The sequence below is a fragment of the Proteus sp. CD3 genome, from assembly GCF_008808075.1.
Lineage (GTDB): Bacteria > Pseudomonadota > Gammaproteobacteria > Enterobacterales > Enterobacteriaceae > Proteus > Proteus appendicitidis.
Genome location: NZ_CP019686.1, coordinates 3,114,261 through 3,344,946 on the forward strand (window position 1 = coordinate 3,114,261; position 230,686 = coordinate 3,344,946).

Annotated in this window: 192 protein-coding genes, 3 tRNA genes and 1 pseudogene (2 of these 196 only partly in view); 66 read left to right on the forward strand and 130 right to left on the reverse strand. The window is 38.0% G+C overall.

The annotated features are described in order from the left end of the window. From BTA34_RS13950 to BTA34_RS13970, 5 genes are all read right to left on the reverse strand, one after another. Positions 1 to 2,250 carry the 5' portion of a fimbria/pilus outer membrane usher protein gene (locus BTA34_RS13950; RefSeq protein WP_151436083.1) on the reverse strand. The gene continues 246 nt to the left of window position 1, outside the view, so 2,250 of the gene's 2,496 nt are visible here — the first part of the coding sequence; it begins with the start codon at positions 2,248 to 2,250; its stop codon lies beyond the left edge, outside the window. A 97-nt stretch (positions 2,251 to 2,347) separates the two neighbouring features. Then, entirely contained in the window at positions 2,348 to 2,914 is a 567-nt protein-coding gene (locus BTA34_RS13955) for a fimbrial protein (protein WP_036913900.1), read from the reverse strand. A gap of 1,145 nt (positions 2,915 to 4,059) precedes the next feature. Continuing rightward, a complete protein-coding gene (locus BTA34_RS13960) occupies positions 4,060 to 5,337 on the reverse strand; it encodes a sigma-54-dependent transcriptional regulator (protein WP_151436084.1) in 1,278 nt (425 codons plus the stop codon). Continuing rightward, positions 5,315 to 7,690 carry an ATP-binding protein gene (locus BTA34_RS13965; RefSeq protein WP_151436085.1) on the reverse strand — a complete coding sequence of 792 codons (2,376 nt, stop codon included), beginning with the start codon at positions 7,688 to 7,690 and terminating at the stop codon, positions 5,315 to 5,317. Before BTA34_RS13965 ends, BTA34_RS13960 begins: the two co-directional genes overlap by 23 nt. A 57-nt stretch (positions 7,691 to 7,747) precedes the next feature. Further along, positions 7,748 to 9,037, reverse strand: coding sequence for an ABC transporter substrate-binding protein (locus BTA34_RS13970; protein WP_151436086.1), 1,290 nt, complete (start codon positions 9,035 to 9,037; stop codon positions 7,748 to 7,750). Between the two features lie 312 nt (positions 9,038 to 9,349). Between BTA34_RS13970 and BTA34_RS13975 the strand changes: the two genes are divergently transcribed. Together BTA34_RS13975 and pyk are read left to right on the forward strand one after the other, a co-directional pair. Further along, positions 9,350 to 10,687, forward strand: a complete 1,338-nt coding sequence (locus BTA34_RS13975) for an MFS transporter (RefSeq protein ID WP_151436087.1) — start codon at positions 9,350 to 9,352, stop codon at positions 10,685 to 10,687. A 65-nt stretch (positions 10,688 to 10,752) separates the two neighbouring features. Beyond that, positions 10,753 to 12,204: a pyruvate kinase gene (gene pyk, locus BTA34_RS13980; RefSeq protein ID WP_151436088.1), complete on the forward strand. Its 1,452-nt coding sequence runs from the start codon at positions 10,753 to 10,755 to the stop codon at positions 12,202 to 12,204. A 105-nt stretch (positions 12,205 to 12,309) separates the two neighbouring features. Here the strand turns inward: pyk and BTA34_RS13985 are convergent, their stop codons facing one another. Both BTA34_RS13985 and BTA34_RS13990 read right to left on the reverse strand, forming a co-directional pair. Further along, on the reverse strand, positions 12,310 to 12,714 hold the full coding sequence (locus tag BTA34_RS13985; RefSeq protein WP_151436089.1) for a hypothetical protein: 405 nt from the start codon (positions 12,712 to 12,714) through the stop codon (positions 12,310 to 12,312). Positions 12,715 to 12,825: 111 nt separating this feature from the next. After that, positions 12,826 to 14,223: a hypothetical protein gene (locus tag BTA34_RS13990; RefSeq protein ID WP_151436090.1), complete on the reverse strand. Its 1,398-nt coding sequence runs from the start codon at positions 14,221 to 14,223 to the stop codon at positions 12,826 to 12,828. A 420-nt stretch (positions 14,224 to 14,643) separates the two neighbouring features. Between BTA34_RS13990 and BTA34_RS13995 the strand changes: the two genes are divergently transcribed. From BTA34_RS13995 to BTA34_RS14010, 4 genes are all read left to right on the forward strand, one after another. Continuing rightward, positions 14,644 to 15,831: an ROK family transcriptional regulator gene (locus tag BTA34_RS13995; protein ID WP_265576096.1), complete on the forward strand. Its 1,188-nt coding sequence runs from the start codon at positions 14,644 to 14,646 to the stop codon at positions 15,829 to 15,831. A 39-nt stretch (positions 15,832 to 15,870) separates the two neighbouring features. Further along, the gene (locus tag BTA34_RS14000; protein ID WP_151436091.1) at positions 15,871 to 17,172 is read left to right on the forward strand and encodes a hypothetical protein; all 1,302 of its coding nucleotides are present in this window, start codon (positions 15,871 to 15,873) and stop codon (positions 17,170 to 17,172) included. Between the two features lie 27 nt (positions 17,173 to 17,199). Further along, a complete protein-coding gene (locus BTA34_RS14005) occupies positions 17,200 to 18,360 on the forward strand; it encodes an MFS transporter (RefSeq protein ID WP_151436092.1) in 1,161 nt (386 codons plus the stop codon). 160 nt (positions 18,361 to 18,520) lie between these two features. Further along, positions 18,521 to 18,787, forward strand: a complete 267-nt coding sequence (locus BTA34_RS14010; protein WP_151436093.1) for a DksA/TraR family C4-type zinc finger protein — start codon at positions 18,521 to 18,523, stop codon at positions 18,785 to 18,787. Between the two features lie 96 nt (positions 18,788 to 18,883). Here the strand turns inward: BTA34_RS14010 and BTA34_RS14015 are convergent, their stop codons facing one another. Continuing rightward, positions 18,884 to 20,620 carry a pyridoxal phosphate-dependent decarboxylase family protein gene (locus BTA34_RS14015; RefSeq protein ID WP_151436094.1) on the reverse strand — a complete coding sequence of 579 codons (1,737 nt, stop codon included), beginning with the start codon at positions 20,618 to 20,620 and terminating at the stop codon, positions 18,884 to 18,886. A 693-nt stretch (positions 20,621 to 21,313) separates the two neighbouring features. Here BTA34_RS14015 and BTA34_RS14020 point away from each other — a divergent pair. Continuing rightward, positions 21,314 to 21,763, forward strand: a complete 450-nt coding sequence (locus BTA34_RS14020; protein WP_151436095.1) for a hypothetical protein — start codon at positions 21,314 to 21,316, stop codon at positions 21,761 to 21,763. Between the two features lie 83 nt (positions 21,764 to 21,846). Here the strand turns inward: BTA34_RS14020 and deoD are convergent, their stop codons facing one another. From deoD to BTA34_RS14085, 13 genes are all read right to left on the reverse strand, one after another. Further along, a complete protein-coding gene (deoD, locus tag BTA34_RS14025; protein ID WP_100158856.1) occupies positions 21,847 to 22,563 on the reverse strand; it encodes a purine-nucleoside phosphorylase in 717 nt (238 codons plus the stop codon). 77 nt (positions 22,564 to 22,640) lie between these two features. Then, positions 22,641 to 23,867: a phosphopentomutase gene (gene deoB / locus BTA34_RS14030; protein WP_151436096.1), complete on the reverse strand. Its 1,227-nt coding sequence runs from the start codon at positions 23,865 to 23,867 to the stop codon at positions 22,641 to 22,643. Between the two features lie 66 nt (positions 23,868 to 23,933). Then, a complete protein-coding gene (gene deoA / locus BTA34_RS14035) occupies positions 23,934 to 25,256 on the reverse strand; it encodes a thymidine phosphorylase (protein WP_151436097.1) in 1,323 nt (440 codons plus the stop codon). 70 nt (positions 25,257 to 25,326) lie between these two features. Then, positions 25,327 to 26,106, reverse strand: coding sequence for a deoxyribose-phosphate aldolase (gene deoC, locus BTA34_RS14040; RefSeq protein WP_151436098.1), 780 nt, complete (start codon positions 26,104 to 26,106; stop codon positions 25,327 to 25,329). A 521-nt stretch (positions 26,107 to 26,627) separates the two neighbouring features. After that, positions 26,628 to 27,929, reverse strand: a complete 1,302-nt coding sequence (locus tag BTA34_RS14045; RefSeq protein WP_151436099.1) for a NupC/NupG family nucleoside CNT transporter — start codon at positions 27,927 to 27,929, stop codon at positions 26,628 to 26,630. 288 nt (positions 27,930 to 28,217) lie between these two features. Further along, positions 28,218 to 29,000: a TatD family hydrolase gene (locus BTA34_RS14050; RefSeq protein WP_151436100.1), complete on the reverse strand. Its 783-nt coding sequence runs from the start codon at positions 28,998 to 29,000 to the stop codon at positions 28,218 to 28,220. Continuing rightward, entirely contained in the window at positions 28,993 to 30,057 is a 1,065-nt protein-coding gene (locus tag BTA34_RS14055) for a patatin-like phospholipase family protein (protein ID WP_151436101.1), read from the reverse strand. The genes BTA34_RS14050 and BTA34_RS14055 overlap by 8 nt, the downstream gene beginning before the upstream one ends. A gap of 128 nt (positions 30,058 to 30,185) precedes the next feature. Beyond that, the gene (locus BTA34_RS14060) at positions 30,186 to 30,530 is read right to left on the reverse strand and encodes a BON domain-containing protein (RefSeq protein ID WP_151436102.1); all 345 of its coding nucleotides are present in this window, start codon (positions 30,528 to 30,530) and stop codon (positions 30,186 to 30,188) included. Between the two features lie 732 nt (positions 30,531 to 31,262). Then, positions 31,263 to 32,852: a peptide chain release factor 3 gene (prfC, locus tag BTA34_RS14065; protein WP_151436103.1), complete on the reverse strand. Its 1,590-nt coding sequence runs from the start codon at positions 32,850 to 32,852 to the stop codon at positions 31,263 to 31,265. Between the two features lie 277 nt (positions 32,853 to 33,129). Beyond that, positions 33,130 to 34,044 carry a nucleotidyl transferase AbiEii/AbiGii toxin family protein gene (locus BTA34_RS14070; RefSeq protein WP_151436104.1) on the reverse strand — a complete coding sequence of 305 codons (915 nt, stop codon included), beginning with the start codon at positions 34,042 to 34,044 and terminating at the stop codon, positions 33,130 to 33,132. Between the two features lies 1 nt (position 34,045). Continuing rightward, the gene (locus BTA34_RS14075; protein WP_151436105.1) at positions 34,046 to 34,888 is read right to left on the reverse strand and encodes a type IV toxin-antitoxin system AbiEi family antitoxin; all 843 of its coding nucleotides are present in this window, start codon (positions 34,886 to 34,888) and stop codon (positions 34,046 to 34,048) included. Positions 34,889 to 35,611: 723 nt separating this feature from the next. After that, positions 35,612 to 36,058, reverse strand: coding sequence for a ribosomal protein S18-alanine N-acetyltransferase (gene rimI, locus BTA34_RS14080; RefSeq protein ID WP_151436106.1), 447 nt, complete (start codon positions 36,056 to 36,058; stop codon positions 35,612 to 35,614). Next, complete coding sequence (locus BTA34_RS14085; protein ID WP_023582915.1) at positions 36,027 to 36,437, reverse strand: DNA polymerase III subunit psi; 411 nt, start codon at positions 36,435 to 36,437, stop codon at positions 36,027 to 36,029. Before BTA34_RS14085 ends, rimI begins: the two co-directional genes overlap by 32 nt. A gap of 129 nt (positions 36,438 to 36,566) precedes the next feature. Here BTA34_RS14085 and rsmC point away from each other — a divergent pair, with 129 nt between their 5' ends. The 3 genes from rsmC (at position 36,567) to BTA34_RS14100 (ending at position 37,947) form a co-directional block, all read left to right on the forward strand. Further along, a complete protein-coding gene (gene rsmC, locus BTA34_RS14090) occupies positions 36,567 to 37,583 on the forward strand; it encodes a 16S rRNA (guanine(1207)-N(2))-methyltransferase RsmC (protein WP_151436107.1) in 1,017 nt (338 codons plus the stop codon). Positions 37,584 to 37,737: 154 nt separating this feature from the next. Beyond that, positions 37,738 to 37,824, forward strand: a tRNA-Leu gene (locus BTA34_RS14095). A gap of 36 nt (positions 37,825 to 37,860) precedes the next feature. Next, positions 37,861 to 37,947 (forward strand) — tRNA-Leu (locus BTA34_RS14100). A 64-nt stretch (positions 37,948 to 38,011) separates the two neighbouring features. On the opposite strand, the gene BTA34_RS14105 is transcribed toward BTA34_RS14100, so the two are convergent. The 5 genes from BTA34_RS14105 to BTA34_RS14125 form a co-directional block, all read right to left on the reverse strand. Then, positions 38,012 to 38,275, reverse strand: a complete 264-nt coding sequence (locus BTA34_RS14105; protein WP_151436108.1) for a DUF1435 family protein — start codon at positions 38,273 to 38,275, stop codon at positions 38,012 to 38,014. A 205-nt stretch (positions 38,276 to 38,480) separates the two neighbouring features. Next, the gene (locus tag BTA34_RS14110; RefSeq protein WP_151436109.1) at positions 38,481 to 39,029 is read right to left on the reverse strand and encodes a GNAT family N-acetyltransferase; all 549 of its coding nucleotides are present in this window, start codon (positions 39,027 to 39,029) and stop codon (positions 38,481 to 38,483) included. Positions 39,030 to 39,031: 2 nt separating this feature from the next. Further along, entirely contained in the window at positions 39,032 to 40,663 is a 1,632-nt protein-coding gene (locus tag BTA34_RS14115; protein ID WP_151436110.1) for a Na/Pi cotransporter family protein, read from the reverse strand. Positions 40,664 to 41,083: 420 nt separating this feature from the next. Next, the gene (phoA, locus tag BTA34_RS14120; protein WP_151436111.1) at positions 41,084 to 42,523 is read right to left on the reverse strand and encodes an alkaline phosphatase; all 1,440 of its coding nucleotides are present in this window, start codon (positions 42,521 to 42,523) and stop codon (positions 41,084 to 41,086) included. Between the two features lie 243 nt (positions 42,524 to 42,766). Continuing rightward, complete coding sequence (locus BTA34_RS14125; RefSeq protein ID WP_265576097.1) at positions 42,767 to 44,323, reverse strand: alpha/beta hydrolase-fold protein; 1,557 nt, start codon at positions 44,321 to 44,323, stop codon at positions 42,767 to 42,769. 257 nt (positions 44,324 to 44,580) lie between these two features. Between BTA34_RS14125 and BTA34_RS14130 the strand changes: the two genes are divergently transcribed. Next, positions 44,581 to 44,913, forward strand: coding sequence for a type II toxin-antitoxin system PrlF family antitoxin (locus BTA34_RS14130; RefSeq protein ID WP_151436112.1), 333 nt, complete (start codon positions 44,581 to 44,583; stop codon positions 44,911 to 44,913). Positions 44,914 to 44,923: 10 nt separating this feature from the next. After that, a complete protein-coding gene (locus tag BTA34_RS14135; protein WP_151436113.1) occupies positions 44,924 to 45,418 on the forward strand; it encodes a type II toxin-antitoxin system YhaV family toxin in 495 nt (164 codons plus the stop codon). A 98-nt stretch (positions 45,419 to 45,516) separates the two neighbouring features. On the opposite strand, the gene BTA34_RS14140 is transcribed toward BTA34_RS14135, so the two are convergent. From BTA34_RS14140 to serB, 4 genes are all read right to left on the reverse strand, one after another. Continuing rightward, a complete protein-coding gene (locus tag BTA34_RS14140) occupies positions 45,517 to 46,656 on the reverse strand; it encodes an ElyC/SanA/YdcF family protein (RefSeq protein ID WP_151436114.1) in 1,140 nt (379 codons plus the stop codon). Positions 46,657 to 47,038: 382 nt separating this feature from the next. Next, positions 47,039 to 48,283: a multifunctional transcriptional regulator/nicotinamide-nucleotide adenylyltransferase/ribosylnicotinamide kinase NadR gene (gene nadR, locus BTA34_RS14145; RefSeq protein ID WP_151436115.1), complete on the reverse strand. Its 1,245-nt coding sequence runs from the start codon at positions 48,281 to 48,283 to the stop codon at positions 47,039 to 47,041. A gap of 11 nt (positions 48,284 to 48,294) precedes the next feature. After that, positions 48,295 to 49,686: a DNA repair protein RadA gene (gene radA / locus BTA34_RS14150; RefSeq protein ID WP_151436116.1), complete on the reverse strand. Its 1,392-nt coding sequence runs from the start codon at positions 49,684 to 49,686 to the stop codon at positions 48,295 to 48,297. A 38-nt stretch (positions 49,687 to 49,724) separates the two neighbouring features. Beyond that, positions 49,725 to 50,702 (reverse strand): phosphoserine phosphatase, encoded by a 978-nt coding sequence (serB, locus tag BTA34_RS14155; protein WP_151436117.1) that lies wholly within the window; start codon positions 50,700 to 50,702, stop codon positions 49,725 to 49,727. Between the two features lie 109 nt (positions 50,703 to 50,811). On the opposite strand from serB, the gene BTA34_RS14160 reads away from it, so the two are divergent. The 4 genes from BTA34_RS14160 to BTA34_RS18450 all read left to right on the forward strand — a co-directional run bounded on the left by BTA34_RS14160 (position 50,812) and on the right by BTA34_RS18450 (position 57,762). Then, positions 50,812 to 51,540 (forward strand): YtjB family periplasmic protein, encoded by a 729-nt coding sequence (locus tag BTA34_RS14160; RefSeq protein ID WP_151436118.1) that lies wholly within the window; start codon positions 50,812 to 50,814, stop codon positions 51,538 to 51,540. Positions 51,541 to 51,765: 225 nt separating this feature from the next. After that, positions 51,766 to 53,307: a YjjI family glycine radical enzyme gene (locus BTA34_RS14165; RefSeq protein ID WP_151436119.1), complete on the forward strand. Its 1,542-nt coding sequence runs from the start codon at positions 51,766 to 51,768 to the stop codon at positions 53,305 to 53,307. Continuing rightward, the gene (locus BTA34_RS14170; RefSeq protein ID WP_151436120.1) at positions 53,279 to 54,145 is read left to right on the forward strand and encodes a YjjW family glycine radical enzyme activase; all 867 of its coding nucleotides are present in this window, start codon (positions 53,279 to 53,281) and stop codon (positions 54,143 to 54,145) included. The genes BTA34_RS14165 and BTA34_RS14170 overlap by 29 nt, the downstream gene beginning before the upstream one ends. Positions 54,146 to 54,297: 152 nt before the next feature. Beyond that, the gene (locus tag BTA34_RS18450) at positions 54,298 to 57,762 is read left to right on the forward strand and encodes an autotransporter domain-containing protein (RefSeq protein WP_265576098.1); all 3,465 of its coding nucleotides are present in this window, start codon (positions 54,298 to 54,300) and stop codon (positions 57,760 to 57,762) included. A 77-nt stretch (positions 57,763 to 57,839) separates the two neighbouring features. Here BTA34_RS18450 and BTA34_RS14180 read toward each other — a convergent pair whose 3' ends face one another. From BTA34_RS14180 to BTA34_RS14205, 6 genes are all read right to left on the reverse strand, one after another. Beyond that, entirely contained in the window at positions 57,840 to 58,478 is a 639-nt protein-coding gene (locus tag BTA34_RS14180; RefSeq protein ID WP_151436121.1) for an ATP-binding cassette domain-containing protein, read from the reverse strand. 59 nt (positions 58,479 to 58,537) lie between these two features. Beyond that, the gene (locus BTA34_RS14185; RefSeq protein ID WP_151436122.1) at positions 58,538 to 59,335 is read right to left on the reverse strand and encodes an ATP-binding cassette domain-containing protein; all 798 of its coding nucleotides are present in this window, start codon (positions 59,333 to 59,335) and stop codon (positions 58,538 to 58,540) included. Continuing rightward, positions 59,329 to 60,141: an ABC transporter permease gene (locus BTA34_RS14190; RefSeq protein WP_151436123.1), complete on the reverse strand. Its 813-nt coding sequence runs from the start codon at positions 60,139 to 60,141 to the stop codon at positions 59,329 to 59,331. Before BTA34_RS14190 ends, BTA34_RS14185 begins: the two co-directional genes overlap by 7 nt. Continuing rightward, entirely contained in the window at positions 60,138 to 61,121 is a 984-nt protein-coding gene (locus BTA34_RS14195; protein WP_162558391.1) for an ABC transporter permease, read from the reverse strand. Before BTA34_RS14195 ends, BTA34_RS14190 begins: the two co-directional genes overlap by 4 nt. Further along, entirely contained in the window at positions 61,106 to 62,689 is a 1,584-nt protein-coding gene (locus tag BTA34_RS14200; protein WP_151436124.1) for an ABC transporter substrate-binding protein, read from the reverse strand. Before BTA34_RS14200 ends, BTA34_RS14195 begins: the two co-directional genes overlap by 16 nt. Positions 62,690 to 63,093: 404 nt before the next feature. Next, on the reverse strand, positions 63,094 to 64,083 hold the full coding sequence (locus BTA34_RS14205) for a glycosyltransferase (RefSeq protein WP_151436125.1): 990 nt from the start codon (positions 64,081 to 64,083) through the stop codon (positions 63,094 to 63,096). A gap of 378 nt (positions 64,084 to 64,461) precedes the next feature. On the opposite strand from BTA34_RS14205, the gene BTA34_RS14210 reads away from it, so the two are divergent. After that, positions 64,462 to 65,835: a type II toxin-antitoxin system HipA family toxin gene (locus BTA34_RS14210; RefSeq protein ID WP_151436126.1), complete on the forward strand. Its 1,374-nt coding sequence runs from the start codon at positions 64,462 to 64,464 to the stop codon at positions 65,833 to 65,835. After that, positions 65,832 to 66,209, forward strand: coding sequence for a helix-turn-helix transcriptional regulator (locus tag BTA34_RS14215; protein WP_151436127.1), 378 nt, complete (start codon positions 65,832 to 65,834; stop codon positions 66,207 to 66,209). The genes BTA34_RS14210 and BTA34_RS14215 overlap by 4 nt, the downstream gene beginning before the upstream one ends. Before the next feature lie 128 nt (positions 66,210 to 66,337). Here the strand turns inward: BTA34_RS14215 and hycI are convergent, their stop codons facing one another. From hycI to efp, 13 genes are all read right to left on the reverse strand, one after another. Further along, a complete protein-coding gene (gene hycI / locus BTA34_RS14220; RefSeq protein WP_151436128.1) occupies positions 66,338 to 66,841 on the reverse strand; it encodes a hydrogenase maturation peptidase HycI in 504 nt (167 codons plus the stop codon). Further along, a complete protein-coding gene (locus BTA34_RS14225; protein ID WP_151436129.1) occupies positions 66,838 to 67,248 on the reverse strand; it encodes a formate hydrogenlyase maturation HycH family protein in 411 nt (136 codons plus the stop codon). The genes hycI and BTA34_RS14225 overlap by 4 nt, the downstream gene beginning before the upstream one ends. Next, positions 67,241 to 68,023, reverse strand: a complete 783-nt coding sequence (locus tag BTA34_RS14230; protein WP_151436130.1) for an NADH-quinone oxidoreductase subunit B family protein — start codon at positions 68,021 to 68,023, stop codon at positions 67,241 to 67,243. Before BTA34_RS14230 ends, BTA34_RS14225 begins: the two co-directional genes overlap by 8 nt. Next, positions 68,020 to 68,574, reverse strand: a complete 555-nt coding sequence (gene hyfH / locus BTA34_RS14235; RefSeq protein ID WP_151436131.1) for a hydrogenase 4 subunit H — start codon at positions 68,572 to 68,574, stop codon at positions 68,020 to 68,022. The genes BTA34_RS14230 and hyfH overlap by 4 nt, the downstream gene beginning before the upstream one ends. Before the next feature lie 11 nt (positions 68,575 to 68,585). Then, the gene (locus BTA34_RS14240; protein WP_151436132.1) at positions 68,586 to 70,319 is read right to left on the reverse strand and encodes an NADH-quinone oxidoreductase subunit C; all 1,734 of its coding nucleotides are present in this window, start codon (positions 70,317 to 70,319) and stop codon (positions 68,586 to 68,588) included. A 1-nt stretch (position 70,320) separates the two neighbouring features. Next, a complete protein-coding gene (locus BTA34_RS14245; RefSeq protein ID WP_151436133.1) occupies positions 70,321 to 71,889 on the reverse strand; it encodes a hydrogenase 4 subunit F in 1,569 nt (522 codons plus the stop codon). A 4-nt stretch (positions 71,890 to 71,893) separates the two neighbouring features. Then, complete coding sequence (hyfE, locus tag BTA34_RS14250; RefSeq protein ID WP_151436134.1) at positions 71,894 to 72,544, reverse strand: hydrogenase 4 membrane subunit; 651 nt, start codon at positions 72,542 to 72,544, stop codon at positions 71,894 to 71,896. A gap of 12 nt (positions 72,545 to 72,556) precedes the next feature. Then, the gene (locus BTA34_RS14255) at positions 72,557 to 74,008 is read right to left on the reverse strand and encodes a hydrogenase 4 subunit D (protein WP_151436135.1); all 1,452 of its coding nucleotides are present in this window, start codon (positions 74,006 to 74,008) and stop codon (positions 72,557 to 72,559) included. Between the two features lie 6 nt (positions 74,009 to 74,014). Beyond that, on the reverse strand, positions 74,015 to 74,965 hold the full coding sequence (locus tag BTA34_RS14260; protein ID WP_151436136.1) for a respiratory chain complex I subunit 1 family protein: 951 nt from the start codon (positions 74,963 to 74,965) through the stop codon (positions 74,015 to 74,017). Between the two features lie 12 nt (positions 74,966 to 74,977). Continuing rightward, positions 74,978 to 76,993 (reverse strand): hydrogenase 4 subunit B, encoded by a 2,016-nt coding sequence (gene hyfB, locus BTA34_RS14265; protein ID WP_151436137.1) that lies wholly within the window; start codon positions 76,991 to 76,993, stop codon positions 74,978 to 74,980. 1 nt (position 76,994) lies between these two features. After that, positions 76,995 to 77,615 carry a 4Fe-4S dicluster domain-containing protein gene (locus BTA34_RS14270; protein WP_151436138.1) on the reverse strand — a complete coding sequence of 207 codons (621 nt, stop codon included), beginning with the start codon at positions 77,613 to 77,615 and terminating at the stop codon, positions 76,995 to 76,997. Between the two features lie 269 nt (positions 77,616 to 77,884). Then, positions 77,885 to 78,361 (reverse strand): RpiB/LacA/LacB family sugar-phosphate isomerase, encoded by a 477-nt coding sequence (locus BTA34_RS14275; protein WP_151436139.1) that lies wholly within the window; start codon positions 78,359 to 78,361, stop codon positions 77,885 to 77,887. A gap of 742 nt (positions 78,362 to 79,103) precedes the next feature. After that, on the reverse strand, positions 79,104 to 79,670 hold the full coding sequence (gene efp, locus BTA34_RS14280; RefSeq protein WP_088494539.1) for an elongation factor P: 567 nt from the start codon (positions 79,668 to 79,670) through the stop codon (positions 79,104 to 79,106). Between the two features lie 44 nt (positions 79,671 to 79,714). Between efp and epmB the strand changes: the two genes are divergently transcribed. Both epmB and BTA34_RS14290 read left to right on the forward strand, forming a co-directional pair. Further along, positions 79,715 to 80,743, forward strand: a complete 1,029-nt coding sequence (gene epmB, locus BTA34_RS14285; protein WP_151436140.1) for an EF-P beta-lysylation protein EpmB — start codon at positions 79,715 to 79,717, stop codon at positions 80,741 to 80,743. A 224-nt stretch (positions 80,744 to 80,967) separates the two neighbouring features. Further along, positions 80,968 to 81,606 (forward strand): NAD(P)H-binding protein, encoded by a 639-nt coding sequence (locus tag BTA34_RS14290; protein ID WP_151436141.1) that lies wholly within the window; start codon positions 80,968 to 80,970, stop codon positions 81,604 to 81,606. A gap of 103 nt (positions 81,607 to 81,709) precedes the next feature. Here BTA34_RS14290 and BTA34_RS14295 read toward each other — a convergent pair whose 3' ends face one another. From BTA34_RS14295 to BTA34_RS14325, 7 genes are all read right to left on the reverse strand, one after another. Beyond that, positions 81,710 to 82,054 carry a DUF4156 domain-containing protein gene (locus BTA34_RS14295; RefSeq protein ID WP_151436142.1) on the reverse strand — a complete coding sequence of 115 codons (345 nt, stop codon included), beginning with the start codon at positions 82,052 to 82,054 and terminating at the stop codon, positions 81,710 to 81,712. Between the two features lie 325 nt (positions 82,055 to 82,379). Further along, positions 82,380 to 84,011, reverse strand: a complete 1,632-nt coding sequence (locus BTA34_RS14300) for a Na+/H+ antiporter (protein ID WP_151436143.1) — start codon at positions 84,009 to 84,011, stop codon at positions 82,380 to 82,382. Between the two features lie 210 nt (positions 84,012 to 84,221). Then, entirely contained in the window at positions 84,222 to 85,151 is a 930-nt protein-coding gene (locus BTA34_RS14305) for a nucleotidyl transferase AbiEii/AbiGii toxin family protein (RefSeq protein WP_151436144.1), read from the reverse strand. Beyond that, a complete protein-coding gene (abiEi, locus tag BTA34_RS14310) occupies positions 85,144 to 85,677 on the reverse strand; it encodes a type IV toxin-antitoxin system AbiEi family antitoxin (protein ID WP_151436145.1) in 534 nt (177 codons plus the stop codon). Before abiEi ends, BTA34_RS14305 begins: the two co-directional genes overlap by 8 nt. A gap of 335 nt (positions 85,678 to 86,012) precedes the next feature. Continuing rightward, complete coding sequence (groL, locus tag BTA34_RS14315) at positions 86,013 to 87,659, reverse strand: chaperonin GroEL (protein WP_151436146.1); 1,647 nt, start codon at positions 87,657 to 87,659, stop codon at positions 86,013 to 86,015. 52 nt (positions 87,660 to 87,711) lie between these two features. Next, entirely contained in the window at positions 87,712 to 88,005 is a 294-nt protein-coding gene (locus BTA34_RS14320; protein WP_036914050.1) for a co-chaperone GroES, read from the reverse strand. 170 nt (positions 88,006 to 88,175) lie between these two features. Next, entirely contained in the window at positions 88,176 to 88,682 is a 507-nt protein-coding gene (locus BTA34_RS14325) for an FxsA family protein (RefSeq protein WP_151436147.1), read from the reverse strand. A 374-nt stretch (positions 88,683 to 89,056) separates the two neighbouring features. Between BTA34_RS14325 and aspA the strand changes: the two genes are divergently transcribed. From aspA to BTA34_RS14345, 4 genes are all read left to right on the forward strand, one after another. Next, a complete protein-coding gene (aspA, locus tag BTA34_RS14330) occupies positions 89,057 to 90,481 on the forward strand; it encodes an aspartate ammonia-lyase (protein WP_109374261.1) in 1,425 nt (474 codons plus the stop codon). Between the two features lie 158 nt (positions 90,482 to 90,639). After that, the gene (locus BTA34_RS14335; RefSeq protein WP_151436148.1) at positions 90,640 to 91,965 is read left to right on the forward strand and encodes an anaerobic C4-dicarboxylate transporter; all 1,326 of its coding nucleotides are present in this window, start codon (positions 90,640 to 90,642) and stop codon (positions 91,963 to 91,965) included. A gap of 183 nt (positions 91,966 to 92,148) precedes the next feature. Then, positions 92,149 to 92,721 (forward strand): division control transcriptional repressor DicD, encoded by a 573-nt coding sequence (dicD, locus tag BTA34_RS14340; protein WP_151436149.1) that lies wholly within the window; start codon positions 92,149 to 92,151, stop codon positions 92,719 to 92,721. A gap of 296 nt (positions 92,722 to 93,017) precedes the next feature. Further along, positions 93,018 to 93,093, forward strand: a tRNA-Phe gene (locus BTA34_RS14345). Positions 93,094 to 93,210: 117 nt separating this feature from the next. Here the strand turns inward: BTA34_RS14345 and BTA34_RS14350 are convergent. After that, positions 93,211 to 93,423: pseudogene (locus BTA34_RS14350) on the reverse strand (Fic family protein); the annotation flags it as partial. A gap of 584 nt (positions 93,424 to 94,007) precedes the next feature. Here BTA34_RS14350 and BTA34_RS14355 point away from each other — a divergent pair. The 5 genes from BTA34_RS14355 (at position 94,008) to BTA34_RS14375 (ending at position 104,428) form a co-directional block, all read left to right on the forward strand. Further along, positions 94,008 to 94,655: a CPBP family intramembrane glutamic endopeptidase gene (locus BTA34_RS14355; RefSeq protein ID WP_151436150.1), complete on the forward strand. Its 648-nt coding sequence runs from the start codon at positions 94,008 to 94,010 to the stop codon at positions 94,653 to 94,655. A gap of 303 nt (positions 94,656 to 94,958) precedes the next feature. Beyond that, on the forward strand, positions 94,959 to 95,588 hold the full coding sequence (locus BTA34_RS14360) for an OB-fold-containig protein (protein ID WP_151436151.1): 630 nt from the start codon (positions 94,959 to 94,961) through the stop codon (positions 95,586 to 95,588). Between the two features lie 84 nt (positions 95,589 to 95,672). After that, positions 95,673 to 97,868, forward strand: a complete 2,196-nt coding sequence (locus BTA34_RS14365) for a hypothetical protein (RefSeq protein WP_151436152.1) — start codon at positions 95,673 to 95,675, stop codon at positions 97,866 to 97,868. Positions 97,869 to 97,957: 89 nt separating this feature from the next. Further along, entirely contained in the window at positions 97,958 to 102,892 is a 4,935-nt protein-coding gene (locus BTA34_RS14370) for a DNA repair ATPase (RefSeq protein ID WP_151436153.1), read from the forward strand. Between the two features lie 570 nt (positions 102,893 to 103,462). Continuing rightward, positions 103,463 to 104,428, forward strand: a complete 966-nt coding sequence (locus BTA34_RS14375) for a helix-turn-helix domain-containing protein (protein WP_151436154.1) — start codon at positions 103,463 to 103,465, stop codon at positions 104,426 to 104,428. Between the two features lie 142 nt (positions 104,429 to 104,570). Here the strand turns inward: BTA34_RS14375 and BTA34_RS14380 are convergent, their stop codons facing one another. The 17 genes from BTA34_RS14380 to BTA34_RS14455 form a co-directional block, all read right to left on the reverse strand. After that, positions 104,571 to 104,855: a ferredoxin family protein gene (locus BTA34_RS14380; protein ID WP_151436155.1), complete on the reverse strand. Its 285-nt coding sequence runs from the start codon at positions 104,853 to 104,855 to the stop codon at positions 104,571 to 104,573. Then, positions 104,852 to 106,138 carry an FAD-dependent oxidoreductase gene (locus tag BTA34_RS14385; protein WP_151436156.1) on the reverse strand — a complete coding sequence of 429 codons (1,287 nt, stop codon included), beginning with the start codon at positions 106,136 to 106,138 and terminating at the stop codon, positions 104,852 to 104,854. The genes BTA34_RS14380 and BTA34_RS14385 overlap by 4 nt, the downstream gene beginning before the upstream one ends. Before the next feature lie 62 nt (positions 106,139 to 106,200). Continuing rightward, positions 106,201 to 107,142, reverse strand: coding sequence for an FAD-binding protein (locus BTA34_RS14390; RefSeq protein WP_151436157.1), 942 nt, complete (start codon positions 107,140 to 107,142; stop codon positions 106,201 to 106,203). 11 nt (positions 107,143 to 107,153) lie between these two features. Next, positions 107,154 to 107,930, reverse strand: coding sequence for a putative electron transfer flavoprotein FixA (gene fixA, locus BTA34_RS14395; RefSeq protein ID WP_151436158.1), 777 nt, complete (start codon positions 107,928 to 107,930; stop codon positions 107,154 to 107,156). Positions 107,931 to 107,983: 53 nt separating this feature from the next. Continuing rightward, positions 107,984 to 109,123 carry an acyl-CoA dehydrogenase family protein gene (locus tag BTA34_RS14400; RefSeq protein ID WP_151436159.1) on the reverse strand — a complete coding sequence of 380 codons (1,140 nt, stop codon included), beginning with the start codon at positions 109,121 to 109,123 and terminating at the stop codon, positions 107,984 to 107,986. A 95-nt stretch (positions 109,124 to 109,218) separates the two neighbouring features. Beyond that, positions 109,219 to 110,538, reverse strand: coding sequence for a GntP family permease (locus BTA34_RS14405; RefSeq protein ID WP_072069069.1), 1,320 nt, complete (start codon positions 110,536 to 110,538; stop codon positions 109,219 to 109,221). A gap of 80 nt (positions 110,539 to 110,618) precedes the next feature. After that, a complete protein-coding gene (locus BTA34_RS14410; protein ID WP_151436160.1) occupies positions 110,619 to 111,752 on the reverse strand; it encodes a 2-hydroxyacyl-CoA dehydratase subunit D in 1,134 nt (377 codons plus the stop codon). After that, a complete protein-coding gene (locus BTA34_RS14415; RefSeq protein ID WP_069369783.1) occupies positions 111,752 to 112,993 on the reverse strand; it encodes a 2-hydroxyacyl-CoA dehydratase subunit D in 1,242 nt (413 codons plus the stop codon). Before BTA34_RS14415 ends, BTA34_RS14410 begins: the two co-directional genes overlap by 1 nt. Further along, a complete protein-coding gene (locus BTA34_RS14420) occupies positions 112,990 to 113,817 on the reverse strand; it encodes an acyl-CoA dehydratase activase (RefSeq protein ID WP_151436161.1) in 828 nt (275 codons plus the stop codon). Before BTA34_RS14420 ends, BTA34_RS14415 begins: the two co-directional genes overlap by 4 nt. 35 nt (positions 113,818 to 113,852) lie before the next feature. Continuing rightward, positions 113,853 to 115,088: a CaiB/BaiF CoA transferase family protein gene (locus tag BTA34_RS14425; protein ID WP_151436162.1), complete on the reverse strand. Its 1,236-nt coding sequence runs from the start codon at positions 115,086 to 115,088 to the stop codon at positions 113,853 to 113,855. Between the two features lie 66 nt (positions 115,089 to 115,154). After that, positions 115,155 to 116,426, reverse strand: coding sequence for an AMP-binding protein (locus BTA34_RS14430; protein ID WP_265576100.1), 1,272 nt, complete (start codon positions 116,424 to 116,426; stop codon positions 115,155 to 115,157). 71 nt (positions 116,427 to 116,497) lie between these two features. After that, positions 116,498 to 116,791: an AMP-binding protein gene (locus BTA34_RS18455; protein ID WP_265576101.1), complete on the reverse strand. Its 294-nt coding sequence runs from the start codon at positions 116,789 to 116,791 to the stop codon at positions 116,498 to 116,500. Positions 116,792 to 117,251: 460 nt separating this feature from the next. Beyond that, on the reverse strand, positions 117,252 to 118,574 hold the full coding sequence (locus BTA34_RS14435; RefSeq protein ID WP_151436163.1) for an MFS transporter: 1,323 nt from the start codon (positions 118,572 to 118,574) through the stop codon (positions 117,252 to 117,254). 86 nt (positions 118,575 to 118,660) lie between these two features. Further along, positions 118,661 to 118,948 carry a ferredoxin-like protein FixX gene (gene fixX, locus BTA34_RS14440; protein ID WP_023582978.1) on the reverse strand — a complete coding sequence of 96 codons (288 nt, stop codon included), beginning with the start codon at positions 118,946 to 118,948 and terminating at the stop codon, positions 118,661 to 118,663. Beyond that, positions 118,945 to 120,237, reverse strand: a complete 1,293-nt coding sequence (gene fixC / locus BTA34_RS14445; RefSeq protein ID WP_151436164.1) for an FAD-dependent oxidoreductase FixC — start codon at positions 120,235 to 120,237, stop codon at positions 118,945 to 118,947. Before fixC ends, fixX begins: the two co-directional genes overlap by 4 nt. A gap of 57 nt (positions 120,238 to 120,294) precedes the next feature. Beyond that, the gene (locus tag BTA34_RS14450; protein WP_151436165.1) at positions 120,295 to 121,233 is read right to left on the reverse strand and encodes an FAD-binding protein; all 939 of its coding nucleotides are present in this window, start codon (positions 121,231 to 121,233) and stop codon (positions 120,295 to 120,297) included. A gap of 11 nt (positions 121,234 to 121,244) precedes the next feature. Beyond that, positions 121,245 to 122,018 carry an electron transfer flavoprotein FixA gene (locus BTA34_RS14455; protein WP_151436166.1) on the reverse strand — a complete coding sequence of 258 codons (774 nt, stop codon included), beginning with the start codon at positions 122,016 to 122,018 and terminating at the stop codon, positions 121,245 to 121,247. Positions 122,019 to 122,618: 600 nt separating this feature from the next. Here BTA34_RS14455 and caiT point away from each other — a divergent pair. From caiT to caiE, 6 genes are all read left to right on the forward strand, one after another. Further along, positions 122,619 to 124,133, forward strand: coding sequence for an L-carnitine/gamma-butyrobetaine antiporter (gene caiT / locus BTA34_RS14460; protein ID WP_151436167.1), 1,515 nt, complete (start codon positions 122,619 to 122,621; stop codon positions 124,131 to 124,133). 41 nt (positions 124,134 to 124,174) lie between these two features. After that, positions 124,175 to 125,317, forward strand: a complete 1,143-nt coding sequence (caiA, locus tag BTA34_RS14465; protein WP_151436168.1) for a crotonobetainyl-CoA dehydrogenase — start codon at positions 124,175 to 124,177, stop codon at positions 125,315 to 125,317. Positions 125,318 to 125,386: 69 nt separating this feature from the next. Next, positions 125,387 to 126,607: an L-carnitine CoA-transferase gene (gene caiB, locus BTA34_RS14470; protein ID WP_151436169.1), complete on the forward strand. Its 1,221-nt coding sequence runs from the start codon at positions 125,387 to 125,389 to the stop codon at positions 126,605 to 126,607. A gap of 75 nt (positions 126,608 to 126,682) precedes the next feature. Then, entirely contained in the window at positions 126,683 to 128,239 is a 1,557-nt protein-coding gene (gene caiC, locus BTA34_RS14475; RefSeq protein WP_151436783.1) for a crotonobetaine/carnitine-CoA ligase, read from the forward strand. 76 nt (positions 128,240 to 128,315) lie between these two features. Next, complete coding sequence (gene caiD / locus BTA34_RS14480; RefSeq protein WP_151436170.1) at positions 128,316 to 129,101, forward strand: crotonobetainyl-CoA hydratase; 786 nt, start codon at positions 128,316 to 128,318, stop codon at positions 129,099 to 129,101. Positions 129,102 to 129,153: 52 nt separating this feature from the next. Continuing rightward, positions 129,154 to 129,744, forward strand: a complete 591-nt coding sequence (caiE, locus tag BTA34_RS14485) for a carnitine operon protein CaiE (protein ID WP_151436171.1) — start codon at positions 129,154 to 129,156, stop codon at positions 129,742 to 129,744. Positions 129,745 to 129,815: 71 nt separating this feature from the next. On the opposite strand, the gene caiF is transcribed toward caiE, so the two are convergent. From caiF to BTA34_RS14545, 11 genes are all read right to left on the reverse strand, one after another. Then, on the reverse strand, positions 129,816 to 130,208 hold the full coding sequence (gene caiF, locus BTA34_RS14490) for a carnitine metabolism transcriptional regulator CaiF (protein ID WP_023582988.1): 393 nt from the start codon (positions 130,206 to 130,208) through the stop codon (positions 129,816 to 129,818). A gap of 583 nt (positions 130,209 to 130,791) precedes the next feature. Next, a complete protein-coding gene (fsa, locus tag BTA34_RS14495; RefSeq protein ID WP_151436172.1) occupies positions 130,792 to 131,454 on the reverse strand; it encodes a fructose-6-phosphate aldolase in 663 nt (220 codons plus the stop codon). Between the two features lie 289 nt (positions 131,455 to 131,743). Continuing rightward, positions 131,744 to 132,370, reverse strand: coding sequence for a lytic polysaccharide monooxygenase (locus BTA34_RS14500; protein WP_151436173.1), 627 nt, complete (start codon positions 132,368 to 132,370; stop codon positions 131,744 to 131,746). 387 nt (positions 132,371 to 132,757) lie between these two features. Beyond that, positions 132,758 to 135,613: a cytotoxic necrotizing factor Rho-activating domain-containing protein gene (locus tag BTA34_RS14505; protein ID WP_265576102.1), complete on the reverse strand. Its 2,856-nt coding sequence runs from the start codon at positions 135,611 to 135,613 to the stop codon at positions 132,758 to 132,760. A 394-nt stretch (positions 135,614 to 136,007) separates the two neighbouring features. Next, the gene (locus BTA34_RS14510) at positions 136,008 to 138,740 is read right to left on the reverse strand and encodes an RHS repeat-associated core domain-containing protein (protein WP_265576103.1); all 2,733 of its coding nucleotides are present in this window, start codon (positions 138,738 to 138,740) and stop codon (positions 136,008 to 136,010) included. Positions 138,741 to 138,924: 184 nt separating this feature from the next. Next, entirely contained in the window at positions 138,925 to 141,750 is a 2,826-nt protein-coding gene (locus BTA34_RS14515) for an RHS repeat-associated core domain-containing protein (RefSeq protein ID WP_151436176.1), read from the reverse strand. A 213-nt stretch (positions 141,751 to 141,963) separates the two neighbouring features. Continuing rightward, complete coding sequence (locus BTA34_RS14525) at positions 141,964 to 142,332, reverse strand: hypothetical protein (RefSeq protein WP_265576104.1); 369 nt, start codon at positions 142,330 to 142,332, stop codon at positions 141,964 to 141,966. Then, entirely contained in the window at positions 142,329 to 142,718 is a 390-nt protein-coding gene (locus tag BTA34_RS14530) for a M15 family metallopeptidase (RefSeq protein ID WP_109373280.1), read from the reverse strand. Before BTA34_RS14530 ends, BTA34_RS14525 begins: the two co-directional genes overlap by 4 nt. After that, positions 142,715 to 143,032 carry a phage holin family protein gene (locus BTA34_RS14535; protein ID WP_109373279.1) on the reverse strand — a complete coding sequence of 106 codons (318 nt, stop codon included), beginning with the start codon at positions 143,030 to 143,032 and terminating at the stop codon, positions 142,715 to 142,717. The genes BTA34_RS14530 and BTA34_RS14535 overlap by 4 nt, the downstream gene beginning before the upstream one ends. A gap of 62 nt (positions 143,033 to 143,094) precedes the next feature. Further along, positions 143,095 to 147,426, reverse strand: a complete 4,332-nt coding sequence (locus BTA34_RS14540) for a SpvB/TcaC N-terminal domain-containing protein (RefSeq protein WP_151436179.1) — start codon at positions 147,424 to 147,426, stop codon at positions 143,095 to 143,097. A gap of 55 nt (positions 147,427 to 147,481) precedes the next feature. Continuing rightward, a complete protein-coding gene (locus BTA34_RS14545; RefSeq protein ID WP_151436180.1) occupies positions 147,482 to 154,348 on the reverse strand; it encodes a neuraminidase-like domain-containing protein in 6,867 nt (2,288 codons plus the stop codon). A gap of 334 nt (positions 154,349 to 154,682) precedes the next feature. Here BTA34_RS14545 and BTA34_RS14550 point away from each other — a divergent pair, with 334 nt between their 5' ends. Then, positions 154,683 to 155,645: a LysR family transcriptional regulator gene (locus BTA34_RS14550; RefSeq protein WP_265576105.1), complete on the forward strand. Its 963-nt coding sequence runs from the start codon at positions 154,683 to 154,685 to the stop codon at positions 155,643 to 155,645. 4 nt (positions 155,646 to 155,649) lie between these two features. Here BTA34_RS14550 and BTA34_RS14555 read toward each other — a convergent pair whose 3' ends face one another. After that, the gene (locus tag BTA34_RS14555; RefSeq protein ID WP_151436182.1) at positions 155,650 to 156,111 is read right to left on the reverse strand and encodes a regulatory protein RecX; all 462 of its coding nucleotides are present in this window, start codon (positions 156,109 to 156,111) and stop codon (positions 155,650 to 155,652) included. Between the two features lie 362 nt (positions 156,112 to 156,473). Here BTA34_RS14555 and BTA34_RS14560 point away from each other — a divergent pair, with 362 nt between their 5' ends. The 7 genes from BTA34_RS14560 to BTA34_RS14590 all read left to right on the forward strand — a co-directional run bounded on the left by BTA34_RS14560 (position 156,474) and on the right by BTA34_RS14590 (position 164,804). Beyond that, on the forward strand, positions 156,474 to 157,460 hold the full coding sequence (locus BTA34_RS14560; protein ID WP_151436183.1) for a hypothetical protein: 987 nt from the start codon (positions 156,474 to 156,476) through the stop codon (positions 157,458 to 157,460). After that, complete coding sequence (locus tag BTA34_RS14565) at positions 157,460 to 158,602, forward strand: BamA/TamA family outer membrane protein (RefSeq protein WP_151436184.1); 1,143 nt, start codon at positions 157,460 to 157,462, stop codon at positions 158,600 to 158,602. Before BTA34_RS14560 ends, BTA34_RS14565 begins: the two co-directional genes overlap by 1 nt. Continuing rightward, positions 158,602 to 159,756, forward strand: coding sequence for a DUF4056 domain-containing protein (locus BTA34_RS14570; RefSeq protein WP_151436185.1), 1,155 nt, complete (start codon positions 158,602 to 158,604; stop codon positions 159,754 to 159,756). Before BTA34_RS14565 ends, BTA34_RS14570 begins: the two co-directional genes overlap by 1 nt. A 275-nt stretch (positions 159,757 to 160,031) precedes the next feature. Next, a complete protein-coding gene (locus tag BTA34_RS14575) occupies positions 160,032 to 160,826 on the forward strand; it encodes a protein bax (protein WP_151436186.1) in 795 nt (264 codons plus the stop codon). Between the two features lie 163 nt (positions 160,827 to 160,989). Beyond that, a complete protein-coding gene (locus BTA34_RS14580) occupies positions 160,990 to 162,408 on the forward strand; it encodes an MBOAT family O-acyltransferase (RefSeq protein WP_151436187.1) in 1,419 nt (472 codons plus the stop codon). Further along, complete coding sequence (locus BTA34_RS14585) at positions 162,395 to 163,597, forward strand: DUF459 domain-containing protein (protein ID WP_151436188.1); 1,203 nt, start codon at positions 162,395 to 162,397, stop codon at positions 163,595 to 163,597. Before BTA34_RS14580 ends, BTA34_RS14585 begins: the two co-directional genes overlap by 14 nt. Continuing rightward, the gene (locus tag BTA34_RS14590) at positions 163,572 to 164,804 is read left to right on the forward strand and encodes an SGNH/GDSL hydrolase family protein (protein WP_151436189.1); all 1,233 of its coding nucleotides are present in this window, start codon (positions 163,572 to 163,574) and stop codon (positions 164,802 to 164,804) included. Before BTA34_RS14585 ends, BTA34_RS14590 begins: the two co-directional genes overlap by 26 nt. A gap of 68 nt (positions 164,805 to 164,872) precedes the next feature. On the opposite strand, the gene BTA34_RS14595 is transcribed toward BTA34_RS14590, so the two are convergent. The 4 genes from BTA34_RS14595 to gntR all read right to left on the reverse strand — a co-directional run bounded on the left by BTA34_RS14595 (position 164,873) and on the right by gntR (position 169,135). Beyond that, on the reverse strand, positions 164,873 to 165,811 hold the full coding sequence (locus BTA34_RS14595) for a methyl-accepting chemotaxis protein (protein ID WP_151436190.1): 939 nt from the start codon (positions 165,809 to 165,811) through the stop codon (positions 164,873 to 164,875). Between the two features lie 150 nt (positions 165,812 to 165,961). Then, entirely contained in the window at positions 165,962 to 167,299 is a 1,338-nt protein-coding gene (gntU, locus tag BTA34_RS14600; protein ID WP_151436191.1) for a gluconate transporter, read from the reverse strand. Then, entirely contained in the window at positions 167,296 to 167,850 is a 555-nt protein-coding gene (gene gntK, locus BTA34_RS14605; protein ID WP_151436192.1) for a gluconokinase, read from the reverse strand. Before gntK ends, gntU begins: the two co-directional genes overlap by 4 nt. A gap of 289 nt (positions 167,851 to 168,139) precedes the next feature. Then, on the reverse strand, positions 168,140 to 169,135 hold the full coding sequence (gntR, locus tag BTA34_RS14610) for a gluconate operon transcriptional repressor GntR (RefSeq protein ID WP_151436193.1): 996 nt from the start codon (positions 169,133 to 169,135) through the stop codon (positions 168,140 to 168,142). Positions 169,136 to 169,366: 231 nt separating this feature from the next. On the opposite strand from gntR, the gene BTA34_RS14615 reads away from it, so the two are divergent. The 6 genes from BTA34_RS14615 (at position 169,367) to BTA34_RS14640 (ending at position 175,946) form a co-directional block, all read left to right on the forward strand. Next, entirely contained in the window at positions 169,367 to 170,398 is a 1,032-nt protein-coding gene (locus BTA34_RS14615) for an iron ABC transporter substrate-binding protein (protein ID WP_151436194.1), read from the forward strand. Next, entirely contained in the window at positions 170,395 to 171,393 is a 999-nt protein-coding gene (locus BTA34_RS14620) for a FecCD family ABC transporter permease (RefSeq protein ID WP_151436195.1), read from the forward strand. Before BTA34_RS14615 ends, BTA34_RS14620 begins: the two co-directional genes overlap by 4 nt. Beyond that, a complete protein-coding gene (locus BTA34_RS14625) occupies positions 171,390 to 172,184 on the forward strand; it encodes an ABC transporter ATP-binding protein (protein WP_151436196.1) in 795 nt (264 codons plus the stop codon). Before BTA34_RS14620 ends, BTA34_RS14625 begins: the two co-directional genes overlap by 4 nt. Further along, positions 172,171 to 172,995: a class I SAM-dependent methyltransferase gene (locus BTA34_RS14630; protein ID WP_151436197.1), complete on the forward strand. Its 825-nt coding sequence runs from the start codon at positions 172,171 to 172,173 to the stop codon at positions 172,993 to 172,995. The genes BTA34_RS14625 and BTA34_RS14630 overlap by 14 nt, the downstream gene beginning before the upstream one ends. Next, positions 172,992 to 173,840 (forward strand): ModD protein, encoded by an 849-nt coding sequence (modD, locus tag BTA34_RS14635; protein ID WP_151436198.1) that lies wholly within the window; start codon positions 172,992 to 172,994, stop codon positions 173,838 to 173,840. The genes BTA34_RS14630 and modD overlap by 4 nt, the downstream gene beginning before the upstream one ends. Before the next feature lie 159 nt (positions 173,841 to 173,999). Then, positions 174,000 to 175,946 (forward strand): TonB-dependent receptor plug domain-containing protein, encoded by a 1,947-nt coding sequence (locus tag BTA34_RS14640; RefSeq protein WP_151436784.1) that lies wholly within the window; start codon positions 174,000 to 174,002, stop codon positions 175,944 to 175,946. A gap of 104 nt (positions 175,947 to 176,050) precedes the next feature. On the opposite strand, the gene BTA34_RS14645 is transcribed toward BTA34_RS14640, so the two are convergent. The 19 genes from BTA34_RS14645 to BTA34_RS14735 all read right to left on the reverse strand — a co-directional run bounded on the left by BTA34_RS14645 (position 176,051) and on the right by BTA34_RS14735 (position 194,869). Continuing rightward, positions 176,051 to 176,299: an IpaD/SipD/SspD family type III secretion system needle tip protein gene (locus tag BTA34_RS14645; protein ID WP_265576106.1), complete on the reverse strand. Its 249-nt coding sequence runs from the start codon at positions 176,297 to 176,299 to the stop codon at positions 176,051 to 176,053. Beyond that, positions 176,287 to 177,093, reverse strand: coding sequence for an IpaD/SipD/SspD family type III secretion system needle tip protein (locus BTA34_RS14650; RefSeq protein WP_151436200.1), 807 nt, complete (start codon positions 177,091 to 177,093; stop codon positions 176,287 to 176,289). Before BTA34_RS14650 ends, BTA34_RS14645 begins: the two co-directional genes overlap by 13 nt. A gap of 145 nt (positions 177,094 to 177,238) precedes the next feature. Further along, positions 177,239 to 178,456, reverse strand: coding sequence for an IpaD/SipD/SspD family type III secretion system needle tip protein (locus tag BTA34_RS14655; RefSeq protein WP_151436201.1), 1,218 nt, complete (start codon positions 178,454 to 178,456; stop codon positions 177,239 to 177,241). A gap of 3 nt (positions 178,457 to 178,459) precedes the next feature. Next, positions 178,460 to 179,305 (reverse strand): type III secretion protein, encoded by an 846-nt coding sequence (locus tag BTA34_RS14660; RefSeq protein WP_265576107.1) that lies wholly within the window; start codon positions 179,303 to 179,305, stop codon positions 178,460 to 178,462. A 28-nt stretch (positions 179,306 to 179,333) separates the two neighbouring features. Then, on the reverse strand, positions 179,334 to 181,439 hold the full coding sequence (gene sctE, locus BTA34_RS14665) for a type III secretion system translocon subunit SctE (RefSeq protein WP_151436203.1): 2,106 nt from the start codon (positions 181,437 to 181,439) through the stop codon (positions 179,334 to 179,336). Then, entirely contained in the window at positions 181,432 to 181,956 is a 525-nt protein-coding gene (gene sicA, locus BTA34_RS14670) for a type III secretion system translocator chaperone SicA (protein WP_151436204.1), read from the reverse strand. Before sicA ends, sctE begins: the two co-directional genes overlap by 8 nt. A gap of 149 nt (positions 181,957 to 182,105) precedes the next feature. Beyond that, positions 182,106 to 183,167 (reverse strand): EscU/YscU/HrcU family type III secretion system export apparatus switch protein, encoded by a 1,062-nt coding sequence (locus BTA34_RS14675; RefSeq protein ID WP_151436205.1) that lies wholly within the window; start codon positions 183,165 to 183,167, stop codon positions 182,106 to 182,108. Beyond that, a complete protein-coding gene (sctT, locus tag BTA34_RS14680; protein WP_151436206.1) occupies positions 183,160 to 183,933 on the reverse strand; it encodes a type III secretion system export apparatus subunit SctT in 774 nt (257 codons plus the stop codon). Before sctT ends, BTA34_RS14675 begins: the two co-directional genes overlap by 8 nt. 5 nt (positions 183,934 to 183,938) lie before the next feature. Continuing rightward, entirely contained in the window at positions 183,939 to 184,193 is a 255-nt protein-coding gene (sctS, locus tag BTA34_RS14685) for a type III secretion system export apparatus subunit SctS (protein WP_072069116.1), read from the reverse strand. Then, positions 184,193 to 184,852: an EscR/YscR/HrcR family type III secretion system export apparatus protein gene (locus BTA34_RS14690; RefSeq protein ID WP_109373252.1), complete on the reverse strand. Its 660-nt coding sequence runs from the start codon at positions 184,850 to 184,852 to the stop codon at positions 184,193 to 184,195. Before BTA34_RS14690 ends, sctS begins: the two co-directional genes overlap by 1 nt. A gap of 4 nt (positions 184,853 to 184,856) precedes the next feature. Then, on the reverse strand, positions 184,857 to 185,795 hold the full coding sequence (locus BTA34_RS14695; RefSeq protein WP_151436207.1) for a FliM/FliN family flagellar motor switch protein: 939 nt from the start codon (positions 185,793 to 185,795) through the stop codon (positions 184,857 to 184,859). Next, positions 185,792 to 187,051: a hypothetical protein gene (locus BTA34_RS14700; RefSeq protein ID WP_151436208.1), complete on the reverse strand. Its 1,260-nt coding sequence runs from the start codon at positions 187,049 to 187,051 to the stop codon at positions 185,792 to 185,794. The genes BTA34_RS14695 and BTA34_RS14700 overlap by 4 nt, the downstream gene beginning before the upstream one ends. Further along, a complete protein-coding gene (locus tag BTA34_RS14705) occupies positions 187,029 to 187,463 on the reverse strand; it encodes a type III secretion protein (protein ID WP_265576108.1) in 435 nt (144 codons plus the stop codon). The genes BTA34_RS14700 and BTA34_RS14705 overlap by 23 nt, the downstream gene beginning before the upstream one ends. A gap of 13 nt (positions 187,464 to 187,476) precedes the next feature. Next, positions 187,477 to 188,778, reverse strand: a complete 1,302-nt coding sequence (sctN, locus tag BTA34_RS14710) for a type III secretion system ATPase SctN (protein ID WP_109373248.1) — start codon at positions 188,776 to 188,778, stop codon at positions 187,477 to 187,479. Positions 188,779 to 188,781: 3 nt separating this feature from the next. Beyond that, a complete protein-coding gene (locus BTA34_RS14715; protein ID WP_151436210.1) occupies positions 188,782 to 189,195 on the reverse strand; it encodes a type III secretion protein in 414 nt (137 codons plus the stop codon). 8 nt (positions 189,196 to 189,203) lie between these two features. Next, on the reverse strand, positions 189,204 to 191,309 hold the full coding sequence (locus BTA34_RS14720) for an EscV/YscV/HrcV family type III secretion system export apparatus protein (protein WP_151436211.1): 2,106 nt from the start codon (positions 191,307 to 191,309) through the stop codon (positions 189,204 to 189,206). 27 nt (positions 191,310 to 191,336) lie between these two features. Further along, positions 191,337 to 192,413 (reverse strand): type III secretion system gatekeeper subunit SctW, encoded by a 1,077-nt coding sequence (gene sctW / locus BTA34_RS14725; protein WP_151436212.1) that lies wholly within the window; start codon positions 192,411 to 192,413, stop codon positions 191,337 to 191,339. A 4-nt stretch (positions 192,414 to 192,417) separates the two neighbouring features. Further along, the gene (sctC, locus tag BTA34_RS14730) at positions 192,418 to 194,130 is read right to left on the reverse strand and encodes a type III secretion system outer membrane ring subunit SctC (RefSeq protein ID WP_151436213.1); all 1,713 of its coding nucleotides are present in this window, start codon (positions 194,128 to 194,130) and stop codon (positions 192,418 to 192,420) included. Next, the gene (locus BTA34_RS14735; protein ID WP_151436214.1) at positions 194,114 to 194,869 is read right to left on the reverse strand and encodes a helix-turn-helix domain-containing protein; all 756 of its coding nucleotides are present in this window, start codon (positions 194,867 to 194,869) and stop codon (positions 194,114 to 194,116) included. Before BTA34_RS14735 ends, sctC begins: the two co-directional genes overlap by 17 nt. Before the next feature lie 296 nt (positions 194,870 to 195,165). On the opposite strand from BTA34_RS14735, the gene BTA34_RS14740 reads away from it, so the two are divergent. The 7 genes from BTA34_RS14740 to BTA34_RS14770 are packed head-to-tail and all read left to right on the forward strand — an operon-like array spanning position 195,166 to position 199,264. Next, positions 195,166 to 196,236: a hypothetical protein gene (locus BTA34_RS14740; RefSeq protein WP_151436215.1), complete on the forward strand. Its 1,071-nt coding sequence runs from the start codon at positions 195,166 to 195,168 to the stop codon at positions 196,234 to 196,236. A gap of 51 nt (positions 196,237 to 196,287) precedes the next feature. Further along, complete coding sequence (locus tag BTA34_RS14745) at positions 196,288 to 196,542, forward strand: EscF/YscF/HrpA family type III secretion system needle major subunit (RefSeq protein WP_151436216.1); 255 nt, start codon at positions 196,288 to 196,290, stop codon at positions 196,540 to 196,542. Between the two features lie 23 nt (positions 196,543 to 196,565). After that, positions 196,566 to 196,850, forward strand: a complete 285-nt coding sequence (gene sctI, locus BTA34_RS14750) for a type III secretion system inner rod subunit SctI (protein WP_151436217.1) — start codon at positions 196,566 to 196,568, stop codon at positions 196,848 to 196,850. 2 nt (positions 196,851 to 196,852) lie between these two features. Then, complete coding sequence (sctJ, locus tag BTA34_RS14755; RefSeq protein ID WP_151436218.1) at positions 196,853 to 197,614, forward strand: type III secretion system inner membrane ring lipoprotein SctJ; 762 nt, start codon at positions 196,853 to 196,855, stop codon at positions 197,612 to 197,614. Next, entirely contained in the window at positions 197,595 to 198,158 is a 564-nt protein-coding gene (locus BTA34_RS14760) for a type III secretion protein (protein WP_151436219.1), read from the forward strand. The genes sctJ and BTA34_RS14760 overlap by 20 nt, the downstream gene beginning before the upstream one ends. After that, positions 198,139 to 198,843 (forward strand): MoaD/ThiS family protein, encoded by a 705-nt coding sequence (locus BTA34_RS14765; protein WP_151436220.1) that lies wholly within the window; start codon positions 198,139 to 198,141, stop codon positions 198,841 to 198,843. The genes BTA34_RS14760 and BTA34_RS14765 overlap by 20 nt, the downstream gene beginning before the upstream one ends. Then, positions 198,833 to 199,264: a hypothetical protein gene (locus BTA34_RS14770; RefSeq protein ID WP_151436221.1), complete on the forward strand. Its 432-nt coding sequence runs from the start codon at positions 198,833 to 198,835 to the stop codon at positions 199,262 to 199,264. Before BTA34_RS14765 ends, BTA34_RS14770 begins: the two co-directional genes overlap by 11 nt. A gap of 6 nt (positions 199,265 to 199,270) precedes the next feature. Here BTA34_RS14770 and soxR read toward each other — a convergent pair whose 3' ends face one another. Beyond that, positions 199,271 to 199,720 carry a redox-sensitive transcriptional activator SoxR gene (gene soxR, locus BTA34_RS14775; RefSeq protein ID WP_075673527.1) on the reverse strand — a complete coding sequence of 150 codons (450 nt, stop codon included), beginning with the start codon at positions 199,718 to 199,720 and terminating at the stop codon, positions 199,271 to 199,273. 209 nt (positions 199,721 to 199,929) lie between these two features. Here soxR and BTA34_RS14780 point away from each other — a divergent pair, with 209 nt between their 5' ends. The 4 genes from BTA34_RS14780 to BTA34_RS14790 all read left to right on the forward strand — a co-directional run bounded on the left by BTA34_RS14780 (position 199,930) and on the right by BTA34_RS14790 (position 204,736). After that, positions 199,930 to 201,030, forward strand: coding sequence for an efflux RND transporter periplasmic adaptor subunit (locus BTA34_RS14780; RefSeq protein WP_151436222.1), 1,101 nt, complete (start codon positions 199,930 to 199,932; stop codon positions 201,028 to 201,030). Positions 201,031 to 201,042: 12 nt separating this feature from the next. After that, the gene (locus BTA34_RS14785; protein ID WP_151436223.1) at positions 201,043 to 204,120 is read left to right on the forward strand and encodes a MexW/MexI family multidrug efflux RND transporter permease subunit; all 3,078 of its coding nucleotides are present in this window, start codon (positions 201,043 to 201,045) and stop codon (positions 204,118 to 204,120) included. Between the two features lie 180 nt (positions 204,121 to 204,300). Beyond that, positions 204,301 to 204,465, forward strand: coding sequence for a hypothetical protein (locus BTA34_RS18460; protein ID WP_265576109.1), 165 nt, complete (start codon positions 204,301 to 204,303; stop codon positions 204,463 to 204,465). Continuing rightward, complete coding sequence (locus BTA34_RS14790) at positions 204,437 to 204,736, forward strand: helix-turn-helix domain-containing protein (protein WP_115350301.1); 300 nt, start codon at positions 204,437 to 204,439, stop codon at positions 204,734 to 204,736. The genes BTA34_RS18460 and BTA34_RS14790 overlap by 29 nt, the downstream gene beginning before the upstream one ends. Before the next feature lie 89 nt (positions 204,737 to 204,825). On the opposite strand, the gene BTA34_RS14795 is transcribed toward BTA34_RS14790, so the two are convergent. The 19 genes from BTA34_RS14795 to yddG all read right to left on the reverse strand — a co-directional run bounded on the left by BTA34_RS14795 (position 204,826) and on the right by yddG (position 223,281). Then, positions 204,826 to 206,184 carry a protein-tyrosine phosphatase family protein gene (locus tag BTA34_RS14795; protein ID WP_265576110.1) on the reverse strand — a complete coding sequence of 453 codons (1,359 nt, stop codon included), beginning with the start codon at positions 206,182 to 206,184 and terminating at the stop codon, positions 204,826 to 204,828. 164 nt (positions 206,185 to 206,348) lie between these two features. Next, complete coding sequence (locus BTA34_RS14800; RefSeq protein ID WP_004245856.1) at positions 206,349 to 206,675, reverse strand: DMT family transporter; 327 nt, start codon at positions 206,673 to 206,675, stop codon at positions 206,349 to 206,351. A gap of 84 nt (positions 206,676 to 206,759) precedes the next feature. Beyond that, positions 206,760 to 207,176: a DMT family transporter gene (locus BTA34_RS14805; protein WP_151436224.1), complete on the reverse strand. Its 417-nt coding sequence runs from the start codon at positions 207,174 to 207,176 to the stop codon at positions 206,760 to 206,762. 35 nt (positions 207,177 to 207,211) lie between these two features. Then, on the reverse strand, positions 207,212 to 207,916 hold the full coding sequence (locus tag BTA34_RS14810; RefSeq protein WP_151436225.1) for a hypothetical protein: 705 nt from the start codon (positions 207,914 to 207,916) through the stop codon (positions 207,212 to 207,214). A 17-nt stretch (positions 207,917 to 207,933) separates the two neighbouring features. After that, the gene (locus BTA34_RS14815; protein WP_151436226.1) at positions 207,934 to 208,578 is read right to left on the reverse strand and encodes a phosphate propanoyltransferase; all 645 of its coding nucleotides are present in this window, start codon (positions 208,576 to 208,578) and stop codon (positions 207,934 to 207,936) included. Then, positions 208,578 to 209,081, reverse strand: a complete 504-nt coding sequence (locus BTA34_RS14820) for a BMC domain-containing protein (protein WP_151436227.1) — start codon at positions 209,079 to 209,081, stop codon at positions 208,578 to 208,580. The genes BTA34_RS14815 and BTA34_RS14820 overlap by 1 nt, the downstream gene beginning before the upstream one ends. Before the next feature lie 13 nt (positions 209,082 to 209,094). Next, positions 209,095 to 210,045 carry a choline TMA-lyase-activating enzyme gene (cutD, locus tag BTA34_RS14825; RefSeq protein WP_151436228.1) on the reverse strand — a complete coding sequence of 317 codons (951 nt, stop codon included), beginning with the start codon at positions 210,043 to 210,045 and terminating at the stop codon, positions 209,095 to 209,097. Positions 210,046 to 210,145: 100 nt separating this feature from the next. Next, on the reverse strand, positions 210,146 to 213,574 hold the full coding sequence (gene cutC / locus BTA34_RS14830; protein WP_151436229.1) for a choline trimethylamine-lyase: 3,429 nt from the start codon (positions 213,572 to 213,574) through the stop codon (positions 210,146 to 210,148). Positions 213,575 to 213,630: 56 nt separating this feature from the next. Continuing rightward, positions 213,631 to 214,779: a 1-propanol dehydrogenase PduQ gene (locus BTA34_RS14835; protein WP_151436230.1), complete on the reverse strand. Its 1,149-nt coding sequence runs from the start codon at positions 214,777 to 214,779 to the stop codon at positions 213,631 to 213,633. 7 nt (positions 214,780 to 214,786) lie between these two features. Continuing rightward, on the reverse strand, positions 214,787 to 215,050 hold the full coding sequence (locus BTA34_RS14840; RefSeq protein ID WP_064721253.1) for a EutN/CcmL family microcompartment protein: 264 nt from the start codon (positions 215,048 to 215,050) through the stop codon (positions 214,787 to 214,789). 26 nt (positions 215,051 to 215,076) lie between these two features. Continuing rightward, complete coding sequence (locus BTA34_RS14845; protein ID WP_088494443.1) at positions 215,077 to 216,744, reverse strand: acetaldehyde dehydrogenase (acetylating); 1,668 nt, start codon at positions 216,742 to 216,744, stop codon at positions 215,077 to 215,079. 73 nt (positions 216,745 to 216,817) lie between these two features. Continuing rightward, positions 216,818 to 217,096: a BMC domain-containing protein gene (locus BTA34_RS14850; protein WP_006536328.1), complete on the reverse strand. Its 279-nt coding sequence runs from the start codon at positions 217,094 to 217,096 to the stop codon at positions 216,818 to 216,820. Positions 217,097 to 217,110: 14 nt separating this feature from the next. Continuing rightward, on the reverse strand, positions 217,111 to 217,395 hold the full coding sequence (locus tag BTA34_RS14855) for a BMC domain-containing protein (RefSeq protein WP_006536329.1): 285 nt from the start codon (positions 217,393 to 217,395) through the stop codon (positions 217,111 to 217,113). Between the two features lie 20 nt (positions 217,396 to 217,415). Next, positions 217,416 to 217,694: a BMC domain-containing protein gene (locus BTA34_RS14860; protein WP_004249182.1), complete on the reverse strand. Its 279-nt coding sequence runs from the start codon at positions 217,692 to 217,694 to the stop codon at positions 217,416 to 217,418. A gap of 707 nt (positions 217,695 to 218,401) precedes the next feature. Further along, positions 218,402 to 218,920, reverse strand: coding sequence for a FidL-like protein (locus BTA34_RS14865; protein ID WP_006536331.1), 519 nt, complete (start codon positions 218,918 to 218,920; stop codon positions 218,402 to 218,404). Further along, positions 218,920 to 219,780 carry a transcriptional regulator gene (locus tag BTA34_RS14870; protein ID WP_151436231.1) on the reverse strand — a complete coding sequence of 287 codons (861 nt, stop codon included), beginning with the start codon at positions 219,778 to 219,780 and terminating at the stop codon, positions 218,920 to 218,922. The genes BTA34_RS14865 and BTA34_RS14870 overlap by 1 nt, the downstream gene beginning before the upstream one ends. A gap of 26 nt (positions 219,781 to 219,806) precedes the next feature. After that, entirely contained in the window at positions 219,807 to 220,394 is a 588-nt protein-coding gene (locus BTA34_RS14875) for a TetR/AcrR family transcriptional regulator (protein WP_151436232.1), read from the reverse strand. A 468-nt stretch (positions 220,395 to 220,862) separates the two neighbouring features. Then, positions 220,863 to 222,137, reverse strand: a complete 1,275-nt coding sequence (locus tag BTA34_RS14880) for a bifunctional O-acetylhomoserine aminocarboxypropyltransferase/cysteine synthase (protein ID WP_151436233.1) — start codon at positions 222,135 to 222,137, stop codon at positions 220,863 to 220,865. 229 nt (positions 222,138 to 222,366) lie between these two features. Beyond that, on the reverse strand, positions 222,367 to 223,281 hold the full coding sequence (gene yddG / locus BTA34_RS14885; protein WP_151436234.1) for an aromatic amino acid DMT transporter YddG: 915 nt from the start codon (positions 223,279 to 223,281) through the stop codon (positions 222,367 to 222,369). Between the two features lie 853 nt (positions 223,282 to 224,134). Between yddG and BTA34_RS14890 the strand changes: the two genes are divergently transcribed. The 6 genes from BTA34_RS14890 (at position 224,135) to BTA34_RS14915 (ending at position 229,929) form a co-directional block, all read left to right on the forward strand. Then, positions 224,135 to 224,674: a fimbrial protein gene (locus BTA34_RS14890; RefSeq protein ID WP_151436235.1), complete on the forward strand. Its 540-nt coding sequence runs from the start codon at positions 224,135 to 224,137 to the stop codon at positions 224,672 to 224,674. Between the two features lie 98 nt (positions 224,675 to 224,772). After that, complete coding sequence (locus tag BTA34_RS14895) at positions 224,773 to 225,453, forward strand: molecular chaperone (protein WP_151436236.1); 681 nt, start codon at positions 224,773 to 224,775, stop codon at positions 225,451 to 225,453. Between the two features lie 36 nt (positions 225,454 to 225,489). After that, on the forward strand, positions 225,490 to 228,009 hold the full coding sequence (locus BTA34_RS14900) for a fimbria/pilus outer membrane usher protein (protein ID WP_151436237.1): 2,520 nt from the start codon (positions 225,490 to 225,492) through the stop codon (positions 228,007 to 228,009). Further along, positions 228,009 to 228,527 carry a fimbrial protein gene (locus tag BTA34_RS14905; protein ID WP_151436238.1) on the forward strand — a complete coding sequence of 173 codons (519 nt, stop codon included), beginning with the start codon at positions 228,009 to 228,011 and terminating at the stop codon, positions 228,525 to 228,527. The genes BTA34_RS14900 and BTA34_RS14905 overlap by 1 nt, the downstream gene beginning before the upstream one ends. Further along, positions 228,527 to 229,600, forward strand: a complete 1,074-nt coding sequence (locus BTA34_RS14910) for a fimbrial protein (RefSeq protein ID WP_151436239.1) — start codon at positions 228,527 to 228,529, stop codon at positions 229,598 to 229,600. Before BTA34_RS14905 ends, BTA34_RS14910 begins: the two co-directional genes overlap by 1 nt. Before the next feature lie 26 nt (positions 229,601 to 229,626). Further along, positions 229,627 to 229,929: a helix-turn-helix domain-containing protein gene (locus BTA34_RS14915; protein WP_151436240.1), complete on the forward strand. Its 303-nt coding sequence runs from the start codon at positions 229,627 to 229,629 to the stop codon at positions 229,927 to 229,929. 152 nt (positions 229,930 to 230,081) lie between these two features. Here BTA34_RS14915 and potD read toward each other — a convergent pair whose 3' ends face one another. Then, positions 230,082 to 230,686, reverse strand: the 3' portion of a protein-coding gene (gene potD / locus BTA34_RS14920; protein WP_151436241.1) for a spermidine/putrescine ABC transporter substrate-binding protein PotD. 439 nt of this gene lie beyond the right edge of the window; 605 of the gene's 1,044 nt are visible here — the last part of the coding sequence; the start codon falls outside the window, past its right edge; it ends in the stop codon at positions 230,082 to 230,084.

Below are 230,686 nucleotides of genomic sequence, written 5' to 3' on the forward strand. Positions count from 1 at the left end.
AATCACATGGAATTTACGATAACCAATCGCCCCTTCGGTTAAGGTGGCATATTGTGACGATTGAACGGCATCCGCTTTTTCCGGAAGATTATTAATATCGATGGTGATATTGCTACGAGAGTAGTTTTGCACCCCCATTAAAACCGCTTTGCCATGTCGGTTGGTTTCAATTGGTGTTAAACCTGTTTTAATCGGAATATCTTGAACATTATTGGTATCAACCAATATGCGTGAATTTCCCATTGAAGTGACTCGGTGGAATGCGCCACCTTCTGGAGTAAGTGTTATTCCCCCCATTAATTGCATCGATAATGCACTTTGGTTATTTTGGGTATAAGTTCCACTTGTCGTCAGTTTTGTTAAATTACCGTCATAATTATAGAAACCTGAAAGATTAACTTTATCGCTATCCCAAGTACCCGCAGATAAGTTATAGGTACTTCTTTCATTCAGCCGCTCATAATAGTTAACGGTATTGCTAGTATTATGACGATTAAACGATCCCGAATAACTAATATTGGCGTCATTACGCTCTAGCGGTACACCCAATGACACATAAACACCTTCATCATTGTTATGGCTTGATTCCACTTTATAAGCAGATAAGTTAATAGATAGATTTTTAAAACTAGCCCAATCAAAATAGCTGGAAACCGTAAAACTGTAGTTATCAGTTGAAGGTCGATTCCAATAGGTTTGGCGAGAATAGTTTAAATACGTATTGATATTGTAATCAGGGAAAGCCGTACCAAAGATGGCTGTATAAAGCTCTTTACCACTGTCGATATGAAGCCCACGATAACGACCATCTAAAAACTGAGTCATACTTAAATAGTCACGTTGAGAGAAGCGATATCCCGCAAAGGTAATCTGACTATTTATTTCATCGAATTGCTTTGAATAAGTAACGTTATAAGACGTTCCTGATAGCGTTTTATCATCAAAGTTACTGCCCATCTCAGCGCGTGAAGCAGAAATATTAAAGGAAAGCACTCCAAATGGAGCTAAGTCTTGCCCTAAACCTAACGCAATATTTTGATATTCTGTTGAGGCTAATAACCCGCCATAAATTGTGGTGTTATTCGCAGCCCCCCATGAGAAAGAGCCTAATGAAAATGCAGGGCCTTCAGTGTCATGTTCATTTTTAGTTGGCTTACCCATGACCAACTTATATAAAAACTGCCCCGGTCTTGTTAGTGTTCCTAAACGTGACGTTTCTACTTTAAATGTTTGAACAGAACCATCTTGCTCTTCAATAGCAACATCTAAAGTACCGCCCCCAAATGTATTGACGTCTTGAATTCGAAATGGTCCAGGGCTGACTTCATTTTGATAAACAATACGGCCATCTTGACGCACAATAACCGTGGCATTAGTTCTTGCAACCCCTGCGATTTCAGGCGCATAACCCTGTAAACGCGGTGGGATCATTGCGTTATCACTCTCTAATGAAGCACCAAGATAACGGAAGCTATCAAAAAGCTCTGATGAGAGATATTGTTCACCTAACGTTAATTTTGCACCTAAAGAGCGAATGGCACGAAAAAGATAAAGCTGGTTCCAACGCCATGATTTATCGCTGCTATTTAAATTACCGCCTGAGGCTTGCCAATCTGAACGAAAACGCCAAGCCCCCATATTAATGCCCATTACACCATTAATATTGGTTCCGGTTTCAGTTCCTTTGCCGTTGTTTTCATATCGAATAAGGCGATTACTCATATTGTAATCAAGAAAGAACCCTGCAATACCATCATCCCAACGTGACGGGGGGTCCCAACTAGGATCTTGATATTCCATAAAGGCCTGAGGAATACTAACATTTAAAATACCGGTGTAGAGATCACCCACAGCATTCATATTTGGCACTGAACGAAAATCAAGGCACTGGGTATTATTTGTTGTTAACCAGGTGACTTTTTTTTCCCATTCAGATTTTAAGCCTAAAAGGGGATAAACCTCTGGGGTGATACAAGGAATAGATAATTCTGCGTTGTAATCTGGGGCAAAAAATAAAGTAGGTTCTTCATTTCTTACTCTTTGTTTATTAACGTCGGTCGCCAGTAAATGAGTGCCCGGCTGAATATAGTTTGCGTAAGAGAATTTAGTAAAATCGGTATTTTCAATACCCTTATCTGTTAAGAAATCGGTATTAAAATCGACGGCTTCTTCTGCAAAAACAGGCAACGAAAAAGGAACAAAGAATAAAAGCATTACTTTTGTGATCGTATTTATTTTCATGCTTTTCATTTTGCTATGCCATCCTCAGCATTATTAACAGAAGATAATCTTAATGAGATGCATGGCGTCTAGACGCCACACATCTTATTAAATAAAAAAACAACAATTATTCGTAAATAACTTTGAAGTTAGCTACTGTGTCGAAAGAACCTGTTGTTGCTTTCTTATCATCTGCTTCATTACCTTTCACATAAGCTGAGAATTGCAGAGTAGTGACAGAGCCATCGCCATTATTTAAAGCGTGACCTGCTACTGGGAAGCCTTGGCCAAAAGTAATTGGATTATTACCACGGTCAGTGATAACGATACCTGCGTTTTGTACTTTGCCACCTAAGCCCAGTAATTCGCCGGTATAACCGTCAAAACCACTTACCGTTGCACCAGTGAATGATACTTTTGCAGTTTTGTAAGTTTCAGTTGAGCAGTTTTTCAGGATAATATCGAAGTTTTCGCTATCTGAACGGAATTTATTGCTGGTCAGTTCATGTAATGCGATTTCACCAAACTTAACAGTTTGATCTAAACTTTTATCATCGATTGAACATGGAACATCATTGATAAAGCCCGTAAAACGTACTTTACCTTCACGGCTTTCCGCTGGATCTGCTGCAAAGCTTGGAGCAGCAACAACTAAAGATAACGCAACACCTAAAGCTAATTTAGTAAATTTCATAACATTTCCTTTATACACATAAAGATATTGATATTTCTTGGTTTCTGACTAAATAAGCGATAGGTAATAAAACCTCACCGCCTTTCTACAATTTAAAATTCACAGATCCATTGATATTGATTTATAAAACCAAGATAGGGGATATCCTACGAATGCGTCCTTTGTGCATTCATATTAAAATTAATTTATGGAATAAATTAATCGCATTAACTTTTTTAAACGTCACTTTTAAATATTTTAGAAATTAAGTTCCTTAATTAATAAAAACATCTTAATTAGACATATAAATAAGTAATAAACTTTGATCAGAAAGTAAGAGTCAAAATTTAAAGCAAAAAAACAGATTTAAATTATGTTTCTTTACTTATTTTGCAATGAAATACTCGCAAAAGGTGTAAATTAAGTCAAAAGTCAGAAAAGGATATTATTAGTAAAACTGTAGGATAGTTATCAATTGAAACAATTCTTTAAATGAGCAGTTAAAGTATTTTAAACTAAAATGATACGTGGACTAGATATTATTACTTAGTAAAGAAGAAATGAACCACCATTAACACTTATATTAAGTAAATTAAATAAAAAAACCAAATAAACGGATTATATTGGATTTTTATAACGCGAAGTGATAGTTATTTAGTGTATTGATTTTTGCTGAAACGATAAACCCAATATATATACAATAACACTTAGGATTCATCTTAATTGAGGAATTAAATTATATTCTCTTATTTAATTAAAAATTAGACAATCTAATTATGACGATATATTTCAATATCATTAATTAATTATTAATAATGAATAAAAAATAAATTATAGAGACAAAATAAATATGAGACTCTTTTAATGAGCACTCGTTTTAATATAGTCAATTATAGAATAAAATCTCTTTTAACATAAATAAAAAATAATATTCACAATAAGAGAGATAATAATATTTAGTAACTATTTTTTTACTTTGTTATTTTATCTATTTTATAAAAAATAAAAAATCAACCGCTATATCAAAAATACTATTATGACAGTCAAATAAAGACACTTTATTTTTTATATTTAACTCTTAATATAATTTTAAGAATAATAGCAACAAAAGAAAACGCTGAAAGAGCGCCTGTATGGCGCTTCTTTGTTATTACATAGCGGATAAATCACACTTTTGGTTTATAGCTATCTTTATCGAGATCATGTTTTTTCATTCGTAAATACAGCTTTTTACGTGGAATACCCAAATAATCCGCCACATCACTCACACGTCCCGCAAATAAATATAACGCATCTTCAATTAATCGACGTTCATACTCATCCACAAGATTATCCAAAGGACCTTCAGGTGGAATAATGGCTCGATGTTGTTCACTATCAACCATTTTCACAATGCCTACCGCATATAATTCAGCAACATTTCGTAACTCACGAATATTACCCGGCCAATCGTAACGTTTTAAAATATCGAGGTAATTACGATCAATCTTGGGTACTGCAATACCGAGTCGCTGTGCGCTTTGTCGTAAGAAAGCTCTAAATAACGGAATAATATCTGGGCGTCTGGCACTTAACGGAGGCAGTGAAAAAGTGATTTGTGAAAAATAGTAATAGAATTCAGGGATCAATCGTCCTTCTGTTACCAGTTGCTGAGTATTATTTTCTAAAATCGCGATCGTTCTAAAATGGCGCTTTCCTTGACGTTCCATATCTAACAAATAAGAACTTAACCAGCGTTGTGCTTCTGATGACAAATCATAAGGAGAACGTAAAATCAGTGTTCCGACTTCATCTGCTTCAATTTGGGCAATAACTTGCTTGATATCCGCTAAATTTTGGCAATCGACGGTTTGAATAGCTTTATCACTATGCGGGCTTAATTCATGCAATAGTTGCGCAAGAAGATGTCGCCCTGTTCCCATCTCACCTTCTATCATTAAATCTTTATCTATATCAGCGATTTGTTGTACTTGTTCTCTAATTGCAGTGATTTGCGCACTGTCTCCTACTAATCGCTCTTGTGTGGTACTTATTACCGCATTTCTAAGAGAAAGAATAGATTGACGCTCTTTGTGTGCCTTTGCCACTAACTCTAGAAAAACAGGTGGATTAATCGGTTTTTCAATAAAATCATAAGCTCCTTTTTTTACCGCTTCTACGGCTAACGGTATATCGCCATGCCCTGTGATCATGATAACCGGAATACGAGAGTCAATGTGTTTAATCCGCTCTAATACTTCCATGCCATTCATTGCTGGCATATAAATATCAAGTACAACAGCCCCCTGCCATTCTGGAGTTAACAGGCTTAGTGCTTTTTCTGGTGAGTCGGTTACTCTAGCAACCATTCCCGCAAGATTGAGTAAATGACGATAAGATTCAAGAATATCTTCATCGTCATCAATTAATAAAACATCGATATCAGGCATGTGTGATTGTGTCATCTGTAAACTCCAAAACAACCATGGCGCCACCGTTTAATGTAGAGGCCAAGTAAATTTCATAACCAAACCGTTGCATAATTGAACGGCAAATGGATAACCCTAACCCAAGCCCCACATCTTTTGTGGTTGTAAATGGGGTAAATAGTTTTGGTAAAACGTCTGAATTGAATCCTTTTCCACTGTCGGCGATCGCCACTAATTTTCGTTTAGGATCAACAGATAAAAGATCAATTGTGATTTGGCTTTCACCAACACCCGCAATGGCATCCATTGCATTAACAAACAAGTTAACCAAGACTTGTTCAATTTGTGTCGGGTCTGCACAAATGGTTAATTCATCAGGAATATTATTGGTAATAATGCACTGCTCTCGTTTAGAGCGGGACTCCACCAGCACCATCGCGCTATCTACTAGCTCCTTTAACGGCGCTGAAACAAAGCTAATTTCAGACGAAGATTTACGTGAGAAATTACGTAATGCAGTGATTATTCGATTCATTCGCGCGCACAGCTTTTCAATACGTTCGATAGAATCAGGTAATTGATCATATTTGCCCATCTGCATAGTCAGTTTTGCACTGTATAGATAGGTATTGATTGCAGAGAGTGGCTGATTAAGCTCATGTGCAAGACTTGTCATCGCCTGCCCCACAACGGCCATTTTAGCAGCTTGTACTAACTCTTCTTGTGTCTGAATTAAATGTTTCTGTGCCTGTTCGCGGCGCAATATCTCTTCATTTAATTGCTGGTTTTTATCCTGTAAATCTTGTGTTTTTAATGCCACCAGCCGTTGAAGCTCTAATCGGCTTAGCTCTTGGCGCGTAATATCCGTGATAGTCACAATATATTTGTGTTCGTCTTTATGCGGATATTCTCGAATATTAAATTGTAAAAAATGCGGCTCGCCTTCTTTTACCATTCGAATGGTACATTCACTTTGCCCGAAGCGATAAAGCTGACTGGTTGAGCTAAATTGAGCTTTCAGCATGGTGCTCGCCTCACCACTAAACAGTAACCAAAGTGGCTTATTACTCTGCTCTTTTCCTGTTCCTAATAACATTGCCGCACTTGGATTAACGGTTTCCATTCTGCCATCGTGGTGACAAGTAATTAAGCTTGCATCGGTGTTATTAATAAGATTTAACGCATTGCTGGTTTCAACTTCTTTCATTTGACGCCAAAATCGGCGAAGTCGCCGACTTAACAGACCAATCTCATCTTGCCCTTCGATCAGTACAGGCTCGGTTAAATGACCTTTGGCAACATGCGCTAAGTCATCACTGAGTTTATTCAATCTTGCAATAAGTCTTCTATCAATCAAGATTTTCATCACAATAATACTCAGCAATAGTGATGCAATAATGATGACAACAATAACAATTTTCCCCGTTGCCATTAGCTTACGGGTATTATCATTAAGCTTATTTAGTGCTTCACTGGTAGCAAAAACATTGCCTCTTACGGCATTATCAAATTGTGATAATTTTTCATTGAGTTCAGGGGTTAATGCTTTGAGCTTTTTCTCGTTATCTACATCATCAATCAGTGTTTGATAAATATCACCGTCATAACGGGTGATCGCAATAATCTCTTGTAATACTTGGCGATGAGCAATTGTCGATGGATAGCTTTTTAGTTTCTGATTTAAAGCAATTATTTCATCGATTTTGACGCTGATATAATGGAAAGCGACATCAATATCACGGCTATAACGTTGGTGAGCAATCTCTTCAACTAAGCTGATTAACTCATTTTCTGTCGTAAACAACTCTTGTAACAGCGTTGATTCCAATAGGAGTTGTAGGCTGTTTTCCTGTACATTTTTTTCATTGAGCATTTGGCTGACATGCCACTCAATTTCATTCAGTAGCGGTTTAATATCTTCACCAACAGCGTCATGCATCCACGCCAATTGCCCTAATAATTGGGCAAGGCGATTCTCTAATTCACGTCGTTTATCCAATAACACATCTTGTTGATTAATAAGCGCCGATAGCTCATCAACAAGTTGAGTATAAAAATCACGCTGTGGCTTTTGCTCAATAGGAAACTCACGCAAATTATCTAATAACTGATGAATTTCCTGCTGTTGTTGCTCTGAAATCGATTTTCTCTGTGTTTGCTCTCGCTCTTTTAATAGCATTTGTAAATTGGTGCTATAACGTTCCATGGTATAGCTGGTGGTTAACATCGGCAGAGACTCTCCCACTGACGCATTAATTTGTGTCGCCAGTTTTCCCCACATAAAAAAGATAACCACACCAATCAATAAGGTGAGTAAAGAACTAAAGATAAACGCCATATACAGGCGTCTACCTAGTTTGCCAAATTGTTTAGGCACTAATAATTTCATCCGTAATACCTTTCATAAAAACAGCGCTTCCTGCTGTATATTTGAACCACAAGGCGGTTAGGGTGATTTTGTCTCTTTCAATAAAACCAGTGCTTGTTCAAGCCTTTCAGCTTCTAATGTACGCCATTGATACAACACAGCTAATGCTTGATCAGAGTATTCTCGCTGATCAGCTTCTTTCATAAATAACGCTTGTAATGTAGGAGAATTAGCCTCTTTTTCACTAATAAGCACTGAACTTGCTATTTTTCGCGCTTTACTGATCGCAGAAATACGTTCTGGCGTTTTATTTTCCTGTCTTTCTGCTTCGTGGATATCATTCCAAACCTGGCGCATTAACGGAAAATTATGGGTGATCATTTGATCAAATAACGCATTAACGACTTCACTACGACGATAAGCCTCATTACTGTTTAAAATAAATTCGGTGTTATTAGCAAGTTCATCGTTATTACGTAAAATCTCTTTGCTTAATGGGATCTTTGCCATATCACTTTTATAGATGATCTCTTGTCCTTCATCCGATAAAAGAAAGGCAATAAATTTGGCTGCTGTGTCTCTTTTACTGCTTTCGGCAACAATAGCAACATAAGCCGGTAAAATAATCGACTTATCAAAATAGCTAAATTCGACAAAATCAAAGCGTTTCTGATGATTAAACGCGTAGTTATCGATAATTGGACCAGCGCCTACAATGCCTCTGGCGATAGCATCACTGACACGGGAACTCCGTGCCGAAATAGAGGAAAGATTACCACTGGTTTCGAGTAGGATCTGCCATCCACGCTCCCAGCCGTACTCTTGCAGCACATTTTCCACCATCAATTGCATCGTGCCAGAGTTCGCTGGAGTGGTCATAGTTAAGTGCCCTTGGTAAATCGGATCACTTAAATCAACCCAGCTTTTAGGTGCCGGAATACCCAATTTTTGTAGGTATTGCGTATTGCTCATAATACCAATACCGGAATAGCCAACCGTGGTTATCTTGTCGTTTAAGATATCACTATGGCGCGTTAACCATTTTGGCGTTTCGTAATTGACGGGTAATCGCGCCAGTAGCCCTTCTCTATCTAGATGATGGAAAAAATTAGCCGATGACGACATCACAATATCAACTGGCTGTGTGGGATATTGTTTCATCATCCGTGTCGCAATCGCGACGCGACGATAAACCACTTGCACCTTAGTATCTGGATAACGAGCGCTAAAAGCCTCTGTAAGTGGTCGCATTGGTGTATCTGAAAGAGTCGTCAGTATAACAAGTGGCTGCTCATCACTACGTACAGGTGTGATAAACAGCCAACTAAACAGTAAACAGACGAGGCTAAGCGTTATTTTTATTTTCATGACATACCCCTGGTTTTGTTTTGAATAAACATAAAAATGTGTCGAACTTCAAACTTCTGATATTTAGCAATATTTATTATTTTTGGCTAATGAGTCCTTAATGACCCATTTACAACAATGATACGACGATATCTTCACTCATTTTTAAACCAACGCCTAATAGCGATGTTACAAATTTGACTCACCGATTCAGCAGAATGTGTCATCGATGACTCAAATTCCCTCTTTTGCACCAAGATGACCTAAATGAATAGCATCAGCTCTGAAAACCAAAATCAGCTTCAGACATGAATAATATTCGGAGTCATCTCTATGCTAAGTTTCTTTAAAACCAGAAAGGATCTGCCGCTAATAGAAGCGTCAAGTGAAAAGATCCGCGCAATATATAAAAAGCACCAATGGCAGGTCTTCTTTGGTCTTGTTCTTGGTTATGCCATGTTCTATGTGGTTCGTATGGCACTCGGTGTGGTGAAAAAACCTATGCTGGATGCAGGTATCGTAACCACCGCTGAACTCGGTTTAATGGGTTCTGCGTTCTTCTTTACCTACGCATTTGGTAAGTTCTCTAACGGCTTCTTGTCAGATTATGCCAATATTGGACGCTTTATGTCCATCTCGTTAATTGCCTCTTCCTTTGTTTGTATCTTCATGGGAATGTCAACGGCGAGCCTGTTCTTTATCCTATTATGGGGTATTAACGGTTGGTTCCAATCTGTGGGTTCAGCACCTTCTTGTGTCTCTATCTTCCAATGGTTCTCACCAAAACAGCGCGGTACAGTTTATTCCATCTGGGGTGGCTCGCGTAACATCGGTGAAGCAATTACGTGGATCTTAACGGCAACCATAGTGAGCTTCTTCGGCTGGCGTGCAGGTTTTATCGGTGCCGGTATCGCAGGTATTGCTGCGGGTATCATCTTACTGATGATTTTAAAAGACCGTCCTCGTACTTATGGCTTACCTGATCCAGCAACCGCATATGGCGAAGAGTCAGAAGCTGTTAAATCAAGTGATCCTAAAGAAACACGTCGCGCTCAGTTATTCGTATTAAAACAACCAACAGTGTGGATCATCGCAGCAGCATGTGCGGCTATGTATATCTCTCGCTATGCAATCAGTTCATGGGCCGTTCTTTACCTACAAGGTTCAAAAGGTTACTCACTGATTGATGCTGGTTTCGCAATGTCTACTTACCCAATCGCTGGTTTCTTCGGTGCAATCTTAGCGGGTATGGCTTCAGACAAACTGTTTAACGCTAACCGTCATATTCCAACACTCATTTATGGTATCGCCAACATCGCTGGTTTTGCACTGATGTTCTGGGGTCCACAAAGCCGTGTTATGGATGCTATTGCATTAAGTATGGTTGGTTTTGCAATGGGTGGTCTGGTTGTGTTCTTAGCCGGTTTAACGGCTTGTGACCTGATGCCGAAAAACGCAGTAGGTGCAGTAAAAGGCTTTATTGGACTGTTCGCTTACATTGCAGCATCAGCGCAAGAACTGATTTCAGCATCACTGATTAAAGTGACTCAAGTTGGTGATATCACTCACTACGACTTCACCACAGTACAGTATTTCTGGATAGGTTCTGCCATCGTTTCCATGATTTTAGCGACGCTAGTCTGGAATGCGAAAAAAGTTACCATGGATTAATGAATTAATTAAGTTGTCATCAAGGGATACCTTTGGGTATCCCTCTTTAAAAAGAGAATGTCATTATGCGTAAGACAAAAATTGTTGCGACTCTTGGCCCGGCTAGCTGTTCAGAACAGATGATTGAAAAGCTGATTATGGCGGGTGCTAACGTATTTCGTTTAAACTTTTCACACGGCACTCGCGAACAGCATCAGGCCACAGCCGCAACTATCCGTCAGGTCGCAGAAAAACATCGTGTATTTATCGGGATCTTAGCAGACCTGCAAGGCCCTAAAATTCGTATCGCTAACTTTAAAAATGATTCAGTTCAATTAAAACAAGGCGATAGCTTTATTCTAAATGCAGATTTAGACAGCACATTAGGCGACGAACAACAAGTTGGTTTGGACTACCCACAGCTTGTTCAAGAAGTCACACCAGGGAATATTCTGTTACTGGACGACGGTAATATCCAATTACAAGTCAGTGCCGTAAATAATAATAAAATAGAAACCATTGTCACTGTAGGTGGAAAACTCTCTAACCGTAAAGGTATTAACTTACTCGGTGGTGGTTTATCTGCGCCTGCATTAACAGACAAAGACAAACAAGACATACACACAGCAGCCGCTATTCAGGCTGATTATATTGCCGTTTCATTCCCACGCAATGGTGCAGATATTGAATATGCACGAGGCTTAGTAATTGCCGCAGGAAGTCACGCCAAAATCGTTGCTAAAGTAGAACGCGCAGAAGTCGTTTCTTGCCAAGAAAACATGGATGACATTATTAAAGCGTCAGATGTCATTATGGTGGCTCGCGGTGATTTAGCGGTTGAAATCGGGGATGCCAGCTTACCGGGCGCACAAAAGCAACTGATTGCACGTTGTCGCGCATTAGGTTGCCCGGTTATTACTGCAACGCAAATGATGGAATCGATGATTGAAAGCCCAATGCCAACGCGTGCTGAAGTGATGGATATTGCGAATGCCGTCGGTGATGGAACAGATGCCGTGATGCTTTCAGCGGAAACAGCAGCAGGAAAATACCCTGTGGAAGCCGTTAGTGCAATGGCTCGCGTAGCTGAAGGTGCTGAGCGCTCTTTTGCAGCAAACGCGGAAAACCCATGGCAATCACCGTCTTACTATTCACAAACGGGTCGTTGGATTGCGTTAGCTGCTGCGACAACGGCTTTCCATGACGACAAGCATTTAAGTGTTGCCGCATTAACAGAAAATGGTAAATCAGTGACGCTATTGTCACGCTTTATGCCAAATAACAACGTCTACGCATTAACAGATAATCCCGCACTTGCAGGTCAATTGACTGTATTACGTGGTGTAACGCCTGTGGCTTATCAACGTCAAAATAATAATGACTGCGATGAAAGCATCATGCAAAAACTACAAGCAGAGGGATTATTAACAGACATGAATTCACTCTTGATCACCCGTTTATCAACTTTTGAGAAAACCGGTGAAAGCGATTGCTGTCATCTTGTTCCTGTAAAACAAGTTGAAGCGGCAACTGCTTGAGTGTCTTCCATCAAGGAGCTTATGAGAGAGGCAACCTGAAGTAAATAACAAGAAAAAGAGCACACCAAATCATTTTAGCCACAAGGACTGTGGCTATTTTTCTTTCTATTTATCGCAAGGATAAGCATCTTTTAATGCAAGAATATAAACCAATTCTATGGGCGTATCTTTTTGTTTCTGTTTAACAATGGGATTGTTATCTAAATAAGCATCAATATGCTTAACCATAAAATCTCCATTTTGTTCTATTTTAGGCGGTGGGCAATAAAGAGGACGAAAATCATCGTTATCTTGATTCTCAATTTTTATAGCAACAGCGTAAAAGTTAAATCCATTGGCAATACCATTAAGATAAGCTTGTGTCACGGACTCTAATTGTTTATTAGCAGGGTTATCTTGAGTAAGTAATTGTTTAACCTGAAGATAATTACTTAGCGTTATCGCTTGCGAATACAGTGGGAATAGTAACAATATTCCTAATACGCTTTTTAATATTATTTTCTTTTTCATTGTCCTCAATTCACCTTTGTAAATTACATTTTCATATTATAAAGAATTAAAAAGGAGAGATTTTCAGCTCTCCACATAGATTAATACTAATATGTAATAATGTAGTTTTATTTATCTAAGATAATTCATTAATTTATTCAGTGCTTTTTCTTGTCTAATTTTCATATAGTTATCAATATCATTGATATTATTTAGTGCCGCATATACTGCAACATCAAGATATAGGTTACCAGTCATTACTTTTCCATCATAATCATATTGAATTAAATGTTGAGATTTGATAATAAATTTTTTTGTAACTGAATTATATTCCCATATGATTTGCTCAACCCCTCTAGGAATATGCGTTAATGCATATTGTCTAACAGTATATTCAGCAAACGTTTTTGCTTCTTCTTTTTCTTCATCTAATCGTTTACTCGAAGTGTAATGAGCAATATTTTCTTTCGATTTAGTTAGTTCACTATTTTTTTCCACTAAATTTTGCTCAACGATTTTAGTTAACTCAGCTTTAACTTGATTATTATACAATTCAAGTGTTTCTAAAATTGATTTAATTTTATTTTCTTTTTCTAGCGTACATTTTTCATCAAAATTAATATTTTTATATTTTGATATAGCTTCCTCTTTAGCTAAATTTTTATATTCAGGTTTATATGCATTATCAATACACTGTTCTATCCATGCTTTTTTTTCTTTCTCACTATTATTAACAATGCCTTCGAGATGATTTTCACATATTTTTCTTATCTCTGAATAATGCTTATTATTAATACCATCAAGCCATGATTGACTATTTAAGAGATTATTTACCTCTGTTTCTAAAGCATCATAGTATTCTTTATTAACACATGATTGAAAATAACCTTTATTGTTATACTCATCACCGTCAACTACTGATTTATATTTATTGTATCGCTCATCTTCTTTATTATAATTATCAGTTAGATAATCATAAATTTCAGTATACTCAGATGCACTACGATTCATATTGAACGAATAAAATTCACCTTCAATCGTTTTTTTTATTCCAAGTGATTCATTAGAGTCGTTCCAATTTCTAAATGCATAATAAGTGTAAAGGTTAAAATCATCATTATTTTCTAACGTGAAGATTTTCTCATTTGATGATTTTAACTTATTCAAGTTAGCAATTTCATTTTCTAAACGTTCAATATTATTTTTTTCATTTTCGATAACATTTTGTGTTTTTACTTGTGCATTATTAAGACCAACTTCTAGATTTTTTTCTCTTAAATTTTTAGCGTAAGCTTCATCAAATGAAAAAAATATCTTTCCTTTATTTAAAGTACAGTTGTATTCAACTATTTTCTTTTCTTTATTCTCTGTCCACTCTACGTTGCTACATACTCCTCGATTATCAAGAATATCACCTACCGTGTAATCAATAGAGTCTATAAGTTTTTGTTTTTTAACGGTATCAATATTTCCACCATCACAACCCGATAGTATTAAAATAGCAGTTAAGTAAAATAATTTTTTAAACATACCTTGCCTTTTTCATTAAAAATGTAATGTGAAATTTATATTTTACTATTGTACTTTACAGATTTATCAGAGAGAAGATTAATTATTAGTGAATATAAATTAGTATTAACTAACTTTTAGTTAATGATGAAATACGAAGAAATAAGCTATTTTATTAAATTATTCATAAGATAATTAGCCTTCTTGTTTTCAAGCTTCATCACTTTACCTCAATGCAGATTACTCTCATCAGACAGTTTATAAAACGTAACAAACCACACATTAAATTGTGATCACAAACTCATTTAGGATGGTTTCTAAACTAATTAGTTGTTTTATACTTTACAAAGTAAATAAAACGGTGCATAACTATCAAACACAGACGATTTTATATAAAAAAAACATCTTTTAGTTTTGTTTCTAAACAAATGGAGTAGTAACGTGATACCGAACGTACCCAATACATTACGGCAAATGAATGCCTCGCTTGTATTAAATGTCATTCGTCATCAAGGTCCTTTGTCACGGGCTCAGATAGCCAAAGTTAGCGGAATTACAAAAGCGACGGTATCTGAAATTATTAACGATCTCCTTGAAGAAAAAATCGTTTATGAAAGCGGAGTCAGTTCGCCAGCAGGACAAGGCAGAAAAGGTATTTTAGTTAACTTCGATCCTCAACACAGTTTAGGCGTCAGCATTGATTTAGGTGGAACCAAGATAGCTTATGCGGTTTTTAACTTAGATGCCGAATTGTTGTATGAATATCAAGAGCCTACCTTTGATACTGACGATCGTGAGTACTTTATTACGCAATTTGCACAAAGTATTGAAAATGTGATCGAAAAAAGCGGCGTAGACCGTCAAAAGATCAATGTTATCGGTGTCGCCACACCAGGGATCATCGATATCAAAAATGGTGTTGTGCTAGAAGGCTCCCCTAACTTACCTCAATGGGATAACTTACCTTTAGCACAACAGCTTACAGAAAAACTCAATGTACCCGTTGTACTCGAAAATGATATTCGTGCCGCACTTGTGGGTGAAATGTGGAAAGGCCGCTGCCGTCATACGCACAGTTGTGCGTTGATTGGTATCGGCACTGGATTAGGCTCCGCCTTGCTAATGGATGGAAAAGTTATCCGTGGCGCAAACAATGCTGCGGGTGAAATCGGCTATATGATGTTTGCCCGTGAGCATCTTTTTCGTAATTGGCGCAATAAAGGATGCTTTGAGAGTTTCTGCTCCGGTTCAGGTTTAAGTGAGCGAATGGCGAGCTTGAAAGGGGAAAACTTGAGTGCGATTGAGATTATTCAAGCCTCACAACAAGGTGATCCGCTTGCTCAATCCTTAGTTGAGGAAATGGCAGATTATCTTGCTATCGGCATTATGAATTTAGTCGCCATTGCAAATCTGGAAAAAGTGGTATTAACAGGCGGGATCACCCGTTCTGCTGACACCTTTTTACCGCGTGTTCAGGCAAATCTAGATAGACATTTATTTGCTAACACCAAAGTGAATATCGAGCTTTCTGAATTATGGGAAAAAGGCCCGCTTTATGGCATTGCTATTCTTGCCTTAGCCACGGTTTATCCATCAATTCAATTTATGCCCGAGATCCAATTGAGATAACCCTAATAAAAAAATCTTTAAACGAGATGGGAGCGACTCATGGCAGGAATACATCTTCACCCACATGATATTTTAGACGAAGGCATGCCCGCTATTCTTCAACGCCTTGATGGTATGAAGCATGTTGAGCATTTATTTGTCGAAATTAATACTATTTTTGAACGTAACCCTTACCCTGTTGGCGATCTGCCTCATAACCCTATTCATAATGTGGTTATGGGAACAGGTACACTACATATCAATACTCATACTGATTTTCCTCATCTGAGCCAACGTGTTGATCCCACCATTTTAGCGGGTGCAGATCCGCTAATGACGATAAAAAAAGCCACTGACGGTGGAAAATATAAAGTCATTCCATGGGCAAATATACTTAATGGCGATTTTGTCGGTGATGTAGAAAATAATCAGGTTGTCGATTTTAAAGGTCGCCCACAAGCACATTGGCTCTGCCCAAATGCCCCTGATGTTGCTCAATTATGGCAAAAGACTTTCACAGCATTAAAACAAAACTATGGTTATGACACCTTTTTAATTGACCGAATTCGTTTTCCTGATTGGGCAGGTAAAGAAGTCAATCCTGCGGGATTATTTACCTGTTTTTGTCCTCATTGTGAAAAGAAAATGGTGCAACAAGGCTTAGCTGTTAATGAAATCAAACATCGCCTCGCCGCTTTAGCTGATGCATTAAAACAAGGGGATTTCGAAACGCCTGTTACCGCATTAAAGGAAGAGCCTCTGTTAAAAGCATGGCAACGATTTCGCCAACAAAGTGTGACTCAATTAGTGGAGAAATTACTGTCTGATGCAAAACAGACCGCGGGGGGAATTACGTTATGGCTTGATTTGTGGCCACCCGCTTACAGTTGGATCTTAGGTCAGAACTATCATGAATTAACGCATTATTCTTCAACACTCAAACATTTCCCTTATCATAAATTAGGGGGTGGCGCAGATGTTCAAGGGTTAATTAATCATTTTGCTCATGATAGCGAAAGCCAAGAGCGTGCATTTACTGCGTTTAAACGTTTATTTGACCTACCTTATGATATTTCATATGAAACCTTTAAACAGCAAGGCTTCCCGATTCATTTTGTTGCTGAACAAAATAATAAAGTTCGCCAGCTTTCACAGCCAAATACCTTTATTTATAGCGGTATTCAAATGTGGAATTTACCCGCCTCTCAATTAATTGAAGCGGTTATTGCTGCAGAAGAAAGTGCATGTGATTCGCTGCTTTATTATTGCTATGGATGGGCGACTCAAGAATTATTTGATGCAATTGGTAAACACAATACACCGAATAATAGCTCTTATAACAACAATACAGTTAAAGAATAATACACCGCGGAAAATCAGGATAAAATTATGGCTAAACAACAAAAATGGAAAGTTTTTTTCCTTCTGTTTGTCACGATGTTTTTACTCGGTGGCATTCAAAATACAAAAGGGCTTATTCTCGAACAAGTTCAACATGATATTTCATTAAATATGAGCCAAGTTGGCTCCTTAATTACCTTTTTCCAAATCGGCTTTTTAGTCGCCAGTTTATTAACGGGCTATTTTACCGATAAGAAAGGGTTAAAAGTCATGATGTTTATTGGCTCCTTAATGATGGCGGTCGGTTTAACAGGAACCAGCCTTGCTTTCAATGTGATGCTATTTTTTGGCTTTTATCTGGTGATTGGTTTAGGGATTGGCTCGATGCTTGTCTCTATCGTGACAGTTATTCCGACGTTCTATAAAGAGAAAGCAGGGATGATGTTTAACGTCTCTAACGCCATGTTTGGTGTAGGGATGATTGTTACCCCACTTATTTTACAATATCTATTTTCACACTCTATTTCATGGCGTACTTTTTATGTGGGTGTTGCCGTTATTGTTGCGGTGATTATTTTAGTATTAAGTACCTTAAAAATAGAAAGTAGCGCACAAGTCGATATGAAATTCAGTGACTTTTTAGAGTTACTGACACAAAAATCACTGTTACTGGTTATTCTATTTATCACTTTATATGTTGCAGCCGAAGCCGCATTTTTAAATTTCTTCCCTATTTTCTATACCTCGATGGATATTGGAAGTATGAGTAATGCGCAAAAAGCAGAAACAGCGGCTTATGTTATTTCTAGTTTTGCTTTCTTATTTACCATCGGTCGTTTTATTGGTGGCTTTATTAACCTTGCATTGGGTGATCGTAAAACGCTTATTCTGTTCTCACTGTTTTCTCTGATAGCCATTATTGTGAGCCGTATTTTTGTGCAAGACGTGGTTTATCTGTTTATGGTGTTTGGTTTTGCATTATCTGTTTTATTTCCAACAGCCGCAGCGGTTGCTACAAAATTAACCAGCAAAAGTGGCTCTGTGATGGGATTGATTTATGTCGCTTCAGGATTGGGCGGTGCCTTAGCGGGTTCATTAATCGGTCAGGTTTCAGAAAGCTATAATGTTTCTGTTGGCTTTAACCTCATTATCGTATTCGTCGCCCTCTTCTTTATCATTTCTCTGTTTATTAGAGAACAAAAACAATAACAACGACGTATTATGCCTCTGAAATTTTCCCCCTTTTTATAAGGGGGTTTTTATTTCTATCGCGATATCTTCACAATATATTTTCTCTTTTATTCTGTTGATTTTTTCACCAACGCCCCAATAATAATGTTTATATTCACTGTTAAAGTAGGAGAATATAATGGCAAGTGGATGGGCTAATGATAATGCTGTTCAAGAGCAAATCGATGCCACCATTGATGATGCAATTGCAAAAGCTCGCAATCAAATGGCACAAGGTGAAAGTGCAGAGTTTTGTGATGAATGTGGTGAACCAATCTCTCTGGCTCGGCAAAAGGCGGTTCCTGGCGTACGCTATTGTTTAAATTGCCAAGAGGCAATTGATAAAAAGAGGAATACCTTTAGTGGGTATAATCGCCGTGGTAGTAAAGATAGCCAACTCAGATAATCTGCAACTATTATCACCTAAAACAAAAACTGTACCTTAATATGAGTTTTCTCTATTAAAGTACAGTTTGTTTTATTTAATCAGATAGTGATTTAATTAGATTTTTGCAGCTTTTTTAGAACTCATATTTTGACTCATTTCAGTTAAAATCTTCATGAAATTATCAATATGTGCGCGTTCAGTATTAGGGTTCATAAATACGGCTTTTTCACCAGGAAGATAAATGTAACGGTTATTTTTTGCATATTTAGAACAAGCAATAGAATCAACCCAGTTAGTAAATAAGCCTTCTCTACCACGCTGTAAGAAAAGTTTTCTATGCCACTGAGTATTGTGAACCATAAAGTCATACGCTTCTTTGTCTGTAGAGCAGGTTAACTCTAAATCAAAAGCAACATTAGGATCTCTCACTAAGTTTGGATCATACAACTTAAAGCCAACACTTGGCCCTTGGTTTTGTGGCACGATCACTTTTGCATTGCCCATCTCTAATAACTGATGGCGCATATAGTTCGCGTTTTGCAAACAGTGAGCAATAATAGTTTGGTAACCTTCAATACCCATATAATGCATTGCAGAATAAGCACCAAAAATACCCACACCACTACGTGTACATTCAATTGTTGATTGTAAGTGAGTTTGACCTTCTAATTCGTGCTCAAAATAGGTGAAGTTTTCAGGATCGTTTTCCAGTGCGACGAAATCATTACCATTCTTCACTAGTACTAAGCTTGAGGTGTAAGGTACATAGCCCCATTTATGGAAGTCGATAGTGATAGAATCGGCATATTTCAGATGTTTGAATTTCTCAACGTTCTGGCGTAAGCCTTCTAAAGTGACATCGTTGATCGCTAGAGGGTTACCGCTAAAATCATATTCTAAGAAGAAAATAATCGGCCAACCAACTGCAGCATCAACGTGGACATGTGGCTTAACCGGGATCTCAAATTCTTCACATAAGCGGTCACGTAATTCACAAACCCCTTTCACATCATCGACACCAAAGGTGTCTGTTGTGCCTGTGGTTAACATGATCGTTGGCACTTTACACTTAACCGTAAAGCAGGCTCTTAATTCACGCTCTAAGTGTTCTAGGTTAATCGTATTGTCTTCAGATACTTTAATGCGGATAGTTTTGTTATCGACATCAACACCTAATAGTGCAAGGTTGGTCATGTTTGAATAGTGACCCCCTTGAGAGTTAATGATGCGATAGTCTTGATCTGCTGCCATACCTAAATGTTTTGAATTTGGCATGGATTTACGTAAGCCAAAGAGATAACCATATAAGTTACACATGGTGCCACCTTGAGTGAATACACCAGAGGCAACTTCAGGATCGTATCCCACTAATTTTGCGACTTTTTTAATCGTCACTTTTTCTAACGCATCAGCGACACCAGAATATTCACAATACACCATATTAGGGTTGCCCATTAGCCCTAACATTGAACCATAAACACCCGGATCACTCGGCATTGCAATAACATTTTCAACCGCTAGTGGGTTTTCCCAGTTTTTACACAGTGTCGAAACTAACATCAGTAATTCATTAGGATCGTTTTCAGGGTAATTAATATTTTGCTGAATTTGTGTATCTGCCATTAAACGATCGAATAGCTGTTGCCCATTAGAATAACGCTGTAATTGGTCATTATCATTAGTCGTTGTTTTTCTAAACTGTGTAATCGATTGGATGGTTTTATCCTGAAATATCGGCCAATACTTCGGATCTCGGCTGAAAAAGTGAGCAATAACGTCGTGGTATTTCTTCTCAAATTCCGCATTCAGAATGTGAGCAGAAGATAAACCTAATAAATCTTGATTTTTCACTATATTCTCCAAATAGAAACCGACGATAACGTAAATAAAGTGTATAGCAATACTATACATTTTCTAATTAAATTAGTTAGTGCTTCATGCGATCGCACAGGTTCTACTGGCAACCACATAAAACAAAATATTTTATTTAATATCAATATAATAGAAAACTTCGGAAAGTTAAATTTACAGTAACTATTTTTTCACATATCCACTTATGTGACTGACATCACAGTAAAAATAGGACTATAAACAGAAACAATCACTACAAATACTATTAACTATTTGAAATATAATCAAAACATAGTACTCACTCTCTAAACAACTGATATTATTGAACTCTTCATTTAATTAATTGAATTAATCTGTTGTTTCCGCAATTAGCACTCACTAAATTACATTTAATTTAATCAAACTCGATAAAATAAGACTAAAACACTAGTATATTTTTCATAATCAGCTAATAAGTTCTAATTTTAACCATTATCAGGTATAAAATATCGGTTAAGGTCAGTTGAAAAGAGATCCATTAATGAAAATATAAGACATGAAATTGTCACAGTGAATAACACTAGAAATGATTAAAATATCAGTTAAAATGAAAACTAGTAACTCTACTAAATAATCAGAATATTTACTCTACATATTTTGTGTTCTGTGCCGATACTTAAAGTAATAGAGTAGGTAATTAACGGAGAACACAATATGAAAGCACATATCGCTGTTGCTGCTGTATTCGTATTATTATCCGCAAGTGTCCATGCTGAAGAATTTACCTGCCAACTTGAGAATGGTAAGTATGTCAGCGTGTTCGTTGAACATGGAAAGCCCCCTGTTTATCGCTATGGCACACTTGCCAAAACAGAGATAACACTACCAGTGCCTCAACAACCCAATAATAATGTCTTTTATGGGCATCAGCTGTTTGTTGCAGGGGCATCGACCTATGTTCGTTTTAAGAATGGAAACTATAGCTACGTTGTTTACGACGGAGAAGGGAGAGGATGGCAGTTTAACGGCGTTATTGTTTACAAAGGCAATGATATTATTAGCAAAAAAGAATGCAAGGAGCCGTTAACGCCTAGCTTGGATAATTTAAAAAATTATGCCGTTAAAATGGACCCTTATTTAGAAACCTATATTTATGCGCCTTAATTTGTCACCTTATTGATTAGACATAAAAAAACCCAATTCAAAGAATTGGGTTTTTACTATTATTAAGCAACGAGATGTATTGATTAGTCTTCTAATAACAGAACAGATTCTAATGCAATTTCAATCATTTCGTTAAAAGTCGTTTGGCGCTCTTCTGCTGTAGTTTGTGTCCCTTTTTTGATGTGATCAGAGACAGTACAAATAGTCAGTGCTCTTGCACCATATTCAGCAGCAACACCATAGATACCAGCAGCTTCCATTTCAACACCAAGGATGCCGTATTTTTCCATAACATCAAACATTTCTGGATCTGGTGAGTAGAACAGATCAGCAGAGAAGATATTACCAACACGAACTTTAATATCTTTTGCTTTAGCAGCAGATACTGCATTTTGAACTAATTCAAAATCTGCAATAGCAGCGAAGTCTTGGTCTTTGAAACGCAGACGGTTAACTTTAGAGTCTGTACATGCACCCATACCGATAACAACATCACGTAATTCAACGTCTGGTAATACTGCACCACATGAGCCAACACGGATGATCACTTTTACGCCGAAATCAGTAATTAATTCTTTTGCGTAAATTGAGCAAGAAGGAATACCCATGCCGTGACCCATAACAGAAATCTTACGGCCTTTATACGTACCTGTAAAACCTAACATACCACGAACGTTATTTACTTGACGGACATCTTGTAAAAAAGTTTCAGCGATGTATTTAGCACGAAGCGGATCGCCCGGCATTAAAACGACATCAGCAAAATCGCCCATTTCTGCGTTAATATGAGGGGTAGCCATAACTCTTCCTTTTAATTAATCTTTTTACTATTTAAATATTATTCGGTAGATATATTGCTATACCTACCGAAATAAAATTAGAACATCGCTTTGCCGTAATCGACTGGTGATAAACCGAAGTATTTCACGACAGTTTGACCGATATCCGCGAAGGTTTCACGATGACCTAATGAACCTGGTTTAACTTTAGGACCATAAACCAGAACAGGAATGTGCTCACGAGTATGATCAGAACCTGGCCAAGTTGGGTCGCAACCGTGATCTGCTGTTAAAATAAGAATGTCATCTTCTTTTACCAGTTCCATCAGTTCTGGTAAGCGACGATCGAATAACTCAAGTGCTTCACCATAACCTACAACATCACGACGGTGACCGTAAGAGGAGTCAAAATCAACAAAGTTGGTAAAGACGATGGTGTTATCACCCGCCAGTTTCATTTCTTCAAGTGTCGCATCAAACAGAGCATTAATACCCGTTGCTTTCACTTTCTTAGTGATACCTACGTTTGCGTAGATGTCAGCAATTTTACCGATAGAAACAACGTGGCCTTGTTTTTCATCAACCAGTTTTTTCAACATAGTTGGTGCTGGTGGCTCTACCGCTAAATCATGACGGTTACCTGTACGAGCGAAGTTACCCGGTTTGTCACCGATAAATGGACGCGCAATAACACGACCAATGTTGTAATCGCCTTTGTTTAGTTCATCACGAGCAATTTCACACAGCTCATATAATTCATCTAAACCGTAAGTTTCTTCATGACATGCAATTTGGAATACAGAGTCAGCAGAGGTATAGAAAATCGGCTTGCCGGTTTTCATATGCTCTTCACCCAGTTCATCCAAAATCACAGTACCAGATGCATGGCAGTTACCTAAGTATCCTGGTAATTTTGCACGTTTAACGATGTTTTCTAACAGCTCTTGTGGGAATGAATTTTTCAGTTCTTTAAAGTATCCCCAATCAAATAGAACAGGAACACCTGCGATTTCCCAGTGGCCTGACGGAGTATCTTTACCAGAAGAGATTTCACTCGCGTAGCCATAAGCACCGATAATTTCTGCGTTTTTGTCCAAACCGATAGGGAATTTGCCTGTTGATTCTTCCGCAGCTTTACCTAAACCTAAACGGCAAAGATTAGGTAAATGAAGAGGACCTTTACGACCGTCTTTATCTGCTTTACCGTCAGCAAACGCTTGTGCGATATGCCCTAAAGTGTCTGAACCTTGGTCACCGAATTTCTCCGCATCACCGGCAGCACCGATACCGAAGGAATCTAACACCATGATATGTACACGTTTCATAATTCTCTCTCCTGTGTCATTCTCCGCAGACTACGGATATGTCACTTATAAATCGTAATTGAGTTCTTATTCGCTGATTTGGCGGTACACCATTGGTGAAGCTTCGCGTTTGCTGTCACCAATTACCATCGCTTTACGGACTTCAGCCGCAGCTTCTTGCCATGATTTTTCACTGTTAGCATGGATCATCGCTAAAGGTGTATCTGTATTGATCTTAGCACCAAGTGCCGCGATGTCGCTTAAACCAACACTATAATCAATAGCATCAGTCGCTTTACGACGACCACCACCTAATGTCACAACAGACATACCTAATGCACGCGTATCCATTTCTGTGATGAATCCTGCTTTCTCAGCGAATACAGGTTTACTTAATACCGCAGTTGGCAGGTATTTATTGTAGTTTTCAACAAAATCAGTTGGACCTTTCTGTGCTGCAACCATACGACCAAAGACTTCTGCTGCTTTACCGTTATCCAACACATCTTGTAGTTTTTGACGAGCTTGTTGACGATCATCCGCTAAACGGCCTGATACTAACATTTCAACACACAGCGCCATAGTGACTTCAAATAGACGTGGATTACGATATTCGCCTGTTAAGAATTGAACCGCTTCACGAACTTCAACCGCGTTACCTGCGCTAGAAGCTAGCACTTCATTCATATCAGTTAACAGTGCAGTGGTTTGACAGCCAGCACCATTTGCTACTTGGACAATTGACTCCGCCAACTCTTCAGATTTTTGATAAGTCGGCATAAAGGCACCTGAGCCAACTTTAACATCCATCACTAATGCATCTAAGCCTTCAGCTAGTTTTTTACCTAAAATAGAAGCAGTGATAAGCGGGATTGAATCAACTGTAGCAGTAATATCACGGGTAGCATAAAAGCGTTTGTCAGCAGGTGCTAATGAATTAGTCTGTCCGATAATAGCAACACCGACATTGCGAATAATATCGCGGAATTTCTCATCATCAGGGAAAATATCAAAGCCCGGAATTGCTTCAAGCTTATCTAATGTTCCACCTGTGTGGCCTAATCCACGACCAGAAATCATAGGAACATAACCACCACAAGCAGCAACCATTGGCCCTAACATCAGTGACGTTACATCACCCACACCACCGGTTGAGTGTTTATCAACAATGGGGCCATTTAAATTGAGGCTTTTCCAGTTCAGTACTGTACCGGAATCACGCATAGCTAATGTCAAAGCAACACGCTCTGGCATTGTCATGTCGTGGAAATAAATAGTCATTGCTAATGCAGCAATTTGACCTTCAGAAACAGTATTATCTCTGACGCCATTAATGAAAAAACGAATTTCTTCCTCAGTTAAAGGATGACCATCACGCTTTTTACGAATAATTTCTTGGGCAAGAAACACTGCAACCTCCTGGTTTTATAGCATTGGTAACGCCCACAATAATGAAAAGTGGGCGTATTTCACGAATGGATTAGTAACCACTAGACGATTTTTGTTCGCCATGACCTAAAGTGGCTAATAAATTACCTAACAGGCTTGACGCACCAAAGCGGAAGTGACGGGCATCAACCCAGTTGTCACCCATAATGCGGTTAGCTAATGCAAGGTATTGAGCAGCTTCTTCAGCGGTACGTACACCACCCGCTGGTTTGAAACCAACTTCTTTGCCAACACCCATATCGTGGATCACTTGGATCATTAACTCAGCGCTTTCCAGTGTTGCATTTACAGGCACTTTACCTGTGGAAGTTTTAATAAAGTCAGCACCTGCTTTGATTGAAATTTCAGATGCTTTACGGATAAGCGCAGGATCTTTCAGCTCACCCGTTTCAATAATGACTTTCAGTAAAGAACCTGCTTCTGCACACGCTTCTTTACATGCTTTAACGATATCAAAACCGATTTGCTCGTTACCTGCCATTAATGCGCGGTAAGGGAAAACTACGTCAACCTCATCTGCGCCATAAGCTAATGCCGCGTTGGTTTCTGCTAATGCGATATCTAAATCATCATTACCATGAGGGAAGTTAGTTACGGTTGCGATACGGACGTCTGGAGTACCCTGTTCGCGTAACACTTTACGTGCTAACGGAATAAAACGTGGGTAAATACAAATAGCGGCTGTATTGCCTTCTGGGCTTTTAGCCTGATGACATAATGCTGTCACTTTCGCATCAGTGTCGTCATCATTTAATGTAGTTAAATCCATCAAAGACAGCGCAAGGCGCGCTGCAGCGGTTAAATCTGTCATAAAACTCTCCAACGATGTTTCTCAAGCCCTTTTGGGCGTACGCTTAAGGTTAGCGATTAAATTTGTTGGCGAGCGGACTTGGTTCCTTGAAGATGTTGTTGTAACTTACGCTACAACGACAGCTGAGCTCCCTCTCACCGCGCTATGCTCACTTCGGCGACCCGTCATTGAGCCTTCGCCATTCCATGAAGTTTCAGCACATCTTATTTGAACACGCTAAGGAACAATTAGATGTGCTTTACGTCACACTAATCAAATGCAACTTGCATTTGATGACATAAAAGTGTGACAAGAATCACAATAAGGTTATTTTCTGGTGTAATGTTACTCGAATAGCGCCTCTAAGTCGTCTTTATAACGCAAAAAAAGCGTGTTCAATATGAAATGGTATCGTTATTGACCCTATTCAATACAAATTGCGAAATATCTCACACAATAAAAGTAGTTAATATTACAGCAGAAAACAAACATAAAAGAGCAGACAGGCAAAACCTATCTGCTCTTCACAATACACAAATCAATTAAGCAGCAACAACAGCCATTGCAGTTAATGCAAAGAAGAACCCTGCAATCGTTGCACTCATTAAGTTAGAGAGTGTACCAGCCAGCACAGCTTTCATACCTAAACGCGCTACGTCTTTACGACGGTTTGGTGCCATTCCACCTAAACCACCTAGCAGTACAGCAACGGAAGAAAGGTTAGCAAAACCGCACAGCGCAAAGGAGATAATTATCTTTGTCTGCTCTGACAAGATGATTAAGCCTGATGCAGCAACTTGAGCCTCATCCTGTAGATATTTGCTAAATTCAGAGTAAGCATAGAATTCATTAATAACCAGTTTTTGACCAATAAAGGAGCCAGCAACGGTCGCTTCACTCCAAGGTACACCGATTAAGAAAGCAATAGGTGCAAAAACCCAACCTAAGACTAATTCTAATGAGAAATTCTCATAACCAAACCAGCCACCAATACCACCGAGAATACCATTGACTAATGCAATTAACGCAACAAAAGCAAGTAACATAGCACCGACGTTAAGTGCAAGCTGTAAACCTGAAGAGGCGCCCGCCGCTGCAGCATCAATAATATTTGCTGGCTTTTCTTCATCAGTCATTTTATCCAGCGCATCTTTTTGATCGTCTGGCGTTTCGGTTTCAGGGATCAATAATTTAGCAAAGAGTAAACCACCTGGAGCCGCCATAAATGATGCTGTAATCAGGTACTCTAATGGCACGCCCATACTAGCGTATCCAGCAAGGACTGAACCCGCAACAGAGGCTAGACCACCACACATAACAGCAAAGAGTTCTGAAGTTGTCATTCTTGCAATATAAGGGCGAACAACAAGCGGTGCTTCTGTTTGTCCAACAAAAATATTTGCAGTTGCAGACATCGATTCTGTTCGTGATGTACCCAGTACTTTTTGTAAGCCACCACCGAGAATTTTAATGACTACTTGCATAATGCCAAGGTAATACAGCACTGCAATTAGTGAAGAGAAGAACACGATAACAGGCAGTACGCGCAGGGCGAATACGAAACCGCCACCACCAAACAACTCGAACATTTTATCTGATACTAGCCCTGCAAATAGGAAGCTCATCCCATTATTGCCGTAATCAATAACATTCTTAACGCCATCAGAAACCGCAAGAAGCACCTCGCGACCACCGTCGGAATAAAGAACAAATGCACCTAAGCCAATCTGAATAAGGAATGCGCCACCAACTGTACGTAGTCTAATTGCACGTCGATTGCTGGAAAACAGAATGGCTATCAAGATTAATGTTGCCATTCCGACCAAGCTCATAATGAGTTGCATTGAAGGGTCCCTGTTCACATAAAAATTTAATGGATTATCAATAATGCCCTTGCCAGAGATTATTGACTCTTTTTGCCAGATAATTATACCCAGTCTAAGAAAAGAACCCTCGATATCCACCACAAATAGAGTCTGAAAAAAGTAACAAAAAAGTCATAAATGAGAGGTGTATCACACAAAAAGAGGAGAAAACGCATTTATTGAATAGGCTAAATAGAGAGAAAACATCATTCGATTAACAAACCATGTATTCCGCTTTAACTAGCAAAGTTTAATGCAATTCAAGAATTAGGTAATATTGTTAAGCCCAAATAATTGTAGGCTATTGAGATAGAGTTGCTCTGCAATCACCTCTGGTGATCCTTGACGCAACTCACAGAGTTGGGAAAAAACGTTCTGAATACGTTCAGGGCGATTAGGCTCACCTTGAAAACCACTCACAGGCATATCAGGAGCATCTGTTTCTAATAACAGAAATTCTAGTGGTAACGACGCAATTGCACGGCGCGTTTTCTGCGCTCGCTCATAAGTAATAGTTCCACCAACGCCAATAAAATAGCCTTGCTGAATAAACTTTTCTGCCTGTTGCAGACTTCCTGCAAAACCATGAATAACCCCTTTGCGAGGCACATCATAACGGCGTAAAAGCGCACTTAACTTATCGTGAGTTTTACGTGAATGCAGGATCACCGGCAAATCAAATTCAATTGCGAGTTTAAGCTGTGCAATTAAAAACGCCTCTTGCTTTTCAGGCTGAGGATTATCCATATAATCATCAAGCCCTATCTCTCCGATGGCAACACAACGAGAAGTTGTTTTTAATTTCTGTTTTAATTCCAAGAGATGCTGTTCAGTGTGCTCTTCAATATATAAAGGGTGTAACCCCAATGCACAATATAATTGATGATGATTATTAGCTAACTCTGCAACAACATCAAAATTCCAACGTGCAACAGCGGGAATAATTATTTTTTCAACATGAGCTTGATGCGCTAGTGACAAGCTGTTGGCCAGATCATCATAAAAAACAGGAAAATCAAAATGGCAGTGAGTATCAATAAATTTATTCATTCTGAATTTGCCTCACGTCAGGATGTACGCTCCGCGTTCCCTGCTGAATAATAGAAGCATTCTCCGCTTTATCAGCCTTCGCTTCTTCTTCAAACAAGCTAAAGACTTTTTTATCATACTGTTTGAATTTTTTCTTAGCGAAATGTTGACCAATTGTCGCCAGAAAATAGCGCCCACAACGTCTACCCACATGATAATCATGATTTAATGCATTCAAACGACTTCCTAATGCACTAGATTGCAATGTCGTTGGTGGATATATTTCAATAACTACAACATCTTCTGGGGGAGATTGGATAAATTTAATGGTGTCGGTATAAGTTTCGATATGTATTTGTGCCATCTCCATAAAGCGCTGCAAACGGCTATTTTCAAACCATCTCCCCATACGATCAACCCATTCTGTTGTGTATTGATATTCAGAAGGAACGGTACGAACAACGACAATGGTACGACAGCCACGTCGATAAGCTTCTCTCACAGGAATAGCATCACTGATACCCCCATCATGATAAACAACATCATGAAATAAGACACCATTTCGATAAAAAGCAGGAATAGCGCTGGATGCTTTGATTATATCAAGCCAAGTCGGTTCATCGGGCTGAAAGTAATTTGCCTGAAAATTATCAGAACGACTTGCCACCATATAAAATTCGCGGCCCGCATCAAAACGGCGTAATGCTGTTGGTATATCAAGAGGCATCTCTTTGGCTGTCGTGTCTATATACCAATCAAGATCGAGTAAATTACCGCCACGGACAAAGCGAATGGGATTGAAGAATTGGTTATTGGTTGTATAGCGATTAATAATTTTACGTGCATACCCACGCTGACCACAGGCAAAAGCAGATAAATTTTGCGCCCCTGCAGATACCCCGAGTAAAATATCAAAGGGATCAAATTGTGATCGCATAAATTCATCAAGGACACCCGCAGTAAAGATCCCACGTTGCCCCCCGCCTTCACAAACTAAAGCAACTTTACCTTGTGGTAATGATGATTGAAATTCGAGTGCTGTAATATTATTTAATGTGACAGGTATATACTTCCCCATAATGTCTCCTTTATACAACTTAACAAAGGATACCCTCACATTTTTTTGACGTCATTAATTTTACGTATTCATACAAATAAATTAGACACTATCTTCTTAGCGTATGACTAGCATAAAAGAAAATCATATTATGATTTGATATTTACATCTGAGTCTACGCTTTTAACACCTTCAAGTTTTTCAATAACTTGTAATATTTTTTCTTCTTGCGCTTTACTATCAACAAAACCTGAAAGAAAGACATGTCCAAATTCAGTACGAATAGAAATATTGTCACTATCGATGTCTTGCATTGGCAATAGCGTCTCTTTAATTTTATTAGAAATAGAAGTATCACTTAAATAGTGACCTGTATTATTCCCATTATTATTAATTTCGTTATACCACGATGTTTCAGCTGATGCGCCCATACTGACAAAAGCTAAACTCATTGACATTACTAGCGCTAATTTTAGCGTTTTATATTGTTTCATTGCTCTCCCCCTAATCACAATAACGGCGATAGGAAATATGTGTGTTTTAATATCTGTATTTTTATGAAGTACTACAAAATTTTAACAATCCAAGCTATTACACTAATAAGCTATTAGAGTTAAATAAAGCAAAAAATAACAAATAAAGACTAATCCTAATTATTTTATTCTAATAATAACTAATAAAACTATAAAAAAAATTACATATATTTATAAATAAGTATAAAAACGGGCATCATGTTAGCAGAAAAAAACAGGAGTAATTCCAAATGAAGAAGGGTTTTTCGGTAGGATATTAGGGGTATGCAAAACACATTTAACAAAGAAAATCGGTTCTTTCACTGAGGTTTATTAAGAGTAAATACTCAACAAAGCGAAGAAACAAAAAAGGCTATATTAAAAATATAGCCTTTTCATTAAGTTAAATACTCAGAATAAGTCTAGATGCAGCTTCAGCATTCTTACACTAAATAATTCGAGCTGTAACTAGGCGACAAGTGAATGAGTCGCTAGGAGCATACAAAAGTATGTGACTAGTGCGAATGAACGTAGTCAACAACGCTACAACTTGAAACATAACAACACTCTTACTCTAAATAATTCGAGCTGTAACTAGGCGACAAGTGAATGAGTCGCTAGGAGCATACATAAGTATGTGACTAGTGTGAATGAACGTAGTCAACAACGTTACAGCTTGAAGTATGACGAGTAAGAACGAGTAAGAACGAGTATTTAGTGTTCACGGGTCTGATGGAATTCAACCTCAGGATAACGCTCACGCGTTAAATTCAAGTTAACCATCGTTGGTGCGATATAAGTTAAATTATCGCCACCATCAAGTGCCAAGTTTTGTTCGTTTTTACGTTTAAACTCTTCGAGTTTTTTCTCGTTATTACACTCGACCCAGCGTGCTGTTGAAACGTTAACGGATTCATAAATCGCTTCAACGTTATATTCACTCTTCAATCTTGCCACAACCACATCAAACTGAAGCACACCGACAGCACCTACGATTAAATCGTTGTTCGCCAGTGGTCTAAAGACCTGTACAGCACCCTCTTCTGATAGCTGTACCAACCCTTTAAGTAACTGCTTCTGTTTTAACGGATCACGTAAACGAATACGGCGGAACAATTCTGGGGCAAAGTTTGGAATACCTGTAAACTTCAGGATCTCGCCTTGGGTAAAGGTATCACCAATTTGAATTGTACCGTGATTATGAAGACCGATAATATCCCCTGGATATGCATGTTCAACGTGAGAACGATCGCCTGCCATAAAGGTTAATGCATCAGAAATCACTACATCTTTTTTAATTCGAACTTGGTGTAATTTCATTCCTTTATCATACATACCAGATACAACGCGTAGGAATGCAACACGGTCACGGTGTTTAGGGTCCATATTGGCTTGGATCTTAAAGACGAAACCTGTGAACGTTTCTTCCGAAGCGGTAACTTCACGCATATCTGTTTGGCGAGGCATTGGTGCTGGCGCCCATTTTACGAGGCCATCAAGCATATGGTTAACACCAAAGTTACCTAATGCAGTACCAAAGAACACTGGGGTTAATTCGCCAGCTAAAAATGCCTCATGATCAAATTCATGAGAAGCACCTAATACTAACTCTAATTCATCACGTAATTGACTTGCTAAATCATCACCAATAGCTTCATCAAGCTCTGGGTTATCTAACCCTTTGATGACGCGAGAATCCTGAATGGTATGTCCTTGCCCTGTTTGATAAAGATAGGTTTCATCTTTCAGAATGTGATAAACCCCTTTGAAGAGTTTTCCGCAACCAATAGGCCAAGTCACAGGGCTACACGCAATTTTTAATTCTGTTTCAACTTCGTCCATGACTTCCATTGGATCACGAATATCACGGTCGAGTTTATTCATAAAAGTCAGAATTGGCGTATCACGTAAACGTGTTACTTCCATTAACTTACGAGTACGATCTTCGACCCCTTTAGAAGAGTCAATAACCATTAAACAGCAGTCAACTGCGGTTAAAGTACGATAAGTATCTTCTGAGAAGTCTTCGTGCCCTGGGGTATCTAATAAGTTAACTAAGCAATCTGCATAAGGGAACTGCATGACTGAGGTTGTAATAGAAATACCACGTTGTTTTTCCATTTCCATCCAGTCAGACTTTGCATGCTGATTTGAACCACGACCTTTTACGGTTCCTGCACGTTGAATTGCTTGTCCGAATAACAACACTTTTTCAGTGATGGTTGTTTTACCCGCATCGGGGTGGGAAATAATGGCAAAAGTTCTACGACGAGCAACTTCTTGCTGAAAAATAGGATTAGACATCAATGGTGATCTTCTAGTTGATAGACGAGAGAATGTAAGACACTGATATATTTCTATAAGTAATAATTAAAGTGACTATAAAGACATTCAACCCGTAAGTTAATCTTAATTGGCGCTTATTTTCGCCTATCTTGCCTGTATACACAATCAATGGTTGCGTAATTGGTTACCATTTCTACAATTTAAACTGCAATACTCACTCTTGTAACAGTTAATATTGTAACAAGAGAACAGCATGGAAGTGTTCAACACGACATAAATGTCTATTTTTTAGAAATCATATACCGAGAACATCTTTCAGCTTTTCTAGGGCTTGTGCATGTTTTTCATTCGGCATTCTTGCCAAATTGATTTGTTTCCATTTGATGGCAGGAAGCTCACTGGCTCCATCCAAGCCGAGTAAAGACCAATTAGGCTTTCGATTTTTAAAGGATAGCAAAAAATCCTTTTCAATATTGGTCATTCCTTGGTGAATAAGGTCTACTAGGCGCACCCTTACGGCTTCTAGTTCCGCCAACGGAACATCCGTCTCGGCCATATTGGTAAATTCACCTTCATAGGTGGCAGTAATATCCTTAAATTGCGGACTGAGCAATTCAGCCATTGGCCGATTATGACTTGATAAATAGACGAGTAATGCTTTACGAATTTCATCCGTTAGCCCTTCATTCTCAAAAAGCCACTTAACATCAAATAAGTCTCTTGGATGCTGTCTATCCAATGCTGCACATATCTTTCCTGCATAAAGATCAGCTAGATCAACAACAGGCATTTCAACATAACCAAATTCGTCTTCTACGGCTGTACAAACTTCCATCAACTTTGGTTCATAAACAGTACCGCGCAATACTGGTGATAGCTCGACTTTGATCTGCACACCATTGCGAGCAACGATCAACCTCAGGGCATCGCGTTTTGACCGATAGGCTTCTGTTAGCTCGACGTCTTTAAACGCTATTTTTAAATCCGCGCTAATAGCATCAAGAGCATCACAGATTTCCTGTAAAGCATCATCACGGCTTTTCATTGGCAGATACACCAAATCAATATCGACCGATAAACGAGGAAAGTCTCTGACAAATAAATTGATTGCCGTACCACCTTTGAGCGCAAAGCATTTCTGTTTGGCAACGAAAGGCAATACTTGTATCAAAAGCTGTACTTGTTTGTAATAAATACTATTTCTATCCATACTAAACTGATCCTTTACTTGCCAATGCCATATGCTGAGGTACTGTTATTAGATACTCTGTATCTAACTTTCCACCTTTAGCAACAACACGTTTACCTGAGCCTAAATCGTAATTTTCTACATTTAATTTATCAAACCAAGAATAAGCTTGGCGTTTTGCAAGCCAAAAGAACAAGCGTTTGACTTTTACGCTTTTACACGCTTTTAAAAGCGTATCAAGCTTTCTTGGAGATAAGTTTACCAACCCCTGCATTAACTCATCGGCATGTTCAAATGACACACTTTCAGGCAAATCTACCAACACCTCTAATATGGCTTTTTCCGGACATGAAAAATACACAGGTGGCAATTGCTCTTCCCATTTATACTCTTTAACGAATGCTCTATCTTTTAATAAGCTATCAGGCCAAAGTTTACTTGTACTATGCCCCTCGAACTTAATTGGTAATGACAGTCTCGCAAGCCAGGAGGGAAGCTTTCTCGCTGCATATAAATGAATATGAGGTGTACTCCCTAATGACAAATATTGTGACAAACCAGATATGGAAAGCGCTGACAATCCACCGACCACAACAGGCGGAAGTTGTTCATCTACATTTTTATCCATCATACGCTGCATAGAAGCTACTACGCCTTCCCAAGTGACAGATCGGGAATACTGGCTGTAAACACCTGTAGCTAGTAGCAATAACGTATCGGTTTTGACAGCGTTATCTAATGAATGAGCACTCAAGCCCTGCTCTGCAAGCCATTTCTTTGTAGCTAACATGCCATAAGGTAAAAGAGTTTTAAGAGACTGTTTATAAGACTCTTTCGCCGTTTCTCGCTGGGAATGACTAATCATTTCTAAACACCAAATCCTTTCTCTAGTTTATCTTTTTATCATTTTACGGCTGGAATCGCCGTAAAACCTAAATTTAGTAAACTATCATAATAAGAAGTGGTTTACTATTCTTTCCATTCACGGCGGAAATCGCCGTATAATAGCCAATTCTTAAACCACACTACTAAACCCACACGACTAAAACCTAGAAGGCTTACTTAGTTTAGTCTATGAGTAACATCTGCAATACTTTGGTTTGTTTGCTTTATAAGAACCAATCTAGCTATCGCCTTATAAAGCAACCTTGTTTTCATTGAAACGCTTAACGTACCTATGTTGACTAAAAATTTTACAAGCTACCTTTATGAGCAACTAATAAAGCAAAGAATTAGCCTATTTATTTTAGGTTAAAATCGGGATTGAATATAAGGATCAAAATAAATCCTCCTTTATTTGGATTTAATTTTGTCTATATTTAGAGATTAATCACTTTATTTAAAACAAAAATAAATATTCAATTTACTTATTTTAAATACTATTCACCTTTTCAACATAGTTATAATCACCTAACGTTTTAAAATTAAACAATGACAAAAGTGAAATTAACTTGATAAATTTACATTAAGTAAAAATAAAGATAAATTTTAAATACAATTAATAAAAAATAAAATTCTAAGACTTAAAATAAAATAAAAAAAACGCCTAATAGAAGGCGTCTTAAATTTAACTTAAATAAAGATTTAATTAGAAAGAAATAGGATAAGCCATGATAATCGCATCTTCATTTCCCGTCTTTGTTGGGTAATAGTTTTTGCGCTTCGAAACGAAATTAAATCCTATAGATTCATAGAGATTGAACGCTTTTTCATTAGATTCTCGCACCTCTAACCACAGAGTCGTGATATTTTTTTTCTCAAGGGTTTCAATTAGTTCCAGTAACAACGCTTTACCATAACCTTTCCCCTGATAATCAGGGTGAATCGCAATATTAAAAAGGGTTGCCTCATCTAATATTAATTGCGTAATTGCAAAACCTACAATAATATTATCAATGCAAATTTTCAGATTAAAATAATGACTTCCTTGGTTACTATAAAATGTTTCTTCACTCCAAGGAAATGAATGACTTAATTTTTCAATTTGCCATGCTAAAGGTAAATCAGCAGGGTTTAAGGGTGAAATGGTCTTCATATTGATAGATTTGTTTCCAAAGATCGCGTTTTGCATCAGCATCAAAATATAACTGATGTAATGAAGGGCTTCTCAGAGAAGTATATTCAGAGGGAAGTATGAGGTCAGTGCCTAATAACCAGCAGGGAAGATCAAATGATTCTGTGAGCATGCTCACATCATCTGTTGTAATACAATAGATTTCGTCTTTATCTATCCCCATGGCGCTAAAAATATCAGAGAAAAGCCCGTTATTTAGATCAACGGTATCATCAGTAATGATAAGTAAACGTGTTGTATCCGGAAATTGAACAGAATGCTCGCCTTTTAACACAGCAGGCTTACGAAGTACCCACTGACGAATTCCAAGTTGGGATAACATTCTGTCTTTACGGCTCATTATGCTTACCTATCAAGTGTAGAACAACGGTACATAGTATCAGAGGGCATAAACTACGCCAATAAATAGCGTCGGTTTCTTTATATCTGATATCATGCGTCTCATGTTTTTTAAGGAGTAATAATCATAATGTCCTCACTGTCCCCTGCTAGCGAAGTTATTCTTCGTCACCTAGATCATTTCGCAGACAGGCATGTACTTATTGCAGGTGATCTTCAAGATACTTTTGCGGCACAAATTCAGGCGAAGAGTGTCCGTGCATATACCAACCAATATCACCAGTGGCTACCATTACTAAAATCAATGGGTGATAACGCACTCTTTGGTTTAGTTGCTGATCAATCCTTTGTTAAATATTGCAATACCTTGATCTATTTTTGGCCTAAAAATAAAAACGAAGCCACTTTCCAACTGCGTAGCCTTTGCTCTAACTTACAAGTGGGTACTGAAATCTTTATCGTCGGTGAAAACCGTAGCGGTGTTAAAAGTGCCACAGAATTAATGAACGGCATCGCTAAACTTAAAAAAATAGATTCAGCACGCCGTTGTAGCTTATTTTTTGGTACTCAAACATATCAAACACTGTTTGACCGTAATAACTGGTGGCAAACTTATCGCCATGACGATCTTACTGTAATGGCATTACCGGGTGTCTTTAGCCAAAATGCATTAGATGAAGGTAGCCGTTTATTACTCTCTACTTTTGATGATGCAATGGTAGGGGATTTACTGGATATGGCATGTGGTTGTGGTGTTATTGCCACTGTACTTGGTAAGAAAAACCCAATGTTGAAACTGACACTGTGTGATGTGAATGCTGCGGCAATTTCTTCGAGTATCGCCACCTTAAACGTAAATGAATTAGAAGGGCGAGTGATTGCGAGTAATGTCTATTCAGCGGTTGAAGAAACTTATGATTGGATAATCTCAAACCCACCTTTCCATGATGGTTTAGGTACAAGCTATGAAGCGGCTGAAGATATTATTCGCCTTGCACCAAATTATCTAAAAAGAGGCGGTAAATTACGCATTGTAGCGAATGCATTTATCCCTTATCCAGATATACTGGATCAGGTATTCGGCTCTCATGAAGTGCTTGCATCTACAAGTAAATTCAAAGTTTACCAAGCAACTAAAAAAGAGTAATCACAAGCCCTGTTATTTTATAACAGGGCTTTATTTTTGGACTGATTTTAAGTAATGCTCCAAGGCGTTTTATTTTTCATCTTCAAGGTAATTTATTGATAAAAAATAATTGACGCCAAAAATAAAAGGCATAGAATTCGCTTCCTGTCTGAATGCGAGAGTGGCGGAATTGGTAGACGCGCTAGCTTCAGGTGTTAGTGTCCTTACGGACGTGGGGGTTCAAGTCCCCCCTTTCGCACCAAACAGACAATGTATGTAAAATTAATTGAGTAAGACTGCGAGGATGGCGGAATTGGTAGACGCGCTAGCTTCAGGTGTTAGTGTTCTTACGGACGTGGGGGTTCAAGTCCCCCTCTTCGCACCACTCAATAACCCTTCTTTTTTTCTGTAATAACACCCTTTCGATTACACGCTGAATATTCTTTTCTCTATCCGTAATACGCGACTAAAAGTGTCATCAAGCTATAGGTTAATACAACGCCTGCGGGGATCATTACCCACATTTGTAATTTTTTGTGGAATAACATAAATGTTGATAACAGCATTGAAACGACTAAAACCAGCGTAAATGCAGCCGTTCCTGCAATAGAATGCATAATCACCGTTAGTAAGGAAGAAATAGCCAACATTTCCCATAAACTAATACGAGATGTCCAAGACGTAACTGGAGATAAGCGCGTTGGTTTAGCCATAATAACCCACCATTAATGATAATGATTTTCATTATTATATAACCACCATGCTAAATCAACTTATATAAAGAAAAAAACTTACCTTATATCCTTATTTTTTAAATGGTTATGTCTATTTTTTAGTATGGTATATAAAAAATGCCTTATCATTTTCACGATAAGACATTGCATTTTATTATGTTGTTATCGTAGTCAATAAACGAAATTAAGTGTTATTTGTCTCGATAAAATGAAAGACTAAATGAATATCTTCAGGCTCTCTTTCATAAAGTTCAGGATCAGGAATATCAATTAAACGACACCCTAAATGCTGATAAAAATTCACGCTATTTTCAGAAGGTGTTGATGAGATATATAACCCACCAGCCCCTTTTTTCTTCGCATATTCCACACAATAATCAAATAATATTCGCGCTAAACCTTGCCCACGTTGCTGGTGGCTAACATGTAAAAAAGAGAGTTGAAGTAAAGCGTTATTTTGACCCCGTTTTTGTGGATCAACACTTGCTGCTGCGACCAACTGATCTTGTTTAAAAACACCCCAGAAAGCGGCACCTCGATCAAAACTTTCAAGTAAAACAGGTGTGTAATGCTCTGCTTCACCTTCTGGCCAACCTTTCATATCAAAGCGTTGCTCTGATAAACGCAACGTTCCTTCTTTTAAGACATATAGCTTTTCAATAAGCTCGGTTCTATCAATTGCCCATACTTGTGGGATTTCATTTCGTGTTAATTGACGAATAGTGTATTTCATTATTAAAGATTAACCTGTTCTGATGATGATTCACTTCGTTCTAGTGCGTGATAAGCCACAGCACAGAACAAGGAATTCAACCGTTTCATATCACCAAGCAAACTAGTATGCAGTGAACTGGTTTCAATGCTTTGCATATTATGCAAATGAAGACGTTCTACATGTGCAAACGAGTAACGCTGGTTGAGTAAACGGAAACGATGTTTTGCTCGACGCAATTTACGAGCATGTTCCATGTTGCCGGAAACAAATACCGACATCGCCAGATTCAGATTACTTTGCAGACGCTCAAGGAGTGTCTGTAATTCACGACGTCCTTCCTCCGATAAAAATAAGTGGTGATTTAAACCTTTACTCACCACTTCAGCCGACATACGCGCAATGATAGCGGAAGATTGTTGTAAATTCATCGCGGTATCAATAATTTCAGCCCAACGCCGGGAATCTTCAGTTCCTAGATCATGCTGTTGAATTTGTGCCATATACAATTTAATGCTGCTGTGGAGTAATTCAACCTCTTCTTCTAACTGGCTAATTTCCCTTTTTTGCAGACGATCGCCTTCCATTAAGGCAGTAAAACGTTGCAGCATTTGTTCTATCACATCACCTAATCGTAGCGATTCTCTAACCGCATTAGCAATTGCCAATGAAGGCGTATCAATAGCAGATTGATCTAAATAACGCGGTGCCATTTCAGATCCCGTAGTCGGTAATTCAGGAATGAGTCGCTGACATAATTTCGCCATTATGCCGACAAAAGGGATCATCAAAATACAGCGAGCAAGATTATAAATAACATGAAAATAGATAACGATTTCAGCCGGTGAAAATCCATATTTTTGTATTTCAGAAGCAAGATAGGTTATCCATGGTAAAACAATCAATGCACCAATCAGTTTAAAAAACAAACTCCCCAACACAACTTGTCGAGAGGCAACGCTTTGTCCTCGACTACTGATTAATGCCAGCAAACCACTACCAATATTAGAGCCAATTACAATAGAGAGGCTGATATACAATGGCATTAATCCTGTTGCACTTAATGTCGCTGTTAACAACACAGCCGCAAGGCTTGAGTAACTCACCATTGCAAAGAGCGCACCCACCAATAGCGCTAAAATAGTATCGCCACTAAGAGAAGTAAAAATAGCTTGGACTGCACTTGCGTGCATAATGGGTTCTGCCGATGTCACAATGAGTTGTAAAGCCAACAAAATCAAACCAAGACCAATACCTACACGTCCTAGTTGCCCTACTCGCTCTTTTTTACGGCTTAAAAAAGTAATAACACCAATAAGGATAAGCAGTGGCGATAACCAAGAAAGATCAAACGTCAGCACACGCGCCATCAGTGCAGTACCCACATCTGCCCCTAGCATAATAACAAGTGCCGGTGTAATCGAAATCAACCCTTGTGTCACAAAAGAGATCACTAAAAGCGCCGTCGCATTACTACTTTGGACTAATGCGGTGACACCAACACCCGCAAGAAAAGCATTGGATTTTTTATTAATACTTTTACCTAAAATTCGGCGCAAATCAGAGCCGAAGACACGCATAATGCCAGTACGAACAATATGAGTTCCCCAGACAAGAAGCGCGACAGATGAGAGTAAATGAAGCAGTGTCAGCATAAAAAAATAACCTTATTCTTATCGTTGTTTGTTTGACTCTGTTCTCCTTCAATCTCATAAAAAAGAGAAAGACCACGAGCAGATAATCTATCTGAGAAAAGATTTTTTACGGGTAATGCCTTAATAACGTAAAGTGTTATTAGACAAAAAGATATTGCAACTTAAGTACAATAATCAATGGAGAAGTGAGAATATTACATAGATTAATTTGTAAATTCTGTTAATTATAGCAGAGAATGTGTAACTTTCAAAATCAGCCTGTAAATAACCTATTGATTTATTATCATTTTATTTTAGACAGGCTCCATTCTTAATAAAAAAACGCGACCAGAGGGTATCTCTCTAAGTCGCGCGAAAATATAACAATTTAGTAAGGCAATTCGACTACAAGTTCAGACAGACTATAAATTCAACTTGAACTTACTTCAGACCCATTGCATCACGCATGGTGAAAAACAAGTCTGTTTGGTCAGTTAATCCAACCACATTCGCAGCATGTGGACCATAAGCGGCAACCCGCAATTGCGCCCCAGTATGCTCTTGTGACTCTTCTTCTGAGTTACCGTAATTCACCACCATAACTGCACCATCTTTGGTGATAAGTGCTTGTGTTAACCCACTGGATTTCACATCAGCTTCAATAATTTGGCTTGAATGAGCATGATCAGCAGTCACAATAATCAGCGTATCACCGTTTTGTTTTGCAAAATCTAAGCCGATTTGTACGGCTTCATCTAGTGCAACAGTTTCACCAATTTGACCACAAGGGTTAGCATTATGATCTTGCTTATCGATAGAGGCACTTTCAACTTGTAAGAAGAAGCCATTTTCATTGGTTTTCAGTAAGTCGATCGCTTTTTTAGTCATTTGTGCCAGTGTTGGCGCATTTGGATCGAGTTTGGCATTAGGTTTGCACTCTAAAGGTGGATTATTCAAATTACCATGATACGTGGCTTTTGGACCTTCCCATGCTACATCCATATTGCCTTCATGGAACAAACCTAGTACGGGTTTATCTTGGTTCGCAAGCGAAATCGCATCTAATGATTTTGCATCTTTCACGATTTGATAACCACGCTCAATTGCTTGTTGCTCTAGTGTTTTACCTTTGTATTCACCTGCTGCTGCAGTTTGAGTAAAGCTTTTTGCACCGCCCCCTAATGTTACATCTGCACGAGTGACTAAAAGTTGCTCAGAGATAGAACCTCTACCACCATTTTCTAAGGCATTGGTTGAGCATTTTTCTAACGTTTCAACAGGGCCATAGCATTTGCGTCCTGTTACATGCGAGAACAGTGCTGCAGGTGTCGCATCTTGAATTTCAGAAGTTGTCACGTTCCCTGTCGCCTTTCCATTGGCTTTCGCTAATTCCAAAATAGTTTGATGATCCTTACCAAACACATCAATCCCTAATGCACCATTATAGGTTTTCACACCAGAAGCCCATGCTGTCGCGGATGCAGCAGAATCTGTCACATAATTAGGCTTTTGGGTTTTTCTGTCTAAAGAATAGTGTGTGTATTGACCCGTCATTGGTAAGGCATCGATACCTTTAAAGAAACCACCCGCACCTTCAGCGTAGTTACGCGCAACGGTGATTTCAGAATCCCCCATCCCATCACCAATAAAGAGGATCACATTTTTTGCTTGGTTGTTATTTAAAGCTGCTTTTAATGCCTCAGTTTGATCCTGAGTCATACGGCGAGCGCCGCCAAATTCCGTGATATTACCTTTTGCCGCACGATCTTGAGCTAAAATGGCATCAGCAGCAACGGGAGCAGCAAAAGAAGAGAAACTCGCGCCAGCCAATAGCGTTGTTACAATAACGGATAAGATAGAACGTTGGTAACGATGAGACATAGCTTTTTCCTTGCACTCTAAAGTAAAAAACAGGGTTAATGTTTTAAGTCAGAAAAAGCTTACGGCAGTTAAATGACAGAGAAATGAAAAGTAAAAGTGATTTTGATGACAACTTTATGACAAGCTTATGACAAACAAAAAGCTTATACCGCAAATATGTGTATAAGCTTTCGTTGTATTAAAGCATGGTACTAAGGCATGGTACTAAGGCATGGTACTAAAACATGGCATTAAGGCGTGATCTTAATCTTGAGTTAATGCTTTAGCCCCTAAATACAGGGTTTCACACCAAGAAATATAATCATGCCCACTGGCCATTTCGAGTGATTTAACAGGATAGTCTTTTTGCTCTAAAACCTGTTTAAGATGACGATTATTATTTAAAATCCCCCCTTTATCACCACGACTTTCAAATAACCCCGCTTCTAAGAAAAACTGTAATGGCTTTTTATCTGCTTGCTCAAATTGTCGAATAAGCCATTCTGGCTCTTCATTTTCAGGCGCCCACCAATAAGAGCCAGACATACTCAGTACTTTACCAAAGCGCTCAGGACGATTAAATGCAACCCATGAAGAGGCTAACCCGCCATAACTAGAGCCTGATACAATCGTTTCTTCTCCTGATACGTGAATACCTTTCTCTTTTTCTAACCAAACAAAGAGTTCATCTGCCAAGAAACGGTAAAAATCAGGATTTGGCGGTAACTCAACACTACGACGATCACTATCAATACTATCAACAAATAAGATCATCATTGGTGCCAATTTCCCTTCTTCGATCTGTTTATCAAAAAACCGATCAATACCATATTGGCGACGGTAAGTTTGTCCATCGAATAACACTAAAATTCGAGGTACAGTCATTTTTCTTGCTGGTTGATAAAGTGCGATCTCCCGATCATTATTTAAAATCTGGCTGTGAAAACGCACAATGTCTGTCTTACCTTTCATTGTTCTATCTAGAATATCGGGTAATTGGCATTCACGGTTACTGTCTAATGACAATAAAGAAAAGTGATTATAGACATCCTCAGATTGACTTGGAGAATTTTGGGAATTAAACGGATCAGATTGTGCTGTAGTTAAAATAGCGCGACGCTGTTCGAATGGCTCTGCATTTTCGATGATAGGCACATCAGGCGCTAATTTATATTGCATTAATGTATCGTTAGGTACGATATAACTGCGGTACCAAATATCACTATTGGCTAAATGGGTTAACGGATCATGATTACCATCGGGTGATCCCAATAAATAGACATTCTTTTTTGCACCTTGCCATAAGAAAGTCACTAACTTTTTATCCTTATCATAAGGCTCAATAAGGGGTGTACCTTCATGGCGTACTTGTTGCCAAAATGCCTGAATATTTTGTTGATTCAATTGATGAGCAAGTATTTGTAAACGAGGACTGACAGGTGCAATACCGGCATCTTTATCTAATGGCTGATAAGGCTGTGTTGTCAATGTGAGTTGCCATGGTTTTCCCTCCTCACCTTGTGCAATCAATTGATAACTCGCAGTTTTAGGCAATAAAAAGCGTACTTTTTGTTGCCCATCAGCAGGAACATCTTTTAATAAGCTACGAATATGTGTGCCATTTTGTGTTTCTAAACGTAGATTTTGTATCCCTTTCACATTCAGTTCCGCATAACGTTCACTCTCTAAATGTGAGGTAAAACACAACGTGTTGTTGTTATCAAACTGACCAATTATTTCTTTGCCTTCTGTTACAGATAAACAATTAGCAAAACTAGGGAAAGAAGCCATTAATGCACATATCATCAGAGGAATTCTCACTTTATTATTCTCGTTATAAACTATCGTAAGAAACAATAGTAATGATAATTGTTATCAATTCAATAAATATACTAATTTGCCCATAAAAAATCGTTTTATTAAACGATACGCACAATGCATTTGCATTATACAATGCATTTGCATTATACAATGCATTTGCATTACACAATGCATTTGCATTACAATACTCTGACTTGCAAATTCCCGATCGTTTGAATAACTTATCTGATCATGGGATAAAGTTAAGGAGAAACAATATGATCCTAAATATTGAGGATGTGTCTCTACGCGCTGAATCTCGACTCACTGAGCGTAGTCAAACAACAATTCCTGCGGCCATTCGGGATGCTTTACAGCTAAAGCCGGGAGAATTAATTGAATATTCTCTATTACCTGGGGGTAGAGTCATTATATCTCGACAAGAAAAGGAACAAGATGATCCCGTTATATCTGAATTTCTCTCTTTCCTTGAAAAAGATATGAAGAAAAACCCACAGCATATCAAATCAGTACCTACAACATTATGGGCTGAGGTGAAAGAGCTTACTGATGGCGTTGAAATTGACTTAGACGCACCACTTACTGACTAGCAGAGGTGGAATGGATACTTTAGAAATTAACGGCTGGAAAATCTTTTTTCACCAATGCTTTTTGGATCAGATTATTGAATTGATCGAAAACGTCAAAAAATTGAAAGCATCAGATCCAAGTGGGTATAAGAAAAAAAACGCCACTAAACTACTTACAGCAATCAAAAAAGTAATAGAAGAACGTATAGCTAGAAATCCGCTCGATCCTATATTTCATCTAGGAAACACATTAGGATCTAATAATAAACATTGGTTTAGAGCGAAGTTCTTACAACAGTTTCGTTTATTTTTTCGATGCAGTGAAGAACATAAGATCATCGTTATTGGTTGGGTTAATGATTTTAATACACTACGTGCTTACGACTCTAAAAGTGATGCATATAAAGTATTTTCATCAAAACTAAAAGCAGGAAAGCCACCAAATGATTGGCAAACATTGCTAAAAGAAGCTTCTGCCACAGCAGGAGCAGAAACGCTCTCAATTCAAGATTTTTTCAATCACTAGCGAGCGTTATCAAAGTTACTTTTATTATCTAAAAAAGAGCTCAACGTTATAAAATCACTTCATATTTGAGCTCTTTCACTATTCAATATTTATCTAAATCAACGCTCTTCTAGTGGATAACTGCGGAAACTCCATAATCCTAGCGCTTTTAAACCATCACGATAAATACCTTGTATATCTGATTTACTGGCTTTTTGTAATTCCGCTAATGGCTTATCAGGTGCAACAACCGTTAAGTAAGTGATATCACTTGGACCACTTTGCCAACTTGCTAGAGTAAAAATTGCGTCGGCACGACGAACATGGCTACCAGAGCTAATAATCACGGCTGTTTTAATATGATGTTTGGTTAAAGCGTAACGGCTAAATAACGCATTTTCGACTGTTGTACGCGCATAGTTCTCTTGGAAAATACGTTCTGGCGCAATACCGTTTTTCACCAACCAATCTGCCATTAACTTACCTTCCGTTTGATGCGCTTTAGGCACACCACCTGTGACGACAATCATTGCTTCAGGCAATTGTTTAGCCACTTCTAAGGTCTTATTTAAGCGATCTATCAAAATCTTATTCATGGTGCCATCAGGATTTAATGCATAACCCAATGTCACAATCGCGTTATTATCTTTGGTTTTCTTCAGTTTCGCTAAATCCGCAGGGGTTAATTTATCGCTTAACGGCATTTTGCTAACGCGATCAATTTGTGCAAAGAAGCGGCTAATTTCTTCTGCTTTTGCTGGATTTAATGATTTCAATTTATTGAAATAGGCTTCGCTCTCTTTGTCTTTACCTTCAAAACGAGTCCATGAAGTGACGTAAATTAGCGCATCAATATCATCTGGTGCCGCTTCTAAAATCTGTTTATAAATCGTAATTGCGCGAGAAACATCATTGTTATAGATATAAGCGCTAGCGGTACTAAATAATAAATCGAGGCGATAAGGCTCTAACTTATAAGCTTGTTGCAGTTTTTGCGCCACTATTTCCATATTTGATGGCAGTTTTCCCGTAAAGCCAGCGTCAGAGACACGCGCAGGTGACTTAAAGGCATCTAATGCATCTTGGATCAAACTATCAACCGTTTGACGCTGAGAAACATATTGCTGATAACTATTATCTGGCTGATGAACTTTTTGGTAAGCCAATGCATTTGATGAGACGGTAAAACCTAAAGCAGCAATCGCTAACGAAATGACTGTTTTCTTGATATGAAGTGAAACACGGGAAGGTTGCGCCATTATCTTGTCCTTTTACGAAAAATAGTCTGCTTCTTCATCTGAGCGAATGAAGATAGAGAGTGTGACTCCCCACACCTAATGGCAAAAGAAATACACACCGATAAATCTATACCTAACACCTATAATAAAGATCCCCGCATTAATTTTCAGTAATCTTTTTCACCTTATTGAAAAAAATAGCATTATTATGTAGATAGCTTATTTGACAGATTTTTTTATGTATTTTTATCTTTTGGTAAGTGATTTTGTTCTAATAAGCCATCCGTAATAAAGAATACAGACGATTTATTCTTGAAAGGAAAGAGAGAAGTTTGAAACTAAGTGATTATTTTGATCCTTCCATGTAAAAAACGCCACTAATGGCGTTTTTTACATTATGTTTTTACTCAATATGCTTTGATTGCATCATCAATAATTCTCTGACTAATTCAACGCAACTTAAGAAACGTTCGTCATAATCTGGGGAATTAACTTTAATATATTCAATGTTATTTTTATCAAGCATTTCCATCAGTAAGGTTTGAAAACGACGTCTCTCTTTATCACTGCCTAAACTGCGCAAGCCATCGGCTACCCACGGCGTATTGTTTTCTAGCAAGATAACTAAATCGAAACGGTATTCATCAATTAGCGCTTGAACAAAGGGATGCTCTTTACCTTCATAACGTAAACAAAATGCCTGCGTTGTGACAAAATCCGTATCAACAAAAGCCACTTTATTGGCATATTTAACAGCAAAATCAATATATTGAGCATGTCCTAGTGCAATTTTATCGTAGTCGGAATATTGCAATGCCATTTCATCTCCACCTAAATGAGAAAAGACATAATCACGACCATATTCCCATGCACTTGTAGTATTGAAAATATTGGCAAGCTTATTAACCAACGTGGATTTACCGCTGGATTCGCCACCTAAAATAGCTACGGTACGCACAAAGAAAGGTTTAACTTCTGTGGGGATATATTCCCAATATTTAAAAGGGGCTTGGCGAATTTGACTGCCACTGATATTCATAAATGAACGTTCTGGATCAATCAATACCGTTTCAATCCCTAAGAAAGCATTATATTGATCCGCATCTTCTCGTTCGCTGGTATAGATAAAATCAGGGGTTATCTGCTTTTCTCGCAAAAACATGTTGATCCCTTCACTCCACATTTCCCAACCGTGGGGTTGTGGCTCTATACCGTGTTCATCAAACTCATGAATACGAATATTTTTTTGATATTTAAAGGTTTGTAATAACCAACGCAATCTGTCACTGACCGTCGGTTGTTGTGACATTGCACTGTTAATAAATAGATTTTTATCACGAGGATCGTCATGACAGAGGATCACATGTAATTCATCTACTTGACTACAAGCGCGTTGAATTAAATAAATATGCCCTGTATGAAGCGGATAAAATTTGCCAAAAATAACACCGATGGTTTTCTTTTTTACTGGGTATTCTAACCCTAAAAATTGGTGTAATGCCGACATCTTTTGGGCGCTGGGACTCTTGATTTTATTATTAATCAATTGGCTAAGATAGCCTTTCGTCATATCACTTTCATCAGCAACTTGTTGTAAAGTATATCCATTTTTTCTGATAGCCTGTTTGATATAATCAAAAGAACCCATACTTTTCTCCTTTAGAAGTCTTCCAAATCATCAAGGACAGATAACGCATCTGACAGCTTTTTCACACCATACACTTTCATATCAGGGGGATTTTTTTTCGGCATATTTGCGCTAGGTACAATTGCTCGTTTAAATCCATGTTTTGCTGCTTCTGCAATACGCTCTTGCCCACTAGGTACAGGTCGAATTTCTCCAGCAAGCCCTACTTCACCGAATATCACTAAATCACGCGGTAAAGGACGATTACGAAAACTCGATACTAATGATAATAACAAGGCTAAGTCTGCGCTGGTTTCCGTAACTTTTACCCCGCCAACCACATTAACAAAAACGTCTTGATCAGACATTTGTAATCCACCATGCCGATGTAAAACAGCAAGTAGAATAGCAAGGCGATTTTGCTCTAATCCCACGGCGACACGGCGAGGATTGGACAACATCGAGTGGTCAACTAACGCTTGTATCTCCACCAGCAAAGGTCTTGTACCTTCCCACACAACCATAACAGAGCTGCCTGATGTGATTTCATCGCCTCGACTTAAAAAGATAGCTGAGGGATTGCTCACTTCTCGTAATCCCTGCTCTGTCATCGCAAACACACCTAACTCATTAACAGCGCCAAAACGGTTTTTATGGCTGCGTAAAGTACGAAAACGAGAGTCCGTTTCACCATCCAACATAACAGAACAGTCAATACAGTGTTCCAATACTTTCGGCCCAGCCAATGTGCCATCTTTTGTCACATGGCCTACCATAATAATGGCAACATCATTGGTTTTAGCAAAACGCGTTAAATAAGCCGCGGTTTCTCGCACTTGAGCAACACTACCGGGTGAAGATTGAATATCTGCCATATGCATCACTTGAATAGAGTCAATCACCATTAATTTAGGCTGTTCTTGTGAGGCAATTAAACAAATTTGCTCAATACTGGTTTCTGACAACATATTCAGTTCTGCGGCCGGTAAACCTAATCGATGCGCACGCATAGCAACCTGTTGGAGTGACTCTTCACCCGTAACATATAGCGTTTTCATTTCTGTGGCTAAACGGCACATGGTTTGCAGCAATAAGGTACTTTTACCTGCGCCGGGGCTTCCCCCGATTAAAATGGCACTTCCGGGTACTACACCACCACCTAATACGCGGTCAAACTCTTTAAAGCCCGTTGAGAAACGCGGTAAGGCTTCAAGGCTAATTTCAGAGAGCTTTTGAACTCGGCTGACACCTTTTGCATCACCCGCAAATCCACTAAAGCGATCATTACGGGAAGAAGGGGCGGCAGCAAGACGCACTTCTGTAATTGTATTCCACGCATGACAGGCCGAACATTGTCCTTGCCAACGAGGATAATCTGCACCACATTCATTACATACAAAGGCTCTTTTTGCTGCTTTTGCCACACTTCTCTCCCAACAATAACGATTTTAGAAAAACGCGCTTAGCGCTCTTCGTGTTTTAAACCACCACTTAAAATGCACAATACGCCCATTAGATCCGCATGGCGTATAGCGACTTTCGCCTGAGCATACACTTTAGGCTTTGCATGATAAGCAATACCAAGCCCTGCTTTTCTCAACATTTTAAGATCGTTTGCACCATCACCAATGGCAATTGTTTGCTCCATTGGGATCTCTAAATCTTTCGCTAAACGCGCTAATACTTGCGCTTTGTACTTCGCATCGACAATTGTGCCTTTAACTTTACCCGTTAGTTTGCCATCTTTAATTTCAAGATGGTTAGCAACAGCAGCCACTAAGCGTAATTTTTGTTTTAAATTATCGGCAAAGTACGTAAAGCCACCAGAAGCAATCGCAATATGCCAGTCCATTGCTTGAAGTTTACGCACTAAGCTCGTTAATCCTGGCATTAGTGGTAAATCATCCATTACTTTTTGCAAAATAGATGCATCCGCACCTTTAAGTTCAGCAACGCGGAGTTTTAAGCTTTCACTAAAATCCATTTCGCCTTGCATCGCGCGTTCTGTTATTGCTGCAACTTTATCTCCTACACCCGCCAGTTTTGCAATTTCATCAATGCACTCAATCTGAATAGCTGTAGAGTCCATATCCATCACTAAAAGCCCAGGAGAACGCAAACGAGGAATTTCACCTAGAGGAACGACATCTAAGCCACATTCATCAGATAAACGGCGAATTCGACGGGTTAAACTACCAGCAATACGCACCACTTGATAATCATCAATACGCCATGAAGAAACCACTACGATTGCCACGCCTAATTTATGTTGGAACTCACTAATTCTTTTTTTATCGAGTTCTCGTCCATACAGTAACCATCCGCTATCACCAGCACGATAATCCAGTGGCATTACCTCTTCACCACTGAGTGATAACGGCAGACCTGGCCATTTGCGGATTTCATCCGGTAAATAGCAATAGGTCAGACTATTTGACATACTTATTCTCCTGTTTTCCCCTGTCTGAACAAAATAATCGTTATTCAGCCTATTCTATCTCTGGCTCATCTGGCAACATGCACATACTTGCTTACGCAAAAGGATGAACATGCTTAAAGACAAACTAAAATTCAAACTACAAAAAACGGCGATTATACTGATTTGTATCGCACTATTGGCATTTCTTATGCAAGGCGCGTCTTATTTTAGCCGTGCCAATCAGCACGCCCGTATTACTCAGTTTGAAGAGCTTGCGAAAACGCTGGCAGAACAAGTTGCGTTCTCTTTATCCACTTATATAGATGGCAGTAGCAAAGATAACGTAAATCCCCTCATTATGGCTAATTTAAATCATCTGACCCATGATAGTCGGGTGCTTGATGCCAGTCTTTATCTAGAAGATGGTACACAAATAGCGCATAGTGGTGAAAATGTCACTGTTAAAGAGCGATTAGCTTTAGAAGGGCAAAAAAGTGGCGGTTCTTTTAATCACCAACTTGTTGTGCCTGTGCCAGGCAAAGATAAACCCAAAGGCTTTTTAAGGCTCACACTGGATACTCATCAACTGGTCACTGAATCAAGCCAAGTCGATAACACCACTAATTTATTGCGAGTGATGTTATTAGTTGCACTGGCGATTGGCTTTTTGCTTTCTCATAACCTTCTTCAACTAACGCCCGTTCATTGGCAACAGTCTCCTTATTTATTAACCGCCAATTTACCGCCTCGTACTGAAAAAGAGGAAATGGAAGAAAACGAAAATAATGAAGAAGAGGGATCAAAAGAGAGTGTTAAAGAGAAAAATAGCGACACAGAAAATGAAACAAGTAAAACATAACGTCTTATTCTTTTAGTTTATCATTCAGTGAGTTTAGTCACTCATTAGCTAAACTCACTTTTTCACTTCCATAATTTAGATATATCTAATTTATGCGTATTTTTGTGCTATTACCTTAATCTTTAAAGGGGTTTTGTTTAAAGTCACGGTAAATTTTAATCAAGTCATTAACCTAAAAAGATAAGTTTTAAATCTTTTTCTGGCTCTTTGAGCGCTGAGGTGGTTATGACTGAACAATCTGTTATCCAACGTTGTCAACAAATCGTAGAAAATCCAACCCTTTCCCCTGAACAAAAACGTCATTTTCTCGCATTAGAAGCGGAAAACATGTTGCCTTATCCGTCGCTTCCTGAGGATGCAGCTAAAGCGCTTAATGAACGGGTTATCTGTGATATGTATGAAGGTCACGCCCCTTATAAACCACGTTATGTTTTACCCGATTATGCGAAATTCTTAGCACATGGCTCTCGCTATTTAGAGCTAGAACCTGCACAAGATTTTGATGATGCACTGAATATGCTCACTATTCTTTATCATCATGTGCCTTCAGTTACCTCTATGCCTGTATATTTAGGTCGTATCGATAAAATTTTATTACCTTATGTAGGCGAACTGACCGAAGCGCAACTTTACCCTAAATTAAAACGTTTCTGGCGCTATCTTGATAGAACATTACCCGATGCGTTTATGCATGCGAATATTGGCCCTGAAGACTCCATCATCACGCGCTTGATCCTCAAAGTAGATGTAGAACTTCAACAAGTCGCGCCTAACCTTACCTTTATTTATGATGCGAATGCGACACCGTCTGATTTATTGCATCAGGCGATCACCAATATTTGTCACAGCAGTAAGCCTCATATCGCTAATGGGACTTTGCAAGATGCGGTATTTGGAAAAGATGAATATGGCATTGTCAGTTGTTATAACTCACTGCCACAAAGTGGTGGTGGCAGCACTTTAGTACGGATTAACCTTAAAGAAGTCGCTAAACGTAGCCAAGATAGCCAAGATTTTCTGACGCATGTTTTACCGTTCTATATGCAAAAACAAATCGAGATCATTGATGCCCGTTGCCAATTTCTCTATGAAAAATCCAATTTCTTTGAACAGAGCTTCTTAGTAGAAGAAGGTTTGATCTCGCCTGATCGTTTTGCGCCAATGTTTGGTATTTACGGTATGGCAGAAGCCGTTGCGCTATTACTTGAAAAAGAAGGCAAACAAGTCGCCTATGGTGAGAATGAGTCAGCCAATAAACTTAGCTATATTATCAGTGAAAAACTCGCACAATTTGTTGCAGATACCCCTGTAAAATATGGCTGGAAACAGCGTGCCATGTTACACGCTCAATCGGGTATTAGCTCAGATATTGGTACTACACCCGCAACACGTATTCCTTATGGCACAGAGCCTGATCCGGTCACGCATTTAATGACCGTTGCGCCTCATCATCAGTTTTATACGTCAGGGATCAGCGATATCTTAACGGTTGATGAAACCATCAAACAAAATCCTGATGCGTTAATGCAACTCTGTTTAGGAGCATTTGCTTCTGGATTAAGAGAATTTACCGCCAATGTGGGGGGAAATGATTTAGTCCGTGTTACAGGTTATATGGTGCGTTTATCTGATTTGAAAAAATACAAAGAAGAAGGCTCTCGCCTTAATACCACTTGGTTAGGTGATGAAGCCACTGCAAATTGCCATATTGCTGAACGTAAGCCTCGAGTGATTAGTCATGAACAGCAGATGCGTTTCGATAAATAAAATACTGCCCTTCTCTTGTGTTGATGGTCCAGGTAATCGCCTGGCCATCTTCCTACAAGGATGCAATCTGCGTTGCAAAAATTGTCACAATCCCTACACCATGGGGATCTGTGACAATTGTGGTGACTGTATTCCCACTTGCCCTCAACAAGCCCTTTCATTACAAAATGGTGTTATAAGTTGGAACAGTGCCAGTTGTGAACAATGCGACACCTGTATTCAGCAATGTCCCCGTCAATCAAGCCCGATGACATTAACTTATACAGTCGATGAATTAATAGCGATCACACGTAAATATGCCGCTTTTATTAATGGCATTACTGTCAGTGGCGGTGAATCGACATTACAACTTCCTTTTTTAATTAATTATTTTAAAGCAGTCAAAGAAGCACCCGATCTTAAACATCTCACCTGTTTAATCGACAGTAATGGCACACTTTCTATTAATGGTTGGCAAAAAATAGCCCCTTATATGGAGGGCGCAATGATCGATTTAAAAAGCTGGAATGAAAAGATACATATTGATTTAACGGGACGAGGAAATCAGCGTATTAAAGAATCAATCAAATGGTTAGCTAATAATAATTTACTTACAGAATTACGCCTTTTATATATTCCAGAAAAGACAGACTATTTAGAAAATATTGAATTACTTTCCCAGTTTATTAATTCTCTTGGTGAATCAGTATTAGTCAGAATTAATGCTTTTCATCAGCATGGTGTATATGGCGAAGCAAGTAAATGGATATCAGCACAAAAACAACATATTGATTTATTGAGTAAAGAACTAAATAAAAGACATATATTCAATATTAAAACCCCAGAAATATATTCATAATAAAAATCAATTAAAATCAAAAATAATGATTTAAAATTATAATAAATATAATTAGCAATGCATTTTAAAATAAAATCCATTTATATTGACAGAAAAAGAAGATCAAACTAGTCTTCAAAAAAATCCTGCCAATATAAATGGAAAAATAATTTATGCTTATAAGAAAAAAGATATTTAAGTTATCAATAATTACTTCAATAATTATTCTCTCTTCGTTTAGTCATGCAAATATACCTAATGAACTCAGTGCAACAGATCCTATTTCTTTTTTCTTTGATCAATATCCTATTCAAAATGTAAAGGACTATAAACACAGTCAACATCATCATGGTGTTCTTGGCTATCGAGAAAAAAATAATATTTATACATCAAAATATTCAACTGTAATTATTAACTCAATTGATAATAAAAATACCATTAGTTTTGATTATGGCGCTCATTTTGAACCTTTAGAGATAGAAAATATTGATAAAATAAAAATTATATCTTTATCTCAAGACGGTCTTTATGTAATAGGGAATGGTCGCGATAAAAATAAAGCATTATCACAACTTTTTATTTATAACACGGTGACAAAAGAGGTTAAATTTTTAAGTAATAAAGATAATAATTATTATACTGATGATCATTTTTTAACAACAGAAGATGGTCGATTTAGCCTTTATGCTGATCATGATGAGAGCTACATTCCATTAATGGCAACACATGATGGTTATCTTCCTTATAATAAAATGGTTTACACCATCTATGATAATAAAAAAAACGGAGTCTTTCCGCTTAAACTTTTAGATAAAACAGACCTAAAAAATCATCCAGAACAAGCAAGGTTTAATGTATTTAATAACTTAAATTTTATTGAAAAATTTATTGATAGAAAACCTCAGATTGAAACCAGCACACTTGATGGTAATTATCTTTATGGTTCATTATTAAGAGATAGCAAAAATGAATCCAATACAAATATTGCTTTTGTTTATCACACTGCTAACGATAAATTAATGACACTAACCAGTTCAAATTTTGGATCATCAAAAATCAATGCAGTCTCTAAAAACAATATTTTTATAGGCTGGTATGAATCATGGGATGATAATAAAAAAATACTTTTTCGCCAATCTTTTTTCTATGCACCTTCAGATAGAAACTTCACTAAGATCAATCCACTATATGATACGGATAGTAAATTCAACTTTAAGGCAAATTCAGAAGCTACAGATATTTCTGACGATGGAAATATTATTGTAGGTTGGTCTGAATATAACGAAAAAAGAAATGGAGAAAGCGAGCTTTCAAATTCTCATTATTTAAGAAATGCATTTGTTTATAAAAAAGATAAAAATGAAATTATTGCATTAAAAAATATAAATATGGGAAATGAGTCAGAAGCATATTCAATCTCAGGTGATGGAAATGTTGTGTTTGGTGTGGCAAATGACAGACAAAATAATTGGAAATTAGTGACATGGAAATTACAAAACTCAAATAATTCAAAGCAAAATAAAAATCATTCAGAGCAAAATAAAAATAATGAAAAAACAAATATAGAGAATGTGAAAACTCTTGCTAAGAAGGATATCTATTTAACAAAAAATTTATATGAAAAATTAAAACTAGATCTTGAAAAAGAAAGAAATTCATTATTTTCTTTAAAAGAAAATTTAGAAAAAAAACAAGCTGAACTTAAAAATCAACAAAACGAAGCAATACAAAAAAGAGAGACGATGACTCCTCTCTTAGATAAAAATGAAAATGATTATTTCTCAAAAAATATCCATACCTATGAAGGGTATGGTGATGTTATAGAGAATAATAAAAATGAAATTAATAGAATAGAACAACAACTCAATTCTTTAGATAATTCTCAAGAAGGTCAAAATGTAAAATTTATTGAGTCTCAATATAATCAAGCTAAAACTGCATTAGCTCAATTGCAAACAATACCCAAAAAAGAAACAGAACAAGACCGCTTAGCCAAAGAGCAAGCCGATAAAGCTAAAGCCGAACAAGACCGCTTAGCCAAAGAGCAAGCCGATAAAGCTAAAGCCGAACAAGACCGTTTAGCCAAAGAGCAAGCCAATAAAGCCAAAGCCGAACAAGACCGCATAGCCAAAGAGCAAGCCGATAAAGCCAAAGCGGAGCAAGAGCGCTTAGCCAAAGAGCAAGCCAATAAAGCCAAAGCCGAACAAGACCGCATAGCCAAAGAGCAAGCCGATAAAGCCAAAGCGGAGCAAGAGCGCTTAGCCAAAGAGCAAGCAGATAAAGCCAAAGCCGAGCAAGAGCGCCTAGCCAAAGAGCAAGCCGATAAAGCTAAAGCCGAACAAGACCGTTTAGCCAAAGAGCAAGCCGATAAAGCCAAAGCCGAACAAGACCGCCTAGCCAAAGAGCAAGCCGATAAAGCCAAAGAGCAAGCAGATAAAGCCAAAGCCGAGCAAGAGCGCCTAGCCAAAGAGCAAGCCGATAAAGCCAAAGCCGAGCAAGAGCGCCTAGCCAAAGAGCAAGCCGATAAAGCCAAAGCCGAGCAAGAGCGCCTAGCCAAAGAGCAAGCCGATAAAGCTAAAGGCGAACAAGACCGCTTAGCCAAAGAGCAAGCTGATAAAGCCAAAGCCGAACAAAACCGCTTAGCCAAAGAGCAAGAAAAAATTGAGCCATCAATTATTGCCAGCAAACCTATCGATATTAAAAACACTTATAAATCAATGATATTAATGGCTGAAAACGACTATAAATTTATGGATATACAACAAGGACAACTGCGCCATTTAGCTTCAGCAACTTGTTCTGTGGGTACTGAAAAAGCCTGTATTAGTGGCTTTGCACACTACCAAAACGTAAATAAAGCCAATGCAACACAAACGGGATTAAGTGGCGCTTATCGTTTTGATATCAACGCAATTCCATTCGTTGTCGGGCTTGCCATTGATACTGATGTCTATTCCTCATTGCCAAAAGGGTATCAATATCAAGGTTATGCATTACCTTTAATTGGTTTTAGCCTAGATTTAATGCCATCACTCAATGCAGAATTAAATAGCGATGCATTACATCTGTCATTAAAAGGGGCTTATTTAAATCGAAAAGTTTCTATCGAAAGACAAATATTAGAAGATACTGAAGCGGGTAAAGGTAATGCTAAAATTTCTGGTTATCACATTGAGTTACAAGGTTACTTCCCTTATTCAATAAACGATGAATTATTACTGACACCCTTTGCTGGGCTTACTTTTAATCAAATCTCACGTTCAGCTTATAGTGAAACTCAAAATGCGCAATTTGCCGTACACTATGATCCGCTTAACGCACACTCATTGTTAGCAAAAATGGGGTTAGGCATGGATCATTTATTGGGTTCATCTTTCATATTGAATACTAAAGCGGGCTTCTTATGGGATTTATCACATCATCAAGGTGATTTCGGTAGCCATATTGACTATTTAGGTCAGCAAAAAATTGATTACACAGAAAATAAAAAGCAGTTAACACAACGTCCATTTGCGCATATTGGATTAACGTATCAAGTGGATAAACACTCATCTATTGGTACTAAAGCAAATTGGGAAATGACCACCTATCGCAATCACGATATGCAATTTGGTATTAACTACGCCTATCGTTTCTAATTCCATATTGTTACGTTTAGCAGTAATATTCGGCTTCCTATAAAAATATAGGAAGCCATTTTTTTCACTAACACGGATTAAGATAGCCCGTTATTTTTAATAGTAGAAACACTTTTTTCCGTATCAACCCACCACACCTTCGTCGAAACTTTCTCAAGAAGCGCTTTATTGTGGCTAAAAATAATCAAGCTTAAGGGGCGTTTTTGGCTTTCATCAATTAACACTTTCCAAATTTCAGCTTGAATTTGAGCATCCAATTGTGCCGTTACCTCATCTGCAATCAATATTTGAGTGCGAGGATCAAGCGCCCTTAATAGGGCAATACGCGCTAGCTCTCCTCCTGATAATTCATTAGGTCTACGCGTTAACCACTCTGGCTTTATTCGTAATTTTTCCAGCCAATGTTTATCTGGCGACCAGGCATCGCGCACACTTTCGCCTGTTGTTCGAAAAGGGTTAAAACACTTATCAGGATGTTGAGGAACTAATTGAATGGGACAATAACCCTTTTTAGGCAATGGGTTGCCATTAACAAGAATTGAACCGTGAGTGGGTGCTTGCCACTGTGCTAAAACGCGACCTAAGGTTGTTTTTCCTGTGCCACTTGGCGCTGAAATACCGAGTCGCTCTCCCGCATTTAACGAAAAGGAGAGATCTTGCCATAACACCTTACCTGCTTGCTCCACAGATAATTGTTTTAACTCTAAAAGTGGCATAAAGATAACTCCAGAAATAACAGATGAAATGTATAAAAATAAGACTTAAGGACACAATATTATAATGGATTAAGTGATGTTTCTTTTGTATTTATAAATTGTTGTTCAGGTAATGCACTCCAGAGTGTCTTCAATCTCTCACTACCTTCATGGCGATTTAGCACATTAGCAGGAATAATTTCGTTAACCTCACCTTGATTAAGTACCGCTATCGTATCCGCAAACCGTGCCGCTAAAGCTAAATCATGTGTAACCCAAAGCACTGATTTACCTTGATTGCATAACGCTCTTAAATGCCCTAATAACAAACACGCATGTTCATCATCAAGCCACGAGGTGATTTCATCAGCCAGAATATATTGTGCATTAGAAAGCGTTGCATTACAGGCTAATACGCGTTTCGCCATTCCACCAGACAGTTTTGCTGGATATGTTTTTACCAAGGAGCCTGAAAGATGATAAAGACCGAGCTGTTGCACGATATCATCAGACGTAACATCCGCACCACTTAAACGAGCAGAGCGACTTAATTGATCACCGATACAGATCAATGGATTGAGCGCGCTGACACCTTGAGGAATATAACAAAAAGTATTCCCACGATAAGCAATAAGCTCTCGTTCACTTAATGTATGTCCATTCAGTTTAATCGCGCCACGAACTCGCATATTGGCAGGCAAAAGCCCTAGCGCACTTTGTAATAACAGACTTTTACCTTCACCACTGCCGCCCACTAATGCCAGCATCTTTCCGGGTTTAATATCCAATGAGATTGATTTTAGCAACGGCTGCCAATTTCGTTTTCCTAACCAACGAAACTGTGCGATATCAATGGAAAGCTGTTCAAAACTTAACATCCTGCCCCTCTTAGCCATAATTGTTGCATTGCTTTAGCAAATTGATCGAAAATCAATACTAAGCACATCAAAATTAACCCCGGAAACACCACCATCCACCAAGAGCCAGTACTCAAATAGCGTAGTGCATCTGCCAGTAATAAACCGAGTGAAGGTTCATGCGCTGCCTGACCAAAACCGAGGAAACTTAACGCTGCGCTATGCAATACTGCATGAGGGAACATTAACAAGGTTCCCACAATCCACTGAGGTAATAGCATTGGAATATAGTGTTTTTTTACGCACTCAAAAGGTGAATTGCCAATACGACGCGATAACATCACATAATCCGCTTCACGGATACGCTGAATTTCACCTCGTAAAATTAACGCAAGCTTAGGCCAGTGAGTTAATGCCACCGCCCAAATCACCCCTTGTTGCCCACCACCTAAGGTAAAACAAATAAGAATAAGCAGTAATAAGTGAGGTAATGCCAAAAGCGCATCAACAACACCTCTTACAAAAAAATCGCAATAGCGATTAATGGAAGAAATTCCTGCAAAAATCAACGCAATCGTGCCACTCACAACCGCACTTGTTACACCAATGTTTAAGCTACTTAACATGCCTTGAAAGCAACGTAGCCATAATGAACGACCTAAGTTATCCGTCCCAAACCAATATTGACCTGATGGGGCTTGATTCCTAGCCAGAAAATCCATTGCGATATCAGTATGAGAAACAGAAAAGCCATACGCAACTAACCCAATTAACGCGAAGGTGACTAACAAAAGTCGCAACAATGGCTTGTTCGGATCGTAAATCATGAGTCTCGCAAAATTCCTTTATTAATACGTCGTAATAGGCTGTTAGAAATGCTATTACCGAAGAAAATCAAAATAGTGCTGAAAACCACAATGCCCATTAACAGAGGAATATCACCTCGTAACCCCGCATCAACGGTTGCCTGTCCTAATCCAGGATAAGCAAATACTTTCTCTGCTAAGAGAGAGCCACCGAGCAGTTCACCAATGGATGCAAACTGTAAGCAAAGTGCAGGTGTAATGGCATGACGTAGAACATGAAATAGCATCATAGCCCAGCCTTTATCACCTTGAGCTTTAGCAAAATGGATAAATTCACTGCCCATCACCTCGGCAACTTTCGCGCGAGTATGCAGTGCGATATTCCCTGTTCCTAATAAACCAAGCGCAATCATAGGTAAAATAAGATGTGAAAAACGCTGGCTTAACGTTGCTGTTTCAGCACTACTTCCCATTGGCCACGCACAACAAATTGGCGCCCAATGTAAGGTGACAGAAAATAGAGATAACAGCAGTAACCCTACCCAGAACGTCGGTAACGCGGCTAATAAATAAGATAAAGTAGAGATAATTCTATCTGGCCAGCGATTAAGGTATCGACCCGCGACTAATCCCATCACAACACCAATAACACCGGAAAATACCCACGCTGAAAAAAGCAAAATAAACGAAGGTCCTGCACGTTCACGAATAACATCAATAACAGGCATGTTATACAACATAGAATAGCCAAAATCCCCTTGAATGATTTGGCTAAACCAAAGCCAAAATCGCATCCATAAAGGTTGGTCAATTCCCCAACGCGCTGCAATTAAAGGATATTGTTCAGGAGGAACATTCAGTAGATCACTACCGATATAAGCCTTAATGGGATCGATTGGCGAAAAACTTAATAAAATAAAAACACCTGCTGTTGTCACCAACAGCAGGCAGAGTAATCGCAGGAAAAAACCTGCACTTTGACGTATTACTGACAAGTCCACTTCCAAGTATCTACGCTATTTAATAATGACCATGAACCATGGATTTCAGGAGTTCCTGTACCCAGATCAACACAAGGATTAGTTAGGTAAGTGTGTTGCACATTCATCAGCCAAGCCCAAGCGGCATCACCTTTTACACCAGCACCGTTTTTACCATCCCACTCTACTGCTTTCCAATGAGGAACGGCTTCTTGCCATGTATGCGCATCAAGTGCGGCTTGTAGATGTTTTTCGACTTCAGGATTTTTGTAATAGCCTGGATTATAATAACCAACCCCCGCAGCATTAGCGCTGTAGTGATGATATAACTCCATCGGATCAAGGCTACCCCAACCAAATAAAGTTGGATTTGAGTGCATATAGCGCTCTACTGTATCCCAACTTCCTGATTTAAGATCCATTTGAATGCCAAGAGGTTGCACTAACGCACGAATTGACTCAGCTAAATCACGACGTGTTGCATCACCACTGGTATACCATAAAGTGAGTTTTGCTTCTAAACCGTCTTTTTCACGAATACCGTTTTTATTCAGCTTCCAGCCTGCATCTTCAAGAATTTGTTTTGCTTTTACAACATCACCATCTTTGAAAGCAGCATCAGTTTGATCCCAAGGTAAGCCTTTTACGCCGGTATATGCAGGAACGGCATAACCATCAAGCACTTGCTCTGAAAGCAACTTACGATCTAACGCGTAGTTAATAGCTTTACGAATAGCGATATCAGCGGTGATATCATTACCAATATCATAGCCTTGGGCGTTTTTCTCACCTGATTTTACCATTGGGAAAACAATACCGCGATTTTCAACACTCGGTCTTTCCCACAATTTAGTATTTGGTAAATTCTTAGCAATTGCAGCCGTTGCAGGTGGAATACGCACAATACCTAATTGTCCACTTTGCGCAGCAGCAAAAGCCGCATCTTCGTCAAGGAAAACGAAAATCAATTTTTCAAAATCGTTTTTCTGTCCCGCATAGTAAGGGTTTGCTTCAACGATTAATTGCTGACCCGGTTGGAAACTGACCATGCGATAAGGACCTGCACCAATTGGCTTTTGTGCATAGGTTTTTTCATCATACTTATCGGCAGAAACAATACCTAAAGAGCCGAGCACGTTTACGAAAGTACTTTGTGGTGCTTTTAGCGTGATGGTGACATGCAAATCATCATCTGCTTTTGCAGAGAGGAAGTTGCCCATATCAACTTTACCGCCACTGGCAGCCGCATTGTTATAAGTAAATACGATATCTTTTGCTGTAAGCGGTAAGCCATCAGAGAATTTTAAATCTGGCTTTAATGTTAATTTCCATGTTTTACCATCTTCACTTGGCTGATAGTCATTTAACATATTGCTATACCAAGAGAGATCCGCATTTTGCTTTAACAATGGGCTATGAAGAAGTAAATAACTACCATGACTCCAACCCAGCATTGGGTCAAAACCTTCTGTTGGCTCTTCACCAATAGCTAATTTCAGCGTTTGAGCAGATGTTGCAAAAGGGACGCTTAACGCGGCTAAGCAAGTTAACGTTACTAATGATTGACGCCAACCAAACCGAATAGACATAAAACATTCTCCGATTTTTTAGATACGACTTATCATCAGTCTCTATCTAAATAAGATGAAGAGGCTGAAACAAGATAAATAACAATAGTAATTGTGATGCTCTGCAACTTAATGCAGATAAAGGCTAAACCAGTGGCATCATAATAAGTTTTTTTATTCAAATACTCGAATAATATTCGTCAGTTTATTGATTTCACATAAACTTTTATTAAGGAGCAATACTCATTATGGCAAACTTCTAGTCAGTACACAGTATTTTTCTAATAAATAAGTTATATATTTATCATTGAATTTATTAGTGAGCGCAAAACGAAATAAAATGAATTTTTAACGCAATTAACTTATTTCGTTTTATTTAATATACACTGAAAATAAAAAAGGCACATTATTGCGCCCTTTTGTGATCATGAATTTAATATTCTTTTTAATTTAAAATAGCGTCGTCCTAAACGCCAACGCAATCTTAGATCTTTCGCATTTTTCCAGATCAGCGTCCATATCCCTCTATCAAAAAATTCTTTAATGATTTGTTTTTTAATTTCAATAGATTGAATAGCAACAATTGAGTGAATAATTCCTAAACCTTCTTTTGCGATTTGCCAATAACACGCATTAATATTTTGAGCCACTTTCTTATGTTTTTGATTAATAGCATCAAGCATTTCTAATATTTTCATGTAATTATGAATTGTTCTAACATGAATACTGTCATTAGGTGTTGCATGAGAAACCGATGCAGAATGAATTAAGTAATCGTAATAGCGTTCATCGATATATTTAACTCGTTGCGCTGTTAATAACACTTCAGTTGTCCACGGAATATCTTGATGGTGTAAACCCGGCTCAAAATAATAACCATGGGCAAGTAAAAATTCACGACGATAAATATTTAACCAAGTCACATGTAAGAATTTTTTAGAGTTTAATGCCGTTTCTAACCATTGTGGCCCCGTTAAAATTCCCGTTGTTTGCAAGCGGTTAGATGGAAATATAGGTCGTGAAGGGCGTCCATCCGTATAAACATAATTACCATTACAGGTTAAAATATCCAAATTATCATCTTTAGCCACATTAAGCATTCTGTCATACATATTAGGATGAATTACATCATCAATATCAGGAAAAACAATATATTGACCTTTTGAAATATTAAATCCTATATTACGAGCAACAGATACACCTTGGTTTTCCTGATCAATAATAGTGACTTGAGGAAATCTTTCTGCCCATTCTTGTAATATTTTAAGTGAATTATCTCTAGAGCCATCATTAACTAAAATAAGTTCCCAATTCTTTAATTTGATAGATTTTAATCCATTGAAAAATTGAGATAAAAATTTCTCACCATTATAAATGGCGACGACGATACTCAGTTGAGGTATAGAAGAAGACATAACCCACCTTTTATATTCTTAGCTAAGAAAAGAATTTCCCCCTAAATAGTTAGTATTAAAAACAAGCAAACGGAGTCACTCACAGAGTTAATTACCCTTAATTCATTCTTAATGAAAACTTAATTTTTAACTAACTAAAGGTGAAAATGATATTTAATGAAGATAAGTATAATCAACTTCTTTTTATCTCTTATGAAGAAAGGGTTAAGGTGGTTTGTTTTTTAAAAGAAATAACTAAAGGGAAAATTAAGGTTAACATGAAGAATAAATGTTATTAGCAGGCGCTCAACTTATCAATACGTAATATAAGTTACAATAATTTCATTTTCATGCTTTAATGAGTGAAATATCACTCATTGTGTTTATAAGGTAATCAATATGGAAAAAGTAACATTACAAGCATTTCTTGATCAAGAATGGAGAGATATTGCTATTATTAATTTTCCTGATCATGATCGCGCATTATATGCAAGCAAGTATGATATTACCTATCCAATCACTGAATTAGAGTATGAAACAAACTATTCAGTGGATTACCTGTATCAAGATGACAACCACTCTGTTTCTATTAATCATCCTGTTGCCCTTTATTTTGATGATAATGGTTCACCAGGTTGGCTTAAATTTTTAGATGATATTGTGCCTAGCGGTGCAAGTCGGAGATATTGGATCCAATATCTTGATATTTCGGGTTTGACTGTAGAACAACAAAACTATGAATTGCTTTATCGTGGTACTATTTCACCTATTGGTAATTTACGAGTAAAAGAATCATTGCCAGCACCTTCTAACTTAAGCGAACATCTTGTTTTTACTATCGATGATGTCAAAAATAGAGCCAGCGATTTTCTAGATTATGCACAACGTAAAGGTGCTGCTGCTGGTGGTGCAACAGGGGCTGGAGGTGAAGCTCCGAAATTGTTATTAAGATGCAGTGATAATGAAGAAGTTTGGATTGATACTTATCAAGATGATGTCTCTAATCACGATAAATATTACTTAGTTAAATTTCCAAGAGGAAATCGTTCAAGTATAGATTGTGATATTTTAAGAGCAGAATATCATTTTTATCACGAGCTTACTTCAATGGGCTTTAATACTATTTCTATTGAAGGTATGCGCCTAGAGGAAGGAAATAATTACCCTTCTTTATGGCTTCCTCGTTTTGATATAAAAAAAGAAAACCATAAAGTTATTCGTTTAGCTATGGAATCTGTCTATTCCATGTTGAATAAAGCACCAGGCACAACGCTATATCATGAAATAGTAATCAGAGAATTAATTGATAAAATTAATCAAAGCAATATGGTTACTCAATTTGGTTTTCAATTTGATATAAGTAATTTTATTATTGAATGGGTAAGGCGAGATTTATTAAACATCATTTTTGGTAATAGCGATAACCATGGTCGAAATACTTCGTTTATAAGAAACAATAATACAATTTATCTTGCCCCTATCTATGACTTTGCACCGATGAAGGCTGATCCTGAAGGTATTGCTAGAACAACAAAATGGCATTCACAAAGTGAAATGGGTGGAGAGTACAATTTTATTAATATCGCAAATTCTTTATCTGATTTAATTCCACCAGAACAACTACTCAACGCGTTAAAAGAAACTGCCTTACAACTTATTACGCTAAAAGAGAGATTAGAGGTAAGAGGTGTGCCAACACAAATCCTCACAATGCCTTCATTTGGTTTTGATTTTATATCTAATAAGCTAGAACGCTGGGGATTATTATCATGAGTAATGTCAAAAATAAAATTCAAATAAACCAATCTCCAGCGAGAGCATCAAAAACACGCCAATCTGTTGCAACAGTAGATAGAAAAGAAGTGATTAACCAGATAATGTCTCAGTTGTTATTTGGAGAAATAAGCCAAGGAGAGGCATTAAAAATGTTAAGAATAAAAGTATTAGGTTTGAATCAAGAACGCTATGCAAAGCTTATTAATATCTCACGCAAGACACTATCAGAAATAGAAAATGACAAAGGTAATTATTCTGCTGATATTGTTAATAAAGCATTTAAACCATTTGGATTAAAGATTGGGCTAATTCCTTTTTCTCCTCATGTTTTATTTTCATTACTAAAAGAGTACAACAATAAAAATGAGTAATATAAGTTACAAAAAACACTTTTTTTATAATTAATGACACTTATATCACTCATTAAACGAAAAACATCCGCAAAGCGGATGTTTTAGTTTTTATTTAAATTAATAATCAGTGGATACTTGTTGTACTTTTATTCTTCAATATCATCTTCTTCATCGCAGACTTCAAGTGCTGGAAAGTAATCAACTCGCCAAGACTTGATCCCTTGATACACTTCATCAACGGCATTTTTTACCGCTTCGGTCATTGGATAATAAAAACCGACGAGATCGGGTTGTATCCCTAAGAAAGTAATATCTGGAATATCATCTTTTAATTGATCGATAAGAAAATTCAGCGGCATATTATGAGTGCTCATAATAAACATTTCCGCTATGTAGTCAGGATCTATCACCCTAATTTCACCAGGGTTTAAACCAATATCTGCAGCATCAACAATAACAACACATTGAGGTTGTAACTCTCTTACTTGATAAGAGACATTTTCAGGCGCGCTTCCCCCGTTGATAACAATCCATCCATCAATGGGATTTGCTTCCATTAACTCAGCAAGCAGAGGACCTGCACCATCGTCACCCATCATGCTGTTGCCGACCGTTAATACCACTTTAGGTGCTGTCATTGCTTTACTCATGGTTTTCTCTTCACAATCAAATAAATAGCCGGTTCTGCGTGGATCTCACCCAGTAATTTAATCAGCGTTTGACTCCACTCACTAAAAATAGGATCGTCACTTTTGATAATAGGATCAAATGCTAACGCTAATAAGTGAGTATGCTCAGAGTTAATATTAATTTCACCGAACGTCAGCAACCCTTGCATTTTGCGTTTGGCTTCCCCTTCAGGCAATAAATCAATCCATGCTTTATATTTTTCTAAAGGACAAACTAGCTCTGTTTTTAGACAATCAATCATACCGACGTGGTGACCAATCGCGAGCGAATAGTACATCACCTGTTGCGCTTGCTCAGGAATATCATCATCGCTATCAACAAACTTTTGTCTCAATGACCAAAAGTAAACGTTAGCATCATCAGGCATAAATGCCCCCTTGGCTTAATGAATAAACAAGGCGTTTTACAATCTCAGATAAACGAGGATCATTCGCTTGTCGTAGCCATTCATCTACACGTCCACTAACTTCCTGAATAGTAGCGCCCTCTAATAAGGTGAGGAAATGATCGCTGATTTGTCTTCCCTGATAATAGCCAGCAAGACGACGAGCTTCACGCTCAATCATCACTCGAGCATCTAAAGGAATAGAAGGCAGAATTAGAGAGGCTTTTTCATTCTCTACTTCAATGTGCGATTCGCCTTTTAATTTCTGGTCTAACAAGCCCAGCGCAACAGCAAATCCATAAATCGTCGCTGCTGGTGTTGGAGGACAACCTGGGATCCACACATCAATAGGAACGATAGATTCACTGCCACCCCATACACAATAGAGATCGTGGAAAATACCGCCACCACAGCCACAAGCACCATAAGAGATACAAATTTTTGGATCTGGCGCTGATTCATAAGCACGCAATGCAGGAACACGCATCTGGCGCGTTACTGCGCCAGTGAATAATAAAATATCAGCGTGACGAGGCGAGGCCACCACTTTGATACCAAAACGTTCAGCATCAAAAACCGGTGTAATTGCGGAGAAAATTTCAATCTCACAACCATTACAACCACCACAGTCAACACGATAAACATAAGCTGAACGCTGAATATCTTTCAACAATGTCTGTTTTAGCTTTTTAGCCTGTTCATCAAGGGTGATAGGTTGGCTAACATGATGATTAATGGGAATTTCTGGAAAACTCATTTTATTGTACTCCCAATTTCGCCCACACTAATATTTTCACGACCATCAGATAACAAGTTATGTTTACGCTTACATTCAGGGCAAGTTTCAAATTGTGGGCGCATCGCTTCTACGGTTTGCTCATCCCAGCCTGATTGCACTAATAGTTCCATCGCATATTCAACTGATTTTCTAGGCGTAAAGGGTTGATGGCATTCACGGCAATTCAATAACTTAAAAGTTCCTTTGATATAAAGATCTGACTTTTTAGTTACTGCCGTTTCAAACATATCGGATAAAACAATCGCTCTTGTTGGGCAAACTTCTTCACAACGACCACAATAAATACAGCGACCAATGAATAATTGCCAATGACGCTCGCCTGTTTCCAAATTCGTTTCCATCGTTAACGCATTAGCAGGGCATGCTGAGGTGCAGGCACCACAGACAATGCATTGCTGTGCATCATATTCAGGCTTTCCTCTGAAACCATCAGGTAAATCCAGAGGTTTAAACGGATATTTGGTCGTTGCTTCGCCTGTTTTGATTATGGTTTTAAACAATTTTAACATCGTTCATTCCCTCACTTGAGCGGCGAATTTTTACGTTCGATGCTGTAACGTTCAATTTCTTTGTAAGAAACTGTTTTAGATTTACGTTTTTTCACATCGACGAGCGTTACCCTGTCAGTACAGGAATAACAAGGGTCAAGACTACCGATAATTAACGGCGCATCAGAGACGGTATTTCCTTGCAACATATAACGTAATACTGGCCAGTTAGCATAAGTTGCAGCACGGCAACGCCAGCGGAATAATTTTTGGTTATCACCCAACATACTCCAGTGAACATCTTCACCGCGTGGTGCTTCAGTAAAGCCCAGCGCAAATTTATATGGCTGATAAGTAAAGCCTTCGGTTAATAATGGACCTTCTGGCAAGTTATCTAAGGCATATTCAATCATTGCCATTGAATCCAAGACTTCTTTAATACGTACCATCACACGGGAGAATACGTCGCCACCTTCATAACTAAAAAGCGTCAGTGGAAGATTGCCATAATCTGCAAACGGGTGGTCAAAACGAACATCACGTTTAAAGCCACTCGCTCTTATCATTGGCCCTACTGGGCTAAAATCACGAGCCACTTTCTTATCTAAGATACCAACACCGACAGTACGTTGTTCCATATTTGGCGCTGATAGCAATATATCCACTAATTCAGTGACTTCTTTACGCATTTCTCTAACAAGTTGGATAGTCTTCAGACGCTGATCTTTTAAAATATCGCGACGAATCCCCCCAATTAAGTTCAAGCCATACGTTTTACGCGCACCAGTGAGCATTTCTGCAATCTGCATTGATTTTTCACGAATACGGAAAAATTGCATAAAGCCAGTATCAAAGCCTGTAAAGTGACTGGCTAAACCAATGTTTAATAAATGGCTATGAAGACGTTCAACTTCTAATAGGATAGAACGAATAGTATGCGCACGACGTGGCACTTCAATGCCTAACGCATTTTCAACAGAAGTGACATACGCCACGCTGTGAGTAAAACCACAGATACCACACACGCGGTCTGATAAGAAGGTCACTTCGTTATAACCCATACGGGTTTCAGCCAGTTTTTCCATACCACGGTGAACATAGAACATGCGGTAATCAGCATCGACAATGTTTTCACCGTCTACGAATAAGCGAAAGTGTCCCGGTTCATCAGAGGTAATGTGCATAGGGCCAATTGGCACAACACGCGCATCTTGCTTACCTTCGTTCACGAAAGGATAAGTTTCGACTTCAGTTGCTGGTGCTGGACGTTGGCGATAATCCATCGCATCTTTACGCAGTGGATACATCTCTTCAGGCCAGTCATCGGGAAGCACTAAACGACGTTCATCAGGTAAACCAACCGGGATAAGACCATACATATCACGAATTTCACGTTCACCCCACACTGCTGCTGGGACACGCGGAGTCACTGACGGGAACTCTAAAGTAATTGGGCTAACATGCGCTTTTACAACAACCCAGCATTTTTCACCCTCTTCCATTGATAATGCGTAATAAACAGCATAGTCCCCGTTTAAACTACGTTCGTCATTACCGAATAAAACAGGTAACCAACCGCCTAAGCCGTAATACAGGTATTCCACCACTTCAGGGAGTGATTCCGTTTTTACTGTTATCGTCAATTGATCAGCGGTTTGTCGCTCTTCATCAAGAACTGCTGATGGGAATTTCTCACGAACCTTGGCAACGTAATCTCCGCCTAGTTCTTTTCCCTCTTTTCTACTGACATAATTTTGGTAGCTCACGTTACATCTCCTGAACCGATGTGGATGGATTGTTGATTAAAGCCGTTGGCCATGCATAAGTAGGTGACTCACTTTTATCAATATTCATCACGATATTAGCGGCATTTTCTAACAGCTCGCTGACAGGTTTAGGAATGTGAGTTCCCATTAACAGCATAAGTGCAATCAGAATGACCATTGGTAATGTGGTTAAAATTCCCAGTTCACCTTTAGCAACAACATCAGGTTTTGGACCAAAGACAGTTTTAGCCACCATACGAACTAAACCACCTAACACTACGGTCAATAACAATAATAATAGGATAGTTAGCCCAATGTGCTGAGAAGCTAAACCTGCCACAACAATCATAAATTCACTAATAAAGACGTTGAAAGGAGGCATACCGCCTAACGCTAAAGCGCCACCAGCAAAAAGAGCGGCACTTAATGGCATCACTTTAAACATGCCTTTCACGACATTTAAATCACGAGTACCGTATTTCAATAACACGTTACCGGAGCCACAGAACAACAGTGCTTTCGCTAAACTGTGGTTTAAGGTGTGGAATAAAGCGGCCAAAATACCAATTGGTCCGCCAATCCCTAATGCGACGGCAATTAATCCCATGTTTTCCACACTGGAATACGCTAAAAGACGTTTCATATCGCGCTGAATAAGAATAAAGAACGCCGCGATAGCAACAGAGAGGAAGCCAAAGATTAACAGTAAGTTACGTGTAAATTCAGTACCAATTGCCGCATCAATAATGATGTAGTAACGAATGATAATTAACAGCGCACAATTCAGTAAAACTGCTGATAACAGCGCACTGACAGGGCTTGGTGCTTCACTGTGTGCGTCTGGTAACCATGCGTGCATTGGGAATAACCCCGTTTTGGTACCGAAACCGATTAAAATAAAGACAAAAGCTAAATGCATCAGTGTTGGGTCTAACTGGTCTGTATATTTCAACACTTCAGTCCAGAAGATAGCCTGATCTGGATCAGGCATAAAGCTTGCGGCATTGGCATAAACCAAAATAGTTCCGAAAAGACCAAATGCCACACCCACACTACAAATAATGATGTACTTCCACGCAGCTTCCAAAGAAGAACGTTGACCATAAATTCCAACTAAGAATGCAGAACTTAGGGTTGTTGCTTCAATGGCTGCCCACATTAAGATCAAGTTATTACTCGTAATTGCTAATAACATGGTGAATAAAAACAGGTGGAAGAAACCATAATAATTACACAAAGTGCGTACTGAAATTTCGCCCTCATCCACTTCGTGATTCATATAGCCAATAGAATAAAGCCCTGTTAAAAAGCCGATAATACCTAAGATGGCGAGGAATAATGCGCCAAGGCTATCCACATGAACCCAATTAGCAGCAGCCAATATTTCGCCATGAGACATGACATCTGCCACAGCCCCTAATGCAGCGATTAACAATACGGTGATACCAATAGCATGGATCCCTGTTACAACAGGACGCGCACCCGCTTTTAATAACGGGCTTAGAAACGCCAGTATTGAAAATACCAACGGTGCAAACATTAAAATTGTTAACATGGTTGTTTGGTTCATCTCCTCACCCCTTCAGCGCGGTCAGTTGATCCACGTTCAGTGTGTTGAGCGTGCGGTAAATCTTACGAGCCAACACTGCCATAACGATCACAGCAAAGATGGCGTCTGTGGCGATACCAATTTCGACCAGTTCTGGCGCTCTCCACGCTAATAATGCCAGTGTTAAGTGAGAGCCGTTTTCCATTAAACAGTAACCAAAAGCTTGTTTTAGGATATTTCGCTGAGTCACGATGCAAAGTAGACCCAACATAAAGTGTCCCAGAGAAACTGCGAGTGCAGGTTTCAAATCAACAACCATTGGGATTTGAATTGGCTCTACCACAAACCAACTTAAAATGACGATAACAGCAGCCAGCAACATTAAAAATGCCGGGCTAATAACACTGATATTCGCACTAGGATCGGATAACTTACGGAATGCAAATCCTAAAATAAGTGGCACAAGCAGAACTTTAGTAAAGAAGGCGGTGATCGCCCAAAGTGTAAGTTGGTGTGCATCTAATGTATTGGCTAAAGTGACGAAAATCATCACTAAAACGAAAGATTGCAATGCATAGAACCAACAGGATGCAATCGGCTTTTTAGCGCCAATTACCAGTAGCGAGGTGATCATCATTAACCCCGCCAAATTGTTTACGATAAGTGCTCCAGTCATGATTTATCTCCCTTATCCTAGCCAAGTGACTGCGATAACACTGGATGCAAAGGACATAACAATCAGTATTCCAATCACAATTTGCATTGCCATAGGAACAGGTTGCCCTTGTGCAACTTCTGTACTTGGTTTGCCAGGAACAACACGACCAAACCAGTAGATAAACCAAGTGAAGCTAGCAACAGACTCAATCAGTACTAGCACCATAATTGGTGTCATCACCCAGAAAACACTCGACAGTTCAAAACCTGCGGCAAAAATTGGGAATTTACTAAAGAAGCCATTCATTGGAGGAACCCCAGCAATTGCCAGCGCGGCAACACAGAAACCCACGCCCAATAATGGATATTTATTAATTAACCCTTTTAAGCGCGGCAACATACGAGTACCACAGCTATAACTCAATGCACCGGCAACTAAGAAGAACAAGCTTTTCGCGAAGGCATGGTTAAAGATATAAGCAATACCGCCTTCAAACGCTTCGCGCGGTCCAAAGATAGAAATAGATAATGCAAGGAAGATATAAGAGAGCTGAGTGATGGTTGACCATGCTAATAGGCGTTTCATATCTTTTTGTGGCAAATACATCATAAAGCCATAAATCAACGTGATAACCGCCATGGTAATACCCACCCAACCAATAAGGTGAGGAACATCACCATCTGCTGACATAATCGCACGAGCAAAGATATAAACACCGACTTTTACCATTGATGCGGCGTGTAAGTAAGCACTCACAGGTGTTGGAGCTTCCATCGCATCAGGTAGCCAAGCTTGCAGTGGTAATTGAGCTGATTTACCCCAAGCCGCAAAGAGAATTCCACCAAACACAATCAGTTTGGTTGGCTCATCTAACGTTGCGATTGCGGTTAATTCAAATGTCCCCGTACTCACAAACAAGGTTGCCGCTGCGAGATAAAGACCGATTGAAGCAACGTGAGTGATCAACAACGCTTTCATTGCTGAACGGAGCGATTTGTCAGATTGGTAGTAGCCGATTAATCCCCAAGAACATCCCCCGGTGATTTCAAAAAACAGGAGTTGACCTAAAATAGTCGATGAAAGGACTAACCCCGCCATTGCACCAATAAAAATCAGCAAGAAGGCATAATAGCGACGAGTACCATCATGTGGATGCTCGCGATTGCCATTGGTCAGATAGCCAGTAGAGTAAAAACTCACCAACAATCCTAAGAACACAACCGCGAAAGCAATCAATGTACTGACACGATCAATGGTAAAACCAAAGAGCGCAACATCACCATATTGTACTAGCGTAATTGTGGTATCGACTTTACCTTCAGCGAGGAACTGCCAACCTAAAACAACCGTTCCTAATGTGGCTAATAAAGCGAACAGTGTACATAACCACTTCGCCATCCGATTTGGCATTAAGGACGTAATCAACGCCCCCGCAAATGGGATGAGTAAGGTCGCAAGAGCTATATTTTCCATTGTAATCATCGCTCCTTATAGACCGGTTAAATAGAAAACAAGAGCCAGTGCCGCAACACCGAATCCTAACCATGTCACATGGTGAGTCAGTAAGAAGCGACCACGCGCTAAACTGTTTTCAACCAATGACGCTAATACAAACACCACTAACAGCTTCACTGCCATTAAAACTAACGCAATGATCAGTGCAATAAAGGTGAATTCTGTTGCTTTACCGAAAGGAATAAATATGGCCAAAAACAGTTCAGCCACTACCACTTGTTTTAAACCAAGACCCAGTTTCACCATGGCAAAACCAGAGCCTGAATACTCAGTTAATGGACCTTCTTGTAACTCTTGCTCAGCTTCCGCAACGTCGAATGGCATTTTGCCCATTTCGATAAATGCGGCAAAAGCACAAGCTAATAAGGCTAACAGTGTGGCAGTTGGTGATACCCAACCTTGAGCAAGTGTTGCACTAATGGTGCCGACGTTGGTTGAACCCACAATTAACGCCACCACTATCAGTGATAACACTAAGATAGGCTCTACTAACACACCCAGCGTTAATTCACGGCTAGCACCAATACCTGCAAACGTGCTTCCTGAATCCAGACCAGATAAAGAGAAGAAGAAACGATAAAGTGCAAACAGATAAATCAGTGCGATAAGGTCGGCCGCACCCGCAAACAGTGACGTTGCGGTAAAGACAGGCAACGCCATCGCAACCACCAGCATACTTCCCAGTAACACATAAGGCATTACTTGGAAGATCACGCCAGATTGCTCAGGTGCCACAGATTGACGTTTAAATAACTTAAAGATATCTCGATAATCTTGCAAAATCCCGGGGCCTTGACGCGAATGCATCTTGGCGCGAATTGTGCGCGAAATACCTGTACATAATGGGGTTATCGCTAACAAAAAGAGTGCTTGTATTAGTGCGAATATGCCCATCATTAACGTAGGTGCTTCTTGGAAAGTCATAAGTCCCTCTCCTTACGCTGCGATGACTAAAAGCAAGATGACCAGCGCTGCGACAACGTATAGACAATAGAGTCTGAAATCCCCGCCTTGTAGGCATTGGATACGTTTTGCAAAACGTTGGATACCACGAACCAGAGGATAAATAATGCGTTCATCCCAGAATGGTTCGACCTTTTCAGCACCGAGCTGTGTTTTATTAAAACCACGAGACAGCAATGGAGATGGATCAAGTTGTTTACGCATACGATAAAGTGGTGCAAACATGCTACGTAATGCTTGAGTAAAACCACCTGCTGACACTGCCATATCCTTTTCCCACACATAACCACACGCCCAAGGATCACCTTTACGACGAAACGCAGGTTGATTGCCTTTTAGGCCGAGGTAAATCAGGAATGGGATAAGCGGTAGAGCAATTAATAAAACAAATGTTAATGCTGGAGAGAACATGGCTTGCGATGCAGTATCAGGAACAAGCATGGAGCCTTGAGCCACCGTTAATGCGCTGGTTTCGCTAAGCGACATTGCAATATTGGCAATGATTGGTGCAACGAAAGCTGCCCCCACACCTAACACAACACAGAAAAGCGCTAATAAGCCCATCGCAATCGTCATTGGTAGTGGTACTTCTTTTGCTTTTGTTGCTTGCTCACTACGAGGACCGCCACAGAAGCTAACACCATAGACTTTAACGAAACACATTGCCGCTAATGCCCCTGTAATTGCCAGCATAATAATGGCAATAGGACCACTTAAGCGCATCACAAAGTTACCTTCGTAACTCATCGTAAATAAAGATTGATAGGTATACCATTCACTAACAAAACCGTTTAGTGGCGGTAATGCTGAAATCGCCATACAACCAATTAAGAATGCCGTTGCAGTGTAAGGCATCAGTTTGGCTAGCCCACCCATCTTATCCATATCACGCGTGTGAATTTGATTAATAATCGCGCCAGCTCCGAGGAATAATAACCCTTTGAACACCGCATGGTTTAATAAGTGATATAAAGCCCCTAACAGGCCAAGTGCAGCAATAACCGGATGGTCTGTTGCCATGCCGACCATACCAACACCCACACCCATTAAAATGATGCCGATATTTTCAACGGTATGCCATGCAAGCAAACGTTTTAAATCATGCTCTGCTAATGCGTACATAACACCCAATACAGAAGACACTGCACCGAATGCGAGGACAACAATTCCCCACCACATTTCAGTTGCACCCAATAAATCGATACCGACTTTAATTATCCCGAAAATACCAATTTTGACCATTACACCTGACATTAATGCCGATGCATGTGAAGGTGCTGCGGGGTGAGCTTTGGGTAACCAACTGTGTAATGGCAACATACCTGCTTTGGCGCCAAAACCAAAAAAGCCCAGTAAAAACACCACAGAAGCCATTGCAGGAGAAAGAGAGAGTTGACGGAATGAATCAAAATCAAGGCTACCACTTTCACGCCACATCAAGAAGAAGGCAATCATGATTAACACGGAGCCTGCGTGAGCAATAAAGAAGTAAAGTAAGCCTGCGTGAATAGATTCGTCATCTTGGTCAGCAATCACTAAAAACCAAGAAGCCAGTGACATCATTTCGAATAGGATAATAAAGTAGAACGCATTATCCATCACCACTAAGCCAACCATAGAAGCAATAAACAGATTCATAAAGAATCCCATGCTCCAAGCGCCACGACCTTTATATTCTTGCACATAAGCAAGAGAATAAAGCGCACACACGCTGACCAGTAATGAAATAACGAACACCATAAAGGCGCCTAACATATCCATGCGCACCACAAAGGCGGCAAACTCGAAAGGCCCTGCGGCGGTAAAAGTAGCGATTTCGCCACCAAAAATAACCGGTAATGCACTTAAAATACCTAAGACACCACCAATGATTGCGCTGATCCCTGAAATAAGGATTGCCAACCCTTCCTGTTTTTTTAAAAACAGTGCAATAACGCCACCAACAACATACAGGATGACTGACCACAGCAGTAACTGAAGAGGTTCCATATTACTTCCGCTCCTGTGTCAAAGTAGATAAATCGTCAAGGCTCGTAATGGGTTCCATCACTGAGTCTAAGCGTCGCGTTTTCATTTGCTCTTCAAGTTTGTCTTCTTCAACTAAATGCAATGCATCGGTTGGACATACGTTGACACAAGCAGGACCTTCATCAGAGAAAGCACATAAATCACATTTCACTGCGATTGCGCGGACACCCACATTCCATGCAAGGAATGGATTGGTTGTTGGAAGGCTTGCTGGCACATCTGCCAACATTTCTTCAGGTACAAAGTGTTCAAAAACAGCCGGTAAGTTAACTGGTTTACTGCCTGATGGTGTAATTGCACCAAAAGGACAAACCAGACCACACAACTTACAGCCAATACACAGGCTCTCATTAAGAAAGATCATATTATCTTCATGAGTGATGGCATTGACTGGGCACACGCGAGCACAAGGAGCATCCTCACAGTGCCGACAAAGCATCGGTGCTGTCTGATCCTCCACTTTTACCACTGTAAGACGCGGATGCGCCTGTAATCCCACAGCTTGGTGAACTTCTGAACAAGCTGCCATACAGGTATTACACCCTATGCATCGTTGTGGCTCTGCAATTACAAAGCGATTCATTCGCCACATCCTCCGAAAAACGTTTAACAGCATTACTGTCGTCAATTTTTCTTTAGATAAAGCATATTTCATGCCAAGAGAGGATTTAATTTATTTGTGATAAAAATCATTGAGATAGAAACAAGGAAAGAGGATAAGAATGACGTATCGACAATAATGACGTTGACACTCAAAGAGGGATAAAACTCGGAGAGAAGGCTTTAGGCTGCTGACAAACATACTGTGTTTGCCAGCAAATAATAAGAAGTTTTCAATAAATGAGGTGAGACTTAGTTGTGGTAAATTTTCTTTTCAACATCTTTCATTGAATTTAAGCCACATTTTAAATCTTCTGGTGTTGCTTCAGAAAAACCTTCTGTAAAGGTTGCTGATAAATAAGCATCAACCATCATTTTAGCTTTAAACGGTGTTATTAATAAGCCCCCCATTGCCAGCATATTACAGTTATTAATTACCTTACAAAAACGGGCAGTCGTGATACTTTCACACACGCCACAATAAACATTTTTATGTTTATTCGCACTAATACTCACGCCCATTCCTGTACCACAGAAAACAAAGCCAATATATTCAGGATGTTCAGAAATAATTGAGCCAACTTTATCACCCACATCACAATAGCCAATAGGACCTGATTCTGTGAGATCTTTTATTGTGTAATTTTTTTCTGATAAATAAGATTTAATCGTATTTTTAAGCTCAAATCCTGAAGGATCAGCCCCCATAATAATCGTTTTATTTTCCATATAGCCTCCTAAATTAATTAAGAACCACTGGTAAACATAAACTATTGATGATATTTAGATTTAAAGTAAATCTAAAGGCTATTATTTATATTTAACCTAAATTAATTATAGATTAAAACTCTATTATTTGTGCTTAAGCGTGGGGAATTTACAAAAAAAAAGAAATAAAGAAATGAAAATTAATTCTATAAATAAGGTAATTAACCTATAAAACAAGCTAATTTTATTATGTCATAAATTGAATTGAATTAAATTGAATTGATAAAAAAATAAAAGAGATATATCAAAGTAAATGTCTATATTGAAAGGGTTTCCCTAGTACAACTAAAATATAAAATAAAGATCAATAATATTACAGGATTAATGTTTTTATCTATACTCTTCAATATCTCTTAAAGGAAAGTCAAAATAACTTAAATAAATATTGCTGTGGATTATCTTTACCAAAACAACCTACATGCTTATTCTAAGAAAATGGTTATTTTTTACCAATTCCAATATTGAATATCACATTCTGTTTTGGCATCAAGAATAATAAAGAGGTAAATAAATTAGAAACAAAATAATAACACATAAAATTAAATAATGCAGTAATACAAATCGCTCAATTTTTTAGAAAGAAAACACCTTCTATTAATCAATATTAATAAATTAAAATAAAAAAATACCGCAGATATTTAACATTATCTGCGGTAATTATTTATTGTGCTTAGCGTTTCACTCAGTAAAATAATCTATGCGATTATTTTACACGCGATACGTATTCACCTGAGCGAGTATCAACTTTGATAACTTCACCGATTTGTACAAACAGTGGAACTTTAACAACAGCACCAGTGCTTAATGTTGCTGGTTTACCACCTGTACCTGCGGTGTCACCTTTCAGGCCTGGATCTGTATCAACGATTTCTAATTCAACAAAGTTTGGTGGAACAACAGCGATAGGACGACCATCCCACAGTGTTACAATACACTCAGCTTGGTCGATCAGCCATTTAGCATTTTCGCCAACGGCTTTCTCATCTGCTGCTAATTGTTCGAAAGTTTCGTTGTTCATGAAATGCCAGAACTCACCGTCGTTGTACAGGTAAGTTAAGTTGATATCCATGACATCAGCACCATCTGCTGAATCAGTAGATTTAAATGTTTTTTCCAGTAATTTGTTAGAAATCAGTTTACGCAGACGCACACGAGCAAATGCCTGACCTTTACCTGGTTTAACAAATTCACATTCAGTAATGACGGCAGGCTCGCCATCTAACATGATTTTAAGACCTGAACGAAAATCGTTGGTATTATAAGAAGCCATGAATATCCTCTAACTTTTTTAATTTAAAATGGCATAGCCAAAAAATGGCACACATTGTAACTCATAATCACCCCACCAGAGAAGTCTGGTTAACACAACTCGCGCAGGCAATCAGTGATCCTGTTGAATTACTCCAACTTTTAGCGTTGGAACATCACGCTGATCTCCAACAAGGGGCTAAAGCGCGACGGCTTTTTCCGCTACGGGTTCCCCGTGAATTCGTTGCACGCATGAAAAAAGGCGATCCTAACGATCCATTGCTTTTACAAGTATTAACTGCAAATGCTGAATTTACCATAACACCGGGATTTTCTACGGACCCGTTAGATGAGCAACAAAATGCGGTGCCAGGTTTATTACATAAATATCAGAATCGTGCATTGCTTCTGGTCAAAGGTGGTTGCGCGGTCAATTGCCGCTACTGTTTTCGTCGTCATTTTCCTTACGAAGATAACAAAGGAAACAAAGCGAATTGGCAAAAAGCAATTGAGTATATCAAAAATAACTCAAAACTCGATGAAATCATCTTCTCAGGGGGAGATCCCCTTATGGCAAAAGATGAGGAGCTTGATTGGTTAATTACACAATTAGAGGCTATTCCTCATCTTAAACGCTTGCGTATCCACTCTCGCTTGCCAGTAGTTATTCCTGCACGTATTACTGACACGCTATGCAAACGCCTGCAACAATCACGTTTGCAAAATATTATGGTATTGCACACCAATCACGCTAATGAAATTGATGATGCATTGAGAGAAGCTTGTTCAAAGCTAAAAAATGCCAATGTCACTTTATTAAATCAAGGTGTGTTATTACGTGGTGTTAATGACAGTGCTGAAGTCCTTGCTGATTTAAGTCGCGCACTATTTGATGCTGGCGTTATGCCGTATTACTTACATGTTCTCGATAAAGTGCAAGGTGCTGCTCACTTTATGGTGCCAGACAGTGAAGCAAGAGAAATTATGAAAGCACTAATGAGTTTAGTTTCAGGTTATATGGTGCCTAAACTCACGCGTGAAATTGGTGGTGAGCCGAGTAAGACGTTATTAGATCTTGGGCTACGTCAAGAATGATCCCTGATGCTAACCGACACTATTTACGTTTAGATAATATAATTAACCCAACATAATTACACAAAAGTGACTACACTATAAAGGTAGGTTTGGTGATAATTTTCATAAAAAATCATTTATCTAATTAAGTTATGTTCACTTTCTTTTATTATGAAAAAGCACCTTCTTTGGTGCTTTTTTGTCTTTTAAATCAGTGAACACTTAAATAGTATTGAGGAGACAATATGAACATAATGGTAATCGGTGCTAAAGGTCGAGTTGGGCATAAATTAGTTGGAACATTATTAGCTAATGGACACCATATCATCGGAACTACCAGAAAAATCTCACACTTATCTAAAATCAAAGATTCACATTATCGTGAAATTGAACTCGATATCACAAAACCTTTGTCTTCCATTTCTCATAAATTCCCTGAACATTTAGATGCCATCTATTTTACAACAGGCTCTAGAGGGGAAGATCTATTACAGGTTGATTTACATGGTGCCGTAAAAACCATGCAAATCGCCATGGAGAAAGGTATAAAAAGATATATCATGCTTAGTGCAGTAAATTCTTTATTACCTGATAAATGGACCACATTAGTTGATTATTTTACTGCTAAATATTTTGCAGATCTTTATCTGATCAACCAGACCAACCTCGATTACACAATAATTCAAGCTGGTTATTTAACTGAACACTCAGGAACACATAAGATCTGCACAAAAAAAGAAGAAATACCCGCTGATGGCGAAATATCTATTGATAATGTAGCTTTAACGCTTGCTGAAATTTTAGACAAGAAGAATACCTTTAAAAAATGTATTCCTATATTAGATGGTGACATTGAGATAAAAGAGGCTATTAAGCAGATCTAAATACTCAATAGAGTTGCCTTTAATAATAAAAAACAAACCTGACCCCAAAGAAAAGAAATATTGAGGTCAGGTCTTGGTACCTAAAAAGTAACCACGTATTCAATTACTGACACTTATAAACTTGTCCACTCATTTTGCTATCTAATGGTGCAAAGCTATCAACAAAGCTACTTGCGCCAGTACCAACGTTAAAAATAACGTTACCACCCATTGCAGCTGCTTTATTACGTAGATCGTTAGCAGCGCCTCGCAGTGATTGGCTTTCAGTACGGGAACCTGATAACCAGTTATTTTGAACACCAGTCACTGTTCCTAGTAATTGGCATTCACTGCCTGGTTGCGTATCAGTGATTTGTACCTGTGAGCCAGCAGAGCTTAATGTGTTTGTTGCAGAACAGCCTGCTAGTAACAACGCGGCTGCAGCTCCCAATAACAATTTAATTCGCATGATCCCCTCATTTATTTGAGTGTCCGTTTAGTAATGACAACAATATACCTTGTCATCTCTCTTATGCGCAAAAATAAATCATCATCACTATCTCACATTAACCAATAGCCTTAAGATATTATTTTCGCTTTAAACTTATTTTAACGTACAAATTCGGCTTTGAGATAGACAAAGCAATAATGCCTCTATTCTACACCGCTTTTATGCTTTTAAAATGATCAGACTGATTTTCAACCTACACAGTGCGAGAACGAACACATAATTTGTTCATTTTTTTAACATCTTCAGACAGCAAATCGCTGTCTGAAGATAATATCGACTTAAATTAACTCAAATGATGATTCAACGCTTCTTCTTTTAAATCTAATTCATGGCGCAAACGATGAAAAATATGCTCGCTAATATGACGTGATTTACGTAACTGCTGTAATGTATCACGCTCTATTTTTAACGCACTGCGCGACAACTGACGCTCCATGCTAAACAAGCGTTTCAGATCAAGCGCTCCTTCTTGCACACTGTCTTCACTATCAAGGCGACGACTATAAATTTCTAATAAATGCGAACCGGCTTCATTGCGTAGTGACATCTCATCAAGATCTTCACAAGGCTGGTTCATTAACTCATTAATATGCGCAATCGCCGCTTCGTTTAACGCCAAACGCGTACGAATTTCATCATTTTCATAAGGTAAATCTTCTGATAGCCCTTTAGTTAAAATCGGCAATGCAATTGTGGCTATCAATAATGAACAGAGAATAACGCCCATCGCAATAAAAATGGCGAGATCTCGTGTTGGGAAAGGTGAGCCGTCTGTCATTAATAAAGGCAAGGTTAAGATACCCGCTAGCGTAATCGCCCCTCTGACACCAGCCGTTGCCATAATCGCCATTAAGCGCAGATCATGGCGAGATAAACGTTTATCAGGAGAGCGGAATACTGTCAGTGACATAGAGATCCACACCCATGTAAAACGTAGTACAGCAAGCCCTATTGTAATAACGATGATATAACCTAAAACAGCCCAAGGATTAGTTGCACCCGCTGATTGCGTCACTTCAGGTAAAATCTTCCACATTGCAGGAAGTTGTTCACCTAATAGAATAAAAATCATCCCATTAAGCGCAACTTGAACGGTATCCCAAACTGCTTTACTTTGCATACGAGTGGCAGCTTGCATACGACCGACAATTTTTTCGTAGTGCATTGCAATACCAGCAACAACTGCTGCGAGGATCCCCGATACATGGAAATGCTCTGCCAATAAATACGCAATAAACGGCATCAACAAGCTGATCAAGATTTGGATAGCCGGATCTTCACCAGTACGTTTAACCAAAAACTGATTTAATCGCCCAATCACGCCAGCCACAATCAAACCAATCGCAGCACCACCTAAAGCAACTAATAAAAATTGCCCCGTTGCTGAAGCAATAGAAAAAGAGCCTGTTAATGCCGCTGCGACCGCAAAGCTAAAACAGACTAAGCCTGTAGCGTCATTAAGCAACGACTCGCCTTCTAAAATATGTGTCATACGTGAAGGAAGTGGTGAATTTACAGTCATCGCGGAGACTGAAACAGGATCGGTCGGTGACAAAATCGCCGCTAAGGCAAACGCAATCGCAAGCGAAATAGAAGGAATAAGCCAATGAATAAAAAAGCCCATCCCAATTACGGTGACAACAACTAAACCGATCGCCAATGACATAATCGGTTTAATTTCTTGAAATAACGCCTCTTTAGGAATACGCCAACCATCCAAAAATAGAAGCGGTGGAATAAAGAGAAACAAGAAAAGATGAGGATCAAAAGCCACCTCAAAACCAAAAATCGACAAACAAGCCCCCACAGCTATTTGGATCAACGGCAGAGGAATTTTTTCTGACAGCAATCGTGAGATAAATACACTCACAATCACGGCAAAAAGAAAAATAAGCACAATGGCAACGACAGACATGGTGAGCACCCCCAATTATTTAATATTTTTTAAGCGGTGCAGTAAAAACGATCTGTTGCCTAATTGTAAAGAAATAAGTTGTTTCTAATTATATAAAAAATGAATTATCTGATAATTCTGAAATAAAACAGCATAAAAAGACCCGAGTCTACGAAGTGACCTTAGTCATTAGGGTCACTTCATTATCTGGATCTGGGCTTAAATTGTTATCTACATTTCAAATTTTTTCTCTGATTTCGGATCTTTGCTACCATAGATATCTGTTTGGATAGTAATCAGCAATTCGTGAAGGGTTGATTGTAGAAATATCAGAAAATCTGGCTGATTGATGGTCCTCTCTACTACGGATACGGGTAAAAAGCGTTTCATTTCACCTTCAAATCTGGCACTTTTCACCAGTATAGGCAAAGAGCTAATCCTTTCCTGTAATGCCCCTTCAAATTCATCATTCAGTTTATAATCAGCAATCTTTTTCATGACCAATTCAGCGTCAGGCTTTGCACCTTGCTGATGTAACCATACCAAATCCCACATATCTCGATATCGAATATGACTTGTCGTTGCTGGGAAAGATACCAATTTATCAGCCATAATTTCTGTGAGTTCTTCCACGCGAATAATGAGATCAGAGTATCCACTTGGGAGCTGCTCATAGTTTGAAACAAGTGTTTTTATGCTTTGTGTATACGCTGGGATATTGGCTATTTCTATTTTGATTTTCTGTTTTGGCAAATCATTTTTACCCTGATTAGTCGTCACTGAAATTTGCCATTTATCAACTTTAACATCAGCGTATTCCGGCTCCTTTCTCAGTTCTTTAGGTTCTTTAACAACAACCTCTAATCCATAGCGTTCACCAACATACTTTTCAATGCAGCCTTTAATTTCAAGCATCTGCTCTGAACAAAAGTCACGACCACCAGCAAAATCCAGATCTTCACTAAACCTGTTTGAGTTATAGCAAAGCCTGAGTGATGTACCACCTTGAAATGTAAGATTCTTTAAAAGACCTGCCGAAGATAAAGCAAAAATAATGTCATAGTGAAACAATTCCTTTTCTACGACAGGTCTATTGGAGACATAGCCTTTTTGCATGACAATATCATCAACCAATTTGTTAAAATCAACGAGGTCAGTCATTATAAAGTTCCTCTGGTTGAATGAGGTGTGTGTTTCTACCAACCCGCATCAAGTCTTTAACAGCCGTTTCCTTCGTCGCGATCCTCATCGGCCCTCTTCCTTTTATGGTTGTATTGATGATTTCAAACGGTTTCTTTTTCGTATGAGTAATTTCAATAACTCCCCAAGGGGTTTTAAACTCACCTGAACGCCCCGTTGACATAATGGTTAATCTATCGATGGGAATTTGTGAAATAACACCATACTGAGACAAAGCTGATTCAAGGCTGACATAGTTATAATGGCCTCGTCTAATATTTTCGGCTAAGCGCTCCAAAGGATAAGGTCCTAACGAGCCATGCGAATAGATGTATACACCTTTTGACGCTCGCTTCAACACATTAGCAGAGACCAATCGATCGACTGATTTTTGCAGTGTCTTGTGGGACTCATCAGGGAAGAGTATTTCTAAATCTCTGGTGAGAAAAATATTTCTGCCTTGATTAGCGAATTTTTCAAAAGTATTAACAGCGGTTATTAAATCCATAGTGTTACCTCAACGAAACCACCCCTTATAAGGGGTGGTTTTGTGTACTAAAGGTATGATATGCGAATTATGTTAACAAATAAACCCCAAAAAAGGGGATATTATGTATACCAATAATAAGATATACAGGATCTGATCCAAGCTCCAGAAGCGACAATTCGTGCCCAATATCGGATTTGACGAGAAGATATCAAATATTTTTTTGAAAGTTTTCGAAATGCTTTGCCCACTAAGTATTGATTTACAATAGTGATTTTCAAATCTCAATTATAATTAGACATAAAAAAACCCGAGCCTAAACTCGGGTTTTCTTTGTAAAACAGTAAGCTGATGAATTACATCATGCCGCCCATTCCACCCATGCCGCCCATACCACCAGCGCCACCTAAATCCATTTTATCTTCTTTAGGTGAATCTGTGATCATCGCTTCTGTTGTGATCATCAGACCTGCGATAGATGCCGCAAATTGCAGTGCTGAACGAGTAACTTTAGTTGGATCTAAGATACCCATATCAATCATATCGCCGTAAACATCAGTTGCAGCGTTATAACCGTAGTTACCTTCACCTGCTTTCACATTGTTTACAACAACTGAAGGTTCTTCACCTGCGTTAGCAACGATTTGACGCATTGGAGATTCCATTGCACGTAATGCAACACGGATACCCACTGTTTGTTCTTCGTTATCACCAACCATCTCACGCAGAGCGTTAGCAACACGAACCAGCGCAGTACCACCACCCGCAACAACGCCTTCTTCAACTGCTGCACGAGTTGCATGCAGAGCATCATCAACACGAGCGCGTTTTTCTTTCATTTCAACTTCAGTTGCTGCACCAACTTTAATTACTGCAACACCGCCAGCTAATTTAGCAACGCGTTCTTGCAATTTTTCACGGTCATAATCTGAAGTTGCATCTTCGATTTGTTGACGGATTTGAGATACACGACCGCTGATAGCGTCTTGATCACCTAAACCATCAATAATAGTGGTTGTGTCTTTGTTGATAACAACACGTTTTGCTTGACCTAAGTCTTCTAATGTTGCTTTTTCTAACTCCATGCCGATTTCTTCAGAAATCACAGCGCCGTTAGTTAATGTTGCGATATCTTGCAACATTGCTTTACGACGATCACCAAAGCCAGGAGCTTTAACAGCAGCAACTTTAACGATACCACGCATGTTGTTCACAACTAATGTTGCCAGTGCTTCACCTTCAACATCTTCTGCAATGATAAGCAGAGGTTTGTTAGCTTTAGCAACGCCTTCTAAGACAGGCAGTAATTCACGGATGTTAGAAACTTTTTTATCAACTAACAGAATGAATGGATTTTCTAATTCTGCTGTGCCCGTTTCAGGTTTGTTGATGAAGTAAGGAGACAGATAACCACGGTCAAACTGCATACCTTCAACAACATCTAGCTCATCTTCTAAGCCAGTACCTTCTTCAACGGTGATAACACCTTCTTTACCTACTTTATCCATCGCTTGCGCGATCAGAGTACCAACGGTTTCATCAGAGTTAGCAGAAATTGTACCAACTTGAGCAATCGCCTTAGTATCTGAACATGGAACAGACAGTTTTTTCAGTTCTTCGACAGCTGCAACAACAGCTTTGTCGATACCGCGTTTCAGATCCATAGGGTTCATGCCAGCGGCAACTGCTTTTAAGCCTTCGGCAATGATTGATTGTGCTAATACTGTTGCAGTTGTAGTACCATCACCTGCCGCATCATTGGCTTTAGAAGCAACTTCTTTCACCATCTGTGCGCCCATGTTTTCGAATTTATCTTCGAGTTCAATTTCGCGAGCAACAGATACACCATCTTTAGTAATAACAGGTGCGCCGAAAGATTTATCTAAAACAACGTTACGACCTTTAGGGCCTAAAGTTACTTTAACTGCATCTGCAAGAACATTAACACCACGTAACATTTTATTACGAGCATCTACACCGAATTTGACGTCTTTAGCTGCCATCGTATATTTCCTTTGAATTCGTTCAGTTTAAGAAGATCTTAAAAGAGAAAAATTATTCTTCTACAATTGCTAAAATGTCGCTTTCAGACATGATAAGCACGTCTTCGTTATCAATTTTTTCTGTTTTAACGCCATAACCGTCGTTAAAAATTACGATATCGCCAACTTTAACATCCAGCGGTTTAACGTCGCCGTTTTCCATAATACGGCCTTGACCTACGGCTAAAATTTCGCCACGAGTTGATTTACCCGCCGCAGTGCCAGTCAGTACGATACCGCCTGCTGATTTAGCTTCGACTTCTTTACGTTTAACAATAACACGGTCATGTAATGGACGAATCTTCATTAATAGTGCTCCTATAAAAAAGTCCATATCAGGATTAAGGTTGATACCAGTGCCCAAGATGAACCAGTACCATGACGATACAAGTGGGGGCATCCAGTAAAACTTCAAGGGGAGAAGTATGATTTTTTTTTCAAATTTTCCCCAATTCAGTTGATTATGCTTTGGGCTAATTATTTTTTGTCAGAAAAATGGTCGTTATCCTGATCTTCCGTCTTATTATTCAGTTGGTTACTCGGTGAATCCTCTTTGCGTTGAAACTCACCTTCAAAGGTTGTTCCACTCTGATTAGAAGAAAATCCACTTTGACCATGACCTGCCGAATAAACTTGAATTCGAGAGATCAGTTTTGTCACTAATAGCGCTTGCAATGGCGGTAACAACAACAGCAAGCCCAAGAAATCTGTAAAAAAGCCCGGTATCAACAGTAAAATACCTGCCAGAATTAACGAAACGCTTTTCACCATTTCGGCGGCTGGCACTTCACCCACTGCCAGTTTTTGTTGCATTGAAGCAATATTTTTTACGCCCTGATTTTTTACCAGTGAGACACCAACACAAGAAGTCAGCACCACAAGGAATAGTGTTGTAAGAACGCCAATAGAAGATGCCACATTGACGAAAATAACGGCTTCTATATAGATAAGAAGACAGATAACAATTAATGGGAGCCAACGCACTTGGTTCTCCTTTTTATAAAAAAAGATTCATATTATTAATAGAAAGGAGTGTGAACTACATCTAAGGTGATGGTTTACGAACTCGCTTTTTCTTAGTTTATCTACATAATAATGGGGAGCCTAACACTCCTTTTCAAGGGGCGTTGAAAAGAGAAGTAGAACTGTAAAATCCATGAGATAGATCACAAAAAGAAAATATTTAGAGGTTATTTACTTATAAAGTGATCCAGCTTAAAGGTATTTGTTTACAACCCGAATATGATCGTGTCAGTACTAAGCAAAACGGTAAGTTATATTACATTATTAACCGTTAACGATATATTTTATTAACAAGCGCATAACTAGACAGTTAAAATTTTAATAAGAAGGTTCTCATGTCAAATAAAACTCGTATCGAAGAAGACCTGTTAGGTAAAAGAGAAGTTCCTGCTGATGCTTACTACGGCGTCCACACTTTACGTGCAATTGAAAACTTCTACATCAGTGATCGTACCATCAATGATGTTCCAGAATTCATCCGCGGTATGGTAATGGTGAAAAAAGCTGCTGCATTAGCAAACAAAGAGCTTCACACTATTCCTCGTGAAATCGCTGATACGATTATCAAAGCCTGTGACGTAGTATTAGAAACAGGTAAACACATGGATCAATTCCCAGTTGATGTATTCCAAGGCGGTGCAGGTACTTCATTAAATATGAATACCAATGAAGTTATCGCAAACATCGGTCTGGAATTAATGGGCCACCAAAAAGGTGAATACCAATACCTGAACCCAAATGACCACGTCAATAAGAGCCAATCAACAAACGACGCTTATCCTTGTGGTTTCCGTGTAGCGGTTTATAACTCTATTATCAAATTAACAGAATCTATCGAACTGCTGAAAGCAGGTTTTGATAGAAAAGCAGTTGAATTCAAAGACATCCTGAAAATGGGTCGTACTCAATTACAAGATGCTGTACCAATGACTTTAGGTCAAGAATTCCACGCTTTCTCTGTACTGATGAAAGAAGAAATCAAAAACCTGAAACGCACTGCTGAGTTACTGTTAGAAATGAACTTAGGTGCAACAGCTATCGGTACTGGTCTGAATACAGCGCCTGGTTACCAAGAACTGTCTGTCAAAAAATTAGCAGAAGTAACTGGTTTAGCTTGTGTTCCAGCAGAAGACTTAATTGAAGCAACTTCTGACTGTGGTGCTTATGTCATGGTTCACGGTGCATTAAAACGCTTAGCTGTGAAAATGTCTAAAATCTGTAATGACTTACGTTTACTGTCCTCTGGTCCTCGTGCAGGTCTGAAAGAAATCAATCTTCCAGAACTACAAGCAGGTTCTTCAATCATGCCAGCTAAAGTAAACCCAGTTATTCCAGAAGTTGTTAACCAAGCTTGCTTTAAAGTTATCGGTAATGACACTTGTGTGACTATGGCTGCTGAAGCTGGTCAATTACAATTAAACGTAATGGAACCAGCAATCGGCCAAGCAATGTTCGAATCAATCTCTCTGTTAAGCAACGCTTGCCGTAACTTAGTAGAAAAATGTGTTGATGGTATCACTGCGAATAAAGAAATCTGTGAACACTTCGTATTCAACTCAATCGGTATCGTTACTTATCTGAACCCATTCATCGGTCACCATAACGGTGATATCGTTGGTAAGATTTGTGCTGAAACAGGTAAGAGTGTACGTGAAGTTGTTCTAGAACGCGGTTTACTAACCGAAGAACAACTGGATGATATCTTCTCTGTTGAGAACTTAAAAAACCCGGCTTACAAAGCAAAACGCTTCGATGATTAATAATTATGTTTCATAACATAATCATGTTAAACATAAGAATGAGCTCTTAAAAATGTAAGGCACGGACTCTTTAAGAGACGTGCCTTTTTACTTGATTGTAAAAACAAAAATTTAACTTATCTTTCTCATTTTTTTAATTATCTCAAGGAGTAAACGCTATGTTAGCCGTAGAATTGATTATCGTTCTGCTGGCCATTTTCCTCGGTGCGAGACTTGGGGGAATTGGTATCGGGTTTGCCGGTGGTTTAGGGGTTTTAGTTTTAGCTGCTATCGGTGTTAAACCTGGTACAATCCCTTTTGATGTTATCTCCATCATTATGGCTGTTATTGCCGCAATCTCTGCAATGCAGGTTGCTGGTGGTTTGGATTACCTTGTTGGCCAAACTGAAAAACTGTTAAGACGTAATCCAAAATACATCACAATTCTTGCGCCTATTGTGACTTATTTCTTAACTCTATTTGCAGGTACAGGGAACATCTCTTTAGCAACACTGCCAGTTATCGCTGAAGTTGCAAAAGAACAAGGCATCAAACCTTGCCGTCCTTTATCAACAGGTGTTGTTGCTGCTCAAATCGGTATTACTGCATCTCCTATCTCTGCTGCTGTTGTTTACATGGCTTCTGTCATGGAAAACCCAGCAATGGTGGGTGAAGGTCACACTGTAAGTTATATCACTCTGCTGTCTATCTTATTACCAGCGACTTTCCTTGCTATCATTCTGATGTCATTCATCGTGTCTTGGGTATTTAACTCAAAACTGTCTGATGATGCTGTCTATCGTGAGCGTTTAGAACAAGGTCTGGTTGAATTACGTGGTAGCCAAGCACGTAGAGAAACATTACCAGGTGCTAAATCATCTGTAATGCTGTTCCTACTGGGCGTTCTGTGTGTTGTAACTTATGCAATTGTCAACAGCCCAAGCTTAGGTCTTGTCAAAACTCCACTGATGAATACGACTAACGCTATTCTTATCATCATGCTGAGTGTTGCAACCTTAATCACTGTTTTCTGTAAAGTTAAAACTGACAACATCTTAAACTCAAGTACCTTTAAAGCAGGTATGAGTGCATGTATTTGTATTCTGGGTGTTGCATGGTTAGGTGATACTTTCGTTTCAAGCAACATCGACTGGATCAAACTGACTGCGGGTGACTTAATCACTGGCCATCCTTGGTTATTAGCGGTTATCTTCTTCTTCTGTTCTGCTCTGTTATATTCTCAAGCAGCAACAGCGAAAGCGTTAATGCCAATGGCTTTAGCATTAGGTGTAACTCCATTAACTGCCATTGCTTCTTTCTCTGCGGTTTCTGGTCTATTTATTCTGCCAACTTACCCAACACTGGTTGCAGCAGTTCAAATGGATGACACAGGTACAACTCGTATCGGTAAATTAGTCTTCAACCACCCATTCTTTATCCCAGGTACTATTGGTGTGGTATTAGCTGTCGCATTTGGTTTCCTCTTCGGCAGTATGATTTTGTAGTTTGAAGTAAAAAATTAAAACATTGCAAAAAAGTGCTTAGCGCTTAAAAGAAATAAAAAATAAGAAAATACCCTGTCGCAAGATGGGGTATTTTCATTTTAGCCTATCGCTCCTCGCTTTCATTTTTAGCTAAAGTCTGCTAATTATGATGTTCTCGCGACAACGTGATTTAAGGAGATTTCCGTGCAACGTGAAGCGTTATTAGACCACGTACTTATCCAGTTAGAACAATACGGCTTAGCTGCAACCTTACCTGAGCTTCTTCAAGATTCAGGTATCAACGAATCTGATCTTCACCCTTTTTGGCCTGATAGAGACGCATTGATTTTTGATTGTCTTCGCCACCACGGACAGCAAATTGATATTTGGCAACGCCAAGTGATGTTAGATGAAGAACTCACTATCGAACAAAAATTACTGGCGCGTTACGATCAACTCGCTATGCGCTTAGAAAAAAACCGATTCCCCGGTTGTTTATTTGTAGCAGCTTGTAGCGCATATCCTGATGAACACTCTCAAATTCACCAATTAAGCCAACGCCAAAAGCAAAGCTCTTTTGATTACTCTAGAACGCTACTACGCGAGCTTGATATTGAAGACAGTGAATTAGTCGCTAAACAAATGGAACTCATCTTAGAGGGCTGTCTAAGTCGTTTAATGGTGAATCATCATGCTGATGATATTGTTACAGCAAAATTATTGGCAGAGGATATTCTTAAGATTGCTCAATGCCGAAAAAATGGCGCATTAAGTTAGTTGTAAGCGTTGGAAAACGAGAAAAATGATCTGTTTTTTTGTTTGTACTCAATTTCTATCTACAGAATAGCAAAAAACAAATTTAATCATCAAAAAAAGAGAAGGTTTTCTCTTTGATATGCAAAAAAGCGAATATCTTTACTGATTGTTATTTAAGCATTTTTTACTAAAAAATCGCTTATGATGAAAATTTAAACTCGAATAGAGTAAAAAGAAAGCAAACGAACTTATTTTTGCATTTTTTATTAAAAAGACGTTGACGCATCACGCTGAATACGGTTTAATGCGCCTCGTTAGCCCGAATAGCTCAGTCGGTAGAGCAGGGGATTGAAAATCCCCGTGTCCTTGGTTCGATTCCGAGTTCGGGCACCATCTTTAAAGAAACCAGCCTTAGGGCTGGTTTTTTGCTTTTATAGACTAAGCTAGTTGTTGTTGTTAACCAGATGCACTTCATCACCTTTTCCCTTTCTACCTACCTTATTTTTATCTATTAGAAAGTGTAGTATGGTTCCCCTCTATCCTTGCAGAACCTAAGCTCTCCAGCATATGGAAAATATCTTTCAATTGAGCAAATAGAAGTGGATGGACATCTGTTTCTAATCGTAAATGTCGGAGTAACTCTAACTCAGTTAAAGCATCAACTAAAGGAGAGTCAAAACTTGGATTTAAGAGTCCAAGTGCAAAGTGATTAAATTGGGGCATTATGTTTAATTACCTCAACTACGCTAAAAAATCATCTCAAAAACAAATAAAAATAAATAATAAAATCAAAAAGTTAAAATCATCAAAAGAAAAAATTATCTCTAAACTGCCAAATAATTATATCAAGTTTGCACTCAACAGAGTGATAAACATTCCAATAATTACAATCTATCAATTTTACATTACTTAACTAAGTCGTTGAACAAAAGGCTCACTCAACATTATATAAATGATGTTCTAGACCTCTTTATAAGAATCAAAATTTTCCTAACAACATGGTTGTATTTTTACTTTAGTGAGTATCGTCGCTAAAACACTCAATATCGTCAATAATTAACCAAGTAATAACACGTAACTTTCAGAAATCCTGCAAATGATTTAGCTAATGACGTTATAATTTATTGATAGTCATTTTATTATTTATATCGAGCTATTTCATTTTTCCTATTTTAAATTTATCTGATTGTGAAAATTAATTACTTATGAGTTATATAAAATGAAACAATACTATTTTTATTACGTATGATTAATGTTTAGACTCTGTATCCTATTAATATCAACCTATTATCAAAGGACAAACATAAATGGAATTTCCCAAAGATCGAATTTATCATTCAGTTATCTGCGTCCTTGCCTTTATAGGCTACTTTTTTTCCTCTTTTAGTCTATTGCTAACGCCTTCACCTGCTGCATTGTTTCAATCTTCTTATATCATCTCATTAATCAGCTTTTTTATTTATCTCCCCTACTGCCTCATTATTTGGTTTGCCTATCAAAAAAATATTAAATTAATGCCGTTAGGTCGCCTTCAATGGAATACGCTAAAAGCCCCTTTTTTAGCCTTACTGGGATTATATTTTATAAGCTTATTTTTAGGCTCTGAAGATGATTCGTGGGTTACAGAAATTGAATCTATTACAGGCTTTGCTTTCTTCTTATTTGCCCTTTCTGTTATGTTTATTGCGCCAATTACTGAAGAAATCATTTTTAGAGGTTTTCTACTCAATGCAGGTATGTGGTATGGCAATATAGGAAAATGGGTCGCCATTATGATCTCTTCACTGCTATTTGCCGCTATGCATACTCAATATGAGTCAATCACTACATTTATCCTTATTTTTGTTGTGGGTGTTGTGCTTTGCCAAGTCAGAATAGGCACTCGCTCATTAATCGCACCGATAATGCTGCATGGAATACACAACACAATCAGTGTCGTTTTTTTAATGTTATAGCGTTTTTATTTAAAAAATTTCTATTTTTTATAACAAAACACTTATTCAATTAATAAGAAATGATATTTAATAGATGAAAATGTTTTTATTATTTTTTAGAGAATGATCTGATTCTATACGCAATAATACCGAATATTATTTACAATTATCTCAATAGGTTATATTAAATTCCATAAAAGATAAAATATAGAAATAAATAGAGAATGTGATTATAACTACATGCTTTTTCAGCGTATTAAAGTATGATAAGAGATATTAATATGACAAGAATATTACCATCTTCTTAAATTAAGAGAACTTTTTATGAATTTGTTTTTCCAAAATAGCCTAGCTTTTCCCAGCATTATTTTCAGTGGATTACTTATTATTATCTCTTTTTATTGGCTTTGTGCTGCTTTTGGATTATTAGATATTGATTTATTTAATATTGATAGTGAATTAGATGTTGATGCCACAGGTTTCGCGGGTTGGTTAACAAAATTAGGATTAGCTGGCATCCCAGTCACTATTATTTTAACCATCTTTATCCTGATTGGCTGGTTTATCAGTTACTTTACTAATTATTGGATTATCAGCGCTATTGAAACCGGTTTTATTCATTATTTAGCGGGCTTTGTTGCTTTAATCATTATCTCTTTTATTTCTCTTAATCTTACTGCGGTATGTTTGAAACCTGTTCGTAAAAAACTGGTGTCGCGTAATAAGCCTAAATCAGTACATCAATTGGTAGGTAAATTAGCCGTAGTGCGATCAGCAAATGTAACGGAAAACAAAGGTGAAGCAGTTTTAGAAGATGGGGGAGCGGGTTTAATTTTACAAATTAGAGCGCCAGAACAAGAAAATATTAAACGAGGTGATAGCGTCGTGATTATTAGTTTTGACGCGCTCACTCACAGTTATCAAGTCGTAACGGAAGATGAATTTCATCATTAATACCTATTCGATGAGATCTAATTTAGTTAGCAGACAAAAATATTAAAAAATGACGGTATCGTCTGAACCTATGGAGAAAAAAGTATGGATTTGGCTTTCGTTATGCCTTTCTTAACTGTCGTTGGTTTCGCAATCCTAATTATTTTAGGATTATTTGGATTATTTAAGGCTTTCTATATTAAAGTTCCTCAAGGTACTGCCTTAATTGTCAATGACATGACCTCACAACCTAAAGTCCATTTTACGGGTGCATTGGTTTATCCTGTTATCTACAAAAAAGAGTTTATGCGTATTTCTCTTTTAACGTTAGAAGTAGACCGTCGTGGTAAAGATGGGCTGATTTGCCAAGATAACTTACGTGCAGATATCACGGTTGCTTTCTATCTACGAGTGAATGAAACCACTGAAGACGTACTAAAGGTTGCAAAAGCCATTGGTGTTGATAGAGCGTCAGATCATCAAGCAGTCAGTACCCTATTTAGTGCTAAATTCTCAGAAGCATTAAAAACAGTAGGTAAACAGTTTGAGCTATCGAAACTTTTTGAAGATAGACAAAATTTCCGTGATCGCATCGTTGATGTTATTGGTAAAGATCTTAATGGTTATGCGTTAGAAGACGTTGCTATCGACTATTTAGAACAAACGCCGAAATCAGCGCTTGATCCTAATAATATTTTTGACTCTGAAGGTATCCGTAAAATAACGGAAATTACCGCCATTCATAATATTGAAACTAACCAAAAAGAGCGCGATCAAGAACTCGCTATCCAAAAGAAAAATGTTGAAACTCGTGAAGCCAGCCTTGCTTTAGAACGTCAACAAGCCGATGCAGAAGCACGCCAAAAACGTGAAATCGATAATATTCGTGCTCGTGAAACGTCAGAAACCTTACGTGTACAAGAAGAAGAGCGCCTTAAAGCAGAACAGGCTCGTATTCAGACTCAACAAGAAATTGAAATTCGTGAAGAAAACCGTATGCGCGAAGTGGAAGTTGCACAACAAAATCGCACCCGCGCAGTCACTATTGAGCAAGAGCGTGTAAATCGCGCTCGAGAATTAGAGATTGTTGCTCGTGAACGTGAAGTTGAGTTGCAACGTATTGAGAAAGAAAAAGCGTTAGAAGAAGAGCGTAAAAACATCTCAAACGTTATCCGTGAACGTGTTGCCGTAGAAAAAACGGTAGCTCAAGAAGAAGAACGCATTAAAGAAGTACGTGAAGTTTCAGAAGCTGAACGTATGCGCCAAGTCACTGTGATTAATGCACAAGCTGAAGCGGAAGAATCTTTAGTTCGCCAAGTGAAAAAAGCTGAGGCCGATGAATCTAGTGCTAAACATAAAGCTGAAGAAATTAGCACAATGGCGAAAGCTGAATTAGAAGCCTCTGTAAAACAAGCCGAAGCGAAAAAACGTTTAGCGGAAGGTATTGAAGCAGAGCACGCAGCATTAGGTCTTGCCGAAGCTCGTGTACGCCAAGCAACGGCAGAAGCCGAAGAGAAAGAAGGTTTAGTGCTGGCGAATGTCACCGCTGAAAAACTCTTAGCGGAAGCCCGAGGCATGAAAGAGAAAGGCTTAACTGAAGCACAAGTGATGGAAGCTAAAGCACTCGCTCAACAGCAGCAAGGTCTTGCAGAAGCAAAAATTTTAGAAGAAAAATTAGCAGCTCAAGCGCGTGGTGAAGAACAACAAGCCAATGCAAAAGAGAAACTAGGTTTAGCTGATGCGAAAATTCTTGAAGAGAAACTCGCGGCTCAAGCTCGAGGCGAAGGTCAATTAGGTTCAGCACAAGCTGAAGTTATTCGCCAACGCTTGAAAGCAGAAGCAGATGGTTTAACTGATAAATTTAAATCGATGGATCACCTTAGCGATACGGCACGCTCACACGAAGAGTTCCGTATGCGTCTTGAAAAACAATTTGAACAAGCAATGGCATCTATTGAAGCCAACAAAGAAATTGCACGCGAACAAGCTGATGTATTGGCTGCTGCTCTTAGCAAAACCAATATTGAAATTGTGGGCGGTGATGGCAACTTCTTTAATACCTTCTCTAAAGCATTAAGCTTAGGTAAAGCCGTTGATGGTTTTATGGATAAGAGCAGTTTTGCCAAAGAGAACGTTGAAAAGCTGATTAACCGCACTCAACAAGATAAAAAACTCGATGTTGCTTCTTTATTAAAAAATCCTGAAGTTCAAGATTTAATTAATGGATTTATGGCAACAAAAGGAGCCAGCCAGTTAATTAAAGATGTGACAACTAAATCAGACTCCTCTAAAGAAGAATAATTTCATTTAAAGGAGGTGGAAAGACATAGCGTTTATCTCTGTGTCTTTCTTTTGTTTTTATCGTTTAAGCCAAGGAAATCCGTTATACCATGTCTGAAATTCTGGATACGAATCGCGAACAGGAAATACTCGATAGCGCCGTTGCACAAGGTGGTGCGTATGAAATCTTACGCAAACGCCTTACGGAGCAAGGTCAACAACTTCATCAAAAAGCCACTGAGCTAAATCAGCATCGCTTAGATGAATTTGGTCAAAGCCAAATGGATATTATTGGCCGTATTCGTATTCGTACTGAAAATAACTGCCAAGCCAGAGATATTGTTCGTGTCGGTGAGTGGTTACTGTTTGGTTATAACGTTTTCCTTGGATTAAAACGTGAAATACATCTTGAAGATGTTTTTTCTCTTTATCGTTTAATTGAAAATGAAGGTGAGTTTGATGTTGAAGCTGTACCTTATGAAAATACTTTTTTAAACGACAATCGCTTTATTCAAGATTTTACAGAGCTTTATACTTACTACAAAAATACGCAGCTATTACAGTTAGTTGAGCGTGATGGAAAATTACTTGCTAGCTTCCAAATTGGCGCGCGTATTACTGATGTGCGTGTTTTTCGTTGGGCGATTTCAAGTGATAAACAGCGTATTGAATATATTGATAATCGTGGCGAGCGCGATATCGCCCTTCCTCCTGCTTATGATTTTGAATGGACGAAAACCCAGCGCGAAGACACGGTCAATGGTCGTTTTCCCCATATCAATATTCTTGATACTGTTTTTGTCGAAACAACCGGCGGTGATTTAACAGTTAAATGTGAAAATAATACCGAAGATGGTTTAGGGATTTATCGTGAGGCCGTATTAGACAAAAACCAATCTCTCGATGATGCCCAAATTGAATATGCTCAAACTGGCAGTTTAATTCTGTTAAAAATCTTACCGTATCGAGAAGAGAATTGGCGTTATTTGGTCTACAACATGTTGACGCAAACCGTACAACGCATCGATGCAATCGGGCAAGCTTGCGTCCAATTACCTGAAGATCATGGCATTATTTTCCCCGGTGGTTATTACCTACAAAATGGTGAATACAAAACCTTTGATCAACCAATGGAAGGTATGTATTTCCGTCGTCTACGCCGTTCGCCTAATGGTGAAGACGTGTTATATGTGTTCTACTCCCCTTCACAAGGTCGCCTTGCGCTTTTCAATTACAATATGATTGAGCGCAAACTTGCTGTGCCTTTAGTCGGTCACGGCTATGCGATGTTAGAAGATGGGAAAATGGTACTGTTTGAAGGTGAAGGCGAAGAAGCAACGCGTGTTCATCCAATGCAAGTTTGGCAAACGCCTTTCTATTCTGAAGAATTTGCTGATAAACAACCTCCTCGTAATGGTTTCTATGGAAGAATTGGTAATGCTGATTTAGTTCGAGGCATTTCCGAAATTTTGCATGTCGCAAAAGAAATTGAAGGTGATCAAATTTCTATTGCTCGTTATGAGCAACTCAGTTCACAACCTAAAAATTTATTAGATCTCTATTATTGGTTTAACGATGAACACTGTTTAGGGATTGGAAAGCTACTTAAAGATATCGCTCAAACCAGCGAATTAGTGCTTGATGAATATGAAAAAGTAGAAAGTATTCGTCAACAATCTGCTAAATCCATGCTTGAAGCCGTTAATCGCCAAAAATCACTACTGACTTTAACACTGCCTGATAGTTGGGCTGATATACAACAATTTGTTGATAGCTTAAATTCACTGAATGCCCATCGTGGACATCTTATTTCCTTGCGTGAGTTCCGTTATATGGATTTAACCAAGCTTAGTGCGATGGAAACGGAAATTACAGAGGCTCAGCAACGCGTTTCTCAAGCTACGGCTCTTTTTCTAGCTAGTGATAAAGCGTTACAACCATTTAAAACTCAGCTTGTTACCTTTGAAAATCTTATTGAGAAAGCACAAAACAGCGCACAGCTAGATATTCCGATGAATGACATGGAAAAAATGTCTGCTGATTTAGATATGCTTTCTAACTTAATGGCATCTTTAACATTCCAAGATGTCACTCAACAAACACAGATTATTGATGCGATTTCACAGATCTACGCTCAACTAAACCAATCCCGCGCTCGACTACAACAAAAACGCAAATCACAAAGTAGTATCGAAAGTGTGGCACAATTTGGCGCTCAATTTCGCTTGTTTAGCCAAGGGATCACCAATGCATTATCTCTGGCAACCGATCCTGAACGTTGTGACGATCAGCTTTCTCGCTTATTGCTTCAATTAGAAGAGCTAGAGAGCCAATTTAGCCATCATGATGAATTTCTTGATGATATTCTTGCTAAACGTGAAGAGTTAGTTGAAACCTTTGAGTCGCATAAACAAGTACTGCTTGATGATCGCCAACGTCGATCACAAAGTCTGCTTACTGCTGCAAATCGCTTACTGGAAAATCTGCAACGCCGAACATCTCGCTTGCAATCACAAGATGAGCTAAATGCCTTTTTTGCATCAGATCCATTATCATTAAAAACACGAGAGATCATTGAAAAGCTAAGAGAAATCAATGATAACGTCAAAGCTGATGATATTGATGCACGCCTAAAATCTTCTCGTGATCAGGCTATTCGTATTCTGCGAGATAAAACGGATATTTTTGAAGATGGCGGCAACGTCATTAAATTAGGACCTCGCCACCGTTTTAGTGTTAATACGCAAGAGCTTGATCTCACTATCTTGCCTAAAGAAGATAAGCTCTGGCTATACCTGACAGGAACAGATTACCAAGAGCCAATTGAAAATGCAGAGCTTGCTCAATTACAGCCTTATTGGAATGCCTCACTTGAGTCTGAATCAGACACGGTTTATCGTGCAGAATACCTTGCTTATTCCATTATTTATGCGGCAGCAAAACGTCAAGATGGTCTGGATTACGAAACACTAAAAGAAGCACTCACCATTCCAGAAAAACTTGAAAAACTCGTACGTGACTTTGCAACGCCACGTTATAAAGAAGGCTATGAAAAAGGTATCCACGATCACGATGCGATCGCTATATTAAAAAAACTGATCCCAATCGGCGAAAGTGCCGACCTTCTTCGCTATAACCCGACTGCACGCGCAATAGCCGCGCTATTTTGGGAAACGAAACAAAATGAGCAATACCCTGCACTGTGGCCAGAACGAGCAAGAACAGCGCTTAATATTCAGCAATTATTCCATACAGATGATGCATTAATCGATCTACAAGCTGAAATCGAAGCGGATATACGCCTATTCCTTCATGATAATCCGATTGAGTGCGAACACTATATTCCGATACAAGCTTCAGAATATTTAAGCTTTGCGTTGGCGAGAACTCCTATTGAATTGGTTTATAGCAAATACGCTAAAGAGCTAGTGATTGCACTGCAAAGTCGATTAGAAGAAGCTCATATGTGGATGGACTTTAATCGTTCACAACAAAATTTAGGTACACGATACGCACAGCGTTGGGCGCTGATCCAAAATTGGCTACAAGGGCTGTGCTCTCTACCTGATTATGCCGATCTCACGCCTTATATACCGGGTGCTATTGCTATCATTATTTTAGATAAAGTCGCATCAGCACGTTATAGCGAAGCCGATTTGTACTTTACAGTAACGGGCTTGTTAGGCTCTCACCCTACCATTGAAAACCAAGCGTTATCACTCAGTTTAGATGACTATTTCAGTCGAATGCGAGGGCAAAGAAAGAACTTTATTCCTGCATTCCAACAGTATCTTAGCTTGCGACAAAAAATAGTCAGTGATGAACGTGAACGTTTAAAACTGCATGAATTTAAAGCCAAACCGTTAAGCTCTTTTGTCCGTAACAAACTGATTAATGATGTCTATTTACCCATTATTGGCGACAATATGGCAAAACAAATTGGTGCTTTAGGAGAAGGAAAACGCACTGATTTAATGGGATTATTATTAATGATCTCCCCTCCAGGCTACGGTAAAACCACCTTAATGGAATATGCAGCAGCACGTTTGGGTCTAATTTTTATGAAGATCAATGGTCCTGCGTTAGGGCATAACGTGCTATCACTCGATCCTGAACAAGCACCTAATGCAACAGCAAGACAAGAGCTTGAAAAACTCAATTTGGCATTAGAAATGGGAAATAACGTGATGCTGTATGTGGATGATATTCAGCATACCCATCCAGAATTCTTACAAAAATTTATTTCGCTCTGTGATGGAACAAGACGTATTGAAGGGGTATGGAAAGGAAAAACCAAAACCTATGATATGCGTGGTAAAAAATTCTGTGTCGTTATGGCGGGTAACCCTTATACCGAATCAGGCGAGGTATTTCGTATTCCTGATATGCTGGCTAACCGTGCTGATATTTATAACTTAGGTGAGGTATTAGGCGGCATGGATGACGCTTTTGCACTGAGCTATATCGAAAATAGCTTAACCTCGAATGCGGTATTAGCGCCACTGGCACTACGTGATCTCAACGATCTTTATATTTTAGTGGATAAGGCGATGGGGAAATCTGTCTCTACTAACACATTAAGTTACCCTTATTCTGATGCTGAAATTAATGAAATTGTGATGGTACTTAAGCACTTAATTACGCTACGCAATGTTATTTTAAAAGTAAATCAGCAATATATTGCCAGTGCTGCACAATCAGATAAATATCGCGTAGAGCCAGCATTTCGCTTACAAGGCAGTTACCGCAATATGAATAAGCTCAGTGAGAAAGTTTCTGCGGTAATGAATGATGAAGAAATTGTACGCTTGTTAGACGATCACTATCTTGGTGAAGCACAACTACTCACAACGGGTGCCGAAGAGAACTTACTAAAACTCGCGGAATTACGTGGAAAATTAACAGAGAAAGACACACTCCGCTGGGAACAAATCAAGAAAGATTTTATGCGTAATAAAGCATTAGGTAGTGATAATGCCGATATTGGCGACCGTGTAGTATCACAATTAGCCAATCTTGTTGAAAGTGTGCAAGGTCTACGCTAAAGAAAAAAAATAACTATATTTAGCCCACTTATTTTAGTGGGCTAAACTACATACATAATACCAATATTATTAACACTTAAATTATATAAATATTTAATTCTATTTAATAGATAATTTATAAAATAATGATTAACAATAAAAAAACAAATTTATTTAACAACCAATTCTATTATGTACATAAAATCCATATTAACTCATACTCTGAAAAGAATGAAATAAATAAGATATTAATAATAATCACTCTTAATTTATTTATGAGATCTCTCTCTAAAGATAGGAAATTAACTTAGGATTAATAGTATAGAAATGATAGCATAAAAAATGCTATAAATTAATTCTATAATTTACATGACTTTAGTTTAAATAAATTAAAAATTTTTAAATGTATTACCTTTAATTTATTAACAAGAAAGATAATGAATATCTCCGTTAACAATTATTTAAACGTACTATTCTAATTTTAAGATTAAAGTTATAAAAACATTATTCTATTTCGACCTAGTTTAAGTTGTTTTTATACTAGATTGATAGCGACACAACAAAAATACTTTCAATAAAAGTGGGCGTACTATGAAAAGCATGTTTACGACTCGGGAACTCCCTGACGTAGATCGGTTTTCCGTATTCAGGGATACAATAAAAGACCGCTTTTTATCGTCTTATGAATGCAATGAAGTCGAATTGCCTCCTCATTCTCGATTTTATGCCAATATTGTCGAGCAGAAGGTGACAAATATTCGCTTTATTCAGCTAGAGTCTAACGGTCACTGGGCGAGTAGCCGTCCTTTAACGCATAAACTTAGCTTAGAAGAGCATTTTCAAATTGAGATACAGCGTTCAGGAACGAGCCATCTAACTCAAGATGGAAGAACTGCATTTCTACGGCAAGGGGACTTTTGTATTTTTGATATGGCAAGACCCGTATCATGGTCTTTTGATAACGATTACTCATTGTTTAAAATTTTGATCCCAAGAGAGAAACTGGCATCACGTTTAGGTAATACCCAAAATCTTACTGCAAGAGCAATACGAGGTAATAGTATTACAGGCTCCCTCGTTTATAGCTTTGTGATGCGTTATATCCCTTTCTTAGATTCTATGCCCGCCCAACATGCTCAGCAACTCGCTGATATTTTATTGAATTTAATCACGTCTGCTTTCAGCGAATACAGTATTGCAACTCCACCTCAAAGCTTAGGAAGATCAACACTGTTTTATTTTGCTCAGCACTATTTAGAGCAACATATTTCCGATCCGGATTTAAGTGTTAATCAATGTGCAAATGCTTGTGGGATCTCTGTGCGCTATTTACAGATGTTATTTAAAGAACAAAATACCTCTGTGCTTCGTTGGATCTACCAAAAACGTCTTGAGAATTATAAAGCTGCGTTAGTTAATCCTCTTTTGGCAGAAAAAAATATTACACAATTAGCGTATGAATGTGGATTTAGCGATATTTCTAATTTGAGTCGAAAATTTAAATCAGAATTCTTTATGACGCCTTCAGAATATCGAAAAATACATTCGTTGAGATAAGTTTTAAAACAGGGTTATGGAGCATATAAAAATCATTTCAAGCATTATGATCCATATATGAATCAATATGTACTCAGAATGCTCATTCCCCCTCTAGTTAAAATTTTGGAGGTTACGCTAAAGGGGGATTGGTGTTGTTACATCAGCCGTAACGAAACTCAATGCCTAATGTGCCACACGGATACTCCCATTTTTTTAAAATCGTCTCGCCACATAAAACACGACAAGTACCACACTCTAAACATCCTGCATAATCAAAAAGATATTGCCCTTTTTCGTCTTTTTTATATAACCCTGCGGGGCAAGCTTTCATTAAGATTGCAAATTGTGCAGGATCGATATCATCCTTTAAGACAATATGTGGATTTTCTTCATCCACATTAAATTTATTGACGCCTAATTTAACGTCTACGTTGACTTGACTCATAAAGAACGTACCCCCTTAAACCCATCTTTAATTAAGTTCATTACACCCACTTTCTTAACTTGAGACAGTATTTTCTTACGCACTGGTTTTTCTGGGCCATTAATCACAAATAAATCGTGCATTACATTAGCCGCCATTTGCGGATAATCCGTAAAGAATCTTGTATTATCGAGGAAAGAAGGTAAGTCTTTGTATAACTTCATATCTTTCATCACAAAGCTGTCATTTAATAAAGATTGGTAGCAACTTAATTCTTTTTGACTATAGCTATTTTGCTCTTTCGCCATTAATACCGCTTTTGCAGCCGCTTCACCTGAAGCAATCGCTAAATCCATTCCTCTTACGGTATAGCCAACGTTTAAGCAAAATCCCGCAGCATCTCCCACAACTAATACGCCATCTTTCACTAATTCAGATACCATATTCATACCACCCTCTGGCACCATATGCGCTGAATATTCTAATAATTTGCCGTCTTTGATAAGCGGTGCAACAACAGGGTGTTGTTTAAAATCTTCTAATAATTGAGGAACCGTTTTTTCGAACTTATCGACATTATGTAGCCCTAAAACAAGACCTAAAGAAACGGTATTTTTATTGGTATATAAGAATCCACCACCTAAATATCCACCTGATGGTGCGCCAGCAAAAAGCCAAGCTAAGCCTTCATCATTAGTACAACCAAATCGGTCTTCCATTTGTTGTGGCGTGAATTCCAATAACTCTTTAACCCCTACTGCCACAGTGTGAGGATTAACTTTTTGTGTCATCCCTAATTGTTTTGCTAATAACGAGTTAACACCATCCGCGAGGATAACTACATGGGCTTCAATTTCATCATCACCCGCTTTTACGCCACACACTTTGCCTTCTTTCACCAACACTTCATCGACACGAACACCTGTGATCACTTGCGCGCCAGCATCTTCTGCTTTTTCCATTAACCATTGGTCAAATGAAGAACGTAATACAGTATAAGAGCGAGCCGCTTCCTCTTCTTTTTGAGTATGTTGATAATCTAACGTGACCCCATCGGTTTCCGTTAGCATGGATATTTTTTCACGCGTCACAAGGCGTTCAACTGGTGCTTCTTGAGCAAAATTAGGGATAATTTTTTCAAGACTATGAGCGTATAAACGCCCTCCCGTCATATTTTTACTGCCAGCGAAATTACCTCGCTCAACCACTAATACATCACATCCTGCTTGCGCCAAAACATAGGCAGCAGTACCACCAGCAAGTCCACCACCCACAATAATGGCGTCAAAAATATCGTCTGACATACTTTCCATCCTTTTATTATGTGTGGTCGCTTAGCACACGTTCACTAAGCGACCGATGGGGATTAGCCGCCAAGCTTCGCGGTTAATGCAGGTAACACTTTATAGAGATCGCCAACAATACCGTAATCCACCATATTGAAAATTGGGGCATTTTTATCTTTGTTGATACCAACAATGATTTTTGCTCTATCCACACCCACCATATGCTGAATTTGCCCTGAGATACCGACAGCAACATAAACATCCGCACCTAAGGTCACACCTGAAACACCAATGTAGCGGTCGTGTTCCATCCAGCCTTCACCTTCAGCAATTGGACGTGAACAACCTACTTCACCTTGAAGGGCTTTCGCTAATGCCGCCGCGAGTGCAATATCATCCGCCTTAGCAAAACCGCGTCCGACACCCACAACACAATGCGCTTTACCTAAATCAACAGTACTGCCTTGTTTTGGCTTACGCGCTAATACTTTTAATGTATGTGCAGGGGCGATAAAGGCACCTTGCACCACTTGTGCATTGGGTGCGTCGTTGATGACTTCCACATCTAATGCACTGCCCACAGTGGCAATAGCATAAGGTGAGCGAATTTCTGCTTTAGCATGCGCTAAACCACCATAGACTTGGTGTGTCGCAATCACCGTATTGTTTTCAATCGCAAGACTTAATGCATCACTGACAACACCAGCGTTTAATGTCACACCAAGACGAGCCGCAATCGCTTTTGCTCGTTTTGATGAAGCAAGTAAAACCAATGCATTCGCACCCGCTTCTTTAATAATTGCGGCAAAAGAGGCAGCATAATCTTCAGCAATCACGCCCTCTTGAGGTGCAAAACAATACACACAATCAGCGCCTAATTTGACACATTCACGCGTGCTTTCATCATCACCGATAAACAGCACATTAACCTTTTCACCAAGACCACGAGCAAACGCAATCAGCTTTGCTAAATCATCCGCTTTTTCGGCATAAACAAAGGTAGTAGGTAGTAAACTAGCCATTTTTAATCTCCTTATTGATTAACCGCTTGGCGTAAATGTTCAGCAAAAGTGGCAATGTTTTCATCTGAATCACCTTCTAAAATAATACCAAGGCGATCAGATTGCTCTGGCGCACAAACTTGTGTTTGCACCACCGTCAGCGCAGAAATATCAACACCGATATCGCCTAACCCTAGCTTTTCAACTGGCTTTTTATTTGCCGCTAAAATGGCTTTCATTGAAGGCAGTTTTGGTGTGTTAATGCTTGAAGTGACACACACAATGGCAGGTAATGTCAGTTCAAGTTCTTCCGTGATGTTTTCGAGATCACGTTCAACAATGATTTTGTTACCGTCAACGGTGATTTTGTTTACTGCATTCACGCAAGGTAAACCTAAATATTCACCTACTGCTAAACCTGTTTGTTGAGCGTATAAATCACCCGAACCTTCACCGAAAACTAATAAATCAAAACCCACTTTTTTTGCTGCTTGCGCAATAATATTGGCAGTATCCGTTGAATAAAGCGCGCTACATGCATCATCAGCCACCAGTGTTAATGCATCAGGACCTCGCGATAAAATATCTTTTTTAATTTTCGCGTTTTCAACCATGGCACTTGTACCCACACTTAATGCAGTTACGGTGCTATCACCAAGGGTGGAGGCAATTTCTACAGCGGTTTCAATCGCATTCAAGTCATACAAACTAATTTTTAACCCCGCATTATCGGTTGCGAGTGTACGATCAGGCCGTGTTGTGATGTCTTGTTCGTCATGAACAACCTTACAGCAGGCAATAAGTTTCATAATTCACATTCTCCGTTTTGCACAATGCAACAAATTAATAAGCTCAAATCTCATTACGCTAAAATATGCTTAGCGATGACCATACGTTGCACTTCACTTGTGCCTTCAAAAATCTCAGTGAGTTTTGCTTCACGCATTAAACGTTCAACAGGATAGGATTTGGTGTAACCCATACCGCCATGTAATTGGACGGCTTTTTGAGTCACATAAGTGGCAGTTTCTGCTGCATAAAGTTTGGCTTGAGCAGATTCACGCGTGTAAGGAAGACCCGCCATTTTGGCGGCGGCAGCGCGATAAACCAGCATACGTGCGCAATCAACACGCGTTGCCATTTCCACTAATACCCATTGAATGCCTTGATTAGCCGCGATGGGTTTACCAAATTGAATACGTTCTTTGGTGTAAGCAATCGTGGCATCTAGGGCGCTTTGTGCGATCCCTAGTGCAAGCGCAGAGCAACTTAAACGCCCGCCATCTAAGGTTTCCATCGCGATATTAAAGCCTTTACCTTCTTCGCCTAACATCGCGCTGGCTGAAACAACACAATCACTGAAACTCACAGAGCAAGTTTCAGAGCCGTTCATGCCCATTTTGTCTTCAGGCAAACCAATGCTAATACCTGGGTTATCACGCTCAACTAAGAATGCGGTGATCCCTTTTACCCCTTTGCTTTTATCGGTCATGGCAAATACGATAAAGAAAGCACCTTGAGGAGCTGCCGTGATCCACAATTTAGAGCCATTAATCACATAGTTATCGCCTTGACGAACGGCTGTTGTTTCTTGAGCCGCAGCATCACAGCCCGCACTAGGCTCTGACAAACAAAAACATCCTAATTTTTCGCCAGAAACCACACCCGGTAAAATGCGGGCTTTAGTCTCTTCATCAGCATATTTTTGAATAATTGGCCCTGTTAAAGAGCATTGTGATCCCATGATCATGGCGTGAGAGGCACTCACTTTCGCCATCTCTTCTGTGGCTAATACATAACTAATAGCATCGGCTTCTGTGCCACCATAAGCTTCATCAATGTTGAAACCAAAAAGCCCTAATTCAGCCATCGGTGCAACACTCTCACTTGGAAAGCGATGTTCTTTATCAATTGCACCTGCAATCGGTTTAATGTCGTTTTCAACGAACTCTCTGACCATATCGCGGATCAGGACTTGTTCTTCTGTTAGCTGAAAATCCATATTTATCTTCCTCTGAGAATATTGATGGTTATCTCTATGGCGTGCGATTTCACGTTTGTCGTCTTATCGCACGCCTTAATGGGTTAACGTTATTTCTACATCGTCGCTATTGATGCAGGTAAAAAGGTGTACAGCAGCAACATAAACATCATGGCTAACAGTGGGATAGCGAGGGTTAATGTCCCCACTGGCCCATAGCCCTCTTTATGGCTGACACCACAGACGCTAAAGACAGTAATAATTAATCCGTTAAATGGCGGTGTTGTACTCATAGATGCCATTGTGGCAACGCGGTGTAATGAACCTTGATCAACCACGGTTGCAGGGAACATTGCAGCAATCATTGGCATGGCGATACTTAACGCACCAGAGCCTGAACCACTGATAAACACTAAGGCACCCACTGAAATTGCAGTTACAACCAGTGGATTAAGACCGGATTGCGCAATCGCTTGGAATGATTCTTTGAACGCAGGTAACGTCATAACTAACGCACCAAACCCAACAATAACCGCGGTGTTAAACAGGGAGGTCACCCCTTCCATCGTCCCTGCGGCTAAATTAGGGACGAGTTTTTTCCAATCGAGATAGCGTAAGTACACAATTAAGGCAGCAATAATGGCGCAGAACAGTGCAATAGCAGGGTCCCATTTCAGGATATTTAGCACGACAAGCAGGATAAGCATCGGCAGTAATGCAACGAGTACATTCGGTAATTGACGATCTTTTTTACCTTCTTCAGCTTTCGCTGTTTTTTCGTCTTCAACCCAGCCTTCACCTTTGGCTTTTACACGCTTAAATAACCAAGTGAGATAAATAATCACTAAGGTGACTTGGAATAATGCAGTCAACATACCTGGTACTAAACCGGCTGTTGCTGACGTACCTAAGAATTTCATTGGGATAAGGTTTTGGATCTGAGGCGATCCCGGCATGATCATCACAAACGTACCCGCACCTGCAAAATAGACAGCCGGAATAAGTCTGCGAGGAAGATTCGCTTTACGGAATAAACTCACCATCATTGAATAGACGGTAAACAGTGCAACAAACACTGACACACCGCCATAAGCTAAAATGGCACAAGCCGCAACTAATGAAGGAATAACGGCTCTTTCACCAAATTTGCCAATAATAAAAGAGGCAACACTATCAGCAGCGCCACTGATAGCGGTTAATTTGCCAAAAATCGCACCAAGTACGAAAATGAAGAAGAAGCTTCCAAAATAGCCACCTAATCCTCCGGTATACACTTGTAATAGTGCATCAACAGGATTAAGCATATCTGGTGATACAAGCCATGCAGTCACAGCAAGAAACAGGCTGGTGGTAAAGACAGAAATGAAAATATGTATGCCTTTCATACACATGATCATTAATATCGCTAGCCCGATGATTAAACAAATAATACCCATGATTGCCCCACTTATATGTGTTAGGGTTCAATTGACCTGCGTAAATCACGCAGGTCTTTTGTGACTATTAATTAACGTTGTTAAGCAGAAAGCACATCTGCGAAAGTTTGCAGTGCTGTTCTTGCCTGTTCATATGTTTTGGTTTGCTGATCGATTTCGATAATGATGGAAGGAATGCCCTCTCTATCGAGGAATTTCTTCACAATAGGTGCATCAAATTCTTCAGGATCACAGAACTTCGTCAGTAAATAGACGACACCATCAGCACCTGTGTTTTTCACCATATCGGCAATTAAACGACCGCGTTTTTTCTCTGGATCATACAAAAGTGAACACCCTTCAAGCTGGGCGACTTGCTCAGCCATCGCTTCATAAGGTGCTTTGTTTTCAGGAATATCTTGGCGAAATTGACGAGACTCATGCGCGACTTCATCTGCCACAATCGCCATGTTGTTGTCAGCCAAAATTTGTAGAATAGAAGGGCTATCCGCAATAATGCCTGTTACAACAATCTTGTGCCCTTTCCAAGGTTCTGGAGACAAGGTTTTGCATTGTGCAACAATGGCTTCAACGGCTTTTGTATGTTCAACGACATCCATAAAATAACCACTTTTGATCACCGTATTACGGCGTTGTGGTGTGACTAAATTTGGATGAAGTGCCGCGATATCTGAAAACTCGCGTAATGCGCGGCGGCGCTGATTAAATAGATGAATGGCATTTGTCAGTGCTTCGTCTGTCACCGCTTGACCTGAAATTTCCCCTAATTGCAGTGCAATTTTCTTGTATTGTTCAGTTAAGAATGCAATGCCTGCTGGCGTTTTACGGTTCTGTGGATGTACCAATTGAATAAAGGGAACTTGTGGTACACCCGCTTTCCAGTTTTGCCCTAAGCATTTTAAGGTATCGCAAAGAGAAGGAATTAAGGCAGCAGACAATTTATTTAATGCCCCATCTAGTCCCATCTCAAGAGAAGAAAGTACTAATGCACAATAGAAAGGAGGGAAATATTTCTTCGCTTCTGAGATCTCACGACCTTCTGCACCCCAAATACCAAAAGGCACCATACCCGCTGCATAAACAATTTCATTTGGGGTATATTCAGGAAAACAGCCAACCACCTTTTTACCACTACGAATAAAACCCTCTAATTGGGCAACAGGGTTATCCACCACTGCTTGCAACTCATCAAACAACTCCGCTAATGTTTTCATTAGATGTCTCCCTTTTTCATTTCAGCTTTATTAGCCGCCATAATTTCGGTCAATGCTTCAACACGGGTGACATACTGTGCTTCAGAGAAAACACGAGGATCAGCTTGGTCACCATCAAAAGTGACTGTTGGGATTTTGAGTTCATGACGAATGCGACGCTCAATTTCGGGCATAATGCCACTCCAGAGCTTGCAACTACGGTTAACGTGAATAATTGCACCATCCACTTTATTCTGGCGACTCACGTTAATACGCATATCAGCAGCACGCTCAACAGAGACACAGTTTGGAACGTAAGAATAAGCACGCATCATTTCGTCACTGTTTTGATAAATCACACCAAATGCGGTGGCGTAAACAGTGGCAGTCACGTTGATACCTTGCTCTTTTAACGGAGTAGATGTGGCGCGCAAGTAAGGCCAGCAGGCGATACCTTCAAAGAGAACACGGTATTTTTCTTCACCGCGGTAAGTCGATTTTTTCTCTTTGATATTTTGTTCCATTTCTTCACACAGTTGCTCAAAAGCCAGCGCAGCTTCCAGTTTGCCACGAGCGCAAACCGCCACAGCCATGTGGTTAAATAGATCAAAACCGTTCATTGGTGATGGTTCATATTGGCAATATTCCGCTGCCTTTAACCATGCACGTCCTGTACGTTGCGAAATTTCACAAACTTCTTTAAATTTCTCTTCGGAAAAGACTTTGCCAGTCACTTTTTCAAGTTGTTTAATCGCATCATCAAATTGAGCTTGAACGTATTTCACCGTTACATCGTCGGTGTCATAGTCATTTTTATAAGGAATATCGATAAGGATCATCGGGATATTCAGCTCATAAGCGATATTTTCATACCATTTGATCATGCAGTTACAGATGTTGTTACAGCACAGCAAGAAGTCTGGCTGTGGCATATCCATCTCTTCACACTGTTTAATATCCATGTAAGAGAGACTGATGCGAGCATAAGCACAGATATCATTGGAATATCCCATGCTTTCTGCATGTTCACACATTTTTAAACCTGCCCCTTTTGCGGCAATCGCAGCGGCTTGGTTTTCAGGATAAACCACACATAAACCTAATGTTTCAGCGATTTCTTGAGGGAAGTTAGAGGCGCACCACCCTATTTTTTCACCGCTATTTTTGGCATCCCACGCACGCTGATAAGCATCAGCGGCAATTTTTTGCAGTCGTTTTTTCGCCGGAATATAATCCGGTGCATTCATATCTACATTGCTCATTTTGATGTTCCTATTGTTAACGCATCGTCTTCCAGTTGATGGCGGTACGCTTCAAAGGCATAAATGGCGGCACCTATCGCCCCGTTGTATTGTGATAATGGTGAGGTGGCGATAGGAGCGTTCAGCTCTTCGCTAACATAACGAACAACTTCAAAATTACTGGCAACACCGCCTGTCATGACAACAGGGGCTTCAACACCGACTCGTTTTGCAAGACCAGCAATACGGCTAGCCACAGAGCGGTGAATACCATTAATGACGTCGGGTATTGTTTCGTTATTCGCGAGATGAGAAATAACTTCCGATTCAGAGAACACGGTACAAGTAGAGCTAATGGTGACTTTTTTCGTGGACTTAGCGCCCTCTTGAGCGAGATCGGAAATCTTGGTTTCTAATACTCGCGACATCACATCTAAAAAGCGTCCTGTACCCGCAGCGCACTTGTCATTCATCACAAAGTTCAATAAACGGCCGGCACCATCCATATGAAGTGCTTTAACGTCTTGGCCGCCGATATCGATCACTGTTTTCACGCCCGGAAAAAGAAAGTGCGCGCCTTTCGCATGGCAGCTAAGTTCACTCACTTCTTTATTGGCTTCTTTCAGAGAGTTACGCCCATATCCTGTTGCGCAGATCCAGCTGATCTGACTGAGATCGCCACCAAATTGGCGCAACACTTCATTGATCGCTTTTTCAGGTCCAGATGTCCCAGCACCTACTGATGCCAACGACTTCGCGACAATAGCGTCACCATTTTTCATGATGATGCATTTTGATGCAGACGATCCGATATCAACGCCCATTGTGAAAATGTCTTGTTGCATGCCTTTGCCTCCTGAAAATTAAAAAAGTAAGTGGATTATTCTTTCCACGTCATCACGTCTTTATTGGCTTCAAGGTTGGCGATTTCTTCTGCGCTATACCCTAATTCCGCTAATACAGACGGTGTGTCTTCGCCTAACAAAGGACCACGGCGATATTCAGGTAAACCACTTTCTAAGAAATCAATGGGTGGGCGAACTAAGGCTTTTTCACTGCCATTTTTGTATTTCATGTTGTAGAAAGTGTTGATTGCCCAAGCTTGTTTATCTGCCAACACTTCTTCCCACGTTTGGGCAATGCTGAATGGAATATCGTTTTGGGTGAAAATATCTGCCCACTCAGATGCTGTTTTTTGCTCAACTTGCTGCCAAATCAGGTCATACAACTCTGGGGAGCGATTATTTTTCGCCACTTCTTGTAGACGTGTATAACGAGCATCTTCAGCTAAATCTGGACGACCAATACAAGAAATAAAGGTTGGATAATAAGCGTCATAAACAGGCATGCAGACTTGAATAAAACGATCATCTTTCGTTTTATAAGCCAGAATAAAAGGGCTGGTGGTTGTACGGCGATCGATTGGATAAGCTTGACCATAATCTGGGTATTGAGCCGCTTGGATCATGATAGCTTGGGTGTAAATAGAGGTATGTAACAAGTTAGTTGAAACATACTCACCTTGACCAATATTTTTAGCGCGGATATAAGCAGCTAACACACCTGAAACTAAACCTAATGCACATTGGTGATCGCCTAGGCCGGGGATCACATTCATTGGCACTGTGCCTTTTTGGTACAGAGAACCTAAAATACCGCCACGGGCAAAGAAGGCTGTGTAGTCAAATCCTGGTAAGTCTTTATCTGGACCTTCATCGCCATAACCCGTCACACTGGCGTAAACTAGTTTTGGAAAGCGTTGTTTTAACGTTTCATAATCTAAACCCGCACGTTCTCTTGCACCCGGACGCCAGTTAGTTAAGAAAATGTCTGCTTTTTCTAACAGTTCAAACAGGATTTTTTTCCCTGCTTCTGTTTTCGTATTTAACACAATCCCACGTTTATTGGCGTTTTCTAAATCAAAACTAGTGTTTTCATGTTGATCTAACGGGCGACCTTCTGTTGGTGCGGTATAGCGTAAGTTATCGCCACTTGGAGATTCGATTTTGATTACGTTCGCTCCCATATCAGCTAAAATACGACCCGCTGCCGGTACTGCGATAAAGGTCGCCAGCTCAACTACGGTGACGCCTTCCAGTGCTTTATGACTTGTCATTTCTTCTCCTAATTATTTTTAGACTTCATACTGCTGTTGTCAGAATGTGGATAAATCCGTTGTCACTTAACCCGCTACTTTGTTTTTTTCATCCTTGATTGAAACGCTATAACCCAGTTGCAATTTCAGCGCTTGCACATCGATTTTTCCGCAAGGGGTATGCGGAAATTCTGTAAAGAAATGGAGTTCTTTGGGGATTTTGTAGCGAGCCAGTCGCTCTTGTAGAAATTCACGTAATTCACTTTCACCAATGCTGTGCCCTTTTTGCACACAAATGGTGGCAATCACTTCTTCACCTAAATCCGTTGACGGAATACCAAATGCTTTTGTCGCATCAACACCAGCATATTCAGCAATGGCTTCTTCTATTTCACATAGGCTGATATTTTCACCACCGCGCACCACAATCTCTTTTATGCGATGGGCGTAGTGATAATTGCCTTGTTCATCGACATAACCTATATCACCCGTGTGTAACCAACCTTCGGCATCTAATACCTCTTTGGTTTTTTCGGGTGCATTGTCATAGCCCATCATCACATGAAAACCGCGCGTACAAATTTCACCTAAAATGCCGACTGGCACAGGTTTACCTGTTTTCAGATTGATAATTTTCATTTCAACAAAAGGTAAAGGCTTACCAATCGAACTACGTTTTATCGCTAAGGGATCGTGAGGTAATGTTTGAGTACAGCAAGGCGAGGCTTCTGTTTGACCATAAGAGACGGTGATCCCTTTCATACCAAGGATATTTTCGATGTCATCAATTAAGGCTGGAGGGAAGCTGGCTCCTGCAATAATGCCTTTATCAAGGCTGGATAAATCATAGTGAGAAAATTGCTCATGCTTCATTAAGCGACTAAAAATTGTCGGTACACCGTGCATAATGGTGCAACGATGATTTTGCACGGCTTTTAACACATCTTCCGCACAATAATTATCAAGAAGAACAAGTTGGCACCCTGTTGTTAACGCAAAAAAGAGGCAAGAAGAGAGTCCAAAGCAGTGGAACAGAGGAACCGCAAGACAAATCACATCGTTATGCGTCACACCTAAGCGCTGTGCTGACAGCATTGCATTATTAATGACATTATATTGGCTTAACATAACCCCTTTAGGCATTGCTGTGCTGCCAGAGGTCATTTGAATAGTCAGCAAATCTTTTACGCTAACGTGTTCAACAGCATGCTGATAAACAGCATCGGATACCTGTATTGCTTTTTCTTTTAATTGAAATAAAGAGACACTTTTTTCTGCATGTTCATTTCCCATGCTAATAAATAATTGAGGTAATACATCTTTATTTTCTGATGCCTTTTTAGAAAGACAATTAATCACCTCAATAAAATGATTACTTTTAAAACCATCAGAAAAACAGAGTGCTTTAATTCCGGTTAATCGACATAAATCTAATAACTCTCTTTTTTAAAATGAAAGTTAATACAAACAACAGGAACACCAATTTGAGCGGCGGCAAGAAAACAAATTATCCATTCCACACTATTAGCAGACCAAATACCTAAACGATCTCCCTTTTTTAAGCCAATAGATAAAAAACCACGAGCAACTTGATCCACTTCTTGTTGTAGTTGTTGCCAAGTTAATATTTTTTTACTTTGGTTTTCAATTAGGGCTATTTGTGAAGAATATTGCTTCACTACATTGTTTAGACATTCTTTAACTGTCGTTTCTAATAAGGTCATAAATACCTACTCAACCGCTTCTTTGCTGGTGTTTACGTCTGTAATGACCTTATTCTGGGTAGGGGGAATTATTCATTCTTGGTAAATAACGAACTGTTTTTCGTCATTTGAATAGTCTGAGAGAGATTTGTGATTGGCGTCTAGATTCGGCGGGTTAAATATATTTACCAATTGAAGATAAATTAATAACAATGAAATAGATTTGGAACCGAAGCGTTATAAAGGTGTTATTTTTAAATAATAAAAAGGAGAGTGATTTTATTTAATAAGAAAAATAGAATCACTCTCTTTTTAATATAAATAGCCTCATCTCACTTTAAGATATAAAAAAATCTTATCAATAAACATTGATGTGATAATTTAAATTAAAATAATATAAAAATAATAACGATTGAATTTCACAGCCTCTACATGAAAAGTAATTTAAATAATTAAATTTATTGTTTACCAATTAAGTGTGTTATTTACCCCGGCGCATCGGCATAGTTGAAGTCTGATTAAGCGTTAATCCTTTGGTTTCTGGTGCAAATAACACAGAGACTATCATCCCAAATAAAGAAATCGCGGCACCCACCAGCATCGTTGTATTAATACCATACGTCGCGATAAATGCAGGGAGCGCACAGGTTGAAATTACTGTACCAATACGACTTATCGACATAATCACACCCACCGCGGATGCACGGATATCGGTTGGAAACAATTCGTTAGGATAGAGCCATTGCAAAATACCGGGGCCACCAGAGAAAAAGGCGTAAGTCGCGAACGCTAAGATAACAAATAAGATAGGTAGATCAGGAAAGACGCCTAGCACCAATAACGCCAATGTCATCATACCAAAGCTACCAATCAATAATGGGCGTCGCCCTGTTTGATTTAACCAAAACATCGCGGGAATACACCCAAACATAAAGAACAGGCTGATGACCACATTACCCAATGCGGCACTTCTTCCTGCATCCCATCCTAATAAACCAACAATTTGTGGCCCAAAGGTATAGATGGCAAACATCGGAATAACTTGGCAAGTCAAAATCACCGCAACAAACAGAACAAAAGAAAAGTGACGTTTATTAAATAACTCGATAAAACGCGTTGTTTTGGCATCTTCCGCTTCAAATACCACGGGTTCGCCAAAGAGTTTTATCATCATCTTATTACACTCTTTAATACGCCCTTTGCGTATTAACCAAAGCGGAGATTCGGGTAAATCAAAACGACCAATTAAAATAATAACGCAAGGAATAAAGGCGCTGCCTAGCATCCAACGCCAGCCATCTTCAATATCATATAAAAGATAACCGACTAAGTTGGCGCACGTTGCCCCGATATACCACATAGCAGCAATAAAACCGACAGCAAAAGCGCGTTGTTTTTTATTGGAAAACTCAGTGATCATTGAGGTCGCAATAGGATAATCGGCACCAATTACAATACCAATCAGGAACCGCATCACCAACAGACCTACTGGGGTTGAAACAAACATTGTCGCGATAGAAATAATGGCAATAGCCACAATATCCACAAGGAACATTTTGCGACGACCCACTTTGTCACAAATATAACCAAAGAGTGATGTACCAATAAAAAGCCCTGCTAATGTTGCTGCACCAAGCAGACCAATCCATCGTGTATCAAGCTGTAATAACGGTGTGAGTTGCTCTAACGCTACACCGATAATCACTAATACATAGCCATCAAGAAAAGGGCCGCCACTGCCCCATAACATCACTCGACGATGCACAGAGGTAAAACGAATATCATCAAAGTTTCTGGGTTGCATGACTGCGTCCTGGTATTTTTTCTAAATAAAACAAAAAAAGAAAAGCTCCCAGGCCGGAGCAGCACTGGGAGAAAAGTAGCGATACATCATCCGTAACGATATTCCACGCCAAACGTTCCGCGTGGGTATTCCCATTTTTCAAGCGCACTATCTAAACCAAGAATTCGACAAGTTCCACACTCTAAGCACCCTGCATAATCAAAGCTGATGGTGCCATCTTCTTGTTTTTTATAAAGACCGGCTGGACATGCTTTAACTAAGGTTTCCAATACCTGCATATCAGGCTGCTCTTTAACAACGATATGTGGATTTTCCTCATCGACATTAAATTTATTGATGCCTAATTTGACATCGACATTCACGGGAGAACTCATATTGCTTTTACTCCTTTGATCCCATCTTTAATTAAGTTCATCCAGCCGACCTTTTTGGTATGACGCATTAAGGTTTTACGCATTGGTACTGGTGCTTCACCCGTGACAGTAAACAGATCATGAGCAATACCTACCACCATTTCAGGATAAGCGGTGAACATACGAGGGTTATCAAGTAAATCAGGCATACGCTGATAGGCTTTCATATCGCGTAATGGACCATCTTCTAAATGTTTGAGATATTCATTAAGTGTTTGTTTACTAAAATCGTTTTTTTCCATCGCTGAGAGTACGGTTTTTGCCGCCGCTTCGCCTGATGCCATCGCTAAATCCATGCCACGGATAGTAAAGCCAAGGTTCATACACATCCCTGCTGCATCACCCGCAATCAATACACCATCACGCACTAACTCGTTTTGCATTCTTAACCCAGCTTCAGGAACAACGTGCGCACCGTATTCCAGCATTTTTCCACCTTCAATCAGTGGCGCAACAACAGGATGCTGTTTAAAATCTTCCAGCATTTGTGGCACTGATTTTTTGGCATCTTTAATATGGTGAAGCCCACACACCAAACCTAAAGAAAGCGTGGTTTTATTGGTATATAAAAAACCGCCACCCATTAGTCCATCAGTAGGCGAGCCTGCAAATAACCAAGCCGCACCTTCATTATCTTTTAGGTTAAAGCGATCTTTAATCACACTTTCAGGCAGTTCGATGATCTCTTTGACACCTACCGCGACATTTTCGGCCGCAACACGTTTTGTCATCCCTAGCTGTTCTGCAAGAATAGAATTCACACCATCCGCGAGGATCACGGCTTTGGCTTCTAACACATCACCATCGGCTTCAACACCAACAATTTTGCCATCACGCTCAACTAACTTATCAACACGAATGCCTGTGATACATTGCGCACCCGCATTTTCGGCTTGTTCCATTAGCCATTGGTCAAACTCGCCCCGTAATACAGACCAAGAGGCTGTTTTAGGGGTGTTCCCTTCCGTGTTTTGGTAATCAATCGTCATTGCGCCTGTTTCAGTCATAAATGACAATTTTTCATGAGTAATCACGCGTTCAACAGGCGCTTCTTGCGCAAACTCAGGAATGATGCGCTCAAGGGTATGTGCATACATACGACCACCGGTTACATTTTTCCCGCCAGCGTAGTTACCTCTTTCTATTAGCAATACTTGTGCGCCTTCTCTTGCCAAAACAAGTGCAGCCACAGATCCGGCTAATCCTGCGCCAACAATAATGGCATCGAAAATATCTTCGGAATCGGACATAACATCTCCAGAATTTGCGATAAACAGCAGAGAAGTTTCCTTCTCTGCTTAAATAAATCAGTTAGATAATTGACGAGTTAATGCAGGTAAGATCTTCATTAAATCACCGACAATGCCGTAGTCAGCAAATTGGAAGATAGGCGCATTTTTGTCTTTATTGATAGCAACAATAGTTTGCGCACCATTCGCACCAACCATATGTTGAATTTGTCCTGAAATACCGGCAGCTAAATAAAGCTCTGGTTTCAGCATCAAATTAGAAATTCCGACATAACGCTCATGTTCCATCCACTTCTCATTTTCAGCAACAGGACGAGAACAAGCGATTTCAGCACCAATGGCTTGTGCTAAGGCTTCTGCAATAGCGATATTTTCTTTACTGCCAATACCACGACCTACGCTGACAACAAAGCGTGCTTTATCTAAATCAACAGCATTGATTGCGCGTGGTTGAACTGAATTGCGAACGATGGTTTGAGCAGGGGCAATCCATGCGACTTTTTGTGCATTACCCGTAGCGCCAGTTTCTGGCGCAACATCAAAAGCACCCACACTTGCAGTTACAACACAATAAGGCGTTTTCAGGGTTTCATCACCAAAGGCTAAACCACCGTAAACCATGTGTTTTGTTACTAATGCATCACCTTCTGCATTTAAAGATTGTGCATCATTAGAAACAACCGCCTCTAAACGATGACCTAAACGTGCTGCGATTAATTTTCCGCGACGTGTATTAGGCAGTAGCACTAAACCTGCATCACCGTTTTGTTTGATGGTTTCAACCATGCTTTGTGCATAATCTTCAATAATGCGATCGTCAGATTTACCTTCTAATTGGAAAACGGCTGTTGCACCTAATTTAAAAGCAGCAACGCTTTGCTCATCATTCAATGTAAATACATTGATAGATTGTCCTAACGAAGAAGCGCCACCCATTAATTCTGGTAAACGGGAAAGTGCATCACTAAATACCCAAACAGTTGAAAACTGGCTCATAACTCCCCCTATTACTTAAGAATTTTACGTAAATGTTCTGCCAACTCAGCAATCTGATCATCGCCATCGCCTTCAATAATGATGCGTTGACGAACTTTTTGTTTCGGTGCGGCCACTTTTTGCTCTGAACGCGCAGTAATCGCATCCAAACCAAGATCGGCAACACTCCATTGCTGAACAGGTTTCTTGGCAGCGCCAAGAATGGCTTTCATCGAAGGAATTTGAGGTATGTTAATGTCGGTAGACACCGCAATTACTGCGGGTAAAGGCAACGTCAGTGTTTCAATTTCATTTTCTAATTCACGCTCAACGGTAATTGAATCATTAGAAAGAGAAACAATTTTGTTAATACCATTTATTGCTGGAATATTTAAAATTTCACCCACCAGCAAACTCACTTGTTGTGAACTCAGATCCGCAGAGCCGTCACCACAAAGAATTAAGTCATAACCTTTTTTCGTCGCTGCGGCAGCCAGTGCAACCGCTGTTTGGTAAGGTAAAGAGGCTTCAAATTGGTCATCAACCACAACCACTAATTCATCAGCACCACGAGAAAGAACGTCTTTACGCGCTTTCGCATTTGTTAATGCTTTACCGCCGACACTCATTGCCGTGATTTGAATACCATCAAGTTGAGTCTTAAGCTGATTAGCAGCTTCAATCGCATTTAAATCATATTGACTGATTTTGGTGTTAGCACGGGAAAAATCTAGCGAACCGTCTGCGCTATTTACCGTAATATCCTGCTCATCGGGAACACTCTTGTAACATGTAATAATATTCATTACATCTCCTGAAATTAATAAATAATGTCATTTGCTCTGGCAATGTAATATAGAATTAACACAATTAAGCGTTTAAAAAATTAAACCTAGGTCACCAATATTGAACATAGATAAATAAATAATGGATAGGTTTCAATATTGCTAAACATATCACCAATATTGAAATTAGTTTTAATTGAAGTGAACAACTTTCAATATTGCTACAGCGATCAACAATATTGAATATAATAAATATAACGGTATTTAACGTTCAATATTGCCACCGAGATCAACAATATTGAAAGACGGAATATAACAACCCCATTACATACAAGGTTATACCAATAATTATCAATCAGTTACAATGAAAACAAAACGTTATAAAACGTAACATAAAATCGACAAAAAGAATAGTGTGAAGTGAATAACAGAATGGATTTCTTATAATATTCATTATTCATCATCATTAATTGATTTGTGAATTAGCCAATCACTTTATTTTTCTATTATGATGAAACGCCGATAGACGGAATACTCATAAATAAACTTAAATGATTTATTAGATATTAGGAATTAACACTACTTAAACTTCTGCGTTAAATATATTTGGAAAATTTACCTATGAGCAAAGATAATAAAAAGGCAGGAATAGAACCGAAGGTTTTTTTTCCGCCATTAATCATTGTTGGTATTTTATGCTGGCTAACGGTACGTGATCTTGACGCTTCAAATGAAGTGATTAATGCCGTATTCAGCTATGTTACCAATGTCTGGGGTTGGGCCTTCGAATGGTATATGGTCATTATGTTCGGGGGTTGGTTTTGGTTAGTCTTCGGTCGTTATGCCAATAAACGCCTAGGGGAAGATAAACCTGAATTTAGTACCGCAAGCTGGATCTTTATGATGTTTGCGTCTTGTACATCCGCAGCCGTCCTCTTCTGGGGTTCGATTGAAATATACTACTACATTTCAAGCCCGCCTTTTGGAATGGAAGCTTACTCAACGCAAGCAAAAGAAATTGGTTTAGCCTATAGCTTGTTCCACTGGGGTCCTTTACCTTGGGCAACTTATAGTTTCCTTTCTGTTGCCTTCGCTTACTTCTTCTTTGTTCGCAAAATGGAAGTTATCCGCCCAAGTAGCACCTTAACCCCATTAATCGGTGAAAAACACGTTAATGGGATCGTCGGAACCATTATTGATAACTTCTATCTTGTTGCTTTAATTCTGGCAATGGGGACGAGTCTCGGGTTAGCAACACCGTTAGTCACTGAATGTATTCAATACTTATTTGGTATTCCTCATACCCTGCAATTAGACGCCATTATTATCTCTTGCTGGATCATATTAAACGCAATTTGCGTGGCATTCGGTCTGCAAAAAGGGGTGAAAATCGCCAGTGATATTCGTACTTACCTAAGTTTCTTAATGTTGGGTTGGGTATTTATCGTCGGTGGTGCGAGCTTTATCGTCAATTACTTCACCGATTCTGTGGGTACATTGATGATGTATATGCCTCGTATGCTGTTCTATACAGACCCTATCGGTAAAGGCGGATTCCCTCAAGGCTGGACTGTTTTCTATTGGGCTTGGTGGGTTATCTACGCTATCCAAATGAGTATTTTCTTAGCGCGTATTTCTAAAGGTCGTACTGTTCGTGAATTGTGTTTAGGGATGGTTTCAGGTTTAACCGCAGGGACTTGGTTAATTTGGACAATCCTTGGTGGTAACACCTTACAACTGATTGACCAAAACATTCTCAACATTCCACAACTGATTGAACAATACGGTGTTCCACGCGCAATCATCGAAACATGGGCGGCATTACCGTTGAGCACAGCAACAATGTGGGGCTTCTTTATCCTCTGCTTTATTGCCACTGTCACCTTAATTAACGCCTGTTCTTACACTCTGGCAATGTCCACTTGCCGTTCGATGAAAGAAGGTTCTGAGCCACCTTTATTGGTACGCATCGGCTGGTCTGTGCTGGTTGGTGTTATCGGCATCATTCTATTAGCCCTTGGTGGTTTAAAACCGATTCAAACCGCCATTATCGCTGGAGGATGCCCACTATTTTTCGTCAATATCATGGTCACCTTGTCCTTTATTAAAGATGCCAAAGTACATTGGAAAGACTGATCCGCTATACGCAAAGAATGACATATTAAGAGGTTATTAACATGGATTTTAGATTGAATGATGAGCAGGAACTGTTTGTTGACGGTGTCCGCGAATTAATGGCCAGTGAAAACTGGGAAGCTTATTTCGCCGAGTGTGATCGCGAAAGTAAATACCCAGAGCGTTTTGTCAAAGCCTTAGCGGATATGGAAATAGACAATCTGCTTATCCCTGAAGAGCACGGTGGATTAAATGCTGGTTTTGTCACTGTTGCCGCTATTTGGATGGAGTTAGGTCGTTTAGGTGCGCCAACTTACGTGCTTTATCAATTACCGGGTGGTTTTAACACCGTATTACGAGAAGGCACACAAGAGCAAATCGATAAAATTATGGCGTTCCGCGGTACGGGTAAACAGATGTGGAACTCTGCAATTACAGAGCCGGGCGCGGGTTCCGATGTAGGTAGCTTACAAACGACTTATACCCGTAAAGATGGCAAAGTTTACCTTAATGGTAGCAAATGCTTTATCACCAGTAGTGCATACACCCCTTATGTTGTTGTGATGAGCCGTGATGCAGCATCACCTGACAAACCCGTCTTTACAGAATGGTTTGTGGATATGAGCAAGCCGGGCATTAAAGTCAACAAGTTAGAAAAACTGGGTTTACGCATGGATAGCTGCTGTGAAATCACGTTTGATAACGTAGAGCTTGAAGAAAAAGACATGTTTGGTCGTGAAGGCAACGGCTTTAACCGTGTTAAAGAAGAGTTCGACCATGAGCGTTTCTTAGTGGCACTCACTAACTACGGCACAGCGATGTGTGCCTTTGAAGATGCCGCGCGTTATGCCAATCAACGTGTTCAATTTGGCGAAGCAATTGGTCGTTTCCAATTAATTCAAGAAAAATTCGCTCATATGGCGATCAAACTCAATTCAATGCGCAACATGTTATATGAAACTGCATGGAAGAGTGACAACAACTTAATCACTTCCGGTGATGCAGCAATGTGTAAATACTTCTGTGCAAATGCGGCGTTTGAAGTGGTTGATAGTGCAATGCAAGTGCTTGGTGGTGTCGGTATTGCTGGCGAGCACCGTATTTCTCGTTTCTGGCGTGACCTTCGTGTTGACCGTGTATCTGGGGGTTCTGACGAAATGCAGATCCTGACATTAGGACGCTCAGTACTTAAACAGTATCGCTAATTAATCACGAATAGCTCTCTCATCTACAGGTGAGAGAGTTTTCACTCAGACCACTTACGAGGTGACGCTATGACAGAACATTTACCAATGCCACAATTTGGCCCCCTTTCAGGGGTTCGTGTTGTGTTTTCAGGAATTGAAATTGCAGGGCCATTCGCAGGACAAATGTTCGCAGAATGGGGAGCTGAAGTAATTTGGATTGAAAACGTTGCATGGGCTGACACCATTCGCGTTCAACCTCACTACCCTCAACTTTCTCGTCGTAATTTACATGCTCTTTCACTCAATATTTTTAAAGATGAAGGTCGTGATGCATTTCTAAAATTAATGGAAACCACCGATATCTTTATTGAAGCCAGTAAAGGTCCTGCCTTTGCGCGTCGTGGTATTACCGATGAAGTGTTATGGGAACATAACCCTAAATTGGTTATCGCTCATTTATCTGGCTTTGGCCAATATGGTGATCCGCAATACACCAACTTACCGGCTTATAACACGATAGCCCAAGCCTTTAGTGGCTACTTGATCCAAAACGGTGACAAAGATCAGCCAATGCCGGCGTTCCCTTATACCGCAGATTACTTCTCAGGAATGACAGCAACCACTTCTGCGTTAGCGGCACTGTATAAAGTTCAACAAACAGGCAAAGGAGAAAGTATTGATATTGCGATGTATGAAGTCATGTTGCGTATGGGGCAATACTTCATGATGGATTATTTCAATGGTGGCGAAATCTGCCCTCGTATGACCAAAGGGAAAGATCCGTATTACGCAGGCTGTGGTCTTTACCGTTGCCAAGATGGCTTTATCGTGATGGAAGTTGTTGGCATTACGCAAATTGAAGAAATTTTCAAAGATATTGGTCTTGCGCATCTTTTAGGTACTCCAGAAGTGCCAGAAGGCACTCAACTTATTCACCGTATTAATTGCCCTCATGGTCAATTATTTGAAGACAAACTCGATGAATGGTTAGCAAAACAACTAATCACTGATGTGCTGAAACGCCTGTCAGAACTCAATATAGCCAGTGCCAAAGTGCTGACTATTCCGGAGCTTGAAGACAATCCACAATATGTCGCACGCGAATCAATTACCCAATGGCAAACCATGAATGGCGAAACCTGTAAAGGGCCAAATGTAATGCCGAAATTCAAAAATAATCCGGGAAAAATCTGGCGTGGCATGCCATCTCACGGCATGGACACTGACGCTATCTTGAAAAATATAGGTTATAGCGACGAACAAATCAGGGGGCTGGTCGATAAAGGGCTGGCTAAAATCGTAAAGTAACACCGTAAAATTCAGGCATAGCACGCCTCTAAAATCGTGTCTGAATTCACGGCAAAAGTATGGGATAACAGTTTAATGGATGTGATTGGCAAACAAAACTTACGTCAAATGTGGGATGATTTGGCAGAGGTTTATGGCACAAAAACAGCGCTAATTTTTGAATCCGCACAAGGACAAATGAGACAATTTAGCTACTGTGAATTAAATGAAGAGATAAACAGAACCGCAAATCTTTTCCATGCTGGTGGCATAAAAAAAGGCGACCATGTTGCCTTACATCTTGATAACTGCCCTGAATTTTTCTTTTGCTGGTTTGGGTTGGCAAAAATAGGCGCTGTGATGGTGCCTATTAATGCGCGCTTTATGTATGAAGAAAGCGCATGGATAATCAATCACTGCCAAGCCCATTACGTCGTTACTCGCGATAATTTCTATCCGATTTACCAACCTATGTTGCAGGATGAACAAAACCCTTTAGCACAGCTATTTTTAATTTCTGAAAACACAATCGCTGCTGAAAAAGGCGTTATCGACTTTTTAAAAGAAAAAGCCAAACATCCTGTTACGCTTAATCATCACACACCATTAAGTGTGGATGACACTGCTGAAATTCTTTTCACCTCTGGTACCACATCGCAACCTAAAGGTGTGGTTATCACACACTATAACTTACGCTTTGCGGGTTATTACTCATCATGGCAAAACGCATTACGCGAAGATGATATTTATCTTACTGTTATGCCTGCATTTCATATTGATTGCCAATGTACTGCATCACTGGCTGCATTTTCTGTGGGTGCGACTTTTGTCTTGTTAGAAAAATACAGTGCCAGAGCCTTTTGGAAGCAAATACTCAAGTACCAAGCGACGGTCACTGAATGTATTCCAATGATGATGAGAACCTTAATGGCACAGCCCGTTTCATCAGAAGAAAAGCAACACAAATTACGCGAAGTGATGTTCTATCTCAATCTCGCAGATGAAGAGAAAGACGCCTTTATCGAACGCTTTAATGTGCGATTACTCACCTCTTACGGCATGACAGAAACTATCGTGGGTTTAATTGGTGACAGGCCTGGCGATAAACGCCGCTGGCCGTCAATTGGTAGACCCGGTTTTTGCTATCAAGCTCAAATCAGAGATAAACAAAACAACGAAGTTCCTAATGGCGTTGTGGGTGAGATTTGCGTAAAAGGCGAACCCGGAAAAACCTTATTCAAAGAGTATTACAACCGACCGGATGCAACAGCAAAAGCATTAGAGCCTGAAGGTTGGTTACATACTGGTGATTATGGTTACCGAGACGATGAAAGTTTTTTCTATTTCGTTGATCGCAGTTGCAATATGATCAAACGCGGAGGCGAAAACGTCTCTTGCGTTGAGATTGAAAACATCATTAGTTCACATCCTAAAATTCAAGATGTGGCGGTTATTGGTGTGCCTGATGATATTCGTGATGAAGCCATTAAAGCGTTTGTGGTGCTCGTTGAAGGTGAAACCTTGAGTGAAGAAGAATTCTTCCATTTCTGTGAGCAAAATATGGCGAAATTTAAAGTTCCCTCAGCGGTTGAGTTTAAAGAGGGTTTGCCACGTAATTGCTCAGGAAAAGTGATTAAAAAGCATTTGAAATAAGCCATAGGTCGGTTTAGCCACAAATTAATAACCTCAATCATAAATGCTTATTTTTGATGACGAAAAGGAATACAACATGAGCCAATCATTACACCTAACAACGCGTGGTTCAGTACTTGAAATTGTATTAGATAGACCAAAAGCAAACGCTATTGATGCAAAAACCAGTCATGAAATGGGTGAAGTCTTTCTGCGTTTTCGTGATGATCCCAACTTACGCGTTGCCATTATTACGGGCGCGGGCGAACGCTTTTTCTCCGCGGGTTGGGATTTAAAAGCCGCGGCAGAAGGCGAAGCCCCTGATGCAGACTTTGGTGCGGGTGGTTTTGCAGGTTTAACTGAATTATTTGATCTTGATAAACCTGTCATTGCCGCCGTTAACGGCTATGCTTTTGGTGGTGGCTTTGAATTAGCACTCGCTGCCGACATGATGATTTGTTCAGACAATGCTTCTTTTGCTTTACCTGAAGCACAATTAGGCATTGTCCCTGATAGCGGTGGCGTTCTTCGTTTACCTAAACGTTTACCGCCCGCTATCGTCAACGAAATGCTGATGACAGGTCGTCGTATGAATGCCGATGAGGCACTACGTTGGGGTATTGCTAACCGCGTTGTCAGTTCTGCTGAATTAATGGATAGCGCACGCGAACTTGCCGATCAAATCGCAAATAGCGCTCCACTGGCTGTGGCGGCTTTAAAAGAGATTTATCGTGCCACTAGCGAGCTTTCTATTGAAGAGGGCTACAAATTAATGCGCAGTGGCGTACTAAAACATTACCCAAGTGTTTTACATTCAGAAGATGCTACAGAAGGACCTCTAGCCTTTGCTGAAAAGCGCACACCTGAATGGAAAGGACGGTAATTATCCCGTATTTCGAGAATACAACTCGATAATACAACAAAGAGGAAAACTGATGAGTATCTACGCATTTGAAGGTCTTGTTCCTGTGGTTCATCCAACAGCTTATATTCATCCATCTGCTGTACTAATTGGTGATGTGATTATTGGCGCTGGCGTTTATATCGGCCCTTTAGCCTCACTAAGAGGTGACTATGGTCGCTTAATTGTTGAAGCAGGCGCAAATCTTCAAGACGGCTGTATCATGCACGGTTATACCGATATGGACACCATTGTGAGAGAAAACGGACATATTGGGCATGGTGCGATCCTTCACAGTTGTATTATCGGGCGTGACAGCTTAGTTGGCATGAATAGCGTGATTATGGATGGTGCCGTCATTGGTGAGGAAAGTATTGTTGCCGCCATGAGCTTTGTAAAAGCGGGCTTTCAAGGACAACCGCGACAAATGTTAATAGGAAGCCCTGCAAAACATGTGCGTGATATTACCGATCAAGATATGGAGTGGAAACGGATGAACACCCGTGAATACCAAGATTTAGCGGTACGTTGTCGCAAAAGCTTGGTAGAAACAACACCGTTAACAGCGCCCGAACTTAATCGCCCACGTTTACGTGGCACAACAGACGTTAAGCCAAAAGGTTAGTCACAGATGGCGACAGGCGTCATTAACGCCTGTCGTATTTATTCGATTTGAGTAAAACGCAATTTCTCAGATTAGCGACGTTGCGATTTTGACAACATCCATTGCCATTTTTGCTCATGATTTAATCCATGAGGGATCATCGTTGCTAATTTTTCAGGTGAGCTTTGACTGCTTTTGCCTTGAACATGACCTTTTATGCGAGAATAAAGCTGAGGATCAATATGACTCACTTTGATCATGCGTTGGCATTGACAGCCTCTACCTTCAAGCTGGTTAGGCACGCTTTTTGTTTCACACTCAATTTCTTTTACATCAGAAAGAATGTAAGAGACGATATTAATCGCATTGCATTGAGGAATATCGAATTTCTTAGCAATCTCTTTTGCGCTTACCCAGCGTTCTTGCTCTTGAACCCAATCAGCAATGGACAGATAGAGTGGCTTATTCATGTATTCTTCACACATATTTACTCCAGTATCACAAATAAAGTTTTATTTATCGCTAAATAAAGATAATAACTGAATATGTTAATTATCATTGCACCGCGGAGTATCGGTTTTCCCTGTTAATTAGGTAAGTTAACTACCCCATCAATATAATATTAGTTTATTTTTAACAACCAAACTCTTTAATTAACACGCCCGTCACAATTTATTATTTTGTTATTAAATCCAAAGTAATAACAATTAAACCGAGTAAAAAACAAAAAATTAATAAAATATTAAAATATAAAAAACACTTTAAGTAACTAACAATAATTTATTGATATAAAAGCCATTTTTAACAACAAAACAAAAAACAGAATAGATTGTATTAATAATCCATTTATAGACTAACATTATAGTAATAGATCTAAATTTAGATTGCCAGAAAGGTGGCTTATTATTAGATGTAAATCAATATTCGTTTATTTTAAGCTATATTAACCTAGTTATTAATACATTAGTAAAAGTGAAGATAAATATCGACATATACCGAAATTGATAAATAAAGTGCCATATTGCGGTATATAGCGATATAGCACTTAATCTTATATTATTAATTTGATTATAAAAAACGACGATCAAATGCAGTTTGCCAATCGTCAGCAAATCTATTTACTGCATCATCCACTACTGGTGAACGGATAATTGAGTAAGCAAGCTCTATCGGTAATGTCACCGACGAAGCCCCGGCTAATAAACAATCAACCACTTGGCGTGGCGTTTTAAAACTCGCAGCTAGGATTTTTGTGGGTAAATTATGCATGGTGATCAGCGTTTGTAACTCTTTTACTACTCTGACTCCATCAGAACCTTGTCTATCCATACGATGAACATAAGGGGCAATATAATCAGCGCCTGCTAATGCTGCCATTAACCCTTGAGAAACACTATAAATTGCCGTGCCTAATACCAGCATATTTTTCTGTTTTAATTGTTTAATGGCGACCAAACCCGCTTCAGTAACGGGTATTTTAATTACCGTATTATCTGCGATATTACCAATACGTAAGGCTTCTTCAATCATCGTATCGACATCATTGGCAATGACCTGTGCAAATATACGACCTTTACCCCCCATGGCGGCTTTTAATTCAGGTAATAGAGTTTCAATATTTTGTGCAGATTTAGCAATAATGGAAGGATTGGTAGTCACACCCGCAATAGGAAGAACTTGAGAGAGTTTTCTAACTTCTTCAATATCCGCTGTATCTAAATAGATTTCCATAATCGCACCTCAATGATGTTGGTTTAAGCTAAATAATTATAGATATAACATAGAAAATAACATTGTGAGCGGTGGATTTCTAGTCGATTTAATGAAAATAGCGCCTATATCAAGGCGCCATTAATTAAATAACGATAATAAATAGTTATATTTTTTATTTAATACAAAATATAATCTCTCATCTAAATTTTAAATTTAGATTAAGAATTTATTTATACTTTAAAATAAACAGTATTAAAAACAATACTACTATTGATATTAAATAATTATTTGCATTAAATTAAATTGATTATTCTTTAAATTCAGCATCAATCACTTGATAAAAAGCATTTTTCGTATCCGCAATATCCCAAACCCCTAAAATAACCTGATAACCTGAACGTTCTGGTATATTACAATTTAATTCTACTGTTGCCGTGGGTATTTTACCATTATCAAATCTCTGGCAAAAAGGCTTTAAATCGAAATCATCTCGGGTAAGCGGTTTATTTACATCCCAATTTTGTTTAGTAATAAAAAACCGCCATGATGCGGTACTGTGTCTCGCAGTTAATGTCCATTTAAAGGTGTTTTCTCCACTTTTCATTGCGATTTTATGCCAGCGATCAGCACTCTGCTCATTTAATGCAGAAAATGCTTCATTTCCACCACTGGCAATTTTACCATTTTCAGGTCCATCTTTAGGAAAGCCTTTAAGTCCTTCAACTGATTGAGGCTCATATTCTACAGGACCACAATTTTTATTAAATTTTATATTATTACTATTAGGAATTGTAGTTCTGCATAACACTGCACGGCTTGGTGGCTTATCAATATAGCCATGTTTTAATGTGACATCCTCTGATGCTGTTGAAATAAAACTAGCTGATGATAATAATAATGTTGCAGTAAATACCATAAGTTTATTTTTCTTCATAATAAATCCTCAATAATTATTAATAAATATTTTTAAATATAATGATTGCATCAATCACATTAGATATTAGTCGAAAATAGATAATTGAATATCCATTTATTAAGAACTGTGAGCAATATCGCGATTTAATTTAATATTAAAATGGAACTAACACTGTTATTTAATATTTATTAAATGACTATCAATAATAAAAATAATAAATTAAATTATTTTTATTACTTTTTTATATTTTATTAAAAGAAATAAAATCATCGATATAAAATAAAAACAACCCAAATAAGACAGAAATACTGTCTCACTGGGTTGTATATTTTGGGATATGTTTTAACGTGATTACAATATAGCAATATACAGTCGTAATTGATGTCATTCTGTAATTGCGATGTATTAATGTAAACGAGTTTTCATTGAGTTAAGAACACTAATTTTGTTCGTCTTCATATCGATAGTCACATCTTCCGACAATACTTTCACATTAACTTTTCCTGAATTCTTGGCCAATAGAGCATAACTATAACCAGCCCTGCCGGAGAAACTAGGCAACTTAGCTTCAAGATTATAATCAAATGCAGCGACATTTTCTTGGACATGATCGATCTTCGTGCCTTGTTTCCCAAGATAAGTTATTGCCGAATTTTCAAACTCACTTAATGTACCAATCAAGTCATTATTGTGATCCCCTGATACCGATAAATTCTTACCTGATAAGGCATTAAGGCTGGTTTGTGCTGTTTTCACTCCCTGAATCCCCGTTTTCCAGTTATTATCACCAGGTCTTTGTCCAGTATGTAACGCATAGAATTTCTCTTTATCTACAGCGTATAGCATTGTACAGCCACTCAAAGCTCCTGAAGTGATCACTAATGGTTTCCCCTCCTTAATATCATTCAACCGAATGCTAATACCTACACTGCCAGACATACCACTCATAACTTTAATGGCGGTAAGATTATCAGAAAGTGTTTTATGCCCCCAATAAGTTCCTATTGTTCCAGAACCGTATTCGTTGGACGTAACCTTAGAGCCATAGAAAATATGAACAGCATTGTAAAAATTACCTCCTTCTTGTAATAATTGCGGACTGTACTCTCTTACTACGGGATTATGCCCAACCGAATCAAATCGATTAATGACGAATGGCAATGTCGCCTCAGCACTCTCGTTATTACTCCCCACAAATAATCCACGATTTCGTAGAGGAGTAATAGATCCCTTTTGTAGTTTCGTATCATCTGATGAAAAGAAAAGAGAAAAGCTGCTACTAGGCATTCGCCCATCCGGATCACGCAATGTCACAGAGTTATTACGCACCATGCGGTATAAATTCAGCCCATCCACCGTACCTGCCGGATCGGCGCTTAGCCAACGACCAATCCACGGTTGATAATAACGATAACCGTAGTAATAAAGCCCCGTAGCGTCTTTTTCTTTGCCTGAATAACGAATAGTTTTGTAATTGGCTTCTACTGCATTTTGGCTAAACCAAATCGCGGTACCCCCATAAGGGTAATACTCTTCATAACTGACTAATTGCCCTTGACCATCGGTTTCTAATCCACTGTTACCCACACCATCATCATAGCTATAACGCAGTTGGTTATTCTTGATCCCTTTTGGGAAACCCACTTTCCAACATAAGGCTCTTACATTTCCTGTTATATCAACCACCTCTCGATGTTCGGTAAGATGCCCCCCTTCCGTTGATTGCCATATTTCTAAATTCGGTAAATAGTGAGTTTCCGTGATAATCTGCCGTCCGGATAATCTCTGTACCTGTTGTTTTATTAATCGTTGAGATGCGCTTGCATAAACATAGTGTTCTGAATTCCCACTCTTATTCACTTGTGCCAATGTACCGCGAAGATCCCACTGCAATGCATCGCCCGTTGATAAATGTTTCTGATTACCTAAAGCATCAAATTGCTGATCAATCTGTTCGATAGCCACCTGTTGTGTTTCAAGTAATGCCCGATTGGTTTTATTGGAGACACTGATATTTTGGGTAAAACTTTGTTGTGCAATAGCAGAGTTATGGCGAATTTGCGTTAAATTACCACCACGATCATAAGCGTATAAACGTGTGTAATTGGTGTAACTTTGTGCATCTTTCACTAATGTAGTGACTAATTGAGATTGCATTGAAGCGGGTGTTTTTTGATTGGCTGATTCACGCCCTGTGGCACTCACTAATTGATACAGAGAGTCATACACATAACGATTTTCAGGCACAACTTTCTGATTACGCCAGTAGCGAGTGGCTTCCGCATCATTTTTAAGACAAATAATATTGCCGACCGGATCGTACTCATAACGCAGATCTTGCATGATCTTCGCACCCAAAACATGCCCTTGAGGACGCTGGGTTTTGACATGCAGCAAGCGCTGAGTTTCAGCCTCGTATTCATAAGTGGTGACTAATCCATTACCGTGCTCTACACGTAATTTTTGCCCTGCTGCCGAGTAATCGATCGCTTTAATCACGAGTTGTTTTTTATCGCTTTGTAATTGCACGCTACTTTGGTTTAAAAAACCCGCTCTATCGTATTTCCATTCACGCTCATGCCCTGCAGCATCAATTTGTTTTAATAATTGACCTGTAGCATCATAAATATTGCGTGTTTGATATTGAGAATGTGCGGGTGTTTTAACGGTATTCGCAGTGATAAACCGTAATTCAATTAAATGTTGCCCTGTTAAGGCATAAGCACCATATTCTGTTCTTCCAGCAGGAAAGTCATGATGAGTACATTTACCGACGGAGTTATTGGCAATATTTTTATTATCAGCCCCACCCCAAGTAAAACGCTCTTTTAATATCTGTTTGGACGTCGGGGAAGACTCCATAATCGCCATAAGTTGTGAAACAAACTCTGGCTTTGTATAGTGATATTCCGTCACTAGCCCCAACCCATTAATATCCATCACTTTTTTGTTTTCAATATCACTGATATTGACACTATTACCACTATCTACACTTTTAGTTGCAGACAATAATCCGCCTAAACTCACCACTTGCTGAATATTCGCTTGAATAGAGGCGTCTGATTGTTGTGTTTTATACAATCTTGCATCAATACTGCGTTCTAAATAACCGCGCGCATGATAATAGTGACGCGTAATACGCTCATCGGTTTTATTAATTGTGTCAGGATGACGGCAATAATTAATTTCACGGATTGTTGATCCGCGATTATCAAGCACCACCACGGTTGGGGTGCTTGTGTGTAATTGTTGGTTTAACATCTTTTTAATTCCTTTCAATTTTCTTTTTATCATTAATGATTATTTAATTAGTGATTAACGACGAATAAATATATTTAGTCATGACGATATATTCTTAATTTATTTCTAAACTAAAAATCATAAAAATAATAAATTAGATTATTTTTTAATACTTTATTTTATACATTATTAAAAGCATTCAAATTATCAAGATAAGATAAAAACAACCCAAATAAGACAGGAAAACTGTCTCACTGGACTGCCTTTTTTGGGTTTACCCAAACTGGACGTTCTATGCCTGCCTAAGTAAAAATTTTTATTTTCACTTAGCGCGAAGTTGCAAGCCACTACAGGTAGCCCATCTTTAGGACCGGGCTTACGGAATCACCGTATCCAGCTACAGATAAATCGATACCTATGACATCGGCGTCCATGCAGATTCATGAATAGGAGGCTGTAATAATCGCCCATCATATATACTGCGTTTTTGGTCAGGATTATTTTTAACTTCACGAACGATAGCATAGTTAATTTTCCGATGTTTTTTTATAGCCATAATATTAAAAGTACTGTTTGGAGAGAACAGTATTTCCGATTCTCCATTTTCTCCCTGAAAGTGTGATAGCAATGAAATGTTTTTCCCTGTCCTTCCCATTACTTTGAGCATTACTCCTTCCCTGCCTTGTGAAAATCGCTCGGTAAAGATTTTGGCATAACTGATAGATAAACTTGTAGACATAAATAAATCATTAGTGACTAACTCGCCTGGAGAAAGATTGTCCCATGCACCTTTCGGTATTCCGTATCCTCTGTAGCTTATTTCCGTTGCATTTGCCATTTTACTTAATGCGTTCTCAAGTTTTTTAGCATTGCCATTAATACCACTATCTATGCTAATCCCTTGTTTCAGATAGCAATTAAAGGGAGTTTGATTTCTGCTGTAACGTCGTATTATTCCTTTGTCTTCCTCATCCAAAATTGATACAGGTAATCCTTTATGGGAAGCAAATTCCTCGTGATACTTAGCCTGAACCTCTGCAAACCCTCTCGATTTTTGATGGATTTTTTCATTATCCGATAATATTACTCTCGTCGAATTCTTCATCTCACTTATTGATTTTTTTATATCCTTTAGATCCTCTTTTGATAAATTATCAATAGTTCTTAATGGTGCTAATCCATCCGGATCACGCAATGTCACTGGATTATTACGCACCATGCGGTATAAATTCAGCCCATCCACCGTACCGGCTGGGTCTGCGCTTAACCAGCGACCAATCCACGGCTGATAATAACGATAACCGTAGTAATACATCCTCGTAGCGTCTTTTTCTTTGCCTGAATAACGAATAGTTTTGTAATTGGCTTCTACCGCATTTTGGCTAAACCAAATGGCGGTACCCCCATAAGGGTAATACTCTTCATAACTGACTAATTGCCCTTGACCATCGGTTTCTAATCCACTGTTACCCACACCATCATCATAGCTATAACGCAGTTGGTTATTCTTAATTCCTTTTGGGAAGCCCACTTTCCAGCATAAGGCTCTTACATTTCCTGTTATATCAACCACCTCTCGATACTCGGTAAGATGCCCCCCTTCCGTTGATTGCCATATTTCTAAATTCGGTAAATAATGAGTTTCCGTGATAATCTGCCGTCCGGATAATATCTGTACCTGTTGTTTCATTAATCGTTGAGATGCGCTTGCATAAACATAGTGTTCTGAATTCCCTCTCTTATTCACTTGTGCCAATGTACCGCGAAGATCCCACTGCAATGCATCGCCTGTTGATAAATATTTCTGATTACCTAAAGCATCAAATTGCTGATCAATCTGTTCGATAGCCACCTGTTGTGTTTCAAGTAATGCCCGATTGGTTTTATTGGAGACACTGATATTTTGGGTGAAACTCTGTTGTGCAATAGCAGAGTTATGGCGAATTTGCGTTAAATTACCACCACGATCATAAGCGTATAAACGCGTGTAATTGGTGTAACTTTGTGCATCTTTCACTAATGTAGTGACTGATTGAGATTGCATTGAAGCGGGTGTTTTTTGATTGGCTGATTCACGCCCTGTGGCACTCACTAATTGATACAGAGAGTCATACACATAACGATTTTCAGGCACTATTTTCTGGTTACGCCAGTAGCGAGTGGCTTCCGCATCATTTTTCAGACAGATAATATTGCCCACCGGATCGTACTCATAACGCAGATCTTGCATGATCTTCGCACCTAAAACATGCCCTTGAGGACGCTGGGTTTTGACATGCAGCAAGCGCTGAGTTTCAGCCTCGTATTCATAAGTGGTGACTAATCCATTACCGTGCTCTACACGTAATTTTTGCCCTGCTGCCGAGTAATCGATCGCTTTAATCACGAGTTGTTTTTTATCGCTTTGTAATTGCACGCTACTTTGGTTTAAAAAACCCGCTCTATCGTATTTCCATTCACGCTCATGCCCTGCAGCATCAATTTGTTTTAATAATTGACCTGTAGCATCATAAATATTGCGTGTTTGATATTGAGAATGTGCGGGTGTTTTAACGGTATTCGCAGTGATAAACCGTAATTCAATTAAATGTTGCCCTGTTAAGGCATAAGCACCATATTCTGTTCTTCCAGCAAGAAAGTCATGATGAGTACATTTACCGACGGAGTTATTGGCAATATTTTTATTATCAGCCCCACCCCAAGTAAAACGCTCTTTTAATATCTGTTTGGACGTCGGGGAAGACTCCATAATCGCCATAAGTTGTGAAACAAACTCTGGCTTTGTATAGTGATATTCCGTCACTAGCCCCAACCCATTAATATCCATCACTTTTTTGTTTTCAATATCACTGATATTGACACTATTACCACTATCTACACTTTTAGTTGCAGACAATAATCCGCCTAAACTCACCACTTGCTGAATATTCGCTTGAATAGAGGCGTCTGATTGTTGTGTTTTATACAATCTTGCATCAATACTGCGTTCTAAATAACCGCGCGCATGATAATGGTGACGCGTAATACGCTCATCGGTTTTATTAATTGTGTCAGGATGACGGCAATAATTAATTTCACGAATTGTTGATCCGCGATTATCAAGCACCACCACTGTTGGGGTGCTTGTGTGTAATTGTTGGTTTAACATCTTTTTAATTCCTTTCAATTTTCTCTTTATCATTAATGATTATTTAATTAGTGATTAACGACGAATAAATATATTTAGTCATTACGATATATTCTTAATTTATTTCTAGGCTAAATACCTCGTGATTAATTTAATCGTACTTAGTACTTAGCCTCTAATCATTATTAAAAGATTTATAATAATATTATATTGACGTATGTAACGTAGCTGTTAATGGATTATATCCAGATTTCGCCTTACCACTTTCGCTACGACAAAATGAACAGACAATATTGTCATATTTAATATTATTTTCTTTTAGCTCATTGAAAAGCATTCCTATTGTCGCAACTGAAGGAGTAGAATCTCCATTAATTGTGGTTGTCTTTTTCACGGTGACAATATCTGTTCTTACTGCCTGTTTTTGATTTGCTTGAATAAGTGCTCGATTAGCAGCCAATACATTACTTATTTCATCGGGTGTATCCTTCTCATATTCGTATAATTCATAATTTGTAATATTAAACCACCCATCCTTATCGTTTCCTGTTGCTTTCCAATTCATATTATAAAGGTCTCCTGTCACAGAGAATATTCCCAAACGATCCATTTCATCAATCGCGACTTGATTATGTAACTCCAAATGATGATTTGAAATGGAAAATAACGTAAGACTCTTATCTATTGCGGTGTTATCAAGCCCAGGATCCATTAATTTAGTTCTGTGTGGATTTAAGAATTCTAGTGTCATCCCATCGGGTATTGGAACCGTTCCACTATTTGAATTAAAACCACCATGGGCAGTAACAATAAGTTGTTTTGATGGATAATCAGGAGTTGAGTAAAGCGTAAAATGCTGGCCTAACTCACTGACTGCATAGTGAGTTTCTCTTTTAAAGTCTCGTGAATCTTCTCGATTCCAACTCTCAACCTTTTCAATAAGTGATCCCCCCCATTCATCTGTTTTTATTTCATGAAATGAAGTCGGTAACCTATTGATAAAATGCTTACGCCCTGGCCTAATATGATTTAAAAAGCGTGTGACAAATTTTGGCATTCGCCCATCCGGATCACGCAATGTCACGGGATTATTACGCACCATGCGGTATAAATTCAGCCCATCCACCGTACCGGCTGGGTCTGCGCTTAGCCAACGACCAATCCACGGCTGATAATAACGATAACCGTAGTAATACATGCCCGTAGCGTCTTTTTCTTTGCCTGAATAACGAATAGTTTTGTAATTGGCTTCTACCGCATTTTCACTCGACCAAATCGCGGTGCCCCCATAAGGGTAATACTCTTCATAACTGACTAATTGCCCTTGACCATCGGTTTCTAATCCGCTGTTGCCCACACCATCATCATAGCTATAACGCAGTTGGTTATTCTTGATCCCTTTTGGGAAGCCCACTTTCCAGCATAAGGCTCTCACATTTCCTGTTATATCAACCACTTCTCGATGTTCGGTAAGATGCCCTCCTTCCGTTGATTGCCATATTTCTAAATTCGGTAAATAGTGAGTTTCCGTGATAATCTGCCGTCCTGATAATCTCTGTACCTGTTGTTTTATTAATCGTTGAGATGCGCTTGCATAAACATAGTGTTCTGAATTTCCGCTCTTATTCACTTGTGCCAATGTACCGCGAAGATCCCACTGCAATGCATCGCCTGTTGATAAATATTTCTGATTACCTAAAGCATCAAATTGCTGATCAATCTGTTCGATAGCCACCTGTTGTGTTTCAAGTAATGCCCGATTGGTTTTATTTGAAACGGTAATATCTTGGGTAAAACTTTGTTGTGCAATAGCAGAGTTATGGCGAATTTGCGTTAAATTACCCCCACGATCATAAGCGTATAAACGCGTGTAATTGGTGTAACTTTGTGCATCTTTCACTAATGTAGTGACTGATTGAGATTGCATTGAAGCGGGTGTTTTTTGATTGGCTGATTCACGCCCTGTGGCACTCACTAATTGATACAGAGAGTCATACACATAACGATTTTCAGGCACAACTTTCTGATTACGCCAGTAGCGAGTGGCTTCCGCATCATTTTTAAGACAAATAATATTGCCCACCGGATCGTACTCATAGCGCAGATCTTGCATTATCTTCGCACCCAAAATATGACCTTGAGGACGCTGGGTTTTGACATGCAGCAAGCGCTGAGTTTCAGCCTCGTATTCATAAGTGGTGACTAATCCATTACCGTGCTCTACACGTAATTTTTGCCCTGCTGCCGAGTAATCGATCGCTTTAATCACGAGTTGTTTTTTATCGCTTTGTAATTGCACGCTACTTTGGTTTAAAAAACCCGCTCTATCGTATTTCCATTCACGCTCATGCCCTGCAGCATCAATTTGTTTTAATAATTGACCTGTAGCATCATAAATATTGCGTGTTTGATATTGAGAATGTGCGGGTGTTTTAACGGTATTCGCAGTGATAAACCGTAATTCAATTAAATGTTGCCCTGTTAAGGCATAAGCACCATATTCTGTTCTTCCAGCAAGAAAGTCATGATGAGTACATTTACCGACGGAGTTATTGGCAATATTTTTATTATCAGCCCCACCCCAAGTAAAACGCTCTTTTAATATCTGTTTGGACATCGGGGAAGACTCCATAATCGCCATAAGTTGTGAAACAAACTCTGGCTTTGTATAGTGATATTCCGTCACTAGCCCCAACCCATTAATATCCATCACTTTTTTGTTTTCAATATCACTGATATTGACACTATTACCACTATCTACACTTTTAGTTGCAGACAATAATCCGCCTAAACTCACCACTTGCTGAATATTCGCTTGAATAGAGGCGTCTGATTGTTGTGTTTTATACAATCTTGCATCAATACTGCGTTCTAAATAGCCGCGCGCATGATAATGGTGACGCGTAATACGCTCATCGGTTTTATTAATTGTGTCAGGATGACGGCAATAATTAATTTCACGAATTGTTGATCCGCGATTATCAAGCACCACCACGGTTGGGGTTCTTGTGTGTAATTGTTGGTTTAACATCTTTTTAATTCCTTAATTTGCTTTCTTTTATAAATTAGCTCGTAAGCACTGAGCTGACTTTTGGCTGCTAATATTTCTGCGATCGCTTTTTTATCGGTATTACATTTCTCTAATATCAACAATAACCGCGCCACATAATCGGGATAATCCCCCCACACTTGCACATTAAAAAATGGTGCAGAACACGGCTGTAGCAAGTGTGTGGGTACAAACTTATTGGGCGCTTCCACGACGGTTGAGGGTGCTTTGTTGCAGCTGGATAACAGCATTAGACACAGGCTCATTAGCACAAGGCGCTTGAGCCAAAAGCTGCCGTAACTCTTGACGTATAGCATGATTTTCTTCCTCTAAATAACGTTGTTCCTCTTGTTGGTGCGTAAGTGTTTCAGAGACTTTTTCTGCTTGCTTGTGCCATTGAATTAATTGTGATTGCAATGTGCGTTGTTGATATTCAAGCTGACTGTTTTGCTCTGAAAGTCGATTAATTTGGTTGTATTGATAGCGAAGTACTAATAAAGCAACAACAATCATGATCGCTATCCCGCCTTTAATACCTAAACGTAAAAAAGCACTCATATTCATGGATATGCTCCGCGACATAATTCGTAATGAGGTCCATCACGAAACGACACCCAATCTCCGCCCCAATTAATTGAAATACCTAATTGATAAGCGGCTTTCTTCATCGCTTTTGATACTGATTCAAACGCTGACCAATCTTGCCAAGGAATAACACCATTCACTAACGGGACAATATCCACGGCATGACCCGTTAAATGTCGGCTATTGAGGGTTTTGCTTTTACCTTCTTTCATCAACTCTTTTTGTCGAATCAATGAACGCACTCCTTCAATCACCACAAAATCATATTCACTGAATGTCAGTGCCAGATAAACAATACGTACTAAATCTTGATGTACGTCGTTTAAATTATTTTGACTACGTTGACTTAATGTATAGGTATTCATTTAGGCTCCTTAAGATTGTTCATGCCAAAAATACGATTCCATAGCCAAATCAATGTCGTGCTCCCCATTGATCCAAAAAGCCCTGCAATCATGTAAGACATATAGCGACTTGCACCACTTTCAAAACTTAATAATCCGCCTAATAATCCTGTAAACACTGAAATCACGATCTGGCTACCAATGCCACACCAAGACCACTTAATTTGTTTTTGTCTAATTTCCATTAAATACCTCACGATACCTCCCCAGGCTGAAAATCCACCGATAATCATCCAAGCCAGCGCATCGCTTTCAGATGGGATTGCTACCAGCATAATAAAATTCCTAAATAAAGCGGATAAAACGGTAGCCCCCATTTATCCGCAAAATAAATCACCTACACTAGGGTGTCATTTTCATCTTCCTGAGCCACAAACCACGGTGTTACTATCGTATTACGCTGATAGTTCTTTGCGGTATTCACTCGATATAAGCGACCTAATGCATCGTAATAATGGGTATCCGCAAAACGATTGGGTTGAGATGAACTCTCCGAAATATAACGCCAGTCATTAAGAAAATAAGGCTGATAAACACGCTTTACATTTCCTTTGTTGTCATATTCTGTTTCACCTGAAATTGCCCAACGTGTTGTGGTGCTTTTTTGTTGTGCCTGTTGCGTACGATCAACCACTAATCCACCTTTTTCACTACGCAAAAAGGACTCGCCCGCTTCAACTCTGGCGGACGTTTGCAATAAGCGACCAAAACCATCGCTAAAAGTGATTTGTTGGCGAATTTGCTGTTGTGAGTCTCTGTCATAACGGTCGGTCATGATTTGCAGCGCATGAGGTGGCATTTTTGAGGATGCTGACATCCAACTGTCTGTTACATACACAAAACCCATGGCGATAGGCAGTGCCGAAGTCAATGCTAAAGCATCTTCTACGGTTGTCGGCATAGTGAAGCTTTTATCGCTATAACCACTTTGTTGACCATTTTCGGTACCTGAAAAGCGTGTTGTGGTAACACGACCAAAGCCATCAAAGGTCACTTGATGAAGATTGTGGTTTTCATCAGTGATTGAATTAGGTGATAAAAAACGCCAATCATAAGTAAGATGGAAATCTTGTACGCTCAAAGGGGACTTTTTCCCCATTAATACACAAAATTGCTTATCCCATAACAGCTTATAGTCACAAGAGAGTGTCGTTTTTTTGTACACCAGTGGCTTATAAAACTGAGCTAATGAGCCATAGGCTTTAACGCCTAATAACGTTTTTACCCACAGTTTTTTGCCTTTTTCTGACGTATCCGCAAATAAATAGTCTTTTTGCTGATAACCCGCGTTTTTCATCACTTCATCCAGTTTTAAATCTGGATAAGGTTGTGAAATAGCTTTTGCGGTTTCTTCGTCTAATTCTGCGGTTTCGCTATACGCTAAACGCACAGGGAAATCGGGTTCTGCTAATGTCGCATTACCACTCGCATCCAGATAAGCAAACTGTTGTTGCTCAGCAAATACCGAAGCTGCTTTTTGTGCCAACAAACTGTCAGTTGCTAGCAAGGCTTCTACATTCAAGCCATTCTTAGGCTGCTTTTCTGCTCCATATGTCCAAATATCCTGACGACTTGCGTTAGTAATACCCAGTTGATAAACCTGTTTTTCAGGGTGATTAATATGATGATATGTTTGACGCGATAAGCTTAAGCGTAAGTTTTGTTGCTGTTCGTCATAACTGGATGCCCATAACGTTTCAGGCAAGCTTTCATAATGCTGATAAGGATTTTTTGCACCTTTAGCGCGTCTTGGATAATCAATTGCAACCGCTTTGGTCACAACACCATAGGCGTCTTGCTCTAATGTGATTTGTTGATGACAAGACGGATCAGCGGCAATACGTTCATAATGGTATGTACGATTTTCCACCACTGAAGGCATCACCACTGGTGAGCGCCCTTGTGTTTCAATTAAACGCACTTGTGGGCGTTGTTCCGTAACGGCATAAGGCACATCGGATACAACGGTATTGTCTAAACCATAGACTTCTTTTCTGAGTAACTGACCTTGTAGCCCACGCTCAAGCCAATACGTATATTGTTGATGTAGTGAGTCGTCGCAGATCTTTTCTCGGCTTCCTGCGCCTTGGGTAAAACGTGGTGAGAAGCGAGGAAATGCCGCACTGTCACCTTGCCAAAACTCATTATAAAACTCGGCATCAATCACAAATTTACCCGTTAAAAACCACTGACGCGTTAACGCACTCGGTGTTTTATCCGTGGTATTTTCTTCGCTTTTAAAGGATTCTGCATTGGTGGCTTCTACACAACCAAAACCACGAAACTCTTTCTCTTTACCATCCCAAACACCATGACGATAATTAAACGTTTGTGTTAACTGGCTTTGGGTTACCTCATCCACTGTGTCGATTTTCCACAATGTATGTAATGCAAAAGGTAAGTGGCTAACCGCTTTGCCTTTGCTCTGTTGTTGACGAGCGAATTTCTCATCTAACCAATATTGCGCTGAACTGCGGTAATGCAAATTCTGAATAAGCCCCATATTGTTATTAATCGATGTTAATAACCACGGTTTTTGATTTTGCAAAGACAGCACCCAATGCTGTGGCACTGGATATGATTTAGTCAGTAAAATACTGGCAACACCAAGACCTTGCACATCGGCAACTTGTAGCTGGCAATGGCTATCAAAACGCATATTTTTAGGTAATGCGATATCATCGCCACGCACAAATTGATTGCCACTTTGGTTAAAATAAACCTCTAAATGGGTCGATTGGGCGTAAATAATATCGGTTGTACCACTACCATCTAAATCCGCTAAATAGAGCTGATTAGGATTAAATTTAAGGCGATCCGCAGAGAAACCAGGAATAGTAATAGGTGAACTAAATTTACCCTCACCTAAATGCACCCAACAGGTTACACCTTGATAATCCACTTTAATTAGATGTTGTTGACCTGAACCCAACACGTCACTAAATGCCACTAAAGTACGACGATTAATATTCTTAATCGGCAAAATCACACCATCTGTTTGCATCACCTCTTTACTTTTTTTCCAGCCTTGCGCAGAGCCTGCATAAAGACGAATACTACGAGGACCAATTAAAGCTAAATCAGCAAAACCACTACCTGTTAATGAAGTGATTTCAGCTCTCGGGTGAAAATACTCCACAGGGATTACATCAAGTGGCACAAAATTCAGCCAATTTTCTGCATTGGTTTCATCTTGAGTGTAATAACCATTCACATCACCTTGGGTAACTAACCATTCCAGTTTTCCATCACCCGTCACGTCGGTCAGTATGGCTGAATTTCGCAATGACGGAATAACAGGAAGCTTTTTCGCGTTATCCCATGTTATGGCATTAGGATTTTGCTTATCTTCTTTTCTAATCGGTGCGCGATACCACCAAGCGCTGCTATCTTGATAAAGTACCCCCGCAAGCCCTTCGCCAAATAGATCGACATATTGATAAGGTTGTTGTGGCGTAAATGACGCAAGTTCATCAAGTGATTGCCACTGTGCTTGTTGAGTCGCACCGACCCTTTGCCAATCAAATTTTACTGGCGGTAATGTCACTAACGATTGAGTGTCTTTATTATCATTAAACGCTGATTGTTGTGCTGAAACTAAAACAGTCCCTGATGCTGACTCATCGTAAGTGAGCGTTAATCTGGCAACTAATTCTGGCGTTTCTGCTAGTGGTGTTTGTTTTTCTAAACTTTCAATACGGTGATACATCAGCACTTGGCGACATAAACGACGAGTACGAACTTCAAAACCGTAATGGAAAAGTGAAAAGCAGTCTTTACGCAATGCCCATGTTGAATTGCTCTGCCACTGTGGATAGGTGGCTAATGCACTGCTACGCTCACCGTAATCAAATACCAGTGTAAATAACGTATTGTTAGGTAATGTGTTATCGGTTTTGACACAAGAAAAAGCACGCTCACCGATAGAATTACCGTAATACACTTTGTCTAAATAGCGTTGTGTATTGGCATTGGTATGTGATTGAATTTCTTGTTTATCACAACCTTGTTCATCTTCAGGGCGATAGTGATATTCAATTTGTTCACCGGTTGCTGAAACTGACGCATTTAGGTTCCATTGAGCGATATGCGCACTGTTTTGACTATCTACAATCTGTGCTGTGGTTTCATAACCAAATAAATGTGCATCCCCATTTGCGCTATACATTACCCAAAATTGGGTTGGCGTATTCGCTGGTGATTTGCTGTCATTGAGTGACCAATATTCGAAACGACTAAAGCTTTTTTCAATACGAGCGCGATAAGCGATCACCTGATATTGATGGGCTAATTTTACGCCTAATAATTCATTGTGATGTGTTGCTTCAACTTCACCTTTTTTATTCATCATCGGCACAATAACTTCGCCATCAGCACCAATAAACTCATCTAATTGAGTATAAGTTGGCACACCTTTTGAAGTACGACGACGAATCGACATCACACCCACAGACCAACCAAAGCCAAAAGTGCCATTACCGGCTTGATTTTGATAACTTAGGCCTAAAGAAGGAGCATAACCACGACCTTGGCTAATGGGCAACGGCAAGCTAAAAGTGGCTGCGCCATCAGGGCCAACAGCGCCCATATTGCCGGTTAATCCCGTGACTGCGCCGCCCCCTTTGGGTAAATTTGGCGCGTCAAAGGTCAATTTCTCTGAATTTTGCATGTAAAGCTCCTGACTGGCTCCCTAAGGAGCCTGTAATTAATTAAGATTTGGATAATTAACGAATGGTGTAATTAATGTGGAGAATGATATCGCTCAGTGTCAGTAACATCTCTTTTTGCTTATCTGTCGCATCAGGGAAGCTTAAAGTCAGTGTACTGGTGTCATTCACTGGTAAACCTTCAAATGGTAGATAACGATCATCATTGAAATTCAGCTGGAACTGACCACTGTCATTCATGCCATGAGAAATCGCAATTGCACTACAGCCTCGAGGTTTCACCGCACTACCGCCATAATTCAGTACGGCTCTAATATTCTGATATGTGCCTGTTAACGCTGGCAATGTCACACTAATTTGTTTAACACGGCGTAATTGACCTAAATCAGCAGGGTAATCTTTGTCGATAGCTAAATCAGAGAGCTTAATCGAAGCCTGTAATTGACCATTTTTCAGCGTGATACCATTTTCTGCCGTACCTAGCTGAGTTTTCGATTTATTAATCACATCAGCAACTTGCTCAAAGCCAAACTTATTACTGCCTAAACCTTGATACACATCGGCCAACGATACAATCTTGGTGATTTCCAACACTCGTTTATCTTTTTCAAGGTAGCTATTTTCCATTTGAGTCAGGTTATGCATTAAGCTTTCACCCGCCATTAAACCAGAATAATTACCTTGCCATGCACCAGGTCGAATAAAGGTTTGTGTTTCACCTAAATCATACTGATAAGCCCACTCTGCCATACGACAACGAGATACCGTTAAATCGTAGAAAGGCTTATAAATCGCCATTAATTTACCGCGCAACCAGTTATACAGCGCTTTATTGGTAAATTTATTTTGTAAGAAGGTTAAATGCTCTTGCGTTTGTTGTTGCTGTAATTTCACACTATCTAATTGCAGACTCATGGCTTGCTGGCGAACGGCTAATGCAGCAAGTTGAGCATCAAACTGATCTAATTCAGATTGTGCTGAATCACGTAATGAACCCCACTCTTCACGACGACGACGATAAGCCTCTGATTGACTTAATCGGTCTGCCGCAATACGAGTTGCAGAGCCAGACAATTGTAGACCAATCGATGTAGCATTAAAGATAGCGCCTAGACGCGAGCCACCAACAGCCATACCATAAATATTGGGTATAAGATCTGCAGCAGCGGCAGCCATATTTAACCCTTGGCTGGCGGTATTGAGCACAGAAGAACTCAAATAGAGATCCATCGCTTGTTGCTCTGCCGTACTAATATTCTGATTATATAATTTGCTATAATAATCAAGGCGTTTTTTAGTACCTAAACGCAGATCCTGTAATGCTTTTTTGCTATATTCAAATTCTTCCAGAGTTTTCTGCTGATATTTAATATTTTGCAGAATAATTTCGCTACCTTGTGTGGCAAATAATTCAGCTAATGCTTGAGCATCTTGACGTTCAGTTATGCTAAATAATGAGTTACCAAACTGCATTAATTGATTTACTGCCGATTTTGCACTGGTCAAAATAGCAGGGAAACGCTGAACGGGAACCATCACTTTTGGCAATACACCGTTCTCTTGTGATTGATTCACTGCTGTATTTTGTAACATTTTAGGATCTACTGGCGTTGCATACATTGGCAACGACAATGGTTGCCCATCAATCGATAAATTGTGACGTAAGTTAAATAAACGCGCTTTTAACGTGTTGTGATATTGCGCTAACTTCTCATTAATTTGTGGCAAAAACAGCGATGTTAATGAATTTGCTGTCCGCGGTGATGCCGCTTCTTCGCTTTCTTCATTGATAGCGCGTGTTGGCTGTTCTGTTTTTGATGCCGCATCGGTTAATTTAGGTGCTGACCAAACGTTATTGCCTAATAACTCAGTTTCATCACCCAATAATTTCAGCGCCTGCATATACCACATTTTAGCTTCATTTAAAGTATCACGCTCCAATAGGCGATAAGCGCTGTCGCCCCGCGCCACAAAAATATCAAGGCACTTCATAAAGGTAGCCAATTTATAATGCATAGGATCAGTTTGCGCGACTGCATCAGGATCAGTTGAATCCAGTTGTTCCTTGTCCCAAGCTGTATTAGCTAATAATGGCTGTGAATTCCAAATACGATAAGAATGAGTATCACTATCAATATAACCGTTTGGATTAAATACATAACGCAACCAACGGCTAGCTTCATCGTAATTTTGCCCTTCTAACATCACATTGGCTAACATCATCGGGGTGTAATAGAACAGTTCCCAAAAGTAGAGAGCATTAGCACCATTAAAATCCATCGGTACATCAGCGCCTTTTTCCAAAGCAGGTTCTGGCAGTCTCTGAGAGCTTAACGTTAAAATAGCATCAATTCCGTTATTCGCACGTTTGACTAATTGACGTGCAAATAATGTATTTAAACGCACTAACACAGGTTCATTTTCTACTGTCATTGAAATATATTGAGCATGCTTTTTATTTGTTTTTAGGCTAATAATACTCTCGTTTATATGTTCTAATTCACTGACTTTAAAGTAACATTGGCTTTCAGAAATAATTTTTTGGCTCTTATTAACCGCAGTTACATTTGCAGTTAATATAAACTCACCATTGTCATTAAATTCACTCAGAGGCACATCAAGCTTAAGCTCTTTATTTTTACTATTAAAGCTGTTACTACCTTCAATTAAAGAAGTATTCGCGTTAGACCATTGTTCAAGAGAGTAGGTCACTTTGTGATCTGGGCTAGAAGATAATGTTATCTTAATATCATTAACTATTTCTTTATCGCTATAGGAAACTTTATTTAACTTATTAATAGTTAATGGGTAAGATATTTGTTTCCCATATGCTCCCATAAGCAATTGGCTCGTTGCTTCTCCTGAAATATAAAAAATAAATCTTGGTGTTTCTTTATTTAGAAAACTTTGTAACGAGAAATTACCCAATTCATTAGAAAGCGTAAAGGCAACATTGTTTTTCGATGTATATTTTAATAAACCATTTGACTGTTTAGTGAAGAACGACAGTTCTACATTATAATCTCCTCCATTGTTAATATCTGAACCTTTAATTAGCGTACCTTTAGCATTATCATAAATAAAAAAGTAAACTGTATTCTTTTTAATATCGAAACCTAAATAATAGCTATAATCCGTTTTTCCACTAAAAGAAAGAGTTAATAATTTACCAACACTACCTGAAGTATAAACAATATCTTCTAACATAGAGCCATCTTTTAATAAGCCTTTAAAGATATCTTGAATAGGTCCAGGAGCAAGATGCCCATAATCGATATTACAGTTAATAAAAGCAGAAAGATAACAAGATAATGTTTCATTTTTAGACTCTACATTTACGCCATTAATTAGACTTCCTGATAGAGAAACATTTTGAGAATCAGTTGTTTTTATATCATCGATAGGATCATGAGATATTGAGTAAGCTAATTCACCTCTTAATACAAAACTATTATTAATATTCTTAGTAAGTTCTTCACCAGCTATATCAAATTCAGACTTCACATTAATATAAATGTTTTTTGCATGTTCCTTATTTGAATCTGAGACATTAGAAAATACCATTTCATTATTAATAGAATAAACTTGATACTCCTTATTTTCATCTTTATAACTATCACTGGTGATATAAGTTAAAAAATATAACTTATCAAGTTCTTGGTTATAACTTAAATGAAAATTACCTTTTTTATTGTCCATAATATTATCAGGTAATTGGAAATTAACAGATGTGCTCCAAGTACCATCATAACGGATGTGTGATAAATTCAAACTATAACTTGTCTGCTTAGAAATTGGTGTAGATGTACTTTTTTCTTTATTTTCAGACTCTTTATTTTCAATTTCTTTCTGTTCAATCCAAGCAACATATAATCGATTATTAAAAATAACAGGACGAATTAAATTATTGTAAGGGTTCGCACCATTCTCAATTTTAGTCCACTCTGTCCAAGCATTGGCTGCCATGACGCCTTTTTTAATTTTACTATGATCCGCACTACGCCAATAATAACTGGCTTTTTCTGATGCATTACAACCAATAAAATAAGTGTATCCTTCTTTTAATGTCACACCATCATGATAACCACTAATCACTTCTAAATTAGCTATTTGCTCAAAAGACGTTAAATATGTTTTAAATGCATCATCAATAGTATCACTATTAATACTATTTTGACTGATCGTCTGTAACAGCGTATCCATCATTTTAGTTTGACCAATACGTACTGTAGGATCAACATAGTTTTCAGGATAATATGCTAATAAAGAGATACCACTCCAAGTGCTATAACGCTTATTGTATTTATCCCAATCTCTGAAAAATTGACGAGAAGCAACAGGTGTATTAGTGTTTTTTTCATTCAACGATAAAAATTCATTAATATATAACTGTATGCTTGCAATAGCTTGCTCTATCTTTGTGGTTTTTATTTCAGATGAAACTTTATTGTCAATTAATAAATAATTATAAATATCATCGCTATTTAATAAGTTTAATTCACTAAATTGATGAATATAAAACGCACTGAATACAACACTTTCTTTTTCATCCACTTTATCTTTTAGCAAAATAACTTGTTGAGCATTTAACCCGCTTTGTAAAACTTTACTAATTCTATCCCAATTTAAGTAGTCTTTTTCTTTATTCTCACTTGTAGAAAATTTTAACTGAGTTAATAGACTAAAATTATTTGGTGTGATATTAAATGTTTTAATCATATCAATATAGCTAGAGATTTCTTTGATATTATCAAATTTAATTTCATCACCCAGTTTTAATAAAGAGATAATTTGCTCAATTACCGCATCAGAGACTCCATATGCCTTTGATAAAATTGAAACTGCTCCATAACCTCTAAAAAGGTTAATTAGCTCATCTTTATTATTTATTTTATCTAAATAGAAACGATGGAATTCAGATATATCTTTTATTGATTCGATATTAGGAAGGACAGATTTATAATTAAGTAAACGTTTTTCTCCCAATATATATATTTCGTTTTCATTTAATCCTAACTTAGTAAATATAGAAATTATTTGACATAACATTTGTATATAAGTAACAAGGTTATTTTTGTCATCCAATGTTTTATCATCCTTGTTTACCAAGTTTTTAAAATCATCAATAGATAAGTTTAATGTCCCATTACTATCGAGATATTTCCATACAGCATTGGCAACGCTTAAAGAAGGAAAGGATAAATGATAACCTAGTATAGGCAAATAGCACGGAATAATTTCCCGTTCAGTTAATTCATTATCATCAGAAAACTTAACATTCATTAGCTCTTCAATAATGTTTTTCATTTCATTTGTATAAGATAAATCATATTTCTTCGCTGTCATTAAATATAGCTCTGAAACACTCAGTTTATACTCTTTAATAAACTTGCAATAATTATCTATTGTATAAATTAAATTACCTGCATCATCTGATAAAGATTGTTTATTAATAGGTTTATTGAAAGGCTCAGGTAACATATCAAGTAATAAAGAAAGAGAATAAATATCTAGATCATGTACCGTTGCTAATAAATACACTCGATATAAAAGTGATATATTTTCTATAGAACAAGTAAATTCAGTTGGCTTGCCAAAAGCTAATTTCCACATAGCGACAATGCCAATATCATCGACATGAAATGCGCGTTTTAAGGTATTAATACGTATAATGTCATTTGGAGATGATGAATTAAAATCAAGTGTTTTATTATCTGCAATAAATTTATTTTCACCTAATGGAGGGGAATTAAATAAAACATCAAATAGCGATAAAGAGTTATTCAATGTGTATTGATTAATATTAGCACCATTAAGTACTATAGATTGCTCAACATTAATATTGTATTTCTCCATAATATATTGCACATGAAGAATAGAACGGATAATCTCAGAATCAATATTATTATCATTATTTTTTGTTTTAATTAAAATAATTAGATTATCAAAAGAGATCCCCGTTGCTTTATGCAAGCGAATGATCTTATTTAAGAACAACATATCTTTTGAAGATAATTCATCATTTAATTTAAGTGTATTAAGTAAGAGTGATATTTCTTCTTCTGCAATAGAATAATATTCCGATAGGAATTTTAAATTATTTTTTAAACTGACGTCCTTATTGCCAAAATTTTTCTCTATTAGTTCATCAATATTATCATCAGAGATTACCTCTGTTAAAATAGCATATAATTCAGGAGAAATAGATGAGCTAATCGTTGAGATCCATTCTGTATCTAAAATATCTAGATGATCTTTAGCTTTTACCAATTTATCAACTAAGCCATCACGTAATAATAATGTTTGTCGAATAGTTTCATAAGGTCGATGATAAGGATTTTCACCCATTACGCGGGTTGTTGCTAACTCTTGAAATAAATCTTTACCACTACCTAATTTACTCTGCAATGCTGTGGTTAAAATTTGATTTGATAAAGAGAGGGTAGAAACTTCTTTATCCATATTATCTTGAGATAACACTAATTGCGCTAAATCAGGGCGACGTTTATCCAAATGATAAATTGAATTTTCTGCATCTAAGGCTTTTGCTTCACGATAAAGCTCGGTTAAATAACCAGCCGGTGAAAACATCGATGCAACCGATTTAGAATCAACATAATGGTTGTCTCGATTTGGGAGCCAATCACCTAATGCACGGCTTTGTGCTGATTGTGGTTGAACACCTAACATCACGGCATTTTGCACTTGTGGGTTATTACGTGCTAAATGATGAGCTTCATTAAGCTTATTAATTTTTGTTGCTTCTTGTGCATGTGTATATAATATTTTTGCCTCATGCCAACTTAATTTCTCTTCGCTTAATGCACGAATTTCATGAAGTGACAATGGTGCTAATTCTTTTAATGTAATCACTTCTGAAGTAGAAGCGTTCATTTTCGTTAAAAGTGTATTAATGTTTTTCATTAAATATTTTCCTAATATAAGTTAATTTAAAATTAAGAGAATGGAATCATCATTTCATCTCGAAAATTAAAATATCAAGAAAATAAAAATTGAAAATTGAATTTTTTATAACCTATTATTGAGTTTTTTTATTCTTTGTCGGCTAAATGCGATTTTAAATAAGAAAAAAAACAAGAAAAGAGATGTAAATAACAAACAAAATATGGCAGCATAATACAATCAATCATTTGATTTTATTTTTATCAAAAACATTCTGATTTATTATCAATTTTAGTCGGTAATGTTATTTTTTAAATTATTCGTTGTGCTTTTTTTTATTTTTAGTCGCGCTAAAATGATTATTGATAAATATCAATATAAAAATTTCATTCAAGAGGATTATTCATTTAAAATATATATACAAATAAATATGGAGAACATCTGCATGTTTTTCTCACGAAAAATAAATCAGTTCTTTGCCGTTGCGACTTGTCAAAGCCTAGTAAAAGCAGCGGAACAAATCAATGTTACCCCATCTGCACTGCGCCACGGTATTAATGAACTCGAAAACCAAATTGGTAAGTCTCTAATTAAACGCTCCAAAAGCGGCATGGATCTTACCCCTGCGGGAAAAACACTTTATGAACGTTTATATCCCTATTATGAAAAAATTAGAAAAATTGAAAATCAGATACTGACCTCAAATGAGGATAAAATCTCACTCTCCATTAAATTGGATGGTCTTTATTACCCTGATTTAAAAACAAAATTGTTAGAGATCCGACAAAAAAATAATCAATACAGCCTGTCTTTAGAAGACGGTTATATCGATGATATTAAAGAGGAACTTTTTGATAAAGAGTTTGATCTTGTGATTTCTTCTCTTGAGTTTGACTATCCACAAAAAAATATCAATGCAATCAATTTATGCACACAAAAAGTCGGCTTATTAGTAAATAAAAAGCTCTTTGAACAATATCCCAATACCAAAACATTTTTTGCTAAAGAAACCTTGATACAAAGAAACAGTACTTTACAAAACCCAATATTTTCAACGATTTTTAGTAAGCTAAAAAATCAAGGTTATCAATATCATACTTTAGGTTTAACAGAAATGGCGGATGTTTTGCACTGCGTTGATGAGGGGGCGGGTTACTGCTTTATGCCTGAAAATATTCATTATATTTCAACCATTACAAACGATGAAGTGCAGTTTATTCGTTCTCCTTTTCCTTTTGATATTTTCTTACATCAAAAAGTCTATTTTAAAAAAGAGAATAATAAGAAATTAGCCGATATCGCAATGACACTACGTTAATGACTTAAAACAGCGCATTAATCGTGTCAGAGGTAAACCCTCGGTATTGTAGATAACGAATGTGTTTCGCTTTCTCTTTAAAATCTTTGGGTTTACCACCACCAAATTTTTTTTCATGAACCTCTTGGCAAAGGGTATACCAGTCAGTTTCATCTTCTTCGAAGAGGCGTTCAATAATTTCACCAGGGAAACCTTTTACGCGTAATTCTTGACGAATACGCAAAGGACCATAAGATTTGTTTAAATAACTGCGAAAGAAAGCATAAACAGTACGATTATCATCAAGATAATGATTTTCTAATAAATGTTCCATCACTTGAGGTAAGCATGTTTCATCAGTGACGGTTTGTGCTTCTCGATCACTTTCTCTTATTCTTCGCGCTAGGCGACGTTGAAGCTCTACGGTGCCGTAATCACGGCGAGAGAGCATAAAAATAGCGTACTGATAAAGCTCTTGATAGGTCATAACGTTCCTTTATTAACAATAATCCGTCTGAAGCGACCATTATCATAACCGTTTATCACACGAATATCTTATTTCGATGTTTATTTAGTCAATAAAAAGAAAAATTACAGAATTAGAATAATAAGAAGAAACGTTATCATTCTTCTTTATAAAAAGATCTTCTACTTTTATTAAGATTAACTTAGAAAATATCGCGTTTTTTCCTTAATAAACCCTTAATAATCCTATGATAACGCTAAATATAAGCATCTCTTACTGTATATCGCACTTATAGCTGGTGACCATTAATAAGAAAAAGATTAAAATTTCTGGCTACTCTTTTACTTACTACTTTCTTTTTAAACATTTTCTGTGGGTTATGTATGAACTTTTCCAATTTAAATAAGGTGGTGTTAACTGCCTCTCTTCTTGCTACTGGCTTTTCTTATGCTGATAGCGATCGCCCTCTGCTCTCTTTAAGTGTGAGCCAATCCGGCGGTACTGCCTTAAATAGCGAAGGTTCGTTAGATACTCGCACCCCAGCAAGCCAATCTCGCGTTTTACCTATTTGGGGCAATGAAGCCCGCGCCCGTGGTTATGATTTACCAGAGCCTTTTGGTGCCAGCTATAGCTATATGAATCTACGCCAAGATATCATCGTAGATAAAATTGGTTTTATCATGCCTAAAAATCCAGAAACAGCAGACGCGTTAAAAATAGATGCAGGTCATACGCGTGAAAAAAGTGAAACCCATATGCTAAAACTCGATAGCTGGGTATTCCCTTTTATGAATGTCTATGGGCTATATGGTCGAACTAAAGGTACATCAAAAACAACCCTGAATAGCGGTAGTTTTAGTGGTATTCCTTTACCGTTTATAGAAGGCATGCCTTTTGACCTTGATTTTAAAGGTGATACTTATGGTGGTGGTTTTACTTTGGCGGGAGGATATAACCAATATTTCGCTACTTTCGATTTAAACTACACCAAAACCAACCTTGATATTTTAGATGGTGATATTAAAGCATTAGTGATTTCACCGCGTGTGGGTTATGAATTTGTTTTTTCTCCTCTCATTTCTGGTCAAGGTAATACTAAATTACAAGTGTGGACAGGTGCAATGTACCAAGATATTACCCAACGTTTTAAAGGGGATATTAATAAGTTAAACCTTCCACCAGCATTTGCAGGCTTAATCCAAGCATTAGATGATCCTGGCATGAAATTCGATGTTGAACAGCATCTTGCCCATAAATGGAGCCAAACAGTGGGTGCGCGTTTAGAAGTCACACGTAATTTTAATGTGATCACAGAACTTGGTTTCAACAACCGTAATAGCTTCTTTGTTTCTGGTGAGTTCCGTTTTTAATGGTTAAATACCCTTTTATTTTGGGGCTGGCATTTGCCAGCCTCTTTATTTCACACACAGCACAAGCACAACATTTTCCAGATAGACAACAAATAGACCAATGGTTAGTTGGCTTAGGGGGAGAAAATAGCTTCGACCGCAACAAAACGATCGACTGGGGAATATTGCCTGGCCCCTTTTATACGCCAGAATTAGAGCTTGGTGTGGGCATTGCCCTTGTCGGGCTTTATCAAGCCGATAGTCGCCCTGATAGCAAAATTTCTTCACTCTCTTTAAGTGGCTTTGGTTCATCAACGGGCGCTTTTGGGATGACCTTTAGCAACTACACTTATCTCGCGGATGATACTTGGCGCTTTTATCTCACAGGCTCGTTAAACAATGTGCCAACCAATTATTGGGGAGAGGGTTATCATGAAGGTCGTGTAAAAGATCATTTTGGTGAATACCGCTCTCAAGAATTACATTTAACACCGACTTTATTGCGTCAAATCGCCCAAAACACCTATATCGGATTAGGCTGGGACTATTCAAATTTACAAGCCGCAGCCCCAGACGCCCCCTTTAAAGCGTATATGGATAAACGCGATTTACCCTTACGCACCACAAGCTCTGGGTTAAGTGTCCGCTTTACTTACGACAGCCGTGATTTTTTGCCTAATGCGAGTCAAGGGCAGGCATTTGATATTAGTTATACTCACTATTCTCCGGATACAGGCAGTAATAACCGCTTTAATGCAACACAAATGCAATATAACTACTATTATCCTTTAAGTGACAGTGCGGTTTTAGCTTTCGATAATTATGCCCGCTTCACATCAGGCGATGTGCCTTGGAGCCAACTTTCTAAGTTAAGTAATGGGCACCAGATGCGCGGTTATTACGAAGGGCGATATCAAGATAATCACGTCTTTTCAACGCAATTAGAGTACCGCCAAAAACTTGATTGGCGTCACGGCATTGCACTTTGGATTGGCGGCGGTACGTTAAGTGATCAAGCCCGTGATTTAGGTCAAGGTCATTGGCTACCCAGTGTCGGTGTGGGTTATCGATTTGAATTTAAGCCACGCATGAATGTACGTCTCGATTTTGGTATAGGTAAAGAAAGTACAGGATTCTATTTTCAAGTAGGTGAAGCATTTTGATGTTCAAGCGTTTTCTTTTTATCAACACCATGACCTTCTTCTTATTTATTACAGGTTGTACTCAAGTCACACCTGTTAATTCCATTCACGCCAATATGGAAAGCGTCACTAATGAAGAAGCAGCCCAAGCTTGGCAAACACCACCGCCGCTTACCGCACCTAATGGCTTAAGACCTTGCTGTGCTTTTGGCTATGACTTAAAAGTTAAAGCATTTGAAATACCCGTTCCTTTTTATCGTATTGATAATATTGTTGAAGCCTCAAAACTTGGTAGTCATCGTTATAACGACAGCTTTTGGCTCGGCACTGCAGCAGTATTAGGGATTGGCAGCGAAAGATCGGGTTTAATTTACTCTCATAAAGGTGGGTTTCTTGATATTGCCCATATTCGTGACACCGCAGATTATACTTATTATCTCTTTAGTCATATTTATCCTAATTTAGGGCAAGAGTGGACACTGACTCTGAGTGATGAACTCGCACAACGTAAAATACATTTTAATGCTTTTACGCCACCTCAAAATGAAGCACAGCGTTATACCTTAAGTGCCTATCTTGCTGCTCGATTAGGTTATCGTCTTGCAATATGGCATGAGATTGCACAGTGGTATGGTTTTCGTTCGGTACCTGGGTTTTCAGAAGGGATATCCGCATTTTCACCTGAAGATCTCTACTCTAACTTGATTGGCGCTCGTCTTTCACTCACCTTGATCCTTAATGGTTACGCCACCAGCCTTGAGCAATATAATCAATCGATGCAGGGCATTATCCCTTCTGCACTTTATCAATTAGAGGCTCAGCCTCATCAATTAACTCAACAATGGTTTGATGTGATTGATGGGCAATGGTGGGATAGTCAGCAACGTGTACCTGATAAATTTTTAGTTTTAATGCGTGATTATCATATTTCTGATAAACGCTATCCGGTCTTACCTTTTGAGGAAATAGCATCGCCTCATTACCTCACATTACCTAGTGCTTATTCCGGTTATATTTTAGAACAATTAGCAGAATTTCAGCTTTGGCCAACAAATCATATGGAAGATTTACCTCGCCCCAAAAGCTATTGGCGTGAAGCGGATTTTACTGATTTAACAGAAAAAGCACGCGAAATTGATGATAAAACCAGACCAAAAACAACAAAATTTGACTAAATAATAAACAAAATTGACACATTAGAAACCCTTATTTTTGCTAAATTTGGGTTAAGTCACGCCTATTTATATAAGATAAATTTAAGTTTATATAAAAAAAGCACTTTTTGTTAAAGGGAAAAAGAGATTATAAAACGAGGCTTTCCAGTAAACCTTATACATTTATTTAACAAATCACTCGTAGTTATCCTAATGTGAGGCGATATTTTGTAGCTATGAAAAAAGTAATTTGCTAGTATTCGTTCGATTTTTATCCAGTTAAACGAGGAGAAGCAATGCCCTCTCAATTGATGAGGACAAGTGCCGTCTTCGCTTTCTTGATTTCACTACTCTTTACTGGTGTAAGCTTTGCTTCAACCAGTACCGGCAGTTCCCAGATTCTGCAGGCATATTCTTTCAAAAGCACGTCCACACCGTTGCCAGATTTGAAAAAATATCCATCGGGAACACAGCGTAAGAAAGCGTTTTTAAATGTCGTAGTTCCTATTATTGACAACGTTAATAATAAGATTTTGAGAGATCGTGAGTGGTTACTCGCTCAACGTAAAGCCCAGCACTGGGGCAGCGCAGAGTTAAAAAAACTGCGTGAGATCTGTCAATACTATGGCGTTACATGTACCAGCCCCAAAAAAGTAAATTGGGATTCGTTATTGACTCGCGTTGACATTATTCCGACACACTTTGTCGCAACGCAAGCCGCTACAGAATCAGGTTGGGGCACATCGAAGTTGGCACAGCAAAACAATAACTTATTCGGTATGCGATGTGGGAGTCAGTCTTGCAATAATGTACCAGGGAAAACCAAAGGCTATGCAGCCTACCCTGATATTGAAGGCTCTGTGATTGCTTATATGCGTAATCTCAATACGCACCGCGCCTATAATTCATTGCGCTCCTCAAGAGCACAGCAAAGAATGACGCAACAGCAACTCGACTCTCGCCAGTTAATCACTGACTTGAAAGGTTACTCAGAATTGGGTTCAAGTTATAACGATTATCTGACCGAAATGTTCGACTCAAATAAAAAACTGATCACCCAAGTTCAGTTGCAGTCGAAACAAGAAAGTTAGGCCTTAACAGGCTTTCATAGTGTAAAAAGCCACTTTTCTTTCTAGAGAAAAGTGGCTTTTATTTATCACAAGATAATCTTTTGATTGAAAGCCGGCTTAGAATTCATAATATAGGGGGTAACACGTTTGGTATGACTTTTAAATCACACCCTTAGAGCCATTTATGAATTTTTTTTCATTCGAGTTTCTCGGAGCCTTTGTTAGCTTTTTTATTCTATACTGGCTCTTCCAAAAGCAGGTCAAGATCCAAAATATCCTACTAATTACAGTTAGTTATGCTTTTCTCTTTTATGCGGATTATCGTCCTGCGATTATCTTATTAAGCTATACGCTCTTTATTTATTTACTGGCAAATATATTAACTAAGTACACATCTTCTAAAGTCATCTATTGGCTATTGGGATTATTGGTTGCTGTCTATTTTACTGCCTTTAAATACTATTCTTTTTTCCAAGAAAGCCTCACTCAAGCCTTCCAACAATGGGGACTCAGTATTGAGCTTCCTCTGATTGAATTGCTGGCACCATTAGGGCTATCTTTCTATATTTTCCACTCGGTCAGTTATGTGGTTTCCGTTTGTCGAAAAGAGATCCCCAAAGCGCCTTTTTTAGATGTCGTTCTTTATTTATGCTTTTTTCCAAGCATAGTTGCAGGACCAATTAATCGCGCGAAAGAATTTCTCCCGCAAATTCAGGCACCGGCACGTAAAATCATTGATTATAAAGGGGCGATAATGCTAATTGTTTTAGCTATCGCAAAACTCTTTTGGTTAAGTGGTTGGTTCTCAACAAACTATGTCGATCCGGTATTTAATGCCCCCGATTTAGCGCAAAGTGGACAAGTGCTAACGGCTGTCTATGCCTATGCATGGCATATCTATTTCAACTTCTCGGGTTACACCAATCTTGTTACAGGCATTGCCTTATTACTTGGCTTTGCCGTACCTCGTAACTTTAATGCCCCGTATTTAGCGATAAACTTGGCTGATTTCTGGCGTCGCTGGCATATTAGTTTATCTACCTTTATTCGCGATTACGTCTATATTCCTTTAGGGGGTAATCGTAAAGGGGTCATTAGACAAAACTTCAATGCTTTTGCTGCGATGGTGATTTCAGGATTGTGGCATGGCGCAGCAATGACCTTTATTATTTGGGGTGCCATTCACGGTATTGGTGTGGTGTTATTAAATATTAAACACCGACTGTTCCCGGTGAAGAAAAATGCGCCACCTACTGCGTTATCTTCGTTAAATATGTTGTTGTCATGGATCATCACGTTCCACTTTGTTTGCTTTGCGTGGATCTTTTTCCGCAGTCAAACCGTGGGAGATGCTTTGATCCTAATACAGCAACTCTTTAGTGCGGGTGCTTGGGCATCATTACAAGCAGAAGGCTTAACCCTCTTTATGTTCTGGGGACTTTTCTTACTTTACCCTTGCTTTGTCACCTTAAAGGATATTGTAGCTCGTCTTGAGAAAAGAGTGCCGTGGTATGTTTATCCTCTGCCACTTGCGTTGATCCTCACAATTATTTTTATGTTGTCTCCAGATGGGGTGCCAGGATTTATTTATGCCAGCTTTTGATTTCTGCTCAAACTTAAAAAAGACAGCAAAAGTCGCTTTAATGGTGCTATTTAGCACCCTCTTGCTGATTTGGCTAAACCAAACATCACTAGAGCGCTTTTGGCAACAGCAATATCATCGCCCTGCGCCTTGGTCTGGGCTTTCTCACTATTATGCTTGGCAAGTGGGAGGACAACTGCGTGATGGCGTATTTGTTGCGATAGAAAGCTATGGTGATTATCTACAAGTTAATCATCCTGATAATCAGGCAAAGCCAATAGAAAAAAGCTCTACGTTGGAGCAACTTCCTGAAGGCTTTGCGGTGGGATTGCATTTCTTTAATGGTTATACACGGCCAGCGTCCCAATTAACGCAACGTTTTCCGCAATTATTAGAGCGTAAACAAGCAATGGGAGGATTACCTTACCATTCGGTTACGGATGTGTCTGATGCTGCTTTGGAAGCCTTAAAGCCTATCGTTCAGAAAACAGAAATTATCTTGTCACCTCAAGATAAAGTCTTATTTGCTGGCGACTCAATGATGCAAGGCGTTGCTCCTTTACTTAAGCGTCAACTGCAAACGGATTACAACATCAGCAGTATTGATTTAAGTAAGCAAAGTACAGGGCTTGCCTATCCTCGCTTTTTCAATTGGCCTCAAACGATTGCAACGCGATTAGCCAGTGACGATTCCATTAAATTATTAGTGGTCTTTTTAGGTCCTAACGATCCTTGGGATATGCCACCTGATGGTGGAGGGCGTTACTTAAAATTTGCAAGTGAAGCATGGGAATCAGCCTACCGAGCGCGAATTGCCAGCATTATAGAAAATGCCAGACAGAATAATGTCACGGTTATTTGGGTTGGACCACCTAATATGCGTAAGCAGAAGTTATCTGAAGGTATGGCATATCTTGATAAACTTTACCGTGAAGAAGCTGAAAAAATGGGCGAAATTTACCTTTCCGTCAATGATATGTTTAAATATGAAAAAGATATTTATTCTGATTATATGGGGGATGGTAGCAGTCGTGTTAAGTTAAGAGCCGGTGATGGCATTCATTTTAGCTTAAAAGGTCAGCAAATTATTGCTCAACACGTATTCTCACGTATTCATCTTCAAGAAGAAACAAAAGAAGATAATGCAGTTGATGATGTAAAAGATAAAAACACGGTTATTGTAAATGAAACAACTAACGCACATCCTTGAGCGTAAAACCTTAGTCAGTAGTTCAATCATACTGGCCTTGGTTTCACTCTTAGTCGCTTGTAACCAAGAAACTGAAAAAACAGTGAAGTTACCAACCCCCTCAGTATTACCTGCTGATGGTTCAAGACAACTTTACAACTATCACGATCCGCATTTTGCAGGCTTTGTTAAGAAATTACAGCAAGGCCGTCAAACTGTACACATTGTTCAGTTAGGGGATTCCCATACTGCGGCTGATTTTTTCAGTGGTAAGTTGCGTGAACGTTTTCAGGCTGACTATGGTAATGGTGGTATCGGTTTTATTCCTCCGACGAGTATCGCAGGTCAGCGTATTGCAAACGTACAATACCAAAGTGACAAAAAAGCATGGACACTGCTTTCGAGCAGAAAAGATAGCGATCCTGATTTTCCTTTAGGGGGTTTTATTAGTGAACCTCAAGCGAAATGGGCAAAATTACAGTTATCTGAAAATCCAGTCACTCAACAACGTTATCAATTACGAGCGCTCTATAAAGCCCCAACAGCGGCTCAAGTGAATGTACAGTCATCGACAAACAAAGTCCTTTCATTATCGCAAACGCAAGGTAAATGGCAGTTTTCAAACCCAACAGCCATGACATTCCCTGTTAGTATTACCATCAGCAAAAATCAGCCCGTTAAATTAGGCGGTTGGTTGATAACCAATCAACAGCCTGGCGTAATGCTTTCCTCATTAGGCATTAATGGTGCCACCATAAATATGATGGATAAATGGGGTATGCAATGGACTGAAACACTTGGTCAATTAAATCCTGATATGGTGATTTTAGCGTATGGCACCAATGAAGCGTTTAATGACACTTTCGATTTGAGCGCCTATCGCCAACAGCTAACCGATAAAATTCGTCAGATCCGCCAGCAAGCGCCTAATAGCGCCATTTTATTAATTGGACCTTCGGACTCTATTAAAAATAAAGAAGCACCTGATTGCCGTTCACAACAGCCTCAATGGCTAAGTGATATTATCAGAATTCAAAAAGAAGTGGCTCAACAGGAAAAGACGCTCTTTTGGGATTGGCGTGATTATATGGGTGGCGAATGTTCGATAAAAGCATGGGCGCTGTATGATTTAGCAAGACCTGATGGTGTTCATCTTTCTCGTGAAGGTTATGAAAGCAGTGCCAATACACTTTATAGCCAATTGAATACCTTAATAAACAAGAGCTAATTCACGCGGTTCAACACACAAAAAGGAGCTTATCGCTCCTTTTTATTTTTGTTGTTTTATTCATCAAGTTAGTAATTATCTAAATTTAATAAAACATCGACATATTTGATAACATCAACGCTGGCTTGTTCCATTTTCTCTATATAGTGTGCAACCGCTTCTTGATTATCTTCTATATTGGCCTTTAATGCTAAACGTCCGCATTCATGCACTAACTTATGCGGCTCTTCTAAACGCCGAAAAGCCTCTGTACCAGCAAATTTCCGTCCATCGCCTTGATAATACCATTTGCCTAAACGGCACTCTGTATGCTGATTAACACAGTGTTCATCATCATTATTTAATAAATGGATATAAATCGCTTCTTTCCATAAAACATGATCAAGTTTGACCGTATTAAAAAACTGTTGCATCGAAAGAAAGGTAAAAATATGTTTAAGCTCGCTAGCTTGTTCTGACAGTGACGTTAAATTTTGATGCCCTTCTTCAACCAGTGTTTTAACTTGTTGAACCTGCTGTTGGTTTTTTTCTGTGGTTTCTTTAACAGGAATAAAACGAGCGCCTAAATTATTATTAATGCTGGCAATAGAAGAAGCTTGTTTCTGGATTTCTAATGATAACTTTTTCATCTCTTGGGCTAAGACTGAAAATCCCGCCCCTTCACGCCCGATGTGTCCAGCTTCAATTGCTGAATTAATTGATAAAAGATTCGCCTGACTAGAAAGCCTATCAATATTGCTAGCACTATCTTTAATTTTTTTCAGCCAACTTGAAAAATCATCTATCTCTTTTCGGCTATGCGTAAAATGCGCATCCACTTCATTTAGAAATTGAGTCAATGATTGCGAATTATCCAACATTTGGCTAAAGAGATGTTCCATTTCATCAAGCAAACTGAGCTTATCTTGTAGCTTATTACTTGATGCTAAAATTGAATCCCGAATTAGCGTGATAGTGTGGATATTACAATCCGTGTGTTTAATAAAAAGCGAATTATAGTCAACCATAAAATAACAGCCCTAGTTTGCCCACTTAATAAAGAAACCTATAGATTAATGAGAAACGGGATATTTTCTGTCATATTTGATAGCCATTTATAGCAATGAAAAAAAGCGCGTCAAAAGACGCGCTAATTACAAGAAGATAAAGATTTAATTTTATAAAAAAGCGAAGAAAATCATACCTACGATAGCACCGGTTGTGCCAAGAATCGTTTCCATTAATGACCATGTCTTTAATGTTTGCGCTTCTGTTGCCCCAGTAAATTTACCGAATAACCAGAAACCAGAGTCATTAACGTGGCTAAGAATAATAGAGCCACCCGCGATACAGACAGATAATGCCGCCATTTGAGCGCCACTGTAGCCCAACTCATTAATAACCGGTAAAACTAAACCCACTGCGGTTAAACAAGCCACCGTTGCTGAACCTTGAATAACACGCACTGCACCTGCCAGAATAAAACATGCGACTGCAATTGGCATACCTGCGCCAATTAACGCATTCCCTAATGCAGGGCCAACACCCGAATCGACTAACACTTGTTTAAAGACGCCACCCGCACCAGTAACCAATAAAATGATCCCCGCTGGTTGGATTGCAGCAGAACAAATCTCCATCACTTTTTCTTTGCTCATACCACGGCGGATTGCTAAGCCATAAATAGCCACTAAACAAGCCACAAGAATAGCGATAAAAGGATGACCAACAAATTCAAGAACATTGTACAGCTCTGAACCTTTCTCAACGAAACGGGCGCCAATGGTTTTGAATCCCACTAAGACTAAAGGTAATAACACCAGTGCAAGACTGAAACCAAAAGAAGGCATTTTATTCTGACCTAAACTAGGCTCTGATAAATCTTTTGGTAATTCTAAGGTGACATAACGGCTAATAAAGTTACCGAAAATAGGACCGGCTAATAACATTCCCGGAATAGCTGCGCACAGACCAATTAAGATCATCCAACCAAAGTCAGCATTCATTTGGTCGGCTAATAGCATTGGTGTTGGCCCTGGTAATAAGAAAGCGGCAGCACCTGCAACACCCGCAAAGAGAGGGATTGCCATTTTCACCACGTTGCCACCCGTACGACGAGCAACAGCAAATACAACACCAATTAATAAGACAACGGCAACATCAAAGAACAGAGGTAAAGCACAAATTAAACCCGCAATACCTAATGCGTAGTTGGCACGTTTCTCACCAAAGTATTTTAATAATCGCACCGCGATTTGGTCTAATGCCCCTGTTTCATGTAGCACCTTACCAAACATTGCCCCCAGCGCGACAACGATGGAGAGGAAACCTAAAGTACCGCCCATACCGTTTTGCATGGTTTGTGTGATTTTCTCTAAAGGCATACCTGAGAAAATACCCGCGCCAATGGCAACAATCATTAATGCAATAAAAGCATGTAAACGTGCATACATCACAAAAAAGAGCAGTAATAAAACCGAGCCAACCGCGGTTAGCACAAGCGTTAATGTACTCATACCGTTTCCTCTTCAAAAGTCTTTTGAGTGACTAAATTTATTGTCTTAATTACACTTTCAATCACATCATCAAGTGGCACTGAAATATCAATTTCATACACATCGTTTTCAGCTTTTGTTGGCTCTTCTAAGGTTTCAAATTGAGTCACTAACATTTGAGGTTTAAAGAAGTGTCCTTTACGTGCTTTTAAGCGATTTTCAATCAGCTCATAGTCACCTTTTAAATATAAAAAGTGCAGGCATTTATTGCCGTCTCTTAACATATCGCGATACTGTTTTTTCAATGCAGAACAAACAATTAACGAAACACTATTAGTTCTTTGCATTGCAAATGCGGCATCATTTAATGCTTGTAGCCAAGGTTTACGATCTTCATCATTTAAAGCGTGACCTGATGCCATTTTAGTAATATTTGAGCGAGGATGCAGAAAATCACCGTCCAAAAAAGCAGCACCTGTACGTTGTGCTACACCACTTGCGACCGCAGATTTACCGCTGCCTGATACCCCCATTAAGATGAAAACATGGTGTAGGGATTGGGTATCGTTCATAGAATGCTCCTTTAAGGCAGATATTAAGTCTTTTTTGTAATGTTACCCGTAACTGTTACGGGTAACATATCCGAAGTGATAAGGTGAATACAACAACCAAGATCAACTAAGGAGCGAAAATGTGAAGCGACTCTCAAATGAAAGTAAGATGATCTACAAACTGACAACAAAATATCCGACTAATAGCCCCATTTTCATCTTTAGGGCGCAATAAAAAACCCTACTGTTCATCATATAACAATAGGGTTAGTAAATTATTAATTTAAAGTAATATCAATAAGTTAAACGTTTAAATGCTTTCACCAGTGATAATACGAAAACCGACATCAATCACTTGACCTCGCGCAATTTTACCTTTCATTCGTTTAAGCAATAAATCAGCTGCTTGTTGCCCCATTTCATCACGCGGAGTAAAAATACTGGCAAGGCGAGGTGTCATAACTTGTCCAACATCGTGCCCGTGGAAACCTGATATCGCAATATCCTCTGGCACTGAAATGCCTAAACGCTGGCACTCAAAAACAGCACCAATCGCAATATCGTCATTGGTGCAATAAAGCCCGTCTAAATCAGGATATTGCTTACGTGCCGCATGTAATAATTCAGCACCCAATGAATAAGAAGAACTTTTTGGCGTCATCACATTACCAACAGGCAAGCCCGCATTTTGCATCGCTTTTTCATAGCCATTTAAACGCATTAAGGTTCGTTCATCTTGTCTTGCGCCAAGGTAAATAACGCGTTTACAGCCACGCTTGATCATTTCACTGACCATCTGTTGTGAGGCTGCAACGTTATCTAATCCTACCGCTGAATCAAAACAAGGCGAAACGCTGTCCATAATCTCCACCACAGGAATACCCGCGGTTTCTAGCATTTTCATGGTTTTTGGCGTGTGCGTTCTTTCAGCAAGAATAAGCCCATCAATATTATAAGAGAGTAATGAAAGCAGACGTTCTTCTTCTTTTTCAGCACGATAGCCATAGTGCGCTAACATGGTTTGATAACCGTATTTATCGGTGACTGATTCAATACCACGAATAACTTCGGCAAAAACTTGGTTAGTTAAAGAAGGTAGCAATACCCCAATCGCATGACTGGTTGAATTAGATAAAATATCAGGGGCGCGATTAGGAATATAATTAAGGCTATCTAATTCACGCGCAATTTTTTCTCGTAAAGCTTCAGAGACTTGTTCGGGATTACGCAAAAATCGGCTAACCGTCATTTTGGTAACACCAACTCGTGAAGCTACATCCTGTAATGAGGGGCGTTTTTTCTTCATTTTATATCGCAACTATCCAAAAACACTCGTATTAATACGCGCTTTAATTTTCCAAGAACGCTGATTATAGCCCTAGGTTATACACTATTTCGAATAAAGTTTTTCAGATATGAGCCTAGATTTGATTTTGACTGATGATCCCTTGACTTAAGCCAAAGGAAATATAGTATTCTTCGCTATATAATAAATGAAACAACGTTCTCAATATAAAACAATAAACAGTGTGAACTTATGGCGATCTGTAGACGACAATTTCTAACTTACCTCACAACCATTGCGACATTATCAGCACTTCCACATTCGGTAAGAGCCGCAATAACCTCACGTATAGCAGCACAATTTGGTCATATTCCCGCACCAACAGCGATCCATCGCGTGATAAGTGCGGGACCTCCAACTGATCAATTGTTACTCGCATTAGCACCTGAAAAATTATTGGGTTTTTCATCACTTAATTTAGAAAAAAGCCCCTTATTTTCAGATGAACTGCGTAAATTACCTCGTTTAGGGCGCTTATCAGGACGAGGAAGTACACTCTCTTTAGAAGCGTTACTGACGTTAGAGCCTGATATCATTATTGATAGTGGTAATGTGGATGAAACCTATCGTTCACTAGCGAAGCGTGTTTCTGATCAAACTGGTGTGCCTTATGTGTTAATTGATGGCACATTAAAAGATAGCCCAGCGCAGTTACGTCAAACAGGGGCTTTATTAGGTGTTAGCGAAAGAGCAGAAACATTAGCACGCATTGCAGAGCAATATCTGAGTGATGCAGCCTTATTTGCTGCGACACAAAAAACAAGCCCTCGTTTTTACCTTGCTCGGGGTGCGAAAGGGTTACAAACAGGTGCTAGAAGCTCTATTCATACCGAAGCTATTGAAACATTAGGTTTTGAAAATGTGGTAGATATTCCTGATTTCACAGGGTTAACGGATGTGTCACCAGAACAACTGTTGATGTGGGACCCTGAAATTATCATCACACAAGATGAAAATGCTTATCAGCAAATTATGCACGACGCGGTATGGAAAAGCATCCAAGCTGTTAAAAACAACAAAGTTTTACTGTTTAAAGGATTACCATTTGGTTGGTTAGATGGTCCTCCGGGTATCAACCGTTTAATGGGGATGCGTCGCTTACAGAGCCATTTTGACGCTCGAATAGAAAAACAAGCCGCTCAAGATCTACAAAATTACTTTGCTCATTTTTATCATACGCAATTAAGTGCTGAACAATGTCAGCAATTGCTGGGGTATTCATGAGTCAATCAGTACGCATCACGCTTTTATTTGCGTTATTCTCAATCGTTACATTGATTGCCATCACTAGTGGTAAGTATTCACTTACCGCTAATGAACTGTGGACACTGGTAAATAATAAATTAATAGGCAATGTGGAATACAGCAGAACTGAAACCGTCTTTTGGCAAATAAGATTTCCCCGTGTTTTGGCAGCAATCTTAATTGGTGGCGGGCTTGCGATTGCAGGGGCGGCTTATCAAGGCATGTTCCGTAATCCATTGGTATCACCTGATATTCTTGGCGTTTCATCAGGTGCAGGCGTGGGTGCGGTTTTAGGTATTTTCCTTGGGCAATCAATGTTGTCTATTCAGCTATTTGCCTTTGCAGGCGGTTTGGCAACGGTTGCCTTAGTCTACTTTATTGCAAGGCTTGCTAAACAACACGATCCTGTTCTTTCGCTGGTCTTGGTTGGTATTGCGATTAGTGCGTTATGTGGCTCTGCGATCTCATTAATGAAAATTCTCGCTGATCCGTATACACAATTGCCTTCAATTACCTTTTGGCTCTTGGGGGGGCTTTCGACCATTACGGCTTCTGATTTAATTTCTGTCGCCCCTTTAATGTTGATTGGCTTTATTCCACTGATTTTACTGCGCTGGCGCATGAATATTCTCAGTTTATCTGATGAAGAAGCCAGAGCATTAGGTTTAAACGTCGAAGTCACTCGACTTGTCTTTATTTTGTCAGCCACATTAATCACCGCAAGTGCGGTTTCTATCGCGGGTATTATTGGCTGGCTCGGCTTAATAGTGCCGCATATTGCAAGATTGTTAGTGGGTGCTAACTTTAGCCAACAACTGCCTGTATCCTTACTTGTGGGTGCCATTATGCTGCTAATCACTGACACATTAGCGCGGACAATAGCCAATATTGAACTTCCATTAGGTATTTTAACCTCTGCCATTGGTGCGCCATTCTTCTTAATGTTGTTACTTAGAACAAGGAAAGGCGCATGATCATTGCTAATGCAAAACAGCTCGCCATTGGCTATAAAGGCAAAATCTTAATTAAAGATCTCTCATTCCACATCAAACAAGGGCAAATCATCTGCTTATTAGGTGCCAATGGCTGTGGAAAAACCACACTGATGCGAACGCTATTAGGGCTAATACCTTGCATTGATGGTGAGATTAATATTGCGGGTAAAAAACTAAGTGAGTGGTCACCAACAGAACTGGCTAAAGTGGTGGCGTATGTTCCTCAAGCCACACATATCCCCTTTTCATTCAATGTTATCGATATGGTTGTGATGGGACGAGGCGCACATTTATCCTTTTTCTCAATGCCTAGCTCACAAGATAAAGCAATGTCAATGGAAACCTTAGAAATGCTCTCGCTTTCTCATCTTGCTTACCGCACTTTTGATACCTTAAGTGGTGGAGAAAAACAGATGGTCTTAATTGCCCGAGCTTTAGTGCAACAGCCCAAATTACTGATTATGGATGAACCCGCAGCCAGCCTTGATTTTGGTAATCAAATAAAACTGCTTACCCAAGTTAAGGCATTAAAAGCGTTAGGGATCAGTGTTTTTATGTCAACACACCATCCACAACATGCCGCTTCATTGGCTGATGATGTTATTTTACTGACACCTCATACGCCTGTTTTGCAAAATAGCCCTGAAATTTTGCTAACACCCGATAATTTAGCGCACCTTTATGGTGTACAACCCACAGATATTCAGGCGCATTTTCACGCCTACTCTGATAATAACAATGACCATAGGCAAGAATATGAACACCATTGAAACCACCGATTTTGCTCAACTTTATAAAAACCACATGGTACAGGCTGAAAGAACCAAAAAAGAGCCAGAACATTGGGATAAACGTGCTGAGAAAATGGCAGAAACCTGTGCAAATCCTAACGATCCTTATTTAATAAAATTTCGTGAAATGATGGATTTCACAGGTGCAGAAACCCTATTAGATGTAGGTTGTGGTCCTGGCTCTATCAGCATTCATGTTGCGGATAAATTCAAAAAAACTATTGGTATTGATTACAGTACAGGGATGCTCGCAGTGGCTAAACGCCGAGCCGAACAAGCCGGCATCAATCATGCAGAATTTATCACTTGCTCATGGGAAGATAGCTGGGATGCACTTCCTCGTTGTGATATCGCGGTTGCTTCACGTTCAACACTCGTGATGGATTTACAAACCGCACTCTTAAAACTTAATCGCCAAGCTAAACTCCGTGTTTATACCACTCACACGGTTTCGCCAACCTTTGTTGATCAACGCATTATTCGCTTACTGGGTCGAGAGGTTCCTACGCTTCCGACGTACATTTATGCGGTGAATATGCTGAATCAAATGGGTATTCACCCTAAAGTGGATTATATCCGTAGCCGTAATTGCCAGAGTAATTTCAATAGCCTTGAGCAATTTATTGAAGGCATCAACTTCTCTGTAGGACCGCTAAGCGAAGACGAAATCACTCGCTTAACCCATTATTATCATGAAAGCATTAAAAATGGTGTTTCACTGATTTCGCCTACCCGTGATTGGGCGATGGTATCTTGGGATGTAGTACCTGAAAGTGAGTTAACGCTATGATTTATTACCCTGATGCCTTTCTTGATAATTTATTGATGGAAGATATTCAGTATGGTGATTTAACAAGTCGCGCCCTGAATATCAGTGATCAATTAGGTACGATGACATTTACACGCCGTGAAGCGGGTTGTGTCAGTGGGATCACGCTAGGTTGCCGTTTATTGGAAAAGTTAGGGTTAGAGGTAAAAGCACATCGACAAGACGGTGATTTTGCCGACAAAGGCGATTGTTTAATCACAGCAGAAGGTCGTGCTGATGCACTGCATCAAGGCTGGAAAGTGGTACAAAACGTGCTGGAGTGGAGTTGTGGTGTGAGTGACTATATGGCGAAAATGCTAGAAATCTATCACCGCTATCAACCGAAAGGGCAAATTGCGTGTACCCGTAAAAATATCCCAAATACCAAGTTACTGGCAACACAAGCGGTACTTGCGGGCGGTGGTGTGATCCATCGCCAAGGTTGTTCTGAAACTATTTTACTCTTTGCGAATCATCGCCGATTTTTATCAGAGCCAGATAATTGGGCGCAACACGTTAAACAGTTACGCCAAGCTGCACCTGAAAAGTGCATCGTGGTAGAAGCTGATGATATTGAACAAGCGAGAGAAGCGCTAAAAGCTCAACCGGATATTTTACAGCTAGATAAATTCTCCGTTGAAGATATTGCTCAACTCCAACATGAAGCGCCTCAAATTGCACCTCAATGCCATCTTTCGTTGGCTGGCGGCATTAACCTGAATACGATTGAAAAATACGCACAAACAGGCATCCGTTTAATGGTAACGTCTGCGCCTTATTATGCACCACCGACGGATATTAAAGTTCGTCTTTACCCAAAAGATTAAATAAAAATAGCATTTTACTTGTAAGTAAGTATTTACATATTTAATCAATAATAAACAAACCGAGTGCTAACATATTGTCAGCACTCATTTTATTCATTTATTTTTACGCATATCGTTATATAAAAAATTATATACGGAATGCAAATTGAGATTGGAATGATGAAATTAAAACCTCTATGCTACTGTTTATCTGTTGCTCTGCTGCCAAGTATTGCGCTTGCTGACACTACTTATGGGCAATCAACGCCTGATCTATTAACCGTTTGGAGTAGCCCGATTGCGGCCAATCCAGATGTGTTAACACAAGAACAAATGCTTGAACAAAATAAAGTGAATGCGGCACAAGCTATTGCAACATTACCCGGTGTTGTGATGCAAAAATCGGGCAACCGTAATGAATACACCATTAAAGTGCGTGGCTTTGATAGCCGTCAAGTGCCTGTATTCTTTGATGGTATTCCAACGTATGTTCCTTATGATGGCAACTTAGACTTAGCGCGCTTTACCACTAACGATCTGGCAAGCATCGAAGTCAACAAAGGCTATACCTCATTACTGCAAGGCCCTAACTTAATGGGCGGCGCTATCAATATCACCACTGCGACACCGAAAAAACCCTTAGAAGGAAGCATTGCTTATTCTCAAGGTTTTGCTCGCGGTGCTGATTATGCACATAACATGAGTGCGCGTTTAGGCGCTCGCAATGATTTAGGTTTTATTCAAATCAGTGGTAGCCAATTAAAACAACGCTTTACGCCAATTCCCGGGGCTGACGAAAATAATCAAGCAGCCGGTACACATGGACGTCGTGATAATTCAGCAACTGACGATAAGCGTGGCATGATTAAAGTAGGCTGGACGCCACGCGCTTCTGACGAATATACCCTGACTTATGTAAAACAAGACGGTGAAAAAAATAGCCCACCGTCAACATTAGGTAAGGGTAAATTTAAATATTGGGCGTGGCCAGATTACAACAAAGAAAGCTATTACTATAGCGGTGTAACACAAATCACCGATGGTATTAATCTACAAAGTCGTGCTTATCACGATAAATTTGAAAATACCCTCTATATGTATCCAAAAAAAGGGGATACTCCTGACTATAGCCACTATGACGACTACAGCACAGGCGCTGCATTGCAATTAGGTATTGATACACGCGATAGTGACCTACTCTCTTTTGCTGCACATTGGAAAGATGATGTTCATCGCGCTCAAAAAGAGAAAGGCGGTGATTGGATGCGTTATAAAGACAGAACATGGTCTTTAGCCACAGAATACCAATGGGTTGTCACCAATGATCTCGATTTAGTGGGTGCCATTAGCTATGACTGGCGTGACAGTGTTGATACTGATAAAGGGGCTGATGACAACAAACAAACCGCTTTTAACTGGGAAATGATGGCGAAATATTCTTTAGCCAATGACGATGCTGTCCGCTTCTCGGTGTCTGATCGTAGTCGCTTCCCAACGCAAAAAGAGCGTTATACCACTGAGAAACCAAAAGATGGATCAAAAGGGATTATTAATCCTGATTTAGATCCAGAACGTGCATTATCGTTCGACTTAACCTATGAAGGGCACATTACCGATAAATGGGGTTACCAAACCAGCATTTACTACAACCGAGTCAGTGATGCAATTATGGCACACACAGTTTATCGTAATGGCAACGCGTTCTTCCAAAACCAAAATAGTGGACGCATTGACTACGTGGGTCTTGATTTAGGCACGAAAGGCAACGTCACTGATTGGTTAGAACTTGGCGTAAACTATAGCTATATTCACAGTGACCCGAAAAAAATCGAACATATTGAAGGCTTACCAAAACATAAAGCTTATATGTGGATGACGTTTATTCCAGTTGAACAAGTCCGCTTTACCATTATGGAAGAAGCACAAGGCTGGACTTATAACCGTATTGATGAAGATGACAAACTCGCAGGCTATGCAAAAACCGATCTTCGTTTAGATTATGACTTTGGTTATGGTGTTTCTGCTAATGCTTCTATTAATAACCTGTTTGATAAATCTTATGAATACACTCAAGGTTATATGGAAGACGGTCGTAATTACTGGTTAGGCGTAGAGTATAAATTCTAATTTAAATCATTATTAATAAATTTAAGAGCTGATATTTATTTTAATATCAGCTCTTTTTTATCCCTAAAATAAATTTACTTTCCATAATAACACTCTAAAGATAATTAAAATCGTAAAAAACCTTTTGCCATTTCTAATAAAGTATTCATGGTGCTACTCACTATTTTGACAAAATTATCATAATTACTATTTGCAGAGCTGTATTTTTTTGATAATTCATCCAAGTTAGTATTAACGCCTTTTTCAACTGCATCTAATGTTTTCTTTATTAAATCAAACTCCGTTTGTAAAATATCATGCCCGCCTCTCGGCATTTTATCGAAATAATCAAGTAATTTATCTATTCCTGACAAATCCAAGCTAGCCTCAAATAAAAAAGCAATGTTGGGTCTAATCCCCCCGAATTATCAGTTTTTTTGTAGTTCACACCTTTAATTTGGCTAAGTAATTTTTCTACTGCATTAACCGCACTATCTACTTCAGTACTACTTTGATAATATATCTTTTCTCCATTAATCAATCGATAAAACCGACCATCATCCTCTTTCACAAAAGTCATACCCAAGCTAAAAAAACCAGGTCTTTGTGATTTTATTTTTAATAAATTTAATCTATCGTATAGAGCATCAACATTTACATTGATATATCCATCTTTACCCCCAGCCTTTGTTGCCTGACTTAATTCAGACAATATTTCTCTTAATTCCTTTACAAAATCCATATACTTGGAAAAAATATCTTTTAAAACATCTAAATAATCATTTTTACCCGCGACAATGGATTGTTTTACTTCATCAAATAAATCACTTAATGAATCTGTTGGATAACTGTCATTTGATTGCGCATTTTCTATGGCACGAGCAGCATAACTAATTTCATTTAAACTTTTCTTTTGATTAATATTATTTTTTACATATTGTTCATCAAGGTAAAAACCTTTTTCTTTACTAGAGAGATGTTCAAATTTATTATTATCTTTACTATCATTAAGATAAAGATCTTGATATTCTCGCTTTATGTCTTCTAATAAAAAACTTGAATTGTTTAAAAATTCACCTTGATTATGTGCTTGCACATTATAGAACTTATTTTCTATATGTGATTTATGATTACTTTTAGGTATATCAAAATTAATAGCAGTAGCCATAACATTAACCTTTTATATAAAAATAAAAGAAGTTGTTTCAAGAAATATTAATATTTTAACAAAACTTAAAACAACACATAAACGTTAGCACTATTGGGCTATTTTCTCTAAAAATATAAACTTTACTTTTAATCTCTATAAAAAATTAAAATCGTAAAAAACCTTTCGCCATTTCTAATAATGTATTCATTGTACTGCTCACTATTTTAACAAAATTATCATAATTGCTATTTGCTGAGCTATATTTTTTAGAGAGTTCATCAAGATTAGAATTCATTCTCTTTTCTAATGAATCAAGCGATTTTTTAAATAAATCAAATTCAGTTTGTAAAATATTTTTATATTTTACTTCTTCTTTTTTATTTTCATTATCTTTTTTTACTTTTCTCATCTCTTCTTCAATATCAAAACCAGGCCTAACTAAACCAAATAAAGATGTATTATCATAAAGTAGTTGTTTTCTTTTTTTCTCTATTTCAGCATCTGATAATACGCCATCCATAGAGATATCCGTATTTATTTTACTCAGGAAATTATCAAGATCATCAAAATCAATATAGCCAATAAAATTTAATCCAATATCATTTTTTATTTCTGATGCGTGATTTTCCTTTCTTACCTTAATGCCTTTTATATCTGTTAATAATTTTTCTATTGCATTTAATGATTGATGAACTTGCTCTTTATCTTTATAACTTATTAAGTTTTTTCCTATTTTTCTAATGTAATTTCCATCATTTTGATATTCAAATAAAAGTGTATTGTGAAAAAATGATTTCTCTCCTAATTTTTCCTGATACTCTTTTTTAACATTCTCCAATGCCTTTTTTAATTCAATATAATTAATTGCTATACATCCATCTTTCTTACCTGCTTTAGTATATTGGATAATGGATGTTATTGCTGCTCTTAAGTCTCTTACATAATCCATATAATTGGAAAAAATATCTTTTAGAACATCTAAATAATCATTTTTACCCACAACTATTGATTGCTTAATTTCATAAAAAAAATCACTCAATGAATCCGTAGAATAACCAGAATACGCAATTTCATCTTTTATAATTGGCTCTAGTTTTTTTATAGTGTTTAAGCATTGATTATAAGAAATAATATTTTTATCATATTGTGCAGAGAGAGAAATGTATATTTCCCTCTCAGTTTTTCCCTTTAAATTATTACAACTAATCCAGTTATCAAGATCAAAATCCTTTTTTTCTCGCCTTATATTTATTAATAACTCTTTCATATCATCTAAAACGTGTTTTTCATTTTTAGATGTAGAAACAACATTATTATCTGAAGAATAGATTTTCGAATGACTTGCTATATTAGACATCCCTGAATCAATAGCTTTAGCCATAAATTATCCTCTTACATTCGAACCAATTGCAGAAGCCGCATCCTGCTGCGCATGAATAATAGCTTCAATAGCTTGTAACAATGCTTTTATCACTTCTGTTACTTCGCGTTGCATCTCATTATTATTATTAATAACATGGTTATTAATGCTTCCTCTTGCTTCCAAGACTTTTTGCTTACCATCAAGTACAATTCCTTGAGATTGCAAAGTTTGGTCTGCCACTCGTGCCAAAGGGTCCGCAGTTGAAGTCACTAAGTTACCGGTGATCATTGTTGGGTTAGAATGACCAATAAGATCTTTTCCCATCCCTTTAATTGAAACAAAAGCCCCCATACCATGAACTGCCATTGAAATACCGGCACTCGTAATTGCAGCACCAATCATGATATTGGCTTTTTTATTAAGATTATCTTTTATTTGATCAGCGATATTTAATTCAATATTCATCAGCATCACACCCATTTCTCTAGATGCTTCGAACTTTTTAATCATAGACTCTAAATATTTAACAATTAAGTTAATTAATTTCATCATATCCGTAGAGATGAAATTAAACATACCCAATTTTTCTGTTTTTATATGATCATAAATATCATTGTCGTTATCAACTTCAAGTGATTTTAGTATCTTTTTTATATCCGGTGTTTTTACTTCTGGTTCAGCTAGAATTGGTTTCGATTTATTTTTTATTTTTCCTAAAATACTATTTAATTTATTATCAATCTCTTTACTTAAACTCTCTGAAATTTCTTTATTTAGTTTACTATCATTAATACCCCCCTTGTTATCAATAATTTCATTGAATTTAGAATTATAGTCATTAGATATATTATTATTACTTATTTTCATATTAATACCTTATTAAGGATAAACTTGATTAAATAGATATATTTCTGATCATGTCTGATTTAGTTCGATTACTTATAGAAGATTTTTCACTCATATTTTTTAAAATTTCAGTGATAGTATCGATATTTTCATGATAACTTTCCATTATCTTATCCATTAACTTTTGAATAAGATTTAATATGGCATCTAATTTTTTACTGTCTGCGATAGATTGCATAATTTTTGCAGAAAGAACACTACTATAAATATTAACTGCATTTGTTGCTGTTGCATTAACTAACTTAGAAATAACTACGGTTCTATTTAACATCACACCTGCCTTTTGACTGATTTCTTTAGCAAGTAGTGCGTTAATTTTCTTCATCGCTTCTTCAAGTGCTTGAACAATGATTTCTTTAATCATTTTTCCCATCATAAGTTCAAGTGCTTCATTAAAGACTCTTTTCAACATATCTCTGACTTGTTGATTAATTATTTGCTTCGCTACATTTGTTATACCATTTACGGCGGGACCAGCAACAAAACTTAATGCAATTGCGGCAATAAATAAAACCGCGGTAATTAAAGCCTTAAGTCCCATTTTTAATTTATCTTGCATTGAGTTTTTTATATCCTCAATAATTTTTTTATCTATATCTAATTTCTTTAATTCATCTAAAGAGCCATAAATCACATCCGCTAGAAAATCGACCACCTTATCTAAAGCCTCCATCAAAGCTTCATTCAGAGGTTGCATTAATTCATCCATAAACGATGTGCCATGTATCGCTTGGTACACTTCATCTGCAATAGTCAATGCGGCATCCGCGACCATTAATACAACGGCAACCGCCATTAAAGCCATGGAAGCGCCTGCCGTAAAAATAGAAGCAACACCCGCAACGATGGCGATTAATCCAGCTAACAGTTTTAATCCAATACCTGCCCAAAATTGAATTTCTTCTTGCTTTTTTATTTGGGCTTTTTGATCGTCAATTTTTTCTTTAAGTGATTTTTCCGTCACTTCTTGCATTTCCTCAAAGAGTTTTTGCTCATTTTCAGAACGCTGTAACATCACTTTTAATGTTAATTCTCGTGTTTTCGCTAATAAAAAAGTTAATAACGCCATTCCAGATAAAGAATTTGACATTATTTCAAGTTCTAATGCACTTTGATTTGTCGTAAGCGCTCTATATACTTCTTTTATTTGATCTAATTTTTCTTTTATTGACTCATTTTCTTTTTTATTAATTAATGCTCTTAGTTCATCTTTATGTGAAGTGATTGTATTAATTCTATCTTCACTGATAGAAACATTGGGCATAACTTTAAAAATATTATCAAAGAATTGAGATAGGCTACTATATAATTTATCCAAATTATCTAAGGATAATTTAGAGAGATCATCAGGTAATTTCAAAAATGGAAATATCTTTTCAAGTGATTTTTCCATATCATTTTTAGATTTGATTTTTCCTGATAATAGTTCTTTAATTAATGCGCTAGGAATATTATTGTTTTTTAAAAAGTTTTCAACTTCAGATTTCGTTTTAAAGTTATTCGATTTTATTTGATTATAGACCTCCATCCAATAATCAGTATAAGCATCTTTATTATTTTTAAATTCATTGATCACTGATTTAAATTGATCTCTTAAGCCATCAACACCTTTCGATAAGGCATTTAACTTGTCTATATAATAATCAAGTTTATCCGGATCTTTAATTTGATCTAACACATTTTGGTGAATGACATTTTGATAGGATAATTGTAAGTATAAAAAATCATACTCTTTACTTGATTTATTATCTGGGGAGTTGCTAATAACAGAAGGGGTTGGTGATGATTGTTGTTCTTGAGATATACTTCTATTATTAGTCTTTGTATTTTGTTGAGAGAAAGTATTTATTTTATACTGCACATCATCCTGAATATTAATCCTTTGATTATTTTTTTTCTGCTCAATAGGCGCTCTAAGAGCAGGTGCAGAAGATTTATTTTCTTTATCTTTAATTTGTGAAGAAACAATACTTTCATTTACAGTATTGATTCTTTGAGCTTGTTGCGTTGTATTTTTAACGACATTTTCCACTTCCTTAGAAGGTAAAGGTGTGGAAAATACCATGCTATCATTAACTTTCTTAATATCATTCATACTGTTCTTCCTTATCTTCTTTATCTGTATTAAGAACAACAAGGGGAATATCTTTTAATGATTCTAAATAAATATTGGCTCTTTCTTTTATAGCTTGATCATTAATATTTTCTGAAACTTGATGAAAACAATATTTTGCTTTTTCTTTTTCACCCAGAGATAAATTACATTGTCCTGCATAAAAGACAGGTCGATAATCATTTTTCGCATTGAGATAAGCTAAAGCATAAAGATCAATTGCTGCTTGATACTGTTTTTTTAATTGCTTAACAGCAGCAAGCCCCATAATGTAATCAACATTATAAAAATCGTAGAGACATAAAAATTTGAAAATCGCTTCAGCTTCATCCAGTTTTCCTTTCTGGTAAAAGTCATAAGCAAATGAATAGATTCCTTCCATAAATCCTTCTGGGATAGCGCCTTCATCCTTGAGTGATGCCCCATTCTGAACAATAGAAACAATATAGTTTGCTAATTGATCAATTTCTTTTTCTGACATTTTTTCATATACTGACATGATGTTAATCCTTTCATCTATGATGAATAATTAATAATGAAATTCTAAATTAACTATTAATTATTTGCTTTAATAAAACACACGCCTATTTTTATCAAAATAAATATATTATTTTTATAATTAAAATATATATGCGTTAGACTGACTTATTAGTAATTTATATAATCCATTTCTTCTCTTAATAATCCTTCATTTTCTATTCTCTTAAGCCAAATAAGAATATCCATAACATCTAATAAATCTTGATCTATCATTACATCAAATAAATGATATTTATGATAAATTTTTCTCGCTAGCTCAGGATAACGAACAACAGGCGTTCCCACTTTTTTAGCATAGGCTTTTACTGCCAATGCTTTTTCATTCATACAGCTCAATGAAACTAAAGGCATAATGCCATTATCAGGATCGAAATAGATACCAACGGCCACATGGGTTGGATTGACAATAACGGCAGATGAATCTTGGATCACTTTTTTCGTAGGTTCATCAAGCAATTCTTTATGGAACTGCCGACGAGTTGATTTTATTTCAGGATCACCTTCCATATTCTTGTTTTCTTGTTTAACTTCATGTTTTTCCATCATCATATCTTTCATAAAGATAAAGAAATCAGCAATAATATTTAAAATAAGAATAGGTATTGAAAGAATAAAAAACACAAATACAAAATTAACGACGAGTGAACACCATTTATCAACAATAATATTTAAATTCGAGCGGTATAATATAAATATTTCCGTACCATGTAAAATAATAAAAACATAACAAGTAATTAAAAATATAACTATAAATAATAATGTTTTTAACAGATCTTTTATTGTTCTTATGCTAAATATTTTTTTAAATCCAGAGATTGGATTAATATGATTAATATCAATTTTAATAGCTTCAGTCGCAAGCTTAAATCGTGAACTAAATAAAGAAGGGATCGCGCCAGATAAAAAAGCAACAACAAGTATAGGTAAAACAATATCAAAGAATAGTTTTGATATTACATCGACATAACTTTTTAACGTGATATTCGTTGGATGGAGTAAAAGAGATTGATAAAAACGACTAAATTCACTTAGATCAACTTGATGAAATAAATACATAACACCAATAAGATAAACAAGCCCTGATGTTAACTCTTTACTCTTAAAACTTTGCCCTTTTTTTGCAGAGTCATCGAGTTTTTTCTGGGTGGGTTTTTCTGTTTTTTCAGCCATGATAAATACTCATAAAAATCGTATAAAAGTATCTATTATTAAAAAATTCATAAAGCTCTGTGGTCATTGCCGAAGTAAAGAAAAGAAGTAATGATATAAAGGCAATAATTCCTTTTATACATAATGATAGTGAAAATGCATTTAGTTGAGGACAAAATAAAGAATAAACGCCCAATGCCACCTCGCTCAAAAACATAATAATCAGTACAGGTGAAACCAAAACAAGCGCCGTACGAACCATATTATTTAGCCAGTGCCCAATAAAAGAATAACCAATTTCTTTGTTAAAATAGCCAATAGGAAATACGTCATAGCTATCTTTTATCGTACTCATCAATAAAGTTAGGCCACCTGTCGATAAAAAATAGGCAGCGCAAAATAACCCCGTTAATGAAGCAAATTCAGAAGACTCAATTCCCGTAGTTGGATTGATAGTATCCCCAATACTAGCGCCCCGTTGGTTATCCACAAACTCGCCAAATGCAGACGCGATCCAAAATGGTGTAGCAAAAAGAAGCCCTATTAAAACGCCAAGAAGTAATTCACTTAATAATATAATTTCCCATATATTTCTTATTTCATCGGTAATAATAATGCTGGGTCTAATTCCCATAGCAATATAAAAAATAATGATATATTTTAATAATTGGCTATTAAGAACTCGACTATTTAAAAAAGGAATAAAAAGAAAGATAGGAAATAATCTTGCAACAAGTAAAAAAAGATCAACTAAATAAGTCTGTATATACCCTAGCAGTATTAACATATTATTTATCCTGCAAATCCTAACGTCATCATCTCTTTTGCATACACTAATATTTTATCGCCCATCCACCCCATAGTGACTAATAAGCAAACAAAAACACCAACAAGTTTTACACCAAAAGGTAATGTCTGTTCTTGTATTTGTGTAATGGTCTGTAATAAACCAATTGCCAATCCAATAAATGTCGCAATGGCAATAGGTCCCGCTGAAAGTAATATCACTAAATAAACGGCTTTATTAGCCGCATAAACCATATCCATTACCTTACCGCCATGAGTTCAAGATATTGATTAATTAGTCCTTTAGCTAAGAGAGTCCAACCATCCATAGCGATAAATAAAATTAATTTTAACGGCACTGATAATGTGACTGGGCTCATCATCATCATCCCCAACGCCAATAAAATACAAGAAACAACTAAATCAATAACAATAAAAGGTAGATAAAGATAAAAACCAATAATAAAAGCAGACTTTATTTCACTTAATGCATACGCGGGAAGCAGTGATAACAACGATTTTTCTATATTTTCTTTCTCGCCATAGCTATCAGGTCGATTTCCTTGTGCTTGTTCAAAAAAATCTAATAACTCAGGATCAGAATATTTGTACAAATATTGTTTATACTCCCCTAATGCATCGTCAGAAAATCGCTCAAAAGAATCAGGAGAGGTTATATCAACTGGGTTTTCAATAAGATATTGATAGGTATTTTTTGCTATTGGTGTCATAACAAACAAAGCCATCATTAATGCAATCGCATTGAGTACCATATTAGACGGCACTTGCTGAACACCTAAAGCATTACGAGTCATAACAAGTACGATAGAGAATTTTAAGTAGCAGGTTCCAGCAGCAATAATAAAGGGCGCTAATGTTGCTAGTGCTAACGTTAAAATGAGCGTTGTTGAGCTTTCCATATATTTAATCTTGCTGTAAATGGGAATGTTGAATTTCTACAGCTAATCGCTCACCCACTTTAATTAATTCCCCTTGAGCAATAGCAACACCATTAACAACTAATGTAATTTGTCGCGAAGCATTATCAGGTAATATAATTTGTTGTCCTGGGGCTAGTTTTTCAATTTCTTCAATAGATAATATTTTACTTGCGAGTAAAAAAGATAAGGTGATAGGAATAGTACCAATTGATTTTAAATCCTCATTTTCTTGTGTCGCTGTGTTTGTATCAATATCGTCTATTAATGCTTCTTTCTCTACCTCATTAGTCGGTAACTTTTCATCTAAAACCACCGCGTTTTCTCCTTCTTGCCATTGATAACGCATCCATTTTTTTTCACCAATAATAAGTGAAGAATTAATGCTATCAATCAACACAATATCGCCCAAAGAAAGGGTTTTTAATAACGAAACAGATATTTTGCTATTACCGAGCTGGAATTGAGCAATAGCATTTATTTTATTTTTTGAGGACAACATCCATTCATAATGCCCCTCAAAAGAGCAAATAAATACATCTCCTATTGAGGTATTAACAACGGGATAACTAACTTTTTTTTGCTCTCCTAAACAGATATTGTCTACAGTTACTGACATCTCTTCTTTCGAAAAAGGAAACAATAATTGTGAACATTTCTGTGAAAATAGAACACGAAGATAAGCTTCTGGAACCGTTTCCCAATCTATTTTTTTTTCAGCATATAGGTTATCCATGACTTGGTTAACGGCAACAAGCCCTGTAAATAAACCTAATGTATTCTGACCTTTTATTTTAAAATAATAAGCAGATGCGATAGGTAATTGCGCTTCATATAAAGAAGATAGAATTCTCATTGGATCGCTATTTTGATCCTGACTATTTTGGTCCTGATTAATACTTTCTTTAACATCTGATAAGATCATTTTTCATCTTCTTTATCATCGGAAGCATCAATTGCATTAATCTGCCAATGAGAATTATCATTTTCTAATGAAAGCGCTAATCGCCCTTGATATTGATTAAAATTGTCTAAAGAGGATTGATAAACGCGTCCAGTAGAAGCAATCAATTCGATCTTTTTATTAATATCAAAATTAACTTTCATCTGATGAAGCTCACTTCCCCATTTTTTAAAAACATAAGTAATGCTAGGAGGTTGAGTCATCTTTGATACTTCTTTATAAAGAAGACTTAAAGCGGGTATATCAAGCAGTTTTTTATCTATTAAAGGCTCTTGTATTTTCTGTTGATACTCTGGTTTTATATTATTGAACATAGATATATCATTAACTTCTTCTTGTAATTTTTTTTCATCCAATTTATCTATATTCAATTTTTGTCTTGCAGTATCAAATGAAAAATCATTTTTCTCTATTTCTTTACTGCTTGAATGATTATTTTCATGGGCTGAATGATATAGTTTTTCTATTCTATTATTATGAATATCCGATGCATTCTCTTTTATTTTAAATGCAGTATTATCTTCAGAAAAAGAGCGTTTTCCTTCATAAGAGTACTGTTTATTTTCTACTTGTTTTTCATTGTTTTTGATAGCCTTATGCGTTTTAATTTTGTTATCTATTTCTACTAGATTAGGATCAATGTCTTTCTTTTTCTCTACATTTTCCAATTTCTGATTGACAACATTTCTTTCACCAAGCAAACCTAACTCATTAATATCTAGTCTACTTTCCTTTTTACCATCAGAAGGACTAATACTTATACCTTTAGTTGATTTAAGATCACTTGCCACTGTTATATTAGAAAAAATCGGTATTTTTTTACTTTCATAATTTAATAGTGGTTTTTTTTCTATTTTCACTTGCTTTGTATGAGCACAAATTTGTGAATATATTTTTCTTTGTGTTAATAATAATCCTTCTAAATTTAAAAAATCGATTTCTTCTTTTTCATCTTTAGATTTTATCTTATTTAATTTTATTTTTAGATGATTTTTTAGATCAATATCACCCTGATGATTTAGATGATAAAAATCATCTAATTTTTGTTTTATCTTACTGAGATTTTTAGAGGAAACACTTTCATCATCAGACATTAATAATTCCAAATCAGCAGAAGAAAGTGATGATTTTTTAGAAAAAACAGACTTATTCTCACTATTTTTTTCATTAGATAAATTTGTATTCAAGATAACATTATCTGTCTTTATTAATATCATACAATACCATCTCCTGTATTTCGTTCTGTTCTAATCTTTCAATATATAACTCTTTCTCTAATGCTTTTCTTTCAAGATAAAGCTTCATTTTATTTTGTTTTTTGATCACCACTTCCCTTTCTTTTTGTAATTTTAGGCTCCCTTTTTTTAATTTTTCTAATTGATACTCTATTTCCTTAATTTGAGTAATAGAAATATTCAATGACGCTAAGACAATAGCTTGTTTACGTTTTTGTTGATTTAACGAAAGAGTAGAATAATGCCCTGCCTTTTCATACATAGGGATTTCATTTTCTAGTGCAGAAGCTAATAGCATTTGTTCTTTTTTCTTATCTTCTGCTTCTTTTATTAACTGTTGATACTTTTGTTGCTCTCTTTCTATTCTTTGCTGGCGCTTAGCAATAGCATTCATCAACACCTGTTGATTAAGAGGTAAGCGCATAAAGTTGATTTAAAGTTTGTTGAAAATCGGCTTTTTCTTTAAAAGATTGAACAAGAAAAGCCTCTATTGCTGATTGTTTATTTACAGCAAGATCGTTTAATTCATTTTCACCCGCACGATATTCCCCCACCTCTTGTAATAATTTAATATCTTGTAAACGCATCAATATTTGTCTTATTTTCAATGCTGCTTTTTGTTGCTCAACATGGGTTACTTGCTGAAAAATACGGCTTACACTGCCTAAAATATCAATCGCTGGATAATGACCTGAAGCGGCAATTTTTCGTGAAAGATAAATATGTCCATCTAAAATAGAACGAATTTCTTCTCCTATAGCATCAGGCTCATCATCACTTTCAAGCAAGACAGTGTAAAATGCCGTGATTGAACCTTTTTGAGTCACTCCTGGTCTTTCTAGGATCGCGGGCAATTTATCAAAAACAGAAGCCGGATAACCTTTGCGAACAGGAAGTTCGCCTGCCGTAAGAGCAACATCCCTTAAAGCTCGACAATAACGTGTCATTGAGTCAATAAATAATACGACATTCTTGCCTTGTTCTCGGAAGTATTCAGCAACGGTTGTGGCAACTAATGCCGCATTACAACGCTCTATTGCGGGTTGATCTGAGGTTGAGCAAATTAATACTGTTTTTTCACATCGTTTATCTGCTTTTAATTCCTCGACAAACTCTGTGATTTCACGCCCTCTTTCACCAATTAACCCGATAACAAAAACATCGGCTTGAGAAAAACGGATAAACATATTCATAAGCATTGTTTTACCCGTTCCTGCACTGGCAAAAATTCCCATTCGCTGCCCTAACCCACAACTTAATAATCCATCCACGGCACGAACGCCTGATTCAAAAATTGTGGTGATAGGGCGTCTTTCACTAAATAAGGGAGGATGACCATCAATAGGTAAATATGAATAGAAGTTTTCTTCTTCTATTTTTTTATTACTAAAACGTAATAAATAGTTACCTTTAATATCAATCATACTCCCTAAAACATTGGGGCTTAAAGCGACTGAAAAAGCATTTCCCGTCGGTACTACGATTATTTGCAAAGAATAACCTTGCGAGCTTCCCATCATACTTAAAATCGTAATACCATTACGGAAACCAATCACAATAGCTTCACCAATAATTTGACCATTAATGATTGAATCTTTTAATAGACAAATTTCTCCAATAAATACATCACGCAGCGTAACTTCAAGAATATTACCTTGTATTCGCATAGGATGAGCCGCGTGATGAAATATTGAAAATGCGTTATTCATTTTTTACCCAATAAACTGTTGATGAACGCTATTCATCATTTGGAAATATTCATCAATCGCTTTTGCCATTGACTCACCATTTTGTAGAGCAATAGGCATAAATGAGGCTCGTAGTTCTAATTCAGATTCTACTTTCACTAAAGCAGGCTGCCCCGGATAAAAACTCTCCATTTGATTATTAATACTGGTTAATAATAATGATGTGCTGCTTTGTGATAATAAGTTTTCATCATATTCACCAAGCACAGACCAGATCATAGGAACCTCATCAACAACCAATAAATTAATATCAGGCATATCACCTAAACTAATTGTTATTGTTGAATGATTATCGACAGATTTTCCCTCAGGAAATAAATCATTGCGCCCAATTACATTCATAGCATCCATAATTAAACTTGCTAGATCAACAGACATAATCTCTCCTAAATAGATTGTAAAACGTTAATTTCAATGTCAGATGTAATTTCATCATAAGACAATACAGATAACTGTGGATATTGTGTTTCTATTAGTTTTTTAACAAATCGTCTTATATCTATTGCTGTTAAAAAAACATAATCTTGAATATATTTAATCTCATCAATAGCGGTAGATATTTTTTCTATTATCATATCAAGCTCTGCAGGTTCTAAATTTAAAAATGTCCCTGAAGAACTCTGTCTTATTCCACCACGAATAATCTCTTCTACATTATGAGATAAAATAATCACATCAAATTTTCCATCTTTTGAAAAAAAGTGGCTAATATAACGTGAAAGTAGCGATCGGATATGTTCCGTTAAAAGCACAGGATCTTTTTCTTTACTTCCCCATTGTACTAATCCTCCAATAATTGTTTTTATATTTCTAATAGGGATCTTTTCTTGTACTAAACGTTGTAAAACATCATTAATTCGTTGAATAGAGACTTGTCTATAACACTCTTTTAATAGCTCTGGAGAATTTTCCTCTATTTTATCAAGGATATTTTTTGTCTCTTGTATTCCGAGAAATTCAACAATATTTAATGTAATCAAGTTGGAGAATTTTCTATAGAAATAACTTTCTGGTAATTCTACTTTATAATCTAACGATGTTAATTTATCCGACTCATTTTTATTAACCCAATAATGGCTAATATCACCATCCTTAATTTCTAATATTTTAAAATCTAAAGAAAAAAGTTCATCATTAGGATTTTCAATATAAACAAAGGGAAAAGGACAATCAAATTCATCAGCCTTAACTTCATTTATTAAAATAATGATTTTATTTTCATCAATTTTATCAGAGTAATGAATAACAATATCAGGAAGCAATACACCATATTGTAAAATAAATTCTTTTTTCAACCATTTTTCGAAAACTAGTTTTGAAAGATACGCTTTCTTCTTTGAGAATACGGTAATAATTAAAGGTAATGTTTCTGCTTGAGATAAAGTAATGTTCTCAGTTAATAAACTATTTTCATCATCTAATTCATTTTTATTTGAAAATAGGTTTGAAATAATACCTTTTTTACTTTCAGGATCGGAAGCATTATCTTCATTTTTTTCATCCTCATTTTCTGTAGCGGCTTCTTTTTTCTTACCTTTCCATTGTTTTTTAAAGAAATAGCCTCCTAATATTACCGATAAAATAAGGAAAACAGGCGTTGGAAAACCAGGTAAAAAACCAATAACAAAAGCAAGAATGGCAGTTACTAATAATGCAAAATCTTGAGCAAGCAATTCATTCATAATGCTAAAACCAAGATTATTATTTTCACCACCAACACGCGTGACAATAAAACCCGCACTGATAGAAATCAGCAATGCAGGAATTTGGGCAACAAGCCCATCACCAATGGTCAAAAGTGTATAAGTATGTAACGCTTGTGAAATTGAGAGATCCATTTGCGCCATACCGACAGAAATTCCGCCAATTAAGTTAACAAAAATAATGACAATGCCCGCAATGGCATCACCTTTAATAAATTTCATTGCACCATCAAAAGATCCATATAATTGGCTTTCTTGGCCTAATTCTTTTCTTCTTATTTTTACTTCATCATTAGTAATGATGCCGGATTTTAAATCAGCATCAATACTCATTTGTTTCCCTGGCATACCATCCAAAGAAAAGCGTGCCGCAACTTCTGCCACACGCTCAGAGCCTTTAGTAATCACTAAAAATTGCACGATAGTAACAATAGAGAAAACAACAAAACCAACGACTAAATTTTCACCGATAACAAACTCACCAAATGACGTAATAATTTCACCCGCATCTGCATCTAACAATATTAATCGACTTGTACTAATAGAAAGAGCAAGCCGAAAAAGTGTCGTAATCAATAATAATGCAGGAAAAGTCATAAAGTTTAATATTCGGGTAATATAAAATGAACTCATAAAAATAAGAAGAGAGATCGTAATATTCAACCCAATAAGGAAATCAACAATATACGTTGGCAAGGGTATAATTAACATCATAATAACCAAAATCATAACCGATAATACGATTAGCTCTGGTTTATTTTTTATTGCCAATAGGAATCTATAAATCATAGAAATTATCCATAAATTATTTTTTATTTATTTTCTTTGTTGATATTGTTCTAATCGGAGGTAATTATCTATAAGCTTTTGTATAATTATTTGGCATTCTTCTCTAAATTCATAAGATAAATATAATGATTCAGGATAATTATTGAATATCGTCTTTAGCCCTTGTAATAATTTCATTTTTATATTAACTAAATAATTCATCCATTGATTTTCTAAAAGAGAGACTAAATATTTTTCCATTTCCTCTGGAAATGTCATTCCATGAAAAACCAATTGACACAGTTCTTTATCTGTTATTGTATTTTTTAAATCTTGTTTATCGAGTTTATCTATATTGGTTTCGATAAAACTACTTAAAGCCCGTAATTTATTAACTCGGTCGAGAAAATAACCAAATTCTGAACTTTTAGAACAACTAGGCATTAATGATTGCATATCACAAATCAAGCTTTGTGTTAGAAAACTCAAGATAATTGTACATTGTTTAATGTCATATTCTTCTATCCACATTTTAAAAAAATAAATAGGCTCAAAATCAAGGTTAATAAAACTACGATAAAGATTTCTTAATGCCGAAGCATTGAGAGAGAGTAACTTTGCAAATGTTTTAGCTTGAAGCGCAATATTAATACCGGCTCTAATTTGCTTTCCATTTTCACCCTCAAGTAAACGATTTATCTCATTCTCAATACCTGCATCTAATTGTGAACCCAGCTTTTTTTTTCTTAGTAATTCTCGTAAAACCATAACGAGATCACTTTCATCAGGGAACATTTTACGTAAATAACTAAGCAATTCTTGCAAACTTCGCCCTGATTTTCTAAATAGCATCATGACTTTATCAAGTTTTTTATCCGCGCCCTCTTCTGCAATATATAATGTACTTTGTCCTCTATTTGCTTTTTTATCTAATGATTGACCAAAACGTTGAGAAAATAGTGTTGCAACCATAGACATATCATCAGATATCTCTATTAATTGATTTTGATAGTTTTGGCTTTCATTTATTTTTGGTTGTTTATACTCGGTTTCTTGTTGGCTTTTTTTACCAATACTATTGTTTGCCAAATTCGAAGACGTAAAGCTATTAATTGGCCCGATCATAGTGCTACCTCATAAAGGCTTGAAGCTGTTTTAATGCTTGAGATGTTTTTTTATCCATTGGTTGAAATGGATCCTCAATTAAAGATCCAAAATCTTCAGCATCCGTGTTTTCTAATAATCGAGGTTGCAGCATAAAAATACGGATCATTTTTTTATTATTATCAGACTCATATTTAAAAGCTCGACCAACTAAAGGGATAGCACTTAAAAAAGGAACTTTAGTTTCGGCTTTCACATTATCTTCTCGTGTATATCCACCAATTAATAAGCTTCCACCTTCCGAAACACGAGCAACAGTACTAATGTTTGTACGGTTAATTACAGGTAATTTTTCAACACTTTCATCATCACCATTGTCGTCTTTTTTTTCTGCACCATCTTCAAGATTAATGATCATCTCAATATCTTTACTTGAATTACCAATACGTGGTAACACACTGATCATCGTGCCAAATGTTGTAGACTCTAATGAAGCAACGCGTTCACCTTTTATTTGAGTATAAAAAGTCGTGTTGTTATCAAAAATAGCGGGGGTATTTTCTTGTGTTAATAACATTGGGCGAGATACCATTTGCGCTTCACCATCTTCACTCAATGCTTTAATTTTACCTAAAAAGTTAAAACCAGATGCAGCACTTAGACTTGCCGTATTAAAAAAGAAACTGCCTTTACCTGAGTCATAACTCGCTTGCCAATTAACACCTAAACTATCTGCTTTATTTTTAGAAATATCGATTATCCATAACGACAATTCAACTTGTCTTTTGGGTTTATCTAATTGAGAAATGAGTGAATCGATTAATGCTAATCCTTCTCGGCTTGTCTTTACTAAAAGACTATTTGAACCCGGTAATGGCACTAATTCGACGTTATATTGCCCTATTTTAGTTATAATAGGCGCATTCGTTTCTTCAATCCCATTTACCGCTTCATCGTATTGCTGACTATCGTTATTTTCTCGCGTTTTATTAGGTTCTATCGCTGTTCTTTCTATTCCTTTAGAGGGCATAAATAACTGCTGTAAAACAGAAGTAATACCCGGTAGCACCACTGTTTCACCACGTAAGGTATAAGTTCTATCTTGTACAAAGGTATTTTTTAATGGAAATATCTGTACAAACTCATCACCATAGCGAGAACTCCCCACCGGTACTTGGTTATTGGTATTTTCATTAATTTTTTCTTGTACATCATTATCTAAAAACTCGGCTGCGGCTTTGACTAATTTAATATAAACAGGAGGCCCCGAAATATAAAAAGTACGTTGATCTTGGCCTGCACGCAGTGGATAACGCTGATCATATAATCCTACATCTTGTAAATAGTCTTTTAGCTCAGCTAGACCTATATTTTTTACCTGAAAGAGTTCTTGTAATATCTCACTGCTCTCATAAATATAGATTGATTTCCCATCATTAAAATAGAGTAATGACAAACGTTTCACCATCAATTCAAATGCTTCTTCTGGTGAGGAAATATCAAAATTTCCAGTTATTCTTTCCTTTTTTACTGCATTACTCAGAATAAAAGGTTTATCTAATTTATCTGATAACACGAGAAAAAATTGTTCAACTCGTGTATCAACTGCAATAAAAACATCCGGTTTTTTCACCTGATGCGTGTAGATAACCTTTCCTTGCGCAGCTTGAATTTGAAAAGATAAACTGCAACAAAGTGCTAGCCCAATAACACAATAAATTTTATTTTTTATTTTCATAAAGATGTTGACCAATTCGACGAAATTCTGTTGGTGTAATACCAAATAACGTCTTAATTTCATTAGAGAAATGAGACGCGGAACTAAATCCATTATCGACTGCGATTTGTGTCAATGATTCATCGGTTGATAGCGTGGTTAAAATTGAAGATGCTGCACGCCATGAACGCAATTGGCTTTTTCCACAGTTACCTAAATAACGTTTACACAGTCGTCTAAAATGCGTACCTGATACTCCATATCGTTCTCCAATTTGTGCAATATTACTTTTCTTCTCATCTAAATAACTAATGAGATGCAAAATAAGCCAATAACTTTCACTGTGTCTTATTGTGACAAATAGAGGTTCTAATTGGCTTTCTGATTTTATTGCTTCATTTATTAATACGTATTCTAGAGATTTATTAGTATCTTCTATATAAAAAATCTGCTGATTAATATCAAATTCAGATCCTATCGCTGTCATTTTTGAAAAATCACGAGCATAATCAATAAATGCCAATAATCTTGCACAAATAAAAAATGATCGTTTTTCAATACGCCAAGACTGGTTTTCTGATTGGAAAATAACGTCATCGCTTTTGGCATTATAAATAAAAGCCTTTCCTTTTATAATTTTGGTCTTTTTTTCATCATATATTTTTACCGGATAATCATTCTTTAAAGGAATACAAAAGAACAATGAATTACCTAGTAATATATTTTTATCGCCGCTTATTTTTATATCATTTATCAACATGGTAAATACCTCTCGTTATACTTATCATAAAATTAAAAAGTAAAGATAATAAATTTTTAGTTAACTCATTTTTATGGTTTTGCTTTATATAATCTTACAATAATATCACCTATTATTAACTATAAAGATGAATAACAAATTTTTTCCGTTTATTATTTAAAAAAAGTGGCAGTAATATATCAATACCCACTATCAAATAAAAAACATGTGCTTTTTTTTAAAAGAAATTTTATGCTCATTTGACTAAACTATATTTATATTATGAATTAATAACAATTTATCATTAGGCTAATTCCATGCTTTATTATATTTACATCCTCAGTGGCCCCTTAAAAGGAACTATCATTCCTCTACCACCCAATCGCTATTCATTATTCTTATATAATAAAGAATGCATTGAAAATAAAGAAGAAAATGATAAAACTATACTTTACATCCCTTGTAATAAACAGGAAGATGAGAAAAAGCTCGCTATTATACTTGATGAAGATAATAGTGAAAATAATAAATATAGAATTGAAAGTAGCTTAATACAAAAAGAGATTGATGAAGAATATCCGTTGAAAATCGATAGTCCAATATATAGCAATGATACGCCTATCTTTTTGATTAGTGATAAAAATGATTTATCTCTCGAATCATTTGATTTTAAAAAAAAGAAAAAAACAGGCACCATAAATAAAAAAACTCTTTTATTATTAACATTAATAACGCTATTCTTTATAGCATTAGTTTTTTATATAAAAAGACCGACAGAAGAAAAAATTATTCCAACAGTATCAAAAAGTTTAAATTTTAAAGGATATCAAGGGGAAAATGGATATTATTGTATTTATGATAATTTATACCCGACCTCAAAAATAGAAAGCACATTAGAAAATAAAATTATCTATCTGGAAAAAGTAAAAAACTTATCTACCGGTAATAATCATCAAAAAATACATATAATTTTTAAAGATAAATACAAACCTATTGTTAGTTTTTTTTATCATAATGAAACTGAAAAATTAAAAATGATCAATAATATAACTTCTGATTTTTCAAAAAATTGCCATCCAACCATTAAAGGAATATCAATACCTAACATTATTAATGATATAAATGAATTTGAGCTAACTAAAACAATAGGTTATACCATTGAAGAAAAAAATAACGGATTAACCTTTATTTTTGATGATGTATTAAATATCAGTAACAAAGAAAAACTGGATACTTATATCAAAAAACAAACGGCCATTTTTGGCAGAAAATTTATTTTTTACCGTGAAAATATAAGCAATCCTATGCTGAAAAATAAAGCAACATTACAAGAAGATCATGGATATATCTTTCTTGATAACCAACATCGTTATTTTCCTCAAGGATAATAACGATATTTATAACCGATAATTTAGAATCAATCTTAGAGGAATACTATTATGCCAGCTTATCCTGTTGCCGACGATGTCAGCACTATTAATAAAGTTGATAGTTATTTTCAAGAACCTGTACTAAAACAAAGTGAGGCATTAAAAATTGCATTAGATGCATTAAAGGCAGATACATCAAACGCCGCGGCCTTAGCCGATTACCAAGCAAGACTTGCTGAATATAATATTACGCGTAATGCAGAATCAACGTCGATTAAAGTTGTGAAAGACTTGGCAATGAGCATTATCGGGAATATGCGTTAGTTTTTATTTAATGGAGGCTGTATATGGCGATTACCCCAGTTGTTCCTGTTCATTTGGCTACATTACCAAACGATAAAAGCACAAGTGATGATAATTTATCTTCAATAATGGTAAACAGCATCACAAGTGGTTTTCAATATGAAAAACAGATCCAAGAAAAGCTAACTACATTAAGCCAATTAAGTGATGTTCAAAGTTACACACAGCTACAAACAACACTTAACGATTATACAATTACAATGAATTTAGCAAGCACGTTAGCCAGAAAATCTCTGAATATTGTTGAAACATTACTCAAGGCACAATAGTAATGAAAATGCGATATTTGTTTTTGGCATTATTATGTTGCCTGTTTCCATTATTAAGTGGTTGTAAAGATCAATCTCTACTCACTAATTTGGATCAAAGACAGGCAACAGAAATTCAAGCTGTTTTACAAAAACACCAAATAACCAGCACTCGTAAAGCATTAGGAAAAGGGTTATTTGATGTTTCGGTCAAAAAAGAAGATATGGGAATTGCGATTCAAATTTTAGAAGAATATCAATTACCCACACTATCTCGAATTGAAGTGACCCAGTTATTTCCATCAGATGCATTGGTATCATCACCGCAAGCCGAAAAAGCACGTTTAATTTCTGCTATTGAGCAACGATTAGAACAATCATTACTCACAATTGACCATATTATTGATGCTAGGGTACATGTAAGTTACCCAATATCTCCGGCTGAACGCGTTATTCCAACACCTCATGCTTCAGCTTTAGTCTTTTATGAAGAGGGTATGCTAGATAATGATCAATTAAGCGAAGATGTTCGTGCTTTTATTCATAATGCCTTTAACGATATGGATGAGAATAATATTACCGTTTTGTTGTATCCACGAAATATTAATAAGTTCAACATAATAAATAATCAACTTCATCAAAATAGCTCTGATTCATTTCTTACTTCTTGGCTATTTCTAAGTTTATTATTGGTCGTTATCGTCGTTCTCATTACGGTTTCATTGGTAATATTCCGACGTAAAAAAACACAGAAGGAAGAGAATAATGACAAATCTAACTTCTGAGCAATTCGAAATGATATCCCGTGTAATGTATGAGCCACTTAGCTATATTCATGCAGATTACGATGTATTAGCGTCAAATAAAGAAAGTATAATTTGGCAGAAACTCGCTAATCGCCAATTAATTCAGCAATATCAACTTATTAATCAACTAGATTGTGACATCGATATTATTGTAGAGAAAATCTTTACGCATTGGGTATTACTTCCCCGTTGCGCTCTATTTTTAGGCTATTTGTATTCTAGAGAAACGCTTTTATTATCTGGTAATTACTATCAGCTAGAACCACAATTAAAAGCGTTTTTATCTCTTTATGCAGTGTTAAATATAGATAAGAAGATAACGACTCCTCTGGAAAGTATCGTACCCATAAATATCGGCTATCAATTACTCTTTGATTTTATTAATTCGATTTCAACCGCACTGGCCCAACGTTTTACATTGCTTTTTGCACCACAATCATCACCGGTTGAACTTCCTCAGTCACTCTTTTTATCCCGTTCACTTTTTCTTTTGGTGCTAGATTATGCTGCGCTCGCTGTCTGAAAATCTTTTAACATACACTCGTGAAGGTGTATTAATACGGGCTAAATATGTTCGACAACTTGATAATATTTATAAAACCGAATTAGCGGCCAAACTCGCAACAAAAAAAATACTCCGAGATTTTAATAAGAAATTAGATGCGCATAATAAGGAGATAGCAAACCAAGCTTATAGTAAAGGATTACAGGCATTATTAGGGGATATATTAAAATTCTCAATTCAATATCAAGAGCAACTGGCACAGTATGAATTTCAACAAAGAGAGCAAATAATCGCAACTCTTGCTCAATTTTTTGACTCACCAGAAATACAAGTTGAACTCACACGTCGTTTAATTTCAGCAATACCTTCAGAGAAAAAAATAACACTAGATATTCCAGCAACGCTACGCCCATATCTTGAGAAAGAGCTTGAGAAAGAGCTTAATAATATCAATATTGAATTGATATCTCATGATAGCAAGGCAATTGCTATTCATGCCGGTGATCAAGTGGCTTTTTTTGATCCTGCGCTGTTACTCAATGATTTAAAATCACAATTTCACCAGCCTTTTTCTGAATCTTATCAAGCAACATTTACTCAAGAAATTAAAGGCACTCTGCTGAAATTTATTAATACGTTTGATGCATCAGATGATATGCATCCTCAAATAGAAACATCCAGTGAGGGTAATAATGAAGATTGATGCTTTAAATACACAGAGCTTATATGCGTCACAGCCTCATTTTTCTGCATCAAAGCCCGTTGCAAATCAGGAATTAGATCCTTTAATGGCGACACTAAATCCTACTTTTTACCAAAATTTAAAAACAGCCAACGTGAATACAGTCAAAGATATTTTAGCGTTATTAAATAAATTTGATGTTAAAAATGAAGGCAATCAAACCTTAAAAGAAAAACGTCAAGTTGCGCTCTTAATGTATGCTCACCAAGAGAGTGAATTAGAAAATAGTGATAATAAAGAAGTCATTAATCAGGCGTTAATTTCACTTCTTTCTTACCAAGGTTTTTATCACCAATTTACACTCGACTTATTAGGTATGAACGATAACCAAGATGATTATGAGGGCTTCTTTAAACCCGATAACGCTTCGTTTTCATTTTAACATTTATTATAAGATCTGTGCTCCAGCACCTTTTTCACCTAAAATATCGTCTGGATTACGTAATGGGCAATCACTTAACGATAAACAACCACAGCCAATACAGTGGTCAAGCCCGTTACGTAGTCGCTTAAGGCGACGAATTCTTTCATCTAACCGAACTTTCCAATCCGTTGATATTTCGTGCCATTGTTCTGCGGTTAATTTACTATTTGGTGGATATTTTCCTAGTATTTCCTGAATTTCTTTTAGTGGGATACCGGTACTCTGCGCAGCTTTAATAATTGCCACATAACGCAATACAACCGGAGGGTAACGACGCTGATTACCTGCACTTCGATAGCTTTCTATCAACCCTTTTTCTTCATAAAAATGTAACGTTGAAATTGCAACACCACTTCGTTTTGCTACCTCACCGACAGTAAGCGCCCTATTGAAATCTATTTTTTCTTTTTTCATTTTTTATTTTTTCCTCTTGACCTCAACTTAACTTGAGGTTTTATAGTCCTCTCCTCAAATTAAGTCAAGTCAGAGGGATGCTGACTTCTGTATTTAAGATCGCTGAAAAATGATTTATAGCAACGGTAAATAGCCGTTACTTCAAAGCACTGTGGCAATAATTTAATCAATAAAAATAGAAAAACGCTCATCATGGGATAGGCAATAATATGAATAAAAAACTCACTTTTACCGTCTGTGCCTCGCTCTTTTTGCTCAGTGCAGGTGCGATGGTCTACGCGACAACTTCATCAAATGATGAGGAAACGCAGCAATTTGCTTACCTTCCAACGAAAGTGGCATTAGCCACCGTACAATCATCAAAATTACCCAACAATATGCAAGGGGTTGGAGAATTAGAAGCTGCGCGCCAAATTTATTTAGCCGCTGAAACCAATGGTCGAATTGCTGTGATTAATTTTGAGTCGGGGCAAACTGTTAAAGCGGGTCAAGTTTTAGCGAAATTAAATGATGAACCTGAACAAGCCGAGTTATTACGTTTACAAGCGCAATTAACCAACGCAGAAAAACTCTATTCTCGAACCAGACAACTTTATAGTAAAAATATGGTGGCAACAGCGCAATTAGATAGCACCTTATCAGAGCGCGATATGATTGTGGCTTCCATTCGTGAAGTGAAAGCGCGGATTGCACAAAAGGCAATTAAAGCGCCCTTTGACGGTATTGTTGGGATAAAACTGGTTCATGAAGGTCAATATCTCAATGCGGGTGAACGTGTCGCTTCACTTGTCGATGCGAGCCGTTTAAAACTCAATTTCTCACTTGATGAACAAGCTGCACCAAAAATTTCAACCAAACAGCCAATTAATATCGAAGTCGATGCTTACCCAGATATCATTTTTACGGGTTCAATAAATGCGATTGATCCTCTTATTGGCCCTTCTCGGACAGTGCAAATACAGGCTGTTTTACCGAATACTGACAATAAATTAAAAGCGGGCATGTTTGCTCGTGTTCAAGTTACTTCTCCTGATAGTCCGATGGTATTAACCGTACCGGAAACGGCAGTCACTTATACTGCCTATGGAGATACCGTGTTTGTAGCGCAATCTGACAATCAAAAAAACCTTATCGCTAAGCGTGTCTCTGTGAAAGTTGGATTGCGCTACAACGGCCTTATTGAGATCAAAGAAGGATTATCCCTTGGTGATCATGTGGTTTCATCCGGTCAAATAAAACTCAGTGATGGCATCACTATTGAGCCTATTGAACAAGATACACTGACTCAATTAGTCAGCACTAAGTCATAACAGGGGCTAATAATGAAATTTACCGATATTTTTGTTCGTCGCCCTGTTTTGGCATTAGTTGTTAGCACACTCATCTTTTTACTGGGTGCATTTGCATTCAGTAAACTGCCAATTCGCCAATATCCGATGTTGCAAAATTCAACCATAACGATTGCAACAGACTACCCAGGTGCATCATCTGAACTGATGCAAGGATTTGTCACACAACCAATCACACAAGCCGTTTCCTCTGTAGAGGGCGTGGATTATATTTCGTCTTCTTCTGTACAAGGAAAAAGCTTAGTCACCGTCAGAATGGAATTAAACCGTGACCCTACTCAAGCCTTAACACAGGTCATGGCGAAGGTAAATCAAGTACGCTATAAGCTACCTGAGCAAGCTTATGATCCTGTTATCGAACTTTCATCTGGCGAATCTACTGCGGTGGCTTATGTCGGATTCTCAAGTGAACAGCTTTCTATCCCTGAACTCACCGACTACCTTTCTCGTGTTGTTGAACCGATGTTCTCATCCATCAATGGCGTTGCCAAAGTACAAGTTTTTGGTGGACAACAATTAGCAATGCGTCTGTGGTTAGATGCAGACAAACTGGCCGGTCGTAATTTAACGGCAAGTGATGTTGCAGAAGCTGTACGCCGTAATAACTATCAAGCCGCACCTGGGAAAGTCGAAGGTGAGTTTGTGATTGCCAACGTTTATGTCAATACGGATCTTACTAATGTCGAAGAGTTTAAAGACATGGTTATCATTAATGATGGCAATAATCTTGTCCGTTTACGTGATATTGGTACTGTGGAGCTAGGTGCTGCTGCCACTGAAACCAGTGGTATTATGAATGGTAAAAAAGCCGTCTTCTTAGGTCTATTTCCGACACCGACAGGTAATCCGTTGGTAATTGTTGATGGTATTCGCGAGCATCTTGTTGATATTCAAAAAACCTTACCGCCAAGTGTCGATGTAGAACTGGCATTTGAAACTTCGCGTTTTATCAAAGCCTCTATTAACCAAGTAGTGCAAACATTAATTGAAGCGATTTTAATTGTTATCGCTGTTATTTATCTCTGTTTGGGATCGTTTCGCTCTGTTCTTATTCCTGTACTTGCCATTCCCTTATCAATGTTAGGTGCCGCAGGATTAATGCTTGCCTTTGGTTTTAGTATTAATTTGCTCACTTTGCTGGCTATGGTTTTAGCTATTGGGTTAGTTGTGGATGATGCGATAGTGGTTGTTGAAAACGTGCATCGCCATATTGAAGAAGGATTATCGCCTGTCCAAGCCGCTTTAGTAGGTGCAAGAGAAGTGGCAGGCCCTGTTATTGCAATGACCATCACTTTAGCGGCTGTTTATGCACCGATTGGTTTAATGGCTGGATTAACAGGCGCATTATTTAAAGAATTTGCCATAACATTGGCAGGCAGTGTGATTGTATCCGGTATTGTGGCATTAACCTTATCACCAGTGATGAGTTCATTAATGTTAAAACCCAAAGAAAATGAAGGCAGAATGGCTAAAATGGCCGAGTATTTCTTTGATAAGTTGGCTCATTACTATGGTTACGTCCTCCATTTTTCTTTAGCTAATCGCTGGTTAACCCTCGTTTTCGCTTTAGCCGTGTTTGTCAGTTTGCCGTTTTTATATAGCCAGACAAAACAAGAGTTGGCACCTTCAGAAGATCAGGCGAGTGTCTTAACCGCGGTCAAAGCACCACAACATGCAAATTTAGCCTATGCGGAACGTTTTAATCAGAAGCTTGATGAAATTTATATGAGCCTGCCTGAAACAGACAGCACATGGATAATTAACGGTACTGATGGTCCTTCAGCCAGCTTTGGCGGTATTAACTTTGATGGTTGGGATTTACGTGATCGTAATGCAGATCAAATCCAAGCTGATTTGCAAAACCGCGTCAATAATGTTGAAGGAACCAGCATTTTTGCTTTCCAATTGGCCTCGTTACCCGGCTCCGTGGGAGGATTACCAGTACAAATGGTATTACGTAGCCCGTTAGGTTATCCCGTTTTATTTGAAACAATGGAGCAAATCAAACAACAAGCACGAGAAAGCGGTCTGTTTGTCGTGGTGGATAGCGATTTAGATTACAACAACCCTGTCGTTCAAGTTGCCATAGACAGAGCGAAAGCCAATAGCCTAGGTATTCGTATGCAAGATATTGGTGAATCACTTTCTCTGTTAGTGGGCGAGCACTATATTAACCGTTTTGGTATGGATGGCCGCTCTTATGATGTTATTCCACAAAGTGTGAAACACCAACGTTTAACACCGGCTGCGCTGGCAGGGCACTATATTCGTACTCAAGATAACGTGTTAATTCCATTATCTACTGTGGTGAATATTACCACTCAAGTTGAACCCAATAAATTAACGCAGTTTAATCAACAAAATGCGGCAATATTCCAAGCGATCCCCGCACCGGGTGTCACCATGGGGCAAGCGGTCGCATTTCTTGAAAACGTGGCAGATTCATTACCAGCCGGCTTTAGTCATGATTGGCAATCTGATTCTCGCCAATTTACTCAAGAAGGAAATACATTAGTTTTTGCATTTATTGCCGCACTGATCATTATCTATTTAGTGTTAGCAGCACAATATGAAAGCTTAGTTGATCCATTGATTATTTTGATTACTGTACCACTCTCTATTTGTGGCGCTCTTGTGCCATTAGCGTTAGGCATGGTGACACTCAATATCTACACGCAAATTGGTTTAGTCACATTAATAGGGCTAATTAGTAAGCACGGTATTTTAATGGTGGAATTTGCTAATGAGCTGCAAATTCATAAAAATCTAAACCGTCGTGACGCGATTATTGAAGCCGCAAAAATCCGCTTACGTCCTGTATTAATGACCACCGCAGCAATGGTGATTGGGCTTATTCCACTGTTATTTGCCAGTGGTGCGGGAGCGAATAGCCGCTATGGATTAGGGCTGATTATTGTATCAGGTATGTTAGTCGGCACGCTGTTTACTCTGTTTGTCTTACCAACCATGTACAGTTTCTTAGCACGAAACCATCAAATCAGCGCCCAAACGGAGCGTCAAAAACAGTTACGGCAAGTGAGTGAGTTATAAGTCAGATAATAATAAATAGTAATGTCGTAAAAATAATCCCCATTGTGAATGCAATGGGGATTTTATTTATTAACAGGAATATTTTGAAAAATAAACACTGCCTTGCTACTCTAACGAGTATTGAAATATAAGTTGTAGCTTATTACCCTAAAATAAGCTATAACTTATATGAGGTGAACTGTGTGGAATGTATTATTTACTCGTTATTTCGATTCTTGGTTATTAGAACAAAGCAACGAGTTACAAGAGCGCGTTTTAGCTGCCTTGCTAGCAGATCGCGAATTTACCTCATATCTTTTATCAATAAGAGAAGACCATGAAAACACTTCAACAAGCTATCGCTAAACGTTCTCCTGAAAGCCAAGAGCGTATAAAAAAAATGGCTGATGAATTGATACTGGAAACAGGGCTACAAATTTTAAGAGAAGAATTAAATCTTTCACAAAAAGAGCTAGCTATGCACCTTGGGATCTCTCAGCCCGCCATTACCCAAATCGAGCAAAGAGGTAACGACCTAAAACTGGCAACATTAAAACGCTATGTAGAAGCTTTAGGCGGTAAACTGAGTTTAACGATTGAATTACCTACAGGTGAAGGGCGTGTTTTCCATCTTTAGATTGAGAAAAATAATAAATGGTATTGCCGTAAAAAAATAATCCCCATTGTGAATGCAATGGGGATTATTTATAGCCATTTAAACAAATATTATTTTATTTTAATATCATCATTAAGTAGCGGTATATTATTATTTATTGCATATTTCAAAAGTTCAGCTATTTGCTCAGGCTGATAAAGCGCTCGGACACTGCGTTTTTCTCTTAAATCAGAAATAATGCTTTCTAAACTTTTTCTTTCTTTATTTCCTGATTGTTCTGCTTTCATCATTTCCATTAGAGCAATAAATTCCCCTGTTCTTCCTAATCCAGCAAGGCAATGGACAGCGATATTTTCTTTTGTTGGATTTATTTTTAAATTGCCACCAATAATATCGATGGTATTTTTTAACTTAGTCGCATCTATTCCTGTATGGTCAGTCCAATCATAAATATGCACAAAATTTATTTTTTTCTTTTCATCACTGTTTTCTTTAGTCACTAACTTAGTGTATGTTTTACAATCTAAACATGCTCCATTGGTTTTATTTTTACTTAAAGCCCACTTTTCAATATGACTAGACTTTATATCGCCTAAATCTAAATTCTCTCTAAAATATTTAAAACCTTCTTTTTCAAAATCACTTTTATTATATTCACTACCCAGTTTCGAGAGATCTTTTTTGATATCATCATTCGATGCTAAAACATAAACTGTATCTATATTGTTATTAAATAACATATTGAAATAATGGTTTAAACTCTCTTTATTATTCAAAGGATATTGGGATGCAATAGTCATATTAGGAGAATTATAAGAACTAACATCATTCGCAGGTAATGATACATTGCCTGATTTTATTAAAGTATCTGTACGATACGTTAATTGCTTACTGTATCTTGAATTTTCAACCGATTGATAATCGGCTGAACTATATTTTAAACCATTTAAGTTATTAAATAATATTTTAGCTTTTTCATTATACTTATCTGTGTCAGTACATTTTTTAACCGCGACTAAAAAATTATCTCTGGCATTATGCAACATTACTTCTTTATTAGAGTGAGGAAAATTAAAATTTGGTATATTTGTATTATTAATTTGTCGTCTAGAAAGTAAGCTATTATGTTCTGTGTTTATTCTCTGGGGCTGTAATAAATGAGACTCATTATTTACTATTCGTATTTTAGATGGAAAGTCAGTAGGAGGACTATAAGTCGTATTTGATAATTTATATATTGGTGAATTTGCTGGCGGTTTAGGCGGTAATGGTAGAGGATTATCAATACGTTTCGATGATTTATATATTGGTGAACCTACGGGTGGTTTAGGAGGCAGTATTGGCTTAATTTCTTTATGACTATTTCCAATACTTATTATATTGTTCCAAGTACTATTTTTTACCTCTCTACTTGATCCTAATGAATTTGTAATAGGTACATATCTAAAATTAACTGGTGATAATAACATATCTATTCCCTTAAATATAAAACTATATTATCTTATTAGAGAATGAGTTGATATATAAAAAAAACACCTTTATAAAAAATAAATTAAAATACCGATACTGTTTAATAACATATCGGTATTTTAATTCAAAAGGTAAAATATAATATCTAATTTACAAATTCTTTTTACATTGTTGAAAATGTATTCATAATTATCCCGCCTGAGATAATTAAAGCCATAGAAAATATAGCCGGTAAGTCTGGTTTTTGTTTATATAAAATCATGGCAACTAATGTTACACCCACAATACCAAACCCACACCACAGTGAATACGCTACACCAACAGGAATATATCCCATTGCACGCGTTAAAGCGAAATAACAAATACAGTAAGCAGCAATCACTAAAACAGAAGGGGCTAATTTGCTAAAGCCATTGGTCTTTTTGATCATCGACGTGCCAGTGATTTCAGAACCGATAGACAGCGCCAGCCATAAGAATCCGGTAAACATAATTGTTATCCTTATTTATTTTAATAAAATACTTATTTATCAAAGATAAGTTTTATTAAAAATTAAATTTATTAAGAAATAGATTTATTTATTAACTGGCGATGCTGCCTGTTTAATATTAGAAGTTTCAGTTGTCTCTTCTTCCTCTTCTTCTGATCCCATTTTGGAGAAGAGATTCATAATCACAATACCACTGGCAATAACAGCCATTCCTATCATTGCCGCAGTATCAGGATGTTGACCATAAAACAACATCCCTAAAGAAGAGACCACTAAAATACCTGTACCAGACCACGTCGCATACGCTAAACCAACGGGAATATTTTTTACTGCGCGTGATAGTGAGTAATAACAAATAACATAAAGAACAACAATTAAACCTAATAATAATGTTTTAGTTGTACCTTCACTATTATCAAACATTTTTAAGGTAGAGGTTGCTGAGGTTTCTGAAATAATAACCGCCAGCATCCAAAGCCATGATTTAGCTTTTGGTGACATAATAAGACTCCTGAGTTATCAGATATAATTTAAGATTAATTTTTCAAACTTTTTAAATATTCAATAGCAGAATCCGTCAATTTATCTTGCGATAAATGATATTCTCCAGGCTTATTCATTACTTCGTTTAAAGTAATATAGCGATTATTATTCTCTTGTTTAATTTCAGGTTTATATTCAGGTTTAGCTTGATGACTCATATCATGGTTTATTAAATTAGCTTCAACATTATTTATAGGATGAAACATAATACCCATTGATTTTAATCGACTAATATTTTCCTGAATAAGCAGGTTGTACTCTTTATTTTTATTTAAACCTAAAATTTCATTTAACTCACTTTCTGGTTGGCAGAAATAAGGTAATGCGATAACAGGAATATTTTGAGCGAGTGCAGAATGAATTAACTTCCCTTCTTCACTGATAAATAGCCCGTTAATAATTTCACCCACCAGCTTTTTATCAAAATAAGGAACAAACAGCGCGTGATAAGTCGATAACTGCTGGCAATCGAACTCACTCGCGTTATACATTTCTCCTAGATGACGCCATTTCGATAAATCATGACTGACTTGTGCCTGTGTTGTAACAAAAAGCGAAAATCGAATATGAGAAAACGTGTTGATACGTTGACAGATTTCATCTTGGTATCCCGGTGCTGGGGTAAGTGCTAACAACACCGATTTTTTCATTCTTTTTTCTATTTCAGCAACAATCCTTTCTATTAACTGAAAGTCCATTACGTCACCTCATTGCCTTAGCTGACAATAAATACGCTATCGTTGTTACGAAGCCCTGCCGCATTCGCTTCATCGGTATCAATATGAAATTCCAAAGAAAATTTTTCACTGACACGAACAACGACTTCATCAAAAATCAGGCTACGTTCACCTTCTGTTTTAACATGTACTTTTTGTCCATTGGTGACGTTTAACATTCTGGCGTCAATTTCACTCATATGAATATGACGTTGAGCGCAAATCACTTGCTCTTTTAATTCAACATGACCCGCAGGTCCCATTAAAACAGCATTGCCAGAACCAACTAAATCACCCGACTCACGTACTGGCGCTTTTACACCTAATGCAAAACAGTCCGCTTTTGAAATTTCTAATTGGCTTTGTGGACGAACAGGTCCTAAAACACGAACTTTACTGATCGAGCCTTTAGATCCCACAACAATTACACACTCTTTTGCAGCAAACTGACCCGGTTGTTTAAGATCTTTAAACGGAGTAAGTTGATAACCTTTGCCGAATAATGCTTCTACATCTTGCTGTGAAAGATGCACATGACGATTAGAAATACCAACAGGGATAGCCATTCCTTGCGTCTCTCCCAACATCACGCCGTGTGCGGGTAAACGAGAGAGAATTTTTCCCATGAGTTGTTGATTAATCATTATTTTTTACCTTTGCGGCTTTCTGGTTTGATCTCTTTTTTACTGCTTTGTGCTTTATCTGTTGCGGCCTTAGTTTCAGAGGCAATATTTGGAGCTTGTAAATCTGCAACTGCTTTTGTGGCTTCAGCGTTTTCAACAGGGGCTTCAACTATTGTTTCAACGACCGTTTCAACGACTTTTTCAATAGCAGTCTCTTGCACTTTTTCAGCAACAGCGGGCGCTTTTTTCTTACTTTTTATTGTCAGTAATTTAGTAATCACACTTGGCTCTGGTCTTGCGATAACCAATGAACCAATCACCAACTCTTTTTGGCTCACGACATCAACACCATGATCAACCGCTGTTCTTACTGCACTGATCTCGCCCTGAAAACAGATTGATACCAAGCCAGATCCTACTTTTCGGTATCCGATAATTTCTACATTTGCCGCTTTACAGGCGGCATCTGCCGCTTGAATGGCTGCGGTTAACCCTCGTGTTTCAATCACACCTAAACTGTTCATCTTTCTCTCCTACTTAGTGACGGACAAGACGGATATCGAAATCAAATTTCTTAAAGAAGGCTTCTAAACTGTCTAACTCTTCTGGCGTATAACTTGGGTCATTTTTAATGGGGTAAATCATTTCCAATTTTTCGTATTTATTACGACCAAATTGGTGATAAGGAAGAATATCAATGCGCTGAATATTACCGCGTTTTGAAAGTTCCATTGCGTAGTTAATCGCGCCAGTGATCGCATCATAAGAGTCGTTATAACCTCGCACTAAAGGCATACGAACAACCACATTTGCACCGAGATCCATTAAACGTTCTAGATTACGACGGACATTCTCATTACCTACACCAAACAACGCTTTATGCTGAGTAGTATCAATGTGTTTGATATCAATCAGAAATTGATCAACGACTTCTGCTAATTTCTCATAGTTCGCCACATTGGTGGTTGCTTGTGTCTCTACCGCGGTATTGATCATCATCTTTTTACATTCTCGTAAAAGCGCAACCGCAAAATCAGTTTGTAAACTCATTTCGCCGCCACCGATGGTGACACCACCACCTGAAGAGATGTAAAAGTCATAATCTTGCATGATGATTTTCATTAACTCGGAGACAGAAACATCTTTGCCCATAATATCAAGCGCATCAGAGATACAGACTTCTTCACATTTGCGACAACCAATACAATCAACAGCGCGATCAACACGATGAACTTGTTTACCATTCTCATTGGTTGTCATGTAATGCACACCCGCTGGACAAACATCAACGCATTTACCGCAATCAACACATTTGTCGTGAGAGTACATCACCTGAAATTCACTGCTAAGACCTTCTGGATTTGAACACCAAGGGCAGCGGATATTACAGCCTTTTAAAAAAACGAGAGTACGAATACCATCACCGTCATAAATAGAGTATTTCTGGATATTAAATATCCGACCTCTTGTTTCTGCCGCCGTCTCCATCTTTACGCCTCCAAATCTGCATCAAACATCCCTGTTTGATAAATTTAAATCATGTCTTGTCGATTAAAAGGGATAGCCTGTGCCATCCCTATGGCTATGATTAGAATTTCTCAATCACAGTACGACTGATAATTTCATCCTGAACTTCTTTACATAATTCAACGAAGTAAGCACTGTAACCTGCAACACGAACAATCAAATCGCGGTATTTCTCAGGCTCTAATTGCGCTTTTTTCAGTACTTCATTATCAACATAGCTAAATTGCATCTGGCCGTTACCCAGAATTGAAGCCGTTCTTAATAAGGTAATTAAACCTTGGCGTCCTTCATTGGTATCTAACAAACCTTTCAGGAATTTGAAGTTATGAACCATACCGATATTCATGGTTTCAACATTCATCTTACTGATTGATTTGATGATTGCTGTTGGACCATGTTTATCTGCGCCTTGTGTTGGGCTGATACCATCTGACAATGGTTTCCATGCAAAGCGACCATTTGGTGTGGCAGCCGTTAATTCGCCAATTGGTGTATTGTTAGAGATAGACAATGTGCCGTGGCTCAGAGTGGAATAGAGCATTTTGTATTTACGACATTCACGCTCAGTCCATTCCGTAATATCCAGCGCATATTGGTCAACAACATCGTCATCATTACCAAATTTCGGTGCATTTAAGCAGTCACGTAAAAGCTCGTCATGACCTTCAAAGTTAGCTAATAACGCATCACGAATTTGCTCTAAGGTGTATTTTTTATCTTCATAAACAAGTTTGCGAATAGCTGCCATGGAGTCAACGTAAGTTGCTAAGCCAGAGAAAATCAACCCTGGACCATGGTTAACCATCGCACCACCCGCAGTAACGTCTTTGCCTTGTTCCATACAGCCTTCAACCAGCAGAGACATTAATGGTTTTGGTGCAACATCGCGGTGAACACGTTGGCTGATCACAGTACCAATTGCCGATAAACGAACGATATGTGCCACTTGCTCTTTTACAGCACGGTCGAAATCTTCATAAGTACGCAGGTCGCGTAAATCGCCTGTATCTAAACCTTGATAGCTATCAAATAGCACCATACGACCACGATTTAATACAAACTCAATTGCGATAGGCCATTGGGTATAACCTGTTGATGTCCACTGATAAATACGACCTGATTTTTGTGGCTCTACACAACCCATCAAGCAGTAGTCACGCGCATCTTCAAAGTCGAAGCCTTTACGTAGCATCATCTTGATATGAGAATCATCGAAGTGACACGCAGGGAAGCCCATACCGGCTTTTACTACATCAACGATTTTTTCCATATATTGCTGTGGAGATTGGTTATGAATACGACATGCTAGTGATGGTTGATACACTTTCACAAAGCGCACTGCATCCATAATCAGGTAAGTTAAGTCGTTACACGCATCGCCACCAGAGCGTTTTTGTCCACCAATGGTTAAGTTGATAAATGGCTGATAACCGGCGAAATATTTCGCACCCAGTTCACTCGACATCCACATTAACTCAGCACATTTGATGATAAAGGCTTGCATCATTTCCAGTGCTTGCTCACGCGTTAAACGACCTGATTTGATGTCGTTTTCATACATTGGGAAGCAGTATTGGTCTAAACGACCTAAAGAAAGACCTGTTTGGTTTTCTTCTACTTCAAACAGTGACTCTACAGTCCAAATACTTTGCAGTGCTTCTTGTAGTGTTTTTGGTGGGTTAGCAGGTACATTTTCGTTGACTTGAGCAATCGTCAGTAACTCTTCACGACGTTGTGGATTGCTCTCTTTTGATGCTAATTCACGCGCCTGTTCTGCAATGCGATGTGCGTAAGCAATCACACCTTCACAGCTTTCAATAGACGCTTTGTAGAAGTAGATACGGTCGATATCAGCAGGGTTTTCCATGCTTAATTCAGCCAGTTTGGCTTGTGCATCGGCTTTAATACCGTTCATACCCTTAGTGAAAAGCAGGACGTCATAACCTGGGCAAGTATCGCCACCACCATTGATTTGGTGATAAGAAAGATCACTGACAAAGGTTTCACCACTAAATTCCCACACACCCGCTTCGCGATATTGTGCTTCACAGATCTCATCTAAAGAACGACCTTCCCAGAATGGAACAATCTCTTCACGAATGACTTTTTTGTCTTCTTCTGAAATTTGGAATGGATCTTGTGGGCGAGTGCTCATGGTATCGAGTTCATCACGAACCCAGCGCCATGCGATATCAGGAGAGAAAGCACCAGCACGCGCTTTTCCACAAGGATGTCCAACAATCAGCTCTTCATCTTGAATTAAGATAGGTGCGGTTTCACATGCGCGACGGAAAGCTTTAGCGCGCAGTAAAATTGGTGGTAAACCTGGGTTATTACGAACAATTTCAGTAAATGCTAATGCTCTATAAATAGAGACACTTGGACGTGCTTCTAAATAGCGATTACGTAAGCGTTGTAAGCGAGGCGTTAAACCTTCCATCACTTTAAATTCGCCCGCATCAGTGCTTGGCGCTACAAAATTTGCAGAAGGTGCAGCGTATTGAGGTTGTGAATTCGCACGACCATTGTATAAACGCACTTGCAGTGAACTGTGTAAGGTTGACAGGTTAGCGCGCGCGGATAATAGCATCTCTGACAGTTCGTTAATGCTGATGCGTGGATCGTTAATATCCACACCCTGTGTCATTGCATCAAACATTGGATAACCATCAACTTCTTTGGTTGCGCGTACTTCTGAAAGCTCAGCCAATTTCAACCATACGCTTTCAACAATTTCATAGGCTTGTGCTTGTGTTAAACGACCTTGGTCGATATCACGTTGATAGAATGGATAAAGTGCTTTATCAAATCCCATTGGGTTAATGGCGTAGCTACCATTTTCCAGATGTAAGACTAATTGCAATAAATAGAATACTTGAACCGCTTCTTTAAAAGTTTCTGCGGGTTTTGCTGGCACTTTACGTAATACTGCCGCGCTGTCTAATAGCTCTGCTTTACGGTATGGGTTACCTTCCATTGCTGCTAAATTCTCTGCTTTTGCAGACAGAATTTGTGCAAAATACAGTGCTGCATCACATGCATAAATAGCAGATTTACAGAAATTGGCTTCATCCATACTGCTGCGGTTTACTGCACTACCAATGCTTCTAATTCTGTCTTCAAGCTGTGCTTTAATTGCTAAGAAACCTTGGTTTACCACCAGCATATAATCAGGTGATGCAACGCTATTGTTAATACTTAAGAAACGATAGATAGAGTCGCTACGTACTTCATCTTCAGTGTGAAAAATCGCACCGCGTGGTGTTGATGATTGGCTACCGATAATCAATTCATCTTGTGCGATATAGCTTGGAAAATGGCGGATAAACTCATAAAAACGTTGTGCAGGTTTAATCGCTTGTGGAACACCTGCAATGCTGTTATCTAATGAATCAAAAATGGTTGCACGCTCTGTACTGATTGAGCTATTACGTGAAACTAAACGTTCTGCCAGCATTTTTACGCGTGGCGTCAAAGAATATTTGGCCATGTGAGGCTCTCCTGATGTTCTTTACTTGACCTAATCGGTATTCATTCGGTTGAGCATTAACTGTGTGATACACCGGCAAATGCCTGACGATACAATGTTTCTAATTGGTGTGTGTTCACGTCACGCGGATTTGTCGGCGTACAGCTATCTCGTAAAGCCTGTCCGACCATTTCCGTTAAACGGGCATAAAAGTCCGCTTCACTGACACCGGTATCGCGAATACTCTTCGGCATACCCATTTCATCTTTCAATACATTAATGGCGACGATTAAACTGGTTACCCCTTCTCTTACGGTGTTAGCCGGAAGCCCTAAGCTTTGAGCAAGATAGGCGTAACGTTTTGCTGCTTCACTATTACAATCACCATGAAGATTGGCGTTAAAGGCGACGACATGTGTCATCAATAACGCATTTGCACGACCGTGAGGAACGTGGAATACACCGCCTAATGCGTGGGCAAGACTGTGAGTAATACCCAAAGAGGCGTTAGTAAATGCCATGCCGGCAATACAAGATGCGTTATGCATTTTTTCACGAGCCATCAAGTTGTCGCCTTGATGGTGGCAATCAATAAGATGACCAAAAACTAACTTGACAGCTTTCTCTGCCATCGCATCAGAAAAATCAGATGCCGCTTTAGAAACATACGCTTCTAGCGCATGGCAAAGGACATCCATACCGGTATCTGCCGTAATGGCAGGTGGCACAGATTTCACCAACTCAGGATCGAGAATGGCGACATCAGGCAACATAAACTCATCAACCAAGACCAGTTTTTCACTGCGTGATTTGATCACTGAAAAAGAGGTTACTTCAGAACCCGTACCACTCGTGGTTGGGATCGCAATAAACAGTGGTTTAGTTCTGTTGCTCTCTTTACGGGTATGCCAGAGGGAGTACATAACGGCTTTCGCGGCATCAATCACTGATCCACCACCGAGTGCAATAACCAAGTCTGGATAATGAGCATCCATGATCTTCATACCACTCACGATGGCTGAAATATCTGGATCTGAAGCAACATCATCGTAAACGTGGAACTCGATACCTCGTTGCATTAACTTGTCAGTGACTTTATTTGCAAAGCCAAACTTCACCATTGCTTTATCTGTCACCACAAATGCGCGGCGGGCAGTTAACCCAGAGAGAAAATCCAGTGCATTGGCGCCAAACTGAATTTTGGGTTTTATCAGAAACTCACTCATGTCGTTATTACTCCTTACTGTCCCGATAAACCTTCTCCACAATGGCAACCACTGACATCGCCTTGTAACGATCTTTGTTCAGTGCAAAGTACTCTTCAGCCAACACAACATCGTTGATACCTGCACCTACACTATCCACTGCAACATACGTTTTATTTTTCAGTGGCTTAAGCTCATCATCTAAGGTGGCTATCATTAATAAATTGCTACCTTTAAGTTCTGGGCTTTTTTGTGTCGCTACTACGTGTCCGATTACCTTTGCGAGGATCATGGTTTATATCGCCTTATATCAATGAGTTATTTACTCAGACGTCCGAGAACTTCCTTGATAATGCGTTCCACGTTTTCTTCGGTAATATCACCTTGTTCAATCACTTGTTGCGCACAAGCACTGACTGTCGTTGCATAAGGAGATGCGCCAAAGCGATCATCACCTTGAGTTTGACGTTGTGCAGTGGCACATTCAGCATGAACAGGCGTTAAAGAAGGTGAACGAAAACGATCATCATCAAGAATGCTGGTCTGGTGATTTGCGCTAGAAACAGCACAAGCAGAAACAGCAGGTTGAGCGGCTTCTTGTGCTAAAGGGCAAGGTTGTTTCAACTCTTCAACGGTACGTACGCCATAACCTACTTTACGAATATTCAGTAGATTCATTGGGCCAACGTTGTCAGAGCTAGAACCGCCACCAACAGCACCGCAACCTAAAGTCAGTGCAGGCGTAATATTGGTTGTTGCACCGATACCACCTAATGCCGCAGGGGTATTAATTAGGATACGGTTAACAGGTTTTTCTAAAGAGAACTGACGAATAACATCTTCATTTTTGGTATGAATAACTAAGGTATGACCTAAGCCTTCATTAGTCAGTAACTGCACCACGCGATCGCACGCTGATTTCCAATCTTCTTCAATATACATCCCTAAGATTGGGCATAATTTTTCGCGTGAATACGGATTTTTTGGTGAAACAGTGTCTTGTAATGCGATTAATACACGCGTATTTGCGGGTACGCTAAAACCAGCACGCTGACTTAAATAAATCGCATCTTTACCCACAACGGCTGGGTTAATTGTGCCGTTAGCACGCAGTAACATTGAAGCCACTTTTGTTGCTTCTTCGTCATTCATAAAGTAAGCACCTTGCGCTAATAGCTCGCGGTGAACTTCGTTATAAATGCAACGTTCAACGATAATGGATTGCTCTGATGCGCAGATAACGCCGTTATCGAATGTTTTACTGGTGATGATATCGCTCACGGCTTTTTTGATATCGGCACTGCGTTCGATAAAAGCAGGGCCATTACCTGGACCACCACTGATGGTTGGTGTACCTGATGCATAAGCTGCACGCACCATACCTTCGCCGCCAGTTGCTAAAATCAATGACACATCTTTGCTGTGCATTAATTCTTTTGTCGCTTCCAGTGTCAGTAATGTCACACCATCAACAATACCGGCTGGCGCACCAGCTTCTAGTGCCGCTTTTTTAACAATTTCTAACGCACGGAAACTACACTGTTTTGCATTTGGATGCGGAGAGAAAATAATCGCATTACCTGCTTTCAGTGCAATTAGGGTTTTATAGATAATGGTTGATGTTGGGTTAGTTGAAGGAACTAACGCAGTGATAACTCCTAAAGGCACGCCAACATCCATGACTTTTTTTACTTTATCGTCATTGATAATGCCAACGGTCTTCATGTCTTTCATATGTTCATACACACGCAATGACGCGAAGGTATTTTTCAGAACTTTGTCTTCCCACTTACCAAAGCCTGTCTCTTCGTTTGCCATTTTTGCCAGCTCTTCTGCGTGACGAGCGGCTTCAAATGCAATGTGTTTTACAATACTGTCGATTTTTTCCTGCGAAAATTTAGCATAAACAAGTTGTGCATTTTTCGCGTTACGAACTAGCTCACGAGCCAGTTGTCTGGATTGCAAATCTTTATCTAATGCAACCATGTCTTCCCCCATACAGGAGTTAAAAAATTTAGCTGAATAACTTATTTCTTTGCTTTACAGCACGCCTGAATAATCAGGCTTTGTGCTGTTGTGCGATTTTCTCGATATCGTTATGCGGTCTTGCAATAACACGAGAAGTCACCACGGTGCCGATACGTTTTGCCGCTTCAACACCTGACTCAACCGCTGCATTGACTGCACCGACATCGCCTTTCACCATGGCTGTCACTAAACCTGAACCGACGTTTTCATAACCAATCAGTTCAACATTGGCTGCTTTACACATTGCATCTGCAGCTTCAATGCAAGCGACAAGACCTTTGGTTTCAACTAGACCTAGTGCTTCTTTCATATTTATTTCCTTCGTTATTCAGTCACTTTGTACTGGGCAACGATTTTTTGAATATCGTTATGTGGACGAGCGATGACTAATGAAGTCACAACAGTACCAACACGTTGAGCTGCTTCTAAGCCAGATTCGACAGCGGCTTTAACGGCACCAACATCGCCTTTCACCATTGCTGTGACTAAACCTGAACCCACATTTTCGTAGCCGATTAACTCAACATTGGCCGCTTTACACATCGCGTCTGCTGCTTCAATACAAGCAACCAGCCCTTGAGTTTCAATAAGTCCTAATGCATCACCCATACGTTCTCCTAAGGCAAAAACTATGCCTTGTGTTTGATAACAATCTTGTTGATGTCATTGTGAGGACGAGCAATCACGAGCGATGTAACAACTTCGCCCACGCGTTGTGCTGACTCCACACCTGAATCCACTGCAGCTTTCACTGCGCCTACGTCGCCTTTCACCATCGCAGTCACGAGACCTGAACCCACATTTTCATAGCCAATAAGTTCAACGTTCGCGGCTTTACACATAGCGTCAGCGGCTTCAATACATGCCACCAGACCCTTGGTTTCGATCAGACCTAATGCATCACCCATTTTCATTTCCTCCGAGAAGCCGTTTAACGGTTTACGTTTGCCCATTGTGTCTGCGTGGTGATTTTTTAAACGCAGACGTTGGTTTCAAAATCACTATAGCGCGCAAAAAACAAAACAAAATATAAATCCATGATATGAATATATATAGAATTTAATTCTGATATTTAGTGTTTTTTATTTCTCTATTTATGTATCTATGCTGTTAATTTGTTTTTTTCATCGTTATAAATTTATTTATTTTCATAAAAAACAGATGAAAAAATAGACAAATTAACTTTGTTAGAAGGATGTTGAAAAGGTGAAAAAAGGCAGTACACATCGACGAGAAAGATGTGCGGAATATCACTGATATTTCAATGTGAGATCAATAATTGAAAAAGGCTAAATCGAGTCTATATACAAATCGTGCTATTTTTTTATTGATAACGTATTTATCAAATTTAAACCTTCGCTACTGTGTATAAAAATCTGTGTATAAAAAGCGGTGTATATAAAACTGTCTATATAACATAACGGTAAGTACTCTTTGCTATATAAAGTCATGCAAACAATCCGTTCCAATAGCGCAATAGGCTAAAGAGCGAATATCAGGAATAGATGAGAAGAAAAGGGCGATTAACTAGATGGGATATATTGAGTTTTAGAGAAATAAAAAGGTGACTATATCGAGGTCACCTTGCAAAAATAAGATCAGACAATCAGAGCAATTAATCAAATTTACTACCCGGCTTTAAGGTACAAATATAGAGTGGTGAATTAAGCGAACTTAATAGCAATGTTTTCTCATTTAGCTTCTGTGCATTAATAAATAACCCATCATGACTGTCTGACATTTCACGCATAAAATAGTCAAAAATTACATCAGGAGATTCATCAATTGATGATGCGCTCGCATCCCATTGGCTAACAAAATAGTGACGTTCTGTCGGTGAAACACGCTTGGTTGTATAATCAAATTTCACATAGCGTTGTAAATACAACCATCCTGCTTTTGAAGTGGTATAACCTTCAACAACAATCGACCCTTTACCATTGGCACCAAATGAAAAATGAATATTACCATTTACATTTTCATCTTCCATATTTTCAAAACGCATAATGCCTTTAGTTGAACAAACCATGACACCTTCATTTTTAATGGTTAATAATCGTGTTGCAGCATAAGTGGCGACCAAGATAAAAATCAGGGCCGATAAAAAACATAAAAGTTTCCCTGAGATTTTCATTAGTATTTCCAAGAATAGTAAAAGTAATTGTCACAATAACTAAATGGGTTATCTTCGTTCTTAGCACAGTGCGCTAAAAATACACGTCCCAATCCATTTGTTTGTAATTTATCACCATAAAAGAAAACAAATCGCTCACCTTTCACGCACTGTAAATTAAGTTTCTTTCTTACCGCATCAAAATTGCGAACATAATTATCACTGACTGCTGAATTAATCATGGCTTCATTAGAAAGTAACTCACAATCATTATGTGTTAATGGTGTCAGTGAAATTGGCTTTGATTGATATTGATTAAAAAAGATGATCACCGCAAGAAATACCGCACCTAATAAAAAACCGATGCTGGCTAAATACCAACAAATTTCGGGTTTCTGTGTTTTTTGTGGTGCTTCTTCTTGTGTAGGCTCTAAAGATGTTTGCGTTTGTATTAAAGATAAAGGTGTTGTTGTTTCAACCGCTATTTGATTTTCATCTTTAACTAAAATAGGCGCTTCTTCATCTGGTTGAGTTGAAGGTAATAACGTTGAATCATCAATCAGTTCAACTGAAATATCGGGATTAAACTCTAACCGCCCTTTCGCAATGGTAACAATGATATTTTCAATGCCATAATGGCGAAATGTTTTTCGTAATAAACTCAAATATTGGTTTAAATTACTGTTTGATGAAACTAATCCATTATCATCCCAAACACGTTTTAATACTTCATCACGATTAACAACGCCGGGATGCTGAATAAAATAAAAGAGTAACGCATTTGCGGTAATAGAAAGATGTGTATCAACACTCTCTTTTTCTAACGATATCGCGCCATCCGTTGCGTCGTAATAAATTAAGGCATTTATTTTGTATTTCATTGTGCCCTCATTCATCCTGATTAAAATTACTGATTTGCTGTGTTTGCCATATAGTCAAATGTCATCTCAGATAATCTTTCAACTAATGCGCTACGCTCTTCTTGTGAAATGGTAGGGCCTTCGGTTAATTCCGATAACCAAAGACCATCTGCAGCATAACGAATTAACGTGCCTAAATAACTATTATCGAGTTTATCGCCTTTGGCTAAATGCTCTAACATCCAATCACGCCAACATTTACGCATAATAGGTTCATTTGGCATGGCTAAAGAAAGTATCGCTAATTGGCGACTTTCATCTGACTGCTTCAAATTAGAAATATAGGTTAAATAGGCGCGAGAAAAACGACCAGCTTCGATAGGATCATTCTCCATAATTACCGCAATACGGCTATCCATAATACCTAATAAACGTTTAAAAACCGCATGCACTAATTCTAGTTTTCCCGGGAAATGATGAAGTAATCCACCTTTACTCACACCCGCTTCTTTTGCCACGGCATTTAAAGATAGAGACGCTATCCCTTCATTAGCCACAATAACACTTGCCGCTTCCAATAATTGTTCTTGAACTCGGATAGGGTCTTTTTTTCTGTGATGCGCAGTTGTATTCATGCATAGGATGATACCGACCAGTCGGTATGTTCCTTATTGATCAAAATCAATCCCTTTTGGACTCGTACTTATTATATGTAAATAATGCCGTTGACTTCACATTCCTTTATTTCTTCAATTAAATTATTTTTAAAAAAATAAAATAAATAAACAAATATTGATTTAAATATTGCAATCACTTAAGTCAAAAAAATAACATTTGATAATAATCAAAAAAGCCTGATTGATTAAAAATCGTAATTTGTTTTTTATCAAAATAGTTATATTTCTATTTACTGCTGAATTTATACTCTCTATTTTTGTGACATTAATATAATTATATAAATTATCTTTATTAATTTTATTTAAATAAAAAAACACATCGTCTTTATGTATTAAGTACTAAATTTCACTTATTATCAAAAAATGAAATAGATAAAGCCACCGTCTTTATATTAAAGAAGGTGGCTTATTAACCAATAAAAGTAATTAAAGGCTAGCTTTTAATGCTTGCTCTAAATCGGCAAGAATGTCATCAATATGTTCAATACCAATAGATAAACGAATTAAATCGCGTGAAACGCCTGCACGCTCTAACTCTTCATCATTTAATTGGCGATGTGTGGTTGATGCGGGATGACATGCTAATGATTTTGCATCACCAATATTCACAAGGCGAACAATAAGTTGCAATGCATCGATAAATTTTGCACCCGCTTCAGCGCCCCCTTTAATACCAAAAGAGAGAATACCCGCAGGTTTACCTGACATATAACGTACCGCTAAAGCATGCTCAGGATGATTGCTTAATCCCGCATATTTAACCCATGCAACTTGAGGATGATTTTGCAGATATTCTGCTACTTTCTGTGCATTTTCAGTGTGGCGATCCATACGCAACGCCAGCGTTTCTAACCCTTGTAGAATTAAAAAAGCATTAAATGGCGATAATGCAGCACCAGTTCCACGCAACGGTGCAACACGACATCTTGCTATATAAGCAGCCGCACCAAAGTGCTCAACATAATTTACCCCATGATAAGAAACATCAGGTGTATTTAATATTTCAAAACGATCTTTATGCTCGGCCCAAGGGAACTTACCAGAATCCACAACAATGCCGCCAATCGAATTACCGTGACCACCAATATATTTAGTTAAAGAGTGGATAATAATATCTGCGCCATGTTCAAAAGGACGACATAAATAAGGTGTTGCAACCGTATTATCAACAATCAAAGGCACACCATGGCGATGAGCAACATCAGCTAATGCTTGAATATCGACAATATTTCCGCTTGGGTTGGTGATAGTTTCACAAAATACCGCTTTTGTTTTGTCATCAATTAACGCTTCAAGAGCCGCAATATCATCATGGGGAGCAAAACGTGCTTCAATACCAATACGCGGAAACGTGTGTGCCATTAAGTTATAAGTACCGCCATAAAGCTTAGCGACGGAAACGATATTATCACCTACTTGCGCAATAGTTTGAATTGCATAAGTAATAGCAGCCATACCCGATGCGACGGCAACAGAGGCTATTCCCCCTTCTAATGCCGCAACCCTTTTTTCTAATACATCATTGGTTGGGTTCATTATGCGGGTATAGATATTGCCGGGTACTTTTAAGTCAAAGAGATCGGCACCATGTTGTGTGTCATCAAATGCATAAGATGTGGTTTGGTAAATAGGTACAGCTACTGCTTTTGTAGTTGGATCAGGTGAATAACCGGCGTGAACAGAAAGTGTCTCAAGTTTCATAGCAATCCCTTTTTGTTGCATTTGTTCTTATCGTATTACTTATATTTTAAATAACTTAAATCAAAGTAAGTATTCTTAGTATATAAGCCATATAAATAAGCGTATATCGCCTCTGTCGTATAGTGAAAAAATTTCAACTTAGATTAATACGACTAAAGTACCATACCGCTAATAATGCAAAACGCCGCTTTTCACTGTCATATTTGAGTTAAGAGTCTTGCTTTTCCCACTATTTTATCGTTTTAAGTACTTTTATCTTTTTTTGACGAGTCGCTAACCAGCAAATTAAAGAGCCACCCGTCACCATCATTACACCCTGCCAAAATGAGAAAGAAAGCGCGGTAGACAATAATATTGATGAAAATGCAGTAGAAATAACGGGAGTAAAATAAGAAAGTGTAGCTAATAAGGTCACATTGCCTCTGATCATGCCAATAGTCCAAGCCGCATTTGCAAGCCCTATAGCAGCCCCCGTTATTAATAATAGCGTGATACTTTTTGTATTAACGATCCACTCTACGGGTGTTGAAAAAAAATATTGTCCCCACAATGCAAGTGACGTTAATAAAAAGAAAGGCACAATGCCGTTATTCCCGCCAGACATAAGGCGAGTTAAATTACTATAAAACGCCCATAGAATGGCACCTGAAAACGCCAATATATAGCTTAATGGGTTGCTTTGAATATTCTTCCATAAACCGTCAATTGTCAGCGGGTTATCGCCACTAACAACCCAGACCAATCCACTAAATGCACATAATAATCCGGCAATCAGTAAAATAGAGAATCGCTGCTTATTAAGTATGACGGCAAGCGCCAGCGTGAAACTAGGCCATAAATAATTCACCATTCCCAGCTCTATGGCTTGTGTTCTGTCTGTTGCAAATCCCAAAGCCAAAGATAAACAGATTTCATAAGTAACAAATAATAGCCCACCCCAAAAAAGATAGCGTTTAGGAAAGCGTGATAACTTAGGTACGCCTAAAATTAAAATAAGAAAGAGTGTACCTGCGGTATAAATCAGTGCGGCACCACCTACGGCACCAAAATACTCACTAATATTACGAATTAAACCAACAATAGTGCTCCAAAGTAGAATGGCAACAATGCCATATAATGTCCCTTTTGATGAGCTAGATATCATTTTTTTGCCTTCGGGTTCAAGATCCTGTCATTAGAGCCGATATTAAAACAGAATCAATGTAATTGCTTTAATTACTGTCATACAAAAAATAAAAAGGAAACAGGAACAACGAAACATTTTGTTACAATTTATATTGAAAATAAAATATATTGATCCACTCCCATTGGTTGTAAAAAAAGAAAGAAGAATTCTAAATTGTAAAATTATGACATCTAATTTCAAAAAAAAATGAATTAATATTATTTCTATTTTTTTTATAAAAAAACAACTTTAAATATTTTATTTCTGTAAAAAGACATTCTATATCGTTTTTTTCCCCATAATACGTGTAAATTTTTGTTTCACCATGTAAACATTTTTATCATAAAATATATATTATGAAACATAATGTTATACGTATAAACACCATATCTATTTTAGAAGCTCTTTATCGGACTAGAAAAAACACAATAAATATCAATTGGATAAATTCAAATTTGGCATACATTATCCAAACTTATGTATCTTCCTATTTCTTAACATTGATTCTCACCTATAGTTAACAGATTATCAGTAGTTTTTAACTATCAAACCCCTAAAAAATGATCGTTTTAAACGATTTCTATAATTTTTCTGGCACATCTATAATTTTCGTAAATTTGACTTAAGTGAAATATGTATTTTATTTCTATTTAATTAAAACTTGATCTATCTACTCTTATTTTAATAAGTGTATTAATAATTCTATTTACGCCCCTCAAACATATTTTAATCACTGTTTCTTCATTTATATATAAATGATAAGCAGAGTTAAATATAGCTTAGTTTATTAAGCTAAAAATAAAGATATATATTGAAAATATAGGAACAATGAATGAAAAAGTTATTATTATCTGCAATTATTACTTCAACAATGGCAGTCATGGCTGCACCTGCATTAGCAGCGACTACCACCACTGTAAATGGCGGTTCTGTTAACTTCGAAGGTTCTGTTGTTAATGCGGCTTGTGGTGTTGATAGTAGTTCATCAAACCAAACTGTTCGCTTAGGTCAATTCCGTGTTGCTGAATTCGCAGCAAAAGGTGATGAAACAGGCCGTATTCCTTTTAGTATCAAATTAAATAACTGTGATACTACAGTATCAACTAATGCTGCAATTACCTTCAACGGTACAGCTTCAAGTGGTGATGCAAATGCGTTTGCATTACAAGGTGCTGATGCGGCAGAAAATGTTGCCTTAAAAATCACAGATTCTACAAGTGCAATTGTTGCGCCAAACCAAGCTTCTACAACTCAAAAACTGATTGATGGTGAAAACAAATTAAATTACAACGCCTCCCTTATTTCAACTGAAGATGCGGTTAAGGCAGGTAGCGCAAACGTCACCACAAACTTTATGGTGACTTACTCTTAATTGCTTTATGACTTTTGATTGATGTCTTATTGCCAAGGACGGCATATTTTCCTATCAAAATATTATTGCGATATCTTTATTACTTGATAATTATTATTATGAAAAAGACACTTATTTTCCTTATTGCATTTTTATTTCCATTATTTTCTTATTCTAATGGTGTTTCATTAGGTGCAACACGTATTGTTTATAATTCCAATATTAAACAAACGAATCTTGTGGTAACGAATTCAGATAAAGAAAATAGTTTTTTAATTCAATCTTGGGTTTCAGATATCGAAGGAAATAAAACGGCTGACTTTATCGTTACACCGCCTTTATATATTATTGATGCCAATAAAGAAAATGCATTAAGAATTATGTATGTCGGTAAAGCATTACCAAAAGATAAAGAAAGTTTATTTTGGATGAATGTAAAAGTAATACCTTCATTACAAGAAGGGCTTGAGAAAGAAAATACCATGCAAATTGCGATACAAAGCCGAATTAAATTGTTTTATCGACCAAGTATTTTACCGGCTTATAGTGAAAAATTTGCTAATGAAATTAAGTTTTCATATCAAAATGGTGAGCTTATTGCCACTAATCCAACGCCTTATTATATTACGATGGTAAATCTAGCTGTGGCTGGTAGTCAGCTTCCATCAAGCATCATGATCAATCCTTTATCTCAATTAACATTGGGAAAAATAAATAGAAATGAAAATACAATTTCATTCCAAACAATTAATGATTACGGCGCACAAACCCCAGTATTAAAAAAAGAAATTACTCATTAATAATTACATCTGCTTTTAGCTTGTTGGTTAAAAATCATGGTTAATAAAAATACAGTTTGTTTTCTTTTTTCTGGCATCATTACGATTTCATTAATATTGCCATTTCCTTCATATAGTGCAAACCGATTTAATCCTGCATTTTTATCTGACTCACCTGAAGCAGTCACTGATCTAAGCTATTTTGAAGCAGGAAACAGTATTAAACCTGGTGATTATCATCTTGATATTATTTTTAATAATGAATATCTACGAAATGAAAGCATTCATTTTATTAGCGATAATAAAAATGTGATCCCTTGTTTAAATAAAGCTTTTTTAGCGTCACTCGGGATTAACGTTAAGTTAATCACTGACTTCGATTTGAAATCAGAAAAAGAATGTATTGATATTTCAGATTCTATTCCTGATACCAGCGTTAATTATGATATTGAAAAACAAGCATTAAAGATCCAAGTTCCTCAAGCCGCATTAAACCTTCAAGCACGAGGTTATATTCCACCTGAAAAATGGGATAACGGAATTACCGCAGGCTTATTGAATTACAGTTTTAGTGGTGCCAATAACTGGGGAAATTCTCATAATAATAGCTATTACCTTAATCTACGTAGTGGGATCAATATTGGCGCTTGGCGATTGAGAGATTATTCCACATGGAATTCATCAAATGGAAAGCATCAGTGGGATCATATCAATACCTATCTTCAAAGAAATATTGTGTCATTAAGAAGTCAGTTAAAAGTTGGCGATAGTTATACTTCATCAACCTTATTCGACAGCGTTAATTTCCGCGGTATTTCTTTAGAAAGCGATGACACCATGTTGCCAGATAGCCAACGTGGATTTGTACCTGTTGTAAGAGGTATTGTAAGCAGCAATGCCAAAGTTGTTATTCGACAAAATGGCTATGTTATTTATCAGACTTTTGTCTCTCCGGGTGCATTTGAAATTCGCGATCTCTATCCCACTTCAAATAGTGGTGATTTATATGTCTCGGTTGAAGAGAACGATGGAAGTAAGCACGACTATATTGTGCCTTATTCTGCTGTGCCTATTTTACAACGAGAAGGTCAAAAAAAGTTTGTTATTCAAGCGGGTGAAGTTCGCCAAGATAGACAAGATAAAAAACCACACTTTATCCAAGGTCATCTTATTTATGGTCTGCCTTATGACAGTACCGCTTACGGTGGTGCATTAATTACCTCTGATTATCAATCTTATGCATTAGGTGTAGGTCAGAATATGGGAACGTTAGGTGCATTCTCAACGGATATCACCTTTGCCCATAGCAAATTACCCGATAATTCGACTTCCGAAGGCTACTCCCTACGCTTTCTCTATGCAAAATCATTAAACCAATTTGGAACAAATTTCCAATTATTAGGATATCGCTACTCCACTTCGGGTTTTTATACGCTAGATGAAACATTGAATACTCGAATGTCAGGCTATCTCTATGAAAATAATAAAGAAGAGCCATTACGCTATTTTAATTTAAACAATAGAAAAAAAGGCAGTCTTCAAGTGAATTTATCACAACAACTTGGAGATTATGGTTCTGTTTTCATGACAACAAATTGGCAAAATTATTGGGAAACCAATGAAAAAAATGTGCTGTTTCAAGCTGGCTATAACGGCAATGTAAAAGGTCTTTCTTACAATATTATTTATGGATACAACCGCATGATGAATAGCGGTCAGCGCGATCAAACGCTCTCTTTGGGTATTTCAATTCCATTGCAATTATTAATGCCTTCAAGCTATCAATCCGTAAATAGTGCTTATCTCACTTATAACTATAGCCATAATGATAATGGTTATTCAGCACATAATGCGGGTGTAGCAGGCACCTTATTTGAAGATAACACGCTTAATTACAGCGTTCAGCAAGGCTATAGCAATCAAGGCGGAAGTTATACGGGTAACGCGGCATTAGGTTATCAAAGTCGCTATGGCAACCTTAACGTGGGGTATAACTATCATAAAGAGGCTCAACAACTGAATTATAGCGTTGCAGGGGGAATGTTACTTCACAGCGAAGGTTTAACGTTAAGTCAGCCTTTAAGCTCCAATGCTATTCTTGTTGATGCTCGCAAAACCGCAGACGTTCCCATCGATAATGCAACTGGGATTTATACCGACTGGCGTGGGTTTGCCGTTATTCCTTATGCAACCGCTTATCGCCAAAATAAAGTCGCGCTTGATACCACAGCACTTCCTGATAATGTCGAAATTGAACAGAATATTCAGCAAGTTATTCCAACTCAAGGTGCTGTTATCAAAGTCAATTTTGAGGCTAAAACTGGATATCGTCTACTGCTAACACTACAACGACAAGGGCGTCCTCTGCCTTTTGGTGCCATTGCATCCGACAAGCAAAATCACCTCTCCGGCATTATTGGTGACGATGGCTTACTTTACCTTTCAGGTGTACCAAAGTCTGGCGTATTAGATATTCGCTGGGGAAATAACACATCTGAACATTGCCAAGTTAATTATACATTACCTGAAAATCAACATAATGAACCTTTTGTAAAAATGACACAGGAGTGCCAATAATGCATAAACTCACGCTTATTTTGGCTCTACCACTCCTTTTTATCACTAAAGGGTATGCCTATGACACCTTAGTGCAAGTTCATGCACGAGTGACAGGCAACACCTGTACCGTTGAGACAAACTCAGAAAATATTACCGTGAAACTTGGCGATATTGCGACAAAAGACTTCACATCAACAGCGATGAGTCAACAACGAACACCGATTATTCCTTTTAGTATCAAATTAGTGGATTGTCAGCCTGAAGCCAGTGCAGTAAAAGTCAGTTTTAAGGGGACAAATGACCTGACTGATAATGCTTTATTGGCGATTAATAATGATGGCGCAAAAGGTGTCGCCATTTCAATTATGGATAAATCAGGAACATCAATTCCCATTAATGATAAAAGCCAATCTTATCCCCTGTTACCTAATCAAGATAATACCCTGCAATTTTACGCTCGCTATGTCGCCACACAGGTGCCAGTCAGTGCAGGGCAAGCCAATGCAACCACCACATTTTTATTGGAGTACCAATAATGAAACGTACTTTATTCCCCCTTACATTACTGGTTTCCCTTGTTTGTCTTCCTACAGAAATGGCATGGGCAGTGGCAGATCCTCTTGTCGTATCACCACCTCCAATGAATTTTGATGGCGCTGCAGATGGTACACCCGCGGGCACGCCCATTACCTCAACATGGATAGGTGAAACTTCCGTCCATAATGGCTTTAAATGTGAAAATAAGTTCTTACAAAAATGTTGGGTAGAAACACTGTATGCCAATGCGTTAGGCTCCAAAATTAGTGGTATTTACTATTACGAAGGGGGAAATCGTTATCCAGTTTATTCACTGCCTGGCGTCAAAGGCATTGGCTATGCTTTTGGTCTAAAAGATAACAATGACAGTGTTTCTTATGTGCCAATTGACGTTGATAATGGTTCTGGTGCAACCATTATTTATCCAGCGGCAGGCTCTACTGTTAACCATAATGTTGACCGCGTTTCGTTAAAAGGCAAAGTCGTGTTTGTTGTCACAGATGAACACTTAGAAACGGGTATTTATAATATTCCTTATACCGTTATCGCAAATACTTGGTCTGAATATGGTGGTGGGCATAAAGGTAATAACACCTCTCTCGTTGCGATTAACCCAGTAACAATCACCATTAAAGCCAGAGGTTGTACGGTCAGTACGAAAAATCTTACCTATGAATTAGGCGATATCTCAATGCGAGATATGGCAACCATTGGTTCAACGTCAAAAACACAAAGTAAGCCCCTTTCTGTCACTTGTGATACCAACGTTCACCTATATGCCAGCATGACCGATCAATCTACCTATTCTAATAATACAGATGTACTCACATTGACATCAGACTCTGACGCTTCAGGTATTGGGATCCAATTTCTTTTTAATGATGATCCAACCCCTGTTGTTTATGGACCTGATATCAGTGCTACCGGGCAACCGAATCAACGTTTACTTCATATAACAACATCTAATAACGAAAACTACACATTAAACCTGTCAACTCGTTATATCACGACTGGAACACTAAAACCTGGTAAAGCAAACGGGTTAGCCAGTCTGACTTTTTCTTATCAATAATGATTTGAATTTTTAAGGCTGATTAAATGATTGATAACAGCAAAACTATTAATTTTCGTATAGGGCAACGAATACGTCATTTACGAAAGAAATTAAAATACTCAGGGACCCTTTTTGCTCAAGAGTTAGGCATAAGCCAACAGCAACTTTCTCGCTATGAACGAGGAACAAATAGGATAAGTATTGAGTTTATTTATCTGATTTCTGAAAAATTTGATGTTCATATTAGTTATTTTCTACAGAGCAATTATTTAATTAATATTGAACAACAACGTAAAACTCAAGAAAAAAATAGCCGACTTATTGCTGAATGTTGTATAAAAAAATAATACAAGCCACTCTTATTTTCTTTAATTATCTTTTGGCTTACACAACTTCTCTCATTTATTTTTATTGTTCACTTAATGGAAACCGCATACTCTTTTCGACAGAAAAAAAGCCACCTTTATAAAGGTGGCTTTGTAGTAATAAGCAGATGCGATTAGCGTCCTGCTTTTAATTTTTGGTAATAGCTTTCGTACAATACTGTTGCATCACCCACATCATTTTGCCATTCACCTTTATTAATAATCTCTTCTGTTGGGTAAAGAGAATTATCTTTAGTGATAACATTTGGCAGTAGTTTTTGCGCTGCAAGATTCGGTGTTGGGTAACCAATATTTTCAGCCACTTTTGCTGCGACCTCTGGGCGTAATAAGAAGTCGATAAGTTTATGAGCGCCTTCAACATTCTTGGCATTAGCAGGAATAGCTAAGCTATCCATCCAGAAAATGCCCCCCTCTTTTGGCCACACCATTTCAATAGGCGCGCCAGCATCGCGAGCAATAAATGCAGAGCCATTCCAAATCATTCCTAAATTAACTTCCCCTTGCATATAAGGGTTAGCAGGGTTATCTGAATTGAATGCTAATACGTTTGGCATCAGCTTTTGTAGCTCTTTATAAGCTTCTTCAATCTCTTTAGGATCGGTTGTATTGCCCGAATAGCCTAATTTCAATAATGCCATTTGGAAAACTTCACGGGCATCATCAGTTAATAACAGGCTATCTTTATATTCAGGTTTCCATAAATCTGCCCATGAAGTAA

What these genes read in the sequence shown, in the direction of transcription:
- BTA34_RS13955 (WP_036913900.1), bottom strand. Translation starts at nt 2,914, where the DNA reads ATGAAATTTACTAAATTAGCTTTAGGTGTTGCGTTATCTTTAGTTGTT.
- BTA34_RS13960 (WP_151436084.1), bottom strand. Translation starts at nt 5,337, where the DNA reads ATGACACAATCACACATGCCTGATATCGATGTTTTATTAATTGATGAC.
- BTA34_RS13965 (WP_151436085.1), bottom strand. Translation starts at nt 7,690, where the DNA reads ATGAAATTATTAGTGCCTAAACAATTTGGCAAACTAGGTAGACGCCTG.
- BTA34_RS13970 (WP_151436086.1), bottom strand. Translation starts at nt 9,037, where the DNA reads ATGAAAATAAAAATAACGCTTAGCCTCGTCTGTTTACTGTTTAGTTGG.
- BTA34_RS13975 (WP_151436087.1), top strand. Translation starts at nt 9,350, where the DNA reads ATGCTAAGTTTCTTTAAAACCAGAAAGGATCTGCCGCTAATAGAAGCG.
- pyk (WP_151436088.1), top strand. Translation starts at nt 10,753, where the DNA reads ATGCGTAAGACAAAAATTGTTGCGACTCTTGGCCCGGCTAGCTGTTCA.
- BTA34_RS13985 (WP_151436089.1), bottom strand. Translation starts at nt 12,714, where the DNA reads ATGAAAAAGAAAATAATATTAAAAAGCGTATTAGGAATATTGTTACTA.
- BTA34_RS13990 (WP_151436090.1), bottom strand. Translation starts at nt 14,223, where the DNA reads ATGTTTAAAAAATTATTTTACTTAACTGCTATTTTAATACTATCGGGT.
- BTA34_RS14000 (WP_151436091.1), top strand. Translation starts at nt 15,871, where the DNA reads ATGGCAGGAATACATCTTCACCCACATGATATTTTAGACGAAGGCATG.
- BTA34_RS14005 (WP_151436092.1), top strand. Translation starts at nt 17,200, where the DNA reads ATGGCTAAACAACAAAAATGGAAAGTTTTTTTCCTTCTGTTTGTCACG.
- BTA34_RS14010 (WP_151436093.1), top strand. Translation starts at nt 18,521, where the DNA reads ATGGCAAGTGGATGGGCTAATGATAATGCTGTTCAAGAGCAAATCGAT.
- BTA34_RS14020 (WP_151436095.1), top strand. Translation starts at nt 21,314, where the DNA reads ATGAAAGCACATATCGCTGTTGCTGCTGTATTCGTATTATTATCCGCA.
- deoD (WP_100158856.1), bottom strand. Translation starts at nt 22,563, where the DNA reads ATGGCTACCCCTCATATTAACGCAGAAATGGGCGATTTTGCTGATGTC.
- deoB (WP_151436096.1), bottom strand. Translation starts at nt 23,867, where the DNA reads ATGAAACGTGTACATATCATGGTGTTAGATTCCTTCGGTATCGGTGCT.
- deoC (WP_151436098.1), bottom strand. Translation starts at nt 26,106, where the DNA reads ATGACAGATTTAACCGCTGCAGCGCGCCTTGCGCTGTCTTTGATGGAT.
- BTA34_RS14045 (WP_151436099.1), bottom strand. Translation starts at nt 27,929, where the DNA reads ATGCAACTCATTATGAGCTTGGTCGGAATGGCAACATTAATCTTGATA.
- BTA34_RS14050 (WP_151436100.1), bottom strand. Translation starts at nt 29,000, where the DNA reads ATGAATAAATTTATTGATACTCACTGCCATTTTGATTTTCCTGTTTTT.
- BTA34_RS14055 (WP_151436101.1), bottom strand. Translation starts at nt 30,057, where the DNA reads ATGGGGAAGTATATACCTGTCACATTAAATAATATTACAGCACTCGAA.
- BTA34_RS14060 (WP_151436102.1), bottom strand. Translation starts at nt 30,530, where the DNA reads ATGAAACAATATAAAACGCTAAAATTAGCGCTAGTAATGTCAATGAGT.
- prfC (WP_151436103.1), bottom strand. Translation starts at nt 32,852, where the DNA reads ATGTCTAATCCTATTTTTCAGCAAGAAGTTGCTCGTCGTAGAACTTTT.
- BTA34_RS14070 (WP_151436104.1), bottom strand. Translation starts at nt 34,044, where the DNA reads ATGGATAGAAATAGTATTTATTACAAACAAGTACAGCTTTTGATACAA.
- BTA34_RS14075 (WP_151436105.1), bottom strand. Translation starts at nt 34,888, where the DNA reads ATGATTAGTCATTCCCAGCGAGAAACGGCGAAAGAGTCTTATAAACAG.
- rimI (WP_151436106.1), bottom strand. Translation starts at nt 36,058, where the DNA reads ATGAAGACCATTTCACCCTTAAACCCTGCTGATTTACCTTTAGCATGG.
- BTA34_RS14085 (WP_023582915.1), bottom strand. Translation starts at nt 36,437, where the DNA reads ATGAGCCGTAAAGACAGAATGTTATCCCAACTTGGAATTCGTCAGTGG.
- rsmC (WP_151436107.1), top strand. Translation starts at nt 36,567, where the DNA reads ATGTCCTCACTGTCCCCTGCTAGCGAAGTTATTCTTCGTCACCTAGAT.
- BTA34_RS14105 (WP_151436108.1), bottom strand. Translation starts at nt 38,275, where the DNA reads ATGGCTAAACCAACGCGCTTATCTCCAGTTACGTCTTGGACATCTCGT.
- BTA34_RS14110 (WP_151436109.1), bottom strand. Translation starts at nt 39,029, where the DNA reads ATGAAATACACTATTCGTCAATTAACACGAAATGAAATCCCACAAGTA.
- BTA34_RS14115 (WP_151436110.1), bottom strand. Translation starts at nt 40,663, where the DNA reads ATGCTGACACTGCTTCATTTACTCTCATCTGTCGCGCTTCTTGTCTGG.
- phoA (WP_151436111.1), bottom strand. Translation starts at nt 42,523, where the DNA reads ATGTCTCATCGTTACCAACGTTCTATCTTATCCGTTATTGTAACAACG.
- BTA34_RS14130 (WP_151436112.1), top strand. Translation starts at nt 44,581, where the DNA reads ATGATCCTAAATATTGAGGATGTGTCTCTACGCGCTGAATCTCGACTC.
- BTA34_RS14135 (WP_151436113.1), top strand. Translation starts at nt 44,924, where the DNA reads ATGGATACTTTAGAAATTAACGGCTGGAAAATCTTTTTTCACCAATGC.
- BTA34_RS14140 (WP_151436114.1), bottom strand. Translation starts at nt 46,656, where the DNA reads ATGGCGCAACCTTCCCGTGTTTCACTTCATATCAAGAAAACAGTCATT.
- nadR (WP_151436115.1), bottom strand. Translation starts at nt 48,283, where the DNA reads ATGGGTTCTTTTGATTATATCAAACAGGCTATCAGAAAAAATGGATAT.
- serB (WP_151436117.1), bottom strand. Translation starts at nt 50,702, where the DNA reads ATGTCAAATAGTCTGACCTATTGCTATTTACCGGATGAAATCCGCAAA.
- BTA34_RS14160 (WP_151436118.1), top strand. Translation starts at nt 50,812, where the DNA reads ATGCTTAAAGACAAACTAAAATTCAAACTACAAAAAACGGCGATTATA.
- BTA34_RS14165 (WP_151436119.1), top strand. Translation starts at nt 51,766, where the DNA reads ATGACTGAACAATCTGTTATCCAACGTTGTCAACAAATCGTAGAAAAT.
- BTA34_RS14170 (WP_151436120.1), top strand. Translation starts at nt 53,279, where the DNA reads ATGAACAGCAGATGCGTTTCGATAAATAAAATACTGCCCTTCTCTTGT.
- BTA34_RS18450 (WP_265576098.1), top strand. Translation starts at nt 54,298, where the DNA reads ATGCTTATAAGAAAAAAGATATTTAAGTTATCAATAATTACTTCAATA.
- BTA34_RS14180 (WP_151436121.1), bottom strand. Translation starts at nt 58,478, where the DNA reads ATGCCACTTTTAGAGTTAAAACAATTATCTGTGGAGCAAGCAGGTAAG.
- BTA34_RS14185 (WP_151436122.1), bottom strand. Translation starts at nt 59,335, where the DNA reads ATGTTAAGTTTTGAACAGCTTTCCATTGATATCGCACAGTTTCGTTGG.
- BTA34_RS14190 (WP_151436123.1), bottom strand. Translation starts at nt 60,141, where the DNA reads ATGATTTACGATCCGAACAAGCCATTGTTGCGACTTTTGTTAGTCACC.
- BTA34_RS14200 (WP_151436124.1), bottom strand. Translation starts at nt 62,689, where the DNA reads ATGTCTATTCGGTTTGGTTGGCGTCAATCATTAGTAACGTTAACTTGC.
- BTA34_RS14205 (WP_151436125.1), bottom strand. Translation starts at nt 64,083, where the DNA reads ATGTCTTCTTCTATACCTCAACTGAGTATCGTCGTCGCCATTTATAAT.
- BTA34_RS14210 (WP_151436126.1), top strand. Translation starts at nt 64,462, where the DNA reads ATGGAAAAAGTAACATTACAAGCATTTCTTGATCAAGAATGGAGAGAT.
- BTA34_RS14215 (WP_151436127.1), top strand. Translation starts at nt 65,832, where the DNA reads ATGAGTAATGTCAAAAATAAAATTCAAATAAACCAATCTCCAGCGAGA.
- hycI (WP_151436128.1), bottom strand. Translation starts at nt 66,841, where the DNA reads ATGAGTAAAGCAATGACAGCACCTAAAGTGGTATTAACGGTCGGCAAC.
- BTA34_RS14225 (WP_151436129.1), bottom strand. Translation starts at nt 67,248, where the DNA reads ATGCCTGATGATGCTAACGTTTACTTTTGGTCATTGAGACAAAAGTTT.
- BTA34_RS14230 (WP_151436130.1), bottom strand. Translation starts at nt 68,023, where the DNA reads ATGAGTTTTCCAGAAATTCCCATTAATCATCATGTTAGCCAACCTATC.
- hyfH (WP_151436131.1), bottom strand. Translation starts at nt 68,574, where the DNA reads ATGTTAAAATTGTTTAAAACCATAATCAAAACAGGCGAAGCAACGACC.
- BTA34_RS14245 (WP_151436133.1), bottom strand. Translation starts at nt 71,889, where the DNA reads ATGAACCAAACAACCATGTTAACAATTTTAATGTTTGCACCGTTGGTA.
- hyfE (WP_151436134.1), bottom strand. Translation starts at nt 72,544, where the DNA reads ATGACTGGAGCACTTATCGTAAACAATTTGGCGGGGTTAATGATGATC.
- BTA34_RS14255 (WP_151436135.1), bottom strand. Translation starts at nt 74,008, where the DNA reads ATGATTACAATGGAAAATATAGCTCTTGCGACCTTACTCATCCCATTT.
- BTA34_RS14260 (WP_151436136.1), bottom strand. Translation starts at nt 74,965, where the DNA reads ATGACTTTCCAAGAAGCACCTACGTTAATGATGGGCATATTCGCACTA.
- hyfB (WP_151436137.1), bottom strand. Translation starts at nt 76,993, where the DNA reads ATGGAACCTCTTCAGTTACTGCTGTGGTCAGTCATCCTGTATGTTGTT.
- BTA34_RS14270 (WP_151436138.1), bottom strand. Translation starts at nt 77,615, where the DNA reads ATGAATCGCTTTGTAATTGCAGAGCCACAACGATGCATAGGGTGTAAT.
- BTA34_RS14275 (WP_151436139.1), bottom strand. Translation starts at nt 78,361, where the DNA reads ATGGAAAATAAAACGATTATTATGGGGGCTGATCCTTCAGGATTTGAG.
- efp (WP_088494539.1), bottom strand. Translation starts at nt 79,670, where the DNA reads ATGGCTTCTTATAATACCAACGATTTTCGTTCAGGTCTTAAAATCATG.
- epmB (WP_151436140.1), top strand. Translation starts at nt 79,715, where the DNA reads ATGGCACACATTGTAACTCATAATCACCCCACCAGAGAAGTCTGGTTA.
- BTA34_RS14290 (WP_151436141.1), top strand. Translation starts at nt 80,968, where the DNA reads ATGAACATAATGGTAATCGGTGCTAAAGGTCGAGTTGGGCATAAATTA.
- BTA34_RS14295 (WP_151436142.1), bottom strand. Translation starts at nt 82,054, where the DNA reads ATGCGAATTAAATTGTTATTGGGAGCTGCAGCCGCGTTGTTACTAGCA.
- BTA34_RS14300 (WP_151436143.1), bottom strand. Translation starts at nt 84,011, where the DNA reads ATGTCTGTCGTTGCCATTGTGCTTATTTTTCTTTTTGCCGTGATTGTG.
- BTA34_RS14305 (WP_151436144.1), bottom strand. Translation starts at nt 85,151, where the DNA reads ATGACTGACCTCGTTGATTTTAACAAATTGGTTGATGATATTGTCATG.
- abiEi (WP_151436145.1), bottom strand. Translation starts at nt 85,677, where the DNA reads ATGGATTTAATAACCGCTGTTAATACTTTTGAAAAATTCGCTAATCAA.
- groL (WP_151436146.1), bottom strand. Translation starts at nt 87,659, where the DNA reads ATGGCAGCTAAAGACGTCAAATTCGGTGTAGATGCTCGTAATAAAATG.
- BTA34_RS14320 (WP_036914050.1), bottom strand. Translation starts at nt 88,005, where the DNA reads ATGAAGATTCGTCCATTACATGACCGTGTTATTGTTAAACGTAAAGAA.
- aspA (WP_109374261.1), top strand. Translation starts at nt 89,057, where the DNA reads ATGTCAAATAAAACTCGTATCGAAGAAGACCTGTTAGGTAAAAGAGAA.
- BTA34_RS14335 (WP_151436148.1), top strand. Translation starts at nt 90,640, where the DNA reads ATGTTAGCCGTAGAATTGATTATCGTTCTGCTGGCCATTTTCCTCGGT.
- BTA34_RS14355 (WP_151436150.1), top strand. Translation starts at nt 94,008, where the DNA reads ATGGAATTTCCCAAAGATCGAATTTATCATTCAGTTATCTGCGTCCTT.
- BTA34_RS14360 (WP_151436151.1), top strand. Translation starts at nt 94,959, where the DNA reads ATGAATTTGTTTTTCCAAAATAGCCTAGCTTTTCCCAGCATTATTTTC.
- BTA34_RS14365 (WP_151436152.1), top strand. Translation starts at nt 95,673, where the DNA reads ATGGATTTGGCTTTCGTTATGCCTTTCTTAACTGTCGTTGGTTTCGCA.
- BTA34_RS14370 (WP_151436153.1), top strand. Translation starts at nt 97,958, where the DNA reads ATGTCTGAAATTCTGGATACGAATCGCGAACAGGAAATACTCGATAGC.
- BTA34_RS14375 (WP_151436154.1), top strand. Translation starts at nt 103,463, where the DNA reads ATGAAAAGCATGTTTACGACTCGGGAACTCCCTGACGTAGATCGGTTT.
- BTA34_RS14380 (WP_151436155.1), bottom strand. Translation starts at nt 104,855, where the DNA reads ATGAGTCAAGTCAACGTAGACGTTAAATTAGGCGTCAATAAATTTAAT.
- BTA34_RS14385 (WP_151436156.1), bottom strand. Translation starts at nt 106,138, where the DNA reads ATGTCAGACGATATTTTTGACGCCATTATTGTGGGTGGTGGACTTGCT.
- BTA34_RS14390 (WP_151436157.1), bottom strand. Translation starts at nt 107,142, where the DNA reads ATGGCTAGTTTACTACCTACTACCTTTGTTTATGCCGAAAAAGCGGAT.
- fixA (WP_151436158.1), bottom strand. Translation starts at nt 107,930, where the DNA reads ATGAAACTTATTGCCTGCTGTAAGGTTGTTCATGACGAACAAGACATC.
- BTA34_RS14400 (WP_151436159.1), bottom strand. Translation starts at nt 109,123, where the DNA reads ATGGATTTTCAGCTAACAGAAGAACAAGTCCTGATCCGCGATATGGTC.
- BTA34_RS14405 (WP_072069069.1), bottom strand. Translation starts at nt 110,538, where the DNA reads ATGGGTATTATTTGTTTAATCATCGGGCTAGCGATATTAATGATCATG.
- BTA34_RS14410 (WP_151436160.1), bottom strand. Translation starts at nt 111,752, where the DNA reads ATGAAAACATTAGCGGAGTTGTTTGATGAGTTGCAAGCAGTGGTGGAT.
- BTA34_RS14415 (WP_069369783.1), bottom strand. Translation starts at nt 112,993, where the DNA reads ATGAGCAATGTAGATATGAATGCACCGGATTATATTCCGGCGAAAAAA.
- BTA34_RS14420 (WP_151436161.1), bottom strand. Translation starts at nt 113,817, where the DNA reads ATGCAACAAGACATTTTCACAATGGGCGTTGATATCGGATCGTCTGCA.
- BTA34_RS14425 (WP_151436162.1), bottom strand. Translation starts at nt 115,088, where the DNA reads ATGACAAGTCATAAAGCACTGGAAGGCGTCACCGTAGTTGAGCTGGCG.
- BTA34_RS18455 (WP_265576101.1), bottom strand. Translation starts at nt 116,791, where the DNA reads ATGACCTTATTAGAAACGACAGTTAAAGAATGTCTAAACAATGTAGTG.
- BTA34_RS14435 (WP_151436163.1), bottom strand. Translation starts at nt 118,574, where the DNA reads ATGCAACCCAGAAACTTTGATGATATTCGTTTTACCTCTGTGCATCGT.
- fixX (WP_023582978.1), bottom strand. Translation starts at nt 118,948, where the DNA reads ATGAGTTCTCCCGTGAATGTCGATGTCAAATTAGGCATCAATAAATTT.
- fixC (WP_151436164.1), bottom strand. Translation starts at nt 120,237, where the DNA reads ATGTCCGATTCCGAAGATATTTTCGATGCCATTATTGTTGGCGCAGGA.
- BTA34_RS14450 (WP_151436165.1), bottom strand. Translation starts at nt 121,233, where the DNA reads ATGAGCCAGTTTTCAACTGTTTGGGTATTTAGTGATGCACTTTCCCGT.
- BTA34_RS14455 (WP_151436166.1), bottom strand. Translation starts at nt 122,018, where the DNA reads ATGAATATTATTACATGTTACAAGAGTGTTCCCGATGAGCAGGATATT.
- caiT (WP_151436167.1), top strand. Translation starts at nt 122,619, where the DNA reads ATGAGCAAAGATAATAAAAAGGCAGGAATAGAACCGAAGGTTTTTTTT.
- caiA (WP_151436168.1), top strand. Translation starts at nt 124,175, where the DNA reads ATGGATTTTAGATTGAATGATGAGCAGGAACTGTTTGTTGACGGTGTC.
- caiB (WP_151436169.1), top strand. Translation starts at nt 125,387, where the DNA reads ATGACAGAACATTTACCAATGCCACAATTTGGCCCCCTTTCAGGGGTT.
- caiC (WP_151436783.1), top strand. Translation starts at nt 126,683, where the DNA reads ATGGATGTGATTGGCAAACAAAACTTACGTCAAATGTGGGATGATTTG.
- caiD (WP_151436170.1), top strand. Translation starts at nt 128,316, where the DNA reads ATGAGCCAATCATTACACCTAACAACGCGTGGTTCAGTACTTGAAATT.
- caiE (WP_151436171.1), top strand. Translation starts at nt 129,154, where the DNA reads ATGAGTATCTACGCATTTGAAGGTCTTGTTCCTGTGGTTCATCCAACA.
- caiF (WP_023582988.1), bottom strand. Translation starts at nt 130,208, where the DNA reads ATGTGTGAAGAATACATGAATAAGCCACTCTATCTGTCCATTGCTGAT.
- fsa (WP_151436172.1), bottom strand. Translation starts at nt 131,454, where the DNA reads ATGGAAATCTATTTAGATACAGCGGATATTGAAGAAGTTAGAAAACTC.
- BTA34_RS14500 (WP_151436173.1), bottom strand. Translation starts at nt 132,370, where the DNA reads ATGAAGAAAAATAAACTTATGGTATTTACTGCAACATTATTATTATCA.
- BTA34_RS14505 (WP_265576102.1), bottom strand. Translation starts at nt 135,613, where the DNA reads ATGTTAAACCAACAATTACACACAAGCACCCCAACCGTGGTGGTGCTT.
- BTA34_RS14510 (WP_265576103.1), bottom strand. Translation starts at nt 138,740, where the DNA reads ATGTTAAACCAACAATTACACACAAGCACCCCAACAGTGGTGGTGCTT.
- BTA34_RS14515 (WP_151436176.1), bottom strand. Translation starts at nt 141,750, where the DNA reads ATGTTAAACCAACAATTACACACAAGAACCCCAACCGTGGTGGTGCTT.
- BTA34_RS14525 (WP_265576104.1), bottom strand. Translation starts at nt 142,332, where the DNA reads ATGAATATGAGTGCTTTTTTACGTTTAGGTATTAAAGGCGGGATAGCG.
- BTA34_RS14530 (WP_109373280.1), bottom strand. Translation starts at nt 142,718, where the DNA reads ATGAATACCTATACATTAAGTCAACGTAGTCAAAATAATTTAAACGAC.
- BTA34_RS14535 (WP_109373279.1), bottom strand. Translation starts at nt 143,032, where the DNA reads ATGCTGGTAGCAATCCCATCTGAAAGCGATGCGCTGGCTTGGATGATT.
- BTA34_RS14540 (WP_151436179.1), bottom strand. Translation starts at nt 147,426, where the DNA reads ATGCAAAATTCAGAGAAATTGACCTTTGACGCGCCAAATTTACCCAAA.
- BTA34_RS14545 (WP_151436180.1), bottom strand. Translation starts at nt 154,348, where the DNA reads ATGAAAAACATTAATACACTTTTAACGAAAATGAACGCTTCTACTTCA.
- BTA34_RS14550 (WP_265576105.1), top strand. Translation starts at nt 154,683, where the DNA reads ATGATTATTGATAAATATCAATATAAAAATTTCATTCAAGAGGATTAT.
- BTA34_RS14555 (WP_151436182.1), bottom strand. Translation starts at nt 156,111, where the DNA reads ATGACCTATCAAGAGCTTTATCAGTACGCTATTTTTATGCTCTCTCGC.
- BTA34_RS14560 (WP_151436183.1), top strand. Translation starts at nt 156,474, where the DNA reads ATGAACTTTTCCAATTTAAATAAGGTGGTGTTAACTGCCTCTCTTCTT.
- BTA34_RS14565 (WP_151436184.1), top strand. Translation starts at nt 157,460, where the DNA reads ATGGTTAAATACCCTTTTATTTTGGGGCTGGCATTTGCCAGCCTCTTT.
- BTA34_RS14570 (WP_151436185.1), top strand. Translation starts at nt 158,602, where the DNA reads ATGTTCAAGCGTTTTCTTTTTATCAACACCATGACCTTCTTCTTATTT.
- BTA34_RS14575 (WP_151436186.1), top strand. Translation starts at nt 160,032, where the DNA reads ATGCCCTCTCAATTGATGAGGACAAGTGCCGTCTTCGCTTTCTTGATT.
- BTA34_RS14580 (WP_151436187.1), top strand. Translation starts at nt 160,990, where the DNA reads ATGAATTTTTTTTCATTCGAGTTTCTCGGAGCCTTTGTTAGCTTTTTT.
- BTA34_RS14585 (WP_151436188.1), top strand. Translation starts at nt 162,395, where the DNA reads ATGCCAGCTTTTGATTTCTGCTCAAACTTAAAAAAGACAGCAAAAGTC.
- BTA34_RS14590 (WP_151436189.1), top strand. Translation starts at nt 163,572, where the DNA reads ATGAAACAACTAACGCACATCCTTGAGCGTAAAACCTTAGTCAGTAGT.
- BTA34_RS14595 (WP_151436190.1), bottom strand. Translation starts at nt 165,811, where the DNA reads ATGGTTGACTATAATTCGCTTTTTATTAAACACACGGATTGTAATATC.
- gntU (WP_151436191.1), bottom strand. Translation starts at nt 167,299, where the DNA reads ATGAGTACATTAACGCTTGTGCTAACCGCGGTTGGCTCGGTTTTATTA.
- gntK (WP_151436192.1), bottom strand. Translation starts at nt 167,850, where the DNA reads ATGAACGATACCCAATCCCTACACCATGTTTTCATCTTAATGGGGGTA.
- gntR (WP_151436193.1), bottom strand. Translation starts at nt 169,135, where the DNA reads ATGAAGAAAAAACGCCCCTCATTACAGGATGTAGCTTCACGAGTTGGT.
- BTA34_RS14615 (WP_151436194.1), top strand. Translation starts at nt 169,367, where the DNA reads ATGGCGATCTGTAGACGACAATTTCTAACTTACCTCACAACCATTGCG.
- BTA34_RS14620 (WP_151436195.1), top strand. Translation starts at nt 170,395, where the DNA reads ATGAGTCAATCAGTACGCATCACGCTTTTATTTGCGTTATTCTCAATC.
- BTA34_RS14625 (WP_151436196.1), top strand. Translation starts at nt 171,390, where the DNA reads ATGATCATTGCTAATGCAAAACAGCTCGCCATTGGCTATAAAGGCAAA.
- BTA34_RS14630 (WP_151436197.1), top strand. Translation starts at nt 172,171, where the DNA reads ATGAACACCATTGAAACCACCGATTTTGCTCAACTTTATAAAAACCAC.
- modD (WP_151436198.1), top strand. Translation starts at nt 172,992, where the DNA reads ATGATTTATTACCCTGATGCCTTTCTTGATAATTTATTGATGGAAGAT.
- BTA34_RS14640 (WP_151436784.1), top strand. Translation starts at nt 174,000, where the DNA reads ATGAAATTAAAACCTCTATGCTACTGTTTATCTGTTGCTCTGCTGCCA.
- BTA34_RS14650 (WP_151436200.1), bottom strand. Translation starts at nt 177,093, where the DNA reads ATGGCTACTGCTATTAATTTTGATATACCTAAAAGTAATCATAAATCA.
- BTA34_RS14655 (WP_151436201.1), bottom strand. Translation starts at nt 178,456, where the DNA reads ATGGCTAAAGCTATTGATTCAGGGATGTCTAATATAGCAAGTCATTCG.
- BTA34_RS14660 (WP_265576107.1), bottom strand. Translation starts at nt 179,305, where the DNA reads ATGAAAATAAGTAATAATAATATATCTAATGACTATAATTCTAAATTC.
- sctE (WP_151436203.1), bottom strand. Translation starts at nt 181,439, where the DNA reads ATGAATGATATTAAGAAAGTTAATGATAGCATGGTATTTTCCACACCT.
- sicA (WP_151436204.1), bottom strand. Translation starts at nt 181,956, where the DNA reads ATGTCAGTATATGAAAAAATGTCAGAAAAAGAAATTGATCAATTAGCA.
- BTA34_RS14675 (WP_151436205.1), bottom strand. Translation starts at nt 183,167, where the DNA reads ATGGCTGAAAAAACAGAAAAACCCACCCAGAAAAAACTCGATGACTCT.
- sctT (WP_151436206.1), bottom strand. Translation starts at nt 183,933, where the DNA reads ATGTTAATACTGCTAGGGTATATACAGACTTATTTAGTTGATCTTTTT.
- sctS (WP_072069116.1), bottom strand. Translation starts at nt 184,193, where the DNA reads ATGGATATGGTTTATGCGGCTAATAAAGCCGTTTATTTAGTGATATTA.
- BTA34_RS14690 (WP_109373252.1), bottom strand. Translation starts at nt 184,852, where the DNA reads ATGGAAAGCTCAACAACGCTCATTTTAACGTTAGCACTAGCAACATTA.
- BTA34_RS14695 (WP_151436207.1), bottom strand. Translation starts at nt 185,795, where the DNA reads ATGATCTTATCAGATGTTAAAGAAAGTATTAATCAGGACCAAAATAGT.
- BTA34_RS14700 (WP_151436208.1), bottom strand. Translation starts at nt 187,051, where the DNA reads ATGATATTAATAAAGACAGATAATGTTATCTTGAATACAAATTTATCT.
- BTA34_RS14705 (WP_265576108.1), bottom strand. Translation starts at nt 187,463, where the DNA reads ATGAATGCTATTGCTAAGCGCCAGCAAAGAATAGAAAGAGAGCAACAA.
- sctN (WP_109373248.1), bottom strand. Translation starts at nt 188,778, where the DNA reads ATGAATAACGCATTTTCAATATTTCATCACGCGGCTCATCCTATGCGA.
- BTA34_RS14715 (WP_151436210.1), bottom strand. Translation starts at nt 189,195, where the DNA reads ATGTCTGTTGATCTAGCAAGTTTAATTATGGATGCTATGAATGTAATT.
- BTA34_RS14720 (WP_151436211.1), bottom strand. Translation starts at nt 191,309, where the DNA reads ATGATTTATAGATTCCTATTGGCAATAAAAAATAAACCAGAGCTAATC.
- sctW (WP_151436212.1), bottom strand. Translation starts at nt 192,413, where the DNA reads ATGATCGGGCCAATTAATAGCTTTACGTCTTCGAATTTGGCAAACAAT.
- sctC (WP_151436213.1), bottom strand. Translation starts at nt 194,130, where the DNA reads ATGAAAATAAAAAATAAAATTTATTGTGTTATTGGGCTAGCACTTTGT.
- BTA34_RS14735 (WP_151436214.1), bottom strand. Translation starts at nt 194,869, where the DNA reads ATGTTGATAAATGATATAAAAATAAGCGGCGATAAAAATATATTACTA.
- BTA34_RS14740 (WP_151436215.1), top strand. Translation starts at nt 195,166, where the DNA reads ATGCTTTATTATATTTACATCCTCAGTGGCCCCTTAAAAGGAACTATC.
- BTA34_RS14745 (WP_151436216.1), top strand. Translation starts at nt 196,288, where the DNA reads ATGCCAGCTTATCCTGTTGCCGACGATGTCAGCACTATTAATAAAGTT.
- sctI (WP_151436217.1), top strand. Translation starts at nt 196,566, where the DNA reads ATGGCGATTACCCCAGTTGTTCCTGTTCATTTGGCTACATTACCAAAC.
- sctJ (WP_151436218.1), top strand. Translation starts at nt 196,853, where the DNA reads ATGAAAATGCGATATTTGTTTTTGGCATTATTATGTTGCCTGTTTCCA.
- BTA34_RS14760 (WP_151436219.1), top strand. Translation starts at nt 197,595, where the DNA reads ATGACAAATCTAACTTCTGAGCAATTCGAAATGATATCCCGTGTAATG.
- BTA34_RS14765 (WP_151436220.1), top strand. Translation starts at nt 198,139, where the DNA reads ATGCTGCGCTCGCTGTCTGAAAATCTTTTAACATACACTCGTGAAGGT.
- BTA34_RS14770 (WP_151436221.1), top strand. Translation starts at nt 198,833, where the DNA reads ATGAAGATTGATGCTTTAAATACACAGAGCTTATATGCGTCACAGCCT.
- soxR (WP_075673527.1), bottom strand. Translation starts at nt 199,720, where the DNA reads ATGAAAAAAGAAAAAATAGATTTCAATAGGGCGCTTACTGTCGGTGAG.
- BTA34_RS14780 (WP_151436222.1), top strand. Translation starts at nt 199,930, where the DNA reads ATGAATAAAAAACTCACTTTTACCGTCTGTGCCTCGCTCTTTTTGCTC.
- BTA34_RS14785 (WP_151436223.1), top strand. Translation starts at nt 201,043, where the DNA reads ATGAAATTTACCGATATTTTTGTTCGTCGCCCTGTTTTGGCATTAGTT.
- BTA34_RS14790 (WP_115350301.1), top strand. Translation starts at nt 204,437, where the DNA reads ATGAAAACACTTCAACAAGCTATCGCTAAACGTTCTCCTGAAAGCCAA.
- BTA34_RS14795 (WP_265576110.1), bottom strand. Translation starts at nt 206,184, where the DNA reads ATGTTATTATCACCAGTTAATTTTAGATATGTACCTATTACAAATTCA.
- BTA34_RS14800 (WP_004245856.1), bottom strand. Translation starts at nt 206,675, where the DNA reads ATGTTTACCGGATTCTTATGGCTGGCGCTGTCTATCGGTTCTGAAATC.
- BTA34_RS14805 (WP_151436224.1), bottom strand. Translation starts at nt 207,176, where the DNA reads ATGTCACCAAAAGCTAAATCATGGCTTTGGATGCTGGCGGTTATTATT.
- BTA34_RS14810 (WP_151436225.1), bottom strand. Translation starts at nt 207,916, where the DNA reads ATGGACTTTCAGTTAATAGAAAGGATTGTTGCTGAAATAGAAAAAAGA.
- BTA34_RS14815 (WP_151436226.1), bottom strand. Translation starts at nt 208,578, where the DNA reads ATGATTAATCAACAACTCATGGGAAAAATTCTCTCTCGTTTACCCGCA.
- BTA34_RS14820 (WP_151436227.1), bottom strand. Translation starts at nt 209,081, where the DNA reads ATGAACAGTTTAGGTGTGATTGAAACACGAGGGTTAACCGCAGCCATT.
- cutD (WP_151436228.1), bottom strand. Translation starts at nt 210,045, where the DNA reads ATGGAGACGGCGGCAGAAACAAGAGGTCGGATATTTAATATCCAGAAA.
- cutC (WP_151436229.1), bottom strand. Translation starts at nt 213,574, where the DNA reads ATGGCCAAATATTCTTTGACGCCACGCGTAAAAATGCTGGCAGAACGT.
- BTA34_RS14835 (WP_151436230.1), bottom strand. Translation starts at nt 214,779, where the DNA reads ATGAGTGAGTTTCTGATAAAACCCAAAATTCAGTTTGGCGCCAATGCA.
- BTA34_RS14840 (WP_064721253.1), bottom strand. Translation starts at nt 215,050, where the DNA reads ATGATCCTCGCAAAGGTAATCGGACACGTAGTAGCGACACAAAAAAGC.
- BTA34_RS14845 (WP_088494443.1), bottom strand. Translation starts at nt 216,744, where the DNA reads ATGGTTGCATTAGATAAAGATTTGCAATCCAGACAACTGGCTCGTGAG.
- BTA34_RS14850 (WP_006536328.1), bottom strand. Translation starts at nt 217,096, where the DNA reads ATGAAAGAAGCACTAGGTCTAGTTGAAACCAAAGGTCTTGTCGCTTGC.
- BTA34_RS14855 (WP_006536329.1), bottom strand. Translation starts at nt 217,395, where the DNA reads ATGGGTGATGCATTAGGACTTATTGAAACTCAAGGGCTGGTTGCTTGT.
- BTA34_RS14860 (WP_004249182.1), bottom strand. Translation starts at nt 217,694, where the DNA reads ATGGGTGATGCATTAGGTCTGATCGAAACCAAGGGTCTGGTGGCATGT.
- BTA34_RS14865 (WP_006536331.1), bottom strand. Translation starts at nt 218,920, where the DNA reads ATGAAAATCTCAGGGAAACTTTTATGTTTTTTATCGGCCCTGATTTTT.
- BTA34_RS14870 (WP_151436231.1), bottom strand. Translation starts at nt 219,780, where the DNA reads ATGAAATACAAAATAAATGCCTTAATTTATTACGACGCAACGGATGGC.
- BTA34_RS14875 (WP_151436232.1), bottom strand. Translation starts at nt 220,394, where the DNA reads ATGAATACAACTGCGCATCACAGAAAAAAAGACCCTATCCGAGTTCAA.
- BTA34_RS14880 (WP_151436233.1), bottom strand. Translation starts at nt 222,137, where the DNA reads ATGAAACTTGAGACACTTTCTGTTCACGCCGGTTATTCACCTGATCCA.
- yddG (WP_151436234.1), bottom strand. Translation starts at nt 223,281, where the DNA reads ATGATATCTAGCTCATCAAAAGGGACATTATATGGCATTGTTGCCATT.
- BTA34_RS14890 (WP_151436235.1), top strand. Translation starts at nt 224,135, where the DNA reads ATGAAAAAGTTATTATTATCTGCAATTATTACTTCAACAATGGCAGTC.
- BTA34_RS14895 (WP_151436236.1), top strand. Translation starts at nt 224,773, where the DNA reads ATGAAAAAGACACTTATTTTCCTTATTGCATTTTTATTTCCATTATTT.
- BTA34_RS14900 (WP_151436237.1), top strand. Translation starts at nt 225,490, where the DNA reads ATGGTTAATAAAAATACAGTTTGTTTTCTTTTTTCTGGCATCATTACG.
- BTA34_RS14905 (WP_151436238.1), top strand. Translation starts at nt 228,009, where the DNA reads ATGCATAAACTCACGCTTATTTTGGCTCTACCACTCCTTTTTATCACT.
- BTA34_RS14910 (WP_151436239.1), top strand. Translation starts at nt 228,527, where the DNA reads ATGAAACGTACTTTATTCCCCCTTACATTACTGGTTTCCCTTGTTTGT.
- BTA34_RS14915 (WP_151436240.1), top strand. Translation starts at nt 229,627, where the DNA reads ATGATTGATAACAGCAAAACTATTAATTTTCGTATAGGGCAACGAATA.